204 protein-coding genes and 4 pseudogenes are annotated in these 229,157 nt (G+C 66.8%); 94 read left to right on the top strand and 114 right to left on the bottom strand.

Annotated features, from left to right (window positions below; genetic code table 11):
* Positions 1–8: 8 nt before the first annotated feature.
* Positions 9–1,052: an ABC transporter ATP-binding protein gene (locus CFB82_RS19015; RefSeq protein ID WP_089484829.1), complete on the bottom strand. Its 1,044-nt coding sequence runs from the start codon at positions 1,050–1,052 to the stop codon at positions 9–11.
* A 7-nt stretch (positions 1,053–1,059) separates the two neighbouring features.
* Entirely contained in the window at positions 1,060–1,911 is an 852-nt protein-coding gene (locus CFB82_RS19010; RefSeq protein ID WP_089484828.1) for an ABC transporter permease, read from the bottom strand.
* A gap of 161 nt (positions 1,912–2,072) precedes the next feature.
* On the opposite strand from CFB82_RS19010, the gene CFB82_RS19005 reads away from it, so the two are divergent.
* Positions 2,073–2,969 carry a LysR substrate-binding domain-containing protein gene (locus CFB82_RS19005; protein ID WP_089484827.1) on the top strand — a complete coding sequence of 299 codons (897 nt, stop codon included), beginning with the start codon at positions 2,073–2,075 and terminating at the stop codon, positions 2,967–2,969.
* A 91-nt stretch (positions 2,970–3,060) separates the two neighbouring features.
* On the opposite strand, the gene CFB82_RS19000 is transcribed toward CFB82_RS19005, so the two are convergent.
* Positions 3,061–4,737: an alkaline phosphatase family protein gene (locus CFB82_RS19000; protein WP_373558821.1), complete on the bottom strand. Its 1,677-nt coding sequence runs from the start codon at positions 4,735–4,737 to the stop codon at positions 3,061–3,063.
* Positions 4,738–5,054: 317 nt separating this feature from the next.
* Here CFB82_RS19000 and CFB82_RS18995 point away from each other — a divergent pair, with 317 nt between their 5' ends.
* Positions 5,055–5,279: a hypothetical protein gene (locus tag CFB82_RS18995; protein ID WP_027790361.1), complete on the top strand. Its 225-nt coding sequence runs from the start codon at positions 5,055–5,057 to the stop codon at positions 5,277–5,279.
* A 56-nt stretch (positions 5,280–5,335) separates the two neighbouring features.
* On the opposite strand, the gene CFB82_RS18990 is transcribed toward CFB82_RS18995, so the two are convergent.
* Together CFB82_RS18990 and CFB82_RS18985 are read right to left on the bottom strand one after the other, a co-directional pair.
* The gene (locus CFB82_RS18990) at positions 5,336–9,139 is read right to left on the bottom strand and encodes a DUF748 domain-containing protein (RefSeq protein WP_089484825.1); all 3,804 of its coding nucleotides are present in this window, start codon (positions 9,137–9,139) and stop codon (positions 5,336–5,338) included.
* 148 nt (positions 9,140–9,287) lie between these two features.
* The gene (locus CFB82_RS18985; protein ID WP_089484824.1) at positions 9,288–10,715 is read right to left on the bottom strand and encodes a DUF1254 domain-containing protein; all 1,428 of its coding nucleotides are present in this window, start codon (positions 10,713–10,715) and stop codon (positions 9,288–9,290) included.
* A gap of 339 nt (positions 10,716–11,054) precedes the next feature.
* Here CFB82_RS18985 and CFB82_RS18980 point away from each other — a divergent pair, with 339 nt between their 5' ends.
* From CFB82_RS18980 to CFB82_RS18970, 3 genes are all read left to right on the top strand, one after another.
* Entirely contained in the window at positions 11,055–11,306 is a 252-nt protein-coding gene (locus CFB82_RS18980) for a toxin HicA (RefSeq protein WP_089484823.1), read from the top strand.
* On the top strand, positions 11,303–11,626 hold the full coding sequence (locus CFB82_RS18975) for a type II toxin-antitoxin system HicB family antitoxin (RefSeq protein ID WP_069252682.1): 324 nt from the start codon (positions 11,303–11,305) through the stop codon (positions 11,624–11,626). Before CFB82_RS18980 ends, CFB82_RS18975 begins: the two co-directional genes overlap by 4 nt.
* A 215-nt stretch (positions 11,627–11,841) precedes the next feature.
* Positions 11,842–14,931 (top strand): heavy metal translocating P-type ATPase, encoded by a 3,090-nt coding sequence (locus CFB82_RS18970; protein ID WP_089484822.1) that lies wholly within the window; start codon positions 11,842–11,844, stop codon positions 14,929–14,931.
* A gap of 206 nt (positions 14,932–15,137) precedes the next feature.
* Here the strand turns inward: CFB82_RS18970 and CFB82_RS18965 are convergent, their stop codons facing one another.
* The 3 genes from CFB82_RS18965 to CFB82_RS43270 form a co-directional block, all read right to left on the bottom strand.
* Positions 15,138–15,617, bottom strand: coding sequence for a GNAT family N-acetyltransferase (locus tag CFB82_RS18965; RefSeq protein ID WP_069252683.1), 480 nt, complete (start codon positions 15,615–15,617; stop codon positions 15,138–15,140).
* A gap of 157 nt (positions 15,618–15,774) precedes the next feature.
* A complete protein-coding gene (locus CFB82_RS43275; RefSeq protein WP_006481665.1) occupies positions 15,775–15,930 on the bottom strand; it encodes a hypothetical protein in 156 nt (51 codons plus the stop codon).
* A gap of 175 nt (positions 15,931–16,105) precedes the next feature.
* Positions 16,106–17,572, bottom strand: coding sequence for a flagellar hook-length control protein FliK (locus CFB82_RS43270; RefSeq protein WP_089484821.1), 1,467 nt, complete (start codon positions 17,570–17,572; stop codon positions 16,106–16,108).
* 161 nt (positions 17,573–17,733) lie between these two features.
* On the opposite strand from CFB82_RS43270, the gene CFB82_RS44555 reads away from it, so the two are divergent.
* From CFB82_RS44555 to CFB82_RS18955, 3 genes are all read left to right on the top strand, one after another.
* Positions 17,734–17,826: a hypothetical protein gene (locus CFB82_RS44555; protein WP_373558829.1), complete on the top strand. Its 93-nt coding sequence runs from the start codon at positions 17,734–17,736 to the stop codon at positions 17,824–17,826.
* A 280-nt stretch (positions 17,827–18,106) separates the two neighbouring features.
* The gene (locus tag CFB82_RS42260) at positions 18,107–18,310 is read left to right on the top strand and encodes a hypothetical protein (protein WP_143750933.1); all 204 of its coding nucleotides are present in this window, start codon (positions 18,107–18,109) and stop codon (positions 18,308–18,310) included.
* Positions 18,311–18,541: 231 nt separating this feature from the next.
* Positions 18,542–19,513, top strand: coding sequence for a hypothetical protein (locus tag CFB82_RS18955; RefSeq protein WP_089484820.1), 972 nt, complete (start codon positions 18,542–18,544; stop codon positions 19,511–19,513).
* A gap of 238 nt (positions 19,514–19,751) precedes the next feature.
* Here the strand turns inward: CFB82_RS18955 and CFB82_RS18950 are convergent, their stop codons facing one another.
* The 5 genes and pseudogenes from CFB82_RS18950 to CFB82_RS18930 all read right to left on the bottom strand — a co-directional run bounded on the left by CFB82_RS18950 (position 19,752) and on the right by CFB82_RS18930 (position 24,483).
* Positions 19,752–21,173: a WG repeat-containing protein gene (locus CFB82_RS18950; protein ID WP_143750932.1), complete on the bottom strand. Its 1,422-nt coding sequence runs from the start codon at positions 21,171–21,173 to the stop codon at positions 19,752–19,754.
* A gap of 152 nt (positions 21,174–21,325) precedes the next feature.
* Positions 21,326–22,816 (bottom strand): hypothetical protein, encoded by a 1,491-nt coding sequence (locus CFB82_RS44030; protein WP_089484817.1) that lies wholly within the window; start codon positions 22,814–22,816, stop codon positions 21,326–21,328.
* A gap of 51 nt (positions 22,817–22,867) precedes the next feature.
* Positions 22,868–22,946: pseudogene (locus CFB82_RS44550) on the bottom strand (hypothetical protein); the annotation flags it as partial.
* Positions 22,947–23,077: 131 nt separating this feature from the next.
* Entirely contained in the window at positions 23,078–23,665 is a 588-nt protein-coding gene (locus tag CFB82_RS18935; protein WP_089484816.1) for a chloramphenicol phosphotransferase CPT family protein, read from the bottom strand.
* Between the two features lie 119 nt (positions 23,666–23,784).
* On the bottom strand, positions 23,785–24,483 hold the full coding sequence (locus tag CFB82_RS18930) for an MgtC/SapB family protein (protein ID WP_089448605.1): 699 nt from the start codon (positions 24,481–24,483) through the stop codon (positions 23,785–23,787).
* Between the two features lie 114 nt (positions 24,484–24,597).
* On the opposite strand from CFB82_RS18930, the gene CFB82_RS18925 reads away from it, so the two are divergent.
* Entirely contained in the window at positions 24,598–25,707 is a 1,110-nt protein-coding gene (locus tag CFB82_RS18925; RefSeq protein ID WP_089448606.1) for an AGE family epimerase/isomerase, read from the top strand.
* Here CFB82_RS18925 and CFB82_RS18920 read toward each other — a convergent pair.
* Positions 25,680–27,299, bottom strand: coding sequence for a methyl-accepting chemotaxis protein (locus tag CFB82_RS18920; protein ID WP_069252692.1), 1,620 nt, complete (start codon positions 27,297–27,299; stop codon positions 25,680–25,682). The genes CFB82_RS18925 and CFB82_RS18920 overlap by 28 nt on opposite strands.
* A gap of 270 nt (positions 27,300–27,569) precedes the next feature.
* Here CFB82_RS18920 and CFB82_RS18915 point away from each other — a divergent pair, with 270 nt between their 5' ends.
* The gene (locus CFB82_RS18915) at positions 27,570–28,013 is read left to right on the top strand and encodes a PaaI family thioesterase (RefSeq protein ID WP_011353771.1); all 444 of its coding nucleotides are present in this window, start codon (positions 27,570–27,572) and stop codon (positions 28,011–28,013) included.
* A gap of 115 nt (positions 28,014–28,128) precedes the next feature.
* Here CFB82_RS18915 and CFB82_RS18910 read toward each other — a convergent pair.
* The 4 genes and pseudogenes from CFB82_RS18910 to CFB82_RS18895 all read right to left on the bottom strand — a co-directional run.
* Positions 28,129–28,407: pseudogene (locus tag CFB82_RS18910) on the bottom strand (type II toxin-antitoxin system RelE family toxin); the annotation flags it as partial.
* Complete coding sequence (locus CFB82_RS18905; protein ID WP_089484814.1) at positions 28,400–28,648, bottom strand: type II toxin-antitoxin system Phd/YefM family antitoxin; 249 nt, start codon at positions 28,646–28,648, stop codon at positions 28,400–28,402. The pseudogene CFB82_RS18910 and the gene CFB82_RS18905, both read right to left, overlap by 8 nt.
* A 140-nt stretch (positions 28,649–28,788) precedes the next feature.
* Positions 28,789–29,841, bottom strand: coding sequence for a CaiB/BaiF CoA transferase family protein (locus CFB82_RS18900; RefSeq protein WP_089485009.1), 1,053 nt, complete (start codon positions 29,839–29,841; stop codon positions 28,789–28,791).
* Between the two features lie 125 nt (positions 29,842–29,966).
* On the bottom strand, positions 29,967–30,731 hold the full coding sequence (locus tag CFB82_RS18895) for an IclR family transcriptional regulator (RefSeq protein ID WP_069252693.1): 765 nt from the start codon (positions 30,729–30,731) through the stop codon (positions 29,967–29,969).
* Positions 30,732–30,864: 133 nt separating this feature from the next.
* Between CFB82_RS18895 and CFB82_RS18890 the strand changes: the two genes are divergently transcribed.
* The 7 genes from CFB82_RS18890 to CFB82_RS18860 all read left to right on the top strand — a co-directional run bounded on the left by CFB82_RS18890 (position 30,865) and on the right by CFB82_RS18860 (position 38,386).
* Complete coding sequence (locus tag CFB82_RS18890; protein ID WP_069252694.1) at positions 30,865–31,647, top strand: crotonase/enoyl-CoA hydratase family protein; 783 nt, start codon at positions 30,865–30,867, stop codon at positions 31,645–31,647.
* 85 nt (positions 31,648–31,732) lie between these two features.
* Positions 31,733–32,953, top strand: coding sequence for a CaiB/BaiF CoA transferase family protein (locus tag CFB82_RS18885; protein WP_089484813.1), 1,221 nt, complete (start codon positions 31,733–31,735; stop codon positions 32,951–32,953).
* Positions 32,950–33,750 carry an enoyl-CoA hydratase/isomerase family protein gene (locus CFB82_RS18880; RefSeq protein ID WP_089484812.1) on the top strand — a complete coding sequence of 267 codons (801 nt, stop codon included), beginning with the start codon at positions 32,950–32,952 and terminating at the stop codon, positions 33,748–33,750. The genes CFB82_RS18885 and CFB82_RS18880 overlap by 4 nt, the downstream gene beginning before the upstream one ends.
* A gap of 81 nt (positions 33,751–33,831) precedes the next feature.
* Positions 33,832–34,884 carry a porin gene (locus CFB82_RS18875; protein WP_089484811.1) on the top strand — a complete coding sequence of 351 codons (1,053 nt, stop codon included), beginning with the start codon at positions 33,832–33,834 and terminating at the stop codon, positions 34,882–34,884.
* 10 nt (positions 34,885–34,894) lie between these two features.
* The gene (locus tag CFB82_RS18870) at positions 34,895–36,217 is read left to right on the top strand and encodes an MFS transporter (protein ID WP_089484810.1); all 1,323 of its coding nucleotides are present in this window, start codon (positions 34,895–34,897) and stop codon (positions 36,215–36,217) included.
* A 37-nt stretch (positions 36,218–36,254) separates the two neighbouring features.
* The gene (locus CFB82_RS18865) at positions 36,255–37,409 is read left to right on the top strand and encodes an acyl-CoA dehydrogenase family protein (RefSeq protein ID WP_089484809.1); all 1,155 of its coding nucleotides are present in this window, start codon (positions 36,255–36,257) and stop codon (positions 37,407–37,409) included.
* Between the two features lie 38 nt (positions 37,410–37,447).
* Complete coding sequence (locus CFB82_RS18860) at positions 37,448–38,386, top strand: alpha/beta hydrolase (protein WP_089484808.1); 939 nt, start codon at positions 37,448–37,450, stop codon at positions 38,384–38,386.
* Positions 38,387–38,444: 58 nt separating this feature from the next.
* Here the strand turns inward: CFB82_RS18860 and prpF are convergent, their stop codons facing one another.
* From prpF to prpB, 4 genes are all read right to left on the bottom strand, one after another.
* Complete coding sequence (prpF, locus tag CFB82_RS18855; RefSeq protein WP_089484807.1) at positions 38,445–39,635, bottom strand: 2-methylaconitate cis-trans isomerase PrpF; 1,191 nt, start codon at positions 39,633–39,635, stop codon at positions 38,445–38,447.
* Positions 39,636–39,661: 26 nt separating this feature from the next.
* Positions 39,662–42,256, bottom strand: a complete 2,595-nt coding sequence (acnD, locus tag CFB82_RS18850; RefSeq protein WP_089484806.1) for a Fe/S-dependent 2-methylisocitrate dehydratase AcnD — start codon at positions 42,254–42,256, stop codon at positions 39,662–39,664.
* Between the two features lie 78 nt (positions 42,257–42,334).
* A complete protein-coding gene (prpC, locus tag CFB82_RS18845) occupies positions 42,335–43,507 on the bottom strand; it encodes a bifunctional 2-methylcitrate synthase/citrate synthase (protein ID WP_027790338.1) in 1,173 nt (390 codons plus the stop codon).
* Between the two features lie 116 nt (positions 43,508–43,623).
* Positions 43,624–44,517 carry a methylisocitrate lyase gene (gene prpB / locus CFB82_RS18840; protein ID WP_006480320.1) on the bottom strand — a complete coding sequence of 298 codons (894 nt, stop codon included), beginning with the start codon at positions 44,515–44,517 and terminating at the stop codon, positions 43,624–43,626.
* 170 nt (positions 44,518–44,687) lie between these two features.
* Here prpB and prpR point away from each other — a divergent pair, with 170 nt between their 5' ends.
* Entirely contained in the window at positions 44,688–46,670 is a 1,983-nt protein-coding gene (gene prpR, locus CFB82_RS18835; RefSeq protein ID WP_089484805.1) for a propionate catabolism operon regulatory protein PrpR, read from the top strand.
* A 32-nt stretch (positions 46,671–46,702) separates the two neighbouring features.
* On the opposite strand, the gene CFB82_RS18830 is transcribed toward prpR, so the two are convergent.
* Positions 46,703–47,323 carry a CGNR zinc finger domain-containing protein gene (locus CFB82_RS18830; RefSeq protein WP_231937868.1) on the bottom strand — a complete coding sequence of 207 codons (621 nt, stop codon included), beginning with the start codon at positions 47,321–47,323 and terminating at the stop codon, positions 46,703–46,705.
* 124 nt (positions 47,324–47,447) lie between these two features.
* Between CFB82_RS18830 and CFB82_RS18825 the strand changes: the two genes are divergently transcribed.
* The gene (locus CFB82_RS18825) at positions 47,448–47,831 is read left to right on the top strand and encodes a VOC family protein (RefSeq protein WP_069252704.1); all 384 of its coding nucleotides are present in this window, start codon (positions 47,448–47,450) and stop codon (positions 47,829–47,831) included.
* 108 nt (positions 47,832–47,939) lie between these two features.
* Here the strand turns inward: CFB82_RS18825 and CFB82_RS18820 are convergent, their stop codons facing one another.
* A complete protein-coding gene (locus tag CFB82_RS18820) occupies positions 47,940–48,788 on the bottom strand; it encodes an ureidoglycolate lyase (RefSeq protein WP_089485008.1) in 849 nt (282 codons plus the stop codon).
* A gap of 666 nt (positions 48,789–49,454) precedes the next feature.
* On the opposite strand from CFB82_RS18820, the gene CFB82_RS18810 reads away from it, so the two are divergent.
* Positions 49,455–50,276 (top strand): IclR family transcriptional regulator, encoded by an 822-nt coding sequence (locus tag CFB82_RS18810; RefSeq protein ID WP_089484804.1) that lies wholly within the window; start codon positions 49,455–49,457, stop codon positions 50,274–50,276.
* 173 nt (positions 50,277–50,449) lie between these two features.
* Complete coding sequence (locus CFB82_RS18805) at positions 50,450–51,001, top strand: hypothetical protein (RefSeq protein WP_069252706.1); 552 nt, start codon at positions 50,450–50,452, stop codon at positions 50,999–51,001.
* Positions 51,002–51,675: 674 nt separating this feature from the next.
* Here the strand turns inward: CFB82_RS18805 and CFB82_RS18800 are convergent.
* From CFB82_RS18800 to CFB82_RS18780, 5 genes are all read right to left on the bottom strand, one after another.
* Positions 51,676–54,033 carry a GNAT family N-acetyltransferase gene (locus CFB82_RS18800; protein WP_089484803.1) on the bottom strand — a complete coding sequence of 786 codons (2,358 nt, stop codon included), beginning with the start codon at positions 54,031–54,033 and terminating at the stop codon, positions 51,676–51,678.
* Positions 54,034–54,637: 604 nt separating this feature from the next.
* Complete coding sequence (locus CFB82_RS18795; protein ID WP_069252708.1) at positions 54,638–54,937, bottom strand: H-NS histone family protein; 300 nt, start codon at positions 54,935–54,937, stop codon at positions 54,638–54,640.
* A gap of 103 nt (positions 54,938–55,040) precedes the next feature.
* The gene (locus CFB82_RS18790) at positions 55,041–55,313 is read right to left on the bottom strand and encodes a hypothetical protein (RefSeq protein WP_089448620.1); all 273 of its coding nucleotides are present in this window, start codon (positions 55,311–55,313) and stop codon (positions 55,041–55,043) included.
* Positions 55,314–55,374: 61 nt separating this feature from the next.
* Positions 55,375–55,902: a BON domain-containing protein gene (locus CFB82_RS18785; RefSeq protein WP_089484802.1), complete on the bottom strand. Its 528-nt coding sequence runs from the start codon at positions 55,900–55,902 to the stop codon at positions 55,375–55,377.
* A 54-nt stretch (positions 55,903–55,956) separates the two neighbouring features.
* The gene (locus CFB82_RS18780; RefSeq protein WP_089484801.1) at positions 55,957–57,435 is read right to left on the bottom strand and encodes a sigma-54 interaction domain-containing protein; all 1,479 of its coding nucleotides are present in this window, start codon (positions 57,433–57,435) and stop codon (positions 55,957–55,959) included.
* Positions 57,436–57,751: 316 nt separating this feature from the next.
* Here CFB82_RS18780 and CFB82_RS18775 point away from each other — a divergent pair, with 316 nt between their 5' ends.
* On the top strand, positions 57,752–59,155 hold the full coding sequence (locus CFB82_RS18775) for a GntP family permease (protein WP_069252711.1): 1,404 nt from the start codon (positions 57,752–57,754) through the stop codon (positions 59,153–59,155).
* Between the two features lie 246 nt (positions 59,156–59,401).
* Entirely contained in the window at positions 59,402–59,665 is a 264-nt protein-coding gene (locus CFB82_RS18770) for a DUF4148 domain-containing protein (protein ID WP_089484800.1), read from the top strand.
* A gap of 77 nt (positions 59,666–59,742) precedes the next feature.
* Here the strand turns inward: CFB82_RS18770 and CFB82_RS18765 are convergent, their stop codons facing one another.
* The 3 genes from CFB82_RS18765 to CFB82_RS18755 form a co-directional block, all read right to left on the bottom strand.
* Complete coding sequence (locus tag CFB82_RS18765) at positions 59,743–60,108, bottom strand: 5-carboxymethyl-2-hydroxymuconate Delta-isomerase (RefSeq protein ID WP_089484799.1); 366 nt, start codon at positions 60,106–60,108, stop codon at positions 59,743–59,745.
* Between the two features lie 74 nt (positions 60,109–60,182).
* Positions 60,183–61,778 (bottom strand): thioredoxin family protein, encoded by a 1,596-nt coding sequence (locus CFB82_RS18760; RefSeq protein WP_089484798.1) that lies wholly within the window; start codon positions 61,776–61,778, stop codon positions 60,183–60,185.
* Positions 61,779–62,050: 272 nt separating this feature from the next.
* On the bottom strand, positions 62,051–62,551 hold the full coding sequence (locus CFB82_RS18755; protein ID WP_089484797.1) for a GNAT family N-acetyltransferase: 501 nt from the start codon (positions 62,549–62,551) through the stop codon (positions 62,051–62,053).
* 575 nt (positions 62,552–63,126) lie between these two features.
* On the opposite strand from CFB82_RS18755, the gene CFB82_RS18750 reads away from it, so the two are divergent.
* The 3 genes from CFB82_RS18750 to CFB82_RS18740 all read left to right on the top strand — a co-directional run bounded on the left by CFB82_RS18750 (position 63,127) and on the right by CFB82_RS18740 (position 67,157).
* On the top strand, positions 63,127–65,472 hold the full coding sequence (locus CFB82_RS18750) for a phosphocholine-specific phospholipase C (RefSeq protein ID WP_089484796.1): 2,346 nt from the start codon (positions 63,127–63,129) through the stop codon (positions 65,470–65,472).
* A gap of 269 nt (positions 65,473–65,741) precedes the next feature.
* Complete coding sequence (locus CFB82_RS18745; RefSeq protein WP_069252716.1) at positions 65,742–66,011, top strand: hypothetical protein; 270 nt, start codon at positions 65,742–65,744, stop codon at positions 66,009–66,011.
* 150 nt (positions 66,012–66,161) lie between these two features.
* Positions 66,162–67,157, top strand: a complete 996-nt coding sequence (locus tag CFB82_RS18740) for a DedA family protein/thiosulfate sulfurtransferase GlpE (RefSeq protein WP_089484795.1) — start codon at positions 66,162–66,164, stop codon at positions 67,155–67,157.
* 54 nt (positions 67,158–67,211) lie between these two features.
* Here CFB82_RS18740 and CFB82_RS18735 read toward each other — a convergent pair whose 3' ends face one another.
* From CFB82_RS18735 to CFB82_RS18705, 7 genes are all read right to left on the bottom strand, one after another.
* The gene (locus CFB82_RS18735; protein WP_069252718.1) at positions 67,212–68,672 is read right to left on the bottom strand and encodes an OprD family porin; all 1,461 of its coding nucleotides are present in this window, start codon (positions 68,670–68,672) and stop codon (positions 67,212–67,214) included.
* A 165-nt stretch (positions 68,673–68,837) separates the two neighbouring features.
* On the bottom strand, positions 68,838–69,857 hold the full coding sequence (locus CFB82_RS18730) for an ABC transporter ATP-binding protein (RefSeq protein WP_179255416.1): 1,020 nt from the start codon (positions 69,855–69,857) through the stop codon (positions 68,838–68,840).
* Positions 69,854–70,846: an ABC transporter ATP-binding protein gene (locus tag CFB82_RS18725; RefSeq protein WP_069252720.1), complete on the bottom strand. Its 993-nt coding sequence runs from the start codon at positions 70,844–70,846 to the stop codon at positions 69,854–69,856. The genes CFB82_RS18730 and CFB82_RS18725 overlap by 4 nt, the downstream gene beginning before the upstream one ends.
* A gap of 2 nt (positions 70,847–70,848) precedes the next feature.
* Complete coding sequence (locus CFB82_RS18720; protein ID WP_089448632.1) at positions 70,849–71,751, bottom strand: ABC transporter permease; 903 nt, start codon at positions 71,749–71,751, stop codon at positions 70,849–70,851.
* A 13-nt stretch (positions 71,752–71,764) separates the two neighbouring features.
* Positions 71,765–72,703 carry an ABC transporter permease subunit gene (locus CFB82_RS18715; RefSeq protein WP_069252722.1) on the bottom strand — a complete coding sequence of 313 codons (939 nt, stop codon included), beginning with the start codon at positions 72,701–72,703 and terminating at the stop codon, positions 71,765–71,767.
* A gap of 11 nt (positions 72,704–72,714) precedes the next feature.
* Positions 72,715–74,328 (bottom strand): peptide ABC transporter substrate-binding protein, encoded by a 1,614-nt coding sequence (locus CFB82_RS18710; protein ID WP_089448634.1) that lies wholly within the window; start codon positions 74,326–74,328, stop codon positions 72,715–72,717.
* Positions 74,329–74,507: 179 nt separating this feature from the next.
* Positions 74,508–75,086 (bottom strand): cupin domain-containing protein, encoded by a 579-nt coding sequence (locus tag CFB82_RS18705; RefSeq protein WP_069252724.1) that lies wholly within the window; start codon positions 75,084–75,086, stop codon positions 74,508–74,510.
* 503 nt (positions 75,087–75,589) lie between these two features.
* Here CFB82_RS18705 and CFB82_RS18695 point away from each other — a divergent pair.
* Complete coding sequence (locus CFB82_RS18695; protein ID WP_069252725.1) at positions 75,590–77,110, top strand: peptide MFS transporter; 1,521 nt, start codon at positions 75,590–75,592, stop codon at positions 77,108–77,110.
* 120 nt (positions 77,111–77,230) lie between these two features.
* Positions 77,231–77,437 carry a hypothetical protein gene (locus tag CFB82_RS18690; protein ID WP_089448636.1) on the top strand — a complete coding sequence of 69 codons (207 nt, stop codon included), beginning with the start codon at positions 77,231–77,233 and terminating at the stop codon, positions 77,435–77,437.
* A 46-nt stretch (positions 77,438–77,483) separates the two neighbouring features.
* Here CFB82_RS18690 and CFB82_RS18685 read toward each other — a convergent pair whose 3' ends face one another.
* The 3 genes from CFB82_RS18685 to CFB82_RS18675 all read right to left on the bottom strand — a co-directional run bounded on the left by CFB82_RS18685 (position 77,484) and on the right by CFB82_RS18675 (position 80,218).
* Complete coding sequence (locus CFB82_RS18685) at positions 77,484–78,608, bottom strand: OpgC domain-containing protein (RefSeq protein WP_089484794.1); 1,125 nt, start codon at positions 78,606–78,608, stop codon at positions 77,484–77,486.
* 397 nt (positions 78,609–79,005) lie between these two features.
* Positions 79,006–79,905, bottom strand: coding sequence for an EamA family transporter RarD (gene rarD, locus CFB82_RS18680; RefSeq protein ID WP_089484793.1), 900 nt, complete (start codon positions 79,903–79,905; stop codon positions 79,006–79,008).
* Between the two features lie 16 nt (positions 79,906–79,921).
* A complete protein-coding gene (locus CFB82_RS18675) occupies positions 79,922–80,218 on the bottom strand; it encodes an acylphosphatase (protein WP_069253069.1) in 297 nt (98 codons plus the stop codon).
* Between the two features lie 176 nt (positions 80,219–80,394).
* On the opposite strand from CFB82_RS18675, the gene hpnA reads away from it, so the two are divergent.
* Together hpnA and CFB82_RS18660 are read left to right on the top strand one after the other, a co-directional pair.
* On the top strand, positions 80,395–81,402 hold the full coding sequence (gene hpnA / locus CFB82_RS18665) for a hopanoid-associated sugar epimerase (RefSeq protein WP_089484792.1): 1,008 nt from the start codon (positions 80,395–80,397) through the stop codon (positions 81,400–81,402).
* A 108-nt stretch (positions 81,403–81,510) separates the two neighbouring features.
* Entirely contained in the window at positions 81,511–82,923 is a 1,413-nt protein-coding gene (locus CFB82_RS18660; RefSeq protein WP_089484791.1) for a phage tail protein, read from the top strand.
* 117 nt (positions 82,924–83,040) lie between these two features.
* Here CFB82_RS18660 and CFB82_RS18655 read toward each other — a convergent pair whose 3' ends face one another.
* The gene (locus CFB82_RS18655) at positions 83,041–84,228 is read right to left on the bottom strand and encodes a glycosyltransferase (RefSeq protein ID WP_011353722.1); all 1,188 of its coding nucleotides are present in this window, start codon (positions 84,226–84,228) and stop codon (positions 83,041–83,043) included.
* A 403-nt stretch (positions 84,229–84,631) separates the two neighbouring features.
* On the opposite strand from CFB82_RS18655, the gene ispH reads away from it, so the two are divergent.
* A complete protein-coding gene (gene ispH / locus CFB82_RS18645) occupies positions 84,632–85,573 on the top strand; it encodes a 4-hydroxy-3-methylbut-2-enyl diphosphate reductase (protein ID WP_069252728.1) in 942 nt (313 codons plus the stop codon).
* A gap of 12 nt (positions 85,574–85,585) precedes the next feature.
* Positions 85,586–86,746: an adenosyl-hopene transferase HpnH gene (hpnH, locus tag CFB82_RS18640; RefSeq protein WP_039349540.1), complete on the top strand. Its 1,161-nt coding sequence runs from the start codon at positions 85,586–85,588 to the stop codon at positions 86,744–86,746.
* Between the two features lie 156 nt (positions 86,747–86,902).
* Here the strand turns inward: hpnH and CFB82_RS18635 are convergent, their stop codons facing one another.
* From CFB82_RS18635 to CFB82_RS18620, 4 genes are all read right to left on the bottom strand, one after another.
* On the bottom strand, positions 86,903–87,163 hold the full coding sequence (locus CFB82_RS18635; RefSeq protein ID WP_089484789.1) for a hypothetical protein: 261 nt from the start codon (positions 87,161–87,163) through the stop codon (positions 86,903–86,905).
* A 181-nt stretch (positions 87,164–87,344) separates the two neighbouring features.
* Positions 87,345–87,824 (bottom strand): hypothetical protein, encoded by a 480-nt coding sequence (locus CFB82_RS18630; RefSeq protein ID WP_069252730.1) that lies wholly within the window; start codon positions 87,822–87,824, stop codon positions 87,345–87,347.
* Complete coding sequence (locus CFB82_RS18625; RefSeq protein ID WP_089484788.1) at positions 87,821–88,033, bottom strand: hypothetical protein; 213 nt, start codon at positions 88,031–88,033, stop codon at positions 87,821–87,823. The genes CFB82_RS18630 and CFB82_RS18625 overlap by 4 nt, the downstream gene beginning before the upstream one ends.
* Before the next feature lie 14 nt (positions 88,034–88,047).
* Positions 88,048–88,425 (bottom strand): hypothetical protein, encoded by a 378-nt coding sequence (locus CFB82_RS18620; RefSeq protein ID WP_089484787.1) that lies wholly within the window; start codon positions 88,423–88,425, stop codon positions 88,048–88,050.
* 492 nt (positions 88,426–88,917) lie between these two features.
* On the opposite strand from CFB82_RS18620, the gene CFB82_RS18615 reads away from it, so the two are divergent.
* From CFB82_RS18615 to CFB82_RS18605, 3 genes are all read left to right on the top strand, one after another.
* The gene (locus CFB82_RS18615; protein ID WP_089484786.1) at positions 88,918–89,271 is read left to right on the top strand and encodes a DOPA 4,5-dioxygenase family protein; all 354 of its coding nucleotides are present in this window, start codon (positions 88,918–88,920) and stop codon (positions 89,269–89,271) included.
* 117 nt (positions 89,272–89,388) lie between these two features.
* On the top strand, positions 89,389–89,820 hold the full coding sequence (locus CFB82_RS18610) for a nuclear transport factor 2 family protein (protein ID WP_089484785.1): 432 nt from the start codon (positions 89,389–89,391) through the stop codon (positions 89,818–89,820).
* On the top strand, positions 89,817–91,226 hold the full coding sequence (locus CFB82_RS18605) for an MFS transporter (protein WP_089484784.1): 1,410 nt from the start codon (positions 89,817–89,819) through the stop codon (positions 91,224–91,226). The genes CFB82_RS18610 and CFB82_RS18605 overlap by 4 nt, the downstream gene beginning before the upstream one ends.
* 64 nt (positions 91,227–91,290) lie before the next feature.
* On the opposite strand, the gene trhA is transcribed toward CFB82_RS18605, so the two are convergent.
* The 3 genes from trhA to CFB82_RS18590 all read right to left on the bottom strand — a co-directional run bounded on the left by trhA (position 91,291) and on the right by CFB82_RS18590 (position 94,389).
* A complete protein-coding gene (gene trhA, locus CFB82_RS18600) occupies positions 91,291–91,911 on the bottom strand; it encodes a PAQR family membrane homeostasis protein TrhA (RefSeq protein ID WP_039349524.1) in 621 nt (206 codons plus the stop codon).
* A gap of 180 nt (positions 91,912–92,091) precedes the next feature.
* Positions 92,092–92,298 (bottom strand): YbdD/YjiX family protein, encoded by a 207-nt coding sequence (locus CFB82_RS18595; RefSeq protein ID WP_011353713.1) that lies wholly within the window; start codon positions 92,296–92,298, stop codon positions 92,092–92,094.
* A gap of 12 nt (positions 92,299–92,310) precedes the next feature.
* Positions 92,311–94,389 carry a carbon starvation CstA family protein gene (locus tag CFB82_RS18590; protein WP_039349522.1) on the bottom strand — a complete coding sequence of 693 codons (2,079 nt, stop codon included), beginning with the start codon at positions 94,387–94,389 and terminating at the stop codon, positions 92,311–92,313.
* 271 nt (positions 94,390–94,660) lie between these two features.
* On the opposite strand from CFB82_RS18590, the gene dapF reads away from it, so the two are divergent.
* From dapF to CFB82_RS18565, 5 genes are all read left to right on the top strand, one after another.
* Positions 94,661–95,470 carry a diaminopimelate epimerase gene (dapF, locus tag CFB82_RS18585; RefSeq protein ID WP_089484783.1) on the top strand — a complete coding sequence of 270 codons (810 nt, stop codon included), beginning with the start codon at positions 94,661–94,663 and terminating at the stop codon, positions 95,468–95,470.
* On the top strand, positions 95,467–96,354 hold the full coding sequence (locus CFB82_RS18580) for an RNA polymerase sigma-70 factor (protein ID WP_089485006.1): 888 nt from the start codon (positions 95,467–95,469) through the stop codon (positions 96,352–96,354). The genes dapF and CFB82_RS18580 overlap by 4 nt, the downstream gene beginning before the upstream one ends.
* A 158-nt stretch (positions 96,355–96,512) precedes the next feature.
* Positions 96,513–97,532 carry a LysR family transcriptional regulator gene (locus tag CFB82_RS18575; protein ID WP_089484782.1) on the top strand — a complete coding sequence of 340 codons (1,020 nt, stop codon included), beginning with the start codon at positions 96,513–96,515 and terminating at the stop codon, positions 97,530–97,532.
* Between the two features lie 205 nt (positions 97,533–97,737).
* Entirely contained in the window at positions 97,738–98,493 is a 756-nt protein-coding gene (locus CFB82_RS18570; protein ID WP_089484781.1) for an SDR family oxidoreductase, read from the top strand.
* 25 nt (positions 98,494–98,518) lie between these two features.
* Complete coding sequence (locus tag CFB82_RS18565) at positions 98,519–99,034, top strand: Ohr family peroxiredoxin (RefSeq protein WP_089484780.1); 516 nt, start codon at positions 98,519–98,521, stop codon at positions 99,032–99,034.
* Positions 99,035–99,089: 55 nt separating this feature from the next.
* On the opposite strand, the gene CFB82_RS18560 is transcribed toward CFB82_RS18565, so the two are convergent.
* From CFB82_RS18560 to CFB82_RS18545, 4 genes are all read right to left on the bottom strand, one after another.
* Positions 99,090–99,518 carry a PRC-barrel domain-containing protein gene (locus CFB82_RS18560; RefSeq protein ID WP_046548755.1) on the bottom strand — a complete coding sequence of 143 codons (429 nt, stop codon included), beginning with the start codon at positions 99,516–99,518 and terminating at the stop codon, positions 99,090–99,092.
* A 188-nt stretch (positions 99,519–99,706) separates the two neighbouring features.
* Positions 99,707–100,672 carry a hypothetical protein gene (locus CFB82_RS18555; protein ID WP_143750931.1) on the bottom strand — a complete coding sequence of 322 codons (966 nt, stop codon included), beginning with the start codon at positions 100,670–100,672 and terminating at the stop codon, positions 99,707–99,709.
* A gap of 16 nt (positions 100,673–100,688) precedes the next feature.
* Positions 100,689–101,819 carry a 3-deoxy-7-phosphoheptulonate synthase gene (locus CFB82_RS18550; RefSeq protein ID WP_089484778.1) on the bottom strand — a complete coding sequence of 377 codons (1,131 nt, stop codon included), beginning with the start codon at positions 101,817–101,819 and terminating at the stop codon, positions 100,689–100,691.
* Positions 101,820–102,012: 193 nt separating this feature from the next.
* Entirely contained in the window at positions 102,013–103,329 is a 1,317-nt protein-coding gene (locus CFB82_RS18545; protein WP_089484777.1) for a lipase family protein, read from the bottom strand.
* 403 nt (positions 103,330–103,732) lie between these two features.
* Here CFB82_RS18545 and CFB82_RS18540 point away from each other — a divergent pair, with 403 nt between their 5' ends.
* From CFB82_RS18540 to CFB82_RS18535, 3 genes are read left to right on the top strand one after another with little or no spacing between them, the layout of a single operon-like run.
* Positions 103,733–104,287: a hypothetical protein gene (locus tag CFB82_RS18540; RefSeq protein ID WP_089484776.1), complete on the top strand. Its 555-nt coding sequence runs from the start codon at positions 103,733–103,735 to the stop codon at positions 104,285–104,287.
* A gap of 29 nt (positions 104,288–104,316) precedes the next feature.
* On the top strand, positions 104,317–104,442 hold the full coding sequence (locus CFB82_RS44020; RefSeq protein ID WP_256990380.1) for a hypothetical protein: 126 nt from the start codon (positions 104,317–104,319) through the stop codon (positions 104,440–104,442).
* Positions 104,442–105,707, top strand: a complete 1,266-nt coding sequence (locus tag CFB82_RS18535) for a hypothetical protein (RefSeq protein WP_089485005.1) — start codon at positions 104,442–104,444, stop codon at positions 105,705–105,707. Before CFB82_RS44020 ends, CFB82_RS18535 begins: the two co-directional genes overlap by 1 nt.
* Before the next feature lie 88 nt (positions 105,708–105,795).
* Here CFB82_RS18535 and CFB82_RS18530 read toward each other — a convergent pair whose 3' ends face one another.
* Entirely contained in the window at positions 105,796–106,503 is a 708-nt protein-coding gene (locus tag CFB82_RS18530; RefSeq protein WP_089448667.1) for a YceH family protein, read from the bottom strand.
* Between the two features lie 404 nt (positions 106,504–106,907).
* Here CFB82_RS18530 and CFB82_RS18525 point away from each other — a divergent pair, with 404 nt between their 5' ends.
* Complete coding sequence (locus tag CFB82_RS18525) at positions 106,908–107,672, top strand: SDR family oxidoreductase (RefSeq protein ID WP_089484775.1); 765 nt, start codon at positions 106,908–106,910, stop codon at positions 107,670–107,672.
* Between the two features lie 90 nt (positions 107,673–107,762).
* Here CFB82_RS18525 and CFB82_RS18515 read toward each other — a convergent pair whose 3' ends face one another.
* From CFB82_RS18515 to CFB82_RS18505, 3 genes are read right to left on the bottom strand one after another with little or no spacing between them, the layout of a single operon-like run.
* Entirely contained in the window at positions 107,763–108,470 is a 708-nt protein-coding gene (locus CFB82_RS18515) for an MOSC domain-containing protein (protein ID WP_089484774.1), read from the bottom strand.
* On the bottom strand, positions 108,467–109,363 hold the full coding sequence (locus CFB82_RS18510) for a dihydrodipicolinate synthase family protein (protein WP_089484773.1): 897 nt from the start codon (positions 109,361–109,363) through the stop codon (positions 108,467–108,469). The genes CFB82_RS18515 and CFB82_RS18510 overlap by 4 nt, the downstream gene beginning before the upstream one ends.
* Positions 109,364–109,413: 50 nt before the next feature.
* Positions 109,414–110,196, bottom strand: coding sequence for an aldolase (locus CFB82_RS18505; RefSeq protein ID WP_089484772.1), 783 nt, complete (start codon positions 110,194–110,196; stop codon positions 109,414–109,416).
* Positions 110,197–110,330: 134 nt separating this feature from the next.
* Between CFB82_RS18505 and CFB82_RS18500 the strand changes: the two genes are divergently transcribed.
* Positions 110,331–110,873 (top strand): helix-turn-helix domain-containing protein, encoded by a 543-nt coding sequence (locus CFB82_RS18500; RefSeq protein ID WP_039340426.1) that lies wholly within the window; start codon positions 110,331–110,333, stop codon positions 110,871–110,873.
* Between the two features lie 30 nt (positions 110,874–110,903).
* The gene (hutC, locus tag CFB82_RS18495; protein ID WP_069252748.1) at positions 110,904–111,641 is read left to right on the top strand and encodes a histidine utilization repressor; all 738 of its coding nucleotides are present in this window, start codon (positions 110,904–110,906) and stop codon (positions 111,639–111,641) included.
* A gap of 82 nt (positions 111,642–111,723) precedes the next feature.
* Here the strand turns inward: hutC and CFB82_RS18490 are convergent, their stop codons facing one another.
* Together CFB82_RS18490 and CFB82_RS18485 are read right to left on the bottom strand one after the other, a co-directional pair.
* Positions 111,724–112,572, bottom strand: coding sequence for a phytanoyl-CoA dioxygenase family protein (locus CFB82_RS18490; RefSeq protein ID WP_089484771.1), 849 nt, complete (start codon positions 112,570–112,572; stop codon positions 111,724–111,726).
* A gap of 39 nt (positions 112,573–112,611) precedes the next feature.
* Positions 112,612–113,415, bottom strand: coding sequence for an ABC transporter substrate-binding protein (locus CFB82_RS18485; RefSeq protein WP_089433508.1), 804 nt, complete (start codon positions 113,413–113,415; stop codon positions 112,612–112,614).
* A gap of 523 nt (positions 113,416–113,938) precedes the next feature.
* On the opposite strand from CFB82_RS18485, the gene CFB82_RS18480 reads away from it, so the two are divergent.
* Positions 113,939–114,799, top strand: coding sequence for a LysR family transcriptional regulator (locus CFB82_RS18480; RefSeq protein ID WP_069252751.1), 861 nt, complete (start codon positions 113,939–113,941; stop codon positions 114,797–114,799).
* 97 nt (positions 114,800–114,896) lie between these two features.
* On the opposite strand, the gene CFB82_RS18475 is transcribed toward CFB82_RS18480, so the two are convergent.
* From CFB82_RS18475 to CFB82_RS18465, 3 genes are all read right to left on the bottom strand, one after another.
* Entirely contained in the window at positions 114,897–115,370 is a 474-nt protein-coding gene (locus tag CFB82_RS18475; RefSeq protein ID WP_089484770.1) for a nuclear transport factor 2 family protein, read from the bottom strand.
* Positions 115,371–115,437: 67 nt separating this feature from the next.
* Complete coding sequence (locus CFB82_RS18470) at positions 115,438–116,622, bottom strand: amidohydrolase family protein (protein WP_089485004.1); 1,185 nt, start codon at positions 116,620–116,622, stop codon at positions 115,438–115,440.
* Positions 116,623–116,707: 85 nt separating this feature from the next.
* Complete coding sequence (locus CFB82_RS18465; protein WP_069252753.1) at positions 116,708–117,907, bottom strand: amidohydrolase family protein; 1,200 nt, start codon at positions 117,905–117,907, stop codon at positions 116,708–116,710.
* A gap of 463 nt (positions 117,908–118,370) precedes the next feature.
* Here CFB82_RS18465 and CFB82_RS18460 point away from each other — a divergent pair, with 463 nt between their 5' ends.
* The gene (locus CFB82_RS18460; protein WP_069252754.1) at positions 118,371–119,018 is read left to right on the top strand and encodes a glycine zipper 2TM domain-containing protein; all 648 of its coding nucleotides are present in this window, start codon (positions 118,371–118,373) and stop codon (positions 119,016–119,018) included.
* A gap of 226 nt (positions 119,019–119,244) precedes the next feature.
* Here CFB82_RS18460 and CFB82_RS18455 read toward each other — a convergent pair whose 3' ends face one another.
* From CFB82_RS18455 to CFB82_RS18445, 3 genes are all read right to left on the bottom strand, one after another.
* Complete coding sequence (locus CFB82_RS18455) at positions 119,245–120,636, bottom strand: amino acid permease (protein WP_069252755.1); 1,392 nt, start codon at positions 120,634–120,636, stop codon at positions 119,245–119,247.
* 106 nt (positions 120,637–120,742) lie between these two features.
* The gene (locus tag CFB82_RS18450; RefSeq protein WP_089484769.1) at positions 120,743–121,993 is read right to left on the bottom strand and encodes an NAD(P)/FAD-dependent oxidoreductase; all 1,251 of its coding nucleotides are present in this window, start codon (positions 121,991–121,993) and stop codon (positions 120,743–120,745) included.
* Between the two features lie 31 nt (positions 121,994–122,024).
* Positions 122,025–122,378 (bottom strand): RidA family protein, encoded by a 354-nt coding sequence (locus CFB82_RS18445; protein ID WP_043186509.1) that lies wholly within the window; start codon positions 122,376–122,378, stop codon positions 122,025–122,027.
* Positions 122,379–122,674: 296 nt separating this feature from the next.
* Here CFB82_RS18445 and CFB82_RS18440 point away from each other — a divergent pair, with 296 nt between their 5' ends.
* From CFB82_RS18440 to CFB82_RS18430, 3 genes are all read left to right on the top strand, one after another.
* Positions 122,675–123,310 carry a helix-turn-helix domain-containing protein gene (locus CFB82_RS18440; protein ID WP_011353677.1) on the top strand — a complete coding sequence of 212 codons (636 nt, stop codon included), beginning with the start codon at positions 122,675–122,677 and terminating at the stop codon, positions 123,308–123,310.
* Positions 123,311–123,461: 151 nt separating this feature from the next.
* Positions 123,462–123,971: a GNAT family N-acetyltransferase gene (locus tag CFB82_RS18435; protein ID WP_069252757.1), complete on the top strand. Its 510-nt coding sequence runs from the start codon at positions 123,462–123,464 to the stop codon at positions 123,969–123,971.
* 297 nt (positions 123,972–124,268) lie between these two features.
* Positions 124,269–125,627, top strand: a complete 1,359-nt coding sequence (locus tag CFB82_RS18430; RefSeq protein WP_089484768.1) for an aspartate aminotransferase family protein — start codon at positions 124,269–124,271, stop codon at positions 125,625–125,627.
* A 144-nt stretch (positions 125,628–125,771) separates the two neighbouring features.
* Here the strand turns inward: CFB82_RS18430 and CFB82_RS18425 are convergent, their stop codons facing one another.
* Both CFB82_RS18425 and CFB82_RS18420 read right to left on the bottom strand, forming a co-directional pair.
* Positions 125,772–126,947 (bottom strand): M20 aminoacylase family protein, encoded by a 1,176-nt coding sequence (locus tag CFB82_RS18425; protein ID WP_089484767.1) that lies wholly within the window; start codon positions 126,945–126,947, stop codon positions 125,772–125,774.
* 49 nt (positions 126,948–126,996) lie between these two features.
* On the bottom strand, positions 126,997–128,229 hold the full coding sequence (locus tag CFB82_RS18420) for a diaminopropionate ammonia-lyase (protein ID WP_089484766.1): 1,233 nt from the start codon (positions 128,227–128,229) through the stop codon (positions 126,997–126,999).
* Positions 128,230–128,387: 158 nt separating this feature from the next.
* Between CFB82_RS18420 and CFB82_RS18415 the strand changes: the two genes are divergently transcribed.
* Positions 128,388–128,864, top strand: coding sequence for an Lrp/AsnC family transcriptional regulator (locus tag CFB82_RS18415; protein WP_039340400.1), 477 nt, complete (start codon positions 128,388–128,390; stop codon positions 128,862–128,864).
* Positions 128,865–128,935: 71 nt separating this feature from the next.
* Here the strand turns inward: CFB82_RS18415 and CFB82_RS18410 are convergent, their stop codons facing one another.
* The 7 genes from CFB82_RS18410 to CFB82_RS18380 all read right to left on the bottom strand — a co-directional run bounded on the left by CFB82_RS18410 (position 128,936) and on the right by CFB82_RS18380 (position 138,309).
* Entirely contained in the window at positions 128,936–130,660 is a 1,725-nt protein-coding gene (locus CFB82_RS18410) for a tannase/feruloyl esterase family alpha/beta hydrolase (RefSeq protein ID WP_083266189.1), read from the bottom strand.
* Between the two features lie 33 nt (positions 130,661–130,693).
* A complete protein-coding gene (locus CFB82_RS18405; protein WP_069252762.1) occupies positions 130,694–131,842 on the bottom strand; it encodes a porin in 1,149 nt (382 codons plus the stop codon).
* Positions 131,843–131,906: 64 nt separating this feature from the next.
* Complete coding sequence (gene mhpT / locus CFB82_RS18400) at positions 131,907–133,112, bottom strand: 3-(3-hydroxy-phenyl)propionate transporter MhpT (RefSeq protein WP_069252763.1); 1,206 nt, start codon at positions 133,110–133,112, stop codon at positions 131,907–131,909.
* Between the two features lie 200 nt (positions 133,113–133,312).
* Complete coding sequence (locus CFB82_RS18395; RefSeq protein ID WP_069252764.1) at positions 133,313–135,220, bottom strand: feruloyl-CoA synthase; 1,908 nt, start codon at positions 135,218–135,220, stop codon at positions 133,313–133,315.
* The gene (locus CFB82_RS18390; RefSeq protein WP_069252765.1) at positions 135,217–136,665 is read right to left on the bottom strand and encodes an aldehyde dehydrogenase; all 1,449 of its coding nucleotides are present in this window, start codon (positions 136,663–136,665) and stop codon (positions 135,217–135,219) included. The genes CFB82_RS18395 and CFB82_RS18390 overlap by 4 nt, the downstream gene beginning before the upstream one ends.
* A gap of 71 nt (positions 136,666–136,736) precedes the next feature.
* Entirely contained in the window at positions 136,737–137,567 is an 831-nt protein-coding gene (locus CFB82_RS18385; RefSeq protein WP_069252766.1) for a p-hydroxycinnamoyl CoA hydratase/lyase, read from the bottom strand.
* A gap of 235 nt (positions 137,568–137,802) precedes the next feature.
* Positions 137,803–138,309 carry a MarR family winged helix-turn-helix transcriptional regulator gene (locus CFB82_RS18380; protein ID WP_069252767.1) on the bottom strand — a complete coding sequence of 169 codons (507 nt, stop codon included), beginning with the start codon at positions 138,307–138,309 and terminating at the stop codon, positions 137,803–137,805.
* Between the two features lie 335 nt (positions 138,310–138,644).
* On the opposite strand from CFB82_RS18380, the gene CFB82_RS18375 reads away from it, so the two are divergent.
* Together CFB82_RS18375 and CFB82_RS42240 are read left to right on the top strand one after the other, a co-directional pair.
* Positions 138,645–139,859: a DUF6402 family protein gene (locus CFB82_RS18375; protein ID WP_179255415.1), complete on the top strand. Its 1,215-nt coding sequence runs from the start codon at positions 138,645–138,647 to the stop codon at positions 139,857–139,859.
* Positions 139,826–140,230 carry a hypothetical protein gene (locus CFB82_RS42240; protein WP_143750929.1) on the top strand — a complete coding sequence of 135 codons (405 nt, stop codon included), beginning with the start codon at positions 139,826–139,828 and terminating at the stop codon, positions 140,228–140,230. The genes CFB82_RS18375 and CFB82_RS42240 overlap by 34 nt, the downstream gene beginning before the upstream one ends.
* A 277-nt stretch (positions 140,231–140,507) precedes the next feature.
* On the opposite strand, the gene CFB82_RS18370 is transcribed toward CFB82_RS42240, so the two are convergent.
* The 7 genes from CFB82_RS18370 to CFB82_RS18340 all read right to left on the bottom strand — a co-directional run bounded on the left by CFB82_RS18370 (position 140,508) and on the right by CFB82_RS18340 (position 148,933).
* On the bottom strand, positions 140,508–141,407 hold the full coding sequence (locus CFB82_RS18370; RefSeq protein WP_089484764.1) for an SMP-30/gluconolactonase/LRE family protein: 900 nt from the start codon (positions 141,405–141,407) through the stop codon (positions 140,508–140,510).
* A gap of 50 nt (positions 141,408–141,457) precedes the next feature.
* The gene (gene araH, locus CFB82_RS18365; protein WP_069252769.1) at positions 141,458–142,477 is read right to left on the bottom strand and encodes an L-arabinose ABC transporter permease AraH; all 1,020 of its coding nucleotides are present in this window, start codon (positions 142,475–142,477) and stop codon (positions 141,458–141,460) included.
* Positions 142,478–142,509: 32 nt separating this feature from the next.
* Positions 142,510–144,072 carry an L-arabinose ABC transporter ATP-binding protein AraG gene (gene araG / locus CFB82_RS18360; RefSeq protein WP_069252770.1) on the bottom strand — a complete coding sequence of 521 codons (1,563 nt, stop codon included), beginning with the start codon at positions 144,070–144,072 and terminating at the stop codon, positions 142,510–142,512.
* 20 nt (positions 144,073–144,092) lie between these two features.
* On the bottom strand, positions 144,093–145,097 hold the full coding sequence (locus tag CFB82_RS18355) for an arabinose ABC transporter substrate-binding protein (RefSeq protein WP_039340378.1): 1,005 nt from the start codon (positions 145,095–145,097) through the stop codon (positions 144,093–144,095).
* An 85-nt stretch (positions 145,098–145,182) separates the two neighbouring features.
* On the bottom strand, positions 145,183–146,112 hold the full coding sequence (locus CFB82_RS18350) for a Gfo/Idh/MocA family protein (protein ID WP_069252771.1): 930 nt from the start codon (positions 146,110–146,112) through the stop codon (positions 145,183–145,185).
* A gap of 36 nt (positions 146,113–146,148) precedes the next feature.
* Positions 146,149–147,078, bottom strand: a complete 930-nt coding sequence (locus CFB82_RS18345; RefSeq protein ID WP_069252772.1) for a dihydrodipicolinate synthase family protein — start codon at positions 147,076–147,078, stop codon at positions 146,149–146,151.
* A gap of 103 nt (positions 147,079–147,181) precedes the next feature.
* A complete protein-coding gene (locus CFB82_RS18340; protein WP_069252773.1) occupies positions 147,182–148,933 on the bottom strand; it encodes an IlvD/Edd family dehydratase in 1,752 nt (583 codons plus the stop codon).
* 114 nt (positions 148,934–149,047) lie between these two features.
* Between CFB82_RS18340 and CFB82_RS18335 the strand changes: the two genes are divergently transcribed.
* Both CFB82_RS18335 and CFB82_RS18330 read left to right on the top strand, forming a co-directional pair.
* A complete protein-coding gene (locus CFB82_RS18335; protein ID WP_089448693.1) occupies positions 149,048–149,998 on the top strand; it encodes a LysR substrate-binding domain-containing protein in 951 nt (316 codons plus the stop codon).
* Between the two features lie 92 nt (positions 149,999–150,090).
* On the top strand, positions 150,091–151,026 hold the full coding sequence (locus CFB82_RS18330; RefSeq protein WP_083266191.1) for a DUF4238 domain-containing protein: 936 nt from the start codon (positions 150,091–150,093) through the stop codon (positions 151,024–151,026).
* 25 nt (positions 151,027–151,051) lie between these two features.
* Here the strand turns inward: CFB82_RS18330 and CFB82_RS18325 are convergent, their stop codons facing one another.
* Complete coding sequence (locus tag CFB82_RS18325; RefSeq protein WP_256990378.1) at positions 151,052–151,696, bottom strand: glutathione S-transferase family protein; 645 nt, start codon at positions 151,694–151,696, stop codon at positions 151,052–151,054.
* A gap of 28 nt (positions 151,697–151,724) precedes the next feature.
* The gene (locus CFB82_RS18320; protein WP_069252777.1) at positions 151,725–152,201 is read right to left on the bottom strand and encodes an OsmC family protein; all 477 of its coding nucleotides are present in this window, start codon (positions 152,199–152,201) and stop codon (positions 151,725–151,727) included.
* Between the two features lie 131 nt (positions 152,202–152,332).
* On the opposite strand from CFB82_RS18320, the gene CFB82_RS18315 reads away from it, so the two are divergent.
* Positions 152,333–152,974 carry a GntR family transcriptional regulator gene (locus tag CFB82_RS18315; RefSeq protein ID WP_089484763.1) on the top strand — a complete coding sequence of 214 codons (642 nt, stop codon included), beginning with the start codon at positions 152,333–152,335 and terminating at the stop codon, positions 152,972–152,974.
* A 120-nt stretch (positions 152,975–153,094) separates the two neighbouring features.
* On the opposite strand, the gene CFB82_RS18310 is transcribed toward CFB82_RS18315, so the two are convergent.
* On the bottom strand, positions 153,095–154,135 hold the full coding sequence (locus CFB82_RS18310; protein ID WP_069252779.1) for a LacI family DNA-binding transcriptional regulator: 1,041 nt from the start codon (positions 154,133–154,135) through the stop codon (positions 153,095–153,097).
* A gap of 189 nt (positions 154,136–154,324) precedes the next feature.
* Between CFB82_RS18310 and CFB82_RS18305 the strand changes: the two genes are divergently transcribed.
* The 7 genes from CFB82_RS18305 (at position 154,325) to CFB82_RS18275 (ending at position 162,101) form a co-directional block, all read left to right on the top strand.
* Positions 154,325–155,473, top strand: coding sequence for an ABC transporter ATP-binding protein (locus tag CFB82_RS18305; protein WP_069252780.1), 1,149 nt, complete (start codon positions 154,325–154,327; stop codon positions 155,471–155,473).
* 9 nt (positions 155,474–155,482) lie between these two features.
* Positions 155,483–157,471, top strand: a complete 1,989-nt coding sequence (locus CFB82_RS18300) for a beta-galactosidase (protein WP_069252781.1) — start codon at positions 155,483–155,485, stop codon at positions 157,469–157,471.
* 63 nt (positions 157,472–157,534) lie between these two features.
* Entirely contained in the window at positions 157,535–158,794 is a 1,260-nt protein-coding gene (locus tag CFB82_RS18295; RefSeq protein WP_089484762.1) for an ABC transporter substrate-binding protein, read from the top strand.
* A gap of 54 nt (positions 158,795–158,848) precedes the next feature.
* Positions 158,849–159,802, top strand: coding sequence for a carbohydrate ABC transporter permease (locus CFB82_RS18290; protein ID WP_089484761.1), 954 nt, complete (start codon positions 158,849–158,851; stop codon positions 159,800–159,802).
* A 17-nt stretch (positions 159,803–159,819) separates the two neighbouring features.
* On the top strand, positions 159,820–160,671 hold the full coding sequence (locus CFB82_RS18285; RefSeq protein ID WP_089484760.1) for a carbohydrate ABC transporter permease: 852 nt from the start codon (positions 159,820–159,822) through the stop codon (positions 160,669–160,671).
* Positions 160,672–160,864: 193 nt separating this feature from the next.
* Positions 160,865–161,131 (top strand): hypothetical protein, encoded by a 267-nt coding sequence (locus CFB82_RS18280; protein WP_089484759.1) that lies wholly within the window; start codon positions 160,865–160,867, stop codon positions 161,129–161,131.
* A gap of 166 nt (positions 161,132–161,297) precedes the next feature.
* Positions 161,298–162,101: a hypothetical protein gene (locus CFB82_RS18275; RefSeq protein ID WP_143750928.1), complete on the top strand. Its 804-nt coding sequence runs from the start codon at positions 161,298–161,300 to the stop codon at positions 162,099–162,101.
* 238 nt (positions 162,102–162,339) lie between these two features.
* Here the strand turns inward: CFB82_RS18275 and CFB82_RS18270 are convergent.
* Together CFB82_RS18270 and glcC are read right to left on the bottom strand one after the other, a co-directional pair.
* Positions 162,340–162,786 (bottom strand): annotated as a pseudogene (locus tag CFB82_RS18270) (DUF6306 domain-containing protein); the annotation flags it as partial.
* Between the two features lie 251 nt (positions 162,787–163,037).
* Positions 163,038–163,808 (bottom strand): transcriptional regulator GlcC, encoded by a 771-nt coding sequence (gene glcC, locus CFB82_RS18265; RefSeq protein WP_069252787.1) that lies wholly within the window; start codon positions 163,806–163,808, stop codon positions 163,038–163,040.
* Positions 163,809–164,025: 217 nt separating this feature from the next.
* Between glcC and glcD the strand changes: the two genes are divergently transcribed.
* From glcD to CFB82_RS18225, 8 genes are all read left to right on the top strand, one after another.
* Positions 164,026–165,525 carry a glycolate oxidase subunit GlcD gene (glcD, locus tag CFB82_RS18260; protein ID WP_069253074.1) on the top strand — a complete coding sequence of 500 codons (1,500 nt, stop codon included), beginning with the start codon at positions 164,026–164,028 and terminating at the stop codon, positions 165,523–165,525.
* The gene (gene glcE / locus CFB82_RS18255) at positions 165,525–166,601 is read left to right on the top strand and encodes a glycolate oxidase subunit GlcE (protein ID WP_069252788.1); all 1,077 of its coding nucleotides are present in this window, start codon (positions 165,525–165,527) and stop codon (positions 166,599–166,601) included. Before glcD ends, glcE begins: the two co-directional genes overlap by 1 nt.
* Positions 166,602–166,625: 24 nt before the next feature.
* Positions 166,626–167,846, top strand: coding sequence for a glycolate oxidase subunit GlcF (gene glcF, locus CFB82_RS18250; protein ID WP_089484756.1), 1,221 nt, complete (start codon positions 166,626–166,628; stop codon positions 167,844–167,846).
* Between the two features lie 20 nt (positions 167,847–167,866).
* Positions 167,867–168,271, top strand: coding sequence for a GlcG/HbpS family heme-binding protein (locus tag CFB82_RS18245; protein WP_069252790.1), 405 nt, complete (start codon positions 167,867–167,869; stop codon positions 168,269–168,271).
* A 43-nt stretch (positions 168,272–168,314) separates the two neighbouring features.
* Positions 168,315–170,489: a malate synthase G gene (locus tag CFB82_RS18240; protein ID WP_069252791.1), complete on the top strand. Its 2,175-nt coding sequence runs from the start codon at positions 168,315–168,317 to the stop codon at positions 170,487–170,489.
* Positions 170,490–171,018: 529 nt separating this feature from the next.
* Positions 171,019–172,581 carry a sensor domain-containing diguanylate cyclase gene (locus CFB82_RS18235; protein WP_089446734.1) on the top strand — a complete coding sequence of 521 codons (1,563 nt, stop codon included), beginning with the start codon at positions 171,019–171,021 and terminating at the stop codon, positions 172,579–172,581.
* Between the two features lie 161 nt (positions 172,582–172,742).
* On the top strand, positions 172,743–174,128 hold the full coding sequence (locus CFB82_RS18230) for a cache domain-containing protein (RefSeq protein ID WP_069252792.1): 1,386 nt from the start codon (positions 172,743–172,745) through the stop codon (positions 174,126–174,128).
* Positions 174,129–174,157: 29 nt separating this feature from the next.
* Positions 174,158–174,802 (top strand): response regulator, encoded by a 645-nt coding sequence (locus tag CFB82_RS18225; RefSeq protein WP_069252793.1) that lies wholly within the window; start codon positions 174,158–174,160, stop codon positions 174,800–174,802.
* 51 nt (positions 174,803–174,853) lie between these two features.
* Here the strand turns inward: CFB82_RS18225 and CFB82_RS18220 are convergent, their stop codons facing one another.
* A complete protein-coding gene (locus tag CFB82_RS18220; protein WP_089484755.1) occupies positions 174,854–176,374 on the bottom strand; it encodes an MFS transporter in 1,521 nt (506 codons plus the stop codon).
* Between the two features lie 144 nt (positions 176,375–176,518).
* Between CFB82_RS18220 and CFB82_RS18215 the strand changes: the two genes are divergently transcribed.
* A complete protein-coding gene (locus CFB82_RS18215) occupies positions 176,519–177,157 on the top strand; it encodes a TetR/AcrR family transcriptional regulator (RefSeq protein ID WP_089485003.1) in 639 nt (212 codons plus the stop codon).
* Between the two features lie 62 nt (positions 177,158–177,219).
* Here CFB82_RS18215 and CFB82_RS18210 read toward each other — a convergent pair whose 3' ends face one another.
* Entirely contained in the window at positions 177,220–177,816 is a 597-nt protein-coding gene (locus CFB82_RS18210; RefSeq protein WP_027790211.1) for an MlaC/ttg2D family ABC transporter substrate-binding protein, read from the bottom strand.
* A 323-nt stretch (positions 177,817–178,139) separates the two neighbouring features.
* Here CFB82_RS18210 and CFB82_RS18205 point away from each other — a divergent pair, with 323 nt between their 5' ends.
* Together CFB82_RS18205 and CFB82_RS18200 are read left to right on the top strand one after the other, a co-directional pair.
* Positions 178,140–180,773, top strand: coding sequence for an MMPL family transporter (locus CFB82_RS18205; protein ID WP_089484754.1), 2,634 nt, complete (start codon positions 178,140–178,142; stop codon positions 180,771–180,773).
* Complete coding sequence (locus CFB82_RS18200; RefSeq protein WP_089484753.1) at positions 180,766–181,740, top strand: MlaA family lipoprotein; 975 nt, start codon at positions 180,766–180,768, stop codon at positions 181,738–181,740. The genes CFB82_RS18205 and CFB82_RS18200 overlap by 8 nt, the downstream gene beginning before the upstream one ends.
* A gap of 119 nt (positions 181,741–181,859) precedes the next feature.
* Here CFB82_RS18200 and CFB82_RS18195 read toward each other — a convergent pair whose 3' ends face one another.
* The 5 genes from CFB82_RS18195 to CFB82_RS18170 all read right to left on the bottom strand — a co-directional run bounded on the left by CFB82_RS18195 (position 181,860) and on the right by CFB82_RS18170 (position 187,251).
* On the bottom strand, positions 181,860–182,516 hold the full coding sequence (locus CFB82_RS18195) for a phosphorylase (protein WP_235986647.1): 657 nt from the start codon (positions 182,514–182,516) through the stop codon (positions 181,860–181,862).
* Positions 182,517–182,567: 51 nt separating this feature from the next.
* Positions 182,568–184,541, bottom strand: coding sequence for a squalene--hopene cyclase (gene shc / locus CFB82_RS18190; protein WP_089446742.1), 1,974 nt, complete (start codon positions 184,539–184,541; stop codon positions 182,568–182,570).
* A 15-nt stretch (positions 184,542–184,556) separates the two neighbouring features.
* Complete coding sequence (gene hpnE, locus CFB82_RS18185; protein WP_089446743.1) at positions 184,557–185,810, bottom strand: hydroxysqualene dehydroxylase HpnE; 1,254 nt, start codon at positions 185,808–185,810, stop codon at positions 184,557–184,559.
* Positions 185,811–185,823: 13 nt separating this feature from the next.
* The gene (gene hpnD, locus CFB82_RS18180) at positions 185,824–186,672 is read right to left on the bottom strand and encodes a presqualene diphosphate synthase HpnD (RefSeq protein WP_089446744.1); all 849 of its coding nucleotides are present in this window, start codon (positions 186,670–186,672) and stop codon (positions 185,824–185,826) included.
* Between the two features lie 246 nt (positions 186,673–186,918).
* A complete protein-coding gene (locus CFB82_RS18170) occupies positions 186,919–187,251 on the bottom strand; it encodes a hypothetical protein (protein ID WP_046548815.1) in 333 nt (110 codons plus the stop codon).
* A 175-nt stretch (positions 187,252–187,426) separates the two neighbouring features.
* Here CFB82_RS18170 and CFB82_RS18165 point away from each other — a divergent pair, with 175 nt between their 5' ends.
* Positions 187,427–188,311: an alpha/beta fold hydrolase gene (locus tag CFB82_RS18165; protein ID WP_069252802.1), complete on the top strand. Its 885-nt coding sequence runs from the start codon at positions 187,427–187,429 to the stop codon at positions 188,309–188,311.
* A gap of 54 nt (positions 188,312–188,365) precedes the next feature.
* Here the strand turns inward: CFB82_RS18165 and CFB82_RS18160 are convergent, their stop codons facing one another.
* The 3 genes from CFB82_RS18160 to CFB82_RS18150 are packed head-to-tail and all read right to left on the bottom strand — an operon-like array spanning position 188,366 to position 190,288.
* A complete protein-coding gene (locus tag CFB82_RS18160; protein ID WP_089446745.1) occupies positions 188,366–189,304 on the bottom strand; it encodes a GGDEF domain-containing protein in 939 nt (312 codons plus the stop codon).
* On the bottom strand, positions 189,301–189,927 hold the full coding sequence (locus CFB82_RS18155) for a chemotaxis protein CheC (RefSeq protein ID WP_069252804.1): 627 nt from the start codon (positions 189,925–189,927) through the stop codon (positions 189,301–189,303). The genes CFB82_RS18160 and CFB82_RS18155 overlap by 4 nt, the downstream gene beginning before the upstream one ends.
* Positions 189,920–190,288 carry a response regulator gene (locus CFB82_RS18150; protein ID WP_039344648.1) on the bottom strand — a complete coding sequence of 123 codons (369 nt, stop codon included), beginning with the start codon at positions 190,286–190,288 and terminating at the stop codon, positions 189,920–189,922. Before CFB82_RS18150 ends, CFB82_RS18155 begins: the two co-directional genes overlap by 8 nt.
* 20 nt (positions 190,289–190,308) lie before the next feature.
* Between CFB82_RS18150 and CFB82_RS18145 the strand changes: the two genes are divergently transcribed.
* Positions 190,309–190,650, top strand: coding sequence for a hypothetical protein (locus CFB82_RS18145; RefSeq protein WP_083266192.1), 342 nt, complete (start codon positions 190,309–190,311; stop codon positions 190,648–190,650).
* A 107-nt stretch (positions 190,651–190,757) separates the two neighbouring features.
* Positions 190,758–193,016: a hybrid sensor histidine kinase/response regulator gene (locus CFB82_RS18140; protein WP_089446746.1), complete on the top strand. Its 2,259-nt coding sequence runs from the start codon at positions 190,758–190,760 to the stop codon at positions 193,014–193,016.
* Positions 193,017–193,068: 52 nt separating this feature from the next.
* On the opposite strand, the gene CFB82_RS18135 is transcribed toward CFB82_RS18140, so the two are convergent.
* Entirely contained in the window at positions 193,069–193,623 is a 555-nt protein-coding gene (locus tag CFB82_RS18135; protein WP_089446747.1) for an NADPH-dependent FMN reductase, read from the bottom strand.
* A gap of 368 nt (positions 193,624–193,991) precedes the next feature.
* Here CFB82_RS18135 and CFB82_RS18130 point away from each other — a divergent pair, with 368 nt between their 5' ends.
* Positions 193,992–194,591 (top strand): RNA polymerase factor sigma-70, encoded by a 600-nt coding sequence (locus CFB82_RS18130; protein ID WP_089446748.1) that lies wholly within the window; start codon positions 193,992–193,994, stop codon positions 194,589–194,591.
* Positions 194,569–194,790: a zf-HC2 domain-containing protein gene (locus tag CFB82_RS18125; protein ID WP_089446749.1), complete on the top strand. Its 222-nt coding sequence runs from the start codon at positions 194,569–194,571 to the stop codon at positions 194,788–194,790. Before CFB82_RS18130 ends, CFB82_RS18125 begins: the two co-directional genes overlap by 23 nt.
* A 144-nt stretch (positions 194,791–194,934) precedes the next feature.
* On the opposite strand, the gene arsC is transcribed toward CFB82_RS18125, so the two are convergent.
* The gene (gene arsC / locus CFB82_RS18120) at positions 194,935–195,294 is read right to left on the bottom strand and encodes an arsenate reductase (glutaredoxin) (protein WP_089446750.1); all 360 of its coding nucleotides are present in this window, start codon (positions 195,292–195,294) and stop codon (positions 194,935–194,937) included.
* 999 nt (positions 195,295–196,293) lie between these two features.
* On the opposite strand from arsC, the gene parA reads away from it, so the two are divergent.
* Positions 196,294–196,956: a ParA family partition ATPase gene (gene parA, locus CFB82_RS18115; RefSeq protein WP_011353621.1), complete on the top strand. Its 663-nt coding sequence runs from the start codon at positions 196,294–196,296 to the stop codon at positions 196,954–196,956.
* Positions 196,957–196,979: 23 nt separating this feature from the next.
* Positions 196,980–198,041: a ParB/RepB/Spo0J family partition protein gene (locus CFB82_RS18110; protein WP_069252809.1), complete on the top strand. Its 1,062-nt coding sequence runs from the start codon at positions 196,980–196,982 to the stop codon at positions 198,039–198,041.
* Positions 198,042–198,131: 90 nt separating this feature from the next.
* On the opposite strand, the gene CFB82_RS18105 is transcribed toward CFB82_RS18110, so the two are convergent.
* Positions 198,132–199,499 (bottom strand): replication initiation protein, encoded by a 1,368-nt coding sequence (locus CFB82_RS18105; RefSeq protein ID WP_089446751.1) that lies wholly within the window; start codon positions 199,497–199,499, stop codon positions 198,132–198,134.
* A gap of 1,821 nt (positions 199,500–201,320) precedes the next feature.
* On the opposite strand from CFB82_RS18105, the gene CFB82_RS18095 reads away from it, so the two are divergent.
* Entirely contained in the window at positions 201,321–202,502 is a 1,182-nt protein-coding gene (locus tag CFB82_RS18095) for a DNA-binding protein (RefSeq protein ID WP_089484752.1), read from the top strand.
* Between the two features lie 136 nt (positions 202,503–202,638).
* On the opposite strand, the gene CFB82_RS18090 is transcribed toward CFB82_RS18095, so the two are convergent.
* The 3 genes from CFB82_RS18090 to CFB82_RS18080 form a co-directional block, all read right to left on the bottom strand.
* A complete protein-coding gene (locus tag CFB82_RS18090) occupies positions 202,639–203,658 on the bottom strand; it encodes a tyrosine-type recombinase/integrase (protein WP_089484751.1) in 1,020 nt (339 codons plus the stop codon).
* A 102-nt stretch (positions 203,659–203,760) separates the two neighbouring features.
* On the bottom strand, positions 203,761–204,141 hold the full coding sequence (locus tag CFB82_RS18085) for a DUF2471 family protein (protein ID WP_089484750.1): 381 nt from the start codon (positions 204,139–204,141) through the stop codon (positions 203,761–203,763).
* 140 nt (positions 204,142–204,281) lie between these two features.
* Positions 204,282–204,893: a helix-turn-helix domain-containing protein gene (locus tag CFB82_RS18080; protein WP_069250357.1), complete on the bottom strand. Its 612-nt coding sequence runs from the start codon at positions 204,891–204,893 to the stop codon at positions 204,282–204,284.
* Between the two features lie 161 nt (positions 204,894–205,054).
* On the opposite strand from CFB82_RS18080, the gene CFB82_RS18075 reads away from it, so the two are divergent.
* Both CFB82_RS18075 and tdh read left to right on the top strand, forming a co-directional pair.
* Positions 205,055–206,254 carry a glycine C-acetyltransferase gene (locus CFB82_RS18075; RefSeq protein ID WP_089484749.1) on the top strand — a complete coding sequence of 400 codons (1,200 nt, stop codon included), beginning with the start codon at positions 205,055–205,057 and terminating at the stop codon, positions 206,252–206,254.
* Between the two features lie 13 nt (positions 206,255–206,267).
* A complete protein-coding gene (gene tdh, locus CFB82_RS18070) occupies positions 206,268–207,296 on the top strand; it encodes an L-threonine 3-dehydrogenase (protein ID WP_089484748.1) in 1,029 nt (342 codons plus the stop codon).
* A 403-nt stretch (positions 207,297–207,699) separates the two neighbouring features.
* Here the strand turns inward: tdh and CFB82_RS18065 are convergent, their stop codons facing one another.
* Complete coding sequence (locus CFB82_RS18065) at positions 207,700–208,116, bottom strand: hypothetical protein (protein WP_089484747.1); 417 nt, start codon at positions 208,114–208,116, stop codon at positions 207,700–207,702.
* The gene (locus CFB82_RS18060; protein ID WP_235986646.1) at positions 208,113–208,676 is read right to left on the bottom strand and encodes a GNAT family N-acetyltransferase; all 564 of its coding nucleotides are present in this window, start codon (positions 208,674–208,676) and stop codon (positions 208,113–208,115) included. Before CFB82_RS18060 ends, CFB82_RS18065 begins: the two co-directional genes overlap by 4 nt.
* 256 nt (positions 208,677–208,932) lie before the next feature.
* Between CFB82_RS18060 and CFB82_RS18055 the strand changes: the two genes are divergently transcribed.
* Both CFB82_RS18055 and CFB82_RS18050 read left to right on the top strand, forming a co-directional pair.
* Positions 208,933–209,538 carry a TetR/AcrR family transcriptional regulator gene (locus CFB82_RS18055; RefSeq protein ID WP_069250361.1) on the top strand — a complete coding sequence of 202 codons (606 nt, stop codon included), beginning with the start codon at positions 208,933–208,935 and terminating at the stop codon, positions 209,536–209,538.
* Positions 209,539–209,601: 63 nt separating this feature from the next.
* Complete coding sequence (locus CFB82_RS18050) at positions 209,602–210,081, top strand: nuclear transport factor 2 family protein (RefSeq protein WP_069250362.1); 480 nt, start codon at positions 209,602–209,604, stop codon at positions 210,079–210,081.
* Between the two features lie 509 nt (positions 210,082–210,590).
* On the opposite strand, the gene CFB82_RS18045 is transcribed toward CFB82_RS18050, so the two are convergent.
* Positions 210,591–211,676, bottom strand: a complete 1,086-nt coding sequence (locus CFB82_RS18045; RefSeq protein WP_089484746.1) for a tartrate dehydrogenase — start codon at positions 211,674–211,676, stop codon at positions 210,591–210,593.
* 117 nt (positions 211,677–211,793) lie between these two features.
* On the opposite strand from CFB82_RS18045, the gene CFB82_RS18040 reads away from it, so the two are divergent.
* Complete coding sequence (locus CFB82_RS18040; RefSeq protein ID WP_089484745.1) at positions 211,794–212,717, top strand: LysR substrate-binding domain-containing protein; 924 nt, start codon at positions 211,794–211,796, stop codon at positions 212,715–212,717.
* Positions 212,718–212,876: 159 nt separating this feature from the next.
* Here the strand turns inward: CFB82_RS18040 and argC are convergent, their stop codons facing one another.
* On the bottom strand, positions 212,877–213,824 hold the full coding sequence (gene argC / locus CFB82_RS18035; RefSeq protein ID WP_089484744.1) for an N-acetyl-gamma-glutamyl-phosphate reductase: 948 nt from the start codon (positions 213,822–213,824) through the stop codon (positions 212,877–212,879).
* Between the two features lie 120 nt (positions 213,825–213,944).
* On the opposite strand from argC, the gene CFB82_RS18030 reads away from it, so the two are divergent.
* Positions 213,945–214,829, top strand: coding sequence for a LysR family transcriptional regulator (locus tag CFB82_RS18030; RefSeq protein ID WP_089446762.1), 885 nt, complete (start codon positions 213,945–213,947; stop codon positions 214,827–214,829).
* Positions 214,830–214,899: 70 nt separating this feature from the next.
* Here CFB82_RS18030 and CFB82_RS18025 read toward each other — a convergent pair whose 3' ends face one another.
* From CFB82_RS18025 to CFB82_RS18010, 4 genes are read right to left on the bottom strand one after another with little or no spacing between them, the layout of a single operon-like run.
* Entirely contained in the window at positions 214,900–215,364 is a 465-nt protein-coding gene (locus tag CFB82_RS18025; RefSeq protein ID WP_089484743.1) for a hypothetical protein, read from the bottom strand.
* Positions 215,365–215,424: 60 nt separating this feature from the next.
* A complete protein-coding gene (locus CFB82_RS18020; protein ID WP_179255414.1) occupies positions 215,425–216,642 on the bottom strand; it encodes a patatin-like phospholipase family protein in 1,218 nt (405 codons plus the stop codon).
* The gene (locus CFB82_RS18015; protein WP_069250369.1) at positions 216,639–217,424 is read right to left on the bottom strand and encodes a 3-hydroxybutyrate dehydrogenase; all 786 of its coding nucleotides are present in this window, start codon (positions 217,422–217,424) and stop codon (positions 216,639–216,641) included. The genes CFB82_RS18020 and CFB82_RS18015 overlap by 4 nt, the downstream gene beginning before the upstream one ends.
* 52 nt (positions 217,425–217,476) lie before the next feature.
* The gene (locus CFB82_RS18010; RefSeq protein ID WP_089446763.1) at positions 217,477–218,217 is read right to left on the bottom strand and encodes an acetoacetate decarboxylase; all 741 of its coding nucleotides are present in this window, start codon (positions 218,215–218,217) and stop codon (positions 217,477–217,479) included.
* Positions 218,218–218,660: 443 nt separating this feature from the next.
* Here CFB82_RS18010 and CFB82_RS18000 point away from each other — a divergent pair, with 443 nt between their 5' ends.
* The gene (locus tag CFB82_RS18000) at positions 218,661–219,242 is read left to right on the top strand and encodes an undecaprenyl-diphosphatase (RefSeq protein WP_089446764.1); all 582 of its coding nucleotides are present in this window, start codon (positions 218,661–218,663) and stop codon (positions 219,240–219,242) included.
* A 26-nt stretch (positions 219,243–219,268) separates the two neighbouring features.
* Here CFB82_RS18000 and CFB82_RS17995 read toward each other — a convergent pair whose 3' ends face one another.
* From CFB82_RS17995 to CFB82_RS17985, 3 genes are all read right to left on the bottom strand, one after another.
* Positions 219,269–219,493, bottom strand: coding sequence for a hypothetical protein (locus tag CFB82_RS17995; protein WP_089446765.1), 225 nt, complete (start codon positions 219,491–219,493; stop codon positions 219,269–219,271).
* 173 nt (positions 219,494–219,666) lie between these two features.
* The gene (locus CFB82_RS17990; protein WP_089446766.1) at positions 219,667–220,488 is read right to left on the bottom strand and encodes a siderophore-interacting protein; all 822 of its coding nucleotides are present in this window, start codon (positions 220,486–220,488) and stop codon (positions 219,667–219,669) included.
* Between the two features lie 38 nt (positions 220,489–220,526).
* Positions 220,527–221,237: a PadR family transcriptional regulator gene (locus CFB82_RS17985; protein ID WP_089484742.1), complete on the bottom strand. Its 711-nt coding sequence runs from the start codon at positions 221,235–221,237 to the stop codon at positions 220,527–220,529.
* A gap of 807 nt (positions 221,238–222,044) precedes the next feature.
* Here CFB82_RS17985 and CFB82_RS17980 point away from each other — a divergent pair.
* From CFB82_RS17980 to CFB82_RS17965, 4 genes and pseudogenes are all read left to right on the top strand, one after another.
* Positions 222,045–223,046 (top strand): FHA domain-containing protein, encoded by a 1,002-nt coding sequence (locus CFB82_RS17980; protein WP_089484741.1) that lies wholly within the window; start codon positions 222,045–222,047, stop codon positions 223,044–223,046.
* A pseudogene (locus CFB82_RS17975) lies at positions 223,043–225,904 on the top strand (TOMM system kinase/cyclase fusion protein); the annotation flags it as partial. The gene CFB82_RS17980 and the pseudogene CFB82_RS17975, both read left to right, overlap by 4 nt.
* Positions 225,905–226,035: 131 nt before the next feature.
* A complete protein-coding gene (locus CFB82_RS17970; RefSeq protein ID WP_089446769.1) occupies positions 226,036–227,490 on the top strand; it encodes an aldehyde dehydrogenase family protein in 1,455 nt (484 codons plus the stop codon).
* Between the two features lie 80 nt (positions 227,491–227,570).
* Entirely contained in the window at positions 227,571–229,046 is a 1,476-nt protein-coding gene (locus tag CFB82_RS17965; RefSeq protein ID WP_256990377.1) for a GMC family oxidoreductase, read from the top strand.
* The last annotated feature ends 111 nt before the right edge of the window (positions 229,047–229,157 follow it).

The following is a 229,157-nucleotide window of genomic DNA, read 5'->3' as shown; positions in this document are numbered from 1 at the left end:
GAAAGGGGTCATTGCGCATCCGGCGCGGCCGGCAGCACGAGCAGATGGCGCGGGTCGATCGCGATCCGCCGGGTGGCCGGCACGCGGCCTTCGCACAGCAGCGGGTCGGTCGAGCCGGCGGGAATGAAGTCGTAGCGTTGCGTCGCGCCGAAGTAGCGCACGTCGCCCGGCGCGCCGTCGATGCGGTTCACGCCGTGCGCTGGCGGATCGGCCTCCACGTGCTCGGGCCGCACCAGCACCTCGACCTCGGCGCCCGGCCGGTGCCCGCCGGTCTCGACGCGCAGCGTCGCGAACCGCACGTCGACCGTATCGTGCGCGATCACGCGGCCGCGCAGCAGCGTCGAATGCCCGACGAAACGCGCGACCTGCGCGGACGCAGGCCGCTCGTACAGGTCGCGCGGCGTGCCCACCTGCAGCACCCGCCCACCGTCGACGATCGCGACGCGGTCGGCCATGCTCAGCGCCTCGTCCTGGTCGTGCGTGACGAGCAACGTCGTCGCGCCGCACGCACGCTGCAGCGCGCGAATCTCGTCGCGCAGCTGATGGCGGATGCCGGCATCGAGCGCCGCCAGCGGCTCGTCGAGCAGCAGCAGCTTCGGCTCGATCACGAGCGCACGCGCCAGCGCGACGCGCTGCTGCTGCCCGCCGGACAGCATTGCGATGCCGCGCTCCGCATGGGCCGCCAGCCCGACGCGCTCGAGCATGTCACGCGCGCGACGCCGCCGCGCGTCCGCCGCGACGCCGCGCATTCTCAGCCCGTACGCGACGTTGTCGGCCACCGACAGGTTCGGGAACAGCGCGTAGTGCTGGAACACCATGCCGACCTCGCGCCGCCACACCGGCACACCCGCCATGTCGGCGCCGCCGATCGCGATGCGGCCGCTGCCGCCGTCGAGCAGGCCGGCCGCGAGCCGCAGCAGCGTCGACTTGCCGGACCCGCTGCGCCCCATCACCGCGAGCAGTTCGCCTTGCGCGGCGGACAGCGTGACGTCGTCGACGCCGTGTCGCGCGCCGGGATACTGGAAACTGACGTGTTCGAACTCGAGACTCATGACGGACTCACTTCATACGTTGCACGGTGCCGACCGATACGAGCGTCGCGAGCACGGCGAGGACGAGCAGCACGACGGTCGCCGCGCATGCCATCCCCGACGCACCGTAGAACGCCTGCAGCAGCACGATCGGATAGTTGCGGTAGCGAAAGCCGGCGATCAGGTTCGAGATCTGGAATTCGCCGATCGACAGCGCGGCCACCATCACAAGCCCCGAAAACAGGCTGTGCCGCAGGTTCGGCAGCACGATCGTGAAGAACTGGCGCAGCGGCGTCGCACCGAGCGTCGCCGCGCAGGCCTCGAGCCGCGCGAGCCCCAGGTGGCGCAGATCGCCGAGCAGCGTCTGCAGCAGGTACGGCAGCGTCAGCACCGCGTGGGCCGCGATCATCAGCGGCAGCGTGCCGAGCCATGGCAGCGTGTCGCCGCTGAAGATCGCGATATAGCCGAAGCCGAGCGTCAGCGCGGGCACGGCCACCGGCATCAGCATCACGACGCGCGTCGCCATGCCGCGCCCGGCCTGCGCACGGTGATGCAGCGCATACGCGAGCGGCAGGCCGATCACCGCGTTGAGCGCGCAGCACGCCAGCGCCACCGTCAGGCTCACGCCGAATGCGCGGGTGAAGCTGCGATTTCCGGCGAGATCGGCGAACCAGTGCCCGGTGAAGCCGGTCGGCAGCAGCGTGTTCGTCCACGACTGGCCCACCGAGCCGATCAGCAGCAGCGCGATCGGCAGCAACAGGTAGAGCCCGAACACCGCGACGAGCGCGTGCAGCAGGAAGCGTCCGGCACTCGGACGCACCGGCCTGTTACGCGAAATCGGAACACCATCGGCCAGGGCCGGGGCGGTAGACGCAGGCATGAAAACACTCGCGGACAAGAGACGAAGACACCGCGCAACGCCCGCCGGGCGGGGCTGTCACGCGTTTTCTGGATGGCTGGAGTGTGCGGATTCGACATGGCATCGTCATGAAAAAAACGTACAAAGCCCGCATCGATCTGTGCGCCGAAGGAATAGTCGCGATGAAGCACCTGTATCCGAACGTCTCGGAACTGCACGCATTCACCTGTTCTGCGAAGACCCTGAACTTCTCGTACGCGGCCCGCGAACTGGGCCTGACGCCCAGCGCGGTCAGCCGGCAGATAGCGAATCTCGAGGCGCTGTTCGGTGTGAAGCTGTTCGCCCGCGAGGGGCGCAGCCTCGTGCTCACGCGTGCCGGGCAGGTGTACCACGCCCGTGTTGCCGGCCCGCTGCGCGAGATCGGCAACGCGTCGATCGAACTGCTGAGCGCGCGCGAAAACGGCGACCTGCTGACGATTGCCAGCGTGCCGACGTTTACGACCAAGTGGCTCGTGCCGCGGCTCTCGCGTTTCCTGGCCGTCGCGCCGGGCGTCACGCTGAGCTTTCGCCGCCATCTCGCGCACGGCGACATCTTTCCGTTCGGGCTCGACGCGGCGATCCGCTACGGCGACGGCGCCTGGGAAGGGGTGCGAAGCGATTACCTGGACGGGCGAACCTTCGTACCGGTCTGCACGCGTGAATTCGGCGAACGGCACGCGTTGCACACGCCCGCCGACGCCGTCACGGCGCCGCGCCTCGTGCACGAGCAGGCGGAAATCGCGTGGTCCGCGTGGGCGGAACGCCATCGCGCCACGCAGATGAACGCGCTCGCCGGGCCGCGCTTCGAACAGTATTCGGTGCTGATCCAGGCCGCGCAGGCGGGACTCGGGCTCGCGCTCGTGCCGCGTTTCCTGATCGCGGACAATCTCGCGGCCGGCACGCTCGTTGAGCCGTTCGACGCGCCCGTCGAGGTCGACGCGCAGGGGCACTACCTGTGCTATGCGCCGGAGCGCCTCGAGACGAGCGAAGCGTTGCGGCACTTCAGGGAATGGATGCTGGACGAATGCGCGCCGGCGTAAGCCGGCCCGCAATCGTCATGCGGCGGGACACGCTCGGCCGCGCGCCCCGCCTTGCCGGACACCACCGGGCAGCGGCGTCCGGCAACCGTCGTTAGTGCTGACCGATGCCCAGCCCCGGCAGCACGCCGGTATTCTCGGCCACGACCGCGTGCAACAGGCGCGGGTTCGCGCCGAGCAGCCCGAGGATCGTCGGCGCGACCTGCTTCGTGCCGACCGTGTCGGTCACCGTGCGTGCGCGATGCAGGCCCGGATACGACACGAGCAGGCCGAGGTGGCTGTCGTCCGGCGCGTTGCCGCCGTGCTCCTCGTCCTTCTTCGTGCTCGACGTGTAGATCACGCCCGGATTCGGCTGGACGACGATGTCCGGCGTGCGGCCGTTGGCCGGATCGCCGAAGCGCTCGGCGAGCGCCGCGCCGTACAGGATGTACGCCTGCGAGCCGTCCGCGCAGATCCCCGGCGCGTTGCAGCCCAGGTTCGCCTTCAGCGTCTGCACCACGGCCGTGCGCTGGTTGCGGTCGCGCAGCCAGATCAGGCCGACGTCGTCGGTCTGCACGAAGCCCGTGTCGACCAGGCCCGAACCGTCGTTCAGGTTGCCCGTCTTCGTGTTGTTCTGGCCGAAGTTGCCGTTCGGATCGATGTAGTTGTTCGCTTCGAGCAGCTTCGTCAGCGTATCGCCGTTCTTCACGAGCTTCGTGTGATCGGTCGGCGACTGGCCATGCTTCGACGTGACGATCACGGCCGTCGACGAATACAGGTTCGCCTGCTTCAGCGCCGCGACGATATGGCCGATCGAGTTGTCGACGTACGTGATCGCGTTCGCGACCTGGCCGTTCGGCGTGAAGTTCGCATCGAGATAGCCGCCGCCCTTCGCGACCGACGCCTTCTGCGCGACGCTGAGCGTCTGGAAGTTGCCGCCGAACAGCGTCGGCACCGGCGCGCTCTTCGTGCCCGTCGAGTCACGGCCGTTGATCTGGTTGATCAGCGCCTGCACGTGCAGGTTGTCGAACTGCGCGGTATGCGAATAGACGTCGGTGTAGTCCGTCTTCGTCACCGGGTCGATCGAGTTGATCTCGGTGCGCATCAGATCATCGACGCCGGTGCCCGACGGCCCGTTCAGCCAGTCGTAGCCCCACGCGTGCTTGTCGGCCCATGCGGTGGTCGCGTTCGGGATGCCGGCCTTCACGGCCTCGAACACGGTGTTGGTCTTCACGTAGTTGTGCGGATAGACCGGCACGCACTTGCCGTTGACCTTCGCGTTCGGGATCGCCTGCGGATTGAACGCGCCGCCGCCGTCGAGGTGGACCAGCGCGCCGCCGTTCTGGGCATCGATGCCGGTCGTCTCGTCGAACACGACGTTCCAGCCCTGCTTGCCCGAGCAGCTCGTATCGCCCGGCGCGTACAGGTTGCGGTCGTACGACACGTCGTAGAACAGGCCGGCGGTCTTCGGCGAGCCGCCCGTCACGAGCGCGGCGAGGCCCGGGAACGAATCCGACAGGCCCGGCGTATAGGCATTCGTGTACGTCACGCCGTGCTGCGCGAGCACCGCGATGTTCGGGCACGTATTCGCGCCGATGCAGCGCGCGAGATCCTGCTCGTGCAGGCCGTCGACGCTGATCAGCAGCACGTGCTTCACGACGCGGCTCGCGTGGCCGCGGTCCTCGCCCTGACTGTTGCCGTCCTGCTGCGCGGCGTGCGCACCCACACCGGCGAGCGCCAGCGCGCCCGCCACCATCAACACCACCTTCCGCTGCTTACCAAGGAAAGACATGATCACCCCACCTCATCGATTGACGTTGAACTGCGTGACTTGCCATCAGGCGCGCACGAATATGGCTGCGCCGTGGGTCGCTCGCGTGAAGCGGGGCTTTCTGTTTTCTATCAAACGTAACCAATCGCAAGTGACACGAATCGGTCGCAAAGCAAGGTGGCCTGGCGCACATTGCGACGGGCGCGCTCACCTGCCGGCACTGCGCCGGTGCATCGGTCAACCCGTCCGAAGCGTCACTTGCCACGCGATTTTTTTTCCGGCTTGGCGCGCGACTATTGGCGTGTGATAAAGGGTTTTCCCTGACCCGGAGCACGAGTATGTCGACCCTGGAAGCTCTCCGGTTCGTGCTGGACGATGCACGCACCCCAGAAATCATTCGCCACCACGTCGTCGACGCGTTGCAGTACGCGTTGCGCAACTACGGACAGGTGTTCACCGCGAAGGAAGTCGAATGGCTGGCGCAGTGGGACGACGCGCGCCTGCCGCTGGCTGCCAAGAAGGAGTTGGGCAAGCGCGAGGAACCGGCGATCGCCGCGCGCTGAAGGACACGCGCCGCCGCGCCCGAACGGATGAACGGACGCGGCGGCGGATGGCCTGCTTACTGCAGGCCGAAGTCGACGCGGGTGGTCGCGCCCTTGTCCTCGATGCCCTTCGCGTCGAGCTTCGGCGCGACGACGAACACGCGGCTCGAATCGATCTTCCCGTCGAGGTATTGGCGCACGGCCTGCGCGCGCTGCTGCGCGAGCGCTCGCAGCGCGTTATCGTCGGCCGGCGCATGTTCGGCGAGCGCCTTCTTCATGTCGGCGTCGGGCAGCGTCTTCTGCAGGCCGATCACGTTGCGCGGCTTCTTGAAGTCGGCGGCCTTGTACGCGCGCGTCAGGTACTTGCTGTACTCGGCCGGCTCGACCTTCACCGACATCGGGTCGATGCTCTCGCCCTGCCCGACCACGTCCTTCAGCTTCTGCTGGCGCACGAGCCGATCGACGTACGCGTCACCCAGCCCCGACGTGTCCTTCGCCGGATCGACGCGGCCGATCAGGTCGAGGCGGATCGACGGCTTCTCGGTCAGCATCTTCACGACGGTGTCGAGCTTCTTCTGCTGCGCGTCGTCGAGCTGGTACGAGCCCGGCGCGAATTCGACGTAGCCGAGATCCTCGCCGCCGCCGCCGAACGCATGCGCGAGCAGCGAGAACGGCGACGTGACGGCCTTCGCGATCAGGTTCAGCACCGCGCGCCAGATCAGCCCGCCGACACTGAACTCCGGATTCGACAGCGAGCCGGACACCGGCAGGTTCACGTCGATCTGGCCGCGCGTGTTCTTCAGCAGCGAGATCGCGAGCTTCACCGGCAGCCTGGTCGCCGTGTCGTTCTCCACATGGTCGCCGAACGTGAGCTGGTCGATGAAGATGTGGTTGTTCGCCTTCAGCTGGTCGTTCGCGAGCTCGTAGTGCAGGTCGACGTTGAGCTTGCCCTTCGTGATCGGGTAGCCCGCGTACTTCGCCGAGTACGGCGTCAGGTTGGTCAGCTCGATGTCGTGCGCGGTCGCGGTGAGGTCGAGCGCCGGCTTCTCGATCAGCGGGTTCACCGAACCCTTGATCGAGATCGGCCCGTTGCCCGCGAGATTCGCGGCGACGTCGACCGGCGCGGACGTCGTCGAATCCGTGCCGAACGCGCCGACCGTGCCCTTGATCGCGACCAGGTTCGCCGTGTAGTTCGGCTTGATGAAGTTGTCGGTGTACGTCACGCGGCCATTCTGCAGCAGCAACTCGCCGAAATGCATGCGCACCGGGTTCTGCGGCGGCGGCGCGGCCTTCACGACGACCGTCGCCGAGGCGGCGGCCGGCACGGACGCCTGCTGCGCGGCCGCGGCCGACGCGGCCTGGGCCGCGGCCGGCGGCGTCATGCCCGGCGACAGCGGCACCGGCTCGCCCTTGCTCGCGTCACGCGTGAGCGACTGCGCGGGGCCCGTTTCCTTCGCAACCACGTCCTTCAGGTTCAAACGCCCCTGCGCGTCGAGCAGCACGCGGCCGTAGAAGTTCGAAAACGTCACGCGTGCGGCATCGACGTCGGTGCCCTTCTCGTCGTAGTTCGCCTTCAGGTTCGTCAGCGCGAGCGAGCGCCAGCCTGCGAACGGGTCGGAGGTCGCCTTGTCGAGCATCCGCACGTCGACGAGCGCGACGTCGCCGCGATAGGTCGCGCGCGGCGCGTCCTTCACCTGTGCGAACGTCAGGTTGCCCTGCGCGTTGAGCAGCGCACTGGCGATCGTCGCGTTCAGCGCGCTGCCGAAGTACGGTTCGAACGCCGCCGCGTCGAGACGGTTGCCGTTGATCTTCAGGCCGAGCTTCAGCGGCTGCGCGGTCACGTCGCCCGTCACGTTCAGCGAACCCTTGCGGTTCAGCGTCGCCTTCAGTTGCACGGGCAGCGGCTTGGTCATGTCGTCGCTGATCTTCTGCACCGACAGGTCCAGCGGCTTGATCGCCAGCTTCACCGGGCGCGGCGTCGACAGGTCGGTGAAGTTCGCGGTGGAATCCTTCACGTTCAGCGCGTCGATCCGGTAATGCCACGACGGCGCGGCGGCCTCGGCCTTGCGCGCGACCGTGCGCTTCGGCACCGACGCCTGCGCGGGTTCGGCCAGCGCCGCGAGGTCGATCTTGCCGTCCTTCAGGCGCTGCACGTCGAGCGCGAGCCCGCTGACGTCGACGCTTGCGATTTCCGCGATGCGCGTGGCCACGTCGACCTTCGCGATCTTCGCGCTCGCGTCGGGCAGCACGATCGCGGGCGCCTTCGCGTCGGGCGTCGCGATCTTCAGCGACTTCAGGCTGACCGTGCTGTCGGCAACCTGCGCGGCGAGCGGTGTCTTGCCCCAGTCGGCCTTCGCGTTGAAGGTCGCACCGAGCGTGCCGTCGAGCACGCGTGCACGCGTCGCCTCGCCGAGATACGGCTGCAGCGCCGGCAGCGCGAGCGCGGCGACCGTCAGCTTGCTCTCGACCCGCTTCTCCGCGAGATTGAATGCGCCTTCGGCCGTCATGTCGCCGCCGCGCGACAGCGACGTCGACAGCGTGTATTTCGCGGGCGTCTTGCCCTGCATCGTGAAGCCGTCGAGCGTCGCGGCGAGCTTCGTGAGCGACAGCGCGGTCGGTGTCGCCGGCACGCGGTCGTCGACGTTGACCGTGCCGCCGTCGATCGCGAAATGGCGGATCGTCAGGTCGAGCGGCGGCGCTTCCTTCGTTGCGGCTTCGACCTTCGCGCCGCTGGCGGTGGCTGCGGAAGCGGCGGAAGCGGCGGCTGCGCCCGACGCCGCCGGCTTGCCTTCGGCGGCCTTCGATGCGGCGGCCGGATGCGCGGCGAGCTTCTCGACGTTCAGCACGCCCTGCTTGTCGCGCGACAGGTCGACCACCGGCTGGTCGATCCGGATCTCGTCGAAGTGCATTGCGTTGCGCAGCGGCTCGAGGCTGGCCGCCGCGACGTGCACGCCGCGCGCGGCGAACAGCGGCGCGGACGCGTGGTCGGTCACCTTCGCGTCCTTCAGGTCGACGGTGCCCGACACGCGCAGCGCGGGCGTCTCGCCGCTCATCACGAAATTGACCGCGAGGTCGCTGCTCAGCAGGCCGCTCGTCACGGCCACCGGCAGCTTCGCCGGCACGTACGAGATCAGCTTCGGCACGTCGAGGCCGTCGAATTTCAGCGCGATCTCCGATTCGCGCGACTGCGCGAACGGCTTGGTCTTGCCGTCGATCGCGATCGGGCTGCCGTCGAAGCGCGCGCGCAGCTTCGGCTCGACGAAGATGTCGGTCTTCGAGGCGAGCGTCGCGATGTACGGAATGCCGAGCGTCCAGTTGTCGACGACGTGCTTTTCGTTCAGCAGACGGTCGTCGAAATCGATCCGGCCGTTGTTGACCTGGATGTTCGACACCGAGAACTGCGTCGGCTTGCTTTCGGGTTTCGGCGACGGCGTCGAGAACTTCTCGATCAGGTCGGTGAAGTTGAAGCGCTGCGCGTCGTAGCGGACGATATGAAAACGCGGCGAGTCGAGGCGGACTTCATTGACGATCGGCGCGCCGCGGAACAGCGACGACCACGACGGCCGCACGACGAGCTTCGCGATGTCGATGAAGTCGCCCTGGCCGCCTTTGTCGCCGAGATGGATGCCGTCGGCTTCGAGGTTCAGCGTGTAGGGGTTCAGCGCGATGCGCTGGATCGTGGCGGGCCGGTCGAGCTGCTTGCTCAACTGCTGTTCGGCGATATGGCGGATCAGCGGCGGCGCCGCGAAGAACCCGAGCAGTCCGAATAAAACGATGAAGATCAGCAGGCCGATGCCGATGCGCCGGGCCCGGCGCGAGCGTGCAACGCCACCGAGGGCATGGAGGGTCGAGGGTACGGTTTCTTTGTCTGCGCTTGCCATGCTTGAATGCCTCGGGATGGAATGCTGGGCCGCGCCGGACAACCGGGCGGCCGCGCACGCTATCCCGAAAGTATAGGCTCAGGAGGTGACGGGACGGGGTTCGGGCGCCGTCGCGCCCGCCGGTCGGACAGCGCCGCCGGACATCCGTTCATTTCCGGACGACGACGGGCGGCATCCACGAGCCGTCGCTCGCCTGCGGCTTCGGCGCATACAGGCGCAATGCGAGTGCGAAATCGGCGCGCGGCGCCGGCAGCCAGTTGGCCGCATGCGTGCCGCCCGGCGACGCCGACACGACGATGTCGATCGAGCCGTCGTGGTTGCGGCGCAGGCGGTCGCGATCGCCGAGCGAGCGGCGCGCCGACCCGACGTCGGGCAACGCGCCGTTCGTCGAATAGGGTGTGAGCGTCCAGAATGCGCGCACCGGCGGCAGCGCGCCCGGCGCGAAATGCAGCACGTAGCGATTCGCGCCGTTCAGCGGATGGCCGTCGCTGTCGACGCGGACGACCGCGAGCGTTTCGTCGTCGCGTGTCGCGGTGCCGAACTGCGTGTAGGCCGCGTACGCGCGCAGCGTGTAGTCCTGACCGTACTTGCCGGCCGTATCGCCGATCCAGCTCCAGCCGTTCGCGTTCAGCAGGTTCGACGGCGGGGTCGAGAGCCGCGCGCGTGCCTCGGCGACGCCGGCCGTCGCGGCCGTGAGGCGGTCGCCCGTCCACAGCACCGGGTAGCCGGCCGACACGCCGATGTCGCCGAGCAGTTCCTGTGCGTGCGCATCGTCGGCCGGCGCCGGGTTGTCCTGCAGCGCCTGCGCGAAGCGCGTGAAGAACGCCTTCGGATCGAGTGCGGCCACCTGCTCGGCCGGCGTGCCGCCGCCCACCGCTTCGGACGGCGCGCTGCCCGCATGCACCGCGACCGACGCGCCGCGCGCCGCGCCCGTGTAGACGGACAGCGGCACCACGCGGATCGCGCGCTGCAGTTTCTTTACGTTCGTGAGGTCGCGCCCGCCGCTCGTCTGCAGCCGGACTTCGAACCACGCATTGGCCGACGGCACGTCGATCCGGACCGCGCCCTTCGGCAGCGTGCCCTGCCAGTCCTTCGCGGCGAAGGCAATCGTTTGCGATCGCGCGCCGCCGCGTGCGGCCACGCTCGACGACGACCACAGCACGTTCGTCCACATGTCGAGTGCGCGCGCATCCCAGTAGCGGCCGCGCGTGTCGGGCAACGTGACGATCACGGGTTCGGTCGCGACGTCGAGCCAGCCGGTCGAGTCGAGCGTGTCGACGCCCGGCAGCGGCGGATTGACCGCGCCGACGGGCGGCAGCGCCTGCGCATGGCGCAGCGTGTTGAGGGGCGCCTGCCCCGGTTGCGCGCCGTCGCCGCCCGTCGCCGCTTCCTTCGCGACGTCCATCAGCACGAGCGGATACGCGTAGACGTAGGAGTCGGCGACTTCCGCGCGCATCCAGCCGGTCTTCCGCTGGATGGCGTCCGGTGGCGACGCGCACCCCGCTAGCAACGCCGCGATGGCGAGCGACGCGCACGCGCGCCGCAGAGAAACTGATTCCTGCTGGTTTTCAATCATCGATTACTGGCCGAATATCGTTCTTTTCAGTCAACGCCTTGTTCGACTTGCGAATGGCGAAAGCAAGGCACCCCAGCCTGCCCGGACAACCGTCTCGCTACGGTTCATAACGGTGGGCGCTGATGTCAGGCCGGTATCATAGCGCCTCAGGGCATCCCCCAATATGCCGATTAGCGGGTGCCGCGTATTCGCGGACCGAGCAGGTCCCAAATATTTCGCCGGATCTTGAGGACAATTGGGGCGGCATCGAGGCGGTTTCGGCCGGCTTCGGATCGGTCCCAGCGGCGATCGAGTTGCCATCTGGATTGACAAGTGGTGTCACTATTGACACCATTCAGCATGGCAAGCGATTGGAAGATCCTCGAGCAAATGAGGCGCGAGCCCACGAATGTGCGATTCAGCGATCTGTTCAAGGTCTGCGAGACACACTTCGGCCAGGCCCGCCAATCCGGTTCAAGCCACGCCATTTTCAAGACACCGTGGCAAGGCGATCCTCGAGTGAATATCCAGAACGATCGCGGGAAAGCCAAGGCCTATCGGGTGCGGCAGGTTCTCGACGCGATCGACCGACTGAAGGAACAGAAATCATGACTCAAGACCACTTTACGTACCGCGTAACGTGGTCCCCGGAGGACGGGGAGCACGTCGGCCTGTGCGCGGAGTTCCCGTTTCTTTCGTGGCTCGACGCGACGCCGGAAGGCGCGCTGGCCGGCATCCGCCGGCTCGTCGCCGATGTCGTGCGCGACATGACCGCGAACGGCGAAAAAGTGCCCGAACCGATCGCCGACCGAACCTACAGCGGTGAATTCAAGGTCCGCATCCCGCCGCAGGCCCACCGCGCGCTGGTGATCCAGGCCGCCGAACAAGGCGTCAGTCTGAACCGTCTCGCGAGCGCCAAGCTCTGCGCGTAACCACGCGATTGCGTGCAATCACGTGACGCCCGGCTTTCCTCGCGGAAGCCGGGCGTTCGCTTTTTCCGGGCCGTGGCACCCTGTGAACAGGAATGGCCTTGAGCCGATCCGCCCGCCTTGCCTCGCATGCATCGCGCACCGCTTGACCTTACCATCATGGGAATGTTGATACTGGGATCATTCGCGGCATGAGCCGCGCATTCAGGGAATCCGACATGACTGAATCACTTGCCTCCGCAGCGCTGCATACGATCGAGCTGAGCATCGACGGCATGCATTGCGGCGGCTGTACCGGCCGCGTGCAACGGGCGCTGGCCGCGGTACCGGGCGTCGTCGAGGCAGCTGTTGACCTCGACACGCACACGGCGACCGTGACTGCGCAGGAAACGGTAGAAACCGCACAACTCCTGGAAGCGGTCGGCGCAGCCGGCTACCTCGCCGCCGTGCGCGGCCCGCTGCTCGAAGACGCCACGACGCCGCATGCCCATCCTGCCGAAGCATCGCCCACGCCGATGGCCGCAGCCGCTTCCACTACCCGCCACCCGCTTCCGGCCGACAGCACCATCATCGAACTCGATATCGACGGGATGACCTGCGCATCGTGCGTGTCGCGCGTCGAAAAGGCGCTGGCGAAGGTGCCGGGCGTCACGCGTGCGTCGGTCAACCTCGCGACCGAGCGCGCCACCGTCGATGCCGCGGCGAACGTTTCCGCCGCGCAACTCGTGGACACCGTGAAGCAGGCCGGCTACGGCGCGACGCCGACGGTAACGGATGTCGGCGTCGCCGCGTTCGCACCTTCGTCGCCTGCCGCGCCTGCCAGCATCGAACTCGACATCGACGGGATGACGTGCGCGTCCTGCGTGTCGCGCGTCGAAAAGGCGCTGGTGAAGGTGCCGGGCGTCACGCGTGCATCGGTCAACCTCGCGACTGAACGGGCTACCGTCGACGCCACGCCCGACGTGACCGCCACCCGGCTCGCCGAAGCCGTGAAACAAGCCGGCTATGGCGCGACGCCGGTGGCCGGCGCCGCGATCCCGCCGGCAGCCTCCACCGCCCCCGCCGATCTCGAACTCGACATCGACGGGATGACTTGCGCATCCTGCGTGTCGCGTGTCGAAAAGGCGCTGGCCGCCGTGCCGGGCGTCGCGCGCGCTTCCGTCAACCTCGCGACCGAGCGTGCGTCGGTGCACGGCGCCGGTGCGCTCGATGCCGCCACGCTGATCGCGGCCGTCACCACAGCCGGCTACCGCGCGTCGCTCACCGCCGCGTCATCAGCCGGTGCAACGACCGGCACCGACGCGCAACCGACCAGCCCCGCACAAGACCCCGACGCCCGCAAGCGCCTCGAAGCGATTCGCGAACGCGATCTCGTGATCTGGTCCGCCGTGCTGAGCGCGCCCCTTGTCGCACCGATGCTCGTCGCGCCATTCGGCATCGACCTGATGCTGCCCGGCTGGCTCCAGCTCATGCTCGCATCGATCGTCCAGTTCGGCTACGGCGCGCGCTTCTATCGTGCGGCCTGGCATGCGGTGAAGGCGCGCACCGGCAACATGGACCTGCTCGTCGCGCTCGGCACGTCGGCCGCGTACGGGCTGAGCCTGTGGATGCTGCTTCGCGCCCCCCTGCATCCCGGCCACCTGTATTTCGAGGCGTCGGCCGTCATCGTCACGCTGGTGCGCTTCGGCAAGTGGCTCGAGTCGCGCGCGAAGCGCCAGACCACCGACGCGATCCGCGCGCTGAACGCGCTGCGTCCGGACCGCGCGCGCATCATCGAGCACGGGGTCGAGCGCGACGTGCCGCTGGCGCAGGTACGCGTCGGCACCCGCGTCAGCATCCGTCCCGGCGAGCGCGTGCCCGTCGACGGCCGGATCGTGTCGGGCCGCTCGCACATCGACGAATCGCTGATCACCGGCGAAAGCCTGCCCGTGCCGAAGGACGACGGCGACCCCGTCACGGCCGGCTCGATCAACGGCGAAGGCGCGCTCGTCGTCGAAACCACCGCGATCGGCGCGGAGACGACGCTCGCACGCATCATCCGCCTCGTCGAATCCGCGCAGGCCGAGAAGGCGCCGATCCAGCGGCTCGTCGATCGCGTGAGCGAGGTATTCGTGCCGGCGATCCTCGGCATCGCCTTGCTGACGCTGGTCGGCTGGCTGATCGCCGGCGCCGGCACGGAAACCGCGATCCTCAACGCGGTCGCGGTACTCGTCATCGCGTGCCCGTGCGCGCTCGGCCTCGCGACGCCCGCCGCGATCATGGCCGGCACGGGCGTCGCGGCCCGGCACGGCGTGCTCATCAAGGATGCGCAGGCGCTCGAACTCGCGCAGCGCACGACCGTGATCGCGTTCGACAAGACCGGTACGCTGACCGAAGGCAGGCCGTCCGTGACCGCGTTCGAAGCGGTCGGCGTGCCGCATGACGAAGCGCTCGCGCTCGCGGCGGCGGTGCAGCGCCAGAGCGACCATCCGCTCGCGCGCGCCGTGGTCGCCGCGCACGATGCCGACATCGCCGCACGCGGCGGTGCGGTGTCGTCGCCCGTCGCCGCCGATGCGCGTGCGGTGGCCGGACGCGGCGTGGAAGCACGTGTCGGCGGACAGTTGCTCGCGCTCGGCAGCACGCGCTGGCGCGACGAGCTCGGCATCACGGTGGCGCCCGCGCTCGACGCACGCGCAGCGGAGCTCGAGCGCGCGGGCAACACGATCTCGTGGCTGATGCGCGCCGATGCGCCGCGCGCGTTGCTCGCGCTGATCGCTTTCGGCGACACCGTGAAGCCGAGCGCCCGCGACGCGATCGCGGCGCTGTCGGCGCGCGGCGTCGCGAGCGTACTCGTGACGGGCGACAACCGCGGCAGCGCGGCGGCCGTCGCGGCGTCGCTCGGGATTGGCGAGGTGCATGCGCAGGTGCTGCCCGACGACAAGGCGCGCGTCGTCGCCGAGCTGAAGCGCACGCACGGCGGGATCGTCGCGATGGTCGGCGACGGGATCAACGATGCGCCCGCGCTCGCGGCAGCCGACGTCGGCATCGCGATGGCGACCGGCACCGACGTCGCGATGCACACGGCCGGCATCACGCTGATGCGCGGCGACCCGGCGCTCGTCGCCGACGCGATCGACATCTCCCGACGCACGTACCGGAAGATCCAGCAGAACCTGTTCTGGGCGTTCGTCTACAACCTGGTCGGCGTGCCGCTCGCGGCGCTCGGCTGGCTGAACCCGGTGATCGCGGGCGCGGCGATGGCGTTTTCGAGCGTCAGCGTCGTGACCAACGCGTTGCTGTTGCGGAGATGGAAGGGGCGCGCGCGGTGATGTGTGGCGGTGATGTGTGCCGGTGACGTGTGGCGGTGATGTGTGGCGGTGATGTGTGGCGGTGATGTGTGGCGGTGATGTGTGCCGAACGGCCGGATGGCCGTTCGGCGCTTGGCGAGCAGGAAGGATCGTGAGGTCGGCCGGCATTGGCCGATCGCGACGAGTCGAATCGCTAGCGCACGACGACGCGGCACCGGCCGATGGCTTCAATCCGAAATGACTGGCTTGATCAAAGTCGTCGTGATCGGCACGAAGCCGCACGCACGATACAGCGCACGGGCCGCCGCGTTGTGATTGAACACCGACAGCCCGATCTCGGTGACGCCGTACCGACGCGCCTCGGCATCGAGCGCCTCGAGCGCACGCGTGGCCCAGCCCTGGCGGCGCCGGGACGGGGCGATGTCGAGGTCGTAGATGAACAGCGTGCGGTTCGGCCCTTCAGGCACGATCGCGTACCAGAGGTCGCCCACCGCGTCGCCGCTGGCGCCGTCGATGAGCACGACGAGGGTCTGGCCGGAGGTACGCAGGCCGTCCGGCAGCAGCGTGTCGAAACAGGCGCGCGCCCGGCTGGCCGCGTCTTCGACAGCATTTTGTCCGGATGAAACGAGATCGCTCGCGTAGCCGTCGATGGCTCGCGTGCGGTACGCGTGGAATTCGCTGGCCGTCATCGGCCGCATCTGCAACATGGCCCGGTCACCGTGTACGGAATCGGACTTCCAGTGTAGCGGGACGGTCGCGCCGGCGCGCGATGCAGCAGCGGAAAGCGGACAGGCAGGTGCGGCGGGCGCCGCGCTGACAGCGAATCAGCGAATCAGCGAATCAGCGAATCAGCGAATCAGCGAATCAGCGACGGTACAGGACGATCGGCACGAGGTGCGCACGGCGCACGCGCTCGGCTTCGGCACGACGCGCAGCGTACGAGTATTCGGCGTCGAGCGGCAGGTGCGGGGACACGAAAAGGTCGTCGATCTTTTGCAGCAGGGCGAGGATGAAGCTCATGTGAGACTCCTGACAGATGTGGCTAGGGTTTTCCCTTAGATGGACTCCATTCTAAGGGTTTTCCCTGAACTCTGCCAGCGCACAGCATCCGTTTGCCGCATGCGCGCGACGGCCGATCGCCGATACATAACGGCGATCCTTGCGCCGTCTGGCTCCCAGGATAGGGTCGAAACGATTAACGCGTACGGCGAGCACGCTTCGCGACGGCCGCTTCGCGATTCGCGTTGCGCTGAAGCCGGTCGACCTGCGACAGAAGCGCCTCGTGATGCTCCTCGAGCGTCATCAGCGTTGCCTGCTGCGTCGACAGATCGGCCGCGAGGCGATCGATCCGCTGCTGCTTCGCGGCGACGTCCTGCTTCAGGTGCGCGATCTGCCGCGTCTGCATCACCAGCGCGACGAGCCCGGCCAGCACGACGACGGCCAACGCCAGCAGCAGGCGGTTGACGCGGCGCATCTCGCGATCGGCCGTACGCGTCAGGCCGTCCACATCGGCCTGCAGTGCGGCCAGCCGGTCGGTCAGCGGGCGCAGGTGCGTATCCGGATCGAAGGCCGGCGCGGCCGGTTGCGTGCGCTCCGCCGACGGCTTCGTGACAAAGGAGGCAGTAGAAGCCTGCGGCTGGGTGACGGGGGATACGGTGGCGTCGGCCCGCGGCGCGGTGTCATGGGCCTTCGCGGTGTTGGCCGTGTTCGCCGTGTTCGCCGTGTTCGCCGTGTTCGCCGTGTTCGCCGTGTTCGCCGTGTTCGCCGGGTTCGCCGGGTTCGCGGCAATCACCGGCTTGGCCGGCTGCGCCGACGTCTGCGGCTCGACCGTCGACACCGCGTCCGCCGCCGCGCTCCCAGCGGTCACTTCCGGCGCCGTGTCGACGCTCGTCACGACCCGCGCGGATTGCTCCGTTGTCGCGTCGCTTGCGCCGGCAGCCGTCCGGCGTTTGCCGCCCGACGACGCACGGCGTTCCTTCACGGCGTCACCGGAGGACCGCCCTTCGCGGGATTTAACGGCGGCGGCAGCCACAACAACAGCCTTCTCGACTTCACCCTCAGCCGCTTGAGATCCGGTCGCCTTCGCCGCAGCACCATCGGCTGCTTGCAGCTTGGTCGCCACCGTTGCGGCGCCATCGCCCGCAGGCATATCGGCGGCTTTCGTTGCAACGCCATCGACCAGGGGAATATCGACTGCCTTCATCGCAGCCGCGCCAGAAGCCGGCACGACGTCGACGTTTGCGTCACCATCACCTTCGGGCGACGAAACGCCATGCGTCACCGTCGCGACTTCACGCGTAATCGCACCTTCTGCCGCTTCCACATGTCCTGCCGCGGCCACCCCCTCCGGCGCACTGAACCCGTCCAGCGCAGCCTGCCGCCCGGACGCCACATCGTCCGCGACATCGACTGCCGCCTCGGCTTGCGCAACCGCGTCGTCACGCGCCGCGGCCGGCACGCGCTCACCCGGCTCGAGCACCGGATCGCCGAACAGGTCGAGCGTCCGTTCGTCCCGCGACGCGTCGCCGGCCGGCGTACTGCCGGACCGCACCGTCGCCCTCGCGGACGTACTGCCCGCGGCAGCAGCGGAACGCGGGCGCGAACGGGCCGACGAACGATTGGAACGGGAGCGGGGGCGAGGCGAGGAAACGGATTCGGTCATGTCTGCCAAATTAAAGTCCGGGAACATCCATCAAAGTCCAATTTTCATCAATAAATTCAATAGCTTGCAACACAAAACCATCCAATTTACTCTAACACCATCCGGCCCTATCCAGCGATTCCCATGTCTTTCCCAAGCTCGGTCACCGTAAGCTCGATGCGATTAGCCCCGGTGACTGTGCAGACATCCTGCGCCCCATCTGGCTGACGAAGACTGCTACAGCCAGCCGCACTCGTCAACGCATGCAGCAGTGATGCAGTGGGCTTGGGCACACGGCCACATCGTTGCGAATCCCGTCATGGCGGTCACATTCTTCCCGAACAGTCGACCAAGACGACACACCCGCCCGCAATGCCGTGGAGCCATGTGCCGCAATTCGTCGAGAGTCACTTGGCAAAGCACGCGCCTGGCGACAGCACGCGTGCTGCCTTGCTATTCCCGATACTTACCGCAGCCCGCGGCGGTGAGGTACGAGGCGCGACGTGGAACGAACTCGATCTGGTTGAGTGTGTTTGAAACATTCCGGCCGCACGCATGAAGGCCAAGGAACCGCATCGCATCCCGCTGCCCGAGAAAGCGCTAACGCTGATCAAAATGCCAAAACACCATCAACCACATGAAACTCTGGTCTTTCCTTCCCCTTGTGATCAGGTCGAGGCCGCTTATCATCGGACCGACCTACTGGAACAGCGACGGCCGCTGATGGAAGCGTGGGCGCAGCACGTCTACGCCGGCTGAACGAATCACGCGGACGAGGGAGCGCCCATACGATGACGGTTCGCATACGCCACAGCGTTTCGTGTCTTCTGGCAACGCTGGCCGCGCTAGCCGCGCTCCTGATTCCGGGATACCAGCTTTCCTTCCCCAGCAAGTCATCGATCAAAACACCGATGCCGCAAAGTGTTGATATCCTGGTAGTTGACCGTAAGAATCAATTCCATTTTTAATATAACGAGAATATCGAATTTCATGGATACCAAGGACAAAAGAAAACTTGAAGCACTTTGGGTCGAGCATCGTGAGGGAGATGTCTGGCCAAGTACAGTGCCAGCGTTTGAAGCTCGGTTAAGAGAAATCCAGCAGGTGCATCAAGATTTTCCCGAAGAAAGGAAACAGAGCGACTTTGAACGGGCCTATGCTGCCAATGGACAGCTCCAAATTCTCGGGAAAGAACAGGCTCGATCGTTTTTCGATGACACCTGCGCCACCCACGGCTTTCCCATCGACGTCGATTATCTTCTATCGATCGGCATCTATCGTGCATTCCATGAGGCCGATATGAGCTTGCTCAAGGATGCTTTGCACACGTGGAACCGACTGAAGTTTGGAAATCGCCTACACACCCCCACCGGTAGTCACGGCTATCATTTCCGCGAACTCATGTACGCTATGGCCGATTGCGACATCGGCTTGGTGAAGCAATACATTCCGAGAGAACTTGGGTTGGCAGAGCGAGACTGTTTCCCTTTCTTCCGAGTCGGAAGCAACCTCGTTGCAGTGATGGTATACGACAACCCAAGGCAAACCGCTGTGGAAAAATCACTAGCACTCGCGGAGACCTATGTGGGTCGGAAAGGGAGTCCCAAGGGCAACGTACTTGTCGTCCGCTACTTGATGGCCTTGCTTAACGGGCAAGTGGACGAGGCGTCCCATTACCTGCAATGCATTGCCAACGAATACAGAAAAATGACATGGCTGGTTGAATTCCATGAATTTTTGAAGTATTTCGGCGCCTTCGTGCATGGCTTGTATAACCTTGCGCACTACGTATTGCCGGAAGCACATTTTGCGCTTTTAAAAACCCCAGAGCACAGTGTGTTCTGGGGCGACTTTGATCGCTTGAACAAGGAGCGAAATTTCGGGACAGGCGCGTTAATCAAAGGACTTAATCTGACGGACAATCTGGGCCGCTTGCGGCGCTTGCTCGTTGACCTGCCATAGGAAACAAGACGCCAGGATCCTTTGCGTTAACTTGGACAAGAGCGCTCGTGGATGCTAGCCCGGTAATAACGAGCGGACAGCAAACAGGGTGCCTGCGTTGCATCGCGCCGGTCAGCGAAGCGACGCTGAAGACCCATTGCAAGCGACTCGCCTCCGGCGTCGTGGCGTGAACAGCGCTCTGTCTTCGTTATGAACAGCATCGCAACTGAGCAAGCACCCATCGCTCCTTCTCCGGACATCAATCCGAATCACTCAAGAGCTGGCCTCTCGCATCCATCGCAATCGTCTTGTCAGGCCCAACGAGGAATGCAGTCCGCTCCTCAGACCATTCCAGCGAATGCCACTGCGGTGCCGATAACCACTGACCGCTTGCAAGCTCCATCAGCCCCCACTGCTCTCCCGAGCGCATCGCGGCGGAAACGCCCCAGCAAATATCGCCTATCTCTTCATATTTCGGGGGCACCGACCATTGACCATCCTCACCCAGAAAGCCGTAGCCCTTGCCCACGGCCGCCCACGCATACCCTTCCTCATAGTCACTGCACTCATCGAGGCAAGGCTCAAGCAACCAAACACCATCCACACCAATCAGGCCGATTTTATCGCCAACTTGTACGAAAGCAGTTCGACCTTCAAAGTACCAAAAATCATCGAAAGCGGGCTCACAAATGGTGATAACGCCCGTTTCTTCAGGGCGAATCAGACCATATTTTCCATTACGCTTCACCCAGCACAAGAAATAAGTAGCGTCCCCTCTCTCTTGCCACATGCCGTCCCATGTCGCCTCTTGAACGATACGCCAATTTTTCTCGTCGGCATATTGAACGCCCCAGCGCCCCTTCGAATGAAAGCTGTACAAGCCATAAGCCAATTGATGGCCCAACTTACCACCCGATGTTGCCATGAAATCTTTAAAGGTTACCGTCCTCGGAGCCTCCCCATAGGCACGCTTGAAATAAGCATGATCGAAACCACTCACGCCGAATGTCCAGGCCCAATAATCCCAAGTTACCGGCACCGAGCAATCAACGCGAGTAACTTCCGCCTCCAGTAGAAGTTCTCTCACGCCAACCGTGTCTCTTTTAGACATACTAACCTGCAACTGCCCCCATAAGGCATTGCATTTCCCAGCCTCCCTTCTGATAAATTCGTCAGAAGCGTCTGCAAAGTATCGCCCGGAATATTCATCATCCGATGCAAGCTCTTCGTCAAAATCCGAGAAACCTTCCAGTGCAAACAACTCATCCAGGTTTGCCGAAAAATTAGGCACGCCATACTCGGCCAGATCGTCCACCTCATTCTGCAAATAATGGATTGCAGCATCAAGCTGACGAACAAGCTGGCTTTCTTCGTCACTGAGATGAGGTGGTTTGGCAATAATGCGCGTAAACACGTTGCCAGCAGGCTTCGCGACAGGATTACGCTCAAGATAACTCAACAAGGTCCGCAAACGATCCAGCGCGGCCCGTGCATCACTGACGAGATTATCAGAATTGGCATCACCAAACACGCGCTGATCTCTAATAGCCTCACCTGCGGCACTTGAGGCCAACAAGATTCGCCACAAGGTCGGAAAGTTATTGTTCGCGTCGGCAACCTCAATTGTTTTGGCTTCTTCGCCCGAACCGGCTTGAATATACAGAAATGAACGATTTCCCAAAGAATGCCCCCTAATTATTTTTCAGAAAACAACCTCAAAACGACACGCCCCCACCAACCCCGGGTAAATTCATCTGCAGCCTTCTTAGAGCGACTACCCGAAGATCCCTCGGATTTTTATCGAGACACTCCGTTTACGTCAAGCGCGCGACTCTACGGCAACCGATAAATTGCGACATTATCACCCAGCCTACCTGAATCTTTTCGGGCAACCACCATACCTCGACGTTGATCATCCCATCCGAGAATCTCGGTTGAGTAGGATTCCTCGCCCGATGACATTGGCAAGACAAACGGAATCCAATTTTTCCCTTGATCCCTGCTGTAAAAATAGGCTTGCGCCGACGACATACCGCAATTGCGTGTGTTTCCAAAATAAGGTGGCATATAACAGGCCACAACATTCCATATTGTCTGGCCACTGGCCTTGATGATCCAGATACCATTTCCCAGCCATACGCCATCGTGGTAAACATTGCTGGAAACTCCATGAATCCCTGGAATGGCAATTTTGGCCCACTGCTTGGTCATCGGATCGAGGGCGTACAAACCTCCGTTGTACGACAACAGTGCCTCCCCGGACGCATTGCTGACGATCTCAAAGTTGGACAGGCTGCGCTTACCCCAATCAGGTGCGGCGGAGACATTGCGGACTACAACCTGCTTGCCGCTGAAGTCCAGTTCGAAGCGACGGGATTCCAGGAATTTTTGGCTTTTCTCATTCCCCTCGTCGTCGATCACAATCGAAGTCAGCGATGACCAGCCTAGCGCATTTCCAGCAGGACCAGGCAGAACGGTCCAACTCGCATCGAGTACCTCGTTCTCACGCTCCTGCCGATCCGACCAGACCGCCTTGCGCAAGTCAATGCTCTGCCACGATTGGCCATGATCTCGCGTCACCCAGATTTTTTCTTTATCGGAGCGTTCGGTGGCCCCTTTATCCAGAGTGAACGCATTGTTATCCGAGAGCCGGCCTTGAAACTCAGTCCAACGAGACACTTTTGTCTTCGGATCGAATTTCCATGTGCTCCCCCCATCAAGGCTGACGAATGCGATCTTGTACGGGCCAATCCGGGCGTTATTCTCCTCGCGTTCATCGGAGTCAAACGCGAGCCACTTGCCTCCGGGCGCTGTCATCAGATGCGGATCGGAATCACTCTCGATCGGAGCCTGAATGGTCGCCAAAATATTGATCTTGCCTCCATCCTCCATTCGAGCAATGAATTGCCGCGTCTCTTGGCGAGACAGGAAGTTGAGCAGAGTCTGTGCTGCCAGCTCTTGATGGCCGGCGACGATCATGGTCGAGGCTGATGCTGCCGCCATCCGTTTTTGTTGCTCACGCAAGTGCTCAGCCCGGGACGGAACCTGCAGGTCCAGCACCCTACCCGGTAGTGAAGTCGTGTCGTCTTCTTTTCTGCCGTCCAAGAGCTTACCGGTCAAGAGGCTTACGCCATGATCATTGACCCATTTGATGTCAGTGATTCCAAAGGGAACGCTGCCATCAATCTTGAATATCTGCTCTGGCGCGGAAAGTGTCTCCCCCAGCGAGCGCAACTGCCGCTGGTCGATCACTGTGATCACCCCAGCCAGCACCGCAAACCCGGCCCCTGCAAGCAGCAAGAAATACTTGTTTTTCGATTTCATTTTTTCCGAATTCCATTTCTCGGCACGGAACAACCAACAGACTTTTGAGGCACTTTGCCGTTCGGGAGACAAAGGCGATGATCCCGAACAGAGAAAACGACACGGCGATACGGCGCGTGCAAACACTTGATGAAAAGCCGAGTGTCTATGCTATCGCGACGAAGTTAGGCAAGCTTCGGAGTCTACCGGAGCGCTGGCAACGCGCCGATTGTCATCGACGTGACGCTCTTTACCGAATGTCCGAAACCAGTCGGCATTTGATTATTTTTCGTCACCGAAGAATTTCTGATGCATCTTCGAGAATGCAGTAGGGTTGGGTCGACTTTTCAACCATGCCAGTATGGAATTGCCGCAATCAAGTGCGTCTGACAATGACGTGTCCACGATGTAATCGTAGTGCCGGTTAGCATGAATCGAGTCGAATTGCGACTTGGCCAATCCGATCGTGCGTTTACCACGGGCAAGCTCGCGCTCGATCAAAATGTCGAGCGAGCAAAAGACACCTACGATAAAGACCGGGAAACCGACCAAGTCTTCGAGCATGTAGTACCAGGCATCGGATGAAAGGACATGATCAACGATCACCGGCTGACCGTGCCTGGAAAAAGTGGCGGCAGTGGCATTGATTGCTCTGCATAGGGCGGCCACCCGAACCTGTGCCACAGGTTGCTCGACTTCCCAGTAGTTTGCGGGCTCCATGCTTCGGAACACATCCAGCTCGATGTGCAAATGATGCTCAATCAATTGCTCGCACAAATATCTGCCGAGCGTACTTTTGCCGGCACTGCTCGGACCGTTGAGCACAATAATGGTCCCGTATCGCAGATGCGGTATTTCCGTGATCGGCATCGAGGTACCCGTCGGTGGTCTGCCAATGAAGGAGGCAGCTCGATCGTCGTCGAACTGACACTCGATGTCGAACGGAATCGGCGGTCGGCCATTGTCGCATGCCCCGTCGCCGATTCCGCCTATTCGTCGCCTGACAACCCGTTGCCCTCTTCGAAACGCGTGACGCCCTTCAGCGCGCGCAGCTTGTCGCAGATCGCCCGGTATTCGAGTTCCGATACCCGCGCAAGCGCGATGCGCACCTCGTCGTGCTCGCCCGTGTCGTCGGCGCGCTGCACGATGAACTGCTTCACCCGCGCACTGTCCGGGCCCAGCGCCGCATGCAGCGAATCGAAGTTCAGCGTGCCGCCCACGACCGTCAGCGCGAGCTGGCGCCGCTGGCGCACCGTGAAGTAGCGCCGCTCCAGCGGCTTGATGCCGGCCAGGATGATCAGGATGATGATCGTCGCCGAAATCGACGCGACGTAGAGCCCGCCGCCCACCGCGAGGCCGATCGCGGCGACCGACCACAGGCTCGCGGCCGTCGTCAGCCCCCGCACGATCTCGCCGCGCAGCAGGATCGACCCCGCGCCGAGGAAGCCGATGCCCGACACGACCTGCGCGGCAATCCGCGACGGATCGAGCACGATGTGCTCGCTGCTGCCGAGCACGTCGGCGAACCCGAACGCCGACACGATCATGATCAGCGTCGAACCGACACAGACGAGCATGTGCGTACGCAGGCCCGCCGCCCACGACAGACGCTCGCGCTCGAAGCCGATGACGCTGCCCAGCGCCGCCGCGAGGACGAGCCGCATCACGAGTTCCAGGTTGCTCAGCATGCGATTTATCTCCTTTTCTGGTGCCGGCCGTGCGGAATGTTTTATCCTTGGCCCCGGCCGCGCCGATCCTCCGGGCCGCGCCGACACGTTTCGAACCTAGCGCTCAACCCCGTCATGTCCGTTTCCGACTCCGCTTCCGCCCAGGCCGCCCAACTGCGCCACCATTTCGCGCACGTCGTCTTGCCGATCTGGCGGGGTTCAGGGTTCGACCAGACATTACAGTTGCCGTTCGAAGCCGTCGATCCGGCCACCCACGCGCCGCTGCCCGTGACCCGTTATCGCGCAATGGCCTGCGCACGGCAATTGTTCGTGTTCGCGCAGGCCGGCGACACCGCGCACGCGGCCACGCTGTTCGACGCGCTGGGCCGCCACTTTCGCGACCCGCGCCACGGCGGCTGGCACTACAGCGTGGACGCGCAGGGCGCACCGCTCGACACGACCAAGGATCTCTACACGCACGCCTTCATCGTGTTCGCGTGCGCCGCGTGGTATGCGGCATCGGGCGACGCCGCCGCGCGCCAGGCGGCCGAAGAGACCGCCGCGCTGATTCAGGACCGTTTCGCGCCGCACCGCGGCGACGCGCTGCTCGACGCGGCGCGCCACGCCGATTTCTCGTCGTCCGGCAGCGGGGCGCTGCAGAATCCGCTGATGCACCTGACCGAAGCGTGGCTCGCGGCGGCGGCTGCATTCGGCGACACGGCGTTCGACGACGCGCTCGCGCACACCGCGCAGGCCGTCGAGCGCACGTTCGTCGACGCGGCAACCGGCTGCGTGGCCGAGCTGCCGCTCGGCGCGGCCGACAACCGTTTCGAGCCGGGCCATCAGTTCGAGTGGTTCTATCTGGTCGACGCGGCCGGCGCGCGGCTCGCGCAGACCGGGCTCCCCGGCGCGCTGGCGCGCGCGTTTGTGTTCGCGGAGCAATACGGCGTCGATCCGCAGACGGGCGGCGTCTGCGCGGCGCTCGACGCGCAAGGCGCGTGCATCGACGGCACGCAGCGGATCTGGGCGCAGACCGAGTACCTGCGCGCGCTCGCGACGCACGGCGGCACGCCGGCCTCGGCGCCGCTCGCGCGGCAGATCGAACGCTTCGCCGCGCGCTTCCTGCATCCGCGCGGCTGGTTCGAGTGCAAGACGGCGGACGGGCAGGTGGCGCGCGCCGACATGCCGTCGACGACGCCCTACCACCTCGAGACGGCTTACGCGGCGCTGCCGGCCGGCGCGTAACCCGCGTCGTCGAACGACGGCGCCGCATGCTCGCCGCGTGCGGCGCGGCCGTCGCCCAGTTCGAACACCGACACCGCCTGCATCAGGTGCGCGGTCTGGTCGTTCAGCGACGCAGCCGCCGCCGCGACCTCCTCCACCAGCGCCGCGTTCTGCTGCGTGAGCTGATCCATCTGCGTGACGGCCTGGTTCACCTGCTCGATCCCGACGCTCTGCTCGACCGACGCCGCCGTGATCTCGGACATCGTCTGCACGACGCGCGTGATCGACGCCGACACCGTCCGCATCGCATCGCCGGCGCGCTCGACGAGCTCCGCGCCGCCGTTGATCTGCGAGACCGAATCCTCGATCAGCGCCTTGATCTCCTTCGCCGATTGCGCGCTGCGCTGCGCGAGCGAGCGCACCTCACCCGCGACGACCGCGAAGCCGCGCCCCTGTTCGCCTGCGCGGGCGGCTTCCACGGCCGCGTTCAGCGCAAGGATGTTGGTCTGGAACGCGATGCCGTCGATCACCGAGATGATCTCCGCGATCCGCCCCGAGCTCTGCGCGATGCCGCGCATCCGGTCGATCACGCTGTCGACCACGCCGCCGCCGTGGCTCGTCGCCTCGAGCGCCGCGTCGGCCAGCGCGCTCGCCGCACGCGCGCTGTCGGTGTTCTGCCGGACGGTCGCCGTCAGTTCCTCCATGCTCGCGGCCGTTTCCTCAAGCGACGCGGCCTGCGTGCCGGTGCGCGCCGACAGGTCGGCGTTGCCGCCCGCGATCTCGCCCGCGCCGAGGTGGATCGCGTCGGACGCCTGGCGCACCGTGCGCACGGTGCCCGCGATACTCGTCTGCATCGTGGCGAGGCCGCGCAGCATCCGGTCGATCTCGAACACGCCGCCTGCCCGCACGACTTCATCGAGCCGGCCTTGCGCGATCCGCTCGAAATGGCGGCCGGCTTCTTCCAGCGGCGCGACGACCGCGCGCCGCGCGGCCACGTAGATCGCCGCGCTCGCCACGAGCATCGCCACCAGCAGCACGATGCCGACCGACTTGAACCAGAGCATGCCGCCGTCGATCGTGTCGAACGCCGTGCGGCTCGATGCGCCCCCATAGTCGGTGAAGCGGCGCAGCTCGGCGATATAGGCGTCCTGGATGCTCTGTGTCGGCTGGTCGAGGAAGGCCTGGATGTTGTCGGCGTCGAGGAACTGCACGAGTTCGCCCAGCGCGCCGCGCAGCGCGCGATAGCGCTCGGCAAGCGCCGCGACGCGCGCGCGGTTGGCATCGTCGACCGGCTGCGCGGCCGTCAGCGCGGCGAACGCCTTGTCCGCCTCCGCGAGCGACGCGCCGGCATGGCGGATGATGTCTTCCGGCTTCGGGCCGCCGCGCACCATCCGCGTGCCGGCGCGCGACAGGTTGATGCGCGCGTCGAGCAGCTGCTGGGTCGCCTGGCTAGCCGCTTCGACCTGCGTGATCGCGATGTTCGACAGATCGTCGACGCCGCTGCGCGTCGACTTGAGCGCCCAGAAGCCGAGCGCCTCGATCGCGAACAGGAAGAGGCAAAACACGGTCAACACGCCGAGCAGACCCGACGCGAGCTTGATTTTTCCGAACATGGGGGAGATTCCTGGAAAGCGGAAGATGAGGCAATGCCCCGGCATTAGCGGCATTTCTTCGTCGGACTTTAGGTGCGGACGGCAGCGAAATTCACGTTGCCCGCGCATTCCAGCGGAATCATCCGCAAACAGGGAAATCTACGGCATTCGACGCAATAATCGCGTCGCATCGCGCTGGAGATTGCATGAAATGCGGACGAATTTCCTTGCTTATCCGCAGCCCCCTTCCTAGAGTTCAGCGCAAGCGGGCACTCATTTCGAGGAAAGTCGATGACCGACATCACGGACCACGCGCGCGGCGCATTGCGTGCGCAACCGTTCAGCATGCTGCTGGGCACGGAGCTGATGCATATCGGCGACAACGAAGTGTCGCTGTGCCTGCCCGTGCGTGAGGAACTGCGGCAGCAGCACGGTTTCGTGCACGGCGGCGTCATCAGCTACCTCGCGGACAACGCGCTGACGTTCGCCGGCGCGCTCGTGCTCGGCCCGCGCGTGATCACGGCCGAATACAAGATCAACTACCTGCGGCCGGCCGTGAACGGCACGCTCGTCGCCCGTGCGAAGCTCGTCTATGCGGGCCGGCACCAGGCGACCTGCCAGTGTCATGTGTTCGTCATCGACGGCGATCACGAGCGGCTCGTCGCAATCGCGCAGGGCACGATCAACCGCGTCGGCGACGGCAAGATGCCGGATGCGCCGGAGGAAACGGCGTGAGCGGTTCTCCGCACTTGAAGGACCGCCCGTCCTTCCAGAAGACGATGAGCGCGTAGCGGAGCCAAGCGTCAGACATGCGGAAAGCTTGCCGCTCCCATGTGCGGCGCATCGGGATCTAACGCTTCATCGCGGCAAGATAGACCGCATCGCGCTCGCGTCGACCGACCGCCACGACCAGTACGAGCACTTCCGAATCGCGCACTTCGTAGACGAGCCGATAGCCGACGCTGCGCAGCTTGATCTTGTAACGATCCGGGTGACCATGCAACTTTGCAGACGGAATCCGAGGATTCTCGAGCCGCTCGGCGAGCCGGGATTTGAACTGGTCGCGAACGGTGTGATCGAGCTTCGTCCGCTCCTTCAGCGCAGGTTCGAAAAATTGAAGTTCAAAGGTCGTTCAGCCTGACGTTGACGACTTTCCCGTTGGCGCGCTCGTCGACCAGTGTGTTGTCTTCAATATCCTCCAGACATTCGACCATCGCCTCCCACGTCTTCGCCGGGATGCAATAGAACGCGGGCTCGTTGCGACTCAGGATCGCGACCGGGAAACCCTTTCCCGCCGCGACCGTGCCTATCGGGTTCCGCTTCAGCTCGGAAACGCTCGCGGTAAAATTGGCCAGGATGGATTGAGGCATGTCGGCTCCCTCTTCTACAGAATGGCGTTGCATCTAATCTGGTACCAAATTTAGCACCATAACTGGCGCCAGCCACTCCCGAAACCTTGAAGTGAAGTGCATATCGCGACCGGCTCAACGACCTCGATATGCCGGCGCGTCTACTCCGCCCCGTCCCCCGCCAGCGGCAAAAACCGCGGCGCCACGCGCGCCCGTACGTTGCCGTTCTCATCCGTCCGATAGATCCCACGCGCCGCGTTGTGCGGATGTGCAGCCGCGTCGGCTACGCTCAGCAGCGGCGCGAAACACGCGTCGGTGCCTTCGAGCAGTGCGCGCCAGTGCGCGGACGGCTGCTGCGCGAACACGTCGGCGAAACGCGCTTTCAGCGCGGGCCAGCGCGCCCGGTCGTACTGCGACGCCGGATCGACGTCGGTCAGCCCGAGCCGTTCGACCAGCAGCGCATAGAACGGCGGCTCGAGCGCGCCGATCGTCACGCATTCGCCATCCGCGCAGCGATACACGTCGTAGAACGGCGCGTCATGAAAGAGGCTCGGCTGCGCGCCGTCGAGCTGTCCGTTCGCGCGCGCCCACAGCGCGAGCGAGCCGAGCATCGACACGATGTCGACGATCGCGCCGTCGACCACGCGCCCCGGCCCGCCGCCACGCACATCGAGCAATGCGCAGACGATCCCGAACGCGAGCCCGAGCGCGCCGCCCGCATCGCCGACGACGGTCGGCGGCACCCCCGGCCGGCCGTCGCGCGGCGCCGACAGCGACAGCAGCCCCGTCAGCGCGACGTAGTTCAGGTCGTGTCCGGCCGCGGCCGCGAGCGGGCCGTGCTGGCCCCAGCCGGTCATCCGCCCGTACACGAGCGTCGGATGGCGGCGTGCGCAATCGTCGGGCCCGAGGCCGAGCCGCTCCATCACGCCGGGCCGCAGCCCCTCGATCAGCGCATCGGCCTGCGCGACCAGGTCGAGCGCGGCGTCGCGGCCGGCCGGCGACTTCAGATCGAGTTCGACGATCGTCTTGCCTTCGCGCAGCAGGTCGCCGTCGCGGGCCTGCAACGCATCCGGCGCGCTCGTGCGGCCGGACGGGCGCGCGATCAGCGTGATCCGCGCGCCCATCCCGGCGAGCATCCAGCCCGCGAGCGGACCGGGGCCGAGACCTTCGAATTCGACGATGTGGATGCCGGAAAGCGGCGCGTTCAATGGCATGACGACCTCGCTGAAATGCAACCGGGAAAGGCGCGGCAAAACGTTCCGATTCTATGCGAATGCGTGCGCACGCCAGCGTCGCACGACCAAGGTCCGGTCACGCTGACAACGGGCTTGCGCGGGCCCTAGCGCTGCCCGTCCCCCGCACGTTCGGCCAGCGCCGCCCGCATCGCCCGCACGATCGCGTCCCGATGCGGGTCGATCCGCTCGACGGGCCCGGCCACGCCCATCGCCAGCGGCAGCCCGTTCCAGCCGTCCGCGATCACCATCGAGATCATCGCGGCGCCCTGCGTCACCGTATGCGCCGAATACGAATAGCCGAGCCGGCGCGTCTGTTCGACCTTGTCGAGCACGACGTCCTCGTCGATCGTCCTGCCCGACTTCCCGAGCCGGCGGATGCTGCGCGACACGAGCCGGCGGATCGTGCTGTCCGGCTGGAGGCTCAGCAACGCCCAGCCGAGCCCCGACATGCAGATCTCGCGACGCGTGCCGATCGGCGCGTAGAACTGCACCGGAATCGAATGCGAGCCTTCGACCGCATCGATGTACTGCACGTACAGGTCGCTCTGCACCGCGATCACGACCGCCTCGTGCGTGCGCGCCGCCAGCCGCTTCGCGACGGCATGCCAGTGCCGCCGGCTGCCGGCCGCCGAGTCGACCAGCGCTTCGCCGAGATTGACGAGCCGCGCGGTGGGCGCATACGCATGCGTGGCGTCGTCGTACGCGAGATAGCCGAGCGTCTTCATGCTGGTCAGCAGCGCGGCCGCGCTCGACCCAGGGTAACCGCAGCGCGTGGCGATCTCGCGCACGCTCAGCGGCCGCTGCAACGCGCTGAAGAGTTCCAGCACCTCGAACACGCGCGCCGCGCTCTTGACCACGTTTCCGCTCATCCCGCCCTCTCCGCCACGACCGGCACGGGCCTTCCACGTATGTGGAACGGAATTTCCCGCCGCCAACCGTCATGACGATACTAGGCTTCGGCCCGCGGCGTGAAGTCCCGCGGCACGAACACACGGAGACACCATGGCAGCTTTCCTGACCCGTGAACGGCAAGGCTCGATCCTGACCGTCACGATGAATCGTCCCGACACCCGCAACGCCATTTCGGATACCGATGCAATCGACGCATTGACCGAATGCTGCGACGAAGCGAACCGCGACGAATCGATCCGCGTGCTGATCCTGACCGGCGCCGGCCCGACGTTCTCGTCAGGCGGCAACGTGAAGGCGATGCGCGCGTTCGTGGAATCGGGCCCGCCCGACCCTGCCGCGATCCGGACCAGCTATCGCCGCGGCATCCAACGGCTCGCGCACGCGTTCCAGCACCTCGAAGTCCCGGCCATCGCGGCGGTCAACGGCCCCGCGATCGGCGCCGGCACCGATCTCGCATGCATGTGCGACATCCGCATCGCCGCCGACAGCGCGCGCTTCGCGGAAAGCTTCATCGCGCTCGGCCTCGTGCCGGGCGACGGCGGCGCATGGTTCCTGCCGCAGATCGTCGGTGCCGCGGTCGCCGCGGAAATGTCGTTCACCGGCGATGCGCTGGACGCGCATGCCGCGCTGCGCTGCGGGCTCGTGTCGCGCGTCGTGCCCGATGCCGACCTCCTCGCGCATGCGCACGAGCTGGCCGGCCGCATCGCCCGTCACTCGGGCACCGCGTTGCGCCTGACCAAACGGCTGCTGCGCGAAGGCCGCCACGCGAGCCTCGACACGCTGCTCGACCTGTCGGCGTCGTACCAGGCGTTCGCGCACGCCACCCCCGAACATCGCGCGGCAGTCAACGCGCTGTTCGCCGCGCGCGGCTGACCCCGCGACGCACCGCGGCCGCGTGCGAGCCGGCGCCCATGCCGGCCCGCGGGCCCGTCGAATCCACATCGAAGGAGACATCGTCATGACCAGCAGCAACGAAGGCGCACTCGCGGGCGTGCGCGTGGTGGACCTGAGCCGCGTCTATGCGGGGCCGTTCTGCGCGCAGACGCTCGCCGACCACGGCGCGGACGTCGTCAAGATCGAACCGCCGCAGGGCGACGAAACGCGCGACTGGGGCCCCGCGATGCCGAGCGGCATCTCCAGCTACTACTGGGGGCTCAACCGCAACAAGCGCAATCTCGCGCTCGACCTGTCGCATCCCGACGGACGCGACGTGCTGTTCCGCATGCTCGAGACGGCCGACGTGCTGATCGACAACTTCAAGCAGGGCACGCTCGAACGCTGGGGCATCGGCTACGAAGCCTGCCTGCGCGAGCGCTTTCCGCGCCTCGTGCACTGCTCGATCTCCGGATACGGTACCGACGGCCCGCTCGCGCGATTTCCGGGCTACGACGCGGTCGCGCAGGGCCTCGCCGGCTTCATGTCGATCAACGGCGAACCGGGCGGCATGCCGCTCAAGGTGCCGTTTCCGGTCGTCGATCATGCGGCCGGCCTGAGCGCCGTCTCGAGCATCCTGCTCGCGCTGGTCGAACGGACGCGCTCCGGCCTCGGGCAACACGTCGACATCGACCTGTTCAGCACCGCGCTGTCGATGCTGCATCCGGTCAGTACGACGTGGATGGCGACCGGCGACGTGCCCGTCGCGACCGGCAACGTGTATGGCGCGATCGCGCCGTACGGCGTCTATCCGTGCAAGGACAAGCCGATCTCGACCGGCGCGGGCAACAACCGCACGTTCGCGCGGCTCGTCGACGCGCTCGGCGCACCCGAACTGGCGCGCGATCCGCGGTTCGCGACCAACGCGCAGCGCGTCGCGCATCGCGACGCGCTCGACACGCTGCTCGGCCAGCTGACCGCCGAACTGCATGCCGACGACGTCGTCGAGCGGCTGCTGAAGGCCGGCGTCGCGACGGGCCCGGTGAACACCGTCGCCGATGCGTTCGGCCATCCGCAGGCGGCGCGCAACGGGATGTTCGTCGATACCGAGACGTACACCGGCGCGGGCATCCCCGCCAAACTGTCCCGCACACCGGGCTCGATACGCCGGCCGCCCAGGCCGTTCGCCGCGGACACGGATGCCGTGCTCGATGCCTTCGGGATCGACGCGGCGCGCCGCGACGCGTTGCGGCAGGCCGGCGTGCTGCACGACACGCGGGCGGGTGCCGCCGGGAGCGCGTCATGACCACCCAGCGCTCGTTTTCTTCGCTGACAGGCGACGACGCCCCGTCGATCCTGCGCGACGACGCCGACGGCATCGCGTGGCTGACGATCCATCGCCCGCACGTCGCCAACGCACTGTCCGCCGAAGCGGTTCGTCGCCTGTGCGACGAACTCGTCACGCTCGACGACAACCCGTCGATTCGCGTCATCGTGATTCGCGGCGCGGGCGAACGCGCGTTCAGCGCAGGCGTCGATCTCGGCGACCCCGAGATACGCGGCATGCAGCCGATGCGCGGGCTCGCCCGCAACGTGCACGAGCTGATCCTGGAGCTGCGCAAGCCGACCATCGCGGCCGTCAACGGCTACGCGGTCGGCGGCGGCTGCGAAATCGCGCTCGCGTGCGACCTGCGAATCGCCGCCGATCATGCGAGCTTCGCCCTGCCCGAAGCGCGGGTCGGCATGGGCGCGAACTTCGCGAGCGTGCTGTTGCCGCGCCTGTTGCCGCGCGCGATCGCGATGGAGCTGCTGTTCACGGGCCGCCGGCTCGACGCGGACGAAGCGCAGCGCGTCGGCCTGCTGAACCGCGTCGTGCCCGGCGTCGCGCTCGACGACGCCGTACGCGAACTCGCGCAGACGATCGCGGCGAACGCACCGCTCACGATCCGCCGCATCAAGGAAACGGCGACGCGCAGCCAGGGGCTGCCGGTGGCCGCCGCGCTGCGGCTGGACGTCGGCCCCGACGTCTACGCGAGCGAGGACCGGATCGAGGGCGCCCGCGCGTTTCTCGAGAAGCGCAAGCCGGTGTTCAAGGGACGCTGAGCCCGGCGCGGCATCGCAGCACCCGGCGCGTACCGCTCCCAGAACGCGGGCGCCCAAAAAAACATGGACGGAGACACCTTCATGCAACGGAGAGCATTCCTGGTCGGCGCGTGCGTGCTGTATGCCACGTCGGCACACGCGTCGTCGGTCACGCTGTACGGGATCGTCGACAGCTACGTCGAGTTCGATCGCATCGGCAGCCTGTCGAGCCTGCGGCAAAGCGGCGGCGGCGCGTCGACGAGCCGCTTCGGACTGACGGGTATCGAAGCGCTCGGCGGCGGCACGTCGACGAAATTCGTGCTGGAAAGCGGCTTCTCGCCGGCCGACGGCTCGTTCCAGGGCGGCACGCTGTTCTACCGGCAGGCATACGTGTCGCTGCAGAACACGCGCTACGGCGACGTGCGGCTCGGGCGGCAATACACACCCGCGTTCTACGTCGTGTACGAAGGCGATCCGTTCGGGCTCAACGAACGGATGTCGCCGCTCGCGCTGCTCGCGACGTCGACCGACACGATCACGAGCAACACGACGCCGCCGATTCCGCGCTTCAACCAGGCGGCGTCATACCTGAGCCCGGACTGGAACGGCCTGCGCGTGATGGCCACGTACGGCTTTCCGACGCCGAATGCGCTGTCCACGCAGGCCGGGCGCAACTACGGCGCCGGGCTTCAGTACCGGCTCGGCGGGCTCCATGTCGGCGCCGGTTTCCAGGGCGACACGTCGGCCGGCAGCCTGGCGCCCGTCGTCGCCCCGTCGACGACCCGCCACTACGTGTTCGCGGCCAACTACGCGTTCGCCCAAGTCAAGCTGTATGCCGCATTCCTGTACGGCGTCGGCACGGCGGCGCACCTGCCGGCGTTCTCGACCGCGAGCGTAGGCGCGTCGATCAACGTCGGCGCGCTCGATCGCGTGCTCGTGTCGGTCGTGCGCCGCGACGTGAAGGGCTCGGCGAACGACGCGACCGCACTCGGCGTCGGCTACGACCATCCGCTGTCGAAGCGGACCTCGCTGTACGCACGCTATCTCTACATGAAGAACGGCGGCGACGCCCGCAACACGGTCGTCGTCGGCCTGCAACCGCAACCGGGCGGCACCGGGCAGGTGTTCGCGCTCGGCATCGCTCACCGCTTCTGACGGAATGCCCATGCCCCCGACCCTTTCGACCCACCCGGCCGCCGTCGACGATGGCGCGACGCAGGCGCTCTACCGCCGGATCTCGCGCCGGCTGCTGCCGTTCCTGATCCTCTGCTACACGCTGTCGTTCATCGACCGGATCAACATCGGCTTCGCGCACGCGCAGATGGCTGCCGAACTGCACTTTTCCGATGCCGTCTACGGGCTCGGCGCGGGCATCTTCTTCATCGGCTACATGGCGTTCGAGATTCCGAGCAACGCGTGGCTTGCACGGACGGGCGCGCGCCGGACGATCGCCCGCATCATGGTGCTGTGGGGCCTCGGCTCGGCCGCGACGATGTTCGTCACGACACCCGCGCAGTTCTACGCGTGCCGCTTTCTGCTGGGCGTGTTCGAGGCCGGCTTCTTCCCCGGCATCCTGTTCTATCTCGGTGCGTGGTATCCGCCGCGGCAGCGCGCCAAGGCGTTCGCGCTGTTCATGACCGCGCTCTATCTCGCGGGGTTGATCGCCGGCCCCGTGTCGGGCGCAATCCTGTCGTACTTCGACGGCGTGGGCGGCCTGCGCGGCTGGCAATGGCTGTTCGTCGTCGAAGGGCTGCCGAGCAGCGCGCTCGGCCTCGTCGCGCTGCGCTTTCTCGACGACCGGCCGGACGACGCACGCTGGCTGTCGGACGCCGACAAGGCCGCGCTGCGCGCTGCGCACGCGCAGGCCGAAGCCGACGCGCCGCATGCCCATGCGGCGCGGCCCTTGCTCGCGCATCGCGATTTCTGGCTGCTGTGCGCAGCCAATTTCGCGATCGCGGCCGCCGGCTACGCACTCGTGTTCTGGATGCCCGTGATCCTGCATCGCGGCGGCCTGCATGGCGCGATGCAGATCGGGCTGCTGTCCGCGCTGCCGTACCTGTGCGGCATCGCCGGCATGCTCGCGATGGGCTGGCGCACCGGGCGCCGGCGCGAATGGCGCAAGGACGGGGCAGTCGCGATGCTCGCGTGCGCGGCGGCGCTCGCCGGGCTCGCGAGCACTAGCGGCACGTCGCACCTGATGATCGCGCTGTGCATCGCGGTCGCCACGCACGCCGCGGCGCTGCCGGCGTTCTGGGTGCTGCCGGGGCTCGCGCTGCCGAAGCGCTCGATGGCGGTCGCGATCGCAGCGATCACGATGACCGGTGCGATCGGCGGCTTCGCGAGCCCGTTCCTGATGGGCGTGCTGAACACGGCCACCGGGTCGATGCGCGGCGGGCTCTATTTCAATGCCGCGCTGCTCGCGGCCGGCGCGATCGCGTTGCTCGGCACGCTGCGCGAGCGTGCCGCACCGCGCGCCGACGTCGGCTGACGGCGCGCGCTCCTTCCCTTCTGAATGGACCACCCTCATGAATTTCGAACTCGAACTCGAACACCGGATGATCCGCGACCTCGTCGCGCGTTTCGTGAAGGACGAACTGATTCCGCTCGAAGCCGCGGTGATGGCACGCGAGGCCGACGGCCAGCGCTTCGGGCTGCTCGCCGACGAACGTGCGCGACTCGACGAGCGCTCCCGGCAGCTCGGCCTGTGGGGACTCGACGCGCCGCTCGACGCGGGCGGCTCGGATCTGCCGGCCGTCGCGATGGTCGGCGTGAACGAAGCGATCGGCACGACCGTGACCCCGTACATCCTGCCGCCCGATTCGCCGAACCTGCGGATGCTGTGCGACGCGGCCGACGACGCGCAGCGCGCGCGCTATCTCGACCCGTACGCACGCGGCGCCACGCGTGCGGCGATGGCGATCTCCGAACCGGGCGCCGGCTCGGATCCGGGGGCATTGTCCACGACGGCCGTGCGTGACGGCGACGGCTGGGTGCTGAACGGCCGCAAGATCTGGATCAGCCATGCGATTGAAGCCGACTGGACGATCGTGATGGCGCTCACCGATCGAAGCAAGGGCAAGCGCGGCGGCATGTCGGCATTCATCGTCGAGCGCGACACGCCCGGCTTCATCATCGAACGCCGGATCCCGATGATCGGCGGGCTGTCCACGTATGAAATCGTGCTGGAGAACTGCCGCGTTCCCGCCGCGCAACTGCTGGGCCGGGAAGGTGCCGGCTTCGCGACGATGCAGGCGCGGCTCGCGAACCGGCGGCTGGAGATGGCCGCGTGGTGCATCGGCCGCGCCGAGCGCGCGGTCGCGCTCCTGTGCGACCATGCGAAACAGCGCACGACCTTCGGCGTGCCGCTCGCGGAGCGCCAGGCGGTCCAGTGGTGGGTCGCCGACGCGCTCACGCAAATCCACGCGTGCCGCCTGATGACCTACGAAGCGGCCGCGCGCGTGGATGCCGGGCAGGATGCCCGCACGCAGATCTCGATGGTCAAGGTGTTCGCGACCGAAATGGCGTCGACCGTCATCGATCATGCGATGCAGACGTTCGGCGCGATGGGCATGACGAAGGAAATGCCGTTGCAGCAGATGGCCAGCGAGGCGCGGCTGATGCGCATCTTCGAAGGCCCGACCGAGGTGCACCGCTGGGTCGTCGCACGCAGCGTGCTCTGACCGCGGCGCACCGCACACTTCCATGATGGAGCCCTGCGTTGAACACCCTGCATCTCGTCGATCCCGAAATCCGCCCGCTGCTCGAGACCTGGCCGACCATCACGCTCAGTGCCGACAATCTCGCGCAGTCGCGCCAGCGGGTACTGCCGCTGCCGCCGCCCGACCCGGCCGGCAGCACGCTCGAACACCGCACGGTACCCGGCCCTGCCGGCGCGCCGAACGTCCCGGTACTCGTCTATTTGCCTGATGGCCACGCGCGCCCGCTGCCGGCGATCGTTCACATGCACGGCGGCGGCTACGTGCGCGGCGCGGCGAAGGATCTCGAAGCGGTGCACCGGTCGCTCGTGACGCAGCTCGGCTGCGCGCTGATCTCGATCGACTACCGCCTCGCGCCGGAGACCGTGTTTCCCGGCGCGATCGAGGACTGCTACGCGGCGCTCGCATGGGTCTTCCGCCACGCGGGCCCGCTCGGCATCGACACCGCGCGGATCGGCGTGGCGGGCGAAAGCGCGGGCGGCGGGCTCGCCGCCGCGCTGGCGCTCCTCGCCCGCGATCGCGGCGAATTCCGGCTCGCGTTCCAGCACCTGATCTATCCGATGCTCGACGATCGCACCTGCACACGCACGCCGCATCCGCATGCCGGCGAATTCGTCTGGCACGCGGCCAACAACCGGTTCGGCTGGACCGCGTTGCTCGGTCACACGCCGGGCATCGACGGCGTGTCGCCGTATGCGGCGGCCGCGCGCGCCACGCGGCTCGACGGCCTGCCGCCCACGTTCCTGTCGATCGGCTCGCTCGACCTGTTCCTCGACGAAAATCTCGACTATGCGCAGCGCCTGCTGCGCGCGGGCGTGCCGACCGAGCTGCACGTGCTGCCCGGCGGCGTACATGGTTTCGACATCGTGTCCGGCGCGCGGATCGCCGAAACGGCGCGCCGCCTGAGCCACGACGCGCTGCGCCGCTTCCTGCACGGCTGACGAAAACGACGCGGGCGGCCGCAGCCGCCCGCATCCGCACCGCCACAACCGGCAACGCTCAGAACGCATCCCCCGGCACCCTCACCCAGCCTTCCATCAACACGCGCGCGCTGCGGCTCATGATCGCCTTGGTGACGGTCCACTCGCCGTTCTCGAGCTGCGCTTCCGCGCCGACGCGCAGCGTGCCCGACGGATGCCCGAAGCGCACCGCGTTGCGTTCGCCGCCTCCCGCCGCCAGGTTGACGAGCGTGCCGGGGATCGCCGCGGCCGTGCCGATCGCAACCGCCGCCGTGCCCATCATCGCGTGGTGCAGCTTGCCCATCGACATCGCGCGCACCAGCAGGTCGACGTCACCCGCGTTCACGCGCTTGCCGCTCGATGCGACATAATCGGCCGGCTTCGCGACGAACGCGATCTTCGGCGTGTGCTGCCGCGTCGCGATTTCATCGAGCGTGTCGATCAGGCCCATGCGCAGCGCGCCGTGCGCACGAATCGTCTCGAACTTCTCGAGCGCCTTCGCATCGCCGTTGATCGCGTCCTGCAGCTCGGTGCCCGTATAGCCGATCGCTTCCGCTTCGACGAAGATCGTCGGAATGCCCGCGTTGATCATCGTCGCCTTCAGCGTACCGACGCCCGGCACCGCGAGATCGTCGACGAGGTTGCCGGTCGGGAACATCGACCCGCCCGCGCCTTCTTCCTCGGCGGCCGGGTCCATGAACTCGAGCTGCACTTCGGCGGCCGGGAACGTGACGCCGTCCAGCTCGAAATCGCCCGTCTCCTGCACCGCGCCGTTCGTCACCGGTACATGCGCGACGATCGTCTTGCCGATGTTCGCCTGCCAGATCCGCACGGTCGCGACGCCGTCGCGCGGCACGCGCGCCGGATCGACGAGCCCGCCGCTGATCGCGAACGGGCCGACCGCCGCCGACAGGTTGCCGCAGTTGCCGGTCCAGTCGACGAACGCCTTGTCGATCGACACCTGGCCGAACAGGTAGTCGACGTCGTGGCCGGGCCGCGCGCTCTTCGACACGATCACCGTCTTGCTGGTGGACGACGTCGCGCCGCCCATCCCGTCGATCTGCTTGCCGTACGGATCGGGGCTGCCGATCACGCGCAGCAGCAGCGCATCCCGCGCGGCGCCCGGCGCCTGCGCGGCGTCCGGCAGGTCCTGCAGCCGGAAGAACACGCCCTTGCTGGTGCCGCCGCGGATGTAGGTCGCGGGAATCCTGATTTGAGGAGTGTGAGCCATGTGTGCGTTATCCCTGTGTGACGCGATCAAGCCGCCTGCGACGATTCGAGGAAGTCCTGCGCGAAGCGCTGCAGCACGCCGCCCGCTTCGTAGATCGACACTTCCTCGGCCGTATCGAGCCGGCACGTCATCGGCACCTCGACGCGCTCGCCGTTCCTGCGGTGAATCACGAGCGTCAGGTCGGCGCGCGGCGTACGCTCGCCGATCACGTCGAAGGTCTCGGTGCCGTCGATGCCGAGCGTCGTCCGGTTCGTGCCCGGCTTGAACTCGAGCGGCAGCACGCCCATGCCGATCAGGTTCGTGCGGTGGATCCGCTCGAAGCCTTCGGCGGCGATCGCCTCGACGCCCGCGAGCCGCACGCCCTTCGCCGCCCAGTCGCGCGACGAGCCCTGGCCGTAGTCGGCGCCGGCCACGACGATCAGCGGCTGCTTGCGATTCATGTACGTCTCGATCGCTTCCCACATCCGCATGACCTTGCCTTCCGGCTCGACGCGCGCGAGCGAGCCTTTCTTCACCGCGCCGTCGACGATCGCCATCTCGTTGATCAGCGTCGGATTCGCGAAGGTCGCGCGCTGCGCGGTCAGGTGGTCGCCCCGGTGCGTCGCGTACGAGTTGAAGTCTTCTTCCGGCAGGCCCATCTTCGCGAGGTATTCGCCGGCCGCGCTGTCCAGCAGGATCGCGTTCGACGGCGACAGGTGGTCGGTCGTGATGTTGTCGCCGAGCACCGCGAGCGGGCGCATCCCCTGCAGCGTGCGCTCGCCGGCCAGCGCCCCTTCCCAGTACGGCGGACGGCGGATGTACGTGCTCTGCGCGCGCCACTCGTACAGCGGCGCCGCGCGCTCGCCGGCATCGGCGCTACGCGCGAACATCGGTTCGTAGACCTTGCGGAACTGCTCGGGCTTCACGCTCGACGCGACGATCGCATCGATCTCCTCGTCGGTCGGCCAGATGTCCTTCAGCGTGACGGGCTGGCCGTCCTGGTCGTGGCCGAGCACGTCCTTCTCGATGTCGAAGCGGATCGTGCCGGCGATCGCATACGCGACCACCAGCGGCGGCGACGCGAGGAACGCCTGCTTCGCATACGGGTGGATGCGGCCGTCGAAGTTGCGGTTGCCGGACAGCACGGCCGTCGCGTACAGGTCGCGATCGACGATCTCCTGCTGGATCTTCGGATCGAGCGCGCCCGACATCCCGTTGCAGGTCGTGCACGCGAACGCGACGATGCCGAAGCCGAGCTTCTCGAGTTCGGGCAGCAGGTTCGCTTCTTCCAGGTACAGCTCGACCGCCTTCGAGCCGGGCGCGAGCGAGCTCTTCACCCACGGCTTGCGCGTGAGGCCGCGCGCATTCGCGTTGCGTGCGAGCAAGGCCGCAGCGATCACGTTGCGCGGGTTGCTGGTGTTCGTGCAGCTCGTGATCGCGGCGATGATCACCGCGCCGTCGGGCATCTCGCCCGCCTTCTCTTCCCACTGGCCGGCGATCCCGCGTGCGGCGAGATCGGACGTCGGCAGCCGCTTGTGCGGGTTCGACGGGCCGGCCATGTTGCGCACCACGCTCGACAGGTCGAACGTCAGCGTGCGCTCGTATTGCGCGTTGGCGAGCGTATCGGCCCACAGGCCGGCCGCCTTCGCGTAGGTCTCGACGAGCTTCACCTGCTCGTCGCTGCGGCCGGTGAGGCGCAGGTAGTCGGTCGTCTGGCCGTCGATGAAGAACATCGCGGCCGTCGCGCCGTATTCGGGCGCCATGTTCGAGATCGTCGCGCGATCGCCGAGCGTGAGGCTCGCCGCGCCTTCGCCGCGGAATTCCAGATACGCGCCGACCACCTTTTCCTTGCGCAGGAATTCGGTCAGCGCGAGCACGACGTCGGTCGCGGTGATGCCGGGCTGGCGCTTGCCGGTCAGCTCGACGCCGACGATGTCGGGCAGGCGCATCCACGATGCGCGGCCGAGCATCACGTTCTCCGCTTCGAGGCCGCCGACGCCGATCGCGATCACGCCGAGCGCGTCGACGTGCGGCGTGTGGCTGTCGGTGCCGACGCAGGTGTCCGGATACGCGACGCCGTCTTGCGCCTGGATCACCGGCGACATCTTCTCGAGGTTGATCTGGTGCATGATGCCGTTGCCCGGCGGGATCACGTCGACGTTCTCGAACGCCTTCTTCGTCCACTCGATGAAGTGGAAGCGATCCTCGTTGCGGCGATCCTCGATCGCGCGGTTCTTCGCGAACGCATCCGGATCGAAGCCGCCGCATTCGACCGCGAGCGAGTGGTCGACGATCAGCTGCACGGGCACGACCGGGTTCACCTTGGCCGGGTCGCCACCGCCATCGGCGATCGCGTCGCGCAGGCCGGCGAGATCGACGAGCGCGGTCTGCCCGAGGATGTCGTGGCACACGACGCGCGCCGGGAACCACGGGAAATCACGTTCGCGCTTGCGCTCGATGATCTGCTTCAGCGAATCGGCGAGGATCGCCGGATCGCAGCGGCGCACGAGGTTTTCGGCGAGCACGCGCGACGTGTACGGCAGCGTGTCGTAGGCGCCGGGCGCGATCGCTTCGACCGCGGCACGCGCGTCGAAATAGTCCAGCGACGTGCCGGGCAGGGGTTTGCGGTTGGCGGTATTCATGGTGTGGGGAACTCGGGTATGGCGTCCGGCGCACGCCGGCCCCCGTCACGCGGGAGGCCGGTGTGCACGGTGGGCATGTCAGCGCTTTTCGATCGGCACGAACTGCAGGTCTTCCGGACCGGTGTAGTTCGCGCTCGGGCGGATGATCTTGTTGTCGATGCGCTGCTCGATGATGTGCGCGCTCCAGCCCGACGTGCGCGAGATCACGAACAGCGGCGTGAACATCGCGGTCGGCACGCCCATCATGTGATACGACACCGCGCTGAACCAGTCGAGGTTCGGGAACATCTTCTTCGCTTCCCACATCACCGATTCGAGGCGCTCGGCGATGTTGTACAGCTTCAGGTCGCCCGCTTCCTTCGACAGCTTGTGCGCGACGCCCTTGATCACCTTGTTGCGCGGATCGGAGATCGTGTAGACCGGGTGGCCGAAGCCGATCACGACTTCCTTGTTCTCGACGCGGCGGCGGATGTCGGCTTCGGCATCGTCCGGCGAGCTGTAGCGGCTCTGGATTTCATACGCGACTTCGTTCGCGCCGCCATGCTTCGGCCCGCGCAGCGCGCCGATCGCGCCGGTGATCGCCGAGTAGATGTCCGAGCCCGTGCCCGCGATCACGCGGCCGGTAAACGTCGACGCGTTGAATTCGTGCTCCGCGTACAGGATCAGCGACGTGTGCATCGCCTCGACCCACGACTTCGACGGCGTCTTGCCGTGCAGCAGGTGCAGGAAGTGGCCGCCGATCGAGTCGTCGTCGGTTTCCGTCTCGATGCGCTTGCCGTTGTGCGAGAAGTGATACCAGTACAGCAGCATCGAGCCGAGCGATGCCATCAGGCGGTCGGCGATGTCGCGCGCGCCCGGCAGGTTGTGGTCGTCCTTCTCCGGCAGCACGGTGCCGAGCACCGACACGCCCGTGCGCATCACGTCCATCGGGTGCGCGGACGCCGGGATCTGCTCGAGCGCCGCCTTCAGCGCGTTCGGCAGGCCGCGCAGCGCGCGCAGCTTCGCCTTGTACGCGGCCAGTTCGGTCAGGTTCGGCAGCGTGCCGTGAACGAGCAGGTGCGCGATTTCCTCGAATTCGCACGATTCGGCGACGTCGAGAATGTCGTAGCCGCGATAGTGCAGGTCGTTGCCGGTCTTGCCGACCGTGCACAGCGCCGTGTTGCCGGCCGTCACGCCCGACAGCGCCACCGACTTCTTCGGCTTGAATGCGCCTGCGGCGGCCGGTGCTGCTGCGTCTTTCGTCTCGCTCATGTTTCTGCTCTCCAATGTGTATCGGGGGTATCATCCGTGGGCCGGACTTGGCGCTTCAGCGCCTGGTGCGGCCCCATGCAAAACGCGCCGGAATCGCGTCCCGGCGCGCGGGCGCGTTACTTCTTGCCCTGCGCGAACAGCTCGTCGAGCTTGCGCTCGTATTCGTGATAGCCGAGGAAGTCGTACAGCTCGGCGCGCGTCTGCATCGTCGGCACGGCCGCCTTCTGCGTGCCGTCGCGGCGCAGCGTCTCGTAGAAGTTCAGCGCGGCCTTGTTCATCGCGCGATACGCGCCGCAGCAGTACAGCGCGATATCGACGTTCGCCTCGCGCAGCTCGTCGACCGTGAACAGCGGCGTCGAGCCGAATTCGGTCAGGTTCGCGAGGATCGGCACCTTCACGGCTGCCTTGAAGCGGCGGTAGTCGTCGAGCGTCTTCATCGCTTCCGGGAAAATCATGTCCGCGCCGGCTTCGACGTACGCGACCGCGCGTTCGATCGCCGAGTCGATCCCTTCGGCGGCGGCCGCATCGGTGCGCGCCATGATCACGAACTGGTCGTCGGTACGCGCATCGACCGCGGCCTTCACGCGATCGACCATTTCGTCGATCGGCACGACTTCCTTGCCCGGGCGATGGCCGCAGCGCTTCTGGCCGACCTGGTCCTCGAGGTGCACGGCCGCGACGCCGGCGTTGATGAACGAGCGGACCGTGCGCGCGATGTTGAACGCGCCGCCCCAGCCCGTGTCGATGTCGACCAGCAGCGGCAGGTCGGTCGCGTTGGTGATCCGCGTCGCGTCGATCAGCACGTCTTCCATCGTGCTGATGCCGAGGTCGGGGATGCCGAGCGAGTTCGCGGCGACGCCGCCACCCGACAGGTACACGGCCTTGAAGCCGACGGCCTGCGCCATCTTGGCTGCGTAGGCGGTGATCGCGCCGACCACCTGCAGCGGCTGCTCCGCCGCGACTGCCGCGCGGAATTTCGCGCCGGCGCTCTGAAGATGCGTATTGCTCATGAACGGCCTCCTGAAGGAACGACCATTAACAGCAAGGACCGGGCCAGCTCGCGCCACGTCGCTAACCCACTGATTCTTAAGCATCCGGCAAGGGCGAAGCCGCGTCCGACGATTTCAATTTGGCAATTTCATGTTTCAAAAATGAAATCGCGCGCGCATAATCGACCGCCATGGACCTCTCCTCGACCAAGCCCGTCGGCCCGGCCGATCGCGCGGCGCGCCCGCGCATCTGGGCGATGGGCATCAGCCGCCTGCGCGACCTGTTTCGCGAGATCGCCGGCGAATTCGACGAACGCGCCGACGTGCGCATCGTCACGCGCGCCTATGAGGATGCGCTCAGCGCGATCGCCGAGGCCGGCACCGCACGGCCCGACGTGATCGTCGCGGCCGGCTCGAACGGCGGCTTCCTGAAAACCCGTGCGCAGGTGCCGGTGGTGGTCGTGTCGCCGACCGGCTTCGACGTGATGCAGGCGCTCGCGCGCGCCCGGCGCGATGCGTCGCGGATCGCGCTCGTCAGCGCCGGCGAAACGCCGCCCGAAGTGCGCCGCTTCGTCGCCGCGTACGGCCTTGACGTGCAGTTTGCGTCATATCAGTCCGCCCAGGAAGCGGAAGCCTGCGTGCACGACCTGCACGACCGCGGCATCGAGACGATCGTCGGCCCCGGCCTCGTCACCGATCTCGCGGCCAGCGCCGGCATGGGCGCGGTGTTCCTGTATTCGCATGCGTCGGTGCGCAAGGCCGTCGAGACCGCGCTCGAAGTCGCGTATGCGACGCACGCCGAGGCTTTTCGCCGCCAGCGGCTCGACACGCTGCTGCAGCACCTGCGCGACGGCGTGGTCGCGCTCGACGCACACGGCCGCGTCGAAGCGATCAACGAGCGGCTCGCGTCGGCGCTCGGGGTCGAACCCGCGGCGGCCGTCGGCCGCGCGCTCGTCGACCTGCGGCCCGAGTTGCGCACGCTGCGCGGCGAGGACGGTGATGCACTCGCCACCGTGCGCGGCGTGCGCTACGTCGTGCATCGCGGGCCGCTCGTCGATCGCGGCGTCACGTCGGGCAGCGTGCTGACGTTTCAGGAATCGCGCGCGGTCGAACGGCTCGACCGCGCATTGCGTTCGCAGCCCACCACGCAGCAGTTCGCCGCGCGCTATGCGCTCGACGACGTGGTCGGCGCATCGGCGCCGATGGCGCGCGTGCGCGATCTCGTGCGCCGCTACGCGAAATCCGACGCAACCGTGCTCGTGCTCGGCGAAAGCGGCACCGGCAAGGAAATGATCGCGCAAAGCCTGCACGCGCTGTCCGCGCGGCGCAGCTACCCGTTCGTCGCGGTCAACTGCGGCGCGTTTCCGGAAGCGCTGCTCGAAAGCGAGCTGTTCGGCTATGAGGAAGGCGCGTTCACCGGCGCGCGGCGCGGCGGCAAGACCGGCCTGTTCGAAGCCGCGCACCGCGGCACGCTGTTTCTCGACGAAATCGGCGAAATGCCGCCGTCGCTGCAGAGCCGGCTGCTGCGCGTGCTGCAGGAGCGCGAGGTAATCCGCCTCGGCTCGACCGAGCCGATCCGCATCGACGTGCGCGTGATCGCCGCGACGCACCGTCCGCTGCTCGCGGCCGTCGAGGCCGGCACGTTCCGCGCGGATCTCTATTACCGGCTCAACATCCTGAACGTCGGCCTACCGCCGCTGCGCGAGCGCGCCGCCGACATCCCCGCGCTCGCGGCCACGCTGCTCGTGCAGGCCGCACGGCGCGAACCGCGGCTCGCCGAACGCCTGCGTGACGCCGCCGATGCCGCGCGCGTGCTCGGCGCGACACAGGCCGCGCTCGCGCGCTACCGGTGGCCCGGCAACGTGCGCGAGCTGCAGAACGTGATCGAGCGGATCGCGGTGGAGCTGGCCGAGGAAGCCGACGAAAACGATCCGGCCGCCGCATGCGGCACGCTCGACCCCGACGCGCTGCAGGCGATCGCGCCCGAGCTGTTCGCGGCGCCGCCCGATGCGGCCGACGACGACGATGCGCAGACGCTGCACGCGCGCCGCCGTCGCGCGGAAGCCGACGAGATCCGCGCGGTACTCGACGCATGCGGCGGCGACCGCGACCGCGCGTGCGCGATGCTCGGCATCAGCAAGACGACGCTGTGGCGGAAGTTGTCGGTGAAGTAGGGTAGGCGGCAGCGCAGTGAACGGGCCGACCGTCAGTCGGCCTTGTGATAGTGGCGGTACGCCTTCGCGCGATTGCCGCACGACGACATCGAACACCAGCGGCGGCTGCCGTTCTTGCTGTCGTCGATGAACAGCCACTGGCAGGCGTCGTTCGCGCAACGCTTGACCTTCGCGAGCCGCGCACCGCCGAGCAGGTCGATCGCCGACCACAGTACCGGGGTCAGCAGCCCCGCCAGCGTCGCACGCCCCTCCCCGATCCGCCACGCATAGCCGCCATCGATGCGCGCCAGCGCGACACGCGGCGCCGCTTCCGCCAGGAAGCCGCCGAGCAGCGCGAGATCGTCGGCCTGCGGCTCGCGCTGTTCGGCCTGCGCAAGAAAGAGCCGATACAGCGCCTCGCGCAACGCAAGCGCGTGCGCGAGCATGGCCGGTTCACCCGCCGCTTCGCCGTGCGCACGGCACGCTTCCACCAGCCCGGCCGGCACGCTTGCCTGCTCGCGACACCACGCCAGCAGGTCGTCCATCGTGCCGAAGGTTTCCGTCGGCGGATCGCTGCCGCGCCAGTACAGCGTGTTCGCGAAATCGATGCTCAGGGTTTCGGGCGGCGCCGGAATCAGGCAGTCCATCGTGACGGAAGGTTGCGTATCGCTCATGCCCAGATCGTATCTAACCACCATGCCGGTTGACAAGCCCGCGGGCGCTTCCTAACATAACCGGCATGGTGGTTAAAACAACGTTGCCGCACCGAAGTCCCCCGTCAGTCCAAGGAGCCAACAGATGATCGATCACCTTTCGTTCGGCGTTGCACACGTCGGCCGCAGCCAAGCCTTCTACGACAGCACGCTCGGCGCACTCGGCTACAAACGGCTGCATACCGACGACGAATCCATCGGGTACGGCGCAACCGAGCCGCAGCTGTGGTTGCAATATGCGCCCCGCCCTGTCGCCCCCGATCCCGACTCGGGGATGCACCTGTCGTTCAAGGCCGCTTCGCCCGTCGAAGTCGACGCGTTCTACCGTGCCGCACTCGAGCACGGCGGCCGCGACAACGGCGGGCCCGGCAAGCGCGAACACTACGGCCCCGGCTACTACGCAGCGTTCGTCGTCGATCCCGACGGATACCGGCTGGAAGCGCATTGCGAACTCGACAACGTCGTGTAATCGCGCTCGCATACCAAAGACAAGGGCCCGATTCCGCGCAATGCGGAATCGGGCCCTTGTCTTTGAACCGCCGGTGGCGGTCGTTCGACGGAATCGCCGGGTGCGTGGCTATCGCGCGTCGCGCGTGCGCTGCAGTTGCTCGCCGAGTCCTTCGACACCGAGGCGCACCATCTGGCCGGCCTTCAGGAATACCGGCGACGGCTTGATGCCCATGCCGACGCCCGGCGGCGTGCCGGTCGTGATCACGTCGCCCGGCTGTAGCGTCATGCAGCGCGACAGATAGGCGATCAGCTGCGCGACGGTAAACACCATCGTGCGCGTGTTGCCGTTCTGATAACGGTGGCCGTCGATTTCGAGCCACAGGTCGAGACGCTGCGGATCGGGCACCTCGTCGCGCGTGACGAGCCACGGACCGATCGGGCCGAACGTGTCGAAGCCCTTGCCCTTGTCCCACTGGCCGCCGCGCTCGATCTGCCATTCGCGCTCGGACACATCGTTGACGACGCAGTAGCCCGCGACGTAATCGAGCGCGCGCGCTTCGTCGACATCCTTGCAGGTCGCGCCGATCACGACGCCCAGCTCGACTTCCCAGTCGGTCTTGACCGAGCCCTTCGGGATATCGATGCCGTCGTTCGGGCCGCAGATCGAGCTCGTCCACTTGCCGAACACGACCGGCTCCTTCGGCACCGGCATGCCGGCTTCGGCCGCGTGATCGGCGTAGTTCAGGCCGATGCCGATGAATTTGCCGACCTGCCCGACGCACGCGCCGATGCGCGGCTCGCCTGACACCAGCGGCAGCGTGGCGGGATCGATCGCGCGCAGCCGCGCGAGACCCGCGTCGGACAGCACGTCGCCGGACAGATCCGGCACATGCGCGGACAGGTCGCGAATCCGGCCGTCCGCGTCGAGAATCCCGGGCTTTTCCTGGCCGGACGGGCCATAGCGAAGCAGTTTCATCGTGATCAACCTCTGTTGTCGAATGGGACAGGATTCCGGCCAACGCGGCCCTTCACGGCCGTGCGCCGGACTGATTGTCGATCGTCGATTGCACGCGTCGGTACCGAATCCGGCATGCCGTTCGACGCGCGAGGGTCGCGCGGGCGCAGCGATCGTGGCGCCGCACGGAAGTACGGCGCGCATCGAACGGGCAGCCGCCGGTCTGCGCATCGGCGACGACGGCCCGGCACCCGCGACATGGTCCGGCCCATACCGGCCGGCTTCACGCGCGGCCGCACCGTCGCTGGCCCGCCAGTCTTTGTACCATCGGCCGCGCGCCGCGAAATGACGCGCGACGGATACCGACTATTGGTGCGCCCGCAGACGCTGCGGCGCAGCATCGCGGGCAGCGCCGACGTCCGATTTCCTTTCGAATACCTTGAACCGGTGCCACCTGTCATGAATACCGGGTATTCGGGGCTTCCCTGTCATCCTGAAAGTGAATCGATCCGTTCTTGTTCGGTAACGATCGGTAAAAAGACGCTGCATTGCACACTAAATGTTTGTTGTTAAGCTCAAACGGATGGCGTTCGTCGCCACACGCGGGCTCGACACAAGCGTGTTGCAGAATCGGCCAGCGTGCGTCGCCAATCGATCGACAGTAATCCCCCCAACTTCACACCGACAATGCAAACAACCAACGACCTGCTTCCCGGCTGCGACGCACGGGAATCGATGGGCGCAATCGACCGCTATCGCGCGCCCGCGCTCGACAAGGGTCTCGACATTCTCGAACTCCTGTCGGAGCAGAAAGAAGGCCTCACCCGCACCGAAATCACGAAGGAACTCGGCCGCAACGCGAGCGAGATCTACCGGATGCTCGAACGCCTCGTCGCGCGCCGCTATGTGATGCGCTCGACCGGCGGCGACCGCTACACGCTCAGCCTCAAGCTGTTCTCGCTCGCGCACCGCCATCCGCCGATGAGCCGGCTGATCGCCGAGGCGTTGCCGCCGATGCAGCGTTTCGCCGACTCCTCCGAGCAATCGTGTCATCTGTCCGTCTACGATCGCGGCAACCTGCTCGTGATCGCGCAGGTCGACGGGCCCGGCCCGTGGGGCGTGTCGGTGCGGCTCGGCTCGCGTGTCGGGCTCGCCGATACGGCATCGGGGCGCGTGATGCTGGCGTTCCAGGGTGCCGAGCAGCGCGCGCACATGCTCGCCGAGCACCGCAAGGTCAAGGGCGAAGCGCCATTGAACGAGCAGGAACTCGCGTATGCGTGCCAGTCCGTCCGGCACGACGGCTACCTGCGCCAGGACAGCCGCCAGGCGTACGGCGTGACCGACCTGACCGCACCGATCCTCGGGCCGTCCGGCCACGCGATCGCGGTGCTGACCTGCCCGTACATGCGCCGGATCGATGCGCATATGGCGCCGCCCGTCGACACGGTCGTCGAAGGGTTGCGCGAGACGGCCGCCCATCTGTCGATGTGCCGCGACGAGTCCTGCTGACGCGCAGGCTCGGCGGAGCGCACCGGGGGCGGCGCAATCGCGTCGCCCCCGGTCGCGCGCAACCCCTCTGCGGAGCGCGATGCACGGTGCCATATCGTGCGCCCACGACGCTACGCTAAAATAGCGGCCCTCTCAAAAACTACGGCGGCCGGTTGTCGCGGCCGTCGTGTCCGATGGATGTCATGGCCAAACTTCTGAACGATCAAGAATTCCAGCGTTTCTCCGAACTTCAGCAGAAGCAGGCAAGCTTCACGATCACGCCCGAAGAGGCGGACGAGCTGCGCGATATCGTCGCGCGCGCGCAGAAGAAGCGCGACGATCGTACCGCTGCAATGCAGGCGATCGAGAGCTACATCGAGCAGTTCGACATCACGCCCGACGAACTCTTCTCGCCCGAGCAGATCGGCGACGCGGCCCGCACCTACGGGCTCATCACGGCGACCAAGAAGGAACGCACGCTGCCGCCGTCGATCACGTTCAACGGCAAGCCGTACCAGTGGACCAAGACGCTCCCGGACGACGTGCGCAGCGCGCTGTTCGAAGCATTCACGTCCGGCGAGTCGGTCAAGCGCTTCATCGCGATGCCGAAGGACACCGCACGCTGTGCACTGACGATCGCCCGCCTCGAGCGCGAAACCGGCGCGGTCTACGCGGATCCGCACCTCGAGGAACTCGCGATTTCGCGCGACCAGGTGAACGACGCCGCGTTGAAACTCGCTGCCTGAACGTAGCCACGGGCACGGTTCGTGCGTGCCCGCACCCTGCATAACGCCGGCCCAGGCCGGCGTTGCGCTTGCGGAAGACGTGCATCCGGACGCTCCCGAAAAGCCTCACCTTTGCGTCCCGCAAGCGCTCACCTATCCCTCCCGAAAAAGCTCACCCAGGCTCCTGAAGACCCTCACCCAGGGCTCCCGGATGTCCTCACCAATACGTCCCGCAGACCCTCACCGATGCGCCCCGGAAAGGCTCACCGGCGCCTCCCGCATACGCTCACCGGCCACTCCCGGGAAGGCTCACCGAGTGCCCCCGTATCGACTCACCAAGCGCTCCCGTATCGGCTCACCCCAAGCTTCCCGGAGAAGCTCACCGACAGCTCCCGAAAAGTCTCACCTTTTGGGCAACTTCGAATTTTCGAGGGGGAATACGGCGGTAAATGCGTGCGGACGCCTTGCGGAAAACAGCGACGCGGAACGGATATCGCGGCAAGCAGCACCCTTCTGGCGGTGCCGAATCAGCGTCGATATTTCCGTTGCAAACAGGCGCCGGCTCGTTCGCGGTTGCTTCCCTCAGGCGAGAGGTTCCAATGCTCTGTATTCCTGAATTGAAATCCGCAACATGCCGGAAGGCCGGAGACGTCCACTGCATGCAACGTCGCCTCGCGTCGCGCAGCTGACGGGCGCTACGGCTGCAGCTTCATCCTGAAGCCGACGACGCCCGGCTCCTCCGTCGTCGACACGGCAAACCCGCACGCCTTCGCCAGCGAGATCATCGCCGAGTTCTCGCGCAGCGCCTCGCCGATCATCCAGGCGGTTCCGCGCGAGCGCGCGTAGTCGATGATGCGCGTCATCATCAGCCGTCCAAGCCCCTTGCCCTTCTGATCGGGTCGTACCGCGATCGCGAACTCCGCCGTCTCGTTGTCGGGATCAGCCACCGCGCGCACCACCGCGAGCGTGTGGTCGCGCCCCGACACATCGGTGAACGACACGATGAAGGCCATCTCACGGTCGTAGTCGATCTGCGTCATGCGCGCGACCTGCGAATGATCGAAGCTGCGCACCGCGCCGAAGAAACGCATCCGCAGATCGTCCGGCGTCATCGCGCCGAGCAGTTCGTTGTGCGCAGCCTCGTCTTCCGGACGGATCGGGCGGATCGTCACCGTCTCGCCGCGCCACTCGAGCGTCTGCTCGAGGTGGCGCGGATACGGCATGATCGCGAGCCGGCTGCGCCCCGCGGCCAGCGTGATGCGCGGCGCGATCACGTGCGCGCAGTCGGACAGCACGCGCAGCGTGACCGACATCGCAACGACTTCGCGCACGTCGCAGACGACCTGCGACAGCGCCGTCAACGCGTCGAGCGTCGGCTCGATGGGCGTGCTGCGTGCATACGGCGAGCGCTCCATCACCGCGCGGGCAAGCACGGTGTTCAGCGGCGGCAGGCCATAGACGACGAACGGCGCCGATACGCCGTCTGCAGGCGGCACGGCATAGCGAAACACCGGACCGAAGTTCGAATCGTCGTACATGTCGACGGTGACATCGACGACTTTCTTTCCGGCCGGCTCGACGGCCGGCTCGCCCTGCAGGCCAAAATGAGACAGCCAGCGCAGCGCGGCTTCGCCGGTCAGTTCATGCTGGCCGGCTTCGACCATCCGGCGCGCGTCGGCCTGCGCGGATGCCACGCACTCGGCCGGCTGCAGCGGCGTACCCTCGGGCGTTTGCATCAGCAGTTGCCGCCCGAGGTTGTAGTCGACGAGACGCGCATACGCGCGCGCGAGCCGCTGCGGCGTGGTGTGCACGGGAATGCCGTTCGCGTGCAGCGCATCGCGCGTCGCCGCGTCGACCGCGCCGAAGAAACACGCGAGGATGCCGCGATGCGCGTACTGCCGTGATTCGATCAGCGTGTGCGCAACCGCATCGGCCGGCGCGCTGTGGGAAGTCGAATGGACGACGAACAGCGTGCCCGTTTGCGGGAACGGCGCGAGCGCCTTGACCGCCGCGGCAAAATGCTCGGGGCGCGCATCGTCGCCCAGCGTCAGCGGATTGCCTGGTGACGCGAGATGCGGCAGCGCCGCCGACACGGCCGACGTGGCCGCGGGCGACCAGTCGGTCAGCACGTCGCGCACCTCGGCCACCGCATCGACCGCGAGTTTCGCGACGCCCGCGTCGCTTGTCACGAGCGTGGCCGCGCCGCGCGCCGTGACGCGGCCGACGCCGAGCGTCTCGATCTCGTCGAGCAGATCGTCGAGCGCATCCACACGCACCATCCCCGCGCGCTGGAACGCCGCCGTATAGAGCGCGTCGCCGGGATCCGCGCGGCCGGTGCGCAATGCGAGCACCGGCTTGTTGCGTGCGGCCGCGCGCGCGGCCGACATGAACTTGCGCGCGGCGCGCACGGTATCGAGTTCGAGCAGGATCGCGCGCGTGCCGGGATCGCTCGCGAGATAGTCGAGCACGTCGCCCGCGTCGACGTCGGACTCGGCGCCGAGCGCGACGACATGTGAAAAGCCGAGGCCCCGTGCATCGGCCCAGCCGAGCACCGCGTTCGTCAGCGCATTCGATTGCGACACCCACGCGACGCCGCCCGATCGCGCCGTATAGGCCGGCGCGCCGAAATGCGCATGCCGTGCAGGCGACAGCACGCCGAGGCTGCCCGGCCCGACGATACGGAGCACGAACGGCTTCGCCGCCTTCAGCGTGCGATCGAGCGCGGCACGATCGGCATCGGTGCGCGCCTCGCCGACGATCACCGCAACGCGCGTGCCGAGCTCGCCGAGCTTGCGCACGATGCCGGCCCAGGTTGCGGGCGGCGTGCAGATCACGGCCACCGATGGCGGCGCGGGCAACCGGTCGACATCGGCAACGACCGGATGCCCGTGCAGGTCACGATACTTCGGATTGACGGGCCACACAGGCCCCTCGAATGCACCGTCGAGCACGCGCGACCACACCATCGCGCCGATACTGCCCGCGCGCGACGACGCCCCGACGACCGCAACGGACTTGGGCTGGAACAATGCATCGAGATGGCGAACGGTCACATCGGCTCCCTGCGGTAACGAAAGACGACCCGATCGGCATGCGGCACGGACAGGCCATGCGCCGATCGACGCGAACCCCAAGCATAGGCGAAGCGCATGCGGCTGCCTATATGCCGAACGGCCGACTGTTCGACCCACGTCAACGCTCGCAGCATGGTGCCTGCAACACGAGCATGGAAGCCGTCGCCACGCGCCGGCCGAGCACATTCGCCCGGCGCACACGGTGCAGGCGTGCAGCGCGACGCTGCGTCCGCTTCGTCAAAGGTGAGGATTTACAGGAGCCATGGTGAGACTCTTCGGGAATTGCACGGCGCCACGCGCCAACACACGAAAGGTGATCGGAATTCGCCGCACGCGTGCACCACGAGAATGGCGCAGGCCAATGCGCATGTGCTGCGCAATTGCACGGCTGTTTACCGGAATTCGCCGCGATATCCCGTCGAATCGCAGCGAATTCGCAAAACGTGATCCGTTAATTGCGCGGCGTCGCCGATCAATACGCCATCGGGAATCGCGCCGGGCATGCACGAAAACAAAACGGTGCGACGGCCGCATGGCCGTTCGCACCGTCAGTCAGTACGCGAAAGGTGAGGTTTTTCGGGAGTCAGTCCTTGATCAGGAAACGCTCGCGATTCTTGCCGAGCCACGTCGGCGAGCGCCCGCGGCCACTCCAGGTTTCACCCGTCTTCGGGTTCAAATATTTCGGCGGCGACACACGCTTCGGCTTGGCTGCGCCAGCGGCCGCGCCTGCCGGACGAAACCCGAGCTCTTCCGGCGTAATGTCGTATTCCTCGATTTTCGCGCGGATATCGGCAATCGCATCGGCAATCGCCTTTTCACGCTCCTTGTCGATCTTTTGCTGAAGCCGTTCGAGCTGCGCGCTCAGTTGCCTGTAGGTCGCCATATGGATGGGACTCCGTGAGTGTTATTCGTGAAAAATAGATGACTCTCAGCCAACAGAAAAACGCTTCGCCCGATCGTGGTCGCCACAGCCGGTTATCTCGGGATCAATAACCGCTCTTCTTCTTGCACGCGAAGAGAAGATTTCGCGTGGCGTCATCGCGCGATTGCTGAAGCACTTCGAAATCGCCGTTGCAGATCGCCCGGGCGTTGTCCGTGCAATTGCTCCAGTCGCTGCCGGTGCATTGCACCTGGGTGGTCGGACGCCCGTCCGACGTGAACAGCGGCGCGCTGCCGCCACACCCGCCGAGCCCTGCAACCAGAGCCAAGACAACGGCTGCCCGAGGCCACCGACAGACCGACGCAAGCATGTGTTTCATTGTTGTTCCCGTCAACCTTTTTTTGAATGTCGCGAGTATGCCATGCGCGGCCCTTCGGCCGTCAGTTCGGCGTACGGCCGGGTTGCCCGCGCGCCTTGTACGGCAAGCGCTTGCGCGGATCGTCGGTGATGCGAACGAACACCTGCTCGACGTCCGGAAGCGCCTCGAGTTCGCGCTGCAACGCCTGCTGATCGAACGCCGTATCCGCACATCCTTCGACGTAGATGAAACGTCGCTGCACGGTGATCCACAGGCTCGTGCCATGCAGCCGAGCCGAGCCGGCGAAGTGCGCCTTCACGGCGTCGGCGATCGGTGCGTCGTACATATAGGAATTCGGCTTCGTGCAGCGATGCGCGAGCCAGCAGGTGGTGCCGCGTTCGGCGCGGTAATGCGCGTCGTCCGTCATCTCGGCCCGGGTCATCCACGGGCCGAGCGGCAACGGGCATTCGGCCACGTCCCGCGACAGCGCGATGAACGGATCGTTGTACCAGTTGCGCCGCGCCTCGGGTGCATCGGTGTCGCCGGACTGCGCGAACGCAGAGGTCGCCAGCAACATGGTCAGCCACCGTGCGATGCCGATCCGTTTCATCGTGATCTCCTGTTCGATGCTTCACGTCCGAGCGCGTTGGCTTGGCCGTCTGGCTTACCGGTCGATGCCCAGCGCCGCCAGTTTCTTGTACAGCGTCGCGCGGCCGATCCCGATGCGCGCGGCCGCGTCCACCACCTTCCCGTCGCAGGCCGCCAGCGCATCGGTCAGGAACTGGCGCTCCCACGCCGCCAACGCCTCGGCATACGAAGCGGCCGGCGCAGCAGGCCGCTCGCCCGCGCGCCGTTCGACCTGTGGCACGGCCGGCGGCTGCGCCGGTGCGGCACCGTCCGTCGATACGCGCACCGGCCCAAGGAACGGCGCGAGCGCGCGCGCATCGATCACCGACCGGTCCGACAGCATCAGCGCGCGTTCGAGCGTGTTGCGCAACTCGCGCACGTTGCCCGGCCACGGATACCCACACAGCATCCGCAGCGCATCGTCGGTCAGCTCGCAATGGGCGGCGCGCCCGTGCTGCGCGGCCAGCTCCTCGAGCGTCGCGTAGACGAGCGCCGCGATGTCGGACGCGCGCTCGCGCAGCGGCGGCGCATGGATCGTCAGCACGTTCAACCGGTAATAGAGATCCGCGCGAAAACGCCCGGCCGCGACCAGCGCCGGCAGGTCGGCGCTCGTGGCCGCGATGATCCGGACATCCGCGCGCACGATCCGGTTCGAGCCGACCGGCTCGAATTCCTTGTCCTGCAGCACGCGCAGCAGCTTGCCCTGCAGCGGCAGCGGCATGTCGCCGATCTCGTCGAGAAACAGCGTGCCGCGATCGGCCAGCTCGAACTTGCCGATGCGCCCCTTGCGATCGGCGCCCGTGTACGCGCCGGGCGCCGCGCCGAAGAATTCGGTTTCGAGCAGCGTGTCGGGAATCGCGGCGACGTTGACGGTCACGAGCGGCTGGAGCGCACGCGCCGACGCCGCGTGAATCGCATGCGCAAGCAGTTCCTTGCCGGTGCCCGTCTCGCCGAGCAGCAGCACCGGCGAATCGACCTGTGCGGCGCGGCGTGCCTGGCGCTTGGTTTCGAGGCTCGCGGCGCTCGTGCCGACGAAGCTCGCGAACGTGTATTTCGCGCGGCGCGCCTGCGCGAGCGAACGCTGCGTCGCGATCAGCTGCTGCTGAAGCTGTGCGTAGCGGGAAAAGATCGGCGTGAGCGTCTTCAACTGGTCGAACAGCGCGAAGCCGATCGCGCCGACCGTCTCGCCGGCCTCGTTCTTCAGCGGCAGGCGCGTGACGACGAGCGGCTCGCGGCCCGTCTCCATGATGTCGAGCAGGATCGGCTGCCCGGTCGACACGACCTCGCGCATCAGGCTGTTCGGGATCACGGCCTCGCAGTCGAGGCCGACGGCCTGCTGCGGATCGGCGAAACCGAAGCGCGCCGCGTACCGCTCGTTCATCCACACGACGCGCGCATCGCGATCGACGACCACCGTGCCCGCGCTCGAATCCTCGAAGGTCCGGAACAGCGACTCGGCGGCGCGCCGCAGCACGTCGCCGTAGTTGACGGGCAGGCGGGCCCAGTCGTTCATCATCGTGTCGTCGTCTCCGTGTATCCTGGGCCGGCTGTCTCCGGAACGAGACGGATTATCTCATTCTGGAGACACGCCGCAATGCATTGTCCGGGAAAGCCCTGCCCGATTCCACGGGCTGGCCGGACGGCCATTTCGTCTCCGGATGGAGACGTTTTATGTAGAATCGTCAGACAACGACCGGCGCGGGCCCGCCGGTCTCCGGCGGACCCATGTCCGGCGGCGCAATCCGGCCGATGGCACGAAACCTGCACGAACCTGAGCCGGTCCGCGGCGCGTCGCGCGAACCAACAACAACCAAAGCCATTAGGAGACTCCCTTGTCTTTCGTGATCGTCCTCGCCGCGCTGGCGTTCCTGATGTTTGCCGCGTATCGCGGCTATAGCGTGATCCTGTTCGCGCCGATCGCCGCGCTCGGCGCGGTCCTGATGACCGAACCCGCCGCCGTCGCACCGGTCTTCTCCGGCATCTTCATGGAGAAGATGGTCGGCTTCGTCAAACTGTATTTCCCGGTGTTCATGCTCGGCGCCGTGTTCGGCAAGGTGATCGAACTCTCCGGGTTCTCCGAGTCGATCGTCCATGCGGCGATCCGCTACATCGGCCGCTCGCGCGCGAATGCGGTGATCGTCGCGGTGTGCGCGCTGCTCACCTATGGCGGCGTGTCGCTGTTCGTCGTGGTGTTCGCGGTCTATCCGTTCGCGGCCGAACTCTATCGCCAGAGCAACATCCCGAAACGGCTGATGCCCGGCGCGATCGCGCTCGGCGCGTTCTCGTTCACGATGGATTCGCTGCCCGGCACGCCGCAGATCCAGAACATCATCCCGACCACGTTCTTCAAGACGACCGCCTGGGCCGCGCCGGTACTCGGCACGATCGGCTCGCTATTCATCATCGTCGTCGGCCTCACGTATCTCGAATGGCGTCGCCGTTCGGCGATGGCGAAGGGTGAAGGCTACGGCACGTCGCTCGTCAACGAGCCGGAACGCGTCACGGCCGAATCGCTGCCGAGCCCGTTCCTCGCGATCCTGCCGCTGATCCTCGTCGGTGTGTCGAACTTCGCGCTCACCAAGCTGATCCCGACGTGGTACGGCGCTGCGTCGTACACAGTCGCGCCCGACGTGCTGCCGGGCGTGCATACGCCGGTGACGACGTCGATCAAGACGGTCGTCGCGATCTGGTCGGTGGAGGCCGCGCTGCTGCTCGGCATCCTGCTCGTCATCGCCACCGCGTTCAAGCGTGTCAGCGAACACTTCGCGGCCGGGTCGAAGGCGGCGGTGGGCGGCGCGCTGCTCGCCGCGATGAACACGGCGTCCGAATACGGCTTCGGCGGCGTGATCGCCGCACTGCCGGGCTTCCTCGTCGTCGGCGATGCGCTGAAGAGCATTCCGAACCCGCTCGTCAACGCGGCCGTGTCGGTCAGTTCGCTCGCCGGCATCACGGGCTCGGCGTCGGGCGGCATGAGCATCGCGCTCGCCGCGATGTCGGACCTGTTCATCAAGGGCGCGCAGGCCGCGAACATCCCGATGGACGTGCTGCACCGGGTCGTCGCAATGGCGAGCGGCGGCATGGACACGCTGCCGCACAACGGCGCGGTGATCACGCTGCTCGCGGTCACGGGCCTCACGCACCGCCAGTCGTATCGCGACATCTTCGCGGTCACGATCATCAAGACGCTCGCGGTGTTCTTCGTGATCGCCGTGTACTACACGACGGGGCTCGTGTAACACCCCCGCAGCGGCCCGTCCCCGGGCCGCCGCCCGCCGGCCGCGTCGATGCGGCCGGCTTCTTCCCCACGCCTCCCCCTTTTGCCGCACGCCGCCCAGGCGCGCTCGCTGGCTCGCTCATTGTTGTCCGCAGCAGAACACTACGTTGGTCGCAGCGGCATTTTTCGCGCGGCGGGCGCGGCCTACACTGCTTTCGACGGTCACCGCATGCGATCGGCACCGTCGAAAACCTGGAGGTATCCGCTCATGAACCCGCTCATCCGCACCATCGCCCTCGCTGCCGCCTTCGCCGCGCCCATCGCCGCGCAGGCGCAAACGAGCCGGCCGCTCACACGCGCCGAAGTTCATGCCGAAGTGGTTGCACTGAGAAAAGCCGGCTTCCAGCCGAGCGACTGGTTCTACCCGGCCAGCATTCAGGCCGCCGAGGCGAAGATCGCGCGGCAGCAGGGTGCGCCGCGGGCCGCAGGCGCCGGCTACGGCAACCGCGGCGCGTACTCGCCGGGGCAATAGTCCGGTTTCGAATCCGCCGGCCGTGCGCGCATCAGCGCCTCGTTCCCGGCCCGCGCAGCGCGCACCGCACCGCCGGCTCAGCGCGGCTCGATGCTCGCTTTCGCGTAGGACTCGCGTTCCAGTTCGAGTATTTCCGCGCTCAGTTGCAGGTGCGTGCCGGGCGGCGCAACGACGTGCCGCTTCAGTTCCGCCAGCACCTGCTCCGAAACTTCACGTTTGACGTCGGTCGTCCGGCCGCTCAGCACCGCGAGCTTCGCGTGAACGAACGCGCGCGGCGCCGGCGACGTGCCGACTGCGAACGTATCGAACCGCAGCGCGCGGCTCTTGATGTCGAGTTCATTGAACCGGCCGGACGCGGCAAGCGCGGCATTGAGCGCGCGCAGGGTCGCGCCGGCGTCGAACCCGTCGAGGTTCGCGGAATATTCGAGCGTCAGGTGGGGCATGGTGTCGGTGGCCTCGTGGGTATCGGGAAAAATGCCGGAAGGCATCCCGAAAGCCCACGCGGCGCCACCGGATGCTATGCCTTGACCGGCTGGATCAAGCGCGCGCAGGCACTTGCCTGCGGATCGCCGGCGGGCAGTTTCCCACAGATGCCGTCGAACTGCTTCGCGATCGATTTGACCGACGCATCGTGTGCACCGCTGCCGCGCCAGCGGTTCAACTGCGTGACGACCTTGGTCAGCGCGCGCAGGTTCGCGCCATAGAATGCGTCCCGCGTCTTGTCGGCCTGCGCGAGCACGCTCGCGGCAATCCCTTCGATGCGCGCCGAATCGTCCGGCGCCAGTTGGACCGCATTCGCAAAGTAGGTCGCGCCCCAGCGCAGCTTCGTCGCCGGCCCGCTCGCCGCGTCATATGCCTTGCGGTACCAGTCGAGCGCCGCGGCCTTGTCGCCGCGCGCCTTCGCATTCGCAGCCAGCCCGGACATGAAGTAGTACGGCGTGGACGACCGCGTCAGCTCGGTCTTCAGCAACGCATCCGACTCGTCGTACAGCCCCGCGTCGGTCAGCGTGTCCGCGCCTTCGCTGACGAGCGCCTGCCGCTCGTAGGCATTCGCGGCGCCCTGCACCGACGCGGCGATCTGCTTGCGCGCCGTGTCCGCCAGCGCCGGCGCGGCCAGCGGTGCGCCCTTGCCTGCATCGCCGCGCGCGAGCAGCACGCGGCCGTGCAGCGCCATCAGCCGGTCGATCGACGACAGCGTGGTATCGGTCGACAGGCGCGCGAGGGCCGTGTCATATGCGCCGCGCAATTTCGCGCGCTGCGCGTCGTCGCTGCCGAGATACGCGACCACGCGCGCGGGCGCCGCAACCAGCACATCCGAATCGGCGCGCGACAACACAGGATCCTGCAGCACCGTGCGCAACGAATCGGCAAGCGCCGCCTTGTCGAGCGCACCGGCCTGCGCCGGATCGTCGGACGCGGCGACCACGGCCGACTTCAGCGCGAAGCGCGCCGATTCGCCCTTCGCGCCGGCCGCACGTGCGCGTTGCGCGAGCGACTGCAGCGTCTCGGCGACGCGATCGGCCGCCACCGGCAGCGCACCGTCCGTATCCCACGAATAGTCGGCCAGCAGGCGCCATTCGTCCGGCGTCAGCGATGCACCGTTCTTCAGCGCGGTCGCGAGCGTCTGACGCACCGGGTGCGCGGCCGTCATCCCGAGCGACAGCGCCTGCATGTAGCGATCGAGATCGGCCTCGCCTGGCAGCCGCGTCACTTCGGTGCCGTCGGGACGGAACAGGATCATCGTCGGATAGCCGTGCACCTTGAAACGCTCGCCGAGCTTCTGCGCGCTTTCGGTATCGCCGTCGAGATACACGGGCACGAAGAACGACGAGCGGGTCTTGAATGCCTGCTGGCTAAAGATCGTCGACTTCACCTGGTTGCACGACGGGCACCACACCGCGCCCCAATACAGCAGCAGCGGCTTGCCGGTGCGCTTCGCCAGCGCGAAGGCGGCGTCGACGTCGCCGTGCTGCCATGCGATGCCGGGCGGCAGATGCGCGCCATCGGGCGCGGCGCTCGCCGCCGGGGCGCCCGTGGGCGTGGCAGCGGCAAGCGCCGCACCCGCGGCGGCGAGCAGGCAGGCGGCAGTCAGATTCCGGAGAGCAGTTTTCATCGAAGCGGGTCCGTTGAAAGAGACGGTTGCGGGAAGGTGCGCTGCGCGAAGCGATGGCTGTGAAGTAACAGCCATGAAGCGATGACGATGAAGCCAGCCGGCGTGCAACGCCGCGCATGATCGTTTCGGAAAAGCGAACGCCGGCCGAGGCGGCCGGCAAATCCTTCGACGATACGACGGGTACAGCCCGGAGAAAACGAACGAATTCTCGAATGAATATGACGCGTGGCATCGCGGCCGCACGTGCTGTCAGATAGGCGTCGGCGGAGCCTTCACTGCCGCGCCTTGATCCGCGCCATGTGATACACCGACGCATGCACGCCATCGCGCAATGCATAGCCCGGCGATTCACCCTCGACCCGGAAGCCATGCTTCTCGTAGAGCGCGACGGCCGCGCGGTTGTCGGTGAACACAGTCAGCTCGAGACGCGTGATGTTCAGCCAGTTTTCCGCGAGATCGATCGCGGCCGCGAGCAACCGGCTGCCGACGCCGCGCCCGTGCTGCGTCGCGTCGACCATCATGCCGAGCCCTGCCGCATGGCGACGGCGCGGATTCTGTTCGGGATGCAGGCCGAGATGGCCGACCACCACGCCGTCGATTTCGGCGACGAGGCTCATGCCGTGCTCGCGCACGCCGTCGAGCCGCTTCTGCCATTTCTCGAGCGACGGAAACGGCTGCTGCAACGTATTCGCGTATACCGCGGGATGCGCGGCGATTTGCCGGATCGCGTCGACGTCGTGCGTCTCGCTGTGCCGGATCGTGATGTCGGTCATGGGTGGGCCGGTTCCGAAAAGTCGCGCCTGTCGCGCGGGCTGCGCACATGCGCAGCAACGTGTCGAGCTTATCCGATTTCACGCATTTGAAACATGGGCGTCATGCGATGCCGTTGCCCTCGCAACGATGCGCGAGCACATCCCTCCATCGCGAACCGGAAAAATCTGACCGATTCCTCACACCGCGATCGGTAATTCCTGACCCGTTCCGTCGCGCATCGCTTTCCGATCGATCGTTGCGCACGCAACGTCACGCGCGCGACATGCGATGTCATGTCTTCATCACGTCGACGTCACGCCGCCTCCCTAGACTGGGCGCCGCCCAACCCGGCATGCGCCGGGCCGGCGTGTGCCGACGTCCTGGCCCGCGCATCACGAGCGCGCGTTGCACAGGATCGCGGCGACGGCCAAGGCATCCGCGCGACACCACGCATCGCGCGCGATGCGCGCACCTCCGCCACGCGCGGCCGATGCACTCGAACGCACACGCCGCGCGAATCGTCCCAGGGGGGGCGATGCACGGGCGCCTCCAGACGAAGTCACGAACGCTCCCATCATCACAGGACCCGAACGCCATGACGTCACGCCGCAAATTCCTCCAGCAAACCGCCACTTCCGGCCTCGCCGCCGCCGCGCTGTCCGCGTTTCCGCCGAGCATCCGCCGCGCGCTCGCGATTCCCGCGTTTCACGAAACTGGGACCATCAAGGACGTGAAGCACGTCGTGTTGCTGATGATGGAGAACCGCGCATTCGACAGCTACTTCGGCACGTTCAAGGGCGTGCGCGGTTACGGCGACCGCTTTGCGGTACCGTCGCCGAACGGCCGCAACGTGTTCTACCAGACATACACGAAGCCGACGCCCGCCACCACCGTCACGCCGTATCACCTCGACGCGAGCCAGGGCAACGCGCAGCGCGCGGGCGGCACGCCGCACACGTGGGCCGATGCGCAGGCCGCGTGGGACCACGGCCGGATGAACCGCTGGCCCGACGCGAAGACGCCGCTGTCGATGGGTTACTTCGACGCGGCGGAAGTACCGTTCCAGCGCGCGCTCGCCGATGCGTTCACGCTGTGCGACCACTACCACTGCGGGATGCACACGGGCACGATCGCGAACCGCCTGTTCTACTGGAGCGGCACCAACGGTCCGAACGGCATCAGCCAGGCCGACGGCAGCCGCGTGAAGATCGCCGCGCTGAACAACCAGTTCAACGGCGGCAACGACATCGGCCCGTCGAGCCAGGGCTGGACCTGGACCACCTACGCCGACCGGCTGCAGCAGGCCGGCGTGAACTGGAAGGTCTACCAGAGCCTGATCGACAACTTCGGCTGCAACGAGATGATGAGCTTCCGCCACTGGCGCGCGGCGATCGAGCAGATGCCGCCCGCGCGCCGGCCCGCGTACGTCGCGTCGACGGACATCACGCAGCCCGTGACGGCGGCCGGCGCGTTCTACGATCCGGCGATCGACGATCCGCTGAGCCCGCTCGCGAAGGGGTTCGGCAACACAATGCCGTACGGCTTCCTCGAATCGTTCCGCGACGACATCCGCAACGGCACGCTGCCCGAGGTGTCATGGATCATCCCGCCGTCCGTGTACAGCGAACATCCGGGGCCGTCGAGCCCTGCGCAGGGCGGCTGGTACGTGCAGGCCGTGCTCGATGCGCTGACGGCGAACCCGGAGGTGTGGAGCAAGACCGTGCTGCTGGTGAACTACGACGAGAACGACGGCTTCTTCGATCACATGCCGTCGCCGGCCGTGCCGTCGCGCAACGCCGACGGCACGCTCGCGGGCGGCCATACGCTGCGGGACGCCGACGTCGCCGCCGAGTACCACGACTTCACGCCGGCCACGTCAAGCCAGCCGGCGATCGACGGCCGTCCGTACGGCCCGGGCCCGCGCGTGCCGATGTGGGTCGTGTCGCCGTGGAGCCGCGGCGGCTGGGTCAACTCGCAGGTGTTCGACCATACGTCGACGCTGCTCTTCCTCGAAAAGCGCTTCGGCGTCGCGGAGCCGCAGATCAGCGCGTACCGCCGCGCGGTGTGCGGCGACCTGACGAGCGCGTTCAACTTCCGCTCGCCGAACAACGAACCGCTGCCGACGCTCGCGGGCCATACGACGAAAAGCCAGGTCGACGCGCTGAGCGCCGCGCAGCAGGCCGCGCCGAAGATCGTGCCGCCGGCCGCGCCGTCGCTGCCCGCGCAGGCGACCGGCGTGCGCCCGTCGCGCGCGCTGCCTTACGAACTGCATGCCAGCGCGCGTGCCGACGCCGGCAACGGCATGGTCACGCTGAAGTTCGCGAACACGGGCCGCGCCGCCGCCGTGTTTCACGTCTATGACAAGCTGCACCTCGACCGCCTGCCGCGGCGCTACGTCGTCGAACCGGGCAAGACGCTGCACGGCGACTGGGCCGCGCGCGCCGACAACGGCGGTAAATATGACCTGTGGGTACTGGGCCCGAACGGCTATCACCGCCGCTTCACCGGTGACCTCAGCCGCCTGGCCGGTGCCCGCGCGCCGCAGCCGGAGGTTCGGGTCGGCTATGCGGGCGCGAGCGGCAACCTCCACCTGAAGCTGCGCAACGACGGCGGCGGCACGGTGCGCTTCACCGTGAAGTCGAACCAGGTCTACGGGCCGCTGTCCGGCCGCGGCGCGCACGACGATCGCGGTCATGGCCAGGGCAACGAGGACCGCAACAGCCAGGGTCACGGCCACGGTACCGGTACCACGTGGACGGTCACGGTGCGCGCCGGCGACCAGGCCGAGCTGCACTGGAACCTCGACTCGACCGGCCACTGGTACGACTTCATCGTCACCGCGGACAGCGACGCGAGTTTCTCGCGCCGCGTCGCCGGCCGCGTCGAAACCGGCCGCCACTCGGTCAGCGACCCGGCGATGGGGCTCGCCGACCGCTTCTGATGCCGCCGCGGCGACCCGCGCTGCGCCGCGTGTCGCCGCCCGGGGCGGCCCGGCCGCGAACGGCGGTCAGGCGCCGGCCGCGGCTGCGCCCGATCCGGCGCAAACGCCCGCCCCGCGTGGCTCAAACATCAGAAGGATCAATGGTTCAGCCCTCAATTCACCCCAACGAAATTGCTCCGAATTGCGGCCCGTTCGCGTTAAACTGCGCCAAGCTGTATTCAACAAAGACACTTTGCCACTATGGCATCCACGATACGAGGATAGGTTCGATGCGCACTACCGGCTCATCCGGGGCAATGACCCTGCTCACCGAACACGACGCGGCCGACGGCCGAGAACTGCGCTCGCTCCGACTCGAAGCAACGAGCGACGGCAAGAGCGTGCTGCTGATCGAAGTCGACGAACGCAAGCCCGGCATCCACCGCGAAGTCCGCTACGAGATCACGCCGGCCGAACTGATCGCGGCGATCCGCTCGCACGGGGCCGAGCTCCCCGGCGAAAACCACGGCGCCGCGTCGCTCGCCCGCACCTCCTCCTGATTTCGAACGGTGAGCCGCGCGCAACGCGCCGGCTCACCGCGCCCCGCCGCCGTCAGGCACTTTGCGTTATTCCCGCCGCTGACTTGAAAAAGGCCGATAATCGGCCCATCTGCGTGCTTTCCGCGCGCGTTTCCTTTTCGGCCAGCCGTCATGCTCCTCCGCGACCTCGTCGCCCAATACGGGCCGCTTCTCGTCTTCGCCAACGTGCTCGCGGCGGCCATCGGGCTGCCGGTGCCCGCGATGCCGACGCTCGTGCTGTTCGGCGCGATGTCCGCGATGCATCCGGCGATGATCGGCTCGCAACTGGTGACGGTGGTCGCGCTGTCGGTGCTCGGCGCACTGATCGGCGACACCGTGTGGTACCTCGCCGGCCGGCGCTTCGGCGGCACGACGCTGAAGACGATCTGCCGCCTGTCGCTGTCGCGTGACAGCTGCGTGAAGAAAACCGAACGCTTCTTCGGCCGCTACGGCGTGCGCGTGCTCGCCGTCGCGCGCTTCATTCCGGGGCTGTCGCTCGTGTCGGTGCCGATGGCCGGCGCGTTCGGCACGCGCTATCGCACGTTCCTCGGCTACGACGCGCTCGGCGCCGCGCTGTGGACGATCGTCGGGCTGATGGTCGGGCTGATGTTCGCTCGCCAGATCGACTGGCTGTTCGCCGGTGCGGGCCAGCTCGGCCGCGTGGCGCTGCTGGCGGCCGTCGCGGTGCTGGCGGTGTACGCGGCGATCCGCTGGATGCGCCGCCGCGCGCTGATCCGCCAGCTCGCGAGCGCGCGGGTCGGCGTCGACGAGCTCGACGCGATGCTGCGCGATACCACCGCGCCGGTGGTCCTCGACGTGCGCTCGCCCGAGCACCGCAAGCTCGATCCGTTCACGATTCCCGGCGCGCAGTTCGCCGACGAACGCCAGATCGGCGACATCGTCGCGCGTTATCCGTTCTCGCAGAAGTTCGTCGTGTACTGCTCGTGCCCGAACGAGTTCACGGCCGCGTTGATGGCGAAGCGCCTGCTCGACGCCGGCTTCACCGATGCGCTCGCGCTGCGCGGCGGCCTCGATGCATGGCGCGATACGGGCCGCCAGCTCACGTCGCTCGTGGAAGACATGCCCGCTGCGAACGATCCGGTCGCGGGGCTGCACAAGCCGGCCTGATCGTTTCGATCGAAGGCCGGCCCTGCGAGGCGGGGGCGCCTGCGCCCCCTGCGATCAGAACGCGTGCAGCGGCAGGTTCACGACCAGACGGTACTCGGTGTTCGTCGCGTCCGAGTAGTGTGCCGAACCGGCGTGCCACATCGCGATGAACGTGACCTTCGTGTCCTTCAGCTTGCCGCTCTGGAACGTGTACGACGGGATGAAGCCGAACTCGTGGTGACGGCCCTGCACCGGTGCGCCGTTAGCCCAGTAGATGCTCGACTTGCTCGGGTCGTTCGCCGCACCCGCGCTGCCGTCCGCACCCCAGCCCGTCACGCCCCAGACCATCGCCTTGAAGCCCGGCAGGCCCGCTTCCTTGCCGTAGAACGTGTAACGCAGCTGCAGCGACTTTTCGTGCGGCGCGTTGTAGTCGACGTCCATCGAGTTGGTCAGGAAGATGCCGTTCGTTTCGTTCAGGTAATCGAAGAACTGGTCGCCGAGCACCTGCTGGAAGCCGAGCAGCAGCTCGTGCGGGCCGTGCTGCGCGGCCAGCGACAGGCTGTATGCGTTGTTGTTGATCTTGCCTTGCAGCGCATCGCCCGTGTCGTGCGTCGAGTAGACGTTGCCGAAGCCCGTCCACTTGATCGTCTGCGGGCTGCCGATGCTGTGCTTCACCGACGCGTAGTACTGGTGCCACACGTCGTCGGCCTGGTTCGCGTACAGCGCGACTTCGCCGTTCGGCGAGTAGTCCCACGTGCCGCCGACGTACGACAGGCGGTTGATGCGCGTGCCGCCGTATTGCGTCGTCAGGTTGGTGAGCGTCGTATGACCACGCGCGTCGGTCTTCGTGAAGCTGCCGGCCTCGAGCATCACGTTCTTGAATTCATTGCTGACGAGGGTCGCACCGAGGAACGTCGGCGGCAGCGCACGGTTGTCGTGCTGTTCCATGAACGGGTTGTCGACGGCCTGCAGACCGTACTTGACCACCGTGTTCGAGATGCGCGCCTTCACGTCGTAGATGCCGGGATAGGCCCAGGCGAGCTGGTTGCCGCCACCGCCGCCCTTCGCGATGTGCACCATGCTGCCGGCGCCCTGGCCGCCGTCGAGCTTCAGCGCCGCATACAGCGATGCGTCGAAACCGATGCCGATCAGGCCCGTCGTATAGCCCGACTCGAAGTTCGCCATCGCGCCCTGGACCCACGCGTGGCGATGCGGCCCGCCCTTGGCGTCGAGCACGTCCGCATAGTTGCGGAACAGGAAGTTGAGATGGCTGTCGGCGATGAAGCCCTTCGACTGCGACTGCGCCGACGGCTCGTCGGGCGGCGTGACGGCCTGGTTCGCTTCGGCGTTGATGACGGCGTTCGGGGTCGTTGCCTGCGCAACGGTCGTGCCCGGTGCGGCCTGCGCGACCGTCAGCGGTGCGGGGGCCGCGTCGTCGGCGTGCGCGACGCCCGTCAGCGAGACACCGGCGAGCGCCGGCAGCCCCCAGGCCAGCAGCATTTTCGATGCCGTCCCGATCGTCTTCTGTTTTTTCATCGTAATTCTCGTCTTGTGTTGATATCGTCCACGCCGGTTGCGATCCGCTCCCGGCCCCCCGGCGCGCCCGATCAAGGACGCGCCTGTACCCGCGGCGCGAAGATCGTTCGCGCCGCACCTACCCCTGTTGACCTGCCTTGGTTATGTTTGCTGCGTCACTTCAGCTCACGCCACACCCGCGCGGATGCACGCGACACGCGCGGCCGACCCCTGCCGAACTTCCGGCAGCGGCACGTCCTGCGCGCACGCTTCGATCGCGACCGGGCAGCGCGTGCGGAACGCGCAGCCGGACGGCGGGTTGAGCGGCGAGGGCATCTCGCCCGCCAGCAGCATCGGACGGCGAGCACGCTCGCGCGCCGGCTCCGGCGTCGGCGCCGCGTCGAGCAGCGCCTTCGTGTACGGGTGCTGCGGCACGCCGTACACGTCATGCCGCGTGCCGAACTCCATCACGCGGCCGAGATACATCACGAGCACACGCTGGCTGATGGCCTTCACCACCGCCAGATCGTGCGCAACGAACAGATAGGACAACGACAGTTCGCGTTGAAGATCGCGCAGCAGGTTCACGATCTGCGCCTGGATCGACACGTCGAGCGCCGATACGGGTTCGTCGCAGATCACGAGCTTCGGCTCGCCGATCAGTGCGCGCGCGATGCCAACGCGCTGGCACTGCCCGCCGGAAAATTCGTGCGGATAACGCAGCAGGTGATGTGCGTTCAGGCCGACGCGTTCGAGCATCGTGACGACGCGGCGGCGCACCTCGGTGCGGCCGAGGCCGGCCTGGTGCGTGACGAGCGGCTCCGCGACGACCTGTTCGATCGTCATGCGCGGATCGAGCGACGCGAGCGGATCCTGGAAGATCATCTGCACTTCGCGCCGCATCGTGGTGCCGCGCAGGTGTTCGGGCGCCACGGCTTCGCCGCGCCATTTCACCGTGCCGGCCGTCATCGGCACGAGGCCGATCAGCGCACGCGCGAGCGTCGACTTCCCGCAGCCCGATTCGCCGACGAGCCCGACCGTCTCGCCGCGCTTCACGTCGAACGACACGCCGTCGACGGCGCGCAGCGTCCCCTTCGGCGACCACGGATAGCCGCCGAGCGGCACGCGGAAATGCACTTTCAGACCTTCGACGGACAGCAGCGTGTCGTCCGTCGCGCCGGCTTGGCGGCGTTCATCGACGCTCATCGCAGACCTCCCGTCAGATCGGCCACGGGACGGTGGCATGCGCGCACCGCGCCCACGGCGCCATAGGTTTCGAGCGCGGGACGCGCCGCGCCACAGCGTTCTTCCGCATACGTGCAGCGCTTCGCGAACGCGCAGCCGGCCGGCGCGGTGCCGGGCATCGGCGGATTGCCGGGAATCGCGACGAGCGGCGCATCGTCCGCGTCGGTCAGGCGCGGCAGCGCGTTGAGCAGGCCGATCGTGTACGGATGCGACGGCGCCGCGAAGATCGATTCGGCCGGCGCGTATTCGACGGTGCGGCCCGCGTACATGACCATCACGTCGTCCGCGAGGCCCGCGACCACGCCCATGTCGTGCGTGATCAGCACGATCGCGGTGCCGCGCTCGCGGTTCAGCTCGCGCAGCAGGTCGATGATCTGCGCCTGCACGGTCACGTCGAGCGCGGTGGTCGGCTCGTCGGCGATCAGGATTTCCGGCTCGGACAGCAGCGCCATCGCGATCATCACGCGCTGGCGCATGCCGCCCGAAAACTCGTGCGGATACATGCGGATGCGGCGTGCGGCATCGGGGATGCGCACCGATTCGAGCGCCTCGATCGCGCGCTTCGTGGCTTCCTTGCGCGACAGCTTGCGATGCAGCTGCAGCGTCTCGGTCATCTGCCGCTCGATCGTCAGGAACGGATTGAGCGACGTCATCGGATCCTGGAAGATCATCGCGATCCGGTCGCCGCGCACCTTGTTCAGCGCGCGCGCATCCATCTCCAGGAGGTTGTCGCCGCGATAGCGCGCGGCGCCGGTGGTCGAGCCGTTGCCGGCCAGCAGGCCGAGCATCGCCATCACGGTCTGGCTCTTGCCCGAGCCCGATTCGCCGACGATGCCGAGCGTCTTGCCGGCTTCGAGCGAGAACGACACGCCGCTCACGGCGTCCACTGGCGGCGCGTCCTTGCGCGTGAAGCGCACGCCGAGGTTGTCTACTTCAAGCAGTGCCGACATCTTTAGCGATCCTTCGGGTCGAGCGCGTCACGCAGGCCATCGCCGACGAAGTTCACGCAGTAAAGCGTCACGCACAGCATGACGGCCGGGGCCAGCAGCAGCCACGGCATCGATTCCAGTTTCTGCGCGCCGTCCTGGATCAGCACGCCCCAGCTCGTCATCGGTTCCTGCACGCCGAGGCCGAGGAACGACAGCACCGATTCGGTCAGCACGATGCCCGGCACCGAGACCGTCGCGTACACGACGACCACGCCGAGCAGGTTCGGCACGATGTGGCGCCGCACGATCGACGCCGGCGATACGCCGATCGCCCGTGCCGCATCGACGAACTCGCGGCTGCGCAGCGACAGCGTCTGGCCGCGCACGACACGCGCCATGTCGATCCACGAGAACGCGCTGATGGTCAGCACGACCAGCATGAACGAGCGGCCGAACAGGGTCATCATCAGGATCGCGATCAGCAGGTACGGGATCGCGTACATCATGTCGACGATGCGCATCATCACGGAATCGACGCGACCGCCCGCGAAGCCCGCGATCGCGCCCCATGCGACGCCGAACAGGCCCGACACGAGCGTGCCGAGCAGGCCGACCTCGATCGACACGCGGCCGCCGATCAGCGTCCGCACCAGCAGGTCGCGGCCGAGCTCGTCGGTGCCGAACCAGTGCTGGTTCGCCCAGGTCGGGGGCAGGCTGATGGAGCCCCAGTCGCTCGCGGCGGGATCGGCCGCGAGCAGCCACGGGCCGACGAAACAGGCGAGCGTGATGAGCGCGAGCAGCACGAGGCTGAACACGGCCGCACGGTTGTGAAGGAAGCGCGCCATCGCAAGCGCGAGCGGCGAGCGCGAACGCGGCGGCGAGTCGGTCTGCACGGGCAGGCCGACGACGGGAGTAGTCGGAGTCATCGCTGTGCCTCGCTCAATAACGGATGCGCGGATCGAGCCACGCGTAAGCGAGGTCGACCAGCAGGTTGAACAGCACCGCGCAGACGGTCGTCAGCACGACGAGGCCGAGCACCAGCGTGTAGTCGCGGTTGATGGCACCGTTCACGACGAGCTGCCCGAGGCCCGGCAGCGCGAACACCGATTCGGTGACGACGGCCGCCGTGATCGACGAGATGCAGACCGTGCCGAACAGCGACACGACCGGCATTAGCGCGGGCTTCAGCGCATGGCGCAGCACGATCGTCGAGCCCGGCAGGCCCTTCGCGCGCGCGGTGCGGATGTAGTTGCTCGACAGCGTCTCGATCATCGAGCCGCGCATCACGCGCGCGAGCAGCGACATGTTGATGAAGGTCAGCAGCACGATCGGCAGCAGCCGGTACTGCCAGCCGCCGTCGCCCCAGCCGCCCGCGGGCAGCCAGCCGTTGCCGGACGACGTCTTCAGCAGGATCGCGAAGATCCACACGAGCACGGGACCGAGCACGAACGGCGGCACGACATTGCCGACGTTGCCGATCAGCATCACGACGCGATCGATGAAGCTGTCGCGGCGCACGGCCGCGACGGTGCCGAGCAACACGCCGAACACGATCGAGATCGGGATCGACACGCCGCCCACGCCGAGGCTCACGGGCAGCGCCTTCTTCACGAGGTCATTCACCGACCAGTCGACGTAGCGGAACGACGGACCGAGATCGCCATGCAGCAGCGAATCGAGGTATATCAGGTACTGCTTCCACAGCGGCTGATCGAGGTGGTACTTCGCGTTCAGGTTCGCGAGCGTCGCGGCGGACAACTGCTTTTCCGTATCGAACGGACCGCCGGGCGTGAAGTGCAGCAGCAGGTAGCAGACGGTGACGACCGCGAGGATCGTCGGCACCGCCCACAACGTGCGCCTCAATGCGTAGGCCAGCATGATCGCTCCGCTCAGTGCTTGATCAGGTACATGTCCTGCGAAGCACGCATGTCGATCACGTTCTTCAGCGAGTAGCCGCCCACATAGGGCTTCACGAGACGGTCTGCCGAGTACTGGAACAGCGGCACCATCGGCGTGTCGCTCAGCGCCATGTCGTGCGCCTGCGTGAGCAGCGCGGCGCGTGCCTTGTCGTCGAGCTTCTGGTTGCCTTCGTCGACGAGCGCGTCGGCCTGCTTGTTGCAGTAGCCGACGGTGTTCTGCGCGCTGCCGCAACGCAGCAGGTCGAAGAACGTCATCGCGTCGTTGTAGTCGGCGAACCAGCCGTCACGGGCGATCTGCACCTTGCCGTCATGACGCTCCTTCATCAGCACCTTGAACTCGACGTTCTCGAGCTTCGTATTGACGCCGAGCTTGGTGCGCCATTCCGACGCGGCGAACAGCGCGACCTTCTTGTGCAGGTCGTTGGTGTTGTACGTCAGCGTGAACGACAGCGGCTTCGCATCCGAGTAGCCGGCCTGCTTCAGCAGGTTCTTCGCGGTCTCGACGCGCTTGGCCATCGGCCACGACGCCCAATCCGGCGTGAACGGCTGCACGCCCTTCGTGCCGCTCGGCATCAGGCCGTACATCGGCTTCTCGCCGGCCTGCGTGAGCCGTTGCGTCAGCACGTCGCGATCGAGCACCATCGACAGCGCCTGGCGCACGCGCTTGTCCTTCAGCGCCGGATCGCTGTTGTTCAGGTAGTAGTAATAGGTCGCGAGCTGCAGGCCCTGGCGCAGTTCGCCGCCGAACTGCTTGCTGACCTGCTGGAAGATCCCCGACGGGATCGAGTAGCTGTAGTCGATCTGGCCGGCCTGGTACATGCGCATCGCCGTCTCGTCGCTCTCGATCGGCAGGTACGTGACCTTGTTGATCACGACCTTCGGCGCGTTCCAGTACTTCGCATCCTTCGAGATCACGATGCGGTTGTTCGGCTGCCAGTCGACGAGCTGGTATGCGCCGTTGCTGACGATGTTGCCCGGGCGCGTCCATGCGTCGCCGAGCTTCGTCACCGTGTCCTTGTTCACCGGCGCGAGCGGCACCATGGCCGTCAGTTCCGGGAAGAATGCGACCGGCACGTCGGTCGTCACTTCCAGCGTGTACGGATCGATCGCGCGCACGCCGAGCGTCGACGGCGCAGCCTTGCCTGCAATGATGTCCTTCGAGTTCTTCACGAACTCGACGAGGATCGTGTACTTCGAGCCCGTCTTCGGATCGACGAGGCGCTGCCACGAATAGACGAAATCGGCGGCCGTCACCGGCTGGCCGTTGCTCCACTTCGCGTCATGGCGAAGCTTGAAGATCCACGTCGTCGGCGTCTTGCGCTCCCACGACAGCGCGACGCCCGGCACGACCTGGCCGGCCGCATCGATGCGGGCCAGCCCTTCGAACAGGTCGAGGCCGATCGTGTTGCCGGTCCACGATTCGATGTGCGCGGGGTCGAGCGACTCGATTTCGGCGGGCACCTGTCGCGTCAGGTCCTGTTGGGGAGCGAGCGCGACGTTCGACGGGACGGTAACGGCGTGGGCAACAGGCGTCGTCAGGGCGAGCGCGGCCAGCACGGCCGACATGGCATGCAAGGATTTCATCGTGGCAGTCTTGAGAAGGTTTGTTCGGTGAGCGTCGCGCGGCGGATGCCGCGGCTTACGCGTGAGACGCTGACGGGTGCAGCGATTGAGGAGGCCCGTGATTCTCGTGTAGCATTTTAGTATTCCTTACGTTTCTTTCGACAGGTATTCCGTCTTCGAAACGAAGGAATACCTGTGCGTTAGAACAGCCTCGGTGTCCCGACCCAGACCACCACCGACTCGATCTTCGCGGTGTTGACCCAGCTGTGCGGGACCGTCGACTGATAGTGCGAGCTGTCGCCGGCCTGCAGGACGAACGTCTTGCCTTCCAGCGTCAGCGACACTTCCCCTTCAATCACATACAGGAACTCCTCTCCTGCATGTGTCGTCACCTCAGACCGCTTCTGCCCCGGCGGCATCCTCACGAGGATCGCCTCCAGCTGGCGCCCTTCGGATACGTTCGTCAGCCTCGCGAACAGGTTCGCCGAATCGGCAAACCCGAAGAAGCGCAGCTGCTCGCCTCGGCAAACCGAGCGTTCCTCGCTCGGCGTATCCACAAAGTACTGCACCGTCACACCGAGCGCGTGCGCGATACCGGCCAACGATGTCAGCGACGGCGACGCGAGCCCGCGTTCGACTTGAGACAGAAACGGCTTCGAAATCCCCGCGGCGGTAGCGGTGTCGTCGAGCGTGCGCTTGAGTCGTTGGCGCAACGCGCGAATCTTGCTGCCGAGCGCGGCAGCATCTGCAGCCCGCGAGTTTTCAGTGGGGGGAACCATAGCAGGCCGAAAAGTGATCGTCAAAAAATGTTTGATGGAAAATAACTAAGTTAGAACGATATAGCTTAGTCTTCGGGTTCGCACACGTCTTCGGTGTCAAGCCCGGTGCACTAAACGGGACACGAAGCGAGCGAAACGACGCGCTATCTTGCCAGACTCGCCGGCTTCACAGGCAAGCTGCAAGCGGCTCTCCGGGAATCTTCGGAGAGCCGGCACGAAAGCTTACAAATAGATGATGAGACGAATGTTCCTGAAAGCTACTGCCACATTAGGAGTTTCCCTAGGTGGCAGGTACGTGACGCACCGGACCGGTAGCCGCTACCATGCGCGCGCCGGTCGGGGCCCCTCCCCGCCACACCAGGCGGAGTCAGACCCCGGCTCGGGCTAACCGCCCGACTGTTCCACCGCCAGCATGAAGCCTACCCGGCCCCATTGTGCACCGGCGCCAGTTCGACCCCAAAAAGACGACGCGTGATCCGTGCCGTCCGTTTCAAACGAGATTGATGATGCAACCACCCGTTTCACAAACCCGATCGTTCACGACGGTCTTCCTCATCGAAATGTGGGAGCGCTTCGGCTACTACGGCATGGCCGCGCTCCTGGTCCTCTTCATGGTCGACCGGCTCGGTTTCACCGACAGCCATGCGAACCTGACCTGGGGTGCGTTCACCGCACTCGTCTATGCGGCGCCGTCGATCGGCGGCTGGATCGGCGACAAGGTGCTCGGCGCCCGTCGCACGATGATCATCGGCGCGTCCGTGCTGTGCGCCGGCTACCTGATGCTGTCGGTCCCGAACGATCACCTGACGTACATGTACGCGTCGCTCGGCGTGATCGTCGTCGGCAACGGCCTGTTCAAGGCCAACGCGGCCAACCTCGTGCGCCGCATCTATGAAGGCGACGACGCGCGCATCGACAGCGCGTTCACGATCTACTACATGGCGGTCAACATCGGCTCGACGGTGTCGATGCTCGCGACGCCGTGGATCAAGGATCACTGGGGCTGGCACACCGCGTTCGCGGTCTGCTGCGGCGGCATGCTGCTCGCGATCCTCAACTTCATGCTGATGCATCGGACGCTCGCGCACGTCGGCTCGCTGCCGGACGACCAGCCGATCCGCTGGAAGCGCCTCGGCGCGGTCGCGCTGGGCGGCGTCGGGCTCGCGCTGATCACGCTGTACGTGCTGCAGCACAAGCAGCTCGCCGTCGCCAGCGTGTGGACGGCAGCGTTCGCGATCCTCGCGATCTTCGCGTACATGATCGCGAAGTCGGAGCGCTCGGAGCGCGCGGGCCTGATCGCGGCGCTCGTGCTGATCGGCCAGGTGATCCTGTTCTTCATCTTCTACGTGCAGATGTCGACGTCGCTGACGCTGTTCGCGCTGCGCAACGTCGATCCGCGCTTCATGCTGTTCGGCACGACGCTGTTCACGTGGAGCGCCGCGCAGTTCCAGGCGCTGAACCCGATCTGGATCATGCTGCTGAGCCCGGTGCTCGTGTGGGTCTACAACGCCGTCGCGAAGGGCGGCCGTGACCTGCCGGTCGCCGCGAAGTACGCACTCGGCTTCGGCGCGGTGGCCGCGGGCTACCTGGTGTTCACGATCAGCGGCCGCTACGCGGTCGACGGCCGTGTGTCGTCGTGGTTCATGGTGTGGGGCTACGGCCTCTACTCGCTCGGCGAACTGCTGGTGAGCGGCCTCGGCCTCGCGATGATCGCCCGCTACGTGCCGGCGCGCATGAGCGGCTTCATGATGGGCGCGTACTTCGTCGCGACGGGCGTGTCGCAGTATCTGGGCAGCGTCGTCGCGAACTTCGCGCAGATGCCGTCGCACGAACTGCCGGCCACCGAATCGCTGCCGCTGTACCTGTCGCTGTTCGAGAAGCTCGGCTGGCTCGCCGCGATCGGCATGCTGCTCGCGCTGCTGCTGCTGCCACTGATGAACCGCCTGTCGCGTCAGCACCAGCGTTGTGCGGAAGAGCGCCGCGAAGAAGCCTTGCAGGCGCAGGGCGTCGCCACCGCGCAGTAAGTAATATCCCTCGGCGTGCGGCGTGCACGCCACATTCTCCCGCCAGGCATGCGAACGCGTCCTACACTGGATGCACGAAGCGCATCCGCTTCGCGAGATGCGCACTGGCGGGAGAAGACGATGAAAAGCAGAACAACGCGGCTCTTGAGGATACTGTCGGACATCCGGCACGCTCAGCGCTGCACCGCGATACGTGCCGCGCACGCCGCGGCCGAAGCCGACGCGGTACTCGCGGAACGCGACGATCCGGCGCCCGACGAACGCGACGACGCCGAATCCGACGACGCCACCACGGTTCCCCGCTCCCGTATCGGCTCACCTCACTGACGCCGCGCGGCACAGTCCGTGCCGCACGCGCCGCCTCCCGCGCCGCTCATGCGGCCGCGCTGCGCCACCGCGCGATCCACGTTCCCGAACCGGCCACGGCCATCATCAGCCCGAGCGCGCACGCGTCGGCCACGAGGCCTACGCCGACATGCCGCAGATCCGCGCTGCGCACGACCGGATGCAGCAGCGAATCGATGACGAGCGAGATCGCCGCGCCCGCGACAAAGCAGATGAGCCCGCGCTGGCCCACGGCCACGACGGGCCGCACGCCCTGCGCGATCCGCGCGATCCAGCCGAAGCGCACGCAATCGGCCATCAGCCACGCGATGGCCACGAAGCTCACGACGCGCGGCAACGCGAGATCGCGCTTGAACACGCCTTCCGGCAGCGGCAGCCCCGAGAACAGCTTGTAGCTCGCGCAGCCGAGCACGACCGCGCACGCGAGCCCGGTCGCGGCGGCCCCCCAGCGTCCGAGCGCGATGCGCCGGTAGAACGGCTGGCAGCGCGCGAGCACGCCGGCGACGAACATCAGTTGCCACGCGAACGGATTGAAACTCCAGCGAAATCCGTCGGCATCCAGCAGCTCGGGGCCGAGCCAGCCCGCCGTCAGCCACGATGCGACGCTGAGCGCAACCAGCAGCCACGGATGCCGGCGCGCGAACGGCACGAGCACCGGCGACGCCAGCGCGAACAGCACGTACATCGGCAGCACCGACGCGAGATAGGGCTGGCGCTGGAACGTCAGCAGCTCGGCTGCGCCCGTGAGCGGCGACGCGAGCATCACGCTGACGTCGTCGAGCGCGAGGTTCGGCGCATCGATCCCGTAGTGATCGAGCACGGCCGACACGACGAGCATCAGCGTCGAGGTCGCGAGAAATGCGCGGTAGATCTGCATCGCGCGGCGCACGAACCGCCTTTGCGCGGCACGCGCGCCGTGTCGCTCGGCGATCGCGCCATAGGCGCTCGCGGTCGCGAAACCGCCGAGAAAGACGAAGACCTCGGCCGCATCGCACAGCGCGAACGCGTGCAGCGTGACGCGCGACAGCACGCTCGCGCCGATGTGATCGACGACGATCATCAACAGCACGATGCCGCGGAAGAAATCGACTTCGATCAGGCGGCCGCTGCGCGACGGTGGAAACGTGGTGGAAGGCGGCGGGCTCAACGACATGAGCCCACCTGCACGACGGCGGTGCGGCACGCACCGGAGAATGGATCGGGGAGCGGAAGGCGAGCGCGATCAGCGGCGATACGCGTATGCCCGCATCGCGCCAACCCGGCCGGCCAGGCACGGAGATGACCGTTCATTGAAAGGCTGCATACGAAGGGAAGTCGGTAAGGCCAGTCTAATGGCCGATCCGGGGAGACCCTAAGTAACAAAGTGCAACCGAATCTTCTGTTCGATTACAGGCGCGGGCCTTGTCGGGCAAGGCAGGCAGCGTCGCCAGACTCGCGTCAGCGCAACGCCAGTTCGCGGTCAGCATCGATGCGTTCGACCGCCGCGGCGTGGTGGTTTTGCGATGCGCGACGCGGCACGCCGCATGCAGCCGCCGCATCGCGATCGACGTTTATCCGCGCGCGGGCAGGCGCCGCATCAGCATCGCGCTGTGCCACGCGGTGAGCGCGACGGCGACCCAGATCGGCCCGTACGTCGCGAGCTTCGCGATGCTCAGCGTCTCGCCGAGCAGCAGCAGCGACACCGCGACGAGCAGCACGGGTTCGACGTAGCCGAGAATCCCGAACAGCGCCATCGGCAGCATCCGGCTCGCCTTCAGGTAGCTCGCGAGCGCGAGCGTGCTGAGCACGCCGAGGCCCGGCAGCAGCACGGCCCACAGCACCGGATGGCCGGCCACGTGCGTCGTGCTCGTCACGACCATCGCGAACGCGATCGGGCACAGCAGCACGATCTCGACCGCGAACGCGGCGAGCGAATCGGCGTTGATCCGCCGGCGCAGCACGAAATACGGCGGATAGCCGAGCGCGACGACGAGCGTCGGCCACGCGAACGCGCGCGTCGCCCACACTTCGTGCGCAACGCCGAGCGCGGCGCACGCGACCGCCGCCCATTGCAGCGGATCGAGCCGTTCGTGATAGTAGAAGCGGCCGACGAGCACCATCGTCAGCGGCAGCAGGAAATAGCCGAGCGACACTTCGAGCATGCGGCCGTGCAGCGGCGCCCACAGGAACAGCCACAACTGCACGCCGAGCAGCGCGGCGCTCACGGGTAGCGCAATCAGCAGGCGCCAGTCGCTCACGCTGCGCCGCAGGAGGTCGACGAGCGCGGGCCAACGGCCGCGCAGCGCGATCAGCGCGAGCGCCCCCGGCGCGGTCCACAACACCCGCCACGCGAAGATGTCGAGCCCCGTGAGCGGCGCCAGCAGTTTCGCGTAAGCGGACATCAGCGCGAACAGCGTCGACGCCATCACCGACAACACGAGGCCGCGCCCGGCCTCCGGATACCCCGTCATGATCGTTCCGCGCCTCTTATTGCTGCTGGAAGCGCTCGAAGCGTTTCTCGGTCTTGCGTTCCTCGAACGTCACCTCGGTCACGCGCGCGGCCGGCGGCCCGTGGCGCAGCCACGCGAGCATCCGGTCGATCTGCGCGCCGGGGCCCTGGATCATCGCCTCGACGGTGCCGTCCTCGAGATTCGCGACCCAGCCGCGCAGCTTCAGCGCATGCGCCTCGCGCACCGTCGCATGACGGAAGCCGACGCCCTGCACGACGCCGCGCACCCGCACGTAGTAGGTCTCGATCCGTTCGTCCAGTTCATTGCGGCTCATCGCGTCGCCCTCCCGTTGCATTCAAGCCCGGCATTGTAGTCGCGTCGGCCGCTTCGCACACGGGCCGGAGCCGGTTCACGCCCGTCACGGCCTGGCGTCGTCGCACGCGCCGACCACGTACAATCTCGCCGATGCTCAACCGCCGCGCCGCCCGCGCGCGGCCCTGAAGGAAACGCATGACTGATACCTCCCGCGATCTCGTTCTCGTCACCGGCGCATCCGGCTTCGTCGGCTCGGCCGTCGCGCGCATTGCGCAGCAGAAAGGCTATGCGGTGCGCGTGCTCGTGCGCCCGACCAGCCCGCGCACGAACGTGGCGGATCTCGACGCCGAGATCGTCACCGGCGACATGCGCGACGAGGCGTCGATGCGCACCGCGCTGCGCGGCGTGCGCTACCTGCTGCACGTCGCGGCCGACTACCGGCTGTGGGCGCCCGATCCCGACGAGATCGAGCGCGCGAACCTCGAAGGCGCGGTCGCGACGATGCGCGCGGCGCGCGCGGAAGGCGTCGAGCGGATCGTCTACACGAGCAGCGTCGCGACGCTGAAGGTGACGAGCGCCGGCGATCCGTCCGACGAAAACCGGCCGCTCACGGCCGAGCAGGCGATCGGTGTCTACAAGCGCAGCAAGGTGCTCGCGGAGCGCGCGGTCGAGCGGATGATCGCCGACGAAGGGCTGCCGGCCGTGATCGTCAATCCGTCGACGCCGATCGGCCCGCGCGACGTTAAGCCGACGCCGACCGGCCGCATCATCGTCGAAGCCGCGCTCGGCAAGATTCCCGCGTTCGTCGACACGGGGCTGAACCTCGTGCATGTGGACGACGTCGCGCACGGCCACTTCCTCGCGCTCGAGCGCGGCCGGATCGGCGAGCGCTACATCCTCGGCGGCGAGAACCTGCCGCTGCAGCAGATGCTGGCCGACATCGCGCAGATGACGGGCCGCAAGGCGCCGACGATCGCGCTGCCGCGCTGGCCGCTCTACCCGCTCGCGGTCGGTGCGGAAGCGGTCGCGAAGTTCACGAAGAAGGAGCCGTTCGTCACCGTGGACGGGCTGCGGATGTCGAAGAACAAGATGTATTTCACGTCCGCGAAGGCCGAGCGCGAACTCGGCTACCGGGCGCGCCCGTACCGTGAAGGGCTGCGCGATGCGCTCGACTGGTTCGGCTCCGCGGGCTACCTGAAGTAACACAAAGCGGCGTGCTTCACGCCGCTTTGCGCACTTTGTTACACGTCCCGCGCGGCCCGGCACCGGCGCAGCGGTTAAAATCGCGGGTCTTACGCAGAGAAGACACGCATGAACCTGAACGATCAGATCGCTTCGCTCACCATGGGCGTCGATCAGCTCCTCCACGATCACCACGCCGCGCAGCAGGCGGCCCGCAGCGCGGAAGCCTTCGCGCGCGCCGCGGCAGCGGAAGCCCGGGCCGCGGCCGAGCGTCACGCCGCCGCGGAAGCCGAAGCGCAGGCCGCCGCACAACGCCACACGGCAGCAGCAGCCGATGCCGAGGCTGCGCAGCAGCGCCACGCCAGCGCGGCCGCCGCGGCCGAAGCCGCCGCCCAGCGTCATACCGATGCCACCGCGCAAGCCGAAGCCGCGTCGCAGCGCCATGCGGAAGCCACCGCGCTGACCGAAGCGCTCGCGCAGCGTCACGCGGATGCCGAAGCCGCGTCGCAGCGCCACGCGGCAGCGATCGCCGAAGCCGAGGCCGCCGCCCAGCGCCATCACGCGGCAGCCACCGAAGCCGAGGCGGCCGCGCAGCGTCACGCAGCCGCGACCGTGGAAGCCGAGGCCGCCGCGAAGCGGCACGCGGAAGCAACTGCCGAAGCCGAAGCGGCCACGCAGCGTCTCGCGGCTGCCATCGCCGAAGCCGAAGCGCTCGCGCAGCAGCACACGCAGGCGATCGCGGAAACGCAGGCCGCCGCGCAGCGTCATGCCGAGGCGACCGCCGAGGCCGAAGCCGTCACGCAACGCCATACCGAAGCGATCGCGCAGGCCGAGGCGGCCGCACAGCGCCACGCCGATGCCACCGCGCAGGCGGAGGCCGTCACGCAGCGTCATGCCGAAGCGATCGCACAAGCCGAAGCGGCTGCGCAGCACCACGCGAAGGCCATCGCCGACGCCGAGGCGCTGGTCGAGGCCGTCGTCAAGGAAGCCGCGACGAGCGCAGTCGCCGCCACGGCAGTTGCAGCCGAAGTCGTCGAACCCGCACCGGCCGGTACGCCGGCGGCGGAACCGGCCGTGATCGTGCCCGCGCCGTCTGCAGCCGAAACGGTGGATGCAACGGCCGATGCCGAAACGGCCATCGTCGCGACGGCGCAAGCCGAAACGCCGGTTGAAGTTGAAGTCGAAGCCGACGCCACCACCGCCCCGGCCCCGTCCGACAAATCGACGCTGCACGTGGCGCGCCCGACGCAGAACGAACTCACGCTGACCATCAACGGCGAATCGATCACGCTGCATCCGGAGCAACTCGGCCAGCTGATCGAGGAACTCGCGCATGCGCGCGCGTCGATGCAGCCGGAGCCGCCGCCCGGCATCCCGGCCGGCTGGCGCTTCGTGACAACGAAGAACCCGATGATGGCCGTGCAGAAACAGTCGAATGGCGACCGCCTGCTGGTGGCCCGCCACACGGGCTACGGCTGGGTGCCGTTCACGTTCTCGCCGGACGTCGTGGTCCAGATGTACATGATGCTGACGCAGCGCTGAGCGCCGACAGGCCGCACCGCCGAAAAGGCACCGCCTGAAGCAAAACAGCCCGACCGGTTTCCACTGGTCGGGCTGTTTGTTTTCCGGCTGCCGGGAGGCACGCCTCCCTGGCAATACTCAGCGATCCACCGGCGCCTGCACGCGCGCCTTCCACTGGCCGCCCTTGCCGCGCCAGTAACGCCACGCGGACGCGAACGTCGCACCGACGTAGAACAGCGCGACGAGCGGCAGCGCCGGCGCCCACAGCGGCGAGCGCCGGTAGTAGCGCAGCATCGGCGCATACGCGGCACACATCGACGCCCACGCGAGCCATGCCGGCCATGCGCGCGCGCCGTACGCGAGCGCCGCGGCGGGCGGCACGAGATAGATGATCGTCATCCCGAGCAGCGTGCCGGCCAGCAGCAGCGGCGAATAGTGCAGCTGCGTGAACGCGGTGCGCGCGATCATGTTCCAGATGTCGCGCCAGCTGTCGTACGGGCGCAGCGACACGCTGCGGTCGGCCAGGTCGAGCCGGATCGGATGGCGGCCTTCGCCACGATGCTTGATCTGCGCCGCTAGGCTGCAGTCGTCGATCAGCGCGCCGCGGATCGACTCGATGCCGCCCGCTTCCTCGAGCGCCGTGCGCTTGACGAGCATGCAGCCGCCCGCCGCGCCGGCCGTCCGGTTGCGCGGGTTGTTGATCCACGAGAACGGGTAGAGCTTCGCGAAGAAGAACACGAACGCCGGGATCAGCGCCTTTTCCCAGAACGAATCGCAGCGCAGCCGCACCATCAGCGACACGAGATCGCGGTTCTCGGCCTGCGCGCGCGTGACGAGCTGCGCGACGGCGTCGGGCGGATGGCCGATGTCGGCATCCGTCAGCAGCAGGTAGTCGGCCGGCAGGCCGAGCGTCTGCACCGCGGCGATCCCCTGCGACTGCGCCCACACCTTGCCCGACCAGCCGGCCGGCAGCGGCTTCGCGGCCAGCACGGTCAGCCGGTCGGCGCGGTTGATCGCGAGCGCGGCCGCGCGGGCCGCGTCGGCGGTGCCGTCGTCGCTGTGGTCATCGACAATGATCAGATGAAAGTCGCCCGGGTAATCCTGCTCGAGCAGCGAAGTCGCCGCCCGGGCAATCACGTCGGCCTCGTTGCGCGCCGGCACGACCGCGACGACGGCCGGCCAGCCGGCCTCGGCTGCGGCGCCGCGCGCCTCGGGCGGCAGCGGCCGCGCGGGCACCGCACGCCAGAAGCCGCCGCGCGCGACGAGCAGCACGATCCAGATCATCAGCGACAGGCCGGACACCAGGAATGCAAGAACCAGCATCATCGGCGCGCCTCCTGTCGGGCGCCGGCATCGGCAAAACTAATAGGGGTCAGGAACACAACGCCCGAAACCGCGCGGGCGGCCGGGCAATACGCGTAAGAATCGACGGTCATCGAATGGCCTTGAAATGAGCGCGACGCCGGGCAGCCGGAGCGGCTGCCCGCGAAACCGCGTAGTTTACTGGGTTCCGCGCGCGCCAGCGCCGACGCGGTTCTCCCGCAAATGCAACACGTCAGAAACAGCACCAGAGCAAGGACTTCCCGATAGAGTTAAAATGCGCGATTAATTCGGGGTTCCGGGGCCTGGCCGGCCGGTTCGTTCCTGCCTTCATAACATCAAGCCGGGGCGAGCAAGCGCGTGCCAAGCGCCTCGAACCCCGGCGTCTGTCGTCGGAGTTCGCTCACTTATGCGAGTCATCCTTGCCCAGCCCCGCGGCTTTTGTGCGGGGGTTGTCCGTGCGATCGAGATCGTCGATCGCGCGCTGCAACAGCACGGTGCGCCGGTCTATGTGCGTCATGAGATCGTGCATAACCGGCATGTCGTCGAAAATCTGCGTAATAAAGGGGCCCGATTCGTTGAGGAACTCGACGAGGTGCCCCACGGCGCTGTCGCGATCTTCAGCGCGCACGGTGTCGCCCAGACGGTCGAGCGCGACGCGGAAACGCGCGGGCTCGACGTGCTCGACGCCACCTGCCCGCTCGTCACGAAAGTGCACGTGCAAGGCCGCCAGTATGTCGCGGCGGGCCGCCGGCTGATCCTGATCGGCCATGCGGGCCACCCGGAAGTCGAGGGTACGATCGGCCAGATTCCGGCCGAGGTGATCCTCGTGCAGAGCGAAGCCGAAGTCGATACGCTGACGCTGCCCGTCGACACGCCGGTCGCGTACATTACGCAGACCACGCTGTCGGTCGACGATACGCGCGGCATCATCGAAGCGCTGCAGCGCCGGTTCACCGACCTCGTCGGCCCGGACACGCGCGACATCTGCTACGCGACGCAAAATCGCCAGGCCGCCGTGCGCGAGCTGAGCGAACAGGTTGACGTGCTGCTGGTCGTCGGTGCGACGAACAGCTCGAACTCGAACCGCCTGCGCGAGATCGGCACCGAAAGCGGTGTGCCGAGCTACCTCGTCGCCGACGGTTCGGAAGTAAAGGCCGAATGGTTCGCGAATGCGCAGACCGTGGGCCTGACCGCCGGGGCGTCCGCGCCCGAGGAGATGGTCGAAGATGTCATCGGCGCGTTGCGCGCGCTGGGTCCCGTCGACGTCACGACGATGGCGGGCCGTGAGGAAAAAGTCGAATTCAAGCTGCCGGCGAAGCTCACGCAAGCTGTCGCCCGCGAAGTTTAAGGAGGACATCTCTTGTCTATTCCGCTGCTCCAGCAAGTCCGCGTCGGCGCGTACATCACGCGCCAACATCTGTCCGGCAACAAACGCTATCCGCTCGCGCTGATGCTCGAGCCGCTGTTCCGCTGCAACCTCGCGTGCAACGGCTGCGGCAAGATCGATTACCCGGACCCCATCCTGAACCAGCGCCTGTCCGTCCAGGAATGCCTGGAAGCGGTCGACGAATGCGGCGCACCGATCGTGTCGATCGCGGGCGGCGAGCCGCTGCTGCACAAGGAAATGCCGGAAATCGTCCGCGGCATCATGAAGCGCAAGAAGTTCGTCTACCTCTGCACGAACGCGCTGCTGATGGAAAAGAAGATGGACGACTACCAGCCGAGCCCGTACTTCGTCTGGTCGGTCCACCTCGACGGTGACGCGCAGATGCACGACCACTCGGTGTCGCAGGAAGGCGTGTACGACAAGGCGGTCGCGGCCATCAAGGAAGCGAAGCGCCGCGGCTTCCGCGTGAACATCAACTGCACGCTGTTCAACGATGCGATCCCCGAGCGCGTCGCGAAGTTCTTCGATACGCTGAAGCCGATCGGCGTCGACGGCATCACCGTGTCGCCGGGCTACGCATACGAGCGCGCGCCGGATCAGCAGCACTTCCTGAACCGCGACAAGACGAAGAACCTGTTCCGCGAAATCCTGAAGCGTGGCGAAGGCGGCAAGCGCTGGTCGTTCAGCCAGTCGTCGCTGTTCCTCGACTTCCTGGCCGGCAACCAGACGTACAAGTGCACGCCGTGGGGCAACCCGGCGCGTACGGTGTTCGGCTGGCAGAAGCCGTGCTACCTGGTCGGCGAAGGTTACGTGAAGACCTTCAAGGAACTGATGGAAGACACGAACTGGGACAACTACGGCGTCGGCAACTACGAGAAGTGCGCGGACTGCATGGTCCACTGCGGCTTCGAAGCGACCGCCGTGATGGACACGATGGCCCATCCGCTGAAGGCGTTCGCCGTGAGCCGCAAGGGCATCAAGACCGACGGCCCGTTCGCTCCGGACATTCCGATCGACAAGCAGCGCCCGGCCGAGTACGTGTTCTCGCGTCACGTCGAGATCAAGCTCGAGGAAATCCAGCGCGCCGGCAAGGGCAAGCTGCAAAAGGCGGCGAAGCCGGCAGCGGCGGCTTAAGCGGGTTTCGCTACGCGGGGGCTGACGCCTCCGCGCAGGCAGTCAGAAGGCGCCACGGAGTTCATTCGCTCCGTGGCGCTTTTTGTTTTGCCGGACGTCGTCATGGGCCAGGACGGATCGGCACACGCATGCCTATCTTGTGCGTGTACCGCTCGCCTAGTGTCTGGATTCCGCCGCCGCGATCAACTGCCATGCGGTCGCGCCGGGGTCGAGCAGCGGGTCGGACGGCGGATCGAGATCGTGCCGATGTGTGTCCTCGGACGGCAGTGTCTGCCCCTTCGCAATGCCTATCTCGTCGCCGCACACGGTGCATCGATAGATGCCCGCGATCGTCACTTCGCTGCCCGGCGGCAGGTTCTCGCTGAATGCGCGGCCGCTTCCGCACGTGAAGTAGCCGCCTGCCCTGTATAGCGCCATCGCTCCTCCTGACCGAAACGAATGCGTTCGCGCCGACATGCACGATCGTCGCAAACGCGAGGATGGATCGTCATCGACCGAACCCGTTCGGCTTCCGTGATGACATTAGACGGCGAGCGTCAGCGCCTGTGAATGGGACGAGTATGAAACACCGGCCGGGCATCGGTCGGGATGCCGCCGCTCAATGCAGAGCGGCCGGCTCCCGCATCTTCGCCGCTGCCTGCGCGACGAGCCCCGGCTGCTCCGCGGAGGCGAACGAGCACACATGGCGCCACAGCTCGGCGAGCCGGTGCCGCGTGAGCGTCGCGACGCACGCATCGTTCGCGGCAAGCACGCGCTCGAGCACCGCGCATTCGTCGTCGTACAGCGTCCATGCGCCGCTTTGCTCGGCACGCGCCACGCTCGCATCGAGCACGCGCTCCGCGTCGACGCACAGGTCGATGCTCGCATCCGGGGCGGCCGCGTCGTCGAGCGCGAGGAACACCAGGTAGACGCTCGTACGCAGCCGCATCAGCAACGCTTCGTTGCCGTGCTCGCCGCGCAGCGCGACGAGCGCCATGTGGCATTTCAGCGAGATGTCGCGCACATGTGCGGGCGGCAGGGGTAGCAACCACTCGCGGGTCAGCGGCACGTGGCGACGGCCTTTCCGGACGGCCTTCATGATCCGCCCTCGCTTGCCGCAACGTCGTCCGTGTCGAACGCCGGGCACGCGGTGCGGCACGCGACGGCGCCACGGCCTGCGTCGCGATTGCCGTTCGCGCGGCGCCGCACGCCGGACACGTCGTCGCGCCGCCGCGTCGCGCACCCGACCGGCAGCCGGCGGATCATCGACGCGCGCAACGCGTCGGAGAATCGGTTAGCGCATGCCATGCTCGTCTCCTGCTTCAGAACGTGTTCTCGCCCTTCAGGTAGTACGCGGTCTTCACGAAGAACGCCTTGACCGGATGACCGCCCTGCACGTCGCGCGCGGCGCGTGCCTCCATCGCAGCCCGCTCTTCGCGCGACCGGTCCGGCAGCGGATGGTGGACACGTTCGAGCGCGCGCTGCATCGCGAGCGGATAGTTCTGGTTGCCGGCCGACGTCGCGCGATAGCCGGCGCGCGTCATTTGCATCAGTTGTGCGTCGGTCTCGGCACGCGCCGCCGACCAGCTCGACAGTGCGGCAGTCGGTGCGCCGTCGGAAACGACCGATTGCGCAAAGCTGACGGCGGGCAGCGCAGCGAGTGCGCACGAAAGTACCGCAACGGGAACGAGGGATCGCATAGTGGCCTCCAGGTGGTTGTCCCCGCATCGATCAGGTTCGACGATGCGTTGAAACCATCGTATGTCGCGCGGCATTCCGCTTGAATAGCCGATTCTGCAATTGATATTTTCGGCTTCGGAATCGGGTGCGCAAACCGCGTCATGCGTGAATCCCGCCAAATCGGAATTTCTTTAATTCATTCAACGCCCTGATTGCAATTGTTTAGACGATCCGGCGCGGCGCACACAGCGCTTTTTCAATTTCCGAAATGACGTGTTGCCGGTGCGATCACGACCGGCGCACCTGCCGACAAGGCTTCCGGCGTGATATTGCGCGTGCGGACACCTCACTCGCTGGACTGGTCGGATCGAACGTTTCTCGTGATTCAGGACAAGTCATCGCGTCCGGATTGCCGGATCGCGACACGACGCGCACGGCAAGGACGCGCGATAATCATGCATCGGCCGTTTCGCACGGCACCTCATGCATTCCCATTTCTATCGAGTCCTTTCATGGCTGCCCTCGACACCACCGCCATCCACAGTTGGCACGCGCACGTCTATTTCGATGCGGCCAGCCGCGACGCGGCCTGGGCTTTTCGCCAGGTCGTCGACGAACGGTTCGGCGCGGTCATCGAACTCGGCCGCTTTCACGAACGCCTCGTCGGCCCGCATCCGGCCTGGTCGTACCAGATCGCGTTCGACGCCGCGCGCTTCGACGAGATCGTGCCGTGGCTCGTGCTGAACCACGGCACGCTCGATATCTTCCTGCATCCGAATACGAACGACGAACTGCGCGACCATCGCGATTGCGCGGTGTGGATCGGGAAGTCGTACGGGCTGAATCTCGACGCGCTGGCCGGATAACGGCCGGCACGCGGCCGCCCGCGCCGCGGCGACATCCACGTTTCGGGTCGACGTGAAACGTCCCGCGGCGGCGCGCCCATACAGTGGGTTCCGTTATCGATGCTTCCGGAACCCGCCATGTCACACGCCCACGCCGATGTCCGGCACATTCATGAAGGCTGGCACGCGGCCGTCGTCGCGCGCGACGTCGATGCGCTGATGGCGCTGTATGCCGACGACGCGGTGCTCGAAACGCCGCTCGTTGTCGCCACGCTGCCCGAACACGGCTCGGGCGTGCTGCACGGCAAGGCCGCGATCGGCGCGTTCTTCGCGGCGGCCCTGCGCAATCCGGGCAACACGCTCGGGCGCTGGTACCGCAGCGGTCTGTTCTTCTCGAACGGCCGCCAGCTCGTCTGGGAATACCCGCGCGCCACGCCGGACGGCGATCAGGTCGATCTCGTCGAGGTGATGGACCTGCGTGACGGGCTGATCGCGCATCATCGCGTGTACTGGGGATGGGTCGGGTTCAATGCGCTGCGGGCCGCCACACCGTCGCCCGAACGCGCATGACGGCCGCCGCACCGGACCGGGCCGCCGCGCATCGCGTGCTCGCCGCGACCTGCGTGAGCTACACGCTCGTGTTGCTCGATGCGTCGATCGTCAACGTCGCGCTCACCGACATCGCCCAAACATTCGGCAGCCGCGTGGCCGGCCTGCAGTGGATCGTGAACGCGTACACGCTCGCGTTCGCGAGCCTGCTGATGACGGGCGGCACGCTCGGCGACCGGCTCGGCGATCGCGACGTCTATATCGCCGGGCTCGCGGTATTCGTCGCCGCGTCGGCGCTGTGCGGCGTCGCGCCCACCCTCCCGGCGCTCGCGGTCGCCCGCGCGTTGCAAGGCGTCGGCAGCGCGATGCTGGTGCCCTGCTCGCTCGCGCTGCTCAATCGCGCCTTCCCCGAACCGGCCGCGCGCGCGTCGGCGATCAGCCTGTGGATGGGCTGCGGCGGTATCGCGATGGCGTCGGGCCCGTTGATCGGCGGCCTGCTGATCCATCTGTTCGGGTGGCGCAGCCTCTTCTTCGTGAACCTGCCGCTCGGGCTGGCCGGCATCTGGCTCGGCCGCTCGGTCGTGCGCGCCGCCGTCGTCGACGCATCGCGGCATTTCGACTGGGGCGGCCAGGCCGCGGCCATCGTTGCGATCGCGGCACCGATCGGCACGCTGATCGAAGGTCCGTCGCTCGGCTGGCGCTCGGCGCCGATCATCGGCGGCGCGGTGACGAGCGTCGTCGCGTGGAGCGCGTTCATCGCGATCGAAGCGCGGCGCCGCGAACCGATGCTGCCGCTCGCGTTCTTCCGCAACCGGCTGTTCGCCGGATCGACGGTCGTGTCGATGGCGTCGGCGTTCGTGTTCTACGGCCTGCTGTTCGTGCTCAGCCTGTTCTATCGGCAAGTCCGGGGCGCCAGCCCGCTCGACACGGGGCTCGCGTTCCTGCCGATGACCGCGATGGTCGCGCTCGGCGGGCTGTGTTCAGGCAGGCTGGTTGCGCGCTTCGGCGCGCGCGGCTCGATGTGTGCGGCGTTCGCGCTCTATGCGGCCGGTGCGCTCGGCATGACGGGCATCGGTGCGGCTACGCCTGCGTGGCTCGCCGTCGCGCCGATGCTCGCGATCGGTTTCGCATCGGGATTCATCTCGCCGGCCGCGACGTCGCCGGCGCTCGGGACGGTCGACCGGCGCCGCGCCGGCGTGGCGGCGGCCGCGCTGAACGCGGCGCGGCAGAGCGGATCGGCGCTTGGGGTGGCGATTTTCGGTGCATGCATCGCGACGCTGCAGCCGTTTCCAGCGGCGATGCGGGTGGCGCTGGTCATGGCGATCGCGCTGTCGGCGCTCGCCGCGGTAACGTGGTGGATCACGACGCGATCGACACCGGCACCCGAAGAACCGGCTGCGCAACTGCGGACCGCCACGCGCCGGTAACCCATGGGGCGGCAGGCATGCTCGCGGCACAGCCCATCGTCATCGCCTCAACGCCGCCCTTCGCTCACGCGACATACATCGCGACACTGACGAACTGGCACAGGCTCCCCGCCAGCACGAACAGATGCCAGATGCCGTGCCCGTGGCGAATGCGCTCGTCGTTGATGAAGAAGTAGATCCCCGCGCTGTAGATCAGGCCGCCGGCCACGAGCCATGCGGTACCGACCGGCGGCAGCGCATGGATCAGCGGACGCACCGCGACGAGCGCGAGCCAGCCCATCGCCACGTACAGGATCATCGACAGCAGGCGCGTGCGCCGCCCGAGCGTCAGCTCCTGCACGATCCCGAACACGGCCAGCCCCCAGCTCACGCCGAACAGCGACCAGCCCCACGGGCCGCGCAGCGTGACCAGCGTGAACGGCGTGTAGCTGCCGGCAATCAGCAGGTAGATTGCCGAGTGATCGCACTTCTGCAGGATCGCTTTCAGGCGCGGATTGCGCACGCTGTGGTACAGCGTCGAAATCGCATAGAGCAGGATCAGCATCGCGCCATACACGCTGAAGCTCACCACTTTGTAGGGGTCGCCTTCGAGCGCGCCCATCGTCACGAGCGCCACGAGACCCACCACCGACAGCACCGCGCCGACGAGATGGGAAATGCTGTTGAAACGCTCACCGACATGCACGACGTGTTCTCCTGCGGGTTCATCGGGAAAAGAGGGAACCCTATGATACCGGCCGGCGGATTTGCCGTGCTGCGCTCAGGCAAACGGCGAGGCGCGCCGCCGGCCCGCCAAAGAAAAAAGCGCCGCGACATGCATCGCGGCGCTTCCCTTTCGATGACCGAACTGCGTGGACAGCCCGGTTCAACAGCATTTCCCCGCACCCGACCCGTACCGCGCATTCTGACGCTCGCGGAAGAATTCCTCATACGTCATCGGCTCGCGGTCCGGATGGGTCGCGCGCATGTGCGCGACGTAGGTGTCGTAGTCGGGCAGGCCGACCATCAGCCGCAACGCCTGCCCGAGGTAACGCCCCGCGCTGCGCAGGTCGCTGCCAAGATCGCTGAACATCGCGGCCTCCCCTTAACGTCCGCTGCCGAGCGCCTGCGCGGCCGGCATCGCTTCGTACGGCGTCTCGCGCACCGTCGGCTTCGACTCGCGGCGCGCGCGCAGCACGGCGATCACGCCGTACACCGCGATCGCCACGACGACGAAGATGAACAGCCCGGCCAGCGCCGCATCGATGTAGTCGTTGAAGATGATCCGCTTCATCTGCGCGATCGACTTCGCCGGCGCGAGCACCTTGCCTTCGTCCACCGCGGCCTGCAGCTTCGCGGCGTGCGCGAGGAAGCTGACCTTCGGGTTCGCGTCGAAGATCTTCTGCCAGCCGGCGGTCAGCGTGCAGATCAGCAGCCACGCGGTCGGCACGATCGTCACCCAGGCATAGCGCTCGCGCTTCATCTTGAACAGCACGACGGTGCCGAGCACCAGCGCGATCGCGGCGAGCATCTGGTTCGAGATGCCGAACAGCGGCCACAGCGTGTTGATGCCGCCGAGCGGATCGACCACGCCCTGATACAGGAAGTAGCCCCACGCGGCCACGCACAGCGCGGTGGCGACCAGGTTCGCGGGCAGCGACTCGGTGCGCTTGAGCGCCGGGTGGAACGTGCCGAGCAGGTCCTGCAGCATGAAGCGACCCGCGCGCGTGCCGGCGTCGACCGCCGTCAGGATGAACAGCGCCTCGAACAGGATCGCGAAGTGATACCAGAACGCCATCATCGCTTCGCCGCCGATCACCTGGTGCAGGATGTGCGCCATGCCGACGGCCAGCGTCGGCGCGCCGCCCGCCCGCGCGATGATCGTCGTTTCGCCGACGGCCTTCGCGGTCTGCGTGAGCATGTCGGGCGTCAGCACGAAGCCCCATTGCGTGACCGTGTTGGCCACTGCTTCCGGCGTCGAGCCGAGCACGGCGGCCGGTGCGTTCATCGCGAAGTAGATACCCGGTTCGATCACGCACGCGGCGACCAGCGCCATGATCGCCACGAACGATTCCATCAGCATCGCGCCGTAACCGATGAAGCGCGCGTTGGTTTCGTTGTCGATCAGCTTCGGCGTCGTGCCCGACGAGATCAGCGCGTGGAAGCCCGACACGGCACCGCACGCGATCGTGATGAACAGGAACGGGAACAGGTTGCCCGACCACACCGGGCCCGTGCCGTCGACGAACTTCGTCAGCGCGGGCATCTTCAGTTCCGGCGCGACGACCAGGATGCCGATCGCGAGGCCGAGGATCGTGCCGATCTTCAGGAACGTCGACAGGTAGTCGCGCGGCGCGAGCAGCAGCCACACCGGCAGCACCGATGCGACGAAGCCGTAGCCGATCAGGATCCACGTGAGCTGCGTGCCCGTGAACGTGAACCACGCGGCGAGCGTCGGCGAATCGTGCACGTGCTGGCCGAACGCGATCGATGCCATCAGCAGCACGAAGCCGATGATCGACACTTCGCCGATGCGGCCCGGACGGATGTAGCGCGTGTAGACGCCCATGAACAGCGCGATCGGGATCGTCGCGGCGACGGTGAACGTGCCCCACGGCGAATTGGTCAGCGCCTTCACGACGATCAGCGCGAGCACCGCGAGGATGATCACCATGATCAGGAACGCGCCGAACAGCGCGATCACGCCGGGCACCGTGCCGAGCTCCATCTTGACGAGATCGCCGAGCGAGCGGCCGTCGCGGCGCGTCGAGATGAACAGCACGATGAAGTCCTGCACCGCGCCGGCGAACACGACGCCGGCCAGGATCCACAGCATGCCGGGCGTGTAGCCCATCTGCGCGGCGAGCACGGGGCCGACGAGCGGGCCGGCGCCGGCGATCGCGGCGAAGTGATGGCCGAACAGCACGTACTTGTTGGTCGGCACGTAGTCGAGGCCGTCGTTGTACTTCACGGCCGGCGTCATCCGCAGCCCGTCGAGCTGCATGACCTTGCTGGCGATGAAACGGCTGTAGAAGCGATACGCGATCAGATACACGCAGACTGCGGCGATCACGATCCAGAGGGCACTGACGCGCTCGCCGTGTGCGAGTGCGATCGTGCCGAACGCGAACGCGCCGAGCAGCGCGACCGCGATCCAGAGCAGGGTACTGGAAGCCCGATTCATGGCGTCTCCTGGTCTCCAATGTGGTTTTAGATGGCATGCGGCGAGGGGGCCGCACACACGTGACGTCGATGCGTCGTGCCGCGGTCTCGCGGAGACCGGGGCGATGGGCCGTAGTATTCCGCGCGACCGGGGCGGCTTACAAGCGGATAACTACGTATGCGAAGCTACGTAGAATTACGTAGATGCACGGTGCGGGCACGACATCGTGCGCCGATTGATCGCGAACGGCGAGCCACGTACAGTGTTCGCCTGCCCCTCTTCCGGAACTGTCATGCCGCTCGGATTTCAGAAGATGAACGCGAATGGCGATGACTTCGCCATCGTCGACCTGCGCGGTCAGGATCAGGATCAAGCGCAGCACATCGCCCCCGATCTGGTGCGGCGCATGGGCGACCGGCGTTTCGGCATCGGCTTCAACCAGCTCGCGGTCGTGTCCGACTGCGACGACGCGGCGGCCCGTGTCGCGTTCTGGAACGCGGACGGCACGCCGCTCGACACCTGCGGCAGCGCGACGCGCGGCGTCGCGTGGCAGCTGATGCGGGAAACCGGCCTGTCGTCGCTCGTGCTGCGGACTCCCCGCGGTTATCTCGTGTGCTCGACGGAGACGAACGGCCTGATCACCGTCGAGATGGGCAGGCCGCTCACCGGCTGGCGCGACGTGCCGCTCGCCGAGGCACTCGACACGCTCGCGCTGCCGCTGCCCGGCGCGCCGGCCGCGTGCAACATGGGCAATCCCCATTGCACGTTCTTCGTCGACGATCTCCGCGCGCTCGATGTCGCGGCGCTCGGCCCGGCCATCGAAACGCATCCGCTGTTTCCGCGGAAAACCAACGTGCACTTCGTTCAGGTCATCGATCGCACGCATGTTCGCCTGCGCATCTGGGAGCGCGGCGGCGGCGTGCCGCTCGGTTCGGGATCGTGTTCGTGCGGGGCGGTCGTCAATGGCATCCGGCGCGGGTTGCTCGACGAGACCGTTCGGGTCGAGTGCGACGGCGGCGACGTGACGGTGCGCTGGGACGGTGCCGGCAGCGTGCTCCTGAGCGGGCCCGTCGCGTTCGGGTTCAGCGGGGTGTGGCTGTGACGGCCGACGACGCACACACGTTCCAGGCACTGCGTCCGCGCCTGCAGAAGATCGCGTACCGGATGCTCGGCTCCATCGCGGACGCCGAGGACATCGTGCAGGACGTCTGGCTGCGCTGGCACGACACGGCACGCGACGGGATCGAGAACGCCGAAGCGTGGCTCGTCGCCGTCACGACACGCACGTCGATCGACCGCCTGCGCGCCGCGAAGCTCCGGCGCGAGCAATACACGGGGATCTGGCTGCCCGAGCCGGAACTCGACGCATCACCGGCCACGCCCGAGGAAATCATCGAGCGCGCGAACGACGTGTCGGTCGCGTTCCTGCTGCTGCTCGAACGGCTGACGCCGGAGGCGCGTGCCGCCTTCCTGCTGCATGAAATCTTCGAGATCGACTACGACCGGATCGCCGACGCGATCGGCAAGACCGAAGCCGCGTGCCGGCAACTCGTCAGCCGCGCCAAGGCGCGGCTGCGCGACGACGGCTCGCCTCGCCACGCGGTGCCGCGCGAAACGCACCACCGGTTGCTGCAGACGTTCTCGCACGCGCTCGCGCAGGGCGACTTCCCGTCAATCCAGGCGCTGCTCGCCGAAGACGCGATCCTGATCGGCGACGGCGGCGGCAAGGTCCGGAGTGTCCCGAGGCCAATGGTCGGCAGCCGGCGTGTCGCACAACTGTTCTATGCGACGTGGCTGCGCCACGGCAGCGGGGTCGAGATGCGGTCCGTCGTGCTCAACGGCCAGTGGGCCATGCTGCGCTTCATCGACGGGCAGCTCGACGCCGCGATGTCGTTCGAGACCGACGGCACGCGCATCGTCCGGATTCTCGTGCAGCGCAACCCCGACAAGCTCGCCCGGATCGCGGCAACCTGCATCGCCGGTTGACGTGCGCGCATCGCGCGCCATCGAAGCGCGTGCCCGTGCCGGGAAAATAGCCTGCCCGCCCGCCGCCGCGTCTTTTTTAAAAAAGATGGCGGACGGTGTCACAGGCAGCTGTGCTGAAACGTCTAGTCGCGTAAGGACACCACGATTCCAGCACCTTCATGTCAGATACTTCCATCCGCCGCCCTGACGCCGACGATCCGTTTGCACGCAGCTTCTCGACCTGCTATGCCGGCGTGGTCACCTTCCTGGCCGTCGTCACCGAAGGCAGCTTCGCCCGGGCGGCCGATCGCCTCGGCGTCGGCCGCTCGTCGGTCAGCCGCCACGTGCAGCGGCTCGAGGACCGGCTCGACGCGCGCCTGTTCCAGCGCACGACGCGCAGCATGTCGCTGACGCGTGAAGGCGAACGCTTCTATGAAAACTGCCGGCCGGGCATCGAACATCTCGCGCAGGCGATCGAGGACATGCGCGAGCTGCGCAGCGGCCCGCCGAGCGGACACCTGCGGATCGGCTCGACGCCCGGCTTCGGCCGCAAGATCATCGCGCCGCTGCTGGGCGATTTCCACGCGCAGTATCCGGACATCACGCTCGAACTGCTGCTGAGCGACCGGCCGGCCGATTTCTCCGCCGACCGCATCGACGTCGCGTTTCGCGACGGCCGCATGGAAGATAGCGCGATCGTCGCGCGCCAGCTGATTCCGATGCAGATGATCGTCTGCGCGTCGCCGTCATACGCGCACCGGCACGGCTTGCCGCGTCACGTGGACGAGCTGGCGCAGCATCGCTGCATCAACCTGCGCACCGCATCGGGCCGCGCGACGGAATGGGAATTCAAGGTCGACGGGCTGGCGCAGCAGCGCCAGCTCGCCGCGCATCACACCTTCAACGACATGGATCTGGTCGTGCGCGCGGCGCTCGACGGGCTCGGCATCGCGCAACTCCCCGCGTACCAGGTGTGCGACCTGCTCGCCGACGGGCAACTGGTGAGCTGCCTCGGCCAGCACGCGCCGGACGACGGCGGACACTATCTGTGTTACCTGAGCCGCAGGCACCTGCCGACGCGCATCCGCGTATTCATCGACTACATGATCGAACAGACGCGTGCACGCGACCTGCAGTGCCTGACGACGATGACCACGATGACCACGGTGACGACGGCGCCGCTGGAGACGGTCGATTGATGCATTCAAAGCAACACCGTGAGCACCTGCGTGGCTCTACCGGATCGCGCGGCATCTGCCTACGATGCGGGCTGATCGAACGGCGTGCGGGCATCGCGGCACGCCATTCGGCACGGTGCCGGTGCTCGCGCGCGAATGCGATGCGCGCCGGCCTCGACCGATTCAGGCGGCGCGCCTCCCGCGCGCCCGTTCAAGGAGAGCAATCGTGAAGATCGTCGTGATTGGTGGTACCGGCCTTATCGGCAGCAAAGTCGTCAGGAACCTGATCGCGCGCGGCCACGACGCCGTGGCGGCAGCGCCGTCGACCGGCGTCGATACGATCACGGGCGCGGGGCTGGGCGACGCGCTGGCGGGCGCGGACGTCGTGGTCGATCTCGCGAATTCGCCGTCGTTCGACGAAGCGGCCGTGAAGGCATTCTTCGAGACGTCGGGGCGCAACCTGTTCGCCGCGGAGCGCGCGGCGGGCGTGCGCCACCACGTCGCGCTGTCGGTGGTCGGTACCGACCGCCTGCAGCAAAGCGCATATTTCCGTGGCAAGTTCATTCAGGAAGACCTGATCCGCGCAGCGGGCGTGCCTTACACGATCGTGCGCTCGACGCAGTTCTTCGAATTCGTCGGCGCGATCGCACAAGCGAGCGCCGATGGCGACACCACGCGGCAGCCCACCGCGTTCTTCCAGCCGATCGCATCGGACGACGTCGCAGCCGCCGTCACCGATGTCGCGCTGGACGCACCGCGCAACGGCATCACCGAAATCGGCGGCCCCGATCGGATGCGGATCGCCGACCTGGTCGAACATTTCCTGAAGATCACCCACGACCCGCGCACGGTGGTCAGGGACGCGGGCGCCGATTACTTCGGCGCGATGCTGCAGGACGACACGCTCGTCCCCGCGCCCGGCGCGCGCCTCGCTGCGACGACCTTCGATACGTGGTTTCAAAAAAACCAGCCCGCGCGCTGAGCCGCACCGCAGGATCGCGCACGCCATGACGCCGCTACGGCCGCCGCCGCTCTCGCTGCTCGACAAGTATCGCGGGCGGGAACCGCAGACGCTCTATTCGACGACGGTGACCGTCACGGGTGGGGCGACGGAGCATGGGCGCGCATCGGGTGTCGCGCGTTCCGAAGACGGCTGCCTCGACGTGGCGCTGCGCCTGCCGTCCGCACTGGGTGGGCCGGGCGACGGCCCGAACCCGGAACAGCTGTTTGCCGCGAGCTATGCGGCGTGCTTTCACGGTGCGCTGAGCCTGCTCGCCACGCGGGCCGGCGTGTCGATCACCGGCGCGTCGGTCAGCGCATCGGTCGACTTCTGCCGCGATCCGGTGGATGGGCTGTTCATGCTGAACGCGAACATTCGCGTGCAGCTGCCGGGCGTCGAGCGCACGGTGGCGGAAGAACTCGTCCGCAATACGGAGCGCTTCAGCCCTTATACGAAGATGGCGCACGAAGGCATCAGCCACGTCGTGGCGCTCGCGCCACCGGACGATCCGTCGAACGGCTGAGCGCAAATGGAATACCCGGCGCGTTGCGCGCCGGGCATTGCCAATCCGTGCTGGCTCAGTGCTTGTCGTCGAGCTTCTTCGGCTTCGGCGGCGACGGCACCTTCGCGTACTGGAACGCGGGCGTCGCCTTCAGCGCATCCTTCGTCGCGCCCGGCAGGTAGATGTTGCCGTTGCGCACGTCGAGCGATGCGATCGGCACCGCGACGTCGTGCGCCGCCACGCCGAGGAAGCCGCCGGCCGACACGATCGCCGCCGATACCGAGCCGTCCGGCGCGACGATCAGGTCGCGCACGGTGCCGACCTTCTGGTTCTCGTCGTTGTAGACGGCCTTGCCGAGCACGCTCTTCTTCACGCTCCAGCCTTCGAGCAGCGCCTGCGATTGCTCGACGGTCACGCTGATCGGCTGCGCACCCGCGATCTGCGCGTGCGCGCTGACGCTCGAGGCGAGGACGGTTGCTGCGATGAGGGTCTTGTAGAAAGCCATGCTGTTATGTACTCCGGTGAATTGTTGTCGGTGTCGGCGGCCGGCCAAGCCGCCTCCGTGCATGCGCCGCGTGAAACGGGAAGGCTTCCGTACGACGCATCACACCGGCCCATGTTAGCGCCACTCGCGAAACGCTGCATCGGACGTGATGACGCAGCCGCTGTCAGGCGCCTCTTGCGACGGCGACGTTACGGACACCGCAGCGAATCGCGCACGCGGTCGAACTCCGGCAGATAACGCGCGTAGTTTTCCTCGCCCGCGGTGTATATCAGCGCGCAGGTCTTCGTGTCACCGGATGTCACCACGACCGCCTGGTGGACGACTACTTCGTTGATCGCCTCCTTGTGCTCGCACGTCTGTGCGGGTCGGCCGGCTATCGTACTGTGCCCTGCATGCGGCGATTCGATCTCGCTGCCTCCTTCCTTGACCGGATCCTCCCACCCGTCGCATATGCTCGTCAGGGCATCGTCGCTCTTATCGCCGATGACGAAGTCGATCCCCGCCGAGATCAGTCCGAACCTGAAACGCCGGATCCGGTAGCTCACGTCGCCGTGATCCTCCGGCTGGCTCACGACCCGCCATTCCGGAGGCAGACGCAGCGCCGCAGGCGCCGGATAATTGCGCATGATCTGCAGGTCGTAGTTGAAGTTCAACACGCCAGCGACACCCAGCGCCACGCCCACCACGGCAATCGACAACCAGACGCCGAGCAGCGTCAGCAGGCCGATTCCCGCCGCGCGCCAGTTCGATTGCAGCGCGCCGCCGCCGGCCCGATGAGCGGCGACGGCCGCGCCTTGCGCGTGTCGTGCATAGACGATCGTCCCGACGAGACCTGCGATGACGACGGCATGTACGAGCGCGTGCTGCACCTCCGTGGCTTCCGGCACGTTCACCGCCGCGTACAGCACGATCGACACGAGCGTGACGAGCGCCGTTGCGAGAATCTGCCGCTGCGCGAGCGCGCGATTCCCGAGACGCCGTGCGTTCGCCGCGAGCAGGATGCCGCCTGCGAGCGGCGAACCGAGGAACGCCGCCCAGCCGACGCCCGCCATCGTGAACAGCTTGCCGGGCGGCACCGGCGCCGTCGATGCCGTCGGGTCGGCAGCAGCGGGGGCGCCTGGTATGGCCGGCGCGTCGGACGGGGAGTCGGTCATGTCGGCATCGCCGCCGTCATGCGTTGCGCGAATACACCCTGCGTTGCTGCACCGCGTCGGCCAGCACGTCGAGCACCGGCTCCGTCTGCGTCCAGCTCAGGCACGCATCCGTGATCGAGACGCCGTACTTCAGCGGCACGCCCGGCTTCAGGTCCTGGCGCCCGGCCTCGAGATGGCTCTCGACCATCACGCCGACGATCCGCTGCTCGCCCTGCGACAGTTGCCGCGCGAGATCCTGCGCGACGTCGATCTGGCGGTCGTGCGACTTGTTCGAATTCGCATGCGAACAGTCGACCATCACCTGCTCGCGCAAGCCGGCCTTGCGCAGCACCGCGCAGCTCGCCTCGACATGCTCGGCGTCGTAGTTCGGGCCGTTCTTGCCGCCGCGCAGGATCACGTGCGCGTCGTCGTTGCCGCGCGTCTCGAAGATCGCGGCCATCCCCATCTTCGTCATCCCCATGAACGCATGGCTCGCGGCCGCGGCGACGATCGCGTCGGACGCGACCTGCACACCACCGTCGGTGCCGTTCTTGAAGCCGATCGGGCAACTCAGGCCCGACGCGAGCTGGCGATGGCTCTGGCTCTCGGTCGTGCGCGCGCCGATCGCGCCCCACGCGATCAGGTCGGCGATGTACTGCGGGCTCAGCAGGTCGAGGAATTCGGTCGATGCCGGCAGGCCCAGCGCGTTGATGTCGAGCAGCAGCTGCCGCGCGGCGCGCAGCCCTTCGTTGATGCGGAAGCTGCCGTCGAGGCGCGGATCGTTGATGTAGCCCTTCCAGCCGACCGTCGTGCGCGGCTTTTCGAAGTAGACGCGCATCGTGATCAGCAGGTCGTCCTTCAGCGCATCGGCGGCGATCTTCAGGCGGCGCGCGTAATCGAGCGCCTGGTCGTGGTCGTGGATCGAGCACGGGCCGACGACGAGCAGCAGCCGGTCGTCGCGGCCGTGCAGGATGTCGCCGATCGCGCGGCGCGTATCTTCGACGAGCGTCTGCGTGGCGGCCGGCACCGGCAGTTCGTCCAGCAGCAGCGCCGGCGAAATCAGCGGGCGCACGGCGCCGATGCGGACGTCGTCGATGCGCGTGGTGTCCTGCGTCGCGTCGGCGCTGCCTACCTCGCGATCGTGGGAAGGATTGTCGAGGTTCTGCATGGTGATTCTCCGGGGGACGTCTGGAATGATGGGCAGGCTCGATTATGGCACCCGGGCGGGACGGCGGCGGGTTGCGGCGGAGGGCCGGGCGCGGCTGCATGGCGGCAGTGCGACGGAGATCAACAAGCGCAAAGAAAAAGGCGACCCGCGGAGGGTCGCCCGGCCATGCGCCGCATCACCCGCGGCGTGGCGGCTAGTGCAGCGTCTCGGGCGCCAGCGAATTGCTCGGCAGCAGCGACGTCAGCCAGCAATTGCTCGGCGCCGCTTTCCCGTTGAAGCGGTCGTAGAGCCACGGCAGCATGCCGGCCACCCACGGCACGATCGCGCCCGCATGTTCGAGCGGATACTCGTTGTACGTGACGGGCGTGCCGCTGGCACAGAACTTCTGCGCCAGCGCGCGCACGTCGTACGCCATCATCACGCCGTCGCCCACCTGGCTGCTGAAGGTGCCATCGAGCGCGCCGGCCGTGCCCTGGCCGATGAACATCGGGATCGTCGGCGATGGGGCCAGCCCCGCATTCACCTTGTTCGCATACGTCACGTACACGGGAATGCTGTTGATGTCGTTCGCGTATTGCGGCTTGAACAGCGTGCCCCAGTGCAGCCCCGTGTACTTCGGCAGGATGTAGGCGAGCGACTGGCTCTGGATGTCCTTGAACACCGCGACGCCGGTATCGCTGAGATAGGGCGTCAGGTCGAAGCCATAGCCGCGCGACAGCCCGGCCAGCGCGGCCGCGGCCACGCCGCCCCACACGATGCTGCCGTCGACGTAGCGCAGGTTGTGCGCGGGATCGACCAGCACGCCGCCTTCCGCCGCGCCGACGAGCTGCCTGTTGATCTCGGGTGCATAGCTCGGCGCGAGCTGAGCGGCCCAGTTCGTCGCGATCGCGCCGCCGGAATAGCCGATCATCGCGACCTTGCTCGACGGATTCAGGCCCGTGGACGGCGTATTGAGCGCCGCGCGGATCGAGTCGAGCGTCGTCATCCCGTATTCGGGGCCGGCGGCGAAATCAGCCGTCTGGCCTTCCGTATCGGGCACGATGACGTTGTAGCCGAGCAGCAGCAGCGACGACAGCGGAATCGATTCCGCGCTGTAGAGCAGCGTGCCGACGTTGATGATCTTCGTGACGTCGCGGTCGCCGGCGATCACCTGCGACGGTTCGTCGTACGGGTTCAGCGAATCGTAGGCCGACTGGTACGAGATGGCCTGGCCGTTGCTGACCGGGCTCCGGATCACGGACGTCACGTTGACGACCGGCTGGTTCAGCGCGTTATGGGTGCGATACAGCAACTGCTGCGCGGTCAGCGCGGTGGGGATGCCGGCCACGTGATAGGTGACGTTGCGCGTCTTGAGCACCGTGCCCGGTGGAATCGACGCCAATGGCGTCGTGCCGGTGTACGTGTAGAACGGGTCGGATACGGTCGGCGCGGCGGCGCTGGCCGGCGGTGCCGTCATGGCCAGCGTCGCGGATACGGCGGCCGCGGCCATCATGAAACGTCTGGAGGACATGGTTGGGGCCCCTGGAATAACCTGCTTTCATCGAAGGAAGTTCGCGGTATTGCAGACCATCGTGCGTGCCGCTTCAAAACCGGTTCCGAGCCATCGACTGTCTCCTGTGAATGAGTCATCCGGGTTTTTCTGAATCCGTCATTTTGGTAGGAGTACAAACCGGATGAATTGAAGCACAACGCGCACGCACTCGATGGTGGTTTTCCGTTGTTTGAAGGTAAACGTCTAAACCCGTCGTCACGCGACGCCCGGTCGCTCCGGCCATTCGGCCGACTGTCCGCGTTTTGTCGAAGTGCCGTACGATCACGGCTGTCCGGTCCCGAAGGCCGCATCGTGCGATGCCGGCCGCGCCGCACACCGGCTGTCTGTCACCGAACGCTCCCTGCCCAACCGATACGCCACGATGACCGTCTCCGAACTGCTCCGCGCCATCCGCCAACCGTATGCCGACCTGCTCGCGAAAGCGGCGGCGCAACCGGCCGTGATCATCGAACCGGCCTACCGGCGGGCCGACGGCACGCTCGCCACCGAAGGGCCGCTCGCGTTGCCCTGCCGGGCCGACCTCATCGCCACCGAAGGCGAATCGGCCGGCCAGCCGGCGATGGTCGATTCCACCACGCAGCTGGCGTTCGAGCCGCTGGCATTCGACCTCGAAACAGCGGCCGTGTCGATCCGCCCGTTCGTGTGGGACTGGGCCGCGATCGAGGCCGACGGTCTCGACGAAAGCGCGGCCGTCGAGGCGTTCAAGGCGTGGTTCTTCGCGTGGTTCGACGTCGACGACGAGAACACGCCGGCCGAAGACGGCCTGCACGGCATCGCTCACTACCTGTCGGAACCGGTTCGCACGGAACAGGGGTGGCGCGTCAATGCGGATCTTGGCTCCGCGCCCGAGACAGCCGTCGAGGACCTGCTGTTCCGGCTCGTCGATGCAGGCGCGACGCGGATCGTGCTCGGTTGATACCGCATTTCATCCTTCCCCGGCCCATCATGAAAAAATCTTTTGCCGCCCTGCTGCTTTGCGCGTCGCTGCCCGCGTTCGCCAAGGTCTCCACCGAGGTGTACTGCTTCAAGTCGGACGGCGACGCGTCCGAACAGACCGGGTGCCGCTGGTGATGCGCCCGCTGATCCGGATGGTGCTGGTGCTGATCGCGCTGCGCGCGGGCTTCGTCGATGCCGCCCCGCGCACGGTCTACGAAGGAACGCTGCAAGGCGCCGGCGCCGTCGTGATGGAACTCGACAATCGCCCGGCTGCGGATGGTTCACTCTCGGGCCGCTACTTCTATGCGCAGCATGGCGTCGATATTCCGCTGCACGGCACGCCCGCGCAACTGGTCGAACCGCTCGTGCGAACGCAGTTGCCGGACGATGCCCGCACGCCATTGGGATTCGGTCAGCAAGCCGATTTCGATCACGCCGCAGCCACCTGGCAGGGCACGCGGGATAAGGCCGGCTATCGCGGCCGCTGGATCGATGCGCGCTCCGGCAAGACACGCAGCTTCGCGTTGCGCCGCGTCGCCCAATACGATCCCGACGCGGTTGCGCCCGGCTCCGTCGAAGCGATCACCAACAGCATCGCCGGCGGCGTCGGCAGCGGTATCGCAAGCGGCGTGGCCATCGACATGCGGCAGGCGCCTTATGCCACGCTGAAGCTCGCCGGGCACGCGCAGCCGGCCGGCCCCGAGATCGGCGACGGCACCGTCGCGTACCGGATGTGGCGCGACCCGCGCACGAAGCTCATGTATCCGCGTCTGAGCCGCCATCCCGATCCGGCGGTCATGGCACGCGTGAACCGCCTGCTCGAGCAGCAGCACTGGCAGATGAATCTCGCCGCGCTCGCATGTGCGTCGACGCGCTATACCGACGACGGGCCGGCGGCCGGTTCGCTCGGCGGCTACGACGAAGAACAGGTGACGGTCACGTGGCTGTCACCCGCGGCACTCGGCATCGTGGAATCGGGCAGTACGTTCTGCGGCGGCGCCCATCCGAACAATCACTACGATCCGGTCACGTTCGACCTGTTGCGTGGTACGTACCTCGACTGGAATCGCGTGATCGACGCGACTGCGGCGGGCAAGGACGGCGACCCGGGAACGAGCCCTGCGCTGGTGAGCTTCATTACGCGGTTGCGCGACAAGGCCGAATCCGGTGCTCACCCGACGGATGACCACGGCGATTCAATGGCGTGCGCCGACGTGTTCCCCGAGTATCTGGCGTTCGAACTCGATGCGCCCGGCAAGCTGTCGTTCGTCGTATCCGGAATCGGTCACGCGGCGGGCGCCTGTCTCGGGCCCCAACTCGATGTGCCGTTTGCGGCGCTCACGCCGATCCTGAAACCGGGCGGCGCGCGCTATCTCGTGCCGGGCGTCAAGCTGAAGTAACACGGCGATGCGGGTGGTGTCCGCATCGCGCTCCAGCCCGACCACGTGGCAACGTGGCCGGGCGATGCGCATACTTATATGTCAGATGTCAGCCCGCGTCGCCTTGCGCGTCGACGTCGATGCCCAGCTCGCCGGCCATCCGCATAACCAACGCATTCAGCCGCGCCACTTCATCCGCGAGGCGCTTCTGTTCGGCCTTCAGCGCTTCGAATTCGGAAGGCGGCACGGAATCCACACCGCCAGCCTCCGCGCTCGCGAAGTCGGCCATGTTCACTTCGCCGCACATCAGGTGCATCCAGCGGTTCTCGCGCGCGCCCGGCGCACGCGGCAGCCGGACGACGAGCGGCTGCGCACGCGCCGCGAGCTCGTCGAGGAACGCCTCGACCGACGAGATGTCCGCGAAACCGTGCAGGCGCGCGCTGTTCAGGCGCAGTTCGGCGGCCGTCTGCGGGCCGCGCAGCAGCAGGATCGTCAGCAGCGCGATCGCCTGGCTCGGGATGCCGAGCACGCGGTTCACGTTGTGCTCGAAACGCGGCACGCGGCTGCTGCTGCCTTCCATCACGAGGCTCAGGTGCTTCAGCCCGTCGAGCGCGGTCGTGACTTCATCCTCGCTGACGTTCATCACCGGCGAGCGCGCGGTTTTCTGGTTGCAGCCCGCGGTCAGCGCATTCAGCGACAGCGGATAGGTGTCCGGCACCGTGTGCTGTTTCTCGACGAGCACACCGAGAATGCGGGCCTCGAGGGGCGTGAGTTCGCGAAGGGCGCGTGGCGTGGGCGTAACCGGCGTGGTGTTCATGAGTGGCGTCGCAGCGTGCAGCAGGTGAAGGGAAACGGTCGCGGCCCGTCCGGCATCGCGCACGGGCGAGCCATATGATAGCTCGCGTCGCGTGGCCCGGCGCCGCGCGGCGTGCCGGCGCGCGCGCTTGCCGCAGCAGGCTTTCATCCGACCTGTCGGCTGGCCGGTGCCGTGAGGCGATGGATGCGGTGCCGCGACGCGGATTCCGCGTTCTTGCGCACCGCGGCGTTTGCGCGACGCGCTGGTGGGCGCTACGATATGCGTCACCCTGACGCCCGCGGCGCCGCGCGACCGCCTTCGCGCACCACGTCACGCATCGCCCGACCCGCGCGCCATGCCGCCACGCATGCGCACCGCGCGTCGACGCCGCTCATCCCGTTCACCTCTTCGAACCGCTCACCACCATGACCGCCTCCTCTTCCGCCCCGCACGTGCGCGCCATCGTCACCGGACACACGCGCGGCCTCGGCGCGTCGCTCGCCGAACAACTGCTGCTGGAAGGCGTCGGCGTGCTCGGCGTGTCGCGCAGCCGCCATCCGTCGCTCGCGTCGCAAGCCGGCGACCGCTTCGCCGAAATCGAACTCGACCTGTCGGACACGGCGGCCGTCGCTGCCTGGCTGGCGGGCGACACGCTGCGCCGCTTCGTCGACGGCGCGTCGATCGTGCTGCTGTTCAACAACGCGGGCATCGTCGACCCGATCGGCCCGCTCGCTGCGCAAGACCCGGCGATCGTCGCGCGCGCGGTCGGCGTGAACGTCGCGGCGCCGCTGATGCTGTCGGCCGCGCTCACGCAAGCGGCGGGGGCCACGACCGAATGCCGGATCCTGCACGTGTCGAGCGGCGCGGCACGCAACGCGTACGCGGGCTGGAGCGTCTACTGTGCGACCAAGGCGGCACTCGATCACCATGCGCGCGCAGTCGCACTCGACGCGAACCGCGCGCTGCGGATCTGCAGCGTCGCGCCGGGCGTCGTCGATACGGGCATGCAGGCGACGATCCGCTCGACCAGCGAAGACAACTTCCCGATGCGCGAGAAATTCGACCAGCTGAAGGCGAGCGGCGCACTCGCGACGCCCGAGGCGGCCGCGCGACAGCTGATCGGCTATGCGCTGAGCGATGCGTTCGGTTCGGTGCCCACCGCCGACGTGCGGGAACTGCCGAGCCACTGAGTCATACGGCACTCGGCACTCGGCACTCGGCACTCGGCACTCGGCACGCGGCACGCGGCACGCGGCACGCGGCACGCGGCACGCGGCACATCATCGTCCTTCGAGCCGCTTCGTCCAGTCTTCGACCTGCCGCTCCGTCCGGCGCCTTTCGAGCATCGTGCGCCAGCCGGGCGGCAGGTTCGGGACGTCGCACAGCGCATCGAGCGCGGCCATGTCGAGCGTGCGCCGGTACAGCACGTCGAGCACGGTCGACAGCGGCCATTGCGGGTAGCGGCGCTCATGCAGCGCCAGCACGTCACCCGACTCCACCCAGCCTTCCTGCAGCACGCGGTAGTACCAGCCGGTCCGGCCGCTTTGCTGCGCGAGCGCGGCCATCCGCGGATGATCGAAGCGCGCGTTCAGCTTCCAGCACGGCTGCCGCGACTGCGACACCTGAAGCACGGCGCCGCCCAGCGTGAACACGTCGCCGAGACACACGTCGTGCTCGGTCACGCCGTGCGTCGACACGTTCTCGCCGAACGCGCCCGGTTGCGCAAGCACGTCGCGCACGCCGATCTGCGCCGACCACCACGCATAGTGATCGTGCGCATAGTGATGCACCGCCTTGTCAGGGCCGCCGTGATGCCGCGCATCGGCCTGCTCGTCGCCGGCGAAGCCGAGCATGCCCAGCCACAGACGCGCGCCGACCGGCTGCTTGTCGATCGCACTGGCGTGCGGCGTGCCGGCCAGCGGCCGGCGCTTGCCGACCCGTACCGCGCCGATGGCGACCGAGATCGGCGGCCGTGCCGTATCGCTCATGTCGTCACCCCGTCGGGCAGCGCCGCGAGCAGGCGTTCGAGTTCGCGCGTGCGCGCGTCGCCGAGCGGCATCAGCGGCTTTCTCGGTTCGCCCGCATCGAAGCCGCGCAGGCGCAACCCGGCCTTCACGGTCACCGGCAATCCGCCGTTGACGATGAACTGCAGCAGCGGCAGTTGCGCATGAAAGACCGTCCTCGCGCGCGCCAGGTCGCCCGCCTGCATCGCGTCGAACAGCGCCAGCGGCAACGCCGCATTCAGGTTCGGCGCGGCCGTGCACCATCCGGCCGCGCCCGCTGCAAGCGCGGCGAGCGCCATCGGATTGCTGCCGTTGTAGAACGGGATCGCACCGTCGCTCAGCTGCGCGAGCCGGTGCATCCGCCCGATATCGCCGGTGCTCTCCTTCACCATCGTCACGTTGTCGACGGTCCGGCAGATCGTCGCGATCAGGTCCGGCGACATGTCGACGCCGCTCGTCGCGGGGTTGTTGTACAGCATGATCGGAATGCCGATGGCTGCGCCGATCGCACGATAATGCGCGACGACCTCGTCGTTGGCGAGCTTCCAGTACGACACCGGCAGCACCATCACCGCATCGGCGCCGGCCTGTTCGGCAAAGCGCGCGCGGCGCACCGCGCCCGCCGTGGTGAGATCGGAAATGCCGACGACGGTCGGCACGCGCCGGCGCACCGCGCGAATCGACGCGGTGGCGACCGCCTCCCATTCGGTGTCGGACAGGTACGCGCTTTCGCCGGTGCTGCCCAGCGGGGCGATCGCGTGGACGCCGTCGGCAATCAGGCGCTCGATCAGCGCGTCAAGCGCTTTCAGGTCGACGCCGCCGTCAGCGGAGAACGGCGTAACCGGGTAGGCAATGATGCCTTTCAACAGGATGGACACGATAGGTATTCCTCAATGATGATCTGAGACGAGAACGGCGAATCGCCCGCTCATGCGACGCAGTCCTGATGCGTCCGCAATGCCCGGCGTGCGTAGTAGTCGAACGTCACCGCATCGCGCTTCGGCTTCGAAATCCAGTCGTGTGCTTCGCGCGCCAGCGCCGGCGGCACCGGCTTGATCTCGCCGGCCGCCATCGCGAGCAGCTGCAGCTTCGCGGCGCGCTCGATCAGCAGCGCGAGGATGCACGCTTCCTCGATCGTCTTGCCGACCACGAGCTGGCCGTGATGCGACAGCAGGATCGCGCGCTTGCTGCCAAGCGCCTTCGAGATGATCTCGCCCTCCTCGTTGCCGACCGGCACGCCGGGCCAGTCCTTCAGGAACGCGCAATCGTCGTACAGCGGGCAGGTATCCATGTGCGACACGACGAGCGGCTGCTCGAGCATCGACAGCGCCGCGACATGCGCCGGATGGGTATGGATGATGCAGTTCACGTCCGGGCGCTCGCGGTAGATCCACGTATGGAACCGGTTGGCCGGATTCGGGATGCCCTCGCCGTCGACGACGTCGAGATCCTCGTTGACGCGCAGCAGGTTCGCCGCCGAGATCTCGTCGAAACCGAGCCCGAGCCGCTGCGTGTAGTACGTGCCGGCGTCGCCCGCGCGGCAGGTGATCTGCCCGGCCAGGCCCGAATCGTGACCGGCGTCGAACAGGATCCGGCACGTAAGCGCGAGCTTCTGCCGCGCGGACCAGGCGCTGTCGCCCACCGCGTTGTCCAGACGCCGCTCCGCCAGCGCGACCAGCGCCTCCTTCGTCAGATTCAGCGTTTCCGCCATGTTCACCTCCTGAATGGATCGGGTCGGTCGCGCCGTCCGCGGCCGCTTTCCCGGAGAAACATGACACACGATACACCACAGGACACTTTGTGTCATGCGTTACAATCGGTTTTTCGAAGGACACCTCGCGCCCCATGACGATTCGCCTGAAGCTGCTCAGAAAACAGAAGGGCTGGACGCTCGACGTGCTGGCCGACGAGACGGGCCTCACCAAGAGCTATCTGTCGAAAGTCGAGCGCGGCCTGAGCGTGCCGTCGATCGCGGTCGCACTGAAGTTGTCGAAGGCACTGAATGTCGACGTCGAGCAGTTGTTCTCGGAAAGTCACAACCGCGAACTGATCACGGTCACGCGCGCCGGCGAGCGCACGGCGATGGGCGCGGCAGCGGACAGCCAGGCACACCGCTTCGAAAGCATCGCGGCCGGCGTCGCGCCGAAGAAGATGTTGCCGTTCGTCGTGCATCCGCCGCACGAATTCGTCGCGTCGACGTTCCGCGAGCACGAAGGCGAGGAATTCCTGTTCGTGCACAAGGGGCGCGTCGAAATCGAATTTCCGAACGAGACGGTGCAACTCAAGGCCGGCGATTCAGTCTATTTCAACGCACTCATCCCGCACCGCACGCGCAGCCTCGGCACCGCGCAGGCGGAGATCCTGGTCATCGTCAGTCACGACGACTAGCATCGTCACCTCTTCGCGCAAGGATCCCCGATGGTCACGAAGGCCACCGCACCGTTCCAGCAGATCAAGACGCTCGTTCGCCAGAACGTCGAAGCGGGCGACTGGCGCCCCGGGGATCGCATCCCGTCCGAGCTCGATCTCGCCGCCCAGTTCGGCGTCGCGCGCATGACGGTCAACCGTGCATTGCGCGAGCTGACCGAGGAAGGCGTGCTGAAGCGCATCGCGGGCGTCGGCACGTTCGTCGCCGAAGTGAAGCCGCAGTCGAACCTGCTGATGATCGCGCACATCCGCGACGAAATCCGCGCGCGCGGGCACGAATATCGCTGCCGCGTGCTGAGCCAGTCGAGCGAGCCCGCGTCGTTCGACGTCGCGGCCGCGTTCGGCCTGCCGGTCAACACGCCGGTGTTTCACGTGGTGTGCGTGCACGAGGAAAACGGCCGCCCGATCCAGCTCGAGGATCGTTATGTGAACCCGGCCGCCGCGCCCGGGTTCATCGACCAGGATTTCCAGGTCGAGCCGCCGTCCGAGTACCTGTTCAACAATGTGTCGCATGACGAACTGGAGATCGAGCACGTGGTCGATGCGTCGCTGCCGACCGGCGAACAGGCCCGGCTGCTCGACATGCGCGCCGACGAGCCGTGCCTCACGCTCACGCGCCGCACCTGGACGAACGGGCAGCCCGTCACGTTCGTGCACTTCCTGCATCCGGGCAACCGCTACCGGCTCGGCTCGCGCTTCAAGCCGGGCGCCGGACGCCACCCGACCTGATCCCTTTCCCAACGTACAAAAGCGCGCGGCGGCCGTTTCGTCAGGAAGCGGCCGTCGCGTTCGTCATGCACACCCGCCCGCGTCAGATCGCGCCGGCCTGCCCCGCGCCACGCGACCACACGACCGGAAACAGCGGATGATCGAGCGGCGCGCCATCGGGCAGCTGCTCGGCGAGCCCGGGGAAATCGGGTGACGTCTTCCAGCGGCGCGGCGCGTGGCGGATATCGTCGCCGACGAAGCGGATCGAGAACGCGCGCCGACGGTGCTGCGTACCACCCGACGCGTGCAGCGTGAGCATCCGGAAACACACCATGTCGCCGGGCTCGAGCGCCCAGTGGCGGATCGGAAACGCCGCGCGGTCGCCTTCGATGTCCGGCAGATCCGCGAGGCTGCCTTCCGGGAACCACTTCGCTTCCTTGTCCATGAACGTGCGCGGCATCAGCCACGGCCCGAGATGCGAGCCTGCGACGAATTCCAGCGTCGATTCGAGCGGCACCGGATCGACCGGAATCCACATGCTGACGTTGTCGTCGCCTTCGATGTTGTAGTACGGCTGGTCCTGGTGCCACGGCGTGCGCTGCCGCGTGCCGGGCTCCTTCACGAGCAGGTGCTCGTGATGCAGCCGCACGGTGTCGGCGCCCATCAGCGCGGCCGCGACGGACGGCGCCGGCGAGCGCACGATGAAGTCGCGATACGCGTCGTTGTGCTGCCAGTTGCAGAAATCCTCGAAGAACCAGCCCGGATCGTCGGGCCGGCTCGCGACTTTCGCGCGCTCGCTGGGCTGCGCGAGATTTGCGTCGATGCCGGCGCGCAGCGCGGCGACTTCGTCGGGCGAGAAGATGCCCTTGATGCAGACCGCCCCTTCCTCGCGGAACGCGGCGATCAGTTCGGGCGTCACGGCTTGCGCGACGCGATCCTGGATACTCGTCATGGTGTGCCTGTCGATGGAATGAATCACGGAATCACTGATTCACGGTGCGGACGTCAGCTGCTGCTTCGCGCCGTAGATGTCGAAGTCGAAATATTTCGCGGCGATCTTCTGGTACGTGCCGTTCGCGCGGATCGCGACGATCGCGTCGTTCAGCCGCTTCTTCATCGCTTCATCGCCCTTGCGCACGCCCATCGCGACGCCGTAGCCGGTGATCCGCACGTCGGTCACGTCGGGGCCCGCGAACGCATAGCCCTTGCCGCGCGGCGTCTTCAGGAACGAGTAGCCGGCCTGCGTCTTGTCCTGGAAGGTCGCGTCGAGGCGGCCGTTGACGAGATCCTGATACACCTGGTCCTGGTTCTGGTACGAGACGATCGTCACGCCCTTGGTCGCCCATTCGGCCTTCGCGTACGCCTCCTGCGTCGTGCCCTGGTCAATCCCGACGCGCTTGCCCGCGAGCGACGCGGCGGTCGGCAGCAGCGTCGAGCCGACCGGTGCGACGAGCGCGCCCGGCGACGCATACAGCTTGTTCGAGAAGTCGATCTGCTTGAGCCGCTCGTCGGTGGCCGTCATCGCGGACATGATCACGTCGAACTTGCGCGCGCGCAGCGCCGGGATCATCCCGTCGAAGCCCTGCTCGACCCACACGCACTTCGCATGCAGTTGCTCGCAGATCGCATTGCGCAGGTCGATGTCGAAGCCGGCGAGCGAGCCGTCGGGCTGCTTCGCCTCGAACGGCGGATACGTGGGATCGATGCCCCAGCGGATCGTCGACGTGTCCTGCGCGAACGACGCGAGCGGCGCGAACGCCAGCGCGGTAACGAGAAGCTTTGCAGTGCGGTTCATGGTGCGTCCTTGTAGGTCTCGACGCGGCGGGCGAACGCCGGCGTCCGGTGGGGAGCGGTGCGCCGGCAGGCCCGGCGCGGTGCGCGAAAGACAGGGACTTCGATGAAACTGCGTTGCAGTCTAGACCGCTCAATTTTTGAGCGCAAGCGGGGGAAACGGGAATAGAAAGGCGGTGAAGGCGGACGCGAACCTGAAGGCTAGTGCAGTGGCTGTTCTACGGCTAAAACGGTGATTTTTGCGTGTTTACCCTGTGCGATGCGCATCCGACACACAGCGTATTTCCCCGGATATTCGCGAACGGCGACGTCTACACAGGCGATTGACGCGGCACTTTCCAAGCGCGGTTCAGACCGCTCCGGCAATGCACCCTATACCGCCACTGGAATATGCGCCAGACGCCTCAACAGCCCACGAAATGTCACTCCGCGTCCGGCGAAACCGCGATTGCCCACTCCGTCCGGCCATGTTAAAAGTCGTCGCACGCATTTGGAAATGAAATGTTCGAATCCGCAAAAGTGCAGAAATGAATAGACCCCTGTTCGACCTCGACCTGCTGCGCGCGCTCGTGATGGTCGCCGACTGCGGCAGCTTCACGACGGCGTCCGCGCGCCTGCATTCGACGCAGTCGACGGTCAGCCAGAAGGTGCGCCGGCTCGAGGAAATCGCCGGGCACCGCCTGCTCGACCGCGGCACGCGCGACGTGCGGCCGACCGACGCGGGCGTGACCGTGCTCAGCTATGCGCGGCGCATGATCGCGCTGAACGACGAGATGCTCGAAGCGCTGTCGGGCGCGACGGTCGCGCTGACGATCCGGCTCGGCGTGCCCGACGATTTCGCGGCAGGCCGCACGACGCATGCGCTCGCGGCGTTCAAGCGCGCGCATCCGCAGGTGAAGCTCGAAGTGACGTGCGGGTTGAGCCGCGACATCAGCGCGGCATACGACCGCGGCGAGCTCGATCTCGTGCTGATCAAGCAGCGGCGCGACAGCCGCGAGGCCGTCGTGCGCTGGCCCGAGAAGCTGCGCTGGATCGACAGCGCGAAGCATCCGACGATCGATCTCGACCCGGTGCCGATCGTCGTGTTTCCGCCGCGCGGGCTCTATCGCGACGACATGATCAAGGCGATCGAGGAGCGCGGCCGCCGCTGGCGGATCAGCTTCACGACGTCGAGCCTGAGCGGCATCCAGGCCGCCGTCGCGGACGGGCTCGGCATCAGCGTGCTGCCCGCGCGCGTGGTGACGGACGAGCACGTCGTGCTGACCGCGAAGCAGGGCTTCGCGCCGATCGAGCACATGGACATCGCGATCCTGCATCGGCCGACGGCCGACCCGATGGTCAGCGAACTGACGAAGGCGCTCGCGACGATGCTGGAGTTGGAGGAGTAGGCAGCAAGCGCGAATGTGAAGGACGCCGCAGCGCCGCCCGCACGGCCGATGCGGCGAGATCGCGGGCGCGTCGACTCGCCCGCGCACCCGGCCCCCGTCAGAACATCGTGTTCCCGTTCGCGGCCTGTTCGGGCACGGGTTGATTGACGTCCCAGTGCTCGACGATCTTGCCGTTCTCGAGCTTGAAGATGTCCATGATCGCGCTGCCGCGCGTGCCGGGTTCGCGCACCGCGTGCACGTGCAGGATCACGTAGTCGCCGTCGACGAACGAGCGCTTGATCTCGCTGTGCGACTGCGGATATTTGTCGCGCAGGAATGCGACGAACTTGCGGAAGCCGTCGCGGCCATCGGCTGCGTTCGGGTTGTGCTGCACGTAGCGATCACCGACGTATGCGAGCGCGGCATCGGCGTCCTTCTCGTTCAGGCCTTTTTCGTAGAACGCGAGCACCGTCCGCCGGTTGGCTTCCTGCTGCGCGTCCGTTGGCCCGGCCGCCACCGCGTGCGCGGTGGTCACGGCGAACAGGGCCGCCGCCATCCATCGTGCGGCCCGTGCCGCTGTCGTGCGTCGCATCGTCGTCTCCAGGGAAATCCCGCTGAAAACCGGATCATACCGGGGCGACGCCGTGCTCACGCTTCCCTCAGACCAACGCGCCGTTGCGCGCGACGATCTTCCCCGACGACACGACGAGCCGCCGCACCGGCCGCGCGACCACAGCCTCGGCGAACGTCAGCGCGTCGACGAGCACGACGTCCGCGCGGCTGCCCGGCTGCAGCCCGTAACCGTCGAAGCCGCAACCGCGCGCCGCGCCGTGCGTCACGCAGTCGAGCGCGACTTCGAGCGCATCGTCGCGGCGGAAATCGTTGCGCATGCCGATCAGCATCGCGCGTTCGAGCATGTCGGGCGACCCGTACGGCGTCCACGTATCGCGCACGCCGTCGTTGCCGCCGATGACCGTCACGCCCGCCGCACGGCACGCGGCCACCGGCGGCACGGGCACCGCCGCCGGCGCGGTCGTGACGAGCCCGACGCCGAGTTCGGCCATCCGCGCGAGCAGCGCATCGCGCTCGCGTTCGGCGATATCGCCCAGACAGAACCCGTGGCTGATCGTCACGTTGCCCTGCATGCCGTGCGTAGCCGTGCGCTGCAGGATCAGGTCAAGCGAGTACGCGCCCATCGATCCGCGCTCGTGCAGATGAAGGTCGAGCCCGCGGCCGTGGCGCTCGGCGATTGCAAACAGCACGTCCACCGCCTCGACCGGATCGCCTTCGATCGCGCACGGGTCGAGCCCGCCGAGCAGATCGGCGCCGGCGGCGAGCGCGTCGGACAACAGCGCATCGGTGCCTGGCCGCTTGAGCACGCCCGATTGCGGAAACGCGACGATCTGGATTTCGACTTCCCCGCGCAGCGTCTCGCGCGTCGCGAGCACGCCGTGCAGATGCCGCAGCCCGGCTTCGGTATCGATGTCGACGTGCGTGCGGATGCGCGTCGTGCCGGCCGCGAGGAACGCGCGCGCCAGTGCGAGCGACGCGGCGCCGGCGTCATGGCCGCTCGCCGCGCGATAGTGGCGCTCGTTCTCGATGCGGTCGACGAGGCGCGGCCCGACCTGGTTGCGATACCACGGCATCCCCCAGTGCGTCTTGTCGAGGTGCGTGTGGCCTTCGACGAGGCCGGGCAGCGCGAGCGCGCCCGCGCCGTCCTCGATCGCGCAGCCGGCGGGCGCGTCGAGCGACGGGCCGATGCGCGCGATGCGATCGCCTTCGATCAGGATGTCGAGCGCGGCGTCGGCGTTCGGGCGGACGTTGCGGATCAGCAGGTTCGTCATGTCGGTTCCGGTGGGGTCGGTCAGTGCGATCAGTGCGGTCAATGCGAAGCGGGCGCGGCGCGTGCCGTGCCGCCGGTCGGGTCGGTCAGCGCGTGAAGCGCAGCGCGGGAGCGAACGGCGCGCCGGTGTCGCTTTCGCCGCGACGGAACACCCAGCGCTCGGCCGGCACGCCCGCGACGGCCGCCGCCGCATTCGGCGCACGCACCGCGACGAATGTCGCATCGCAGCCGACTGCAATTCCGTAGTTATCCTTGCCGATCACGCGCGCGCCGGCGTGCGTCGTCATGTCGAGCGCGATACCGAGCGCTTCGTCGGTGTAGAAGCCCGATCGGTAGCCGACCATCATCGCGCGCTGCAGCATGTCGCCGTTGCCGTACGGCCACCAGGCGTCGCGGATGTTGTCGTTGCCCGCGAACACGTGCACGCCCGCGTCGCGCAGCGCTTGCACCGGCGGAAACGCGCAGTCGCCCGGCGCATTCGTCAGGATCGACACGCCGGCTTCGGCCAATGCCGCCGCCGTGCGCTGCACGTCGTCATCGCTCACCTGGCCGAGCGCATACGCATGGCTCACGTTCACGCGGCCGCCGAGCCCCGCCGCGCGCGTGCGCGCCGCGATCCGCAGCAGTCGTGCGATGCCCGTTTCACCGGGCTCGTGCAGGTGGATGTCGATCTTCGCGCCGCGCTTCTCGGCGATGCCGAACACGATGTCGAGCTGGCCGTCCGCATCGCCGTCGAGCGTCGTCGGGTCGATCCCGCCGACCACGTCCGCGCCTTCGCGCACGGCCGCATCGAGAATCTCGGCGGTGCCGGGGCACGATACGACGCCCGCCTGCGGAAACGCGACGAGTTCGATATCGACGATCCCGCGCCATTGCTCGCGCGCGGCCATCACGGCCTGCAGGTTCGACAGGCCCGTGGTTGCATCGACGTCGACATGGCTGCGCATCGCGACCGTGCCGAATGCGGCGGCCTGCGCGATCAGCGCATTCGCGCGTTCGACGATCGGCGGCGCGGCCGCGAGCTGGCGCTTCTCGACCGCGAGCCGCTCGCGCAACGTGCCGACCGGTTCGTGCGGCACCCAGCGATCGCCAACGAAGCTCTTGTCGAGATGGATGTGGCCGTCGACGAAGCCGGGCAGCACGACGCGGCCGTCGAGGTCGATCGTTTCCGCGCCGGGCGCGGCGGCGCAATCGGCGCCGATCGCGGCAAAGCGGCCGTCACGGACGACGAGGTGGATGGGCTGGCCGCCGGCGTCGACGGCGTTGATGAAGATACGATCGGTCATGGCTCGGAATGTGGGGCGGTCGCGGCACGTCACCGGCGCGGACAGGGGAAGGCACCGCAGCCGGCAGGCGCGACCGTTGGCAGGGAATCCGGCCACGATATCGGACGCCGTCGCCCGAGGCCAATTAAATGTCGCGATGCCGCGCATTCGATTTCGCGATGCGCGGCGCGCGCGGCCGCCGGGCCTGGGATGGCGATGGGGCGGGATCGCGGGGAAACTGGCGAAGAAGCCGATGGCCGCGCAGCATCGGCATCGCCGGAATACGGGCGTCCGGAAGCCGCGTCGCGCCCTTGCCGGGCGTCGCTTCCGCGCCCCGCCGGGGCGGCGATTTACGCGGCAACAGACTTTACACGTTGTTACCCGGCCGCACCGGACGCGCCTTCGGCCATTCCTTATACTCACGCCGAGTTCGCCACCCGTCCCGGCATTCGTCGGCGAACCCGTTGCCGATGCAGGAATCATCATGATGCGCATGCCTTCCACGAAGACCGTTCTGTTCGCCTCGCTCGTCGCCGTCGCGGCGCTTCCGCTGACCGCCTGCGTCGCGCCGGGTTACTACGGCGCGCAGCCGGGGTATCCGCAGCAACAGCAATACGCAACGCCCGGCTACGCGCAGCCCGCGTATTCGCAACCGGGCTACGTGCAGCAGCAACAGCCGTATCCGAACCAGGCGCCGCAACCGTATGACCAGTACGGCAACCAGCAGCAATACGGGTCGCAGCCGTACGACCAGTACGGCAATCAGCAGCAATACGGCAACGGCTACGGCACGCAATACGGCACGGTCACGAACATCCAGCCGGTCAACGGCTCGGTCGGCCCGTCGGGCGTCGCCGGCACCGTCGTCGGTGCGCTGGTCGGCGGCCTGGTGGGCAACCAGTTCGGCCGCGGTCACGGCCGCGACGCGGCCACCGTGATCGGTGCGCTCGGCGGTGCGGTGGCCGGCAACCAGATCGGCCAGCAGATGGGCGCCGCGCAAGGCCCGAGCAGCTACCGGATCGACGTGCAGGTCAGCGACGGCACGATGCGCTCGTTCGACGTGCAGTCGCCGGGCAACCTGCGTCCGGGCGATCGCGTGCAGATCAACGGCAATCAGCTCGCGCGTTATTGATTCGGATGCGGTGCGCCTGACCTGATCGGGCGCATCGTCGTGCGTTCGACGTCGGGCACCGGTTCGGCGCGACGGCGCGCCTGCTTCACCTCTCCCTCATTCTTCGTACCCGCGCGGCGCGCATGATGCGCCGCCGACACTGCCGCGGCGCGACGCACCCGCCTTCAGCGCGCCCCGTCGCACAACCGCTCCCCCGCACCCACAGCCGCAACCCGGCGCGCGGCCATCACACACGCTCGACGCCGAGTCCGACACGTGTCGACCGCGCAGCCGCCTGCAGGTGCCGCGAACGCCGGTAGATGATCGCCATCAACGCCATCACCGCCGCGCCGGCATACAGCGACCCGCGCGTCGAAGGATCGACGCCGAGCATCACGAACACGAACGCGACGAACACGAGGCAGATCCACGACGTGACCGACGCATACGGCATACGGAACGCCACCGTCTCGCCGCGCGCGGCCAGCGCGCGCCGGAACCGCATGTGGGTCAGCACGATCATCGCCCAGATCACCGCCACGTCGAACGACAGGAACGACATCAGCCAGCCGAACACGCGTGCCGGGATCACGTAGTTCAGCACCACGCCGACCGACATGAACAGCACGGTCGCCCGCACCGCACGCGACGGCGACCCGCTCGCGCTCAGCGCCGCAAACGATGCGGGCGCGAGGCCGTTGCCGGCCATGCTCGACAGCATGCGCGCGCCGCTGAACACGATGCAGTTGAAGCTCGACAACGCGGCCGTCACGACCACGAAGTTGACGATGCCGGCCGCCTGCCGCAGCCCGAGCGATTCGAACGTCGTCACGAACGGGCTGCCATGCTCGCCAAGCTCGTGCCACGGGTACAGCGCCATGATGATGAACAGCGCGCCGACGTAGAAGATCAGGATGCGCCACAGCACCGAGTTGATCGCGCGCGGAATCATCTTCTGCGGCTCGCGCGCCTCGCCGGCCGTGAGGCCGATCATCTCGACGCCCGCGAACGAATAGGCGACGATCGGCAGCGCGCTCACGACCCCGAGCACGCCGTGCGGAAACACGCCGCCGTGGCGCCACAGGTTCGACAGGCCGACGGGCTCGCCGCCATGGCCGATCCCGGTGAACACGATCAGCGCGCCACACGCGATCATCAGCACGATCGTCACGACCTTCACGATCGCGAACCAGAACTCCAGCTCGCCGTACACCTTCACGTTGAGCAGGTTGAATGCCGAGATCGCGGCGATCGCCGACACGACCCACAGCCACTGCGGCACATCCGGAAACCAGAAGCCCATGTAGATGCCGATGGCGGTCGTCTCTGCCACGCCGACGCCGACCATCAACAGCCAGTAGCTCCAGCCGACCACGTAGCCGGCGAACGGCCCGACGTATTCGAACGCATACGCACCGAACGAGCCGGACACCGGCCGGTGCACGGCCATCTCGCCGAGCGCGCGCATGATCAGGAAGATCATCGCGCCGCCGATCAGGTAGGCGACGAGCGCGCCGGGCCCGGCCGCCTTGATCGCGGACGCCGAGCCGAGGAACAGGCCGACGCCGATGGCCATACCGAGGGCCATGAACGAAATCTGGCGCGCGCCGAGTTCGCGCCGCATCGTGTGCTGTTGCATGTTGTCTCCAGTCGTTGATCGTCGCGGCGAGCCGGATCGGCCGGCCGCTGGATGGAGCGGCCGGCGTCGTGTGCCGGCCGCCCTGCTGCAGCGCACGGTCGCCGGTTCAGCGGCCGTGCAGAAAGCGTTCGACGCGAAACGGCGTCGGGTCGACGAACGGCTGCGTGCCGGTCATCAGGTCGGCGATCAGCCGGCCGGTCACGGGGCCGAGCGTGAAGCCGTGATGCGCATGCCCGAACGCGAACCACAGATCGCGGTGGCGCGGCGCCGCGCCAATGACGGGCAGCATGTCGGGCGTGCACGGCCGGCGGCCGAGCCACGGCGTGCCGTCGACGCGTGCGCCGAGCGGAAACAGCTCGCGCGCGACCGGTTCGACGGCATCGAGCTGGGTGGGCGTCGGCGGCGTATCGCAAAGCCCGAGCTCGACACCGGTCGTCAGGCGGATGCCGCGCGTCATCGGCGTGATCAGGAAGCCGCTGTCGGCATCGAGCACGGGCCCGTTCAGCCGCGCGCCCGGCTGCGCCGCATAGTGCATGTGATAGCCGCGCTTGACCGCGAACGGCAGCGTGTAGCCGAGCCGTTCGCACAGCAGGTCCGACCACGGCCCGAGCGCGACGACCGCCGCGCGCGCGTCGACCGGGCCTTGCGCGGTGTCGACGCGCCAGCCGTTCGCGGCGGACAGCGTCAGCGCATCGCCGGTCAGGATGCGGCCGCCGAGTTGCTCGAAGCGGCGCGCATACGCGGTCACGAGTGCATTCGGATCGCTGATCGAATCGGAGCCCGTGTAGCGCAGCGCGCCGACTAGCGCGCGGCTCAGGTTCGGCTCGGCGTCGCGCAGCGCGGCCGCATCGAGCGCGTCGAAGGTCACGCCGAATTCGGCGCGCCAGCGCTCGGCGTCGCGCGTTTCGGCATCGCGCGTCGCGGCCGTGCGGAACACCTTCAGCCAGCCGCCTTCGCGCAGCAATGCGCCCGCGCCGGCCGCGTCGATCAGCGCGCGATGCTCGGTCACGCAGTGTTCGATCAGCGGCGCATACGCGCGCGCGATCTCGACATGGCGCGCCGGATGCGAGTTGCGCCAGTAGCGGTACAGGAACGGAATCAGTTTCGGCAGCGCGCCGACGTGATAGCGGACGTCGGGCGAGCGGTTGCGCGCGTATTTCAGCAGCGTGCCGAAGCCGCGCGGAAACGCATACGGATACACGCCTTCGCGCTGGATCAGCCCGGCGTTGCCGAGCGACGTCTCGTTGCCGGGCGCCTTGCGGTCGACGAGCGCGACCGACAGGCCGCGCTGTTGCAGATGAACGGCGACGGATACGCCGATCATGCCGCCGCCCAGGACGAGCGTGTCGAATGTCATCGGGAATTCCTCGGGGCGGGCGGCGCCGGCGTCAGGCGAGCGCGGTCACGGCGATCTCGACGTCGAGACCGGGCTTCATCAGCAATGCCTGCACGCACGCGCGGGTCGGCGCGTGGCCGGCCGGCACCCATGCGTCCCACACCGCATTGAACGCATCGAAGTGCGCGGCGTCGCTGAGCCACACGTTGGCCGTCAGCACGCGCGTCTTGTCGACGCCGGCCGATGCGAGCAACGCATCGATGCGCGTGAGGATTTCGGTCGCCTGCACGGCGATCGGCGCGCCGGCCGTATCGGGCACCTGGCCGGCCAGGTGGACGAAGCCGTTCGCGATCACGACCTGGCTCATGCGTGCGCCGGTCTGCAGACGTTTGATTTCACTGGACATGAGGGTTTGCACCTTCGCGGGGCCGGCCGCGACCGGCCGGGAAAACAAATGGCTGGGAAAGCCGCTGCCGTGTGCGGAATCGTCGTGCAACCGCCGCACGGGCGAGTTGCGCCGATACGCACACGTGTCGTTCACGCCGGCCGCACCGGCCCCGCGAGTTTCGCGCCGTCCGATGCTAGAGTGGCCGTCACGCCCACCGTCGGCGATTTCGACGAAAATTATCATATACGAGAAAATTTATTCTCGTATACGACAAAACCCGTATTCACGCCGCGTCCGTCGCGCCCCGTATCCGCATGCCCAAATCCACCGTCCCCGTTCCGCCGCCCACCGACGCCGCGCCGCAACTCGACCACCAGACGGTCGGCGCGCGGCTGCGCGACGCGCGCAAATCGCGCGGCCTGACGCTCGCGCAACTGTCCGAGCGCTCCGGTATCGCGGTGTCGACGATTTCGAAGGCCGAGCGCGGCGACATCGCGCTCACCTACGACAAGTTCGCGGCGCTCACGCATGCGCTCGCGCTCGACTTCGACACGATGTTCGGCCGCCCCGCGCCGGCCGGCGCGATGACCCCGTCGTTCACGCCGGCCGGCCAGCAGATGGTGTACGACACGCCGAACTATGCGTACGGGATGCTCGCGAACGACCTCACCGGCAAGCGGATGGTGCCCGTGCGCGGGCGGATCCATGCGCGCAAGCTGTCGGACTTCGCCGACTACATCCGGCACAGCGGCGAGGAGTTCGTGTTCGTGCTGAGCGGCGAGCTGGAGCTGCGTTTCGAGAACGGCCATGCATACCGGCTCGGCGCCGGCGACAGCCTGTATTTCGACAGCGCGGTCGGGCACGTGTACCTGAGCCTCGGCGACACCGATGCCGAGGTGCTCGCGTGCTGCGTCGACGGCGATGCCAAGCGGCCGCGCGACGCGATCTGACGATCTGACGATCTGGCGATCTGAATTCGATCACGCGGCGATGTCGAACGCCGCCACGCGACACCGGGATTCCTATTACGATAAGGACGATGCATCCCGCGGCCCCAGCGGCTCGCGCCGGCATGCACGACCTTCAACCGGAACGCCCCCGATGACGATTACCACCCGCCTGCTCGATGCGGCCGACGCCGCCCGTTTCCAGACCGTTCGCCTGCGTGCGGTCGACACCGCCCCCACCTCCTTCCTGCCGACGCTCGACGAAGAATCGCAGGTGCCGGTCGACGAATTCGCGACGCGCATCACGCCGACTCGTGAACGCGCAGTGTTCGGCGCGTTCGACGGCGATACGCTCGTCGGCATCACGGGCGTGCGCCGCGATGCACGCGTGAAGATCGCGCACAAGGCGACGATCTGGGGCGTGTTCGTCGATCCCGCGTATCGCGGGCAAGGCATCGCGCAAACGCTGCTCGAAAGCGCGACCGCGCACGCGGCGCGGGAATGGAACTGCAAGCAACTGATGCTGTGCGTGAACGAGGTCAACGCCACCGCGGAGCGGCTGTATGCATCACAGGGGTTCGTGCGGTTCGGTACGGAACCGCGCTCGATGTTCGTCAACGGCCGCTTCTACGACGAACACCACATGGTCAAGACGCTGGCGTAACGCGATACGGCGGCGAACGGGCATCGTGAGACGCAGCCAGACGCGTCCCGTGCCCGCTTCGCCTGCACTGGATTCGATGCCGCGAATGTGAGCGCCCACCAACATTCCATGCAATAAAACAGGCCGGAGAGCACCCCGCGCCGGTTTATGCGCAAAAACTTTTAGAAAAAATATCAGCCCCTCGGGCTCGCCCGACGCCGCCGCGCCCCAACCAACCCGCCTCCGTAATTCCGCCCCTGTTCATCCCCCCACCGCCCGCGCTATCGTTTCCGGACCTTCACAGTCCAGGAGTTGCCTTTGCCTTCCCGCCACGGAGTCGACCTCATCCGCGCCCGCGCGCTGTTCGATCGCGAGCGCCGTGCATTCACCGAAGCCATGCCGATCTCCCGCGCCCTGTCCGCGGAAGCGTCGGAGCACTTGCTGTTCGGCGTGCCGTTGCACTGGATGCAGGACTGGTCGACGCCGTTCTCGCTGTACGTGAAGGAAGCACGCGGCGCGACGTTCACCGACGTCGACGGCCATCGCTACGTGGACTTCTGCCTCGGCGACACCGGCGCGATGTTCGGCCATGCGCCCGAACCCGTCGCACGTGCACTCGTCGAGCAGGCCACGCGCGGCTACACGACGATGCTGCCGAGCGAGGACGCCACGTGGGTGTCGCGCGAACTCGCGCGCCGCTTCAGGCTGCCGGTCTGGCAATTCGCGCTGAGCGCGAGCGACGCGAACCGCTTCGTGCTGCGCTGGGCGCGCGCGGCGACCGGCCGCAAGACGATCGTGGTGTTCAACGGCTGCTATCACGGCACAGTCGACGACGTGTTCGTCGATCTCGTCGATGGCCGCCCCGTGCAGCGCGACAGCCTGCTCGGGCAGTCGTACGACCTGCTCGCGAACACGCGCGTCGTCGAATTCAACGACCTCGCCGCGCTCGAAGCGGCGCTGCAAGGCGGCGATGTCGCCTGCGTGCTGGCCGAGCCCGCGATGACGAACATCGGGATGGTGCTGCCCGATCCCGGCTTCTGGGAGGCGGCACGCGAACTGACGCGTCGCTACGGCACGCTGCTCGTGATCGACGAAACGCACACGATCAGCAGCGGCCCGGGCGGCTACGCGGTCGCGCACGATCTCGAGCCGGACGTGCTGGTGGTCGGCAAGCCGATCGCGGGCGGCGTGCCGTGCGCGGTGTACGGGTTCAGCGCGGAATTCGCCGAACGCGCGAAGCAGGCGAAGCTGAATGCGCCGCCAGGCCATTCGGGGATCGGCACGACGCTCACCGCGAACATGCTCGCGATGCATGCGATGCGTGCAACGCTCGCCGAAGTGGCGACCAACGCGGCGTATGCGCACATGTTCGAACTCGCCGCGCGATTGGCGACGGGGCTCGAACAGGCGATCGCGAAACACGAACTGCCGTGGTGCGTGACGCGCATCGGCGCGCGCACCGAGTTTCAATTCGCGCCCGTGCCGCCGCGCAACGGGACGCTCGCCGGCGCGCAGCTCGACAGCGAGCTCGAACACATCGTGCACCTGTACCTGCTGAATCGCGGCGTGCTGATCACGCCGTTCCACAACATGATGCTCGTGTGTCCGCAGACGACGGCCGATGATGTCGACCGGCTCGTCGCGCAGTTCGACGCGTGTCTCGGCGAACTGGTGTGATGGCGTGACATGCGCGGCGGGACGCACGTCGCACGCGGATGGCCGCGATGCGTTGCGGGCGGTGTCGTTTGCATCGCGCGACGGTGAAACGGCTCGCCGCCCCGCGAGCCGTTTCACGTTGCATGCGAATCGCGCAGCGACGCGCTATGCCACCTGCAACGCCTGCCGCGCCACTTCCGCGAAATACCGCGCGCCGATCGACAGGATCTCGTCGTTGAAGTCGTAGCCCGCGTTGTGCAGCGGCACGCCGCCGCGCCCGGCGGCCTCCCCGTTGCCGATGAAGACGAAATTGCCGGGCACCGCCTGCAGGAACGCACCGAAGTCTTCCGAGATCATCATCGGCTGGACGTTCGCGTCCACGTTCTCCGCACCCGCCACCTGCGCCGCGGCCCGCACGGCCGTGTCGACCCACTCCGGCGAATTCACCGTCGGCGCGAACTCGCGCGTGTACTCGAACGTGCAGGTCGCGCCGTGCGTGCGGCAGATCCCTTCGCTGATCTCGCGCATCCGCGTGGCCAGCAGCGCCTGCACGTCACGCGAGTAGCTGCGCGTATCGCCCTTGATCGTCACCGTCGACGGCAGCACGTTGCGCAGCCCGTCGGTGATGAACTCCGTGCACGAGATCACGGCCTGCTGGCCCGGATCGAGATTGCGCGACACGATCGTCTGCAGCGCGAGCACGACCTGCGCGCCGATCACGATCGGATCGATGCCCATGTGCGGGCGCGCCGCGTGCGTGCCGCGGCCATCGATTCGGATCACGAAATTGTCTTCGCTCGCCATGATGCCGCCCGCGCACGTCGAGAACGTGCCTGCGCGCATCCCCGGCATGTTGTGCGCGCCGAAGATCGCGTCGACCGGAAAGCGCTCGAACAGCCCGTCGGCCATCATCGCTTTCGCGCCGCGGCCATGCTCCTCGGCCGGCTGGAAGATGAAACGCACGGTGCCGTCAAAATCCTTGCGCTCGGCCAGCAGCCGCGCGGCGCCGAGCACCATCGACATGTGGCCGTCGTGCCCGCACGCATGCATCTTGCCGGGCGTGCGCGACGCGTGTTCGCGGCCCGGCGCGTGCTCGGCGATGTTCAGCGCGTCCATGTCCGCGCGGATGCCGATCGCGCGCTTGCCGGTGCCGGCCGTCAGGTTCGCGACGAGCCCCGTGCCGCCGATCCCGCGATGCACGTCGAGCCCGAGCGCCGTCAGGATGCGCGCGACGTAGTCCGACGTGTTCACCTCTTCGAACCCCGTCTCCGGATGCTGGTGCAGATGGCGGCGCCAGGTCTTCAGTTGCCCCTGCAGCGTGCTTTCTTCGGTTACGTCCATGGCGTTGGCCTCGTCAGTCGTGGTTGATCGGGATCGGTCGTGATGTCGTTCAGGCCGCCACTGCCGCGCGGTCCAGCCAGGCGCGCTGCCGCGCGAGCACGGCGTCGGCCGTCTCGCCGACGCAGTTCCGGTACACGGACGGCGCCGTCGCGCCTTCCGTATTGATCGCCAGCACGCGCGAATGCGCATCGAGCCCCACCTGCCGCGCGAGCGCAGGGTCGCGCATCAGCACGTCGAGCCCCGCGACGCCGGCCGCACCCGATTCGCCGGCCACGAGCGGCACGTCGCGGTCGCTGCCGGCCGCGAGGCCGCGCATCGCCTGCACCGCGTCTTCATCGTCGATCAGCATGAAGTAGTCGATGCACATCTCGAGGAAATCCCACGCAAGCGGCGACGCCTCGCCGCACGCGAGCCCCGCCATCACGGAATCGACGCTGCCGGTCGCCCTGGACGCGCGCCCCGCGAGCGCACTCTGGTACAGGCAGTCGGCCTGGCGCGGCTCGACGACGATGAAATGCGGCCGCTGCACGCCGTCGCGCTCCCACAGGTAACTCGCGACACCCGCGGCGAGGCCGCCCACGCCGCCCTGCAGCAGCACGTGCGTGAACGGCCGCCCGTCGTCCTGCGCCGCCTGCGCGGCGGCCTCGGCGGCGATCACGCCATAGCCCTGCATCACGTCGCGCGGAATCGTTTCGTAGCCGTCGTACGACGTATCCGACACGACATACCAGCCGTTCGCCTGCGCAAGCTGCGCCGCGCAGACAACCGACTCGTCGTAGTTCCCCTCGATGCGCACGATCCGCGCGCCGTACGCGGAGATCGCCCGTTCGCGCTCGGCGTCGACGTTCGCGTGCAGCACGATCACGCACCCGCAGCCGATCGCGCGCGCGGCGGCGGCAAGCGCGCGGCCGTGATTGCCGTCGGTCGCGCTGATCACCGTCAGGTCGGCCAGCTCCGCCGCGTAGCGGCCGGTGACGATCCCTTGCGGATCGAGATCCTGCATGCGTCGCAGGCGCTTCACGAGCCGCACCAGCGCGATCGGCGCGCCGAGCGCCTTGAAGCTGCCGAGCGGCGAGCGGCACGACTCGTCCTTCACGCTGACGCTCGCGACGCCGAGCCGCGCGGCAAGATCCGGCAGCACGCGCAGCGGCGTGCGCGCGTGGCCGACGAGCGGCCAGTGCGACAGCCACGCGCCGCTTTCGTCGGCCGATGCGATGTTCATCACGCGGCGCAGCGCGTGGGGATAGGCGGTGCGCGAGGCGCGGGGGTTGGCGATCAGCATGGCGGGCAGCACTCCGTGAGTCGGTTCGGGTCGGGCGCGCACGGGTTGCACGCGCCGCCGGTTCGAAAAATAATATTGCGCATGCGGGTCAATAAAATCGCCAAATCGGCGGCCGCCACGCAAAAATTTCTCATTCTTCCGAGGCTTCACGCGCCATCATGACCACCCCACTCGATGCGTTCGATCGCAAGCTGCTGATGGAAATCCAGCGCGACGCGCAGACGCCGCAAAGCGAGCTCGGCGCGCGCGTCAACCTGTCGACCGCGGCCGTGAACCGGCGCCTGAAGCGTCTCGCGGACGACGGCGTGATCGAGCGCTACACGGCCGTCGTTGCGCCGGACAAGGTCGATCACCCGCTGACGATCGTCGTCAACGTCGAGGTCGAAAGCGAGCAGATCGACCAGCTCGACGCGATGAAGCGCACCTTCGAGCGCTGCCCGCAGATCCAGCAGTGCTACTACGTGACGGGGGAGTGGGATTTCGTGCTGATCCTGGCCGTGCGCAACATGGATCAGTACAACGCGCTCACGCGTGAGCTGTTCTTCGCGAACAACAACGTGAAGCGGTTCAAGACGCTGGTGAGCATGAGCCGCGTGAAGGTCGGGCTCGAGGTGCCGGTCGAACCGGGCGAGTGAGTGAGCGGTTGCACACATGAGGCGACCGGCGCGCGCTTGCATGCGCCGGTCACCTCCCATCGACGGCTACGTCAGCGGCAGCTGAAGCTCGCCGCCGAATTCAGGTCACCCGAGCCGTTGTAGCGCGCGACCTGCGGATACGGGCACAGCGGCCGCGTGCGCCCCGCGCCCCATGACGCGGGCACGTCCGCATTCGGCACCGCGTTCGTCGCATCGCGCGCGGTGGCGACGACCGCCGCGGGCGCCTGCCCCTGTTCGACCCACGCAACGAGCGGCGTCAGCAGGTCGAACTGGTCGGCGGCCGGCCCGCCCGAGCAGTGGTTCATTCCCGGCACCGGATAGAAGCGTGCAAAGCTCGACGCATCGCCGCCGTTCGCCTGCGCGACTTGCGCGTACCAGTCGCGCGTGTCGTTGAACGAGAACACCGGGTCGCCCGTGCCGTGATAGACGAGCAGCTTCGCGCCGCGCGACTTCAGCGCGGACAGGTTGGTCTCGTCGGGCGGCGTCATGAACGACCACGACGATTGCGTGTAAGTGCTGTTCGTCGCAAAGATCGCCGGCGCGTCGTTGTCCATGTCGAAGCCGAGCGCGAAACCGGGCAGGTTCGCGAGCGCCGCGGCGGTCTTCGGCGGCGTCATGAACGTGAACGCCATCGCGGCCGGGTCGAGCACGACGGAATTCGACTGCTTCCACGCGGCCCAGCCAGGGCCCGACACGCCCGGATCGTACGGAAAGCTCGCGTACAGCGCCGTGCCCGCGCTGTTGCGTGCGCCGGTGAACACGTTCTCCAGCGCGGTTTTCTGCGCGGGTGTCAGGCACGATCCTGTCCGCGTGCCGTTCGCGCAGGTCGGGATGTCCGCGTCGACGCTGAAGTGCGCCTGGCACGCGGCGACGTCCTGCACCATCCCGTCGGCCGCGCCGTCGAGCGCATCGCATTTCTCGAGAATCTTCGCGCCGACGAACTGCCGCTCCGCATCGTTGAAGCCGCTGCGGATATCCGGCAACCCGTTCGTGCCAGTGGCCGACGCGATCTTCGCGAACTGCTGCGCGCCATACATCTCGCCGATCGCTGCCTTCGGCAGATGGAAGCCCGGATCGCCCGCGATGATGCCGTCGTAGTCGGCCGGGTTGCGCACCGCCGTGACCATCGCATGACGGCCGCCGTTCGAGCAGCCGCCGAAATAGCTGCGGTCGGGCGCCTTGCCGTACGCGAGCCGGATCACCTGCTTCGCCATCGGCGTCAGCGCATCGACCGCGCCGTAGCCGTAGTCGATGCGCGCCTGCGGATCGAGGCCGAACAGCGGGTTCTGCGCGGCGCTGTGCCCGGAATCCGAGCTGATCACCGCGAAGCCCTGGTTCAGTGCGTCGGTCAGCGGCCCGCCGCCGCCGATCTCGCCGGTCGCCGTCACGACGTTGCCATCGAGCCCGCCGTTCGCCTGGTAGAAGAAGCGGCCGTTCCACGCCTTCGGCAAGCGCATCTCGAAGCCGATCGCATAGGTCTTGCCGTCGACCGTGCTCACGCGCTCGTTCATCTTCCCTTCGATCACGCAATGCTCGGCGATTGGTTTGCCCGCCACCGTGAGTGCGCCCGCGGCCGCGGTCGTCACCGACGTGAACGACGTGTTCGCATACGCGAGCTTCGCGGCGAGCGCGTCGCACGTCTGCGCCATCGCGGCCGGTGTCGCGGCGCTCAGATGCGTGGGCGCGGCGCTGATCGAATCGTCGCCGCCGCAACCGGCGAGCAGGGCGGCGGCGGACAGCGGCGCAATACAGAGGAATGCAGATTTCCTGTTCAAGATAACTCCCGTTCGGTTCGTCACGCCGGTGAATCAGAACATGTGCCGCACGCCGACCATCGCGCCGAGCTGCCCCATCCCCGCGCCGGGCGTCGTGCCGGGCCCGCCGCCGCTGACCGAGTAGCGCGCATGCGCGCTGTTCCACAGATACGACGATTGCGCATAGACGGCCGTGCGCTTGGTCAGCAGATAGGTCGCGCGCAGCGTGGCCATCGTCGCGCGCGTGTCGTGCGCGCTGTTGACGATCCGGTAGCCTTCGCCGTCGACGATGAAATCCGGCTTCACCGCATACGACGCGCCGACGAAGAACAGGTCCGAATGCGCGCCCGCCGCGGCCGGCGAACCGGTCGACACGCGCCGCCCGATCCAGCCCGCGCCGATCTTCGCGCCGGCCGCCTGCGCATATGCGCTCACGTGCGTGCGCGCGTCCTTGCCGCCGCTGCTGGTGAAGGGGACGGGCGCCACGCCGTCAAAGAAGTTCGCGGCCGCGCCGGTGCCGCCGCGCTGTTCCTCGTACGAGGCCGCCGCACCGAAATACGCGCTGTCGTACTTGAGCATCACCGACCAGTTGCGACACTGGACGGCGTCGCCCGGCACCTGCCCCGCGCACGTGCCCTGCCCCGGCGAGTTGCCGGTGCCCGCGCCGTCGCGGCCGAACGAATACGCGGCGCCGAACGTCACGCCGCGATACGCGCCGACGTAGGTCACCGCGTTGTCGGCGCGGCCGTTCGGCACGTACGCGTCGAACGAGCCGAGCCCGTAGATGTCGGGGCCGATGATGTCCGCGCCCTGCAGCGCGAGATAGGTCATCGTGTACTGGCGGCCGAACGCAAGCGTGCCGAAGCCGCTCTTCAGCCCGACGAACGCCTGGCGCCCGAACAGCCGGCCGCCCTGCCCGAGATCGCCGCCGCGCACGTTGAAGCCGCTTTCGAGCGTGAACACCGCCTGATAGCCGCCGCCGAGATCCTCGGTGCCGCGCAGCCCCCAGCGCGACGGCAGCTCGCCCGTCACGCCCGGCATCCGCACGACGTGGTCGCCTGCCGCGTTCGCGTGCGACACGTATTCGACGCCCGTATCGATGATCCCGTATAGCGTCACGCTCGACTGCGCGTGCGCGCCGGGCGCGGCGAGTGCGCAGCACGCGCCGGCGGCCAGCAGGCCGTTCCTGGTTTTCGTCTTCATTGCGTTGCGTCTCCAGACCTTGAGTAAGCGCGCTCTGACGGCGCGCATTGATAAAAACGAACCATCAGTCGCCGGCTTGCGGGCGGCGAATCAGCACGAATGCAGCGAAGGCCGCGACGAGCGTGACGGGGATGCTCGCGCCGATCACGACCGGCGCGCTGCGGCCCGCGGCCAGCAGCGTCGCGGCCGCGAGCGGCCCGACGACGGAACCGAGCCGGCCGACCGCCACCGCCGCGCCGACGCCGGTACCGCGCATCGCGGTCGGGTAATAGATCGCCGCGAGCGCGTACAGCACCGACTGCCCGCCGACGACGAACATCCCCGCCGCGAACGCGGCCGCCGCGAGCGACGCGAAACCGGGCGCGGCCGCGAGCGCGGCGAGCGACAGCACGATCCCGACATACATGCCGCCCACCACGCGCGACGCGCGCATCCGGTCGAGCGCCGCGCCGATGCCGAGCGCGCCGAGGCCCGCGCCGACGTTGAACGCGATCTGCACGAGGCCGACGTGCGCGCGGTCGAGCCCGCGCGAGGCCATCAGCGACGGCAGCCAGTTCAGCAGGAAGTAGAGGACGATCAGCGTGCAGAAGTAGCTGACCCACAGCGCGACCGTCGACGTGGTGCGGCCGTCGCCGAACAGCGTGCGTGCGACGCTGGACCGCGCGGCCTGCGTGCCCGCTACGTCGAGATACGCACGCGATTCCGGCAGGAACCACACGAGCAACGGCACGAGCAGCAACGGCCCCACGCCGCCGACGTAGAAGATGTGCCGCCATTCGGTGTCGCCCGCGAGCAGCACGCCGATCACCGACGCGATCACGCCGCCGAACGGGATCCCGCAGTACATCGTCGCCACCGCGCTGCTGCGCGAGCGCGGCTCGACCGCTTCGGACGACAGCGCGATCAGGTTCGGCATCGCGCCGCCGAGGCCGATGCCGGTCAGCACGCGCACGACGACGAGCATCGCGAACGTCGATACCTGCGCGGTCGCGATCGACAGCAGCCCGAACAGCACGACCGATGCGATCAGCACGCGCTTGCGGCCGATCCGGTCGGCGAGCCGACCGCCGAGCATCGCGCCCGGCAGCAGCCCGAAGGTGCCCGCGCTGAACGCGATGCCCATCTGCGATACGGACAGCCCGAATTCGCGCGCCATGCGCGGCGCGGCGACGCCGACCGACTGCAGGTCGAGCCCTTCGAGGAGTGCGATCGCGAAACACAGCGCGAGCGTGGTCGCGACCGTGGATTTTTCCGCAACGTAGGTGTTCATCGTGTCTCCAGTCCCATGTCTTGTAATCGGTCGGCCATGCAACGGCCGCCGCGCGCCGCCGCCGGCCAGTGACGGGGCGGCGCGCGAGGTGTCGTCCGAACGGTCGCGTTTATCAGGCAACCTGATTAACTGACCGCGACAATGCCTGCCGGTATCGTGGCCGGCCGGTCGTTGTGCGTGTTTGCTTCGTTTGTTGCCGCTTACGCGTAAATCACGTCAGGATCGCGCCGCGCCGGGTCGTACAGCGCGTCGATCGTCGCCGCGCGATGCTTCTGCACGGCCGCCTGGTTCAGCGAACCCTTGTCGGTCACTTCGCCGAGATCGAGCGACGGCGGCGTGTCGATCAGCCGGACTCGCGCGACGAACGTCGAACCGCCGCTCGCGTTCCGGTTCAGCGCGGCCAGCCATGCGGCGAACGCCGCGCGCACCGTCGGCGCGCGCAGCACGTCGGCCACGGACGCATCGGCAGCAAGCCCCGCCAGCACACGGCAGGCATCGACGCGCGGAAACACCAGCAAGCCGATGTCGTCGCGATTGATCCCGGTGACGACCACGTCCTGCACGTACGGTGCGCCGGTCGACACCGCGTTCGCGCGCAACGGCCCGACGCTGACGAACGTGCCGCTGCTCAGCTTGAAATCCTCGGTCAGCCGCCCGTCGAAGAGCAGCCCGAGTTCCGGCCGCTCGGGATCGGCGAACACGCCCGCGTCGCCGCTGCGGTAATAGCCCTCTTCGTCGAACACGTCGCGCGGATCGACATCCGCGTGCCAGTAGCCGCGCATCACGTTCGGCCCCTTGAAGCGCAGTTCGTGCTTGCCGCCGCACGGCACGAGCTTCGCGTCGCAGCCGGGCGCGGGCAGCCCGATATAGCCGGCGCGCATCAGCGGCCCGGTCGTGAACAGGCACGACGGCGACGCTTCCGTCATCCCGAGGCCGGCCATGATCCGGATGCGCTCGCCGCAATGCGCTTCGGTCACGCGGTCGAGCCGGTCCCACGCGGCCTGCGACAGCCCCGCGCCGCCGAAGAAATACAGCTTCACGCGCGAGAAGAACGTCGCGCGCAACTCGGCATCGCGTTCGAGCGCGACGGTCAGCTCTTCCCAGCCTTTCGGCACGTTGAAGTAGATCGTCGGCGCGATCTCGCGCAGGTTGCGCACGGTTTCGTCGAAGCGGCCGGGCATCGGGCGGCCGTCGTCGATATACAGCGAGCCGCCGTTGTACAGCGCGATGCCGAGGTTGTGACTGCCGCCGAACGTGTGATTCCACGGCAGCCAGTCGACCAGCACCGGCGGTTCGCGCGTGAGTTCCGGCATCGTCTGGCGCAGCATCTGCTGGTTGCTGCATAGCATCCGGTGCGTGGTCGGCACGGCCTTCGGCTGCTTCGTCGAGCCGGACGTGAACAGGATCTTCGCGAGATGGTCGGGGCCGACCGCCGCGTGGATCGCGTCGATCGTGCGCGGGACGGTGGCGAGCAGGCGCGACAGCGGCACCGCGCGGCCCTTTCCGTCGGCTTCGACATCGGCATCGCGTGCGACGATCAGCGCCGCATCGGCCGGCAACGTGACGTCGAGCGCACGCGCGAACGGCGCGCGTTCGGCGACGAACACCGCACCCGGCTTCAGCACGCCGAGCGTGTGACGCAGCTTGCCGTAGTCGGTCGACACCAGCGAATACGCGGGCGAGATCGGCGAGTACGGCACGCCGGCCAGCATCGCCGCGAACATCAACTGCAGGTGTTCGAGATCGTTGCCGGACAGCACCGCGAGCGGACGCTCGGCCGACAGCCCGAGATCGACGAGGCCCTGCCCGATCGCGCGGGCGCGTTCGAGCATCTGCGCGTAGGTGATCTCGATCCAGTTCCCGTCGGCGCCGCGCCGCGCGGCCAGCACGCGGTCGGGATGCGCCTGCGCGCCCCGCACGAGGCAGTCGGTGATGCGTGTCGGGTAATCGCCGAGGGGCTCGCGGGAGCGCAGGTACCAGGTGCCGTCGTCCGCGCGGCGAATCTCGGCCGCGCCGACGGCGACAGCCGCCGCACGATAGCGCACGGCGCCCGTGTCGTTCGCCGGCCCGCTCGCGGGCTTCGATGCATTCATCGTGGCCTCGCTCATATTGGGTAATGCCGCGGCGTGGTCTGCACGGTGATCCAGCGCAGCTCGGTGAATTCGGCGATCGACGCGCGGCTGCCGAAGCGGCCGTAGCCGCTCGCCTTCGTGCCGCCGAACGGCATCTGCGCTTCGTCGTGCACGGTCGGGCCGTTGATGTGGCAGATCCCCGATTCGATCCGTCGTGCGACCGCCATCGCGCGCGCGATGTCGCGGCTGAACACACTCGCCGACAAGCCGAACTCGCTGTCGTTCGCGAGCGCGACCGCTTCGTCGTCGTTGTCCGCACGCAGGATCGCAACGACCGGCGCGAACGATTCCTCGCGATACAGGCGCATGTCGCGCGTCACGCCGTCGACGATCGCCGGCTGCATCGTCGCGCCTTCCACGCGGCACCCGAGCGGCAGCTGCGCACCCTGCGCCCGCGCGTCCTCGACGAGCGATGCCGCGCGAGCGGCAGCCGTCGCGTCGACCATCGTGCCGAGCGGATGGCCGGCCAGCGGATCACCCGCGACCAGCGTGCGGGCCTTCGCGGCGAGCCGTTCGACGAGCGCATCGGCGATCGGCCGCGCGGCGATCACGCGCTCGGTCGACATACAGATCTGCCCCTGGTTGAAGAATGCGCCGAATGCGATCGCGTCGACGGCCGCGTCGAGATCGGCATCGTCGAGCACGAGCACCGGCGCCTTGCCGCCGAGTTCGAGCAGCACCGGTTTCAGGTGGGCCGCCGCGTGGCGCGCGATGATGCGCCCGACATGCGTCGACCCGGTGAAGTTGATCCGCTTCACGTGCGGATGCGCGATCAGCCGCTCGACGAGTTCGGGTGCATCGGCCGCCGCATGCGTGATCACGTTGACCACGCCCGCGCCGAGCCCCGCTTCGTCCAGTACCGCGCCGATCAGCGCATGCACGCCGGGGCACGCTTCGGACGCCTTCAGCACGACCGTGTTGCCGCATGCGAGTGGCATCGCCAGCGCTCGCGTGCCGAGGATCACCGGCGCGTTCCACGGCGCGATGCCGAGCACGACGCCGCACGGCACGCGCATCGCGAGCGCGAGATTGCCCGGTACGTCGGACGGAATCACGTCGCCGGCGATCTGCGTCGTCATCGACGCAGCCTCGCGCAGCATGTTCGCCGCGAGCGTCACGTTGAAGCCGATCCAGCCGGGCGTCGCGCCGGTTTCGGCCACGCCGGTCGCGATGAACGCGTCGATGCGCGCGTCCATCAGGTCGGCCGCCTTGAGCAACCGGCGGCGCCGCTCGGTCGGCGCGAGCGCCGACCACGCGGGAAACGCGCGGTGCGCGGCGTCGATCGCCGCATCGGCGTCGGCAATGCCGGCCGCCGGCGCACGCGACGCGAGCGTGCCCGTCGCGGGGTTGAATCGATCGAAAGTGCGGCCGTCGCGAGCGTTGCACCACTCGCCGCCGATCAGCATTCGTCTGTCGGTCATGTCGTCTCCTGCCTTGCCTGTCTCTTGCGATTACGCCGGCGGGGAAGCCGGCGGCTGCGTCCGCGCTTGTATCAGCGCTTGTATGCCTGCAGGCCCGGCTTGATCGTCTTGTCGTCGAGGAACTGCTTCAGACCCTGCTCACGGCCGCGCTCCGGGTCACGCAGCTGCGCCTGGTCGAGCTTCGCATACAGGTAATCCTCGCACTGTTCCCACGTGAGTTCGCGCGAACGCTTGAAGCCGTGCTTCGCCGCGCGCAGCACGACCGGGTTCTTGTCCATCAGCCGCGCGGCGAGCGCGATCGTCGCTTCACGCAGTTCCGCCAGCGGCACGCTGCTGTTCACGAGGCCCATGTCGGCGGCTTCCACGCCGGTGAACGTGTCGCCGGTCATGATGTAGTGCAGCGCGCGGCGGTGCCCGACCGTGTCGGCCATCGCCTTGCTGACGAGGTTGCCGGGCGGAATGCCCCAGTTGATTTCCGACAGCCCGAACACGGCTTCGTCCGCCGCGATCGCGAGGTCGCACGCGACGAGCGGCGAGAAACCGCCGCCGAAGCACCAGCCGTTCACCATCGCGATCGTCGGCTTGTTGTACATCCGCAGGCGGCGCCACTGCCATTCCGATGCGTCGCGGCGCACTTTTTCCTGCAGCGCGTCGGAGCCGCCGTCGATCTCGCGGAAGTATTCCTTCAGGTCCATGCCGGCCGTCCACGCGGCGCCCGCGCCGGTCAGCACCAGCACCTTCGCCTCGTCGTCGAACTCGACCGCGTCGAGGACTTCCAGCATCTCCCGGTTCAGCGTCGGGCTCATTGCGTTGCGCTTCTCGGGACGATTCAGCGTGACCCACGCGATGCCGGCCTCCACGTTCACTTCAACGGTCTGCCAGCGGTTGTCGTACTTGCTCATGTCTGTTCCTGTCGTTCGTTTCCAGTGCGATTCGGTGCGCAGCATCCCTGCTGCGGACGACTTCATTTAATATCAGGCTACCTGATATTGCAAGCGGCACGAGCGCCGGTGTAAACCCGGAGCGAAACGCGGAGAAAGCGGCGGGGAAATCAGGGCGCGGTCGGGCGGCCGTCGGTGGCGCGGACGAAGCGAGCGCGGGCCCGGCGGGCCCGTGTCGTGAAAATCGGGGAAGCGGTCAGCCGCGCAGGTTGCGCGAGAACAGTTCGAGCGCGCGCTGCACGTGCGCGGCGTCGTCGGCCGAGATGTCACCCAGCATGCGGGCCTCGAGCGGGCGCAGCACGGCTTCGCATTCACGCAGCATCGCCGCGCCTTCGTCGGTCAGCGTCAGCAGGATGATGCGGCCGTGCGACGGGTCGGCTTCACGCGTGACGAAGCCGCGGGCGGCCATCACGCTCATCACTTCATTCGCCGATTGCGGCGTGATCCACGAGCGCTCGGCCAGTTGCGCGTTCGACGATGCGCCGCGCGCCTCGAGCACCGACAGCGCCGTGTATTGCGCGAGCGTGATGCCAAGCGGTGCGAGCGCGTCGGTCATGTGGCGGCGCAGCAGCCGGTCGAGACCGCCGATCACGTAGGTCAAGCGCTGCTGCACGCGCGCCTTCGGCTTGTTGCCCGCGGCGCGGGCGGCGGCGTTCTTCGCGGCGGGTTTCGAACGGGCGGGCTTGGTCGGGGTGGAACTCATGGCGTGTGCCGGATGGAATTGCGGGCCATCTTACCAGCAGGTGGGGGGACGAACGCATAGTCGCGACATCACACTCAGCGTACCTCCATGCTCTCGGTTGCCTCGTATAAGTACGAAATTATCGATCGGCACACTAATTAAATTACCAAAAACAATCGATTCTCATCTTGAAAATGGTTCGTCACTTCGCGATGGGGTAAAAGAACAGCTTCATTCCAATCCTCACTGGGTGGAGTGACTGCGATACTGGAACCAACAAGGGTTAACGAGACGAGAGTTTTGTTAATTACTAAACATTCCAAAATATACGATTAATCTGTTAGCGAAACCTAGTTATGGCTGACGTAAAAAAGATTCCTTACTATAGACCGCAAAAAGGGTTGCTAGGGCCAGAGTTGAAAAAGTACGAGGGCGCACAAGGATGCATCCCGCTTGAGACTCAAAAAACTGTATCAATCGACAGACTAGCTCCGGGCGAAAAACCGCCGCCTCCCCCTCCCCAGCGACCAAAGCCGGCAGGGGATCCACCCAAAATTCAGAAGCAAGCAGAAGCACCACAGCCGAAGACCAAAGAACTATCAAAGCAAGACGAGGCCGAAGTTTGCGAGAATCCCCCGCCTTTTGATTTGCAAGATGTAACTATTGCAATGGACAACTTGGGCTGGAAAGTATCCGCCAAACTCGCACGCGCTTGGTTTGCGAGTTCTGAGCATACTTACAATGATGATGCAAAATCAATTCAACCAATAGACAACAGCAGTGTAACGCTTGACTGGACGTTGAAATTTGGAAGTGTTCGGAGGAAATATGAAAAGCTTCTTGCCGACGATATTTATCGAGACCCCGCTACAGTCGAAGCAAAAACAAAAATTCTTACAAAAATTAACAAGGTGTTCTCAGAAGACCGAGGAGCAAATCTCAATATCAATACGGCTCGATTTTTGTCTGATATCCGTCAATTCCATATCGATTGGCAATTTCAGCTTGCTTCGATCAGCAATTGGGACACGCTCGAAAATCTTACACCAACCGACCTCACGGGAGCTTTAGCGAATTTTAATATATACGCAGCCATAGGCAATCTTGAAATCTCTGGTGAAAAATATTTTAGATACGAGAAAACGAGCAATTTTTATTGCCTGAACGCCACCGCAAAAATTACGCATGTGTACGTTTACGTAAAAGACAACTACTCATTTAATGGAATTCAATATTTGGGGCATTGGAACAAGCGTGGCGTGATCATCGCACCGGGGCCTGTGATAAGTGGGGCGGCGTCTAGTTCGCCAAAGCATGCTACTGATGTGGATATCTGGGTAAAAAGCATCAACAAGCCCGTGGACACGAGAAAAAGCCTTTTCGGGAAGTTCAAAGAGCCTGACGTGTTCTATCCGGTCTACAACTCAGACTACAGTCGGTGGCGCGCCAAGCATCAAAGGGGCGGGGACTTTATGATATATTCAAAACCCGTCTATCTGAAATTGAAGAAACCTGTTGAAGTAAAACTTGGTGAAATATGCAGATTAGCGCCGTCAGAATCACTGAGCTAGCCATTCTTGCGTTTTTGCTGATTGGCTTTTCCATTAATATGACCAGGCCAAATTATGGTCGGTGTGATTTTTTTGAAAAAGAACTAAATGGAGGGAAGAAAGAATTTGGAGGTGTGGAATATTACGCAAAGTTGTGTGGTGCGAATATTCGGAATGGGCATGAAGTGAGATTTCAGCTTTTTGATGGGGCTGGAGAATTGCGCGCTCAACGCTATTTCTCATACTACGTAAATTCGGCAACTGAGCGAGAATTGGTAGATGGTGTTGGCGGGATCGTATATTACGATAGTTCAAGCAGTGATGTGATGCAGTTGCTTGCGATTCCACCTACCAAATGGGATTGGATTCGCGCCAGACTACCTTTATTTTAATTGTGGTGATTGTGTGTAAAAGAAAAGCCCCCGAACCTTCACAAGCCAGGGGCTTTCGTTTTTCTGCGTCACTTCGAGTCGTGCCGCTGCGTCGTCCACGAAGGTAGCCGCATCATTCCGCGATCATGTTTTCCGCGCGGCATTCATATCGCGGATGCGGCGCGCGTGAATTCCGCTGAGAAAGACGAGGGCTGATCAGCCTCGTTCAAGGCACATCTTTCGTACAATCCGGCTCTTTGCCTGCCAGCCGATAGAACCTGCCGTCCACACCCACCATTCATCCGGTACGTGCCCCCGCAAACCGCGCAGTCGGCAACCCCGCATAGCGCGTCTGCACAACGAACACGCCGCCGGCATCGGCATCGCTCGCCAGCGCGTCGTCGCTCAACCCGACGCGCGCGCTCGTCACGTACAACCGGCCTTCGCCATCGAGCGTCACGCAGCTCGGCTGTGCGGTCGGCACCGCGATGCGTTCCGTCTCGACGCCGTCCGCGGCGTAGCGCACCACCCGCCGGCCGCCCCACTGCGCGTTCCACAGGCCGCCGTCGCGGTCCATCGTCGAGCCGTCCGGGTCGCCGTCCGCATCGGTCAGCCGCACGAACGGCCGCACGCCGGCCACACCGGCGCGGCCGTAATCGCACACGAGGATTTCACGCACGAGCGAATCGCAGAAATACATCCTCGACCCGTCCGGTGAAAACGCGATGCTGTTCGCGATCGCGGCCGGCGGCAACGCGAGCCGCTCCAGCGTGAGATCGGCATTGAGCCGATAGAACCCGCCGACCGCTTGCGGCGGCTCGCTGCCTTCGTCCTTCATCCCGAACACGAACGCGCCGGAACCGTCGCAGCGCCCGTCATTCAGCCGCGTCGGCAGCTCCGGCTCGACGTCGACGATCCGCGTGAACGCGCCGCTGTGCAGGTCGAAGAACGCGAGATGCGTCGCGAGCCCGACGAGCAGCACGTCCGGGTCGTCGGTCAGCGCGAAGCACGCGAGCCGTTCGGGCATCGCCCAATGCGCGAGATCGGAACCGTCCGCGCGGCAGCGCCACAGCTGCGCGCCTTCGATGTCGACCCAGTACAGCGCGTGCGTCCTGTCGCACCACGTCGCGCCTTCGCCGAGCGTGTTGCGGCTGTCGGCCAACAGCGTCGCCGACGCGGCCGGATGAGTCTGTTGCATGCCGTCTCCCGATATTCATCGTCTATGCAGTCGGCCGCGCGTGGTCGAAATCAGATCCTCATCGCGCGCCGCTGGTTGCGACGATACTGGTCGAACAGCACCGCGAGCAACAGAATTCCGCCGCGTATCAGATATTGGTAAAACGTCGGCACGTTCAGCAGGCTCATCGCGTCCTGCACGGAGCCCATGATCAGCACGCCGACCAGCACGCCGGAGATCGTCGCGACGCCGCCCGTCAGCGACACGCCGCCGAGCACGCATGCGGAAATCACGCCGAGCTCGAGGCCGACCGATGTCTTCGGGTCGCCGAGGCTCATCCGCGACGCGAGCATCACGCCGGCAAAACCGGTCACGAGCCCCTGCAGCACGAACACGGTGATCTTGATGCGCATCACCGGCAGCCCCGCAAGCAGCGCGGCCTCGCCGTTGCCGCCCACGGCGAGCACGTTCTTGCCGAACACCGTCTTGCGCAGCAGGAAGCCGAACACGACGAAGCCGACGATGTTGCTCCAGATCGGATACGAGATGCCGAGGAACGAGCCGCCGCCGAGATCGAAGAAGCGTTCCTCGGAGATCATCACCGCGTCGCCGTTCGACGTGATGAAGGCGAGCCCGCGCACGACTTCCATCATCGCGAGCGTGACGATCAGCGAGTTGATCCGCCAGCGCGCGATCAGCACGCCGTTGACGAGCCCGACCGCACCGCCCGCCAGCACGCCGCCCGCGATGCCGAGCACGACGCTGTGCGTCGCGGTGATCAGCGTCGACGCGACGACGCCCGAGAACGCGACGATCGACGCGACCGACAGGTCGACTTCGCCGAGCGCGAGCACGAACATCATCGTCACCGCGATCGAGCCGATCAGCGTGACCGACAGCAGCAGGCCCTGGATGTTGCGCGGCGTGAGGAAGTCCGGCACGGTCAGCGACAGCGTCGCGAACAGCACGAGAAACACCATCACGATGCCGGAGCGGTTGATCAGCTGCCACATGCCGCCGCGCGCTCGCGCGGGTGCGACGGCGGCATCGGGGGACGGGGAAGTGCGTTGGGGTTGCATTGCCTGGCTCATTTCGTTTGCATCCGGTTGATCGTTGCGGGGCGCTAGCGCGGCAGCGCGAGCTTGATCAGCGCGTCGGGCGTCGCCTGCGCCTTCGCGACCTCGCCCGCGATCCGCCCTTCCTTCATCACGATGATCCGGTCCGACACGCCGATCACCTCGGCCAGGTCGCTCGACACGAGGATCACCGTGCGGCCCGCTTCCGCGAGTTCGTAGAACAGGTTGTAGATTTCCGCGCGCGCGCCGACGTCGATGCCGCGCGTCGGCTCGTCCATCAGGAACACGTCGATGCGCTCGGCCAGCCAGCGCGCGAGCACGACCTTCTGCTGGTTGCCGCCGGACAGCGCGCCGATCGGCGTGTCGCCGTCGCGGGTCTTGATCGCGAGCCGCTCGATGTAGCGCTGCGCGAGTTCGCGTTCGCGCCGCCCGTCGAGCAGCACCCGCGCCGGGCTGAAATGCCGGCGCGCGCTGATGTTCAAGTTGTCGGCCACCGACGCGATCGCGACGATGCCCTCCTGCTTGCGGTCTTCCGGGCACAGCGCGAGGCCGGCGCGCACCGCGTCGCGCGGGCTGCCGAACGCCACCCGCTTCCCGTTCAGCTCGACGTGCCCCGCGCTCGGGCGCGCGGCACCGTACAGCAGCTTCATCAGCTCCGAGCGGCCCGCGCCGACGAGCCCGAAGAAGCCGACGATCTCGCCGCGCCGCGCGGTGAACGACACGGGTTCGGACAACCCGGGCCCCGCCAGCCCTTTCGCCTCGATCAGCACGTCACCGGCCGTGCGCGGCCGGTAGCCGTACACGTCCTCGATCGAGCGGCCGACCATGCAGCCGATCAACCGGTCGCGGTCGAGATCGGTCACGGAATCGAACGTGTCGATGCGGCGGCCGTCGCGGAACACCGTCACGCGGTCGCACAGTTCGTACACTTCCTCCATCCGGTGCGTGACGTAGATGATCGCGCGGCCCTCCGCGCGCAGCGCGCGGATGATCCGGAACAGCTGCGTGGTTTCGCGCGCGGACAGCGAACTCGTCGGTTCGTCGAACGCGATCACGCGCGCATCGCGCATCAGCGCCTTGCCGATCTCGATCATCTGGCGCTGGCCGATCGACAGGTACTTCACCGGAATACCCGGATCGATGTGCTCGCCGAGCCGCTCCAGCGCATCGAGCGCGCGCGCGGCAAGCGTGCGTTCGTCGACCACGCCGAGCCGGCTCGGCAATTGCCCGAGCATCAGGTTTTCGGCGACCGTCAGCTCGGGCACCAGATGCAGCTCCTGGTAGATGATCGCGATGCCGGCCTCCAGCGCCGCCCGCGTCGACGCGAAGCGCTGCTCGGTGCCGTTCAGCGTCAGCGTGCCGGCCTGCGGCTGGTTCACGCCGGACAGCACCTTCAGCAGCGTCGACTTCCCCGCGCCGTTCTCGCCCATCAGCCCGTGCACTTCGCCCGCGCGCACCGACAGCGACACGGCGTCGAGCGCGCGCACGCCCGGGAACGTCACCGTGATGCCGTCGAGCGCGAGCAGCGGGCCGCCCGGCGGCGACGCGCCGGCATCGCCGCCGGTGCCGCCATCGTTTCCGGATACGGCCGTCATCGTCTGCGTCGTCATCGCGTTCTCGCCTCGTGCGCTCAGATGCCGAGCTCGGCGCGCACGGCCTGCCAGTTCGCACGCGTCATCAGCTTGCCGCTCGTCTGCGTGTCGGCCGGCGGCGTCTTGCCGTCGCGAATCCATTCGACGAGGTTCTGCGTGCTGTCCTTGCCGTGGTTCGTCGAGCTGACGGCGATCGTCCCGTAGAAGCCGGTCGGCTCCTTCTTCTGGAATTCGGCGAACGCCTCGCCCGCGCCGTTGATGCCCACGCCGATCACGTCGGCCGCCGGGATGTGCAGCTGCTCGGTCGCGCGCACCGCGCCGAGCACGGTTTCCTCGTTCAGCGCATAGACCACCCACTTCTTCACGTTCGGATGGCGCGCGAGCACGGGCGCGGCCGCGCTGAAGCCGCCTTCGTCGTCGGTCGTCTTCTGCGGCGCGTCGAAGATGTTTTCCTTGCGGAAGCCGTTCGCGAGCAGCGCCTGCGTCGCGCCGTCGGTGCGCAGCTTCGCGGTCGGCAGCTCGTAGTTCGTGATCCGCAGCGCGCCGACTTCCTCGGGCTTCCAGCCGCGCCGCTTCATCTCGTCGGAGATGGCCTGGCCGACCTGGTTGCCGATCTTGGTCGCCGACATCCCGAGGTGCGGCACGTTCGGCAGCGGCTTGCCGGTCGAATCGACGAGCTGGTCGTCGACGGTCACGAACTTCATGTTGTAGCGCTTCGCACGCGCGGCGATCGCCGGGCCGAGGCGCACGTCCGGCGCGCAGATCACGAAGCCCTGCGCGCCCTGCGAACCGAGGTTGTCGATCGCGGCCAGCACCTTCTCGCCGTCGGGCGTACCGATCTTCACGACCGAGAAATTCTCCTTCTGGCCGAGCGCGGAGGCCGCGTTCTGCTCGTTGATGAACCAGGCCTGCTCGGGCATCTTCACCAGGAAGCCGATCTTCAGCGGCGCGTCGGCGCGCGCGGCGCCCTGCATGCCGAGCGGCGCGATGCAAAGCGCGGCCAGCAGCGCGCGCAAGGTATGTCGGCGAATCGTGCGGTTCATGTCGTGTCTCCTTTGTATCGGCTGATGCCGTGATGTGTGCCGTAATCCATCATTCGTCGCGCGCTTCGTGCGGAAGCGCGCATGTTCAGCGACCGAACGCGTCGGTCTGCACGCGCCGGCCGAACAGGAAGGCATCGGCGACGAGCCGCAGCGGCCGCACGTCGACGTCGCTTTCGCCACGCGCGATCAGCGCGTGGAAGTGCGCATACAGCGCCGGATACTCGCGCTCGGGCCCGACCTCGACCGGCTCGCCCGCGATCGACAATTGCGCGCCGCCGCGGCTGATCGCGAGCACGCCGTCGGCCGTATCGACCGCGATCTCCCATTGCTCGACCGGGCCATGCCGCCAGTCGAATTCCGCGCGCACCGGCACGCCGTCGGTATCCGCGCAATCGAGTTCGGCGGCGATCGGCGTCTGCACGTCGCTCGGCACGATGAGCGTCGCCTCGCGCAGCACGAGCTCGCGCGGCAGGATTCGCGTGACGATCGACAGCGCGTTGATGCCGGGGTCGAACACGCCGAGGCCGCCCGGTTCCCAGATCCATTGCTGCCCCGGATGCCAGCGCCGCACGTCTTCCTTCCAGCGCACCTGCACCGCGCGGATCGCGCGCGTCGCAAGCCACGCGCGGGCCGGCTCCACGGCGCTCGCGCAGCGCGAATGCCAGGTCGCGAACAGCGTGAGGCCGCGCTCGCGTGCGAGCGCCTCCAGCACGGCCACTTCGCCGAGCGTCGCACCCGGCGGCTTTTCGAGCATCACGTGCTTGCCGGCTTCGAGCGCGGCGCGCGCCTGCGCATAGCGCACCTGCGGCGGCGCGCACAGCGACACGGCGTCGAGCTCGCGCTCGGCGGCCAGCAGCGCGCGCAGATCGCGATAGTTGCGCACCCCGGTGACTTCCGCGTGACGGCTCGCGCACGCGGTCAGCCTGAAACCCGGTTCGGCGTCGATCGCCGGCAGATGCTGGTCGCGCGCAATCTTGCCGATGCCGACCACCCCCAGCGAAACCTGATCACTCATCGTGCATGCCTCCTTCGCGAATCGTTCGGTGACCGTTCAGTGCGCCCAGCGCAGCACGAGCGGATCGAGCCGGCGCGCGATCGCGAGCAGTTCCGCGCGCGTGTCCGGATGCAGTTCCGGCATCGGATGCCGCGGCCGCTCGCACGCGATCACGCCGCCTTCGCGCATCAGCGCCTTCGCGGTGAGGATCCCGGACTGGCGATTCTCGTGGTTGATCAGCGGCAGCCATGCCTGGTAGCGCGCGTAGGCGTCGTCGTGCCTGCCGTCGCGCCACGCTTCGAGGATCGGCCGGATGCCGTCCGGAAACCCGCCGCCCGTCATCGCGCCGGTCGCGCCCGCGTGCAAATCGGCGAGCAGCGTGATCGCCTCCTCGCCGTCCCACGGCCCTTCGATTGCATCGCCGCCGAGCCGGATCAGCTCGCGCAGCTTGTTCGCGGCGCCCGGCGTCTCGATCTTGAAGTACGCGACCTGCTCGATCTCGCGTGCCATCCGTGCGAGGAACGGGGCCGACAGCGCGGTGCCGCTCGCGGGCGCGTCCTGGACCATGATCGGAATCGCGATCGCGTCGGACACGCGCGCATAGAACTCGAAGATCCGCGCTTCGGGCACGCGGAACGTCGCGCCGTGATACGGCGGCATCGCCATCACCATCGCCGCGCCGAGCTGCTGCGCGCGCAGGCTGCGCGCCGCGCACACCTGGGTGCTGTAATGCGACGTCGTGACGATCACCGGCACGCGGCCCGCGACGTGCTCGAGGATCGTGCGCGTGAGCACGTCGCGTTCGTCGTCGGTGATCGCGAACTGCTCGGAGAAGTTCGCGAGGATGCACAGCCCGTCCGAGCCCGCGTCGATCATGAAATCGACCGCGCGCTTCTGGCTCGCGAGATCGAGTTCGCCGGTGTCGGTAAACGTCGTCGGAACGACGGGGAAAATGCCGCGATAGCGCGGTGTGCTGCTCGATGTCATGGTTCGCGTCCTGCTTCGGCCTCGGTGACGACCGGCCGTCATGCGTTTACGGTTTCACGTTGCGCGGGCCCGGAAAGCCCGCAACCGGCTGCCGCGCAGCCGCTCAATGCGAATGGCTCGGCACTTCCGCGCCGCGCGTGCCGACCAGGAAGTCGAGGTCGCACCCCTCGTCGGCCTGCAGCACGTGATCGATGTACAGCCGTGCGTAGCCGCCCTTGCCGAGCTGGCCGGCCACGCCCGGCGCCGCGGTCGGATCGACGTCCGACAGGCGGCGCTGCAGTTCGTCATCCGTAATGTCGAGATGCAGCGTGCCGGCCTCGCAGTCGAGCTCGATCCAGTCGCCGTTGCGCACGGCCGCGAGCGGCCCGCCGGCGGCGGCTTCCGGCGCGACGTGCAGCACGACCGTGCCGTACGCGGTGCCGCTCATCCGCGCGTCGGAAATCCGCACCATGTCCTTCACGCCCTGGCGCAGCAGCTTCGGCGGCAGCCCCATGTTGCCGACCTCGGCCATCCCCGGATACCCGCGCGGCCCGCAGTTCTTCAGCACCATCACTGAGCTCGCATCGATGTCGAGCGCCTCGTCGTTGATCGTCGCCTTGTAGTGGTCGAGGTTCTCGAACACCACCGCGCGGCCGCGATGCTTGAGCAGCTCGGGGCTCGCCGCCGACGGCTTCAGCACCGCGCCGCGCGGCGCGAGATTGCCGCGCAGGATGCGGATGCCGCCGTCTGCGATCAGCGGCCGGTCGAGCGGGCGGATCACTTCGTCGTCGTAGTTCGGCGCTTCGCGCACGTTGTCCCACAGCGACTTGCCGTTCACCGTCAGCGCGTCCGGGTTCGGCAGCAGCCCGCCTTCGCCGAGCCGGCGCAGCACCGCCGGCAGCCCGCCCGCGTAATAGAACTCTTCCATCAGGAAGCGCCCCGACGGCATCAGGTCGACGATCGTCGGCGTGTCGCGGCCGATGCGCATCCAGTCTTCCAGTTCGAGCGGCACGCCGATGCGGCCCGCGATCGCCTTCAGGTGAATCACCGCGTTGGTCGAGCCGCCGATCGCCGCATTCGCGCGGATCGCGTTCTCGAACGCCGCGCGCGTGAGGATCTTCGACAGCACGAGCCCTTCGAGCGCCATCTCGACGATGCGGATGCCGGACATGTGCGCGAGCACGTAGCGGCGCGAATCGACGGCCGGAATCGCCGCGTTGTGCGGCAGCGCGACGCCAAGCGCCTCGGCCATGCACGCCATCGTCGACGCGGTGCCCATCGTGTTGCAGGTGCCGGCCGAGCGCGACATCCCGGCTTCGGCCGACAGGAAGTGATGGACATCGATCTCGCCGGCCTTCAGCGCTTCGTGCAGTTGCCACACGGCCGTGCCGGAGCCGATGTTCTTGCCCTCCAGCTTGCCGTTCAGCATCGGGCCGCCGGACACGACGATCGCCGGCACGTCGCAGCTCGCCGCGCCCATCAGCAGCGCGGGCGTCGTCTTGTCACAGCCGGCGAGCAGCACGACCGCGTCGATCGGGTTGCCGCGGATCGCTTCCTCGACGTCCATCGATGCAAGATTGCGCGTGAGCATCGCCGATGGTCGCAGGTTCGATTCGCCGTTCGAGAACACCGGGAACTCGACCGGGAAGCCGCCCGCCTCCGAGATCCCGCGCTTCACGTGCTCGGCGAGCTTGCGGAAGTGCGCGTTGCATGGCGTCAGTTCGGACCACGTGTTGCAGATGCCGATGATCGGCCGGCCGTCGAACTCGTGATCGGGGATGCCCTGGTTCTTCATCCAGCTCCGGTACATGAAGCCGTTCTTGTCGTTCGTGCCGAACCATTGGGTGGAGCGCAGCCTGGGTTTCGTTGCCGACATCGTCAGTCCTGTGGTGACGGGATACCGGCGCAGTCTAGGCAGAATTTTGATAACTGGCTAATGACGTTTTTGGCGATTACGATATCGATTCCGATATCGATATAAACCCGTACGATGCCCGAAGCCAGCCCGTGGGGAAACCGTGGCCGCCTGAAGACGCGCCAGCTTTTGCTGGTCGTCGCGCTCGCCGACGAAGGCAGCATTCACCGCGCGGCGGCCGCGCTGAACATGACGCAGCCGGCCGCGTCGAAGCTGCTGCGCGAACTCGAGGAATCGATCGGCGCGGTGCTGTTCGAGCGCCTGCCGCGCGGGATGCGGCCGACGCTCTACGGCGACGCGCTGATCCGCCACGCGCGCGCGGCGCTCGGCAGCCTCGACCAGGCGCACGAGGAGCTGGCCGCGCTGAAGGCCGGCCATCTCGGGCACGTGGCGGTGGGCGCGATCACGTCACCGGGCCTGCGGCTCGTGCCGCCGGCCGTTGCCGCGGTGAAGGGCACCCACGCGGGCCTGCACGTGTCGGTCGAGATCGACACCAGCAACGTGCTGCTCGAACATCTCGCGCAGGAGAAGATCGACATCGTGCTCGGCCGGCTCTCCGCCGAACACGACAAGCTGCGGCTGCGCTACGAGCCACTGACCGGCGAGTCGGTCGCCGCCGTCGTGCGGCCCGGCCATCCGCTGCTCGCGCAGGCGCCGCTGTCGCTCGCGGACGTGCAGCGCGCCGAATGGGTCGTGCCGCCGGCCGGCAGCGTGCTGCGCCACCGCTTCGAACTCGTGTTCCAGCGCGCGAGCCTCGCGCCGCCGGCGAACCTCGTCGAGACGTCCGCGCTGCTGTTCATCACGCAACTGCTCGAACAGAGCGACATGATCGCCGTGCTGGCCGAGGACGTCGCGCGCTACTACGCGCGGCACGGGATCGTCACGCTGCTGCCGCTGGAGATGGATTGCCGGATGGACGATTTCGGGATCATCACACGCACCGACCGGCTGCATTCGCCGGCCGTCGCGGTGATGGTCGATGCGATTCGCGCGGCGGCGCGGGAGGTGTATGGGGTCGAGGTCTGACGCAGTGACATTTTCATTTCAAGATTCGCCACGGTGCCAATATAAGATGTCGGCCGACGATCGCCGATGTCTTGTACTGTGGACCCAAAACAATGAATACGCCTCCGCCTAAAAACCACCACTACGTTCCGCAACATTTCCTCAAGGCATGGGCTACGCCTAGCACCGGAGAAAAACTTTATCGTTACAGGGTGATCGAGCATACGGGACAGCTCGAGTGTCGGCAGGCCGCCATCAGAAAATCGGCGTCCGAGGATCACCTCTACGAACTGCATTTTCCCGACGGTTCGTTCGAAATCGAATCGCTAGTAGTCACGCCAATACTGGACGAAATGGGGCACAAGATCCTGGCCCGAATTCGGGAAACTCCCTTTCAGGGGCTGTCCCAGGAACAGAAGAAAGAGCTCGCCATCTATCTTGCCTGCCTCGAAGCACGCCACCCCGAAACCTTGAAGAAAATGGATATCTCGGGCGATCTGGAACAGATGCGGCAGAAGATGAAGGTCGAGGTCGAGCCTGACGTATCGCGCCACTCCATCGACGAGGTATTCGATTACGTGGGGGCATCGCCGTCGACAGGGGTGATGGCTTTTGCATTGTTTGTTCGGAACGAGCGAAGCGGAGCGCTGGCGCGGCCATTCTCGGATGGCCTGCTGGAAGCTGAGGCGATCGAATATCAATTCCCCGAAGATTGCCTGCTGACCAGCGATTTCCCCTGTTTTCGGCTTGGCGAATATCTCGGCGACGCCCTTCTCTATGTCGTGGCCATAAGCCCCCGCAAATCGCTCATTTATTCACGAAAAACAAATGCGACCGCTCTCAGGCAACTTCCGCAACAAGTGAGAGCGGAACTGATCAATTTTTATTCGCTCGGCTTCGCCCAGAAAGCATTCTCGTCGAACGACAAGCACTCGGCTTTCGTCAAAAGTCACCTCGGATGGGCTCGTCGACACACGACGACCGAAGCCAGGCAGCGTTATCTGCAGCATTTCTTGGAAGACCTGTTCGCCCGGCATTCGATCAAATAGCAACGCACGCCGCATCTGCTACGCGTCACACCCATGGCTGCGCAAGCCCTTCCGTCGCCAGCGCCCGCAAGATCGCCGGCCGCGTCAACATCCGCTCCAGATACGGCCCGAGCTGCGGTAGTTCCCGCGCGGGCCGCGCAAAGCCACGCGTCCAGCGGCACAGCATCAGCGCATACGGATCGAGCACCGTGTAGTGCGCGCCGAGCAGCCAGGGGCCGCCGCTCGTTTCAAGTTGACGATCGAGCTGATCCAGCAGCGCGGCGATTTTCGTCTCCGCATGCGCCTTCACCTGCGCGGCGCCTGCCGCGTTGCCCACATCGACCCAGCGCTCCGGATAGAAATACGCGATCAGCGTCGTCTGGAGCGTGTTGGTGAGCCACATGAGCCATTTGTAGAACTGCGCGCGTTCCGGCGTGCCGAGTGCGGGTGCAAGCCGCTTCTCGGGATGCGAATCGGCGAGATGCAGGCAAATGGCGGCGGCTTCGTATAGCACGAGGTCGCCGTCGATCAGCACCGGGATGAGCCCGTTCGGATTGAGCGCGAGGTAGTCCGGCGACTTGTGCTGGTCGTGCGTGCGGTCGACGAATTCGAGTTCGAACGGCTTGCCGATTTCTTCCAGCACGATGTGCGGCGCCATGCTGGCATTGCTGGGGTAGTAGAAGAGCTTCATCGTCGATGTCATCCGGCGGGTGTCCGTATCAAGCTGCGGCGAACTCGATCACCGGTTCGCAGCGGATCGGAAAATTGACCGAGTTCGCGATATAGCACTTCGCGTGCGCATCATGATGCAGATGCTCCGCCCGTTCGCGATCGTCACTGGCCCGGATCATCACGTGCGGGCGCAGCACGATTTCCGTAAAGCGGCCTTCGTCTGCGCTGTCGAGCATCGTGCCTTCCGCGTTGTCGACATAGGCGAGCACGCGAATACCGGCTTCCGAGCATAGATGCAGGTACCAGAGCTTGTGGCACGCCGATGCCGACGCCAGCAACAGGTCTTCCGGATTCCAGCGTGCGGCGTCGCCCCGAAACGCCGCGTCCGACGAACCGGGAATATCCGGCTTGGAACCGGCCCGGATCAGATGATCGCGGCCGTACTCGCGATACCCCGACGTGCCGGTGCCGCGATTGCCCGTCCACTCGACTGCGACGCGATACTTGTGTTCGCCAGATGCCATCTCGCTCTCCATTGATGTGGGTTGCTTCGGCCGGGCCGGATGTCGCTTGACGAAGCCCGCCTGCGATCGCCATTTTGGCACCGGATACCCGTTTGGTATACCATTATTCCAAATTGACGGAACATGCAGGCATGGAAGCCAAACTCGATTCCACGGCGAACGCGGTCGCCGCCTCGTTGCGGGACATGATCATCAACGGCGAGTTCGAAGCCGGCGAGCGGCTCGTCGAGCGCGACCTGGCCGACCGGTTCGGCATCAGCCGGATTCCGATGCGCGAGGCAATCCAGCGCCTGGAGCGCGAAGGCTTGCTGGACATCTTCAGGAATCGCGGCGCCGTCGTGCGCATGCTGAGTGCATCGGACGTGCAGGAAATCTACGACCTGCGCGCGCTGCTCGAAGGCGACGCGATCTACCGGAGCGTGAAGCGGCTCGACGACGAGACGCTCGCGCGCACCGAGCTCGTCCATCGTTTGCTTGGCGATGCGGCCGTCCCGCGCCGGCAGGGCGAACTGAACCGCGAATTCCACGCGCTGCTGTATTCATGCTGCGGCAACGCTCGGCAGTTGAAGACGATCGCGGAGCTGCGCAGCCAGGTCGAACGGTACGAGCGCCTGCAGGCCACCCTGCTCGCCGATACGCCGTCGTTCCAGGTCGAGCACGAGGAGATCCTGCAGGCGTGTCGTGAACGCAATGCGCGTGCGGCTCGCTCGATGACGGTCGCGCATCTGGAATCGGCCAGAAGCATCGTGATGCGGCTCGTCGAAGGCGGGTGAGGACGGCGGTGCGTTTGTCGCTTGCCGTTTGCCGTTTGCCGTTTGCTAAGGCGGGCGCCACCCGATGCCGGGGCGCAACGATCACGACAGCGACCTCAACCTACTCGCCGCCGCCACGCGTCAAACCGACGGCGTCGCGCCCCCGCTCGCCACACGACCAGTCGTACCCCGCACCACCAGCCTCGGCAGCGACGCGGTCCGCACGCGATTTGCCGCGTCGCACTGACCACCCGCCTCGCGCAGCGCACTGAGCAGTTCGACCGCGAGCCCGGCGGCCTCGGCGGTCGGGATCGCGACGGTCGTCAGCGTGGGCCGCGTGTCGCTCGCCAGGTGAATGTCGGTGATCCCGACGATCGACAGATCATCGGGCACACGCCGGCCGCGATCGGCCGCCGCATGCATCGCGCCGATCGCCGGCAGGTCGTTGGTCGCGACCAGCGCGGTCAACCGCGGATGCGCATCGAGCAACCACCCCGCCGCGCGCACGCCGCCTTCGATCGAATCAGGCTCGGCCGCGACGATCGACGCATCGAGCCCCGCTTCGCGCATCACGTCGACGAAGCCGTCGTAGCGCGCCGCCTGCACGCCGCTCGCCGACCCGCCGACGATCACGCCGATGCGCTCGTGACCCAATTCGAGCAAGTGCCGCGTCGCGATCCGCCCCGCCTCACGGAAATCGATCGCCACGCACGGCAACCCGTCGGGCGGCGCCTCCGGCCGCTCCCACAGACACAGCACGACCGGCACGCCGCGCGCCGCCACGTCGAGCAGATCCGGCAGATGCAGGTTCGCATTGGTCACGAGAATCCCTTCGGAGATCGTGCCGGCGATCTGGTCGAGATACGCACGCCCCTGCAACGGATCTTCGTTCGTGTTGCAGACGATCAGGAACTGCCCGTTGCGCCGCACCGCGCGCTCGACCGCCAGCGCGAACTCCGGATAGAACGGGTTCGCGATGCTCGACACCATCAGCGCGACCGTCGGCGCGCGCCCTTCCGCCAGCGCCCGCGCGGCGAGATGCGGCCGATACCCGAGCGCCGCCACGGCCTCCAGCACCCGCGCACGTGTCGCCTCGCCCACCCGGCCGCGGTCGCGCAGCACGTTCGACACGGTCGCGGCCGTCACGCCGGCGCGGCGCGCCACTTCATCCAGGGTTGCCATCGCTTGCTCACTATATGAGACGTCTATCCAGTATTTGCTTCGCTCACCGAAGCGGCGCACTATCGCCCCACACCCTGCCGCCCGACCAACGGGCGCGACTCGGCCGCGATCGCATCGCCTCTTTTTTTGATCGCGATGATTAAGCGCTTAATCAACGATTTAAGCGCATTAAAACATGGAGCGGAGACAATGGCGAGCATCTCGATGCGGCGCGTGCAGAAAGCCTATGGCGATCACGCGCCGGTCATTCGCGACGTCGATCTGGAGATCGGCGCGCACGAGTTCTGCGTGTTCCTCGGGCCGTCCGGATGCGGCAAGTCGACGTTGCTGCGGATGATCGCCGGGCTCGAGGACCTGAGCGCCGGCGAGCTGTCGATCGACGGCCGCCGCGTCGACGACGTGCCGGCCGCCGAACGCGGCGTCGCGATGGTGTTCCAGAGCTACGCGCTGTTTCCGCACATGACGGTCTACGAGAACATGGCGTTCGGGCTGAAGCTCGCACACGTGCCGAAGGCGGAGATCGACCGGAAGGTGCGCGATGCCGCGCGCATCCTGCAGCTCGACACGCTGCTCGATCGCAAGCCGAAGGCGCTGTCGGGCGGGCAACGCCAGCGCGTCGCGATCGGCCGCGCGATCGTGCGCGAGCCGGGCGTGTTCCTGTTCGACGAACCGCTGTCGAACCTCGACGCGGCGCTGCGAGGCCAGACCCGCGTCGAGATCGCGAAACTGCACCGGCAGTTCGAGCGCGCGAGCGTCGTCTACGTGACGCACGACCAGACCGAGGCGATGACGCTCGCCGACAAGATCGTGCTGCTGCACGCCGGTGCCGACACCGCGCAACACGGCAGCATCGCGCAGGTCGGCGCGCCGCTCGACCTCTATCACCACCCTGCCAGCCGCTTCGTCGCGGGCTTCATCGGCTCGCCGCGGATGAATTTCCTGCCGGCCGTCGTGACCGCGTGCGACGCGCAGCGCACGAGCGTCACGCTCGTGCCGTCCGGCGAAACCTTCACGCTGCCGCGCGACGGCTCGGCGCTGAACGCCGGCGCCGCCGTGACGCTCGGCATCCGCCCCGAACACCTGACGCTCGGCGCCGCGCTCGACGCGACGACGCTCGCGCGCGACGTCGTGCTCGTCGAACGCCTCGGCGAGCAGACCTACGTGCACCTCGACGCGCCCGGCGGCGCGCCGCTGATCGCGAAGGTGCCCGGCGACGCGCAGGTGCGCACCGGCGAACGCGTGCACGTGCACGCGCCGGCCGCGGCCTGCCACCTGTTCACCGAAGACGGCCGCGCGGTACCCGCGCGCGCCGATATCCCCGTCCATCACTACGCTTAAAGGATCGGCATGCGCCTCGGAGTCTGCTACTACCCGGAACACTGGCCGGAATCGATGTGGGCGGACGACGCCCGCCGGATGAAAGTGCTCGGCATCGAGCAGGTGCGGATCGCCGAATTCGCGTGGAGCCGCATGGAGCCGTCGCCCGGCGAATACGACTGGGGCTGGCTCGATCGCGCGGTCGACGTGCTCGGCGCGGCCGGCCTCGAAATCGTGATGTGCACGCCCACCGCCACGCCGCCCAAATGGCTGGTCGACCGCCATCCCGACATCCTCGCGATCGGCGCGGACGGCCAGCCGCGCAAGTTCGGCTCGCGCCGCCACTACGATTTCTCGTCGCCGACCTATCTCGAAGCATCGCGCCAGATCTGCACCGCGGTCGCCGAACGCTACGGCCGCCATCCGGCCGTACGCTACTGGCAGACCGACAACGAGTTGGGCTGCCATCAAACGGTCGTCAGCTACTCGCCCGCCGCGCTCGTGCGCTTCCGCGAATGGCTGAAAGCGCGCTACGGCACGATCGACGCGCTGAACCGCGCATGGGGCACCGTGTTCTGGAGCATGGAGTATCGCCATTTCGACGAAGTCGACGCGCCCGTCGGCACCGTGACCGAAGCCCACCCGTCGCATCGCCTCGACTACCGGCGCTTCGCGTCGGACGAGGTCGCGCGCTATCACCGGATGCAGGTCGACGTGATCCGCGCGCATTCGCCGGGCCGCCCGGTTGCGCACAACTTCATGCAGCTGTTCACCGAGTTCGACCACTACGAAGTGGCGCGCGACCTCGACATCGCGACCTGGGACAGCTATCCGCTCGGCGCGCTCGAGGAGCAATGGTTCGCACCCGACGTGAAAGCGCGCTGGCTGCGCACCGGCCATCCCGACTTCGCGTCGTTCAACCACGACCTCTATCGCGGCATGTCGAAGCTGCCGTTCTGGGTGATGGAGCAGCAGCCGGGCCCCGTGAACTGGGCGCACTGGAACCCCGCGCCGCTGCCGGGCATGGTGCGGCTGTGGAGCTGGGAAGCGTTCGCGCACGGCGCCGGCTGCGTGTCCTACTTCCGCTGGCGGCAAGCGCCGTTCGCGCAGGAACAAATGCATGCGGGCCTGAACACACCCGACAACCGGCTCGACGAAGGCGGCCGCGAAGCGCAGCGCGTCGCACAGGAGATCGCCGCCGTGCTCGACGCCGATGCCGACGCGAACGGCGCGGTACGCGCCCCCGTTGCGCTGGTGTTCGACTACGAGGCGAAGTGGCTGTTCGAAGTGCAGCCGCAGGGCGCCGATTTCCACTACCCGCGCTTCGCGTTCGAGTACTACTCGGCGCTGCGCTCGCTCGGCCTCGACGTCGACATCGTTTCCGCACACGCGCCGCTCGACGGCTACCGTCTCGTGGTCGTGCCGCCGCTGCCGGTCGTGCCGGACGATTTCGCCGCGCGGCTCGCGGCCTCGGGCGCGCATGCCGTGTTCGGCCCGCGCACCGGCTCGAAGACCGCCGACCTGCAGATTCCGCCGGCGCTGCCGCCCGGCCCGCTCGCGTCGATCCTGACGATACGCGTGTGGCGCGTCGAATCGCTGCGGCCGAACGCGACCGAGCGGATCGACGGCACGCTGCGCGACGGCGCGGCGTTCACCGGCGATGCGCGTCACTGGCGCGACCTCGTCGAGCTGAACGGCGACGACGCACGCAACGTCGTGCGTGCGCGCTTCGCCGACGGCCACCCGGCCTTCGTGTCGCACGGCACGCTGCACTACTGGGCCGCGCTGTTCGACGACGCGACCACCGCCCGACTGTTCGCCGATGTCGCGGCCGAGGCCGGCCTCGCGCCCGCCCCGCTCGACGACGGCGTGCGCGTGAGCCGGCGCGGCGGCCTGACCTACGTTTTCAACTATGGCGACGCGCCGCACACGATCGACACGGTGCCGCCGTCCGCGTTCGTGCTCGGCACGGCGCAAGTCGGGCCGCAGGACGTGGCCGTGTATCGAAGCCGTTCGTAGCAACCGTCACCGGCGCCACGACGCGCCGGTCACGCACAACGACACCCAGGACTGGAGACACGTATGACCCATCGCCCCCTTCGCACCGCCGCCCGGCTCGCCACGGCCGCCGCTGTCGCACTGGCATCGCTCGGCATGACGGTGCCCGCCGATGCCGGCACGCTGACGATCAACATCGCGTTCAAGGGCGCCAGCCAGCGCGCGGTCTGGCAGTCGACGATCGAAGCGTTCCACAAGGCCCGTCCCGACATCGACGTGAAGCCGACCTTCGTCGACGAGGAAGCGTACAAGGTGCAGCTCCCCGCATGGCTCACGACCGTCGCACCGGACGTCGTGAACTGGCACGCCGGCGAACGGATGGCGTACTACGCGAAGCGCGGGCTGTTCGAGGACCTGAGCGGCGACTGGACGAAGAACGGCTGGGGCACGATGTACGCGTCGACGCGCGATGCATCGTCGTACAACGGCAAGCAGTACGCGGCGCCGACCGTCTACTACTCGTGGGGGCTGTTCTACCGCAAGGACCTGTTCCACAAGGTCGGCATCGCCGACGAGCCGAAGACGTGGGACCAGTTTCTCGACGCGTGCAAGAAGCTGAAAGCGGCCGGCATCACGCCGATCGCGATCGGCGGCCGTGATGCGTGGACCCTCGCCGGCTGGTTCGACTATCTCGACCTGCGCCTGAACGGCAACGTGTTCCACCAGCAGCTGATGGCCGGCGACGTGCCGTACACCGACCCGCGCGTGAAGAAGGTCTACACGACGTGGAAGTCGCTGATCGACGCGGGCTACTTCATCGACAACGCGCTGTCCTACGATCTCGACGGCGCGCAGCCGTTCCTGTTCCAGGGCAAGGCCGCGATGATGCTGATGGGCACCTTCATCGCGGCGGGCTTTCCGCCGAACGTGAAGCAGGAAATGGGCTACTACCGCTTCCCGATCATCGACCCGAAGGTACCCACCGCCGAGGACGGCCCGGTCGAATCGCTGCACATCCCGACGAAGGCGAAGAACAAGGCCGACGCGCACACGTTCCTCGCGTTCGTCGAAACGCCCGAGATGGGCGCAAAGCTCGCGGAAGGGCTCGGCTCGCTGTCGGCCAACAGCAAGTCGCCGGAACCGGCCGATCCGATCTCGCGCATCGGCTTCCGGATCCTTGCCGACACGAAGGGCGGCGTCGCGCAGTTCTACGACCGCGACATGACGAAGGAAATGGCCGACGAGGGGATGAAGGGCATGCAGCAGTTCCTCGCGAATCCCGCGCAGCTCGATACGGTGCTCGCGCAACTCGAACAGACCCGCAAGCGGATCTACAAGAAGTGACCGCGTGACCCAACCGGCGGCCCCGTGCCGCCGTGCCCGTTCAGGAGGCTTGCCGTGTCCAGTCCGATCACGTCCACCCCGCCCGCCGGCGCGGGCGCCGCGCCGCCGCCGCGCGGCGCATCCGCCGCCACCGCGATGCCCGCGCGTCGCCCGTCGCCTGCCGTGCGGCGGCAACAGCGCGCCGCATGGCTCTTTCTCGCGCCGGCCTGCGCGATGGTTGCCGTCTATGTGATCTGGCCGATCCTGTCGACGCTGTGGCTGAGCCTGTACAACTGGGACGGGATGACCGAGCGCACCTTCGTCGGTCTCGCGAACTACGTCGAACTGCTGCAGGCGCCGACGTTCTACACCGCGCTGCGCAACAACGTGATCTGGCTCGCGCTGTTCATGCTCGCGCCGCCGCTCGGCCTTGCGCTCGCGTTGTACCTGAACCAGGCGGTGGCCGGCATCCGGCTCGTGAAGTCGCTGTTCTTCGCGCCGTTCGTGCTGTCCGGCGTGGTCGTCGGGCTGATCTTCTCGTGGTTCTACGATCCGACGTTCGGCCTGCTCGCGCTGATCGCCGGGCACGGCATCCCGGTGCTCGGCGACGCGCGCTACGCAACGTTTGGCATCGTATTCGCCGCGCTGTGGCCGCAGACCGCGTACTGCATGATCCTGTACCTCACCGGCCTCACGTCGCTCAACCCGGAACAGCTCGAAGCCGCACGGATGGAAGGCGCGCGCGGCTTCGCGTTGCTGTGGCACGTGGTGCTGCCGCAGTTGCGGCCGACCACCTTCATGGCGATCGTCGTCACGGTGATCGGCGCGCTGCGCAGCTTCGACCTGATCTCGGTGATGACGAGCGGCGGCCCGTTCGAGAGCTCGACCGTGCTCGCGTATTACATGTACGACCAGGCGATCAAGTACTACCGGCTCGGCTATTCCGCGTCGATTGCGGTCGTGCTGTTCGCGATCATGCTCGTCTACATCGTGTTCCAGTTGCGCCGCCTGCTGCGCAACGAGCAATAACCTGACCGGTGGCCATCATGTTTCCGACTCCCGTTGCTCAATGGAAGCCTGTCTCGCGCAGGCTGTACAAGTTGTCGTTGCCGGTTGCGCTGCTGATCTGGCTGCTGCCGATGATCGCCGTGTTCGTCACGTCGGTGCGCTCGACCGAGGAACTGGTCGAAGGCCACTACTGGGGCTGGCCACGGCACTTCTCGATGATCGAGAACTATCGCGACGCGCTGACGACGTCGCCGATGCTGCATTACTTCTGGAACAGCGTGCAGATCACGGTGCCTTCCGTCATCGGGTCGATTGCGCTCGCGGCGATGGCGGGCTTTGCGCTGGCGACGTACAAGTTTCGCGGGAGTACGGCGCTGTTCGGGACGTTCGTTGCCGGTAACTTCGTGCCCGTGCAGGTGTTGATGATTCCGGTGCGGGATCTGTCGCTGCGGCTCGGTGTGTTCAATACGGTCGAAGCGCTGATTCTTTTTCATGTCGCGTTTCAGACCGGGTTCTGTACGCTGTTTCTGCGCAACTTCATCAAGCAGTTGCCATTCGAGTTGATCGAAGCGGCAAGGATCGAAGGCGCGGGGGAATGGACGGTGTTCTGGCGGATCGTGTTGCCGTTGATCCGGCCCGCGTTGGCCGCGCTGGCGATTCTCGTTTTTACGTTCGTGTGGAATGACTATTTCTGGGCGCTGTGTCTCACGCAAGGCGATGAAGCCGCGCCGATTACCGCCGGCGTTGCCGCGTTGAAGGGGCAGTGGACGACGTCGTGGAATCTTGTATCAGCCGGGTCGATTCTGGCGGCGTTGCCGTCTGTCGCGATGTTCTTCGCGATGCAGAAGCATTTTGTGGCGGGGCTGACCTTCGGCGCGACCAAAGGCTGAACGCGCAGCTTCGCGTATTCGTATCTCCCCCTCCGCATCGTGAGGTTGCCCGCTTCGGCGGGCTTTTTTTTTATTGTCGGGGATTGGCCGGAGGGAGATACAGGTCGCCTGTGCTCGGCCAGTTTCGGACGCTCGGCCATAAGGGCTGAATCGCAGACAATCTTGAGCACACGCTTGCCTTTGGTCAATAACGATGAAAGTTTCGAGAGATTTCGGGATCGTTGTCCGGCGCGTCGCGCTAGCGGCCAAGAATGTCGACCTATCCACGGTTATGGTCGAATTCAATTTTCGGAAATATTTTGACGAATCCGATAGCTTTATATCGCTTGGCCCGTTCTTTGGCGGCGATGCGGCCGACGAGTGTACAAGGTCATTGGAGCGGCTTGGGCCGACATACATCGACGACTTTTTTGTGTTCGAGGGGTTTGTGCCCAACTGGTGTTCGTTCGAAGTATTTTGACGTGCGTGCCGATCCTGAGCTTCCGAAGACCGCTGTCGGTCATCTTCGGTCACTCGACAGCGCAATCCAGATCGCAGACAATCGTCCGCCAAATCGAGACGGTATGCTGAATTGCTCTTCAATTTGCCATTGTCTCATCTCCAGTTCACCAAGATTGACAAAGCAGATGAATCGATCCGATCTTCCTTCCTTTGCTGCATGCTTTTACCTATTTAATGCAGCTTCAGTGTGCCAAGGTTTCTATTGGGCTTACGCGTTGAATAGGATGTCGATCATTCCTGGCTCGACTCTGTCGGTGAGCATGCAGTGGGCGGTTATTGGAGGCCAAGGATTGCTCGGTGTGGTCGCCGCCGTAACGCTGTTGCGCCGGCTGGCATGGACCAAGCATTTTTTGGTGGCACAATTGATCATTGGCAACGGATTGAGCTTTTTGACCCACAAGCAGCCGATCTCCCTTATGCTGGTGGGAGCTGTTTTTTCGGCAATCCCGCTGCTAATCGTTGCACGTGTTCCAATTCACGAACTGGCTCCCACCCGTAGCGTGCTATCGGTATCGCAACGTATCCGGCGTTACTGTGGACTTGGGTTGTATGGGCTAGCCGTGTACTTCATGTTCGGAACCCTAAGTGCATTGTTCACGGGAACCTCCAGGACCATGAACTCACCGGCGATGCATACCCCAGCGGCTGCAGCGGAACTCATCTTCTGGCTCCTGCTCATGCTGGTGGGGGGCGCAATATTTGGGCAGAGGGCTGAGGCTCGGAGGTATGCGGGAATTTTGCTCACCGCATTGGCGTCGTACATGGTCCTTTTTTCTTGCGTGAGCTATATCTACGCACGAACACTTTATCCGCAGGTTGAGGGTCTTTATCACTGGGATGCTACCCTGCAGTGGCTTGTGATCCTTGCAATGGCAGGCTTTACGCTAGTGGGACTGTCTGATGGCGGGAAGTCGTCGAGGTCGACCTGAAATGTCAATATCGATGTGTAAATGGCTGGCAGTACGATAGCAAGAGTATTTCCTGCGCGGAGCCAGACGGAAACCATATCGCCAGAAGCTATCCGGCAGGCATTACGGCCAGAATGCGGTACGTATTCACATGCGACGCCAGCAACCGTGAGTGACCGCTGTTGAGGCTAGCGAATGCCGCATATGGGTCGAGAAGCGACGTCCACGGAAATACTGCGATGAACGATTCCCCTGGCCGCTACTGCGACGCTGAGCTCGGGGCGCAGCGCTTGAGCCGCAGCAATGCATCAACCGACCCGATGTTCTTCTCATGCGCCACGAGCATCTGCGTGAGCGCATGGTGCATGTCGGGCTGCGCAAGCGTCGGCAGTAACGCCTGCAACTTCCTCACCACCCACCGCTGCCCACGATTCAAAAACGCCAGCCGCTCCGCCAGATCCTCGATCGCCATCACCTTCTCATAAAACGCCCCGGTGGCATGCGTCGGCGTCGCACCGAGCGACCGAATCGCATCGACCAGCACCGCACACCAGTGCGCCTCATCCTGCCGAATACTCGCCACGAGCCGATGAAGTTCGGGATCGTCGATTTCCACCGCTGTCTCCGACGCAACCCGCGCACCTGCGCGCTCGGCTTCCAGCAGCTCATTCAACAACGCGAGCAACGCGTCGCGCTGCGCATCAACGGATTCGTCCGCTGCTTTGGCGGGGCGGGCGTCGTGCCCGTCGTCGTGGGTCCGGTTCGACATGCGATGTCCTCCGTTTCAGGAAGGGTGGCGCACCGGTTCGTCCGACGGGGTTCCGTCAGGCATTGCTCACGCGACAGCGGGGCCACACGAAGAATGGCTCACAGTCTGACATAGCCCTGTGACATGCATCTGCGGACGACTCGCTGTGCGTGATGCGCATCAACACACACCGCCACACACAGCCGGCATCACGTCCACCCTTCGAGCCTCAACGTCGACCGCACCAGCCGCTGCTCCTCCTGCTCGATCTCGCGCAGATACTCGACACACTGGCGAATATGCTCGCTTGCCGCCTTGCGGGCCTGATCGGGCAACCGCCCCGTCACCGCGTTATAGAGCCGCGCATGCTGCCGATCGATCTGCTTCTTCAACGGCTCGCGGTGATAGAGATTGTTCACCGACGCAAACACCGAACTCAGCAGCAGATCCGTCAACGACTGCAGCGTATTCACCAGCACCGGGTTATGCGACGCCTCGCAGATCGCGAGATGAAACGCGTGATCGAGCTTCGCGCGCGCGGCCGGGTCGAGATCCTGCGCATCCGCCGCGGTCATCTCTTCATAGCGACGCTTGATCAGGATGAAATCGGCCGGCGTGCCGCGCAGCGCCGCGAGCCGCGCGGCCTCCGTCTCGAGCATCCCGCGCACTTCGAACAGGTCGTACAGCGTGCGCGGCTGCGAGCCGAGCAGATGCATCATCGGCGTGATCTCGCGTTGCGGGGTCAGGCTCGCCACGAACGAGCCCTTGCCGTGCGTGGTGTCGATGATGCCGCGCGCACGCAGCAGCTTCATCCCTTCACGCACGGCCGTGCGCGACACACCGAGCTTCTCGGTCAGCCGCCGTTCGGACGGTAGCGCCTGCCCGGCCTTCAGCACGCCGTCGACGATCAGCTTCTCGATACGCTCGGCGACGACGTCGGCCACGTTGCGCGCCGGGCCCGCCTGTTCCTGCATTTCCATACTGGTATGACCACTTCGGAAGGATATCGGCAATTTTCCCACAAACCCTTTTAGCCATTCAGTTTTACGGAGATCGATACAGCTGCTTTCCGGCCGCCCCATAAAAACTGGTATGACCACGCCTGCCACGTCTGGACACGCGCGCGCCGCCCGCCAAGAATCCCTCCCTTCCGGCGTGCCGCGCCTCGCGCAGCCGCCGCATGGTGGAGACAACCCGATGAGTTTCATCTACGACGAACGGATCGACGGCCCACTCGCGACCGTCAGCCGCGACACACTCGTCGCCGCGCTGCACGCGGCGGCGCCCGGCCTCGACGTGCTGCACGAACGCGAGGCGCTCAAGCCGTTCGAATGCGACGGCCTCGCCGCGTACCGCACGGTGCCGCTCGCGGTCGTGCTGCCCGACACGGTCGAGCAGGTGCGCGCGGTGCTGCGCGTCGCGGCCGCGCTCGGCGTACCGGTGGTCGCGCGCGGCGCGGGCACCGGCCTGTCGGGCGGCGCGATGCCGCTCGAAAAAGGCCTCCTGCTCGTGATGGCGAAGTTCAACAGGATTCTCGACATCGACCCCGATGCCGGCATCGCGCGCGTGCAGCCCGGCGTGCGCAACCTCGCGATCTCGCAGGCGGCCGCGCCGCACGGCCTGTACTACGCGCCGGATCCGTCGTCGCAGATCGCGTGCTCGATCGGCGGCAACGTCGCGGAAAACGCGGGCGGCGTGCACTGCCTGAAATACGGCCTCACGGTGCACAACATCCTGAAGGTCGAGATCCTGACGATCGACGGCGATACGCTCACGCTCGGCGCCGACGCGCTCGACGCACCCGGCTTCGACCTGCTCGCGTTGTTCACCGGCTCGGAAGGGATGCTCGGCATCGTCACGGAAGTGACCGTGAAGTTGCTGCCGAAGCCGCCGAGCGTGAAGGTGCTGATGGCGAGCTTCGACGACGTCGCGGAAGCCGGCGCGGCGGTCGCGAGAATCATCGGCGCAGGCGTGATCCCCGGCGGCCTCGAAATGATGGACAACCTCGCGATCCGTGCGGCGGAGGATTTCATCCACGCGGGCTACCCGGTCGATGCGCAGGCGATCCTGCTGTGCGAACTCGACGGCTCGCCGACCGACGTCGACGAAGACGCCGAACGCGTCGCCACGCTGCTGCGCGACGCGGGCGCAACCGAGATCCGCGTCGCACGCGACGAAGCCGAGCGCCAGCGCTTCTGGGCCGGCCGCAAGAACGCATTCCCCGCGGTCGGCCGCATGTCGCCCGACTACTACTGCATGGACGGCACGATCCCGCGCCGCGAGCTGCCGCGCGTGCTCGAAGGCATCGCCGCGCTGTCCGCCGAATACGGGCTGCCGGTCGCGAACGTATTCCACGCGGGCGACGGCAACATGCACCCGCTGATCCTGTTCGACGCAAACCGGCCCGGCGAGCTCGACCGCGCGGAAGCGCTCGGCGGCAAGATCCTGGAGCTGTGCGTCGCGGCGGGCGGCAGCATCACCGGCGAGCACGGCGTCGGGCGCGAGAAGATCAACCAGATGTGCGTGCAGTTCAACGCCGACGAGATCACGTTCTTCCACGCGGTGAAGGCCGCATTCGATCCGCAAGGCCTGCTCAATCCCGGCAAGAACATCCCGACGCTGCACCGCTGCGCCGAATTCGGTGCGATGCACGTCCATCACGGCAAGCTGCCGTTTCCCGAACTGGAGCGCTTCTGATGCGACGCGAAATCGAATCGATCGACGACAGCGCGGCGCTCGTCGCGCAGGTCGACGCGGCGATCCACGACCGCCAGCCGCTGCACATCCGCGGCGCCGGCACGAAGGCGTTCCTCGGCCGCCCCGTCGAAGGCCGCACGCTCGACGTGCGCACGCATCGCGGCGTCGTCTCGTACGACCCGACCGAACTCGTCGTCACCGCCCGCGCGGGCACGCCGCTCGCCGGTCTTGAAGCGATGCTCGACGCGGCCGGCCAGATGCTGCCGTGCGAGCCGCCGACGTTCGGCGGCGCGGCAACGGTCGGCGGCATGTTCGCGGCGGCGCTGTCGGGCCCGCGCCGCCCATGGGCCGGCGCGGTGCGCGACTTCGTGCTGGGCTGCCGCGTGATCACCGGCCACGCGAAGCACCTGCGCTTCGGCGGCGAGGTGATGAAGAACGTCGCGGGCTACGACGTGTCGCGGCTGCTCGCGGGCAGCTTCGGCTGTCTCGGCGTCGTGACCGAGGTGTCGTTGAAGGTGCTGCCGAAGCCGCGCGCGACGGGCGATCTCGCGCTACAGCTTGCCGTGGACGAAGCCGTGCAGCGCGTCGCCGCATGGCGTCGCGCGGGGCTGCCGCTCGCCGGCGCATGCCACGCGGACGGCGTGCTGCGCGTGCGGATCGAAGGCGGCGAGGGCTCGGTGAAAGCCGCGCGCGACACGATCGGCGGCGAACGCATGGACGATCGCGACGACGCGTTCTGGGCTCGGCTGCGCGACCTGGCACTGCCGTTCTTCGACGATCCGCGCCCGCTGTGGCGCGTGTCGGTGCCGGCCTCTGCACCGCTCGACGCATTGCCCGGCGCGCAGCTCGTCGACTGGGGCGGCGCACAGCGCTGGCTGAAGTGCGATGCCGCACCGGCCGACGTGCAGCGGTTCGCTGCGCAATGGGGCGGCCACGCGACCTGCTTCACACCGGGCGCGACGCGCGAGCCGTTCCAGCCGCTGCCGCCCGCGCTGCTGCGCGTGCATCGGCAGCTCAAGGCACAGCTCGACCCGCACGCGATTTTCAATCCCGGCCGCCTGTATGCCGACTTCTGACGCGAACCCGATCCCGACCCGCCGATGCAAACCAATCTCAGCGAAGCAAGCAAGGCCCTCGCCCGGGCCGACGAAGCGGAAGCGATCCTGCGCGCGTGCGTGCACTGCGGCTTCTGCAACGCGACCTGCCCGACCTACCAGGTGCTCGGCAACGAGCTCGACGGGCCGCGCGGGCGCATCTACCTGATCAAGCAGTTGCTCGAAGGCGAGCCTTGCGGCGAGCGCACGCAGCAGCATCTCGACCGCTGCCTGACGTGCCGCAACTGCGAGACGACCTGCCCGTCCGGCGTGCGCTATCACACGTTGCTCGACATCGGCCGCGCGGAAGCCGAGAAGCGCGTGCAGCGGCCCGCGCGCGAGCGCCTGCTGCGCGCGGGGCTGCGGCATGTCGTGCCGCGCCCGGCGACGTTCGCCGCGTTGCTGAAGGCCGGCCGCGCGCTGCGCCCGCTGCTGCCCGGCACGCTGCAGGCCAAGATCCCGGCCGCCGTCCCCGCGGCCGCACCGCGCCCGCCCGTACGCCACGCACGGCGCGTACTGATGCTCGAAGGCTGCGTGCAGCCGTCGCTGTCGCCGAACACCAACGCAGCCGCCGCGCGCGTGCTCGACCGGCTCGGCATCAGCGTGAGCCCGGCGCGCGAAGCCGGCTGCTGCGGCGCGACCGAATATCACCTGAACGCGCAGGATGCGGGCCTCGCCCGCGCACGCCGCAATATCGACGCATGGTGGCCCGCGATCGAAGCCGGCGCGGAAGCGATCGTGCTGACGGCGAGCGGCTGCGGCGCATTCGTCAAGGAATACGGCGACCTGCTGCGCTCCGACCCCGTCTACGCAGAAAAAGCGCAGCGCGTCAGCACGCTCGCGCGCGATCTCGCCGAAGTGATCGCGGCCGAGCCGCTCGACGCGCTGGCCGGGTCGACGCCACGCCGCATCGCGGTGCACTGCCCGTGCACGCTGCAGCACGCGCAGCGCCTCGGCGGCGCGGTCGAACGCATCCTGACGCAGCTCGGCTTCGATCTGACGAATGTCGCCGACGGCCATCTGTGCTGCGGCTCGGCCGGCACGTATTCGCTGACACAGCCCGAACTCGCGACGAAACTGCGCGACAACCGGCTCGACGCGCTCGAAGCCGCGCGGCCGGACCTGATTGTCACGGCCAACGTCGGCTGCCAGACTCATCTGAACGGCGCAGGCCGCACGCCCGTGCGCCACTGGATCGAGCTCGTCGACAACCATCTCGTCAACTGACCTGATTCCGGAGGATTGCCATGCAGACGAAACCCGAACTCGAACTCGCCGATGCCGACCGCATGCTCGCCGCCGCCCGCGCGGAAGCGGAGCGCCACGGCTGGGCCGTGTCGATCGCCGTCGTCGACGACGGCGGCCACCTGCTCGCTTTTGCACGCCTGGACGGTGCATCGCCGGCCAGCACGTATATCGCGCAGGACAAGGCGCGCGCGGCGGCGCTCGGCCGGCGGGAAACGAAAGCGTATGAGGATATGATCAACGGTGGCCGCACCGCGTTTCTCAGCGTGCCGCTGACGGGGTTGCTCGAAGGCGGCGTGCCGGTCACGGTCGGCGGCCGGATCGCAGGCGCGATCGGCGTGTCTGGCGTAAAGTCCGAACAGGACGCGCAGATCGCCCGCGCCGGCACACAAAGCGTCGCAGCGTAACCAGCCAAAGCCGCGCGCGATTTTTTCCCCGGGAGGATTAACGATGATCGACCAAGCAGGACTGCAAGTCGCGCCAGCGCTGAGCCAGTTCATTGAAAACGAAGCGCTGCCGGGCACCGGCATCGACAAGGCCGCGTTCTGGAGCGGTTTCTCGGCCCTGGTGCACGACCTGGCGCCGCGCAACCGCGAGTTGCTCGCGGAACGCGACCGCCTGCAGCACGAACTCGACACCTGGCACCGTGCCCACCCCGGCCCCGTGCGCGACCACGCCGCGTTTCGCGCGTTCCTCGAACACATCGGCTACCTCGTGCCGGTTCCGTCGAACGTCGCGGCAGCCACCGCGAACGTCGACAGCGAGATCGCCACGCAGGCCGGCCCGCAGCTCGTCGTGCCGCTGTCGAACGCGCGCTACGCGCTGAACGCCGCGAACGCCCGCTGGGGCAGCCTGTACGACGCGCTGTACGGCACCGACGCGCTGCCTGAAGACGGCGGCGCCGAGCGCACCACGGCCTACAACCCGACGCGCGGCCAGCGCGTGATCGACTACGCGCGCAACGTGCTCGACAACGCGGCGCCGCTCGCGGGCGGCTCGCACCGCGACGCGCTGCGCTACCGCGTGCAGGACGGCCAGCTCGCCGTCGAAACCGCGAAGGGCGTCGTGCCTCTCGCGCAGCCGGCGCAGTTCGTCGGCTACCAGGGCGCGGCCGACGCGCCGTCCGCGATCCTGCTGAAGCACAACGGCCTGCACCTCGAGATCCAGATCGACGCGTCGACGCCGATCGGCCGCGCCGATCTCGCGAACGTGAAGGACGTCGTGCTCGAAGCCGCGGTCAGCACGATCATCGACTGCGAGGATTCGGTCGCGGCGGTGGACGCGGAAGACAAGGTCCAGCTCTACCGCAACTGGCTCGGCCTGATGCAGGGCACGCTGGTCGAGGAAGTCGCGAAGGGCGGCAAGACCTTCACGCGCCGCCTGAACGCCGATCGCGAGTACACCACGCCCGCGGGCGGCACGCTGTCGCTGCACGGCCGCTCGCTGCTGTTCGTGCGCAACGTCGGCCACCTGATGACCAACGGCGCGGTGCTCGACCGCGACGGCAACGAGATTCCGGAAGGGATCCTCGACGGCGTCGTCACGACGCTGTGCGCGCTGCACGACCTGAAGGCGAAGCGCAACTCGCGCACGGGCTCGATCTACATCGTGAAGCCGAAGATGCATGGCCCGGTCGAAGTCGCGTTCGCCGATACGCTGTTCGCGCGCATCGAGGACCTGTACAACCTGCCGCGCAACACGCTGAAGATGGGCATCATGGACGAGGAGCGCCGCACCAGCGTGAACCTCGCCGCGTGTATCGCCGCGGCCGCCGCACGCGTGGCGTTCATCAACACCGGCTTCCTCGATCGCACCGGCGACGAGATGCACACCGCGATGGAAGCGGGCCCGATGATCCGCAAGGGCGACATGAAGTCGTCGGCGTGGATCCAGTCGTACGAGCGCAACAACGTGCTCGCGGGCCTGTCGGCCGGCCTGCGCGGCCGCGCGCAGATCGGCAAGGGCATGTGGGCGATGCCGGACCTGATGCACGCGATGCTCGAGCAGAAGATCGCGCATCCGCGCGCCGGCGCGAACACCGCATGGGTGCCGTCGCCGACCGCCGCGACGCTGCATGCGCTGCACTACCACCTCGTCGACGTGCAGGCCGTCCAGCAGGAACTCGAGAAGACGCCGTACGCAAGCGAACGCGACGCGCTGCTCGAAGGCCTGCTGACCGTGCCGGTCGTCGAGCGCGCCGAGTGGAGCGAGGCCGAGATCCTGAGCGAAGTCGAGAACAACGCGCAGGGCATCCTCGGCTACGTCGTGCGCTGGGTCGAACAGGGCGTCGGCTGCTCGAAGGTGCCCGACATCCACGACGTCGGCCTGATGGAAGACCGCGCGACGTTGCGCATCTCGAGCCAGCACATCGCGAACTGGCTGCGCCACGGCGTGATCACCGAGGCGTTCGTGCTCGACGTGTTCAAGCGGATGGCGCGCGTCGTCGACCAGCAGAACGCCGGCGACCCGAACTATCGCCCGATGGCGCCCGGCTACGACCAGTCGACCGCGTTCAAGGCCGCGTGCGCGCTCGCGCTGCAGGGCACGTCGCAGCCGAGCGGCTATACCGAGCCGCTGCTGCACCGGTTCCGCCTCGCGTTCAAGGCGCAACAGCCCGGCGGTTAAGCGCAGGCGTGCTTCACGAAACGGGCGGCCGCCTCCGGCCGCCCGTTTTCATTTTCACGTTCGTCCGTCCGTTGAAACGAATAATCGGCGCATATCCCATGCCTTCATTTTTCGCGTGCGTGTGCCGTTAACCAGATGGAATCGACGGCTGCATGCCGCGCACGACGGCCCTTCATGCCCCAAAGCCTTGCGCTGGAACGCTCTGCCCGATATTCGCAAGCCCCGGAATTCACTGTCATTTGATCCGGATCAACGCCCGGCAACATTTTCCGCGTCGGCGGACGCGCGCGTTATACTCCGTTGAATTCGCGTTGCCCGATTCGTCGGATCGTGGAATCGGCGCAGATGTCACCAGTGAATGCTTGATTTACCGGTATATCCGGCCGCGATTACCGATAATCGGCGTCCATTTTCCCGCCGGCCGGCAGGAAGGCGTCGGAATGGCCCCGTCACGGATCGCCGCCGGCACGACATACGAACAATCGCATCGGCCCGCCTCCCGGCGGCAATGCCCATCGATCCATCGACCATGGCAGAAACCGACTACGCAATGCCCCGCGAATCCGGCCTGACGAGCCGTGTCGCCGCGCATCTGCGCCGGTTCCTGCTGCCGCACCTGATCTTCTATACCGGCCTGCTGATCGCGCTGGTCCTGCTCCTCCTGTGCGGGGTCGTGCTGTACGAAGGCCGCATCGACGCGCGCGACCGCTCGGCCGCGATGCAGCAGAATCTTGCGCTGATGGCGTCGTGGGACATCGAGCGCAACATCGAGATCTATTCGCTGTCGCTGCAGGCCGTCGTCGAAGGCGAGAACGACCGCGACGTCGTCAAGCTGCCGATGGCGCTGCGCCGCCAGGTGCTGTTCGACCGTGCGACGACCGCCAAGTACCTCGGCGGGATCTACGTGCTCGACGCGAAGGGCGACATCGCGGTCGACGGCAAGAGCGACGTGCCGCGCAAGGCCAACTTCAGCAACGAGCCGTACTTCGTCGTGCACCGCGACCACCCCGGCGCCGGCCTGTACGTCAGCCCCCCGTATCACTCGCGGCTGCGCGGCGGCTCGCCGAGCATCGCGCTCAGCCGGCGGATCACGAGGCCCGACGGCTCGTTCGGCGGCGTCGCCGTGATGTCGATCCGGCTCGAATATTTCCAGAACCTGTTCTCGCGCCTGTCGCTGGGCGATCGCGGCTCGATCGCGCTGATCAACACGGACGGCAAGATGCTCGCGCGCGAGCCGTACGACCCGAAGATCGTCGGCCGCGACATCAGCCATGCCAGCACGTTCCGGCGGTTCATGACCGCCAACGAAGGCAGCTTCGCCGACACCGCGTCGATCGACGGCGTGCGGCGCCTGTACGTGTTCCGGCACCTCGAGAACCTGCCGCTCATCATCATGGTCGCGCGCTCGGAAGCCGACACCTACGCCGCGTGGTACGACCGTGCGATTCCGATCGGCTCCGCGATGGTCGCGCTCGCGATCGGCTTCGTCGGCCTGTCGCTGCTGCTCGACGTGCAGCTGCGCAAGCGCCACCGCGCGGAAACCGAACTGCAGGCGCTCGCGCGCACAGACGGCCTCACGGGCCTCGACAACCGCCGGATGCTCGACGTCACGCTTGCGCGTGAATGGCGCCGTGCCGCGCGCTCGCAGCATGCGCTGTCGCTGCTGTTCATCGACGTCGATTACTTCAAGCGCTACAACGATACACAAGGGCACCAGGCCGGCGACGACGCGCTTGCCGCGGTCGGCCACTGCATCGCCGGCTGCCTGCGCCGCCCGGCCGATTACGCGGCGCGCTACGGCGGCGAGGAATTCGTCGTGGTGCTGCCCGACATCGACACGGACGGCGCGGTGACGATCGCCGAGACGATCCGCACCGGCATCCTCGATCTCGGCATCCGGCACGACGCCGGCACGTCCGGCCGCCTGACGGTGAGCATCGGCGTGACGACCAGCTATCCCGAACACGACGACGACATGCAGGGCGCGCTGAAGCTGGCCGACGACGCGCTGTATCGCGCGAAGGAAGGCGGGCGCAACCGCATCGTCGTGCACCCGGCCGCGTCCGGCGGCCTTGCGGCGCGGCAGGCCTGAGCGGCCGGACACGCCACGCCGCCGAGCGACGGCCGGGCGGTCGCCGGGCCGCCGACGCCGCCGCCCGTGCGCAAAATCGCCGACAATGTCGCCTCGACATGCCGCCGCACGGCTGACGCACCCGGCCGGCCCGCGCCGGTGCACGGCTGCTTCGCACCACCATGAGACTCAAGGCAAAGATCTTCCTTCTGGCCATCGTGCCGTTCCTGCTCGCGATCGCCGGCATCGGCTTCGGCGTGCGCCAGCAGGCGACGTCCCTCGCGCGCACGCAGCACGCGACGATCCAGGCCGCGTACCTGTCGAGCAAGGAAGTCGAGCTGAAGCACTACGTCGAGCTGGCGACGAGCGCGATCATGCCGCTCTACGACGCGAGCGGCCGCAACGCACGCGACGACGCGATGCTGCGCATGCAGGCGCTCGCGATGCTGCAGAAGATGGATTTCGGCCCCGACGGCTATTTCTTCGTGTACGACCTGCACGGCAATTCGCTGATGCATCCGCGCGAGCCCGAGCGTGTCGGCCACAACTACTGGTCGATGCGCGACCCGCAGGGCGCGCTGACGATCCAGAAGCTGATCGGCGCGGCGGCGAGTGGCGGCGGCTACGTGCGCTACGCATGGCAGCGGCCGTCGACGGGCCGCGTCGCGCCGAAGCTCGGCTACGTCGTCGCGCTCGAGCGCTGGGGCTGGATGGTCGGCACCGGCATCTATCTCGACGACGTCGACACCGCGCTGCAGCGCATCGACGCACGCGCGTCCGCGAACATCGAGCGCACGATGAGCTGGCTCACCGCGATCGCGCTCACCGGCGCGGCGGCGATCGTCGTGTGCGCGCTGGTGCTGAACGTCAGCGAGTCGCGCAGCGCCGACGCGAAGCTCAAGCTGCTCGCGCAGCGCGTCGTCGAATCGCAGGAGCAGGAGCGGGCACGGCTGTCGCGCGAGCTGCATGACGGGATCAGCCAGATGATGGTGTCCGCGAAGCTGATGCTCGAATCCGCGCTCGCGCGCTTCGAACGCGGCACGGCGCGCATGCCCGAAGCCGAGCAGGCGCTGGCGTCGGGCGTCGGGCGGCTCGGCGACACGCTGCGCGAAGTGCGGCGCATCTCGCATGCGCTGCGTCCGTCCATGCTCGACGACCTCGGCCTCGCGGCCGCGCTCGAGCAACTGGTGCGCGAGCTCGGCGCCGAAAGCGGCATCGACATCGGCTATACGCAGGTCGCGCACAGCGGCACCCGGCCGCTGCCCGAAGCCGTCAACACCGCGCTGTTCCGGATCGCCCAGGAAGCGCTCAGCAACATCGTGCATCATGCGCAGGCGTCGCGCGCGGCCGTCACGCTCGACGTCGGCGCGCAATCCGTCGTGCTGACCATCGCCGACAACGGCTGCGGCTTCGACGCCGAACGCTCGCAGGCCGATGCGCGCCGCGGCATCGGCCTGCGCAACATGCGCGAGCGCCTCGACGCGCTCGGCGGCACGCTGACGATCACGTCGCAGGTCGGCCACACGATCGTCGCCGCGCGCGTGCCGCTGCCCGGCGCCGCGTCATGACGCGCCCCATAACAGGAGACCTTTCACGCATGAGCGCCCCCGACACCGCCCGGCCCGTCGCCCGACTGCTGCTCGTCGACGATCACCCGCTCGTGCGCGACGGCTTGCGGATGCGGCTCGAAGCGGCCGACCTGTCCGTGGTCGGCGAAGCCGGCAACGCCGACGAGGCGCTCGCGCTCGCCGCGTCGCTCGAACCCGATCTCGCGCTGATGGACGTCGGCATGAACGGGATGAACGGCATCACGCTCGCGAGCGTGTTCCACGAGCGCTTTCCAGGTATTCGCGTGCTGATGCTGTCGATGCACGACAACACCGAATACGTGACGCAGGCCGTGCGTGCCGGCGCGAGCGGCTACCTGCTGAAGGATTCGCCCGCGAGCGAGATCGTGCGCGCGATCGGCGCGGTGCTGGCCGGCCAGACGTTCTTCAGCGAAGGGCTCGCCGCGCGGATGATCCACGCGAGCGCGACCGCGTCGCCGCTCGACCGGCTCACGCCACGCGAACGCGACATCCTCGACGCGCTGGCGGAAGGGCTGTCGAGCAAGCAGATCGCGCAGCAGACGGGGCTGTCGGTGCGCACGGTCGAGACGCACCGGCTCAATCTGAAGCGCAAGCTGGAAATCGAAGGGCAGGCCGAGCTGATCAAGTTCGCGGTGGAGCATCGGCGGCGGTAGGCGTGCCCGACGTGGCGATCCGGCGAAAGGCCCGACCAGCCGCACGCCGGATCATTCCGGCTGTGAAGACGTCACGCACGCCGCCGCGCGCCCCGATTGCTTCTCCGATTCACGCCGCACCACCAGCATCGCCACAATCGCAATGCTGAGGATTCCGGAACACAAAACCGCGATCGAAAACCCCTGCGCCATCGCCTCCCGATACGCACCGAGCAGCGCCGGCCGCCCCGCCGCAATCACATGCTCCATCACCGCCTGCCGCGCAAGCGTATCCGCCTGTGCGCTACCCGCCGCCTGCATCGCGGCCGTCATCCGGTGTAATGCACCGATACTCATCACGCTGCCGAGCACCGCGATGCCCATGCTCATCCCGGTCTGACGCAACGCGTTCATCGTCGCCGACGCCATGCCCGCGCGTTCGGCCGGCGCCAGTTCCATCACGGTCATGCCGGTCGCGGGCACCGCGAGCCCCATGCCGACCCCGAGCACCGCCAGCGCGACACCGACCGGCACATACGACGTGTCCGCGCCGAAGCCGGCCATGAGCGACAGCATCGCGCCGATCAGCCCGTATCCAGCCACCATCAGCGCATGCAACGGAATACGCGCCGCGATGCGCCCGAACATCATCGACGTGATCGCCGTCATCACGAACTGCGGCATCAGTTGCCAGCCGGCCTCGGCCGGCGTGCGCCCCTGCGCCTGCTGCAGGAACAGCGACAGGAAGAACAAACTGCTGTACCCCGAGAACCCGAGCACGAACGACGCGAGATTGGCTCGCACCAGCCGCCGGTCGCGAAACAGCCAAACCGGCAGCAGCGGCCGCTCGACGCGCGTTTCGACCCGCACGAACACGACTAACGCCACCGCCGCGCCCGCCAGCGGCGCGAGCACCTTCACGTGCGACGCGCCGGCTTCGCCGATACCGATCAGCCCGTACGTGAGCAACCCGAGCCAGGCCACGCTCAGCACCTGGCCGAACGGATCGAACGCCGCATGCTGCGGATGCCGGCGCTCCGGAATGCCCCATGCGCCGAGAAGCACGGTCACGATGCCGATCGGCACGTTGACGAGGAAGATGTTCTGCCATCCGCCGTGCTCGACGAGCAGGCCGCCTGCCAGCGGCCCGAGAATCAGCGCGAGCGCGCTGAACGCGGACCATCCGCCGATCGCGCGGGCGCGCTCGCGCGCATCGGGAAACGCATGCGTGAGGATCGGCATCGCGCCCGGTATCAGCAATGCACCGGCAAGCCCCTGGATCGCGCGGCCGATCAGCAGCGGCTCGATGCTGCCCGCGCATGCGCAGACCACCGATCCGGCCGTAAACAGGACGACGCTGGCGAGCCACACGCGCTTGTGTCCGTAGCGATCGCCGAGCGGCCCGGCCGACAGCATGAACGCGGACAGCGCCAGCGCATACGCATTGACGACCCATTGAAGGCCGCCGATATCGGTGTCGAGCGCCGTTTGCAGCGTCGGCAATGCGACGTTGACGATGCTGATGTCGAGCGTGGCGAGAAAGGTGCCGAGACAGGCGGCCAGGACGAGTGCGGCGCGGCGGTAGCGAGGCATGGCGGTCGGCCCTTCACGGGCACGGGGATGAGAATGATTCTCATCATATATATCGACTGACCGTCGGTCAATGGATTGCGTTGGCCGCGAGCGGGGTGCTGGCCTAAACTGCGGGCTTTGCACGAACGGGCGTTGAGCCGCGCGATGACGGACAGGACAAGGGCAGGGACCACGACAGTGAAGGACGACGCGCCGGCAGGCAAGCCGCGCACGAAGCCGGCGGAAGTACGCCTCGAGGAACTGATGGCGGCGGCCGAGACGCTGTTCCTCGCGCAGGGGGTGGAGGCGACGACCATCAGCGAGATCGTCGAGCACGCGCAGGTCGCGAAAGGCACGTTCTATCACTACTTCGAATCGAAGTCCGACATGCTCGCCGCGCTCGCGCAGCGCTACACGTCGTCGTTCCTCGACCGGCTGCAGCACGCGGTGGACGCGTGCGACGCCGACGACTGGCTCGCGCGCCTGCGCGCATGGATCCGCGCCAGCATCGAAACCTACGCGGCGACCTACCGCACGCACGACATCGTCTACGCGAATCACCATCACCACGATCGCGCGAATGCCGACAAGAACGCGATCCTCGAGCAACTCGGCGCGATTCTCGACGGCGGCGCACGGGCCGGCACCTGGCGGCTCGCGCATCCGCAGGTGACCGCGCTGCTGATCTATGCGGGCGTGCATGGCGCGACCGATCACATCATCGCGGCGCCGGAAACGGATCGTGCCGCGTTCGTCGACGCGGTGGTCGACGATTGCCTGCGGATGCTCGGCGCCGACGCGTAACCATGAAAAAGGGCGCCCGAGGGCGCCCTTTGTGCATCCGGACTGCAGCCCGGAAGCGGCTGTCAGTTCGTCCGCGAATTGTGCTTCTGCAGATACGCGATCAGGCCATCGATCCCGCCCGACGCGAGCTGGCTCTTGAACTGCCCCTGGTAGACCTGGATCAGCCACGCGCCCGACATGTCGATGTCGTAGATCTTCCAGTCGTTGCCGACCTTGCCGAGACGATAGCCGACCGACTGGCTGTCGCCCGGCGTCGTGACCGTCGACTGCACGAGCGCGTCGGCGCCCGACGCGCCGCCGGCCTTGAACGAGAACTTCGCGTCCTGGCTGCCGAGCTGCGCGAGCGACGCGGCGTAGGTGCGCGTCATCAGCAGCTTGAACTGCTTGTACAGCTCCTGCTGCTGTTGCGGCGTGGCCTGCTTCCACGCGTCACCGACCGCGATGCGGGTCGTGCGCTCGAAGTTGGTCGCGGGCAGGAAGCGCTGCTCGACCACCGCCGAGACCTTCGCCATGTCACCGCCACGTGCGGCCGGATCGGCCTTCATCGCGTTGACGGTGCCCTCGACCGCATTGCGGACGATATCGACCGGCGCACTCTGCGCGAAAGCGGAAACCGACACGGCGGCTGCCGCGACGAAAGCAAACAGATGACGTTTCATACGAATATCGCTCGATGAGAAAAAACGACCGGTTCGTTGCACCGGCCGACGGAGCAAAGTATACCGGGCCTGACGCCCCGGTGTGCCGCCGTGACCGACTGTTACCTTTCAGATCCTTTGTCACAGGCCCCGCGGCGGCGCGTCGAAGCAGCGCGGCGCCGTTTATGTAAATATCCCCTTACAAACGGTTCGGCCGGCGGTATCGATTCCGCCGCCGCGAACAAATCTCCTTCCCTTCTCGCAACCCCCAACGTCACGACCGCCGCCACGCTGCGCCGGTATACTTGGCTACTTTGCCCTTTCCAGCCGCTCCCCACCGCCACATGGTGACATCTCTCATCGTCCGACTCGTTGCATGGTCGGTACGCCGACCCGTCTGGGTCGTCGTGCTGTCGCTCGTCATCGCCGCGCTCAGCGGCGTCTATGTCGCGCAGCATTTCAAGATCAACACCGACATCAGCAAGCTCGTCGATGCGGAACCGCAATTTGCCGCGCTCGGCCACGCCGTCGACAAAGCGTTCCCGCAACGCAACGGCACGATCCTCGCGGTCGTCGAGGCGCCCGCGCCCGAATTCGCGAATGCCGCCGCGCAGGCGCTGACCGAAGCGCTGCAGAAGGATGCCGCCGCCGGCCGCATCGGCCAGGTCGCCGAGCCGGGCGGCGGGCCGTTCTTCGAGCACAACGGGCTGCTGTTCCTGTCGCCGCAGGAAGTCACCGATACGACCTCGCAGCTCGCGAGCGCGCGCCCGCTCGTCAACGAACTCGCGAAGAACCCGAGCCTGACCGGGCTCGCCACGACGCTCTCCACCACGCTCGGCCAGCCGCTGCTGACCGGCCAGGTGAAGCTGCCCACGATGGCGAAGCTGCTCGCCCGCAGCGCCGCGACGGTCGACGACGTGCTGGCCGGCAAGCCGGCCGCGTTCTCGTGGCGCGCGCTGGTCGACAACGATGCCGCGCGGCAGCCTGCGCGCGCGTTCGTCACCGTGCAGCCCGTGGTCAACTACGGCGCGCTGAAGGCCGGCGCGGAAACCAGCCAGGTGATCCGCGACGCGGCCCGTTCGATCGACCTCGCGAAGCGCTACGGCGCCGTCGTGCGCCTGACCGGCGAACAGCCGCTCGCCGACGACGAATTCGCATCGGTCGAGGACGGCGCGGCGCTCAACGGCGTCTTCACGCTGCTCGCCGTGCTCGTCATCCTGTGGCTCGCGCTGCGCTCGAAGCGGATGATCGGCTCGGTGCTCGTCACGCTGTTCGTCGGCCTCGTCGTGACCGCCGCGCTCGGCCTCGCGATGGTCGGCTCGCTGAACATGATCTCGGTCGCGTTCATGGTGCTGTTCGTCGGCCTCGGCGTCGATTTCTCGATCCAGTACGGCGTGAAGTACCGCGAGGAGCGCTTCCGCGATCCGCGCATCGACCACGCGCTGATCGGCGCCGCGCACTCGATGGGCATGCCGCTCGCGCTGGCCACCGCGGCCGTCGCGGCGAGCTTCTTCTCGTTCATCCCCACCGCCTATCGCGGCGTGTCCGAGCTCGGCCTGATCGCGGGCGTCGGGATGTTCGTCGCGCTGCTCACCACGATCACGCTGCTGCCCGCGTTGCTGCGCCTGTTCGCGCCGCCGGGCGAATCGAAGACGCCGGGCTTTCCGTGGCTCGCGCCGGTCGACGATTACCTCGACCGCCATCGCAAGCCGATCCTGATCGGCACGCTCGTGGTCGTGATCGGCGCGCTGCCGCTGCTCGCGTTCCTGCGCTTCGACTTCAATCCGCTGCACCTGAAGGACCCGAACAGCGAATCGATGGCGACGCTGCTCGCCCTGAAGGATTCGCCGGAAGCCGCCGTCAACGACGTCACGCTGCTCGCGCCGTCGCTGGCGGAGGCCGATGCGGCCGCGAAGCGCCTCGACGCGCTGCCCGAGGTCGGCCGCACGACCACGTTGTCGACCTTCATCCCCTCCGACCAGCCGGCCAAGCGCGCGGCGATCGCCGCCGCCGCGAGCGACCTGCTGCCTGCGCTGACGCAGCCGCCCGCGCCGCCCGCGACCGACGCGCAGCGCGTCGCCGCGCTCAAGCGCGTGTCGGACCTGCTGAGCTACGCGGCCGAAGATCACCCGGGCCCGGGTGCGGCCGCCGCGCAGCACCTGTCCGCGTCGCTCGCGAAGCTCGCCGCCGCGGACGCCGCGACGCGCGACCGCGCCGAACGCGCGTTCTCCGACACGCTGCGCATCGCGCTCAACCAGCTCGCGTCGCTGCTGCAGCCGCAGGACGTCACGCGCGAATCGCTGCCGCCGCAAATCGTGCGCGACTGGGTCGCGCCGGACGGCCATGCGCTCGTGCAGATCTCGCCGAAGGTGCCGAAGGGCGTCGACCCGGGCGACGACACGATGCTGCGCCGCTTCGCGAAGGCCGTGAAAGCCGCGGAACCGGGCACGACCGGCGGGCCGATCTCGATCCTGCATTCGGCCGACACGATCATCAACGCGTTCCTGCATGCGGCGCTGTGGTCGATCATCTCGATCACGGTCCTGCTGTGGGTCACGCTGCGCCGCTTCGGCGACGTGCTGCGCACGCTGGTGCCGCTGCTCGTATCGGGTATCGTGACGCTCGAGCTGTGCGTCGTGCTCGGCATGTCGCTCAACTTCGCGAACATCATCGCGCTGCCGCTGATGCTCGGCGTCGGCGTCGCGTTCAAGGTGTATTTCGTGATGGCGTGGCGCGCGGGGCAAACCGGGTTGCTGCACTCGAGCCTCACGCATGCCGTCCTGTTCAGCGCCGCGACGACGGCGACCGCATTCGGCAGCCTGTGGCTGTCGCACCACCCGGGCACGTCGAGCATGGGCAAGCTGCTCGCGCTGGCCCTGACCTGCACGCTGATCGGCGCCGTGGTGTTCCAGCCCGTCCTGATGGGCAAACCGCGCGTCAAACGCGCCAAGAACCAATCGCAAGGAATCAATGAATAAGGTGCGAATCATTGCGGCGACCGTTGCCGCCAGCGCAGCGCTGACCGGCTGCGCGACGGGACCGAACCGCAACCCCAACGACCCGCTCGAGCCGATGAACCGGGCGATGTACAAGTTCAACGACACCGTCGACACGAACATCGCCCAGCCGATCGCGAAGGGGTACCAGAAGGTCACGCCGACGCCCGTGCGCACCGCGATCAGCAACTTCTTCTCGAACCTCGGCGATCTCGGCAACATCGCGAACAACCTGCTGCAGCTCCGCATCACCGATGCCACCGAGGATCTGATGCGCGTGGCGATGAACTCGGTGTTCGGCGTCGCCGGCCTGATCGACATCGCGACGCCCGCCGGGCTGCCGAAGCATCACCAGGACTTCGGCCTGACGATGGCGCGCTGGGGCGTGCCGTCGGGCCCGTATCTCGTGCTGCCCGTGTTCGGGCCGAGCACGATCCGCGACGGCGTCGGCCGCGCGGTGGACGTGCGCTTCAACCTGCTGAACTATATCGAACCGGCCGCGCGCAACCCGATGTACATCGCGCAGTTCATCAGCGCGCGTTCGGACCTGCTCGGTGCGACCGACCTGCTGAAGCAGGCCGCGCTCGATCCGTATTCGTTCGTGCGCGACGCGTACCTGCAGCAGCGCAAGTCGCTAACGTATCGCAGCCAGTCGTCGTCGGCCACGGTGCCGACCTACAACGAACCGGGTGAATCGGGCGCCGTGCCGGCCGGGACGCCGGCCGTGCCGGGGTTGCCGAACTACGAGGATCCGGGCGATGCGGGCGGCGCATCGGGCGCTACGCCGAACAACGCACCGGCCGCGCCGGGGCTACCGCAGTACGACGATCCGGGTGCGGACAACGCGATGCCGGCGAGCGCGCCTGCCGCTGCTTCGGCATCGGCACCGGCTGCGGCATCGGCGGTCGCACCGGCGACGCCTGCGAGCGCTCCGGCCGTGCAGCAGTAACGCTGCAACGGCCGTCGCCGCAAAGACAAAGAGCGCTGCAGTTCAATGCAGCGCTCTTTTTTTGTCCGCGAGAAACGGAAAACCGGGGGGAGAAGGGCGAGAAAGGCGGCGCGAGCCGCTCAGACGATCCGCATCGCACCGGCACGCTCGAACGCGTGCCGCGCCTGGATCAGCGTCGTACGCGCCGCGCGCGCATCGCTTGCGACCTGGAGCAGCGGGCCGAGTTGCGACGGCTGCTTCAGCAGTTCGCGCAGGATCGGCAGGATCGCCGTGCTGCCGTCGTCGCGCAGGCCGGCCGTCGCCGCGCGCGGCAACGTGCGCCACGCCGGATCGACGATCGCGCGGCACACTGCGAACGGTACGCCGCGCGCCGCCGCGAAGGCCGCAGCGATATGCGACTCCATGTCGACGGCAAGTGCGTCCTTCGCGCGATACAGCGACGTCTTTTCCTGCTCGCTGATGACCGGTGCGCCGACGGCCGCGATCGTGCCGCGCGTGACGCGCGCCCAGACCGGCGTGTCGTGCAGCGCGGCGACGAGCCGTGCGCTCCAGCCCGCGTCGGTCTCGACGCGACCGAACGGCCCGTCGATCGCGCTCGCGACCACGAGCGCGCCGGGTGCCAGGTCGGGCGCGAGCCCGCCTGCCGTGCCGAAGCTCACGATGCCCGCGCAACCGCGTGCGGTCGCCTCGGTCAGCGCGCGTTCGAGCCGGTCGGCCCGTGCGGCAAAGACGGCTTCGACGCCGTCGCCGCGCGCGATGCGCGCCTCGAACGCCATCCCCGTCACGGCGATGACGGGCAACGAGCCGGTGGATTGCGTCGCCACGCGTTACAGCCCGACCGTCACGCGCGTCGTGTTGTCGCGCTTCAGGTTGCGAAAGCGGGCAAGCGCCCACAGCGGGAAGAACTTGCGATAGCCGTGGTAGCGCAGGTAGAACACGCGCGGGAAGCCCGTCGCCGTGAAGCGCGTCTCGTCCCACAAGCCTTCTTCGTTCTGCTCGGCGATCAGGTAGCCGATACCACGCGCCACCGCCGGGTTGTTCACCTCGCCGGCCGCCATCAGGCCGAGCAGCGCCCACGCGGTTTGCGACGCGGTGCTCGGCGCCTGCTCGAAACCGCGATAGTTCAGCTTGTAGCTGTCGCCGTCCTCGCCCCAGCCGCCGTCCTTGTTCTGGATAGACAGCAGCCACTGCGCGCCGCGCTTCATGCGCGGATCGTCCGGCGTCAGGCCGGCCGCGTTCAGCGAGCACAGTGCCGTCCACGTGCCGTACACGTAGTTCATCCCCCAGCGGCCATACCAGCTGCCGTCCGGTTCCTGCTCCTTGAGCATGTAGTCGAGTGCGCGACGCGCCGGCTCGCTGTTCAGCGGCGTCTCGCCGAGCTGCGACAGCATCGACAGGCAGCGGCCCGACACGTCGGCCGTCGGCGGATCGAGCAGCGCGCCGTGATCCGAGAACGGGATGTTGTTCAGGTAGTACTGCGTGTTTTCCGGTTCGAACGCGCCCCAGCCGCCGTCGCTGCTCTGCATCCCGACGACCCACTCGCGCGCCCGCGCGATCGAATCGCGATACGCGTCGTTCTGCTTGAGTTGCTGCGCGCGCTCCATCGCCACCGCGACCACCGCCGTATCGTCGACGTCCGGGTAGTGCGCGTTCGCGTACTGGAACGCCCAGCCGCCGGGCCGCACGTGCGGCCGGCGCGAGATCCAGTCGCCGCGCACGTCGAGGATCTGCAGCGGGCGCAGCCATTCGAGGCCGCGGATCGCGGCATCCTCGGCACGCGCGTCGCGCGTTTCGAGCAGCGCATGCGCGGCGAGCGACGTGTCCCACACCGGCGACAGGCACGGCTGGCAATACGCTTCGTCATCGTGCACGACGAGCAGCTTCTCGATCGACTTGCGCGCAATCGCGCGGTTCGGGTGATCTTCCGCGTAGCCGAGCGCGTCGTACATCATCACCGAGTTGGCCATCGCCGGATAGATCGCGCCGAGGCCGTCCTCGCCGTTCAGGCGCTCGTCGACGAACGACACGGCCTGGCGAATCGCGCGTTCGCGCGTGTAGTTCGGGAACAACCCGTCGACCGCGCGCAACGCATGGTCGACCACGCGGAAGAACGCGAACCAGCCGGCGCTCTGGTGGCCCTGGCGCGGCAGCAGCCCGGCGTTGACGGGCGGATCGATGAACAGTTCGTCGATGCGCACGCCGCGCGGGTTCTTCGCGAGCGGGCGCTTCGCGTTCAGCACGAGCAGCGGCACGATCACGGTGCGCGCCCAGTACGACACCTTCGACAGATGGAACGGGAACCACTGCGGCAGCAGCATGATCTCGACCGGCATCATCGGCACCGCGCGCCACGGAATCGCGCCGTACAGCGCGAGCTGGATGCGCGTGAAAACATTCGACATCTCGGCGCCGCCCATCGCGTGGATGGCGCGGCGCGCACGCTGCATGTGCTCGGCGTTCTCGTCGTCGCCGATCACCTTCAGCGCGAAATACGCCTTCACGCTCGCGCTGATGTTCGGCGCGCCGTCGGTGAACAGCGGCCAGCCGCCGTCGGCCTGCTGGATGCGGCGCAGATACTTGCCGATCTTCTGTTCGAGCTCGAGGTTCGGCGTCTCGCCGAGATAGTGGACGAGCAGCACGTATTCGGCGGGAATGGTCGAATCGGCTTCGAGTTCGTAGACCCAGTGGCCATCCGCGTTCTGCGCGGCCAGCAGCGCGTCGGTCGCACGCGCGACGGCCGTGTCGACGCCGGCCGGCACGGCGCCGGCGGACAAGGTAGCCATTTCGGTGAGATCGTTCATCGGTCCCTCTTTTACTTACTGTGTCTGGAGCACGTCCGCGGCCAGCTGGCCGGAGCGGATCGCGCCCTCGATCGTGGCGGGCAAGCCGGTGGCAATCCAGTCGCCCGCCAGCACAAGATTCGTCCAGCGCGTACGCACGGCCGGACGTTTCATTTCCTGCGACGGCACCGCCGCAAAGCCCGCGCGCGGCTCGACGACGAGCTGCCACGCGGGGATGGTTTCCGGGTTCGCGCCGGTCACGCGCGCGACGTCTTCCCAGATGCGCCGCGCGAGCGTGTCGCGCGGCGTGTCGAGCCAGCGGCCCGCGTCGCGGATCGTCGCCGCGAGCTGGCCGCCGCCGGTGCGCACCGTATCGACCACACCGTTGACCACGGACGTCTGCAACGGGTGACCGGCCGGCGCTTCAGCCGCGAAATACGCGGTCACGACCGCGCTGAAGGTGTCTGGCGCGGTGAGTTCGGGCACGAGCGGCTGCGCGACCTCCGGCGGCACGGCCAGCACGACAGCGTCGCCCGGCGCGAGATCGATCCGCTCGCCGCCGACCGAGACCGCATCGACCGCATTGCCGTGCGCGCCGAATTCGAACGCGTCGAGCCGCGAGTTCAGCCGGATCTGCGCGCCGCCGTGCTGCAGCATCCGCAGCGCCGGTTCGACGAATGCACTGCCGAGGCCGTGTCGCGCGACGAGCGGACGGCAGCCGGGGCCACCCATGGCAAACGTGCTGCACAGCGCCGCACGCGCGAGCTCGGCGCTCGCGTGACGCGGCTCGACGTTCAGCACACCGAGGAAATACGGCCGCAGCCAACGTTCCCACAACATGCCGTCGCATCGCATCGTCTGTGCGAGTGAGCGGCCCATGCGCGCGAACGCGAGCGGGGCGAGCGCGAGGTAGTCGAGCGGCGTCGTGTCCGGCGCGCGCGACGCGGCATCGAACAGCCACGACGGCCAGCGCCCGTTGCCGAAGCGCAGCGTCCAGCGCTGCTGCGACGCGACGTCGACGACCGGCAATTCAGGCTGCGCGGGCCCCACGAGCTGGTCGGCCGCGCCGATCGCACGCAGGTAGCGCTGTGTCGCCGGTTGTCCCGCGAACACCGTGTGCAGCCCGCTGTCGAGCGTCGTGTTCAGCGTCCCGTCGAACCATGAGCGGCAGCGGCCGCCCGCATGCGCGTGCGCGTCGTGCAGCACGATGCGTCGCCCGCGGCGTTGCAGCTCGACCGCGGCCGACAGGCCGGCAACGCCGGCGCCGATCACGTGGACGGTCCTGGGCATCGACTCGGTCGGCTCAGAACAGCGCGTAGCGCGCGGCGATCATCAGCATGCGCGCCTTCGGCTTGCGCAGCGGCGCGCGGGGGAAGGCAAAGCCGCGTGCGATCGCGGCTTCGAGAATGCAGCGATATGCACCCGACATGATGCGCGGCGCCTTCACCTGCGCACGCGCGCAGGTGTCCATCACCGCGTCGGCCTGGCGGAAGTGCTCGAGCGCGCGCTCGACGAGCGTCGCGCACACGCGCGGCAGCGCCGGATCGCGCACGATCGTCGCCGGGGCGGTGATCGCGATGCCTTCGCGCGCGAGCAGTTCGCGCGGCAGGTAGCAACGGTTGATCGCCGCATCGTCGTCGATGTCGCGCAGGATGTTCGTCAGTTGCAGCGCGCGGCCGAGGTGATGCGACAGCTTGATCCCTTCGGCTTCCGGCATCCCGAATATCCTCACCGACAGCCGGCCGGCCGCGCTCGCCACGCGATCGCAGAAGAGGTCGAGCGTCGGTTCGTCGGGCGCGCAGATGTCTTCGACCGCATCCATCGCCATCCCGTCGATCATCGCGTGGAAGTCGTCGCGCTGCAGGTCGAATGCGCGGATCTCGCGGTCGAGCGCGGCCAGGTGGCGCGGCGGGCGGCCGGCGAAGCACGCGTCGATGTCCGCGCGCCAGCGGTCGAGGCCCGCGTTGCGCTCGGCGCGCGGCAGGTCGCTGTCGGCGATGTCGTCGACCGCGCGGCAAAACGCGTAGACCTGGAACATCGCATCGCGCTGCACGGCCGGCAGGATGCGCATCGCAAGATAGAAAGAACTGCCCGATGTGACGGCAGCGGCGTCGGTTTCTTGTTCGTCCACGACGGAATTGGAAACGGCCAAGACAAGCTCCACGGAGACACCCACGCGGGGCGATTGAAGAAGCCATGCCCGGCTGGGATGGTCAGGGTGTCAAATGCGTGCGAGATATGCGAACGATCGACGCAGACAGGCACAAATTACCGGCCGGAAGCCGGAATTGGGCGAAAGTATAGCAATCTTTGAAGTTCGATGGCGGACACGCGCCGCGTGCGGCGGCATGCCGGAAGCCGTTGGCCGGCCCGGGCTGGCCCCGGCGCCGGCGGCGCGTCAGCCGTAAACGATGTCGCGTTGCAGGTCGAGCGCAATCAGCCCCATTTCGCGGGTGAGCTGCAGCATCGAGCGGCGTTCGAGGCGCGAGCCCATGAAGCTCGTCACGCGGCCGTCGGGCTCCGCGGTGAACTGGAATGTCGCGCCGCCCGTGCCGAACCACGCGCCCGGCACATCGGGCGATTCCTGCCAGTCGATCTGCGCGAACACGCGCGCGATGCCCGCACGCACCAGGTCGCCCGGGCCGATCGGCGGCGCGATGTCGCCGAGGTCGTCGAGCGAATAGGGGCCGGGCTTGTCCGGCCTCCGGTAGAAGAGATAGTCGACGTTCATGGGGCGCAATCGCAGGCAAAGCAACAAAGTAGCGTGCTTCGCGATAAATTCAAATCAGATACGAACGAAATGTGGCCTGTACGAGACAAGAGGGACAGATCGAATCCGGCCCGTCTGGGCGCATACAGGTTCGTCTAAGATGACACCTTTCTCAAGATCTGAAGACCCGGACACCATGGAGACGAACGCAAGCGCCACCCCGCAGTCCGATCATCCCGTTTTCGTGCTCGTGCACGGCGCCTGGCACGGCGCGTGGTGCTACGCGCACGTCGCGGCCGCGCTGGCCGCGCGCGGCCACCTGTCGATCGCGCGTGACCTGCCCGCGCACGGCATCCATGCCCGCTTTCCCGCTTCCTACTTCGCACGCCCGCTCGACAAGGACGCGTTCGGCGCCGAGCCGTCGCCGGTCGCGAACACGACGCTCGACGATTACGCCACGCAGGTGATGCAGGCGGTCGACGACGCGTACGCGCTCGGCCACGGCAAGGTCGTGCTCGTCGGGCACAGCATGGGCGGCCTCGCGATCACGGCGGCCGCCGAACGCGCGCCGGACAAGATCGCGAAGATCGTCTATCTCGCGGCCTTCATGCCCGCGTCGGGCGTGCCGGGCCTCGATTACGTGCGCGCACCTGAAAACAAGGGTGAAATGCTCGGCCCGCTGATGCTGGCGAGCCCGCGCGTCGCCGGTGCGCTGCGCATCGATCCGCGCAGCGGCGACGCCGCGTATCGCGACCTCGCGAAGCGCGCGCTGTACGACGACGTGCCGCAGGCCGACTTCGAGGCCGTCGCGAACCTGATGAGCTGCGACGTGCCGGCCGCGCCGTTCGCGACCGCGATCCCGACGACGGCCGCACGCTGGGGCGCGATCGATCGTCACTACATCAAGTGCCTGCAGGATCGCGTGATCCTGCCCGCGCTGCAGCAGCGCTTCATCGACGAAGCCGACGCGTTCGCGCCCGGCAACCCGACCCACGTGCACCAGCTCGACAGCAGCCATTCGCCGTTCATGTCGCAGCCGGCCGTGCTCGCCGGCGTACTGGCCGACATCGCGAAAAGCTGAGCGCGGCACGCGCCCAGGGCATCCGCGCCACGCACCGCGGGGCGGATGCGCTACCTATGCATACGCGACCGACCGATCGCGCCCGAGCCGCTTCGCGCGATAGAGCGCGGCGTCGGCCTCGTTGACGAGCACATCGCTGGACGGCGCGCCCGCCTTCGCACACGCGCCGCCGACGCTCGCCGTCACCGGCACGCTGACCCCCTCGGCATCGACCGGCACGCTGCCGATCGCATCGCGCACCTTGTCGGCCACCAGCATCGCCTCGTCGAGATTCGTGCACGGCAGCAGCAGCGCGAATTCCTCGCCGCCGAAACGGCCGAACGTATCCTGCGCGCGCACGATCGACGCGACGCGACGCGCGGTCTCGCGCAGCACGGCATCGCCGGCCGCATGCCCGAAACGGTCGTTGATCGTCTTGAAGTGGTCGAGATCGAACAGCAGCACCGACATGTCGCCGCCGTAGCGCTGCCAGCGCGCGAATTCGTCGCCGAGCCGCGCCTCGAAGAAGCGCCGGTTCGCGATGCCGGTCAGGCCATCGCGATTCGCGTGCTCGCGCAGCTTCGCGACCGCTTCCTCGCGCTCGCGCTGCATCACGCTCACATGCGTGACGTCCGAGATCGTCACGCACACGGCTTCGACGTCGCGGCCGCGCGTGAGCGGCATGAACGTGCAGTCCTGCTGCATGTAGTCGACGCCCCCCGTGATCGGCCGGTCGTGCTCGAAGCGGAACAGGTAGGGCCGCTGCTCCCACGAGCTGAACGCGAAGCTGCCGAGCTGGAACACGCTCTCGAGCTTGCGCGACAGCCACGCGCGCGGCAGGTCGGGAAAACAGTCGAACAGGTTGCGGCCGATCACGTCCGCGGCGGGGATGCCGCTGTGGTCCTGCATGAAGCGATTCCACATCAGCACGGTCATCGCGCGGTCGAGCACGAACAGGCCGAAGCCCACCCGCTCGATCACGAGGTCGCTCAGCGACGAGGTGGCGGCCGTCATAGCGCGGACAGCAACGCGTCGAGCGCGTCGCCCATCAGCCGGATCGAATCCTCGGCCATCAGCATCACGAAGTGGGCCCGGAACGCGTGGTCCTCGAGCCCGAAGTTCACTTCCAGCAGCAATGCCACGCTCCATGCCAGCTCGGTCGGCTGGAATACGTCGTCGAACGACACGTTTGCGCCGAGCAGCCCCGGCGGAAAGAACACGGGCTTGCGGCCGAGCTCGTCGAGGATCGACGCGACGCACGCGCCCATCAGCACGTTCGCGACGTCGAACACGACTTCGTCGGGTGTCGCCATCCCGCCGTACACGCCATCGCCGAACGTGCGGTCGACGACTGACATGAGCCGCGCGATGCTCGCGGTGCGGCACAACACGATCGCTTCGCCCTTGATGTCGGAACGAAAACCCTGGCGCACGGCGGTCACGTTGTCGTGAATGCCCGTCATCTCGCGCAGCGCGTCACCCGCGTCGGTCGCTTTCACGACCCGCACGCGCGGCACCGACAGCTCGATGAAGTGCTCGAGCAACAACGCGAGCCGCGCGGCGGCGCGGCCCATTGCGAGGTTGGCGATCTCCTGCAACGCGTCGCGTTGCTCCGCCGTGAACACCGAGTCAGGCATACAACCCATACTCCTTGAGAATGGGCAGCAATGCCTCCGACGTCACGGGCTTGGCTACGAATGCGATCGCGCCCAATTCGCGCACGCGTGCTTGCGCCTGCGGCTGAATATCGGCGGATACCACGATCACGAACGTGTTCAGATCTTCGTGGCGCAGTGTCTCGAGAACCTGATATCCGCTCATGTCGGGCATCGTCAGGTCCAGAAACATCACGGAAGCTTTGCCGTCACGATAGAGCGCCAGAGCCTCTCGACCATTCGCGGCATACGCGACTTCGACGTCCCAGCCTCCCGGCAGCGCCTTTGTCAGAAGTTTGCGAGCGAGCAGCGAATCGTCGGCAATTACAATCGGCAAAGGCATGGGGCGATGCGGTATACGGAATGGTCTCTCTCGCGTTAACGACCGCGCGGCGCACTTCTTTAGGCGCCATGCGTTCGGGTGCGGGCAACCGTCTGGCGGCCGCGCGCGGGCGCCGCGGCGCGGGTGCGCGCGACGCACCGCGCGGCGAACACCGGCGGGCGCATATATCTGTCATAGGGAAAGCAAGGCGCGATTCTCTGAGTAAACCGGAGGCGATGCAACTCGCCATTTTCACCATTTCGAACAGAATTGGTCCGAACACGCGCCATTCCGAAAACAGCCACGACCATTTTCGAGATAAGTACGCAAAATTTTTCCTTGTGTACGTTTGCGCTGCCGGATTCGTCGCGTTTTCAATCTGACAATTTCCCCTGTCGAAATCGACAGGATGGCTGACGTCCGGGGCCGCGCAGCGGGCCGTCGCAACTCGTTTATGATGGCAGACACTTCCGCTTCACCCGCTTCCTCGATGACGTCCGACCGGCCCGCCGATTCCCACGCTCCCGCCTCTCCACCCGCCGACGACTGGCAGGACGACGGCACCTATGCGTCCGGTGCGCCCGAGCACGATTTCGCGGTGCGTCGCGTGACGCTGATCGTGCTGCTCGTCGCGGCGATCGTGCTGCCGTGCATCTACGTCGTGGTGATGGCGTACAACGACCTGAAGACGCGCGAGGCCGCTGCAAGCGACGTGACGATGCGCACGGTGCGGGTGGCCGAGGAGCATGCGCTCAAGGTGTTCGACCTGAGCGAGACGCTCGATGCGCGCATCGTCGATCTCGTGCAGGACATGGACGACGCGACCGTGCGCAACCGGGAGTCCGACATCCATGAAGCGCTGAACACGATCGGCGGCGGCTATCCGCAGGTGGCCGCCGTGTCGATCTTCGGCGCGAGCGGGATGCTGCTCGCGAACAGCCTCTACTATCCGGCGCCCTATGCGTCGATCGCGAACCGCGACGACTTCGCCGGCATCCGCGACGGCAAGGTCATCGAACACATCTCGCGGCTGATGATGGGGCCGCTCAAGCTCGAGAACATTCCCGTGTTCAACACGGGCGTCGCGCGGCGCCATAGCGACGGTTCGTTCGCCGGGATGGTGTCGATCGCGCTGAAGTCGTCGTATTTCAACGCGTTCTACCGCGACCTGCTCGGCGGAGCGAGCACGCCGATGACGATGGCGCTCGCGCGCTCGGACGGCGCGGTGATCGCGTCGTATCCGCCGCCGCCGGCACTCGCGCACACCGATCGCGCGATCACGTTCGGCGACGCGCGCAACGATCCGCGCGCCGGCGTCGTGCGCGTGCGCCACGACGGCGCGAGCAGCGAAATCGTCGCGTATCGCCAGGTCGGCAGCTATCCCGTCTACGTGACGTGCTCGTACCGCACATCGGCGATCTGGCATGAATGGTACGAACACCTGAGCGTGCTGTTCCTCTCGATGTTCGCGCCGTCGGTCGCGCTGTGGTCCGTGATCTGGCTGTCGCTCAAGCGGCTGAAAGCGGAAGAGGAGGCGTGGGACCGCTGGCAGGCCGAAGCGTCGATGCGGCGCTCGATCGAATCGGCGTACCGGCAGTCGCGCAAGATGCAGGCGCTCGGCAACCTCGTCGGCAGTGTCGCGCACGACTTCAACAACCTGCTGATGATCATCTCGAGCAACGTGCAGATCGCGCGGCGGCGCGGGGTCCAGCATCTCGACAAGGAACTCGGTGCGATCGAACGCGCGCTGAAGAACGGGCAGTCGCTCACGCGCCAGCTCCTCGGTGTCGCGCGCAAGCAGCCGCTGCACAACGAAACGATCGACGTCGGACAATGGGTCGACACGTGCCGCGAATTGCTGAAGACATCGCTCGGTTCGAAATCGTCGCTGGTCGTCGCGATCGAGCCCGGTGTCTGGCCGATCCGCGTCGACGTCGCGGAGCTCGAGCTCGCGGTGATCAACCTCGCGGTCAACGCGCGCGACGCGATGACGACCGGCGGCCGCTTCACGGTCGGCGCGCGCAACGTGACGCTGCGTCGCGAGGACGGCTTTCCGCTCACCGGCGATTTCGTGCAGATCTCGCTCGACGATACGGGTTCGGGCATGGCGCCCGACGTGCTCGCGCGCGCGTTCGAGCCGCTGTTCACGACGAAGGCGCAGGGGATGGGGACGGGGCTCGGCCTGCCGCAGGTGTTCGCGTTCTGCGAACGCTCGGGCGGCCTCGCGACGATCGACAGCGCGGTCGGCGCCGGCACGTCGGTGCGCCTCTACCTGCCGCGCGCACGCGTCGAGGATGTCGTCGCGCGTCCGCCGGCGGTCGCGCACGATGCGGGGGCGGCGGCGCTCGCCGGGCTGCACGTGCTGCTCGTCGAGGACAACAGCGAAGTCGCGGCCGGCACCGAAGCGCTGCTGTCGCTGCTCGGGCACCGCGTGACCTACGCGCCCACCGCCGACGACGCGTTGCGCCTGATCGAAGGCGCGGCCGCGAACGACGCGTTCGATCTCGTGATTTCGGATATCCACATGCCGGGCAGCCTGAACGGCATCGACCTCGCCGAAGCGGTCGAACAGCGGCCGGAGAAACTGCCCGTGATACTCGTCACGGGTTACGCGGAGGAGCTCGACCGCACGCGCACCGTCAACGTCCGCGTGCTGTCGAAGCCGTTCGACATCGCGCTGCTCGACGAGATCCTGCTGGGCATCCGTGAAGCGCGCGATGCACAACACGCGCGGCACGCAGGCACGTGACCCGCTGCGTGCGGGCCCGCGCCGGTGCCGGCGGCGTGATCGGGTGTGGCGCTCAGGCCGACTTCAGCAAGCGCACCCAGCCCGTGTAGCGATCGACGAAGCCCTGCAGGAACTTGCGGGTGTCTTCGCTGACGATCTGGCCCTGGTCGTCGATGCGTGCCGGATCGTGCTTGATGAACATCTCGGGCTGCCCGAGCGTCTTCACGTCGAGATACGCGAGCACGTTGCGCAGGTGCTGCTGCGCGAGCGCGGTGCCCGTCGCACCCGGCGACGTGCCGAGCACGGCACCCGGCTTGCCCGCCCACGAGTTGGAACCCCACGGGCGCGAGCCCCAGTCCAGCGCATTCTTCAGCACGCCCGGAATCGAGCGGTTGTACTCGGGCGTGACGAACAGCAGCGCGTCGGCGGCCTCGATCGACTGCTTGAAGCGCTTCGCGACTTCCGGGAAATCCGCGTCGTAGTCCTGGCTGTACAGCGGCAGCTCGCCGATCTCGACGAACTCGAACGAGAAATCGGCGGGCGCGAGCGAGATCACGGCGTGTGCGAGCGCGCGGTTCCACGAAGCGCGACGCAGGCTGCCGACGACCACAGCAATGCGATAGGACATGGCATTCTCCTTCCGGTGAGTGAGGAATCGGATCGATTGCTTCCGAACGGGCGACAAAGGTCTGTTTATAGGCAAGCCAGCCCGCGAACCGCCCCACGGGGCCGTCCGGCCGACTTTCCACAAGGTTTTCCACAGAAATTGTGGATAACTCGGCCGTGATGTTCTGACGTTACAGATTGCCTACCGCGGGTCGTTGCCGACACGCGACACAGGGTTCGGCAAGCATAGCGCAGCGCGCCGGCCGGTTTCGTGAATTCGTGTCGGAACATGCATTGCAGGCCGGCACCGCGCCCAGTAAGCTGCTCGCACTGCGATGCGCCTGCCCTGTGGCGCACGCGCGATCGCCTCGAGACACTTGCAACCCATCCATGCCGTCCGCCTTCGACGATCCCGTTTATCTCGCCCAATTGCGGCGCGACCTGCTGCGCTTCGCGCGGCTCCAGCTCCGTGATGCCGATGCGGCCGAAGACGCCGTGCAGGAAGCGCTCGCCGCCGCGTGGTCGCATGCGGGCGATTTCGCGGGGCTGTCGGCGCACAAGACCTGGGTGTTCGGCATCCTGCGCAACAAGCTGATCGACGTGCTGCGCGCGCGGCAGCGGACGGTGAGCTTGTCCGCGCTCGATGCCGAGCTCGACGGCGAGTCGGTGCTCGATCGCGAGCTGTTCAAGGAAAACGGGCACTGGGCCGCGCATGCGAAGCCGCGACCGTGGCCACGCCCCGAAACGCTGTTGCAGCAGCAGCAGTTCTGGACGCTGTTCGAGGCCTGCCTCGATCATCTGCCGGAGCAGATCGGGCGCGTGTTCATGATGCGCGAATTCCTCGACTTCGAAATGACGGACATCTGCAGCGAATTGACGCTGACGACGAATCATTGCAGCGTGCTGCTTTACCGGGCGCGCACGCGCCTGCGAACCTGCCTGAGCGAACAAGGACTGACGACCGAAGATGCTGCCGGGGAAATGTACTGACGTGACGCGACTGCTGTCGGATGCGCTCGACCGCCATCTGACCCTGCATGAGCGCCTGCAGGTGCGCATACACCTGCCGACCTGTAGTGGCTGCAGGGCCTATCGCGGACAGATCGCGCTGCTGCGGACGGCCGCGAAAGCGGCGGCGGGGCGGGGGCCTGCCCCGGATGATGACGGAGTGTCGTCCGGGGAAGGCTAGGCCCGGATCGCGTGACGGCGATCGTGAGGGCCGTGGTCGCGTGCAGCCCGGTGATCGAGCGAGCGGGCTTCGATTGCCGATGCTCGCGCTAGTGCTAGTGCTTGCGCCGGGCTGACGCAATCAGAAAAATACGACGGGCAAGAATTATTCGAACAGCGCCTGCACCGATTCGGGCGGGCGGCCGATGGCGGCCTTGCCGCGATAAACGACGATGGGTCGCTGCAGCAGAATCGGATGAGCGGCAACTGCCGCATAGGCTTCCGCATCGGTCAGATCGGTGCGGGCCAGATTCAGCGCCTTGTATGGCTCCTCACCGTCGCGAAGCATGTCGCGAACCGGGCGGCCAAGCTGCCGATGCAGCGCTTCCAGTTCCTCGACCGTCGGCGGCGTCTTCAGGTACTCGACGACATTCAACGGCGCACCGGTGGTATTCAGCGACTCGACCAACGCAAGCGTCTCGCGTGACTTCGAGCATCGGGGGTTGTGGTAGATCGTGATCATCATTCAGGCCTGGAAGGTAGAGCCCTGTATTGTAGCCAGTCTGTATTGGGGGCTTGGTGGGGCAGGCGACGAGGAATCGGGAGATCGGGCGCGGATTCGCTGCTTCGTAACGCCACGTGGATGAGGCGGTGCGATGGATCGCGAGAGGGGAGTGCTGGTCGGAATGCGCTTCAATGAATTGGTGGGTTTATGCGCATAAAGGCGAGCGGGACTCAATCGCGGGATGATGAATAAAGGTCTGCACGTGTGGCCAATACGGTGGGGTTCGGTCTGCAAGGGGTGTAGCCGGTGGCTTCGTAGGACGGCCGGTTTATGCGCATAAAGCGGGCGACTGCCGAGCACGGGGACCTCGCAATTCGCGGAGCGGTGAATGCAGGCGCGTCGGTGTGATGCCTGCTCGGTGTGATGCCTGCTCGGTGTGATGCCTGCTCGGTGGGATTGCTGCGTCGGTATTCTGCCCCGCAAGTCAGTCGCCCGGCACTGGATTCCGGTGCGGTCGGGAGGTGACCTTCGTTACTCGCCATCTATCGCTCGCGGTTTATGCGCATAAACGTAGCGCCTGGATAGCGCGTTGGGTCGACGTACGCAGGTCAAGTGGCATACCTCGATGCTGCATACCCAGCCAGGGTGTACCACTCACACCTACGATCAGAAGCGCCTGCCCTCCCGGCACGATCCCGCGCCACGGTTTCCGCGGAGAGTTTATGCGCACAAACTCTCCAGCTCTCAGCCGAGGCTACCTCATCGAGCGATAGGGCAGTGCACACGGCACGCGCGGCAACTCGCTACTCACACCGACGGCACCACTTGGAACCCCACCGAGTCGCTCACCGACCTCTCAGCCATCCGCCTCACCATGCGATCGAGTCATCATCCATCGTCGGTTCGTTTATGCGCATAAACCGATAGCCCAAATGGCCAATACGTAGTTGTCGAACGACAATTTCATTGAAATCCAAATATCGTCCTGTAGAATTCCAACGACCAAAATAGGAGTGAAAATTGGCCGCGGAAATCATTGCAGTCACTCAACAAAAAGGTGGCGTCGGCAAAAGCACGATTGCCATGCACCTCGGTGCCGCGTTCCATGAAAAAGGGAAGCGCGTCCTCGTCATCGACGCAGACCGTCAAAACACACTGGTTCACTGGTCGAGCGCATCCGGCGACAGCGACACCGGCATTCCGTTTCCGGTCGTCAACCTGGCCGAAGCCGATGGCCAGATCCATCGCGAGATCAAGAAGTTCATCAACGACTACGACATCATCGTCGTGGACTGCCCGCCGTCGATCACCGAGAAGGTATCGGGCGTGGTCCTGTTGGCCGCATCGATTGCCGTGATCCCGACGTCGTCGTCGCCGGCGGATTACTGGTCGAGCGTCGGGTTGGTCAAACTGATCCAGCAGGCGCAGGTCATGAACGAAGACCTCCGCGCCGTCTTCCTGCTGAACAAGACCGAAGAGAAGCGCATGCTGACCCGCGAGCTCAAGCGTGCGCTCGAGGAACTCGGCTTCCCGTTGCTGAAAACGCAGATCCCGACCCGGGAGGCGTACAAGCAGGCGATGGCGCTCGGTCAGACCGTGCTGCAGATGAACGATCGTGGCGGCAAGCTGGCCGCCGCAGAAATTCGCGCATGCGCCGACGAAATCGTCGCCATGCTGCCCTGACTTTATGCGCACAAAGGAGTCACATGAAACCCTCCCAATTTGCCAAAGGATTCCAAGCGCGCCCGGATATCACGACGAGCGAGAAGCGCACGGCGCTTGATCGACTCAATGCGATCGACGGCATCGTCAAGTCCGAGACGCCCACTCCGGCACCGACCAAGTCGGCAAAGAAAGACATCGCGCCGCCGTCCGCTCCTGAACTCACGCTCGATCCGTCGATCGATGAATCGGCGCAATATCGCGCGTGGCGTCTCGAGAACCGCTATGCACCGGGGCAGGTGATCGAGCTGCCGCTGAAGGCGATCAAGCATAGCCCGTTCAATCCGCGGCACTTCTATCTGAAGTCGTCGATCGCCGAACTCGCGGTCAACCTCGCCAAGCAAGGGCAGCAGCAGGCGATCCATGTGATTCCGGACTATGAGAACCCGGGCACGTATTTCGTCAGCGACGGCGGCCGCCGCGTGCGGGCACTGAAGGAAGCGAACAAGGAATCGGTCAAGGCGATCGTGATCGACGTGCCGATCGGCATCCAGAGCTACAAGCTCGGCTACGATCTCAACGTCCAGCGCGATTCACAAACGGTGTTCGACAACGCCGTCGTATGGCGCCGCTTCCTCGACGACAAGCATTTCCAGAGCCAGAAGGAGCTCTCCGAGCACCTCGGCCTCGACGAATCGACGGTGGCCGTCGCACTGTCGATCGGCAAGCTGCCGGAAGCGATCATGCAGGAAATGGTCGCGCGCCCTGATCGCTTCGGTTCGAACATGGCGTATCAGGTCGGCCGATATCACAATGCGCGCGGCACCGAGGCGACGCTGCGGCTGATCAACAAGATCGTGTCCGACGATCTCAGCACGCGCCAGGTGTCGGACATCGTCAAGGGCCGCGTCGCGGCGCAGGAAACGCCGAAGGCCACGGGCCGTCAGCGCTATGCGCAGCGTCTCGAGATCAAGCTCGGCGGCAAGTCGGTCGGCGACCTGAAGTCGTATGGCGAAGATCGTATCGAATTGCGCCTGCGCGGTCTCCCGAAGGACAAGCGCGACGCGATCCTCGAGCAGCTCGAGCGGATGCTGTTGTCCGAGTGATGGAAACGGCCGGCAGGGCCTGGTGAGGACGCCGGGCCCGCCAATCGAGGGCGGGGCCGGCGGCGGCCCGTCAGCGGGCCTGAGCAGGCCTCAGGCGGCCCGCGACTGATTCAGCGTGAACGACAGCAGGTCGCCGTCCGTCGGCTCGCCCCAGGTCCTCTGGGCCAGCCAGTCGAAGAAGGCCGTCTCGGCCAGCTTGGAATCGAGGCCGCGCTTGCGCCAGTCATCGCGCAGATGCGTGCCCATCGTCGGCAGCGCCTCTGATTCGAACGACTCGCGTGCCACTTCGCGCTCCGCGTCGCCCTGCTCTTCGTACAGCACCTTCGCTTCCTTGCGGCGGAACGCCGCGAACTCGCTCAGCAGGCGCGCCTTCAGATCGTCCGGCTGGGCCGCTGCAATCTTCGGGGACGGCGTGCCGGAAGGCAGCGCGTCGACCGACTCGACCGGCGGCGCATAACCCTTCTTCAGTGCATCCTTGAACAACGCCGGCGCGCTGCGCACCGGCGGCAGCGTGGTGCTGCGCATCCGCTGCTCGGTCATCTGCAGTGCGGCACGAATGCGGTTCTCCTCGCTGTCCGCATAGAGCGTCTGCGCTTCCTTCAACGGAATTCCGAGCTTCACCATCCGGTCGACCAGCGTGCTGTCGAACACATTCGGGTGTTCGTCGAGCGCGAGCATCGGCTGCTTGCGTTCGGTCACGCGGAACTGGATCTCCGCAACCCGGCGCCCTTCACGGTGCTCGATCAGCTCGACGAAGATGTTGGTGACCGCGTTGACTTCCGCGATCGCGGGACGCAGATAGTCGCGCTTGAAGTACTTGTACTCGCGCTTCGCCTCGTCGCCGGCTTCCGTGTCGGGCGTGCCCGACAGGATCGGCCGCCACCATTCCCACGGCTCGCGCATCGTCAGGTGGCTCGGGTTCGTCAGGTAGCGCACGCAGATTTCGTACAGCGCGAGACCGGCGCTGCTGCGCAGCTGGCTCTGGAACTGCAGGCTCAGACGCGCATACTGGACCGGGTCGAGCAGCTTCTTCTTGATCTTCGGCGCAAACGAGAATTCGACCCACACGCGGCGGGTCGCCGGATCCTCGAGAATTTCCGCATCGGCGATCAGCGTCGAGATCCCCCACTTGCGGCCCGGCTTCTGGCTCGACGTCCCCGTGCTCCATTCGACCTGCACCGACACCATACGGCGCAGGTGTTCCTTCACCAGCGCGGTGTCGTTCGAATCAAAGGCGGAGTTGGCAACGATGTCCGACAGCAGCGCGCGATACGTATCGCCCGAGTCGTCGGCCTGCTGCGCCACGGCCAGCAGGACATTGAACAGCTTGCGAGTGAGGAGCGTGATCTTGCCGCTCTTCGGCTGAATTGCGATCGCCTCGACGGCCTTCCGCAATTCGGCTGAACTGGCACTCACCACATCCACATCGGTTTTCTTGGCGCGCTTCGTCGTGGCCATACGTCGGGTCGGAGGAGAAGTTTCCCGGAAGGATAGCGCCTGCGGTGAAGTGCGTCCAGAACGACATGCTCACCATAGCGGGTGAAGTGCGCGTGCAAAACGGCACTCACCCCAGGCGCTCCCGAAAACCCTCACCGCTCCGGATTTGCAGCGTTCCGGACTCGTCCAGACGTGCTGCGGGATGCGCCGATTCACAGAATTTCACCTGTGCACGACACGTGCGGAATGAGCTCCCGTATCGGCTCACCTTTCGATTTGTCGTAATTTTACGACTGCGCAGCTGTGCGTTCGGCACAGCGTTGCGATCCCACGTCGGCGCGCCTCCCGATCGCCCTCCATCGGCCTGTATGCATGTACAGGCGTGACTTACCGGGTAATCGGAATCGGATCCGACTTCCCGAAAGACGCCTGCGAAACCGGCCCGCGCGACCCGATCAGGCGTGCTTTGCCGGCCCGGGCGCGCATTGTACAGCGCACCAACCGTATCGGGTCCCGAAAATACTCACCTCAAGCACAGTGTCTTCATTTGTCCGGATATCGGCGAATGCCCGACACGCGCGGGATTCACTACCAAGGCCTCCCGAAAAGGCTCACCTTACCTAAAAATCGCTGTGCCGCCCCAGGCACGGGAATGACTCCCGAAAAACCTCACCGTAACCGCCTCGGTATCAAAAATCCCAATGCCTTCCGATACTTATGCACAGAAGGCATTTGGCTGTGCGTCGCCGGCATCCCCCGAAAAGCCTCACCTTTCGACCAAATTCCTTCATGCGACAACCTCATGTCAGGCCCCGAAAAATCTCACCTGTGCCAAAAAGTGGCACAGCAAAAATGAGATGTCTTCCAGTCCTGGCGGGCTTTTCGACGAATTCAGCCGCTCACAGGTCCCGAAAAACCTCACCTTTGACCATTTTTCGGGCAAATTCCATTCCCGAAAAGTCTCACCTGTGGCCGGAATCACAGCCTATGATCGGGGCCCCGAAAAATCTCACCTCAAGGGGATCCGGGCAGGAAAACCCGGATTTCCCTCCCGAAAAGCCTCACCTTTAGGGCTTCACCGGCCCCCACGAGCGCCTTTGCGGTGCAAAATGGCGGTCGTTTCCCGGAAATCCTCACACCAAACACCCGTGGAGTCCCGTGAAACCTCACCTTTCGGAAAAACTGCCTAAAAGATGGGCAGAATCGGGGCGCGAAGAAGGTCCCGCAAATTCTCACCTATGTCTGCACAGGCAGAAAACTGTGCAGTCAGGCACCGCGCGGGTTCTGTGGCTGTGAGGCCCCGAAAAACCTCACCTTTGGCAAATCTCGTGTTTCACTGTGATCCCGAATCCGCTCACGACCTTTCCCGCAACGGCTCACGCAGCTCCCTGAACCCAATCACGTCAGCTCCCGCAGAAGATCACCTTGGCTCCCGTAAAACTTCACCTTGTCGGCCGGAAAGCCTTGCAGCATAAGGCTGTGCCGTGGCGTTAACGTTTTTAACTAAGGGTTCAAGGGTGTTTACTTCTAATACTCTCAAGACATCGGCTGACGAGTTTTCCACAGACACCCCAACCCCTGAACACCGACAGGCAATCGGATCCGCTGTCATGTGAAACAAATGCCGAAATTCGGGGTCTGCAGGAAAATGCTTGCGAGACAAGGACTTGGCTGACTTTCTTCGCTTTGTTTCACGGGATCCTGGACCACAGTCGTCCGGATTGGCTCACAGACCTGATTTCTGTGCAAAGCGACGTAAATTCACAACGGCAAGCCGAAAAAGGTATCGATAGATACGTATTTCGTTATGATTGCCACATTTCAATGTCTGTGAGCACAGCGATGACCCTGGACGACATACGCCAAGCCATTCGGGACGAACTGGAATCGCTGCGTGCGAACGGTGCACGACGGCAGGAACTGTCGCTGCATGCATGCAAGCGGTTGTTCTTCGATCTTGGCATTAGGCCGTCGGCTGCCAACGTCCGCGATCTAACCCAGACCGGCAGCGCCAGCGATATCCCGAAAGACATCGACCATTTCTGGGAGCGCATCCGTTCCGCCTCCAAAATCAGGCTCGATGGTGCCGCCATCCCGAAAGCCGTCGAGGAAAAGGCGGGGGCATTGCTCGGCGCACTCTATGAAGAAGCGTTGAAAGCCGCGCGGGACAGTCTCGATGGAGATCGCGAGCAGGTTCGCGCCGGCATTGCCGACGCCGAACAGCGGTTGCGCGACGCAACCGTCCGCCAGGAGACGCTCGAAGGCGCGCTCGCGCGTGGCGAAGCGAAAAACGAGCAGTTGCAGGCTCGCGTGACCGAACTCGAGATCCAGCTCGCGTCGCAAACGACGCACGGTTCGGCCAGCGAAGCGACGCTGCTCGCCACAGTCGCCCGACTGGAGAAGGAACTGGCCGCGGCCGCCGGTCGCGTCGAAGCCGAGCAGACGCAAAATGCGACGTTGCGCGATCGCATCGATGCGCTGCAGGCCGAACTGCAGCAGCGCACCGAGCACTACGCGCAGCAAATCAAGGACGCAGTGGCCGAAGCCGAACGCCGCGTCAAGCCGATGCTGGTCGAGCTGGATTCGTTGCGCAGCATGGCGTCGACCTACCAGAGCGGTTTGCGCGACGTTCAACGCAAGGAGTTCGATTTCCTGCAGCAACTGAGTTCGGCCAAGGCACGCGCCGACCGGCTCGAAGAACAGTTGCGCAGCCAGGGTGATGAACTGGAACGTGCGACGCGCGAAGTGAGTTCGTTGCGCGCCAGCCGCGGCATGAATCCGGAAGTCGCGGCGCTGATCCGCCGCCTGGCCGATGCCGGGCAACTGGATGCGGAAGCGTTTGCCGCGATCGGCACCTCGCTGGATCAGGAGATTCCGGTGCCGGCCCATTGTCCGCATTGCGACGGTGAGCCGGAGCTGTCACACGGCGAAGAAGGTTTCGAAGTGGCCTGCCCCGAGTGCGAGCATGCTTCGGGCGCATGGCCGTCCCGATTCGAAGCGGTCGCGCGATTCGCACACACATGACGACAGCATAGGCCGCGCCACACAGGTGAGACGATCCGGAAAGCTTGAGGTGAGGTTTTTCGGGAGCTGTGAAACGGTGAGGCTACGTCATACAAGGCTGCTCACGGATCGCTTCGCGTGAGCAGCCAATGAGTGATCAGCGAGTTTCGTCGCTATCGGACGCGTCACCGTTGCCGTCGGCCAGCCCGTCACGCCAGTTCTTCCATGCACGATGCAAGCGGTTCGACGAGATCGGCCGCATGAAGCCCAGCCATTTGCCGACCCGTTCGGGCGGCACGTCGTGTTCGAACAGTTCAGCCGCATAGGTATTGCGCAGCGTTTGCGGGCTCGCGCGCGCGGTGCGTGACGACGTGAGCCCGGCGGATTCGACGATTGCGTCGATCGCGCGCAGCATCGTCGCCTTGTGCATCGGCCGCCCGGCATGGGATGCCGGGAACACGAGCTCCCCCGGAATATCCTGGCGCTTGCGTTCGGTGAGCCAGGCTTCCAGCAGGGCGATCGCGAACGATGCCAGGTGGGTTTCGCGTGCGAAATCCGGATGTGTCGACTCGATCTGCAGTGACGTTCCACTCGTATTGATGCAACTAATGGTGAGCGCTCGCGCTTCGCCGGTTTTGATGCCGGCACCGAGAAAGGCGGCAACGAGCGCGCGGTCGCGCCGCTCTTTCCAGTACGCGGAACCGGATACGCCGATCGGCGAAAACAGGTACGCGAGCAACGTCGCGCGCTCGGCCGGCGTGAGGAAACCGGTCGGTTCGTTGTCGCGCGCCTTGCGCCAGTTCGCTTCGCCATCCTGAGCAATGAACCGGGCCGGGTTGGTCGACGCATATTCGGCGCGCCGGATGTGGTCGAGCACGCGCTCGATCAGCCGCAAATAGCGCATTCGCTGGGTTTTCCGGATCGGAAGTTCGCCGACGAAATTTGCGATGGTTGCGGTATCGACCGTGGCCAGATTCTTCTGGTGTGCGCGCATCCATGTGAGAAACGCGCCCCATTGCGCGCGATAGACGTCGGCTGACGAGCGGCGATAGTCCTGCATCGCCAGCCAGGCATCGAATGCGGCTTCCGGCGAGACGATCCAGTCGGATGCGCTGCGGTCGAACAGATCTGTTTCTTCCGGGCGTGCCGGGGTGTCGGGAGAGGCGGGAAGAGACATGTGATTTATTCCGTTAGTTGCGTATATGGTAGCCCTTTCCGCAACGTCTCGGGCAGCAAGAGGCTGGACAAGGCCGCCATACGAAGCGGCCCGGGCTGGGAGTCAGTCACCCCACGCCTTGGACGCGCGATGAACGCGCCCGTGCGACGCCGTGTCGTTCGACGCAGTTGACGCTGCTTCATAGGCGAGAACCGCGAACGAAAATACGGCGGGCAGCGCATTCGAGCGCCCGAAGTCGATCGGTTCGTCCGTTTCGGGAAACGTCATGTCCAACTGCCGTTCGAACAATTGACGCATGCCGGCCTCGTGCCGGCTGGCAAAGCCGAGATCGGCAAGCGCCTCGGCCTCGATGGCGTGCAGCAGCCGCCACGTCAGCGGGACGCGCTGGTGGATGTAGCGCCCGGCGATATGCCGGACGATCAGCTCGAGGTCGTGCGCGGCAGCCTTGAAGCTGAGCGCGGCCAAATCTTGTTCTTCTGTCATTGCAGGCTCCTGTCGACCGGGCAGGCGCCTCGGTGCGCCGGCTCCGGCCCATGCATGGCGGAATGTCCGTATACTGTACAAACATACAGTGTTTTCCGCAACTGGCCTGCAATTGGCCGTTCGGCCAGCTATTCGCGCCGTCAGCGATGGATCACGATCAGCAATGCCCGCGCCTCGGTCTTGCCGGGATTGCGGATTGCGTGCGGCTCATCGGCCGGGTAGCGCGCGGTGTCGCCTACCTTCAGGCGCCGGCTGGCTGCCGCGGCTTCGATTTCCATCGCGCCCTGCAGCACGGTGAGGTGCTCGCGCGTGCCGGGCTCGTGGGCGTTCGATATCAGTGCGCCGCCGCCCGGCAGCGTCAGCTCGTACCACTCGAACTTGCCGGCGAGGTCGATCGGGCCCCATACGCGCAACTGGTAGCGGCCGTCATGGCCGGCGAGCGTCGGGATGTCGTGCGGGCCGTCTACGCGGATCGTCTCGGCTGCCTTCGGCTGCGAGAACAGCTCGTCGAGCGTGATGCCGAGCGCGTTCGTCAGGCGCCACGCAACGGCGATCGTCGGGTTGGCCTTGTCGCGTTCGATCTCGGAGAGCATCGATTTCGATACGCCGGCCGCGCGCGACAGGTCGTCGAGCGTCAGCTTGCGTTCGTTGCGCAGCCGCTGGATCTGCTCGCCGACACGCGGCGGCGTGGCGGCTGGCGGTTGCGGTGCGGCGCTGGCAGGCGTGCGCCGCGAACCGGAGGAACTTGCCATTTGGATTCCGTTCGCTTAGAGTTGTTCGATATTTCGAATTCTAGTTCGGAATATCGGATAAATGCGGTCAACCGAACGACCGACTATAACAGTAGCAGGCCGTTGCGCCGCCGCCACGAGTGGCGCGTTGCGGAATGCGAAACCCTGTCAGGAGCTTTGCGATGCGTGATGCCTTTCTCGCCCAGGTGCGCGGGACGCTGGACCAGATCCGCGCGGACGGTTTTTACAAGACCGAGCGCGAGATCGCGAGTCCCCAGGCGGCGGACGTGCGGCTCGCCGGCGGTGCTGGCGTGCTCAATTTCTGCGCGAACAACTATCTGGGTCTGGCGAACGATTCGCGCCTGATCGACGCGGCGAAGGCCGGCCTCGACCAGGACGGCTTCGGCATGGCATCGGTACGCTTCATCTGCGGCACGCAAACCGTGCACAAGCGACTGGAAAGCGCACTGGCCGCGTTTCTCGGCACCGAGGACACCATCCTCTATTCGAGCTGCTTCGACGCGAACGGCGGGCTGTTCGAGACGCTGCTCGACGAGAACGACGCGGTGATCAGCGACGAGCTGAACCACGCGAGCATCATCGACGGCGTTCGCCTCTGCAAGGCGAAGCGCTTCCGCTACAAGAACAACGACCTGGCCGACCTCGAGGCGAAGCTCAAGGAAGCCGACGCAGCGGGCGCGCGCCACAAGCTGATCGCGACCGATGGCGTATTCTCGATGGACGGCATCATCGCCGATCTCAAAGGCATCTGCGATCTCGCCGATCGTTACGGCGCGATCGTGATGGTCGACGATTCGCACGCGGTCGGCTTCATCGGCACGCACGGCAGAGGCACGCCCGAGCACTGCGGCGTCGAAGGCCGCGTCGACATCATCACGGGCACGCTCGGCAAGGCGCTCGGCGGTGCATCGGGCGGCTATGTCGCCGCGCGTCGCGAGGTCATCGAACTCCTGCGCCAGCGCTCGCGCCCGTACCTGTTCTCGAACACGCTCACGCCGAGCATCGCCGCGGCATCGCTGAAGGTGCTGGAGCTGCTCGGCAGCGACGAAGGCGCGAAGCTGCGCGAGCGCGTGCGCGAAAACGGCGCGCGGTTCCGCCAGCAGATGACCGAAGCCGGCTTCACGCTCGTGCCGGGCGCGCATCCGATCATCCCGGTGATGCTCGGCGACGCGCAGCTCGCGACGAACATGGCCGACAAGCTGCTCGACGAAGGGGTCTACGTGATCGGCTTCTCGTTCCCCGTCGTGCCGCGCGGCCGCGCGCGCATCCGGACGCAGATGAGCGCCGCGCATACGCCCGAGCAGATCGACCAGACGGTCGCCGCGTTCGTGCGCGTCGGCAAGTCGCTCGGCATCATCTGACGGAGGCGCGATCATGAAAGCACTGGCAAAGCTCGAGCGCGGCCCCGGCCTCACGCTCACGCGCGTGAAGCGCCCCGAAGTCGGCCACAACGACGTGCTGATCAAGATCCGCCGCACGGCGATCTGCGGCACCGACATCCATATCTGGAAGTGGGACGACTGGGCGCAGAAGACGATTCCCGTGCCGATGCACGTCGGTCACGAGTATGTCGGCGAGATCGTCGAGATGGGGCAGGAAGTGCGCGGCTTCGCGATCGGCGATCGCGTGTCCGGCGAAGGCCACATCACGTGCGGTTTCTGCCGCAACTGTCGCGCGGGGCGCCGGCATCTGTGCCGCAACACGGTCGGCGTCGGCGTGAACCGCGAAGGCGCGTTCGCCGAGTATCTGGCGATTCCTGCGTTCAACGCCTTCAAGATTCCGCCGGAGATCTCCGACGATCTCGCATCGATCTTCGATCCGTTCGGCAACGCGACGCACACGGCCCTGTCGTTCAACCTCGTCGGCGAAGACGTGCTGATCACCGGCGCGGGTCCGATCGGCATCATGGCCGTCGCGATCGCGAAGCACGTCGGCGCGCGCAACGTCGTCATCACCGACATCAACGATTATCGGCTCGAACTCGCGCGCAAGATGGGCGCGACGCGCGCGGTCAACGTCGCGCGCGAGTCGCTGCGCGACGTGATGTCCGACCTGCACATGACCGAAGGCTTCGACGTCGGCCTCGAAATGTCGGGCGTGCCGAGCGCGTTCACGAGCATGCTCGAGGCGATGAACCACGGCGGCAAGGTCGCGCTGCTCGGCGTTCCGCCCGCGCAGACGGCGATCGACTGGAACCAGGTGATCTTCAAGGGGCTCGAGATCAAGGGCATCTACGGTCGCGAGATGTTCGAGACCTGGTACAAGATGGTTGCGATGCTGCAGAGCGGCCTCGACCTGTCGCCGATCATCACGCATCGCTTTGCGGCCGACGATTACGAGAAAGGCTTCGCCGCGATGTTGTCCGGCGAAAGCGGCAAGGTGATTCTCGACTGGACGGTCTGAGTGCCGAAGGGGCGGTGCGGCGTGTTTGCCGCCTGCCCCGTTTCTGTTTCACGTCTGCGTTTTCGAGTCGAAACACGCGGATCCGCCCTCAAGGTGAGATTATTCGGGAGCCGTGTTTGCGCGCCGAATCGCGACACGATCGCACATCGGTGACCTGCAATCGCACGTTCACTTCACCTGTCGGCAGTCGTCCCGCTTCCCGCCATCACGCCATCACACCGTTCGGCACTTGCTCCCCCTCTTCCGGGCACTTCCCTCGTGACCTGCCGCGTGACCGTTCGCTACGCACGCCATGCGATGCCATGCCGAATCACACCATCAACCGTGAGCCTTCACGTGTCGTTGCGACTCACTCATGCGCGAAGCGATCGACACCAATCGACATCGACCGGTGCGCAGGCCGCTACTTGATCCGTTCACCATTCAACCCGCGCGGGTCGAGCTGAAGACTCAACATGACGAGCCAGCGTTTCGGGCACTGCGGCGCGATGTCGGCCGGATCGCCGTGCGCGCCGGGAACGGTGACGAACCCGTGTTGTGCCGCGTATTGATAGGCGCGCAACGCGTCCGCTTGCAGCCAGAAACTGACGAGCGCGCACGTGACGAAGCGGAACAGCAGCACCGTCGCGGCATCCGGCGCGAAGCCGGCCATCACCAGCAGGCATTCGAACGCGAACGCCAGCGCTTGGGCGACCGCGATCGTGAGAATCGTCAGCTTCAACACACCGCGCAGCCGCCGCGCCGCACGCACCCGTGCCTGCCGGACGTCGAGCCGGGTGTGATCGTCGTCGCGCTCGCGCTTCGGCATGTCGTGTTTCATGAAGCGGCTCCGACGTGCCGCGTGACGTCGAACTGCGCCGTTTCGCCGGCAACGATGCGACCGTTCCCGCCGCTGACGGATTTGCACAGGATCGCGCTGTCGTAGTTGTGTCCCGGAAAGCGCATCACGTCGACCGGTTGAAATCCTTCGCGGCGATAGAAATCGATGAGCCGGACTGCCGCGTACGGCGCGTCGAGTGCGAGGTGCGTCGCGCCGCGCGCGGCGGCCCGCCGTTGCGCGAACGCGAGCAGCGAACGGCCGATGCCGTGATCCTGCCAGACGGGATCGACGGCCAGTTGGCCGAGTGTCGCGACGTGCCGGCTGCGGTACGGATCGCAGCGGGAATCGGGATCGTGCGAACGCATCGTCATCGTCGCGACCAGGTGGGCATTGCCGAGCGCGACGAAGCACTCGCCGGTGAGCACGCGGTCGCGGGTCGCCGAGGCCGGCTGGTCGACGCCCGGGCAGTTGAAGCCCAGTGCGCCGAGTGGTGCGAACGCGCGATGCAGCAGCGCGGTCAACGTGTCGTACGAATCGTTGCGCGGGTCGAAGCGCCGCACGACGACGCGGCCGTCGAGCCGCTTCGCATAAGCCGCATAGGCGCGCAGGGGCGCGCGGATTCCGGTCGCTGCATGATGTCCTTTCGCCCAGACAGGGTGACCGAAGTGTAGTGAGCGTCGCGCGTCCGCTTCAAGAAAAAATGTCGTAAACGAAGCGGCCCACGTCGTCCGTCCAGGCCGCGGTTCAGCCCTCTCGTCGACAGGGCTTTTGCATGCTGGTGTTGACGACGGAGAACGATCGTTCTACCGTAAACCCATGAACACACCTCACGACTCCTCCGCCGAACCGGGCGTTCGCGACCGGCTGCTCGATGCAGCCGAAGCGTTGATCTATTCGGGCGGTATCCATGCAACCGGCGTCGATGCGATCGTCAAGCGATCCGGCGCGGCCCGAAAGAGCTTTTATTCGCATTTCGAATCGAAAGAGGCGCTGGTCGTGGCCGCGCTCGAACGTCGCGACGAGCGCTGGATGCGCTGGTTCGTCGATGCAACGCTGGCGCGCGGCAAGGCGCCACGCGTGCAGTTGCTCGGCATGTTCGACGTGCTGCGCGACTGGTTCGGGCAGCACGACTTTCACGGCTGCGCGTTCCTGAACGCGTCGGGCGAGATTCCCGACGCGGATGACCCCGTGCGCGTCGTTGCACGCGAGCACAAGGCACGCCTGTTGGCATTCGTACGCGAGCGGTTCGATGCGTATGCCGACGAAACGGGCATCGAGCGTCGCGGGCTCGCGCGACTGGCGCGCCAGTGGCTCGTGCTGATCGACGGTGCAATCGGCGTGGCACTCGTAACCGGCGATGCAAACGCTGCGCGCGACGCGCGCGCAACGGCCGAACTACTGCTCGACGCGGTGTCCCGCTAGTCGAAGCAGCGAATCCGAACCGGCCGCGATTGTCCGCGGCCAGAACCTGAACAGGAGCAATCCATGTCCGCTTCCCCCGAAGTCCGTCCGCCCGTTCCGCCCTTCACGCTCGAAACGGCGCGCCAGAAGGTGCGCGCCGCCGAGGACGGGTGGAACACGCGCGACCCGCAGCGCGTGTCGCTCGCCTATACGCCGCAAAGCCGATGGCGCAACCGCGCGGAATTCGTGACCGGCCGCGACGAGATCGTCGGGCTGCTGCAGCGCAAGTGGACGCGCGAGCTCGACTACCGGTTGATCAAGGAGCTGTGGGCGTTCGACGGCAATCGCATCGCGGTGCGCTTTGCCTACGAATGGCATGACGACGCCGGCAACTGGTTCCGTTCGTACGGCAACGAAAACTGGGAGTTCGACGAGAACGGCCTGATGGCGCATCGTCACGCGAGCATCAACGACTTGCCGATCCGCGAGCAGGATCGTCTCTATCACTGGCCGCTTGGTCGCCGTCCGGACGATCATCCGGGGCTGTCCGACCTCGGGTTGTGATGCGCGCGTCGGCTCGACTCGACGGATCGACGAACGCATCACAGGGATGCAACGGTGAGGAAATCCGGGAGTCGGCGCGTCGAAGGTGAGATTTTTCGGGAGGAGGTGAAATGTCGCGTCGGACTGTGTGCAGTGAGCCGTTCGACGCGGCATCGCATCGGGCAAAGCGGACGCGCCGCACACGTGGGCATCTCGTGATGCACGTGTTTGCACGCAACGGTGTGCTTTACCGCGTGATGCATTTCACCGATCGCACAGCGCCGGCAGTGGATTGACGATCGGTGTGCACGCGCGCGATGTGCAACTCACCGATCGTGTCGACGTCGACGACGGATAGCGAGAGCCGTGCGCATTGCGGTGCGGTGTTGCTCACCACTCGACTTCACCGTGCAGGCGACGGAATTCGCACGCGTGCGCAAATGTGTTGCGTGTTGCTCACCGCACGTCGCTCACCGTTCACCGATTCGCGCAGTCACTACCGGCGCGTGCGAACGCGCCGGGCATGATCGTCAGCCCGCGATCCGCGCGGCGATCGCCTCACCCACTTCCTGCGTCCCCGCGTTGCCGCCGAGATCGCGCGAATGCGGCCCCGTGCGCAGCACGTCCTCGATCGCGGCGACGATCGCGTCGTGCGCTTCGCGTTCGCGGCCCGCGCCGTTGCCGAGGAAGTCGAGCATCAACGCTGCCGACCAGATCATCGCGACCGGGTTCGCGACGTATTGCCCCGCGATGTCGGGCGCGGAGCCGTGAACGGGCTCGAACAGCGACGGAAACTTGCGGTCGGGATTCAGGTTCGCCGACGGCGCGATGCCGATCGTGCCCGTACAGGCCGGCCCGAGATCCGACAGGATGTCGCCGAACAGGTTCGACGCGACGACGACGTCGAAGCGGTCAGGCTGCAGTACGAAGCGCGCGCACAGGATGTCGATGTGCTGCTTGTCGACGGCGATATCGGGATAGCGTTCGGCCATCTCGGCCGTGCGCGCGTCCCACCACGGCATGCTGATCGCGATGCCGTTGCTCTTCGTCGCGACGGTAAGGCGCTTCGCGCGCCGCCGTGCGAGGTCGAACGCGAATTTCAGCACGCGCTCGGTGCCGTGACGCGTGAAGATCGACTGCTGCATCACGATCTCGCGTTCGGTGCCTTCGAACATCGTGCCGCCGACCGACGAATACTCGCCCTCGGTGTTCTCGCGCACGATCATGAAGTCGATGTCGCCCGCGCGGCGGCCGGCGAGCGGTGACGGCACGCCGTCGAACAGGCGTGCGGGCCGCAGGTTGATGTACTGGTCGAACTCGCGGCGGAATTTCAGCAGCGAGCCCCACAGCGAAATATGATCGGGCACCGTCGCCGGCCAGCCGACCGCGCCGAACAGGATCGCGTCCATGTCCGACAGTTGCGCCTTCCAGTCGTCCGGCATCATCTTGCCGTGCTGCGCGTAGTAGTCGCAGCTCGCCCAGTCGATCTGGACGAAGTCGAAGCGGACGCCGAAGCGCGCGGTCACGGCGTCGAGTGCGCGCAGGCCTTCGGGCATCACTTCGCGGCCGATACCGTCACCGGGAATCACGGCAATCTTGTAAGTCCTGTCGGTCATGCAAATCTCCTTGGCTGGGCGGCCGGCTGCCTGGGGCGGTAGCGGCGCGTTACACCATTCTATTTATTTCCATTCAGATTAAAATCGCGTGAAAGGTTAATCGACTTTCCACGAATCGTGAACAAATCGCCGAATCTGGACGACCTGCGCGTGTTCAGCCTGGTCGTCCGCCTGACCAGCTTCAGCGCGGCCGCAGAGCAGCTCGCGGTATCGCCCGCCTATGTCAGCAAGCGCATCGCGTTGCTCGAGGCGCAGCTCGGCACGCGCCTGCTGCATCGCTCGACGCGGCGCGTGACGGTCACGGAAGCCGGCGAACGCGTGTACGCGCGCGCCGAGAAGATCCTCGACGACGTCGATCATCTCGTCGAGGACGTGTCGACCACGCGCACGGTGCCGCGCGGCACGCTGCGCATTTCGAGCAGCTTCGGCTTCGGCCGGCACATCGTCGCGCCGGCGCTGCTCGACTTCACCGCGCGCTTTCCGCAGCTGCACGTGCGGCTCGATCTGTTCGACCGGCTCGTCGATGTCGCGGGCGAAGGCTACGACCTCGACGTGCGCATCGGCGACGAGATCGCCGATCACCTGATCGCGCGCCGCCTCGCCGCGAACTACCGCGTGCTCTGTGCATCGCCCGACTATCTCGCACGGCGCGGCACGCCCCGCTCGCTCGCGGATCTCGCGTCGCACGACTGTCTGGCCATCAAGGAGCGCGATCACCCGTTCGGCGTGTGGCGGCTGAACGTGCGCGGCGAAACGGCAACGGTGAAGGTCGGCGGCGCGCTGTCGACGAACCATGGCGAAGTGGCGGTGCAGTGGGCACTGGCCGGGCGCGGAATCGTGTTGCGTTCGATCTGGGAAGCCGCGCCGCTGATCGAACGCGGCGCACTGTGTCGCGTGCTGCCGGACGCCATCCAGCCCGCGAACATCTGGGCCGTGTATCCGGAGCGCGTTGCGGCGTCGGCGAAAGTGCGCGTGTGCGTGGATTTTCTGGTGGAGACGCTGGCCGGCTTGAATGCCGCCGCGGGTGACGAGATGGCCTGAAACCGGCTAAAGGTGAGCTTTTACGGGGGCATGTGCGGAGCATCGACAGGCCCCCGTTTCCGGCTCGCAACCGCGTCGCGAGCCGGTAGCGTCCAACGGGCACTCACGCATCGCGGCCACGATGTACCGGGCCGGCTGACGATGGTGCCCGCACGCGACTCACGCCGCTTTCGCCACGTCTGCCGCACCGAGCATCAGGTCGAGATTCTGCACGGCCGCGCCGGACGCCCCTTTGCCGAGATTGTCGAACACGGCGGACAGCAGCACCTGGCCGTGATCCGCATTGACGAACACGCCGAGCCGCAGGTCATTGGTGCCGTTCAGCGCTTGCGGATCGAGATGCGTGATTGCTTGCGTCTCCGCGAGCGGCGTGACGTCGACGTGACGCGCGCCGGCGTAATGGTGCGCAAGACACGCATGCAACTGCTCACCGGTCACGCCGGCAGGAAGCAGGCGCAGCTCGATCGGTATGGTGAGCACGATGCCTTGCCGATAGGCACCGTAGGCCGGCACGAACATCGGGCGATTCGTCAGACCGGCATGCAGCTGGATCTCCGGCACATGCTTGTGCGCGAGTGCGAGGCCGTAGACCTGTAGCGGTTTCGCTTGCGAAGCATCGCTCGACTCGAATGCGTCGACGGCAGCCCGTCCACCGCCCGAGTACCCGGAGACGGCATGGATGCTCACCGGGTAGTCGCGCGGCAGCAGGCCGGCCTGTTGCAGGGGCCGCAGCAGCGCGATCGCGCCGGTCGGGTAGCAGCCCGGATTGGTGACACGCCGTGCGTGCGCGATCGTCCGCGCGTGCCCGCTCGCCATCTCGGGAAAGCCGTAGACCCAATCCGGCTGCGTGCGATGGGCCGAACTCGCGTCGATCACGCGCACCGCCGGATTCCGGATGAAGCCGACCGCTTCGCGCGCGGCCGCGTCGGGCAGGCACAGGATCGCGATGTCGGCTGTGTTGATCGCTTCGGCGCGCCGCACGGGATCCTTGCGCTCGGCATCCGGCAGCGTAACGAGCTGCAGGTCGTCGCGCCCGCGCAGGCGTTCGTGGATCAGCAATCCGGTCGTGCCTTGATCGCCGTCGATGTAGACAGTGGGCTGGCTCATGATGGTCGCGTTCCTTCGGTTCGGTCGTCGGGAAAGCCATATCTTCCGCCGAACACCTAGAATAGGAAAAGTTGAATTTGCTGACTGCGAAATTCAGTTTTCTTGAACGAGAGGTGAAGGATGCGAGAGATCAGCCTGGACCGCCTGCGCACGCTGGTCGCCATCGCGGACCACGGGTCCTTTGTCGCGGCGGCGCAATGGCTGCATCTCGCGCCACCGACCGTCAGCCTTCATATTGCCGAACTGGAAAGCCGGATCGGCGCGCCGTTGCTGTCCCGTGCGCGTGGAAACGTGCGGCCTTCGCCCATCGGCGAAGTGCTGGTGGAACGGGCACGCCGCCTGCTGGCCGAAGTCGAATCCACGCTGGACGATGTGCAGCGGCAGGTGCAGGGGCTGTCGGGGCGCGTACGCCTCGGCGCATCGACCGGGGCGATCGCGCATTTGTTGCCGCAGGCGGTGGCCCGGTTGCGCGACGCGCATCCGGACATCGATGTCCAGATCGCGGTGCTCACGTCGCACGACACGCTGGCGCGTATTGCGCAGGGCACGCTCGATGTCGGACTGGTGGCGCTGCCGCAGACGGCGGTCGCGGGGCTGTCGATCCGCGCGTGGCGGCGCGATCCGGTGATGGCGTTTCTGCCGGCGGACTGGCCGCTTCCGGCGCGCGTCACGCCCGGCTATCTGGCTGCCCGCCCGCTGATACTCAACGATGCGACCACGCGCCTGTCGCGGCTCACGACGGAATGGTTTGCACTCGGCGGCCACCGGCCGGAGCCGCGGATCGAACTCAACTACAACGATGCGATCAAGAGCTTGGTCGCGGCCGGTTACGGCGCGACGCTGCTGCCGCACGAGGCGGGTGCGCCGCTACCTGACGCACGCATCGTCATGCGGGCGTTGCGCCCGGCGTTGTGGCGGGAACTGGGTATCGCGCATCGGGCGGGGCCGGTCGAGCGGGCGACGCAGCACGTGCTCGATGCGTTATGGGCGCTGAAGGCGCGCTAGCGCGTGGCATGCGGGACAGCCGGCGCGGCGGTTCGTGTCGGGCGCACGTGCGCATCGGCCGCGCGCCGTGTCAGAGCCGGTTGTCCTTCGCGAGCGTCAGCACGCGCGCCCAGCGTTGCGCATCGCGCTTGTCCATCATCGGCAGCTTCCATTCGCTGCGTACGGCGTCGCGCACGCGCACGACGAGATGCCAGCGGCCGCTGATCGGTGCGGCCTGACAGCCGTCGAGCTGCGACAGCGTATAGCGGCCGTCTGTGCCGTCGTGCGACAGCCACAGCAACCCCTGCGTCGCGGACACACGCAGCTCGCCCCACGCGCGATGCACGACGTGGGTCCAGCCTTCTTCCTTCGTATTCGGTGCGATGTCGCGGCGGCGCTTGATCCACCAGGCGACGAGCGCGATCAGGATCGCGGCGGCGAGCACGGCGGCCGCGATCGCGACCGGCTGGCCGAACTGCGCGGCGATGACGTGAAACAGATGAACCGCGCCCCATCCGGCAGCGATGAGCGCGAACAGTGCAATGAAAATCGGCATGTCTGGTCGGAGAAGAGGACGGACCGGCGCATGCATCGCGCCGATCCGTCGCGCACGGCATTACCGTTTGCGGTGAATGTCGTGCGTCACGAAGCCCGCGTCGTTGTTGGGCAGCGCGAGGCCGTCCTTGACTGCGAGCGTCTTGCGGATGTCGTCGAGACCCGCGGACCAGTGGTCACGCATCGTCGACAGACCGAACTGGTAGTCCTTGTAGTGATGCTCGTACGCCTTCTGCTGGTAGATCAGGTGCTGGATGTTGTACTTCTTGCTGCACGACATCGCATCGGCCTCGACGCACCACGGATCCGCCTTGCGCTGCTCTTCCGGCACCTGGTCGAGCACGTGGCGCAGCACGTTGCGGTAGCGCTGTTCGCGCTGCAGCGTGTCGGTGACGAAACGCGTGCGGCTCGAATACTGCACGTCCTTCGTGCGCTCGGCGACGTCGGCCATCGTGCGCGGCAGCGGCCCGCGCGCACTCCACAGATCGACCTGGAACGCGAGCGTGTCGCGGCGCGGCCGTGCGCGGAGCACTTCCATCAGCGGCGTATTCGACACCACTCCGCCGTCCCAGTAGTACTCGCCGTCGATCTCGACCGGCGGGAACGCGGGCGGCAGCGCGCCGGACGCCATGAAGTGTTCGGGCGCGAGACGGATGCGCGAGTTGTCGAAGTACACGAAGTTGCCGGTGCCGACGTTGACCGCGCCGACCGACACGCGCGTTTCGCCCGAATTGATCCGGTCGAAATCGCACAGCTTCAGCAGCGTCGCGCGCAGTTGCGACGTGTCGTACCAGCTGATCTTCTCCGGATGATCCGACACGCCCGGCAGCGGCGGCGGGAAGCGCGGCACGAAGAAGCCCTGCTGGCCCTGCATCATCGCGCTTGCAGCCTGCGACGCGGTGAAGAACGTCCGGACCTGGTCGATGCTGTTGAACAGCGCGAACTCGAACGCGGCCGGAATCGTCGGGAAGAACGCCGGCTTGCAGATCGTTTCCCAGAACTCGCGCAACCGCTCGACACGATGCTCGGGCGCATTGCCCGCGATCAGCGCGGTGTTGAGCGCGCCGATCGAGATGCCCGCGATCCAGTCGAGCGGGATGCCCGCCTCGTGCAGCCCTTCGAACACGCCGGCCTGGTACGCGCCGATCGCGCCGCCGCCTTGCAGCACGAGCGCGATCGTCTCGTACGGCAGCGTGCGCGCGGCGGCCGGTGCGCCGGCCTCGTGATGCAGGTCCGCCGCATCGACGGCCTGCTTTTCGGTGCGGGCGTGCGGCTTCATTGCATGAACCAGCCGTGGCTGACGATGAACGACTGGCCCGTGAGCGCGGCGCTCGGGAAGGCCGACAGGAACAGCACCGTCTGCGCGACGTCCTGAACGGTCGTGAACACGCCGTCGACCGTATTGCCGAGCATCACCTTCTTCACCACTTCCTCTTCGCTGATCCCGAGCTCCTTCGCCTGCTCCGGAATCTGCTTGTCGACCAGCGGTGTGCGCACGAAGCCCGGACACACGACGTGCGAACGCACGTTGTGCTTCGCGCCTTCCTTCGCCAGCACGCGCGCCAGGCCGAGCAGGCCGTGCTTGGCCGTCACGTACGCCGACTTCAGCGGCGACGCTTCGTGCGAGTGCACCGAACCCATGTAGATCACGACACCGCCGCGATCGTCCTTGTACATGTGCTTGAGGGCCGCCTTGGTCGTCAGGAACGCGCCGTCGACGTGGATCGCCTGCATCTTCTTCCAGTCGGAGAACGCGTAGTTCTCGATCGGGTTGACGATCTGGATGCCCGCGTTCGACACGAGGATGTCGACCGAGCCGAACGTTTCGGCCACCTTGTCGATACCGCTGTTCACGGCGTCCTCGTTCGTCACGTCCATCGCGACGCCGATCGCCTTGCCGCCCGCCTTGACGATCTCGTCGGCGACTGCGTTCGCGCCGTCCTGGTTCAGGTCGGCGATCGCGACGGCCGCGCCCGCTTTCGCGAGCTCGAGTGCGATTTCCTTGCCGATGCCGCTCGCGGCGCCCGTGACGACTGCGGTCTTGCCATTCAGGTTGCTCATGTTCGAATTCCCGTGGTGAAAGGATTGACAGGGAGAAAGGACTGCGGACGTGTTACTGAGCCAGGTAATCGTAGACGACTTCGCCGAGGCCCAGTGTCAAATCTGCGACCAGGTGGCGGGCCTCGACGATTTCGAGCACGGGCAGGTCGGCCACGGGCGCGAGCGCGTGCGGCGCCAGCTCGAGCGATGCGGGGCCCGTCCACGCGCCCTTCATCTTGATGTCCTGCATGTAGTAGCGCACCAGTTCGCAGACGCGCGCGGTGCCGTCGACGTGCGGGATGATCTTCAGCAGGAAATTGGGGCCGGCGAGACGCTTGGCCTGCTCGTCGATGTCGAGTTCCTTGTGCTTGTAGCCCATCGTGCCGGTGGCGACGCGCACCTTGCCGTAATCGAGCGTGCCGAGGAGGTGGTCGGTGTTCACGTGCAGCGTGGGCGACGCGAGCTTCTTCGGGAAGCCCCACAGTTCGCGGCCGCCGGCGATCGGCGGGTGATCGTCGAGATACATCGCGAGCGTATAGCCGCCCGGCTGGCCGTTGTATTCGACGGGAATCACCTGACCGCTTTCGGTGTAGTCGCCGAAGCCGGTCGAATCGGCCATGCGGATGAATTCGTAATGCACGAGCGGCTCGGTGACCTGCAGCGGCTCGGGGACGATTTCGCGGAGACGGTCCGGATCGGTGCGATACGTGATGATCAGGAACTCACGATCGACGAAACGGTAAGGGCCCATCGGGAAGGCGGGGCTGGTCAACGGCATCGCAAACGCTTTCGATCGGACATCGCTGGGTTTCATGCGGACTCCTTGTTGTTGATCGCTTCGTGGATGAGTGCTCGTAAGCTCGTAATCCTATGCCTGTGCGTTGCCGTTGTGCGATGCCGCATATGGAATTAATTGTTGCCGATTTCGAAGCATTCGCCGCGTAAATATTGAGATGAATGACGTAAACGGTCTGGATGGCATCCGGCGCCCCGATGTTTGCACACGTCGATGACGCCGCGATGTGAAAAAGGTGAGCCTTTACGGGATGCCAGGTGAGCCTTTCCGGGAGACGGTCGCGCGGGAATGTGACAATTGTGTGAACTTGTGTTGCAGTGCAGGCTCTAAGTGCGTTCGCCGCGGCGGGCTTCGTCGCGCGCGGTCGTCTCATTAAGCATCACTTAAGCGGGTGCGCCTTAGCATCGTTCGTATCAGGCCGGGCAACCGGCCGATTTTTTACGCCCCACGCAACCGGATTCATGCATACCCTCAATCTCACCCTCTTTTCCGCCATCAACGCCGGGGTTGCGCCGCAGCCGGGCGTTGCCCGCCTCGCCATCTTCGCCGCCGACTGGCTCGTCTATGCGTTGCCCGCGATGCTGCTGCTGACCTGGATCTTCGGCGCGCGTCCGACGCGGCGCCAGGCGATCGAAGCCGGCGTCGGCGTGTGCGTGGCGCTCGCGCTCGCGCAGGTCATCGGACATTTCTGGTTCTCGCCGCGCCCGTTCATGGCGGGCGTCGGCACGCAGCTGATTCCGCACGCGCCGGACAGCTCGTTTCCGAGCGATCACATGACGTTCGCGTGGAGCATGGCGGTCGGGTTGATGCTCGGCGGCACGACCCGCTTCACCGGGTTCGTGATGGTCGCGATGGCCGCGGCGATTGCATGGGGACGTATCTATGCGGGCGTGCACTGGCCGTTCGACATGGCAGGCGGCGTGCTGGTCGGCACGGCCGGCGCGCTGGCTGCGCACCTGTACGGGCAACGCGTGATCGCGCTGCTCGAACGGCTCGGCGATTCGGTGCATGCCGTCGTGATGGGCCGCCGGCACGCGCCGTAAGCGGCAGGAGATCGGGCAGGACGCCGTCAGCCGGGCGTCTTGGCCGATTCGGCCGATGCGGACGGGCCACCGCCCGCATCGTGCAGTTCAGGGGTATCGGCCGGGTGTTGCGCGGCGTCGCGGTCGAGGGCGCTTTCCTTCAGGATCGCGCACATCGCGACGAACAGAGCGAGTACCACCGCGGCAAGGCCGCAATAGCCGGCGATCTTCAGGTTGCGAAGGAACGGCGAAGCGTGGCTTTCTTTTGTCATGACCGGGCGCTCCTGGGCGGGCTGCGGCGGCTGTCGCCCGACAGCGGCGTCGCACCCACAGATATATACCAGTCGCGATAGCGGTGCCAAGCCCGCTGGTGCGCCGACGCCACGATTGTGTCATCGGCCGCTCAACCTCGATCGGGTACCCGTTTGCCGGGCACCCGCATCCATCAGTCTTCCAGCGTTTCGTGCACGGCTGCCGCGCCGCGCTTCCAGTAGGCCGCCGCACGGATGCGCGATTTGTCGACGCCGCGCTCGCCGGTCAGGTGCTGGCGTACCGCGCGCATCGACAGCGCTTCGCCCGCCGCCCACACGTAGCCGTCGCCGGACGGCGGTAGCGGCAGGTCGCGCACGGCATTCAGCAGCACGTCGCCGTCCGCCGCGTCGGCTTCGGCGCGGAAGCGCCAGATTTCATGCACGTCGGCGTGCGTGTCGAACGAGATCTGCGCGGTACGATCCGCGACTTCCATCACGACGGCTACACGCGCGCCGGCCGGCAATTCCTCGAGACGCCGCGCGACCGCCGGCAGCGCCGTATCGTCGCCGATAAGCAGGTGCCAGTCGAAACCGGTCGGGACGACGAATGAACCGCGCGGGCCGCCGATGCCGAGCCATTGGCCGACACGTGCCTGGGCGGCCCACTGCGACGCGGGGCCCGGGTGGTTCAGCACGAATTCCAGATCGAGTTCGCCGGCGGCGCGGTCGAAGCGGCGCGGCGTGAAGTCGCGCGCGACCGGCTTCGGTTCGCCTTCCGGAAACTCGGGACCGTTCGTGCCGAGCGTCGGCAGCACGGGCCGTTCAGCGCCGGGCGGCGGGAAAAATACCTTCACGTGATCGTCGAACGACGCGGATTCGAAATCCGCGAGATCGGGGCCGCCGAGCGTGACGCGCAGCAGGTGCGGCGTCACGGCGTGCACGCGCAGGACTTGCAGCAAGCGGAACTTCAGGGTGTGGCGCACGCGGGTCACGGTGCGGTCGGATGTATTCTGCATCGATCCGTTCTCCTTAGGGTTTGAAGGGGCGACGCGGATTACGCGCCGGACCCGCCTTCGATTTCAGCCGTCGCGCGGCGCATGATGGCGGCGATGCGGCGCTGTTCGTCGGCGTCGGCGGCGCTCTTGTGCAGCAGCGCGCGCTTGAGGGCGAGGCGTGCCTCGACGAACTCCGGCAGCCAGCCTGCTTGCGCTTCGTCCGGCGTTTCGTTGCCCGCCGATTCTCCGGCGAACGCGCGGCGCATGAACTCCATCTTGCGCGCGAGGTGCGTGAGGCGCGCGAACAGCGTGTCGACGCGTTCGCGCTGCGCGTCGAGATGCGCGCGGCCGGCGTCGGTCAGTGCATAGCGCTTGCGGTTGCCTTCCGCCTGCGATGCGACGAAGCCGACTTCTTCGAGATACGTGAGCGCCGGATACACCATGCCGGGGCTCGGGCTGTAGAAGCCGTTCGAACGCGTGTCGAGCGCCTTGATCAGTTCGTAGCCGTGGCTCGGTTGCTCGGCGACCAGCGCGAGCAACAGCAGCTGGAGATCGTCGGAGCTGAACTGGCGGCCGCGCGGCATGCCGTCGTCGCCGAAATCGCCAAAGCCGCCGCGCCCGCCACGGCCACCGAACGGGCCGCCACCGAACGGATCGCCGCCGCGCCGATGGCGGCCGATCGCGTACCTGAGACCGGCGAACCAGTCAGGGCGCGCATGCGCACCATGACCGTCGCATCGGGCATGGCCGCGGGAAGGGGTGTGTCGCATGATCGAGTCCTATATGTCGTAAAACATATCTAAAGATATATATCGAAAGATAGGTCGTCAAGGGGATTTATTGGGGGCTGGATGGTGGGGTGAGGAGGGCCGCTTGCGGCGGAGATTGCCGTCGATGTGCGTCATCTGGCTCTTGGGCGAGTCGGCCACGACGATCGGACGGTCGATGCCTTGCCGGCTTCTGCAGCCTTCGCCAGCCGTTGATCGTGATGCAGCGGCGTGCCGGCATGTATCCGCGTGCCGACGACACCGCGAGACATTGGCCGTGATGGACCTGGGCTTCGCAGTAATTCACGTAATACGATCTATTAAAACACCGACGCTCATTATTTAAATCGTTTGAACTGTTTAATTTATTTTCTTTTGATCAAACAAAATTTCCGCGCCGGCAAAGGTGTTTAAATGCACCCCGTCATTCAATGTGCTTCTGCTTGACGCAAGCCTGCATTGGGTCGCGAGACGGTGAAGATTTTCGACCCTTTATATTTGAAGTGAGGCTTCGTTGAAAATGTAAAGCATTGCAATATCAAAGCGGGATTTGAGCATTTCGATTGCGACGCATGATTTTGTTTGGCAGGATTTTCATCAGGTTGCTCGGATTTAAAACAACAAAATGACCGGCTATTCAATCAGTCGAAATAACACACACCGGATGAGCAACGATTCGAAAGGAAGCTGACGAAGAAACTGGTAACGAGGCGGCGAACGGTCGACACCGTTCGCGATCATTGAATCAGTCGCTTTCCGGGCGTCGACGCGTTACTCGAGCGATCCGGGCGAAGCCGATACGGGGCAGTCATGGCGATACTCAAGAACGATTCTTCCGGAGAAGTGTGCCTGCTCCGCGCGTATCACGTGTTCGGCCGCGATGCCGCGCGCTGCGATACGGTCATCCGCGACGCGTCGGTGTCCCGGGTCCATGCCCATATCCGTTGGGTCGGCGGGCAATGGGAGCTCCACGATCACAGCAGCAACGGCACGTCGGTATCGGGCGTGCCGTTGCGCGACGGCGAGCACGCGGTGCTGCAGCGAGGCGACGTGATCCGGTTCGGCAGGGCGGGTGTCGCGCCCTGGCGCGTCGATGCGCTCGACGATCCGGCCGATACGCTATGGCCGGTACGGGGCGCCGTGCATCCGATCGTGCTCACACCGCGCCAGATCCTGGCTGCCCACGCCGCGCAGCCGGTCACGATCGTCCGTTCGCCGGCCGGCGATTGGCTGTGCGACGACACGTTGCCGCCGCGCGCGCTCCATGACGGCGATGAAGTGTCGACGGGCGACGTCACGTGGCGCGTGGCGCTCGTGCGCCACGGCTCGACGATGACGCTGCGCGCGCCTGCCGATCCGGCCGCACCGGCCCGATTGCTCGAATTCCTCGTCAGCCGGGACGAAGAGCACGCGCGTGCGCTGCTGCATGTTCGCGGCGGCGTGGTCGATCTCGGCGAGCGCGCGCATCACTATAGTCTCGTCACGCTCGCCCGCGCCCGCTCGGCCGACATGCAGGCCGGCTATGACGCGGCCACGCAAGGCTGGATCGAACTCGACCGGCTGGCGCGCATGCTCGGTATCGATACGTCCCATCTCAACGTGCAGATTCATCGCGCCCGGAGCCAGTTCGCGGCGCTGCCGGGGCTGTACGCGAGTCAACTGGTCGAGCGGCGGCGCGGCAGCGTCCGCTTCGGCGATTTCCCGTTCCGCGTCATGCGCGGCGAGCGCCTCGAATGCCAGTCGGTGCCGGGCGTCGAGCCGCGCATCGGCATGCATCGTCCGGTGCCGGATCAGCTCGTCCATTGCTCGTGAACGCGCAAGAACGACAGCCCGGGTTGCCGACCGCGACACGCGCACGTGTCGTGCCTCATGCGCGAGAATCGCAGCGGCCCGCCGCGCCTTTCGCGACATTGGCCGGCAAGCGGCATTACCGGCTCGGTGCGTTGCTCGGCGAAGGCGGCAGTGGCGTGGTGTTTCGCGCGACCTGCGGCGAGACGGCGCAAGACGTCGCGATCAAGCTGATGCGGGACGATGTCGCGCGGACCGAAGCCGAGCGCACCCGCCAGCGCATGTGCTTCCGGCGCGAGACGAGCCTGTGCGAGGCGCTGCGGCACCCGAACATCGTGGCGCTGCTGGACAAGGGGGAAGCGCCCGACGGGCGGCTGTTCGCCGTATTCGAACGCGTGCAGGGCCAGACTCTGCACGACTGGCTTGCAACGCAGGGGCCGCTGTCGGCCGTCGACACCGGACGGCTGATGACGGAGGTGCTCGATGCGCTCGCGGCTGCACATCGCCGCGGCATCGTGCACCGGGACCTGAAGCCGCAAAACATCGTGCTCGCGATGGCCGAAGACGGGCCGCATGCGAAGCTCCTCGATTTCGGGATCGGCGCGCTGTTGCCCGGCACGACCGATATCGCGCCCCAGGCGGCGACGCTCGCGGCCGAGGTGATCGGCTCGCCGTCATACTGCGCGCCCGAGCAATTGCGCCACGAACCGCCGACGCCCGGAAGCGACCTGTATGCGTGGGGCCTGGTCGTGATCGAATGCCTGACGGGCGAAGTCGTGATGCAGGGCGCAAGCGTGGCCGACATTCTTTATCAGCAACTCAGCCCGGTGGATGTCGCGCTTCCCCCGTCGATCGCGTCGCATCCGCTCGGCTCGGTGCTGCGGCACGCGTTGAACAAGAATCCGGCGCGGCGTGCCGCCTCGGCCGACGAACTCGCGGCGCAGTTTCGCGCGCTCAATTTCGCCGCGCTCGTCGGCCCGTTCGATGCCGGCCGCGCAAGCCGCCGCACACGGCCGCATCCGTTCGCGCCGCGCGGCGATGCGGTCGCAACGGCGGGCGAATACCGGCAGGTCACCACGCTGTGCTGTTGCGTGACGATCGCCGGAGACGGCCGGCAACGCCATGCGGGAACCGATCACGGCGCCCTGCTCGACCGCTACGAGGCGCAATGGCTGACGAAGTGCGCCGATATCGCCGTCGGCTATGGCGCGCAGGTCGACGAGCGGCTCGGCGATACGCTGCTGTTCCATTTCGGCCTGCAAGGCGATCTCGACTGGCCCGCGCGCCGCGCGGCGCGTGCGGCACTCGACATGGTGCGGGTGGCCGGGCGCGCGCGGTTGCCGGTACCCGCCGACGCCCGCGATGCCGTCGGCGGCGAAGGCTGGCACGTCGAAGTGGCCGCTGCGATTCACGTCGGGCAGGTTCTCGTGCATGCGGCGCAGAGGGCGGGCGGATCGACGCCGGCCGCCGCGTCACGGCTGTTGCGGCTGGCCGGGCCCGGGCAGATCCTGATCAGCGACGATGCGCGGCTCGCGCTCGAACGGCATGCCGACTTCCGGCCGACCGGGTTGCGGCTGGCACGGGCGGGCCTCGCGCCGCAGCCGGTGCATGAACTGCTCGGCGAGCGTCGGTCCGGCACGCCGTTCGATTCGCTCGACGGCGGCATGCGGGCGCCGATGATCGGCCGTACGCGTGAACTCGATGCGCTGCTGCGCGCGTGGCAGGCGACGCCCGCACACCATCGTCGTGCGATACGCAGCGTGCCGCGGCTCGTCGTCGGCGATGCGGGAATCGGCAAGTCGCGCCTCGTACACGGGCTGTGCGAGGCCGTGCGGACACAGGGCCACGCGTTGGCGCATTGCGGGTGCCTGCCGGAGCGGCAGAATCATGCGCTGTTTCCGATCCTGCGGTTCATCGGCGCGCATTGGCAACTCGACGCCGACAGTCCGGCCGACATCACGCATGCGGCGATCGACGCGATGCTCGCGGCGCTCGAATGCGATCGTGTGGCGGCCGGTGTCGCGCTCGCGACCTGGCTGGGGCTGCCCTGCGATGCGAAGGCCGTGAGGTGGCCGAGCGCGCGCGAACAGGACGCGCTGTTCGATGTGCTCGAGCAATTGATCGTGTCGCTCGGCAATGGCGCGCCGGTGTTGCTCGTCGTCGAGGATGTCCAGTGGATCGACCGCTCGACCGAGGATTTTCTGGCGTACCTGCAGCGCTCGCCGCGCGCGGCGGCGCTCTGCATAGTGCTCACGTCGCGGCCCGCCAGGCTCGCGCGCTGGCGTGGCGCGACCGATCGCCTGATACTGCGCCGCCTGCCGCGCGACGACGCGCGGCGCCTGATGTCGGCGCACCTGGGCCAGGGCGCGCTCGATCCGGCCTGGCTCGACCTGCTCGTCCGTCGTACGGCGGGTATTCCGCTGTTCATCGAAGCCGTTGCATGCGAGCTGACGATGAGCGGCGCGGACGGCTCGCTCGCGGGGCTGCGGACGATGGACCCGTGCCCGCTTCCGCTCAGTCTCGGCGGAATGCTCGGTCGCGCGCTCGACCGGATCGACGACGCGCGCGACACCGCGCAGCTCGCCGCGACGATCGGGCTCGAGGTGGATGCGCAACTGCTGGCCGCGGCCTCGCCGCATGATCGCGTCACGCTCGACGCGCATCTGCAGCTGCTGCTCGAAGAGCGCGTCATGTACGCGCAACATCGGCGCGATCGCGTGTTCTATTCGTTCCGCCATGCGTTGATTCGCGACGCGGCGTACGCGTCGATGCCGCCGGCCGTGCGGCGCGCCAACCATGCGCGAGTCAACCGCGCGCTGGCCGCGCAAGCCGATCGCGGCGCGGACGCACCCGCGTTCGGCGCCGACGAACACGTCACGCGCATGTGCATCTGAATCCTGCATTCGATGCACGGATGTCCCAGCGGCGCCGCAACCCGCGTCCTACAGTGGGCCAGATAGGCCGATCCGGCTTTCAGCGCGGGATCGGCGTTCGATCATCTGGAGACAACCCCATGACAGCCGAGTACACCCTTCAACACCGGATCGCGGGCGAGGCATGCGACGCCGCGCAGGGCGAGTGGTTCGAGAAATTCGAACCGTGCACCGGACACCTGCTTGCACGCGTGGCGGCCGGCACCGGCGCCGACGTCGACCGCGCCGTGCGCGCGGCCCGCGCGGAATTCGACGGCGGGCACTGGAGCCGGTTGCCCGGCGCGGCACGGGCGAAGCTGCTGCATCGGCTGGCCGACCTGCTCGAACACGACGCGGAACGCTTCGTCGAGCTGCTGGCGCGCGAACAGGGGCGCCCGGCCATGGAGGTGCGCATGATGGACCTGCCGATGTCGATCGACACGCTGCGCTACTTCGCCGGATGGGCGGACAAGCTCGAAGGCCGCCAGATTCCGACCGGCGGCTTCATGGGGCGCCCGACCGTCAACTACACGGTGCGCGAAGCGGTCGGCGTCGCCGGCCTGATCGTGCCGTGGAATGCGCCGCTGATGATCGCGTGCTGGAAGCTGGCGCCTGCGCTCGCGGCCGGCTGCACGGTCGTGATCAAGCCGTCGGAGGACGCGCCGCTCGCGGTCGGCGCGCTGGCGGACCTGGCGGTGCAGGCGGGCTTTCCGCCGGGTGTTGTGAATCTCGTGCACGGCATCGGCGCGTCGGTCGGCGCCGCGCTGGTCAATCACCCGGGCGTCGACAAGATCAGTTTCACCGGCAGCACCGAGGTCGGCCGCACGATCGCGCGCGAAGCCGGTGCACAGTTCAAGCGGCTGACGCTGGAGCTCGGCGGCAAGGCGCCGCAGATCATCTTCGACGATGCGAATCTCGAGCAGGCGATCGCCGGCGTCGCGATGGGGCTGTTCGTCAACCAGGGGCAGACGTGCGCGGCCGGCACGCGCGTGCTGGTGCAGCGCCGTCACTACGACGACGTCGTCGGCGCGCTCGCGCATGCGGCCCGGTCGGTCAGGGTCGGCACGCCGTTTAACCCGGCGACGCAGATGGGCGCGCTGATCAGCGCCCGCCATGCCGATCGCGTGAAGACGCATATCGCAGCGGCGCTGCGCGACGGCGCGACGATGGTCGCGGGCGACGAGCCGGTGCCGTCGCAAGGCTTCTTCGTGCGGCCGACGGTGTTCGCGAACGTCGATCCGGCGATGCGCATCGCGCGCGACGAAGTGTTCGGGCCGGTCGGCACGATCATGCCGTTCGATACGGAAGACGAGGCCGTCGCGCTGGCGAACGACACCGTCTACGCGTTGTCCGCCACGCTGTGGACCCGCGATCTCGCGACCGCGCACCGTACTGCCGCCCGTCTGCGGGTCGGCGCGGTCGCGGTGAACGCGTGGAGCCCGCTCGACGCACGGCTGCCGTGGGGCGGCTTCAAGGAAAGCGGCGTCGGGCGCGACCTGTCGCAAAGCGGGCTCGATGCGTACCTGGAGGAAAAGGTCGTCACGATCGCGATGTAGCCTCGCACGTGCCGGCACGGAGACCCCACAACAACAAGATCGCGGGCGTTGCTCGCCCGCCTATCCCATTCGACAGACACATGACTACTCAAGACCTGACCTTCGATTACGTCGTCATCGGCGCGGGTTCGGCCGGTTGCGTCGTGGCCGCGCGGCTGATCCAGCAGAACGCCGGTTCGGTGCTGCTGCTGGAAGCCGGCACGCGCGACGACAATCCGTTTCACCGGATTCCGGGCGGCGTGATGCAGGTGTTCCAGAAGAAATCGTGGCCCTACATGACCGACCCGCAACCGAACGCGAACGGCCGCAGCATGATCATCGCGCAGGGCAAGGTGCTGGGCGGCGGCAGTTCGGTCAACGGGATGATTTACATCCGCGGGCAGCGCGACGACTACGACGACTGGGCGACGCAGTGGGGATGCACGGACTGGCGCTACGACGACGTGCTGCCGTATTTCATGAAGGCGGAAGCGAACGAAAGCCTGGGGCCTGCGTATCACGGCCAGACGGGCCCGCTCCCGGTCAGCGAGAACCGTTATCGCCATCCGTTGACGGCTGCGTTCATCCGGGCCGGGCAGGAGATGGGGCTGCGCTACGTCAACGATTTCAACGGCGAAGTGCAGCAGGGCATCGGCTATTACCAGACGACGACGCGCAACGGCGAACGCGCAAGCACCGCGCAGACCTATCTGGCGTCGGTGCGCAACGACGCGAAGCTGAAGGTGGTGACCGGCGCGCTCGTGCACTGGATCCGGACCGATGCGGGGCGTGCGGTCGCGGTCGAATTCAGCGAAGGCGGTCATGCGCCCGTGTCGGTGCGCGTGCGCAACGAGGTCGTCGTGAGCGCGGGGGCGATCGGGAGTCCGAAGGTGCTGATGCTGTCCGGCATCGGGCCGGCGGAGCAGCTTGCGGCGCTCGGGATCGATACGGTTGCCGCGTTGCCGGTCGGCCGGAATTTCCACGATCATCTGCACATGTCGGTGCAGGCGTCGATTCGCACGCCGGCGAGCCTCTACGGCGAGAACACCGGGCTCCGGGCGATGCGCCATTTCCTGCAATGGAAGTGCTTCAGGAGCGGGCTGCTGACCAGCAACATCCTCGAAGGCGGCGCATTCATCGACACGCAGGGCACCGGGCGGCCGGACGTTCAGTTCCATTTCCTGCCGCTGCTCGACAACTTCGACAACACGCCGGGAGAGAAGCCACCGGCGAGCGAGCACGGCATGTCGGTCAAGGTCGGCCATCTGCAACCGAAATCGCGCGGGCGGGTGGCGTTGCGCAGCAAGGATCCGTCGGATCTGCCGAGGATCGATGCGAACTTCCTGAGCGACCCGGCCGACCTCGACGGCCAGATCCGGGCCGTTCAGGCCGGGCTCAGGATCCTGTCGGCGAAGGCGCTGCAGGCGCACGTGAAGGAAATCGTCGCGCCGGCCCGGATCGATCCGGACGATCTGACGGCGATCGAGCGATTCGTGCGGCAGGACATCAAGACCGTCTATCACCCGGCCGGCACCTGCAGGATGGGTACGGACCCGCAGACCAGGGCTTCCGCATGAAGGCCCTTGTCAGGCAAGGCCCAGAACGGACTCGCGCATAGCGGTGTCCCATGCGGCGAGGTTGCGAATGTTTTTCAGGCTGACCTTTTTGGGCTGCTGCTGTTGTGCCAT

The organism is Burkholderia sp. HI2714, from assembly GCF_002223085.1.
In the GTDB taxonomy this organism is placed as follows: Bacteria; Pseudomonadota; Gammaproteobacteria; order Burkholderiales; family Burkholderiaceae; genus Burkholderia; species Burkholderia lata_D.
This window is presented reverse-complemented; position numbering and strand designations above follow the sequence as displayed.

Bases quoted from the DNA above. Each gene is read 5' to 3' on its own strand.
- CFB82_RS19015 (WP_089484829.1), bottom strand. From the start codon at position 1,052: ATGAGTCTCGAGTTCGAACACGTCAGTTTCCAGTATCCCGGCGCGCGA.
- CFB82_RS19010 (WP_089484828.1), bottom strand. From the start codon at position 1,911: ATGCCTGCGTCTACCGCCCCGGCCCTGGCCGATGGTGTTCCGATTTCG.
- CFB82_RS19005 (WP_089484827.1), top strand. From the start codon at position 2,073: ATGAAGCACCTGTATCCGAACGTCTCGGAACTGCACGCATTCACCTGT.
- CFB82_RS19000 (WP_373558821.1), bottom strand. From the start codon at position 4,737: ATGTCTTTCCTTGGTAAGCAGCGGAAGGTGGTGTTGATGGTGGCGGGC.
- CFB82_RS18995 (WP_027790361.1), top strand. From the start codon at position 5,055: ATGTCGACCCTGGAAGCTCTCCGGTTCGTGCTGGACGATGCACGCACC.
- CFB82_RS18990 (WP_089484825.1), bottom strand. From the start codon at position 9,139: ATGGCAAGCGCAGACAAAGAAACCGTACCCTCGACCCTCCATGCCCTC.
- CFB82_RS18985 (WP_089484824.1), bottom strand. From the start codon at position 10,715: ATGATTGAAAACCAGCAGGAATCAGTTTCTCTGCGGCGCGCGTGCGCG.
- CFB82_RS18980 (WP_089484823.1), top strand. From the start codon at position 11,055: ATGGCAAGCGATTGGAAGATCCTCGAGCAAATGAGGCGCGAGCCCACG.
- CFB82_RS18975 (WP_069252682.1), top strand. From the start codon at position 11,303: ATGACTCAAGACCACTTTACGTACCGCGTAACGTGGTCCCCGGAGGAC.
- CFB82_RS18970 (WP_089484822.1), top strand. From the start codon at position 11,842: ATGACTGAATCACTTGCCTCCGCAGCGCTGCATACGATCGAGCTGAGC.
- CFB82_RS18965 (WP_069252683.1), bottom strand. From the start codon at position 15,617: ATGTTGCAGATGCGGCCGATGACGGCCAGCGAATTCCACGCGTACCGC.
- CFB82_RS43275 (WP_006481665.1), bottom strand. From the start codon at position 15,930: ATGAGCTTCATCCTCGCCCTGCTGCAAAAGATCGACGACCTTTTCGTG.
- CFB82_RS43270 (WP_089484821.1), bottom strand. From the start codon at position 17,572: ATGACCGAATCCGTTTCCTCGCCTCGCCCCCGCTCCCGTTCCAATCGT.
- CFB82_RS42260 (WP_143750933.1), top strand. From the start codon at position 18,107: ATGAAGGCCAAGGAACCGCATCGCATCCCGCTGCCCGAGAAAGCGCTA.
- CFB82_RS18955 (WP_089484820.1), top strand. From the start codon at position 18,542: ATGGATACCAAGGACAAAAGAAAACTTGAAGCACTTTGGGTCGAGCAT.
- CFB82_RS44030 (WP_089484817.1), bottom strand. From the start codon at position 22,816: ATGAAATCGAAAAACAAGTATTTCTTGCTGCTTGCAGGGGCCGGGTTT.
- CFB82_RS18935 (WP_089484816.1), bottom strand. From the start codon at position 23,665: ATGCCGATCACGGAAATACCGCATCTGCGATACGGGACCATTATTGTG.
- CFB82_RS18930 (WP_089448605.1), bottom strand. From the start codon at position 24,483: ATGCTGAGCAACCTGGAACTCGTGATGCGGCTCGTCCTCGCGGCGGCG.
- CFB82_RS18925 (WP_089448606.1), top strand. From the start codon at position 24,598: ATGTCCGTTTCCGACTCCGCTTCCGCCCAGGCCGCCCAACTGCGCCAC.
- CFB82_RS18920 (WP_069252692.1), bottom strand. From the start codon at position 27,299: ATGTTCGGAAAAATCAAGCTCGCGTCGGGTCTGCTCGGCGTGTTGACC.
- CFB82_RS18915 (WP_011353771.1), top strand. From the start codon at position 27,570: ATGACCGACATCACGGACCACGCGCGCGGCGCATTGCGTGCGCAACCG.
- CFB82_RS18905 (WP_089484814.1), bottom strand. From the start codon at position 28,648: ATGCCTCAATCCATCCTGGCCAATTTTACCGCGAGCGTTTCCGAGCTG.
- CFB82_RS18900 (WP_089485009.1), bottom strand. From the start codon at position 29,841: ATGCCATTGAACGCGCCGCTTTCCGGCATCCACATCGTCGAATTCGAA.
- CFB82_RS18895 (WP_069252693.1), bottom strand. From the start codon at position 30,731: ATGAGCGGAAACGTGGTCAAGAGCGCGGCGCGCGTGTTCGAGGTGCTG.
- CFB82_RS18890 (WP_069252694.1), top strand. From the start codon at position 30,865: ATGGCAGCTTTCCTGACCCGTGAACGGCAAGGCTCGATCCTGACCGTC.
- CFB82_RS18885 (WP_089484813.1), top strand. From the start codon at position 31,733: ATGACCAGCAGCAACGAAGGCGCACTCGCGGGCGTGCGCGTGGTGGAC.
- CFB82_RS18880 (WP_089484812.1), top strand. From the start codon at position 32,950: ATGACCACCCAGCGCTCGTTTTCTTCGCTGACAGGCGACGACGCCCCG.
- CFB82_RS18875 (WP_089484811.1), top strand. From the start codon at position 33,832: ATGCAACGGAGAGCATTCCTGGTCGGCGCGTGCGTGCTGTATGCCACG.
- CFB82_RS18870 (WP_089484810.1), top strand. From the start codon at position 34,895: ATGCCCCCGACCCTTTCGACCCACCCGGCCGCCGTCGACGATGGCGCG.
- CFB82_RS18865 (WP_089484809.1), top strand. From the start codon at position 36,255: ATGAATTTCGAACTCGAACTCGAACACCGGATGATCCGCGACCTCGTC.
- prpF (WP_089484807.1), bottom strand. From the start codon at position 39,635: ATGGCTCACACTCCTCAAATCAGGATTCCCGCGACCTACATCCGCGGC.
- acnD (WP_089484806.1), bottom strand. From the start codon at position 42,256: ATGAATACCGCCAACCGCAAACCCCTGCCCGGCACGTCGCTGGACTAT.
- prpC (WP_027790338.1), bottom strand. From the start codon at position 43,507: ATGAGCGAGACGAAAGACGCAGCAGCACCGGCCGCCGCAGGCGCATTC.
- prpB (WP_006480320.1), bottom strand. From the start codon at position 44,517: ATGAGCAATACGCATCTTCAGAGCGCCGGCGCGAAATTCCGCGCGGCA.
- prpR (WP_089484805.1), top strand. From the start codon at position 44,688: ATGGACCTCTCCTCGACCAAGCCCGTCGGCCCGGCCGATCGCGCGGCG.
- CFB82_RS18830 (WP_231937868.1), bottom strand. From the start codon at position 47,323: ATGAGCGATACGCAACCTTCCGTCACGATGGACTGCCTGATTCCGGCG.
- CFB82_RS18825 (WP_069252704.1), top strand. From the start codon at position 47,448: ATGATCGATCACCTTTCGTTCGGCGTTGCACACGTCGGCCGCAGCCAA.
- CFB82_RS18820 (WP_089485008.1), bottom strand. From the start codon at position 48,788: ATGAAACTGCTTCGCTATGGCCCGTCCGGCCAGGAAAAGCCCGGGATT.
- CFB82_RS18810 (WP_089484804.1), top strand. From the start codon at position 49,455: ATGCAAACAACCAACGACCTGCTTCCCGGCTGCGACGCACGGGAATCG.
- CFB82_RS18805 (WP_069252706.1), top strand. From the start codon at position 50,450: ATGGATGTCATGGCCAAACTTCTGAACGATCAAGAATTCCAGCGTTTC.
- CFB82_RS18795 (WP_069252708.1), bottom strand. From the start codon at position 54,937: ATGGCGACCTACAGGCAACTGAGCGCGCAGCTCGAACGGCTTCAGCAA.
- CFB82_RS18790 (WP_089448620.1), bottom strand. From the start codon at position 55,313: ATGAAACACATGCTTGCGTCGGTCTGTCGGTGGCCTCGGGCAGCCGTT.
- CFB82_RS18785 (WP_089484802.1), bottom strand. From the start codon at position 55,902: ATGAAACGGATCGGCATCGCACGGTGGCTGACCATGTTGCTGGCGACC.
- CFB82_RS18780 (WP_089484801.1), bottom strand. From the start codon at position 57,435: ATGATGAACGACTGGGCCCGCCTGCCCGTCAACTACGGCGACGTGCTG.
- CFB82_RS18770 (WP_089484800.1), top strand. From the start codon at position 59,402: ATGAACCCGCTCATCCGCACCATCGCCCTCGCTGCCGCCTTCGCCGCG.
- CFB82_RS18765 (WP_089484799.1), bottom strand. From the start codon at position 60,108: ATGCCCCACCTGACGCTCGAATATTCCGCGAACCTCGACGGGTTCGAC.
- CFB82_RS18760 (WP_089484798.1), bottom strand. From the start codon at position 61,778: ATGAAAACTGCTCTCCGGAATCTGACTGCCGCCTGCCTGCTCGCCGCC.
- CFB82_RS18755 (WP_089484797.1), bottom strand. From the start codon at position 62,551: ATGACCGACATCACGATCCGGCACAGCGAGACGCACGACGTCGACGCG.
- CFB82_RS18750 (WP_089484796.1), top strand. From the start codon at position 63,127: ATGACGTCACGCCGCAAATTCCTCCAGCAAACCGCCACTTCCGGCCTC.
- CFB82_RS18745 (WP_069252716.1), top strand. From the start codon at position 65,742: ATGCGCACTACCGGCTCATCCGGGGCAATGACCCTGCTCACCGAACAC.
- CFB82_RS18740 (WP_089484795.1), top strand. From the start codon at position 66,162: ATGCTCCTCCGCGACCTCGTCGCCCAATACGGGCCGCTTCTCGTCTTC.
- CFB82_RS18735 (WP_069252718.1), bottom strand. From the start codon at position 68,672: ATGAAAAAACAGAAGACGATCGGGACGGCATCGAAAATGCTGCTGGCC.
- CFB82_RS18730 (WP_179255416.1), bottom strand. From the start codon at position 69,857: ATGAGCGTCGATGAACGCCGCCAAGCCGGCGCGACGGACGACACGCTG.
- CFB82_RS18725 (WP_069252720.1), bottom strand. From the start codon at position 70,846: ATGTCGGCACTGCTTGAAGTAGACAACCTCGGCGTGCGCTTCACGCGC.
- CFB82_RS18720 (WP_089448632.1), bottom strand. From the start codon at position 71,751: ATGACTCCGACTACTCCCGTCGTCGGCCTGCCCGTGCAGACCGACTCG.
- CFB82_RS18715 (WP_069252722.1), bottom strand. From the start codon at position 72,703: ATGCTGGCCTACGCATTGAGGCGCACGTTGTGGGCGGTGCCGACGATC.
- CFB82_RS18710 (WP_089448634.1), bottom strand. From the start codon at position 74,328: ATGAAATCCTTGCATGCCATGTCGGCCGTGCTGGCCGCGCTCGCCCTG.
- CFB82_RS18705 (WP_069252724.1), bottom strand. From the start codon at position 75,086: ATGGTTCCCCCCACTGAAAACTCGCGGGCTGCAGATGCTGCCGCGCTC.
- CFB82_RS18695 (WP_069252725.1), top strand. From the start codon at position 75,590: ATGATGCAACCACCCGTTTCACAAACCCGATCGTTCACGACGGTCTTC.
- CFB82_RS18690 (WP_089448636.1), top strand. From the start codon at position 77,231: ATGAAAAGCAGAACAACGCGGCTCTTGAGGATACTGTCGGACATCCGG.
- CFB82_RS18685 (WP_089484794.1), bottom strand. From the start codon at position 78,608: ATGTCGTTGAGCCCGCCGCCTTCCACCACGTTTCCACCGTCGCGCAGC.
- rarD (WP_089484793.1), bottom strand. From the start codon at position 79,905: ATGACGGGGTATCCGGAGGCCGGGCGCGGCCTCGTGTTGTCGGTGATG.
- CFB82_RS18675 (WP_069253069.1), bottom strand. From the start codon at position 80,218: ATGAGCCGCAATGAACTGGACGAACGGATCGAGACCTACTACGTGCGG.
- hpnA (WP_089484792.1), top strand. From the start codon at position 80,395: ATGACTGATACCTCCCGCGATCTCGTTCTCGTCACCGGCGCATCCGGC.
- CFB82_RS18660 (WP_089484791.1), top strand. From the start codon at position 81,511: ATGAACCTGAACGATCAGATCGCTTCGCTCACCATGGGCGTCGATCAG.
- CFB82_RS18655 (WP_011353722.1), bottom strand. From the start codon at position 84,228: ATGATGCTGGTTCTTGCATTCCTGGTGTCCGGCCTGTCGCTGATGATC.
- ispH (WP_069252728.1), top strand. From the start codon at position 84,632: ATGCGAGTCATCCTTGCCCAGCCCCGCGGCTTTTGTGCGGGGGTTGTC.
- CFB82_RS18635 (WP_089484789.1), bottom strand. From the start codon at position 87,163: ATGGCGCTATACAGGGCAGGCGGCTACTTCACGTGCGGAAGCGGCCGC.
- CFB82_RS18630 (WP_069252730.1), bottom strand. From the start codon at position 87,824: ATGAAGGCCGTCCGGAAAGGCCGTCGCCACGTGCCGCTGACCCGCGAG.
- CFB82_RS18625 (WP_089484788.1), bottom strand. From the start codon at position 88,033: ATGGCATGCGCTAACCGATTCTCCGACGCGTTGCGCGCGTCGATGATC.
- CFB82_RS18620 (WP_089484787.1), bottom strand. From the start codon at position 88,425: ATGCGATCCCTCGTTCCCGTTGCGGTACTTTCGTGCGCACTCGCTGCG.
- CFB82_RS18615 (WP_089484786.1), top strand. From the start codon at position 88,918: ATGGCTGCCCTCGACACCACCGCCATCCACAGTTGGCACGCGCACGTC.
- CFB82_RS18610 (WP_089484785.1), top strand. From the start codon at position 89,389: ATGTCACACGCCCACGCCGATGTCCGGCACATTCATGAAGGCTGGCAC.
- CFB82_RS18605 (WP_089484784.1), top strand. From the start codon at position 89,817: ATGACGGCCGCCGCACCGGACCGGGCCGCCGCGCATCGCGTGCTCGCC.
- CFB82_RS18595 (WP_011353713.1), bottom strand. From the start codon at position 92,298: ATGTTCAGCGATCTTGGCAGCGACCTGCGCAGCGCGGGGCGTTACCTC.
- CFB82_RS18590 (WP_039349522.1), bottom strand. From the start codon at position 94,389: ATGAATCGGGCTTCCAGTACCCTGCTCTGGATCGCGGTCGCGCTGCTC.
- dapF (WP_089484783.1), top strand. From the start codon at position 94,661: ATGCCGCTCGGATTTCAGAAGATGAACGCGAATGGCGATGACTTCGCC.
- CFB82_RS18575 (WP_089484782.1), top strand. From the start codon at position 96,513: ATGTCAGATACTTCCATCCGCCGCCCTGACGCCGACGATCCGTTTGCA.
- CFB82_RS18565 (WP_089484780.1), top strand. From the start codon at position 98,519: ATGACGCCGCTACGGCCGCCGCCGCTCTCGCTGCTCGACAAGTATCGC.
- CFB82_RS18560 (WP_046548755.1), bottom strand. From the start codon at position 99,518: ATGGCTTTCTACAAGACCCTCATCGCAGCAACCGTCCTCGCCTCGAGC.
- CFB82_RS18555 (WP_143750931.1), bottom strand. From the start codon at position 100,672: ATGACCGACTCCCCGTCCGACGCGCCGGCCATACCAGGCGCCCCCGCT.
- CFB82_RS18550 (WP_089484778.1), bottom strand. From the start codon at position 101,819: ATGCAGAACCTCGACAATCCTTCCCACGATCGCGAGGTAGGCAGCGCC.
- CFB82_RS18545 (WP_089484777.1), bottom strand. From the start codon at position 103,329: ATGTCCTCCAGACGTTTCATGATGGCCGCGGCCGCCGTATCCGCGACG.
- CFB82_RS18540 (WP_089484776.1), top strand. From the start codon at position 103,733: ATGACCGTCTCCGAACTGCTCCGCGCCATCCGCCAACCGTATGCCGAC.
- CFB82_RS44020 (WP_256990380.1), top strand. From the start codon at position 104,317: ATGAAAAAATCTTTTGCCGCCCTGCTGCTTTGCGCGTCGCTGCCCGCG.
- CFB82_RS18535 (WP_089485005.1), top strand. From the start codon at position 104,442: ATGCGCCCGCTGATCCGGATGGTGCTGGTGCTGATCGCGCTGCGCGCG.
- CFB82_RS18530 (WP_089448667.1), bottom strand. From the start codon at position 106,503: ATGAACACCACGCCGGTTACGCCCACGCCACGCGCCCTTCGCGAACTC.
- CFB82_RS18525 (WP_089484775.1), top strand. From the start codon at position 106,908: ATGACCGCCTCCTCTTCCGCCCCGCACGTGCGCGCCATCGTCACCGGA.
- CFB82_RS18515 (WP_089484774.1), bottom strand. From the start codon at position 108,470: ATGAGCGATACGGCACGGCCGCCGATCTCGGTCGCCATCGGCGCGGTA.
- CFB82_RS18505 (WP_089484772.1), bottom strand. From the start codon at position 110,196: ATGGCGGAAACGCTGAATCTGACGAAGGAGGCGCTGGTCGCGCTGGCG.
- CFB82_RS18500 (WP_039340426.1), top strand. From the start codon at position 110,331: ATGACGATTCGCCTGAAGCTGCTCAGAAAACAGAAGGGCTGGACGCTC.
- hutC (WP_069252748.1), top strand. From the start codon at position 110,904: ATGGTCACGAAGGCCACCGCACCGTTCCAGCAGATCAAGACGCTCGTT.
- CFB82_RS18490 (WP_089484771.1), bottom strand. From the start codon at position 112,572: ATGACGAGTATCCAGGATCGCGTCGCGCAAGCCGTGACGCCCGAACTG.
- CFB82_RS18485 (WP_089433508.1), bottom strand. From the start codon at position 113,415: ATGAACCGCACTGCAAAGCTTCTCGTTACCGCGCTGGCGTTCGCGCCG.
- CFB82_RS18480 (WP_069252751.1), top strand. From the start codon at position 113,939: ATGAATAGACCCCTGTTCGACCTCGACCTGCTGCGCGCGCTCGTGATG.
- CFB82_RS18475 (WP_089484770.1), bottom strand. From the start codon at position 115,370: ATGCGACGCACGACAGCGGCACGGGCCGCACGATGGATGGCGGCGGCC.
- CFB82_RS18470 (WP_089485004.1), bottom strand. From the start codon at position 116,622: ATGACGAACCTGCTGATCCGCAACGTCCGCCCGAACGCCGACGCCGCG.
- CFB82_RS18465 (WP_069252753.1), bottom strand. From the start codon at position 117,907: ATGACCGATCGTATCTTCATCAACGCCGTCGACGCCGGCGGCCAGCCC.
- CFB82_RS18460 (WP_069252754.1), top strand. From the start codon at position 118,371: ATGATGCGCATGCCTTCCACGAAGACCGTTCTGTTCGCCTCGCTCGTC.
- CFB82_RS18455 (WP_069252755.1), bottom strand. From the start codon at position 120,636: ATGCAACAGCACACGATGCGGCGCGAACTCGGCGCGCGCCAGATTTCG.
- CFB82_RS18450 (WP_089484769.1), bottom strand. From the start codon at position 121,993: ATGACATTCGACACGCTCGTCCTGGGCGGCGGCATGATCGGCGTATCC.
- CFB82_RS18445 (WP_043186509.1), bottom strand. From the start codon at position 122,378: ATGTCCAGTGAAATCAAACGTCTGCAGACCGGCGCACGCATGAGCCAG.
- CFB82_RS18440 (WP_011353677.1), top strand. From the start codon at position 122,675: ATGCCCAAATCCACCGTCCCCGTTCCGCCGCCCACCGACGCCGCGCCG.
- CFB82_RS18435 (WP_069252757.1), top strand. From the start codon at position 123,462: ATGACGATTACCACCCGCCTGCTCGATGCGGCCGACGCCGCCCGTTTC.
- CFB82_RS18425 (WP_089484767.1), bottom strand. From the start codon at position 126,947: ATGGACGTAACCGAAGAAAGCACGCTGCAGGGGCAACTGAAGACCTGG.
- CFB82_RS18420 (WP_089484766.1), bottom strand. From the start codon at position 128,229: ATGCTGATCGCCAACCCCCGCGCCTCGCGCACCGCCTATCCCCACGCG.
- CFB82_RS18415 (WP_039340400.1), top strand. From the start codon at position 128,388: ATGACCACCCCACTCGATGCGTTCGATCGCAAGCTGCTGATGGAAATC.
- CFB82_RS18405 (WP_069252762.1), bottom strand. From the start codon at position 131,842: ATGAAGACGAAAACCAGGAACGGCCTGCTGGCCGCCGGCGCGTGCTGC.
- mhpT (WP_069252763.1), bottom strand. From the start codon at position 133,112: ATGAACACCTACGTTGCGGAAAAATCCACGGTCGCGACCACGCTCGCG.
- CFB82_RS18395 (WP_069252764.1), bottom strand. From the start codon at position 135,220: ATGAGCGAGGCCACGATGAATGCATCGAAGCCCGCGAGCGGGCCGGCG.
- CFB82_RS18390 (WP_069252765.1), bottom strand. From the start codon at position 136,665: ATGACCGACAGACGAATGCTGATCGGCGGCGAGTGGTGCAACGCTCGC.
- CFB82_RS18385 (WP_069252766.1), bottom strand. From the start codon at position 137,567: ATGAGCAAGTACGACAACCGCTGGCAGACCGTTGAAGTGAACGTGGAG.
- CFB82_RS18380 (WP_069252767.1), bottom strand. From the start codon at position 138,309: ATGAGTTCCACCCCGACCAAGCCCGCCCGTTCGAAACCCGCCGCGAAG.
- CFB82_RS18375 (WP_179255415.1), top strand. From the start codon at position 138,645: ATGGCTGACGTAAAAAAGATTCCTTACTATAGACCGCAAAAAGGGTTG.
- CFB82_RS42240 (WP_143750929.1), top strand. From the start codon at position 139,826: ATGCAGATTAGCGCCGTCAGAATCACTGAGCTAGCCATTCTTGCGTTT.
- CFB82_RS18370 (WP_089484764.1), bottom strand. From the start codon at position 141,407: ATGCAACAGACTCATCCGGCCGCGTCGGCGACGCTGTTGGCCGACAGC.
- araH (WP_069252769.1), bottom strand. From the start codon at position 142,477: ATGAGCCAGGCAATGCAACCCCAACGCACTTCCCCGTCCCCCGATGCC.
- araG (WP_069252770.1), bottom strand. From the start codon at position 144,072: ATGACGACGCAGACGATGACGGCCGTATCCGGAAACGATGGCGGCACC.
- CFB82_RS18355 (WP_039340378.1), bottom strand. From the start codon at position 145,097: ATGAACCGCACGATTCGCCGACATACCTTGCGCGCGCTGCTGGCCGCG.
- CFB82_RS18350 (WP_069252771.1), bottom strand. From the start codon at position 146,112: ATGAGTGATCAGGTTTCGCTGGGGGTGGTCGGCATCGGCAAGATTGCG.
- CFB82_RS18345 (WP_069252772.1), bottom strand. From the start codon at position 147,078: ATGACATCGAGCAGCACACCGCGCTATCGCGGCATTTTCCCCGTCGTT.
- CFB82_RS18340 (WP_069252773.1), bottom strand. From the start codon at position 148,933: ATGTCGGCAACGAAACCCAGGCTGCGCTCCACCCAATGGTTCGGCACG.
- CFB82_RS18335 (WP_089448693.1), top strand. From the start codon at position 149,048: ATGCCCGAAGCCAGCCCGTGGGGAAACCGTGGCCGCCTGAAGACGCGC.
- CFB82_RS18330 (WP_083266191.1), top strand. From the start codon at position 150,091: ATGAATACGCCTCCGCCTAAAAACCACCACTACGTTCCGCAACATTTC.
- CFB82_RS18325 (WP_256990378.1), bottom strand. From the start codon at position 151,696: ATGAAGCTCTTCTACTACCCCAGCAATGCCAGCATGGCGCCGCACATC.
- CFB82_RS18320 (WP_069252777.1), bottom strand. From the start codon at position 152,201: ATGGCATCTGGCGAACACAAGTATCGCGTCGCAGTCGAGTGGACGGGC.
- CFB82_RS18315 (WP_089484763.1), top strand. From the start codon at position 152,333: ATGGAAGCCAAACTCGATTCCACGGCGAACGCGGTCGCCGCCTCGTTG.
- CFB82_RS18310 (WP_069252779.1), bottom strand. From the start codon at position 154,135: ATGGCAACCCTGGATGAAGTGGCGCGCCGCGCCGGCGTGACGGCCGCG.
- CFB82_RS18305 (WP_069252780.1), top strand. From the start codon at position 154,325: ATGGCGAGCATCTCGATGCGGCGCGTGCAGAAAGCCTATGGCGATCAC.
- CFB82_RS18300 (WP_069252781.1), top strand. From the start codon at position 155,483: ATGCGCCTCGGAGTCTGCTACTACCCGGAACACTGGCCGGAATCGATG.
- CFB82_RS18295 (WP_089484762.1), top strand. From the start codon at position 157,535: ATGACCCATCGCCCCCTTCGCACCGCCGCCCGGCTCGCCACGGCCGCC.
- CFB82_RS18285 (WP_089484760.1), top strand. From the start codon at position 159,820: ATGTTTCCGACTCCCGTTGCTCAATGGAAGCCTGTCTCGCGCAGGCTG.
- CFB82_RS18280 (WP_089484759.1), top strand. From the start codon at position 160,865: ATGAAAGTTTCGAGAGATTTCGGGATCGTTGTCCGGCGCGTCGCGCTA.
- CFB82_RS18275 (WP_143750928.1), top strand. From the start codon at position 161,298: ATGAATCGATCCGATCTTCCTTCCTTTGCTGCATGCTTTTACCTATTT.
- glcC (WP_069252787.1), bottom strand. From the start codon at position 163,808: ATGGAAATGCAGGAACAGGCGGGCCCGGCGCGCAACGTGGCCGACGTC.
- glcD (WP_069253074.1), top strand. From the start codon at position 164,026: ATGAGTTTCATCTACGACGAACGGATCGACGGCCCACTCGCGACCGTC.
- glcE (WP_069252788.1), top strand. From the start codon at position 165,525: ATGCGACGCGAAATCGAATCGATCGACGACAGCGCGGCGCTCGTCGCG.
- glcF (WP_089484756.1), top strand. From the start codon at position 166,626: ATGCAAACCAATCTCAGCGAAGCAAGCAAGGCCCTCGCCCGGGCCGAC.
- CFB82_RS18245 (WP_069252790.1), top strand. From the start codon at position 167,867: ATGCAGACGAAACCCGAACTCGAACTCGCCGATGCCGACCGCATGCTC.
- CFB82_RS18240 (WP_069252791.1), top strand. From the start codon at position 168,315: ATGATCGACCAAGCAGGACTGCAAGTCGCGCCAGCGCTGAGCCAGTTC.
- CFB82_RS18235 (WP_089446734.1), top strand. From the start codon at position 171,019: ATGGCAGAAACCGACTACGCAATGCCCCGCGAATCCGGCCTGACGAGC.
- CFB82_RS18230 (WP_069252792.1), top strand. From the start codon at position 172,743: ATGAGACTCAAGGCAAAGATCTTCCTTCTGGCCATCGTGCCGTTCCTG.
- CFB82_RS18225 (WP_069252793.1), top strand. From the start codon at position 174,158: ATGAGCGCCCCCGACACCGCCCGGCCCGTCGCCCGACTGCTGCTCGTC.
- CFB82_RS18220 (WP_089484755.1), bottom strand. From the start codon at position 176,374: ATGCCTCGCTACCGCCGCGCCGCACTCGTCCTGGCCGCCTGTCTCGGC.
- CFB82_RS18215 (WP_089485003.1), top strand. From the start codon at position 176,519: ATGACGGACAGGACAAGGGCAGGGACCACGACAGTGAAGGACGACGCG.
- CFB82_RS18210 (WP_027790211.1), bottom strand. From the start codon at position 177,816: ATGAAACGTCATCTGTTTGCTTTCGTCGCGGCAGCCGCCGTGTCGGTT.
- CFB82_RS18205 (WP_089484754.1), top strand. From the start codon at position 178,140: ATGGTGACATCTCTCATCGTCCGACTCGTTGCATGGTCGGTACGCCGA.
- CFB82_RS18200 (WP_089484753.1), top strand. From the start codon at position 180,766: ATGAATAAGGTGCGAATCATTGCGGCGACCGTTGCCGCCAGCGCAGCG.
- CFB82_RS18195 (WP_235986647.1), bottom strand. From the start codon at position 182,516: ATGGCGTTCGAGGCGCGCATCGCGCGCGGCGACGGCGTCGAAGCCGTC.
- shc (WP_089446742.1), bottom strand. From the start codon at position 184,541: ATGAACGATCTCACCGAAATGGCTACCTTGTCCGCCGGCGCCGTGCCG.
- hpnE (WP_089446743.1), bottom strand. From the start codon at position 185,810: ATGCCCAGGACCGTCCACGTGATCGGCGCCGGCGTTGCCGGCCTGTCG.
- CFB82_RS18170 (WP_046548815.1), bottom strand. From the start codon at position 187,251: ATGAACGTCGACTATCTCTTCTACCGGAGGCCGGACAAGCCCGGCCCC.
- CFB82_RS18165 (WP_069252802.1), top strand. From the start codon at position 187,427: ATGGAGACGAACGCAAGCGCCACCCCGCAGTCCGATCATCCCGTTTTC.
- CFB82_RS18160 (WP_089446745.1), bottom strand. From the start codon at position 189,304: ATGACGGCCGCCACCTCGTCGCTGAGCGACCTCGTGATCGAGCGGGTG.
- CFB82_RS18155 (WP_069252804.1), bottom strand. From the start codon at position 189,927: ATGCCTGACTCGGTGTTCACGGCGGAGCAACGCGACGCGTTGCAGGAG.
- CFB82_RS18150 (WP_039344648.1), bottom strand. From the start codon at position 190,288: ATGCCTTTGCCGATTGTAATTGCCGACGATTCGCTGCTCGCTCGCAAA.
- CFB82_RS18145 (WP_083266192.1), top strand. From the start codon at position 190,309: ATGGTCTCTCTCGCGTTAACGACCGCGCGGCGCACTTCTTTAGGCGCC.
- CFB82_RS18140 (WP_089446746.1), top strand. From the start codon at position 190,758: ATGACGTCCGACCGGCCCGCCGATTCCCACGCTCCCGCCTCTCCACCC.
- CFB82_RS18135 (WP_089446747.1), bottom strand. From the start codon at position 193,623: ATGTCCTATCGCATTGCTGTGGTCGTCGGCAGCCTGCGTCGCGCTTCG.
- CFB82_RS18130 (WP_089446748.1), top strand. From the start codon at position 193,992: ATGCCGTCCGCCTTCGACGATCCCGTTTATCTCGCCCAATTGCGGCGC.
- CFB82_RS18125 (WP_089446749.1), top strand. From the start codon at position 194,569: ATGCTGCCGGGGAAATGTACTGACGTGACGCGACTGCTGTCGGATGCG.
- arsC (WP_089446750.1), bottom strand. From the start codon at position 195,294: ATGATGATCACGATCTACCACAACCCCCGATGCTCGAAGTCACGCGAG.
- CFB82_RS18110 (WP_069252809.1), top strand. From the start codon at position 196,980: ATGAAACCCTCCCAATTTGCCAAAGGATTCCAAGCGCGCCCGGATATC.
- CFB82_RS18105 (WP_089446751.1), bottom strand. From the start codon at position 199,499: ATGGCCACGACGAAGCGCGCCAAGAAAACCGATGTGGATGTGGTGAGT.
- CFB82_RS18095 (WP_089484752.1), top strand. From the start codon at position 201,321: ATGACCCTGGACGACATACGCCAAGCCATTCGGGACGAACTGGAATCG.
- CFB82_RS18090 (WP_089484751.1), bottom strand. From the start codon at position 203,658: ATGTCTCTTCCCGCCTCTCCCGACACCCCGGCACGCCCGGAAGAAACA.
- CFB82_RS18085 (WP_089484750.1), bottom strand. From the start codon at position 204,141: ATGACAGAAGAACAAGATTTGGCCGCGCTCAGCTTCAAGGCTGCCGCG.
- CFB82_RS18080 (WP_069250357.1), bottom strand. From the start codon at position 204,893: ATGGCAAGTTCCTCCGGTTCGCGGCGCACGCCTGCCAGCGCCGCACCG.
- CFB82_RS18075 (WP_089484749.1), top strand. From the start codon at position 205,055: ATGCGTGATGCCTTTCTCGCCCAGGTGCGCGGGACGCTGGACCAGATC.
- tdh (WP_089484748.1), top strand. From the start codon at position 206,268: ATGAAAGCACTGGCAAAGCTCGAGCGCGGCCCCGGCCTCACGCTCACG.
- CFB82_RS18065 (WP_089484747.1), bottom strand. From the start codon at position 208,116: ATGAAACACGACATGCCGAAGCGCGAGCGCGACGACGATCACACCCGG.
- CFB82_RS18055 (WP_069250361.1), top strand. From the start codon at position 208,933: ATGAACACACCTCACGACTCCTCCGCCGAACCGGGCGTTCGCGACCGG.
- CFB82_RS18050 (WP_069250362.1), top strand. From the start codon at position 209,602: ATGTCCGCTTCCCCCGAAGTCCGTCCGCCCGTTCCGCCCTTCACGCTC.
- CFB82_RS18045 (WP_089484746.1), bottom strand. From the start codon at position 211,676: ATGACCGACAGGACTTACAAGATTGCCGTGATTCCCGGTGACGGTATC.
- argC (WP_089484744.1), bottom strand. From the start codon at position 213,824: ATGAGCCAGCCCACTGTCTACATCGACGGCGATCAAGGCACGACCGGA.
- CFB82_RS18030 (WP_089446762.1), top strand. From the start codon at position 213,945: ATGCGAGAGATCAGCCTGGACCGCCTGCGCACGCTGGTCGCCATCGCG.
- CFB82_RS18025 (WP_089484743.1), bottom strand. From the start codon at position 215,364: ATGCCGATTTTCATTGCACTGTTCGCGCTCATCGCTGCCGGATGGGGC.
- CFB82_RS18020 (WP_179255414.1), bottom strand. From the start codon at position 216,642: ATGAAGCCGCACGCCCGCACCGAAAAGCAGGCCGTCGATGCGGCGGAC.
- CFB82_RS18015 (WP_069250369.1), bottom strand. From the start codon at position 217,424: ATGAGCAACCTGAATGGCAAGACCGCAGTCGTCACGGGCGCCGCGAGC.
- CFB82_RS18010 (WP_089446763.1), bottom strand. From the start codon at position 218,217: ATGAAACCCAGCGATGTCCGATCGAAAGCGTTTGCGATGCCGTTGACC.
- CFB82_RS18000 (WP_089446764.1), top strand. From the start codon at position 218,661: ATGCATACCCTCAATCTCACCCTCTTTTCCGCCATCAACGCCGGGGTT.
- CFB82_RS17995 (WP_089446765.1), bottom strand. From the start codon at position 219,493: ATGACAAAAGAAAGCCACGCTTCGCCGTTCCTTCGCAACCTGAAGATC.
- CFB82_RS17990 (WP_089446766.1), bottom strand. From the start codon at position 220,488: ATGCAGAATACATCCGACCGCACCGTGACCCGCGTGCGCCACACCCTG.
- CFB82_RS17985 (WP_089484742.1), bottom strand. From the start codon at position 221,237: ATGCGACACACCCCTTCCCGCGGCCATGCCCGATGCGACGGTCATGGT.
- CFB82_RS17980 (WP_089484741.1), top strand. From the start codon at position 222,045: ATGGCGATACTCAAGAACGATTCTTCCGGAGAAGTGTGCCTGCTCCGC.
- CFB82_RS17970 (WP_089446769.1), top strand. From the start codon at position 226,036: ATGACAGCCGAGTACACCCTTCAACACCGGATCGCGGGCGAGGCATGC.
- CFB82_RS17965 (WP_256990377.1), top strand. From the start codon at position 227,571: ATGACTACTCAAGACCTGACCTTCGATTACGTCGTCATCGGCGCGGGT.